Raw genomic sequence first — 209,237 nt, 5'->3', positions numbered from 1 at the left:
CAGACCGGCAAGGTCGTTGCCCCGCAGCTCTATATCGCGGTCGGCATTTCCGGCGCCATCCAGCATCTGGCCGGCATGAAGGACAGTAAGGTCATCGTCGCCATCAACAAGGACGAAGAGGCCCCGATCTTCCAGGTCGCAGACTACGGTCTCGTCGGTGATCTCTTCGACATCCTCCCGGAACTTGAAAAAGCTTTGTGAGCCTTGAAAGACGACATCAAAGGCCGCGCAACCCTGCGCGGCCTTTTTTCGTTTTAGAAGCAATGTCTTTCCTTGCCCCACAATGGCCTGCGCCACGAATAAAGGCTGGAAAATTGGCTGCGATGCCTTTATCACAGGCATCAGAATACTCCGCCCTGAAGGGCGCATTGCTTTTTGCCTGAACGGAAGCGCAACCGCCCTTCCGCATTGATGATGGAAAATTGGCTCGATGATCAAGAATGTCGGTATTGTAGGCGCTGGACAGATGGGCTGCGGCATTGCCCAGGTATCGGCTGCGGCCGGCTACAAGGTACACATCTACGACATTTCCGCCGATCGCGTCGAAGCCGGCCTGGCAACCATCAACGGCAACATGGCGCGTCAGGTTTCCTCCGGCAAACTGACCGACGAAGAGCGCAAGAAGGCGTTGTCGCTGATCAAGGGCTCCGCCGACGTCAACGACCTCTCGCCGATGGATCTGGTGATCGAGGCTGCCACCGAGGACGAAAGCGTCAAGCGCAAGATTTACGGCCAGATTTGTCCTGTGCTGAAGGCTGACGCCATTCTCGCCACCAACACCTCCTCCCTGTCGATCACCCGGCTTGCCTCTGCCACCGACCGGCCGGAACGCTTCATGGGCATCCATTTCATGAACCCTGTTCCGGTGATGAAGCTGGTCGAACTGGTGCGCGGCATCGCCACCGAGGAAGGCACGTTTTCGACCGCCAAGCAGTTCGTGGCGACGCTCGACAAGACAATTACCGTCGCGGAAGACTTTCCGGCCTTCATCGTCAACCGCATCCTGCTGCCGATGATCAACGAGGCGATCTACACGCTGTATGAAGGCGTCGGCAGCGTCGATGCGATCGATACGGCAATGAAGCTCGGCGCCAATCATCCGATGGGGCCGCTGCAGCTTGCCGATTTCATCGGGCTCGATACCTGCCTGTCGATCATGCAGGTGCTGCATGACGGGCTGGCGGACTCGAAATACCGCCCCTGCCCGCTGCTGGTCAAATATGTCGAAGCCGGCTGGCTCGGCCGCAAATCCGGCCGCGGATTTTACGACTACCGCGGCGAGGTTCCGGTTCCGACGCGGTAAATCAGGCCGCAGTGATATCGGTTTTCGAAAAATCATTGCCTTTGAACAGCAGCGGCATGCCGTGCACTTTGGCACAGGCATAGGACATGCAATCGGCCAGATTGAGCTGCGCCGGATGGCCGCGTCCCTTGCCGTAAGCAGCAAATGCCATGACCGATGCGGTGGCAATAGTTCCATCAATCGGCAAAATGCCGATCTCTGCCTCATTGAGCAGTACCCGAACGCGACTTTCAACGAGAAGCGGATCAAGATCGAGCATTGTCGATAAGCGCATCGAGGCTTCCAGGATCACCAGACCAGATGTGACGCGCGCTTCCGCCGCCGAAATGCGCCCCGCGAAATTACCAGCCTCCGGTTCACCCGCCAGCAGCGCAACGATCACCGATGTATCGATGAACATCAGGAGTGACCCCACATGGCATCGATTTCTTCCTTGCCAATTGTTTTGCGGTTGGGGCCTGCTTGATTTGCAAGATCGGCAGCAATGCGGGCAATGCGATCCGCAAGCAGCTCTTTCTCACTGTCCCGGCGCAACTCGCCTTCGAGCGCCTGAATCACAGCCGCTGTCATCGTGACATTCCGCCTGGCGGCCAGTTGCTGCGCCAGATCACGCGCGCGTTCATCGCGGATTTGCAAGGTCATCGTGAAACTCCATCCAAGTGCAAATAGTATCATTACACAAAGGAGAAGTCATCCATACAATGATTCCAAGGGTCTTTCTCAGCCGGCATGGCCTCAGCTTCCGCCCACTACCGCCTTCACCAGCGCCTTGGCATCGTCGCTGCCCCAGGCGGCAGGTCCGTTCATCGAGGAGATCAGGCAGCCCTTGTCGTCCATCAGCAGCGTCACCGGCAGGCCGAAGGCAAGGCCTTCCTTCTTCAGCGCGTTGAAGACGCCCATGGAGGCATCCCGGTAGTAGCCGAGATCGTGCACGCCGGTTTCGGTGAGGAAGGCCTTCGGCTTCTCGTCGTCGCCGATATCGATGTTGACGGCAACCACTTCGAATTTGTCGCTGCCCGCCGCTTTCTGCAGCGCGTTGAGCGCCGGCATTTCCTCGCGGCAGGGAACGCACCATGTCGCCCAGAGATTGAGGAGGACGGTCTTGCCGGTAAAATCGGCCAGCGTCAGCGCCTTGCCATCCGCGCCCTTGAAATTCAGGCCCGACAGCGGACGCGGTTCGCTGACCGGCGCCATGGCCGCGACCTGGCCCTTCAGGAACGGCGTGATCGCCGCAACCTTGTCTTTTGCCGCCTCGCAGGCCTTTGCACCGGCGGTTTCGACAGCCGCACCATTGCCAGACCCGCTTTCCCTGACGTATACCGCTGCCGCACCGGCGATCACTCCCCCGAGGGCCGCGATCACCACCAGTCTGGCAGGAGGAAAGCGCTTCTTCTTGTCGGTCACTTTATTTTCCAAAACGGGTCATTCTCCAAGGCGGGCATTTTTCATGGGCGACGGCACTTCCGAAACCAAGAGCTCCAACCAGATGTGGGGCGGACGCTTCGCACAAGGGCCGGCTGCGATCATGGAGGAGATAAATGCCTCGATCGGCTTCGACAAGAAGCTTTTCGCCCAGGACATCCGCGGCTCAATAGCGCATGCGACCATGCTGGCGCATCAAGGCATCATTTCGGCCGACGATAAAGACAAGATCGTTCACGGTCTCGACACGATCCTGTCAGAGATCGAAAGCGGCCAGTTCGAATTCTCCCGCCGCCTCGAAGACATCCACATGAACATCGAGGCGCGGCTCGCCACGCTGATCGGCCCAGCAGCCGGACGCCTGCACACCGCCCGTTCGCGCAACGACCAGGTGGCGCTCGATTTCCGCCTCTGGGTGAAGGAAGAGCTGCAGAAATGCGAGGGGATGCTGACCGGCCTGATCGCCGCCTTCCTCGACCGCGCCGAAGAGCATGCCGAAACGGTGATGCCGGGCTTCACCCATCTGCAGACCGCCCAGCCGGTGACCTTCGGTCATCATTGCATGGCCTATGTCGAGATGTTCGGCCGTGACCGGGCGCGCGTGCGCCACGCCATCGAGCACATGGACGAAAGCCCGATTGGGGCTGCGGCGCTGGCCGGCACCGGCTTTCCGATCGACCGGCACATGACGGCACGAGCGCTGGGCTTCCGCGAGCCGACCCGCAACTCGATCGATACCGTGTCCGACCGCGATTTCGCGCTGGAATTCCTGTCGATCGCCTCGATCTGCGCGGTGCACCTCTCGCGGCTGGCCGAAGAGATCGTCATCTGGTCGACGCCACAATTCGGCTTCGTGCGCCTGTCGGATGCGTTTTCCACCGGCTCCTCGATCATGCCGCAGAAAAAGAACCCGGACGCCGCCGAACTGGTGCGCGCCAAGACCGGCCGCATCAACGGCTCGCTGATCGCGCTTCTGACCGTGATGAAGGGCCTGCCGCTCGCCTATTCCAAGGATATGCAGGAAGACAAGGAACAGGTCTTCGACAGCGCCGAGAGCCTGGAACTCGCCATTGCCGCGATGACCGGCATGGTGCGCGACATCACCATCCGTGCCGACCGCATGAAGGCCGCCGCCGGCTCCGGCTATTCGACCGCGACCGACCTTGCCGACTGGCTGGTGCGCGAGGCGGGCCTGCCCTTCCGCGACGCCCATCATGTGACCGGCCGGGCCGTGGCGCTGGCCGAACAGAAGGCGTGCGAGCTTGCCGAACTCTCGCTCGCAGACCTGCAGGCGATCCACCCCGACATCACCGACAAGGTGTTCGGCGTGCTGACCGTCGAGGCCTCCGTCGCCAGCCGCACAAGCTTCGGCGGCACCGCTCCCAGCGAAGTGCGCAAGCAGATCGCCTGGTGGCGGACGCGGAACTGAGCCACAAGATTCAGGGTGCACAGCGCCTCAAAAACTCGATATGAGTTTTGACGACTGTGCGAAGAAGGGCTGATCGCCCGGACCGGGAACCATCCATGCTCTACCGAAACACCACCATTCTCATTGCCGCCCTTGCCATAACCGGTCTGACGCTCTCCGGCTGCGGCCGCAAGGGCGATCTCGATCGCCCCGGCTCAAGCGCGCCGATCAACACGAAGGCCGCAGCGGGCACCGTGGAAAAGAAGGATGAAGCGCCGGGCAAGCCCTTCCTCCTCGACCCCCTCCTGTAACAGAGCACTCCCTTGAACCATTTTGAATATCGCGACGGCATTCTCTTTGCAGAAGACGTCTCCGTCATCGACATCGCCAAGGCGGTCGGCACGCCGTTCTACTGCTATTCCACCGCGACGCTGGAGCGGCACTACTCCGTCTTCTCCAAGGCGTTTTCCGATATCGACGCCATGGTCTGCTACGCCATGAAGGCCAATTCCAACCAGGCGGTGCTGAAGACGCTCGGGCGGCTTGGCGCCGGCGTCGACGTGGTCTCGGGCGGCGAACTGCGCCGGGCGCTTGCAGCCGGCATCCCGGCCAACCGCATCATGTTTTCCGGCGTTGGCAAGACGGCAGGGGAAATGGATCTCGGGCTGGAAGCCGGCATCTACTGCTTCAACGTCGAATCCGAGCCGGAACTGGAAGTCCTCAATGCCCGCGCCCTGCGGCTCGGCAAGCAGGCCCATGTCTCCTTCCGCATCAATCCGGATGTCGACGCCAAGACCCATGCGAAGATCTCGACCGGCAAGAAGGAAAACAAGTTCGGCATCGCCTATGAACGCGCCCGCGCGGTCTATGCGCATGCGGCGACCCTGCCCGGCATCAAGGTCACCGGCATCGACATGCATATCGGCAGCCAGATCACCGAATTGCAGCCCTTCGCCGATGCCTTCAAGCTGCTGCGTGAGCTGGTCGACGCCTTGCGCACCGATGGCCACGGCATCGATCACGTCGATGTCGGCGGCGGCCTTGGCGTTCCCTACAAGCTGGACAACAACCCGCCGCCCCTGCCCGATGCCTATGCCACGATCGTCAAGGATCAGCTGCGCGAACTCGGCTGCAAGATCGTCATGGAGCCCGGCCGGCTGATCGTCGGCAATGCCGGCATCATGGTCACGGAAGTGATCTATGTGAAGGATGGCGGCTCGAAGACTTTCGTCATCGTCGACGGCGCCATGAACGACCTGATCCGCCCGACGCTCTACGAGGCCTATCACGAGGTGCAGCCGGTGCGCATCTCCGCCGCCAACGCCCCGCGCATCAAGGCCGATATCGTCGGCCCGGTCTGCGAAACCGGCGACTATCTGGCGCTCGACCGGGAAATGGCCATGCCGAAGCCCGGCGACCTGATCTCGGTCGGCACCGCCGGAGCCTATGGCGCCGTCCAGGCCGGTACCTACAACAGCCGTCTTCTGGTGCCCGAAGTGCTGGTCAAGGGCGATCGCTTCCACGTGATTCGCCCGCGCACCAGCTACGAGGACCTGATCGGGCTGGATTCGGTGCCGGATTGGCTCGACTGACACTCGCCGGACGGTTTCCGTCCGACGGCTGTTGATAGCCCGGCAGCAGAGCCACCAAAATCGATCACGATTGCGTTGCCGCCCTCGTCTTCGCCACAAAGAGTGTTATCCTTGACGGCATGGTTCCGATGCTGAAAGGGAACGGATGACGGAAAGCCGGCGGGATAGCTCGACCGGGACAGCAGGCTTCATGCGGAGCCTTGCGGTCAAGCGGACGCTTGCCCGCTTCGTTCTCGTTGCCGAGCAGGCAGCCCCGCGCGCCCTGCCGCTGCTTGCGACCGTGCTTCTGTTTTTCTCCGCCGCATGGTTCGGCTTCTTCCGCGTCGCACCCGGCTGGCTGCATGCCGTGGCTCTTTTTGGCTTCACAGCCGCCTTCGTCATCCTGTTGATCCCGCTCCTGCGCCTGCGTATCCCCGGCAATACCGAAGCCGACCGGATGCTCGAAGAGCGCAACGATCTGCCGCATCAGGCAATCCGCGTGCAGGACGACCAGCCGGCCACCAGCGGCGCCTTCGGCCAGGCCCTGTGGCAGGAACACCAGACGCGCATGGCGCGGATGATCGGCGCGCTGGAGGCGGGGCTGCCAAAGCCGGACATTGCCCGCAGCGACAGCCATGGCCTGCGGGCCATCCCGGTGCTGATCGCCTGTGTTGCCTTTGCCTATTCCTATTCGAACAAGGCGGGCCTGATTTCCGATATCTTCCATCCGCCGCAGCAAAGCGCGGCAGTGCCGGATGTCCGCATCGACGCCTGGGTGACGCCGCCAGCCTATACCGGCCGTGCTCCGGTCTTCCTGACCGGCCGGCAGGATGCGCAACAGCCAGCCGTTGCGAACCAGGATGCCTTGCGCATCCCGCAATTCAGCGAATTGACCGTCCGCGTCACCAGCGGCGGCGAGGACACGCCGGTCACCTATCTGGAAAACGGCGCCGCCCAGCCGCTCGTCATCGCGGTACAGGCCGCAAAGCCTGCCGCAGACGCGAAACCGGCGGATACGGCGACTGCCGACCCGGCAAAGCCCGGCAGTGAAACGCACCTGATGAAGATCACCAAGGACGGCACGCTTGCCGTCGGCGGCGAGCAATGGGCTTTCACGGTCATCCCGGACAGCGTGCCCGACATCGCCTTCGACGGCATTCCGCGCGCCACCGTCAACGGCGCACTGGAGATCGGTTTCTCGGCCAAGGACGACTATGGCATTCAGGACGCATGGGCCGAGATCGTGCCTCTGGACAAGCCGGCGGCCGACGCAAGGCCGCTCTATCCCCTGCCGGAATATCGCCTCGACCTGCCCAAGCGCAACGCCCGCGAGGCAAAGGGGCTGAGCAGCCGCAATCTCAGCGAACATCCGCTGTCTGGAAAGCGCGTGCGCGTCACGCTCGTTGCCAGGGATGCCGCAGGTCAGGAAGGCCGCAGCGTGCCACAGGACATGATCCTGCCCGCCCGCCCGTTCTTCGAGCCTCTGGCCGGCGCCGTCGCCGAGCAGCGGCAGGTCTTCGCGCTCAACGCCAACGACCTGCCCCGTGCCATCGATCTCAACGATGCCCTGATGGTGCGCCCGGACGAGACGATCCCGAACCTGACGCATTTCCTGCTTTTGCAATCCGCCCGCACCCGCATGGCGCTTTCGCGCAACGACGACATGCTGCGCGATGCGGCCGGCTATCTCTGGGAGATCGCGCTCGGCATCGAGGACGGCGACATGGCGCTGGCCGACAAGCGGCTGCGCGACGCCCAGCAGAAGCTCTCCGAAGCGCTGGAAAAGGGTGCATCGGACGAGGAAATCACCAAGCTGATGCAGGAACTGCGCGACGCCATGAAGGACTACATGGAAGCGCTGGCCAAGCAGGCGGCAAAGAACCCGCAGGTGGCCGCCAATCCGGACCAGAACAACGTGCTGCGCCAGCAGGATCTGGAAAAGATGATGAACCAGATCGAGAACCTCGCCAAATCGGGCGCCAAGGATCAGGCCCGCCAGATGCTGTCCGAAATGCAGCGCATGATGAACAATCTCCAGGCCGGCCGCATGCAGCAACAGCAGCAGCAGGGCCAGGAAAACAGCGAGATGCGCAAGCAGATGGACAAGCTCGGCCAGCTGATGCAGCAGCAGCAGCAGCTGATGGACGAGACCTTCAAATACGATCAGGCCCTGCGCGATCGCATGCAGCGCGGCGACCCGCTGGACGGGCAGGATCAGGAACTGTTCGATCAGGACATGCCCCGGCAACCCGGGCAGCAGCCCGATGAAAACGCACAGCAGCCGGGTCCGATGGACAACATGACCGCCGAAGAGCTGAAGCAGGCGCTGAAGGACATGCAGGCGCAGCAGGACCAGCTGGGCAAACAGCTCGGCGAACTGCAGAAGGGCCTTGAAGGCATGGGCATCAAGCCCGGCAAGGGTTTCGGCGAGGCAGGCCGCGAGATGAAGGGGGCCTCGGGCGCCCTTGGCAAGGGACAGGGCGAACAGGCCGTCGGCAGCCAGGGACGTGCGCTGCAGGCCCTGCGCGACGGCGCGCAGGACATGATGCAGCAGATGCAAAGCCAGGGGCAAGGCCCCGGACAGGGTCAGGGCATTCCGCAATACGGCCAGAACGGCCGCGACCCTCTCGGCCGCCGCCAGCAGAACGCCGGACCGGATTTCGGCGATCAGGTCAAGGTGCCCGACGAGATCGACACCCAGCGCGCCCGCGAAATCCTCGACGAAATCCGCCGCCGCCTCGGCACGAACGCATCACCGGAGACGGAGCGCCGGTATCTGGAACGATTGCTGGATATCAGATAGCGCCTAAGATCGACGGCGTTCATCAATCAAACATTGGGCTCCGAGTTGAGAGTCTGCCCCTCACCCTACCCCTCTCCCCGCAAGCGGGGAGAGGGAACAACGGAGATTGCCGCTTGTCCCTTCTTCCCCGTTTACGGGGAGAAGGTGGCCGACAGGCCGGATGAGGGGCGATTCCAAAATGAAAATCAGGGCAAGCTCACGCCGCCAGCGCCACCGCGACCGCCTTGCGGATATCCGGCAGCGTGAACGGTTTCGACACGACATCAATGACCTTGCCGTTGAGATTGTCGGCGCGCTCGCGCTGTTCGGCGTAGCCGGTCATCAACAGGATCTTCAGGGCCGGAAAAGCGGCCGATGCCTGATGGGCGAGCTCGATGCCGTCCATGACGGGCATGCGGATATCCGACAAAAGCAGATCGAAGCGTTCGCCCTGAAGGCAGGCAAGGCCTTCGGCGCCATCGGCGGCCTCGACGGTTTCGTGACCATCCAGTTGCAGGGCGCGGGCAACGAAACGGCGCAGGCCGTCCTCATCTTCGGTAATCAGGATTTTCGCCATCATGGCCTCCGTTTCGGCAACAACTCCGCTGGGGCATTCCGCCTGTAAAGGCATGCTGTCCCAGGCCCGCAGCACAGCCGCTGCGGGGGCAACACCACCAGAGTTTTGTTTGTTTTCCGTAAACGCGGACGGCCAGATCAGGGGTTGTCCACAGCCGGACAGCTATTCGGCATCGCCCGTGACGACGCCGACGAACGGCAACTCGCGGAAGGCATAGGCCACGTCCATGCCATAGCCGACGACGAAATAATCCGGGCATTCGAAGCCGACATAATCGGCTTCGAGATCGGTCTGGCGCTTCACCTTCTTGTCGAGGAGAACGGCGATGGTCACGGACTTGGCGCCGCGCTCCAGCATCAGCTCCTTGGCGAAACGCAGGGTGCGGCCGGATTCGAGGATATCGTCGATCAGGAGAACGTCGCGGCCATGCACGTCGCTGTCGATGTCCTTGATGATCTTGACGCCCTGCGACACCGTGCCGGTGCCATAGCTCGACAGCGTGATGAACTCGACTTCCGGCGCAAGACCGACCGTGTGCATCGCCCGGATCAGGTCGGCGGCGAAGATGAAGGAGCCCTTGAGCACCGCGATGACCAGCAGGTCGTTGATCGGACCTTTGGCGATCTGCTCGGCCATTTCGACGTTTCGCACCGCGATCATTTCGGCGGAATAGAGCGGGTCGATGTTTTTTCCACGGACGACGGGCATGAAGGATGGTCTCCAGAATTGTATTGGAGACTGCGTTTTATGCCTCCGGAACCTAGCCGCTTAGCACAGTCAGGGAGCCGAATCACCCGGCTGACCGAAGGAAACCGCGACGTCGGGCAGTTTTCCACCTGTGTGTAGAAGCCGCGTTGAAAAGGCGCGGCTTTGTCCGGGCGCAAGAACCTCCTGTCCGGAAACGATACGGCTGACGGTCCGCCTGTGGCCGTTGGCGATGACGTCGACCAGGAGCGTGGGCACTGCCTTGGGCGCATCGGACCGGTTTTCGACGGCGCCATAGACCGAAAGGATCCGCATACCGTTGGCGTCGTTGAGCGACGTGGTGACATCGTTGATGGCAAGCGCCTGCGCGGAAGCAACGGCCGGCTGATAGTGGGAGAGGCTGGCAAAGAGCAGGAAAACCGGAGCGCACAGGCAGGTGACCAGAACCGCGAAGGCCTTGGGCGAAGCCGTCCGCAACAGGCGTTCAAAGCGGTCCAGCGCCCATGGAAACACCGACATAACCCTGAAACCGGTATCGGGCTTCGGCATGGCCGCCGGGGCGCCGCGGCGATTGTCGTTGAAGACCGGATAGACGGTGCGCCGGGCGTGCGAAGGAACGGTTTCGAATTCGGCATCGACGATATCGGCGCGGCGCGGGATCGTGCCTTTGGGAGCGGTGCGCACGGAGCGGTCCGGGGGCAGCAGATCCATGCGGCGGGCAGTGCCGTTGAAACGGAAAGCGTTCATCGTCTCTCCTTGCCGGCCACACTGGCCGGGCCAGATTACCCTGCCCTGCCAGGCCGGAAACGGTCCCCAGAATCGGGCATTGAAACAAACCTTTCGCAGACGTAAACCTAAATGGTTAATGCTTCGAAAATGGTGCTGCCGAAACGATCCGTTTTCATGCAAAATTAACCACTGTTTAACCATGTTGACGCTGTAACAGCGTGCTGCGTTGTATGCTGCCACAAGGGCCATCACACCGCCGCCAAGACATGGCAGACGAGACTGAAGAAAAGCTGGACACTGACCCGTTGATTCATTTTGAAAATGTCGGATTGCGCTATGGAATGGGTCCGGAAATCCTCCGCGACCTGACCTTCGACATTCCCAAAAAATCGTTCCAGTTCCTGACCGGCCCTTCCGGCGCCGGCAAGACGACGCTGCTCAGATTGCTGTTCCTGTCGCTGCAGCCGACGCGCGGGCTGATCCGCATGTTCGACCGCAACATTTCCACCATCCCGCGTGACGAGCTTCCGATGCTGCGCCGCCGGGTCGGCATCGTCTTCCAGGATTTCCGCCTGCTCGATCATTTGACGACTTACGAGAATGTCGCCCTGCCGCTGCGCGTGCGCGGCAAGGACGAATCGTCCTATCGCGCCGACGTGCTTGAGCTGCTCGGCTGGGTCGGGCTGGGCGAGCGGATCAACGTGCTGCCGCCGGTGCTCTCGGGCGGCGAGAAGCAGCGCGCGGCGATCGCCCGCGCGCTCATCGACCGGCCGGAAATCCTGCTTGCCGACGAGCCGACCGGCAATGTCGATCCGCCGATGGCCCGGCGACTGCTCAACCTCTTCCTCGAGCTCAACCGGCTCGGCACCGCCGTCGTCATCGCCACCCATGATCTGTCGCTGATGGATCAGGTCGAGGCGCGGCGGATGATCCTGTCGCAGGGGCGGCTCGACATCTATGAGTGAAGCCCCCGCCCCCGATCGCTCGCAACAGGCAGCACCGCGGGAGCGCAAGGCTTCCCTGCGCGTGCGCCCGACCGCGCCGATCGTGCCGCCGGCCAATGTATCCGGCAATGCGCTGGTGCTGGTGATCGCCATCATGGCCTTCCTGGCCTGCCTGACGCTTGGCGCGGTCAGCATGGTGCGCTCGACGGCGCAAAGCTGGGAAAGCCAGATCTCCCGCGAGATCACCATCCAGATCAAGCCGGATGAAAAGCTGGATATGGAAAAGGCGCTTGCCGACGCACGCGATCTGGCCCTCACCTTCAACGGCACCACCGACGGCACGATCGTCGACAAGGCCGCCACGGCCCGGCTGCTGGAGCCCTGGCTTGGCGCCGGCCTCGACCTTGACGACCTGCCGGTGCCGCGTCTTGTCATCATCACCATCGACGAACAGAACCCGCCCGATTTCGCCGCCATGCGGGCGATGCTGACGGAAACCATCCCGCAAGCCTATCTCGACGATCACCGGACCTGGGTCGACCGGCTGGTGGCCATGGCACACACGACGGCGCTGATCGGCACCGGCGTGCTGGTGCTGGTGTTCTCGGCCATGGTGCTGACCGTCATCTTTGCCACGCGCGGCACGCTCTCGGGCAACCGCCATATCGTCGAGGTGCTGCATTTCGTCGGCGCCGAGGCCGGTTTCGTCGCGTCAGAGTTCCAGAAGCACTTTCTCAAGATCAGCCTCAAGGGCGCCGGTGCCGGCGGCCTGCTGGCCGCGGCCTGTTTTGCGGTTGCCGGCTTCTGGCAATCGCGCTCGCTGGCGACGCCGCAGAGCGACCAAGCAACCGCCATGTTCGGCAGCTTCACCATCGGCTATACCGGCTATCTCGGCATTGCCGCCATCATGATCGTCATCGCGCTTTTGACGACGCTGACCGCCCGTTTCACGGTGATGCGGACGATCTATGAAATCGACCTGATCCGATCCGATCCGGCCCGGATCGACGGCAACCAGACCTGACCGCCATGATTGCGTTGCCTTGCATCCATTCCTTGCCGCAATCTGTCTCTATGGAAGAATCAGAGCAGCTGGCGGAGCACCAGAAACAGCAATGAGCGAAGGCGATGACACACGGCGCAGGGCGACGCTGGTGCGAAGGCATGTGAGTCTTCGCCGCCGGCTGGTGCGGCTGACATTCTACGTGCTGCTGCTCGTTGCCGGAAGCGCCACCGCCGGTTTTCTCTATTTCGCCGATTCCGTCGCCTCGCTGCAGCCGCCGGCCAATCCGAAGGCCGATGCGATCGTCGTTCTGACCGGAGGCTTCCAGCGGATCGATCAGGCGGTCGAACTCCTGAAGGCCGGAGCCGGAAAACGGCTGCTGATCTCGGGCGTCCACCCGTCGACAACGGGCGGCCAGATCCGCCGCAACACCCAGAGCTCGGCCGATCTGTTCAAATGCTGCGTCGATATCGGCCATGATGCGATCGATACGATCGGCAATGCCAACGAGACCGCCAGCTGGATCCGCGACAACGGCTACCGCAGCATTCTCGTCGTCACCAACAACTACCATATGCCGCGCAGCCTGCTCGAACTGCGCCGGGCCAATCCCGGCATCGACTTCATCGCCTATCCCGTCGTCAACTCCGATCTCAAGAGCACCAACTGGCTGCGCAATCCGATCGTCCTGAAGACCATTCTCCTCGAATACGCCAAGCTCACCATCGCATCTGCGCGCGACGCGCTGGGCGCCCACCCGGCAAGCGGGTTGCGCACGGAAAAGAAGGATGCCGGTGCTGCCGCGAATTAGGATAGACCGCGATAGCACCAACCAAGCTGTTTTCCTTGCCGGAATATTCGTGTAGGCAGCGGGTCACCCTTTTCGCTGCGAAAGCCTGCCGATGATCATCCTGCGTTCAGTCCTGTTCAACATCGTGTTCTACATCAACCTGATCCTCCAGATGGTCGTGATGACGCCGTTCTATTTCCTGGCGCCGCGCAAGACGGCCTGGTTCGTTCCGAAGAACTGGGCGCGCAGCAATCACTGGCTGTTCCGGGTCATCGTCGGCACAACGTTCGAAATCGAAGGTCTCGAGAACATCCCCGAAGGCGGATACATCTTTGCACCGAAGCACCAGTCGTTCTGGGACGTCTATGCGCTGCTCCCCTGGCTGTCCGATCCCTTCTTCATCCTGAAGCGGGAGCTTGTCTGGATCCCCCTGTTCGGCTGGTATGTGCTGAAACAGCGCATGGTGCCGGTCGATCGCGGTGCCCGTGGCAAGGTGATGGCGGCGGTGATGCAGCGCGCCAAGGACGAGATGAACACCGGCCGCCAGCTGATCATCTATCCCGAGGGCACCCGCCGTCCGCCGGGCGCACCGCCCGAATACAAATACGGCATCGCCCGGCTCTACCGCGACCTGACGGTGCCGGTCGTGCCCGTCGTCATGCATCCGGGCCTGTTCTGGCCGCGCCGCAAGTTTCTGCGCTATCCCGGCCATTTCAAGGTGCGCATCCTGCCGCCGATCGAGCCGGGGCTTGATCCCGACGTGTTCCTGAAAACCCTGACCGACAGGATGGAAAGCGCCAGCGACGCGCTGCTGGTGGAGACGGTGAAGAACAATCCGCATGTGCCCCTGCCGCCAACGGCAGCGCAGCGGCTGAAGGAGCTGCGGGCTCAGGCCTGAGACTGCAGCCGCCCGACGGTGGCGGCCACCTCTTCCAGCCAATGATCACGGATGCCCATCTGCTGGAGATGGGCAAGCGTGTTCAGCACATAGTCGGTGTTGGCTCCGGATTTTCCATGCGACACTGCAACCGTTGCCGCCGCTTCCTCGGCGCTCAGCGCACCGGCATACTGCACGTGGGTGCGATCGATAATGTAGGTCAGCGCCGGCACGCGGCGCCCATTGGCAAGCAACACCGGCATGGTGCGCTCTTTATAAACCTGGGTCACCAGTTCGCGTTCGCGCAGATAGCCGATGACCGCGTCCCTGTTCTGCGGCGCGACGTTGAACGCCATGCCCCGGCACGAGCCCCCGTAATCGAGGCCGAGCACGAGGCCGGGACGTTCCTGCGTTCCCCGGTGCACCCAGGAACGGACACAGAGCGCGCGCCGGTAGCCGAAGGCCCGGGCGGCCATCTTGTCCTTGAAGGCAAAGCCGGGGTTCCACATCAGCGAACCATAGCCAAAGACCCAAAAATCGTCCATATCCACTGCCATTCACATCCATGCCATCCAGACGCCGCCAGACGGCCGGTGTCTGGAGCGGCGCACAGACCACTCTTGAGCTTTCCTAGCGCATAAGCCCGGCAATCGGAATCGAATTCCTGAATGGTGCGGCGCGGATCGCCCAAACACAAAACGACAGTCCTGGTGCCGCAGCGTCAGAGACGAGCGACAGCCTTGGAGCAGACCATGACAGCCACAGACATTGCCGAACGTTCAGGCGGAAGCCGGAAGATCAGGTGGCTGGCAATCGGCATCGTGCTGTTCCTGATCGTCTATTCCGGCGCATGGTTTCTGGCCGCCAGCCAGATCGAGACACGGTTGTCGGCCTTTCTGGACGGAAAGAAGGCAACGGGCTCATCGGCGGAATGCGCCGACATGGACGTGCGCGGCTTTCCCTTCCGTATCGGGTTGTTCTGCGACAAGGTACGGCTCGACGATACCGCGAAAGGCGCGTCCGCGACCTTTGGCGCGCTGCGGTCCGCAGCCCAGGTCTACCGGCCGGGCCATGCCATCATCGAGCTCGACGGCCCGGCGGAAATTCGCATCTCCCCCGGCCTATCGGTCTCGGCCGACTGGGAGCTGATGCATGCGAGCATGCAGGCAACGCTGTCCGGTCTCGACCGGACGTCGATCACCTACGACCAGCTGGCCGGCACCGCCGTGGTGCCGTCGATGGACGACGACGCGCCGGACGGCGCAACGCACAAGCTTGCCTTTGCCGCGGGGCATGGCGAACTGCACCTTCGGCAAAACGGCGCCGATCTCGACGCCGCCGTCAGCATCGACAAACTCGATACGAAACTGGATGGCGGACCAAGCCTGCTGCCTGCCCTCAACGCCAGCGCCGACCTGACGTTCGTCGACCGCGCCGCATTGATGGAGGCCGGCGGACTGGTGCCGAACGCCCTGCACAACAGCAAGGGCGAGATGCGCAATCTGACGCTCGACTTTGGCGGCGGCATGGTGACGACCGCCTCCGGCCCCTTCAGCGTCGACGATCGGGGGCTGATCTCGGGCGAATTCCATGTGACGATGAAAAACATCGAAGGCTGGCGCCAGAACCTGGTCAAGGCGTTTCCGGACAAGGACGACACCGTGATGATCAACAACATCGCCAACATGCTGACGGCGCTGGCCGACGGCAAGAACGAGGCAACCGTCAAGCTGAACGTGCGCGACGGCATCGCATTTCTGGCGTTCTTCCCGATCGGGGAATTGCCGCAGCTTTGAGGGTGAGACCAAAGCAAGCCTATTGCTTGATGCGCCCCTCATCCGCCCTGTCGGGCACCTTCTCCCCGTAAACGGGGCGAAGGGATTTGCGGCAGACTCGGGAGCCAGTCCCCTCGCCCCGTTTACGGGGAGAGGGTTAGGGTGAGGGGCAAAGCGACAATATAATGGATGACGACCAGCCTACTTCTGATCCATCGCATGCCGCCCGAAATCGGCCATATCCGTATCCTGGCCCGCCTGGACGATCGAGCGGCGGATGGCGCGGGTGCGGGTGAAGAGGTCGAACAGCTTGTCGCCGTCGCCCCAGCGGATCGCCCGTTGCAGATAGGCGAGATCCTCGGAAAACCGCGCCAGCATTTCGAGAATCGCATCCTTGTTGTGCAGGCAGACGTCGCGCCACATCGTCGGGTCGGAGGCCGCCAGACGGGTGAAATCGCGGAAACCGGAGGCGGAATATTTGATCACTTCCGATTCGGTTACCGCTTCCAGATCGTCCGCCGTGCCGACGATATTGTAGGCGATGATATGCGGCAGATGCGAAACGATCGCCAGAACCTTGTCATGGTGCTCGGGGTCCATGTCATCGACCATCGAGCCCAGTGTTTCCCAGAAGGTGCGCAGCCTGGCCTTGGCCGCCTCGTCGGTATCCGGCAGCGGCGTCAGGATGCACCAGCGGCCCTTGAACAGCCCGATGAAGCCCGCATCCGGACCGGAATATTCGGTACCGGCGATCGGATGCCCCGGAATGAAATGCACGCCCTGCGGCATATGCGGGGCCATCTGGGCAATCACCGAGCCCTTGGTGGAGCCGACATCGGTAACGATCGCGCCGGGTTTCAGGTGTGCCGCGATCTCGGCGGCGACGGCACCGGAGGCGCCGACGGGAACCGAGACGATGACGAGGTCCGCGTCCCTGACGGCCTCTGCCGCCGATGTCGTGTAGCGGTCGCCAAGGTTCAGGTCCTGCGCCCGCTTCAGCGTCGCCTCGCTGCGCGTCGAAACGGTCACGGAACCAGCGAGCCCCTTGTCCTTGATCTCGCGGGCGATCGACGAGCCGATCAGGCCGATGCCGATCAGCGCGATGGTTTCGAACTGTTTTGCCATCACGCCACCTGACATCAAGGTTGCCCCATAAACTCGGTCAGCGCGGCGATCACGCCCTCATTGGCCTCCACCGAGCCGATGGTCATGCGCAGGGCATTGGGAAGGCCATAGCCGCGCACGGCCCGCAGGATGAAACCCCGGCTGGTGAGGAATTCGTCGGCCTCCGGCGCCCGTTTGCCGTCGACATCCGGAAAATGGATCAGCACGAAATTGGTGACCGACGGTGTCACCCGCAAGCCGAGCGAGGTCAGCGCTCCCGTCACCTTGCCAAGCCAGAGCAGATTGTGTTCGGCAGCCGCAGCGGCAAAGCTCTGGTCACGAATGGCGGCGGCACCGGCGGCAATGGCGGGCGCATTCATGTTGAACGGGCCGCGCACCCGGTTCAGCGCGTCGATGATGGCGAGTGGCGCGTACATCCAGCCGATGCGCAGGGCCGCAAGGCCGTGGATCTTCGAAAACGTCCGGGTCATCACCACGTTCGGGTTGGAGGAGACGAGCTCGAGCCCGGCCTCGTAATCGTTGCGGCGGACATATTCCGCATAGGCCGCATCGAGAACGAGGATGACGTTCTTCGGCAGGCCGGCCTGCAGGCGGCGAACTTCGTCAACCGGGACATAGGTGCCCGTCGGATTGCCGGGATTGGCAAGGAAAACCATCTTCGTCTTCGGGGTGACTGCGGCCAGGATCGCGTCGACCGTCACCTGGCAATCGTCTTCCTTGACCGTGACCGGCGTCGCGCCGGCGCCCATGATCTGGATCTTGTAGACGAGGAACCCATGCTCGGTAATGATGGCCTCGTCGCCGGGAGCGAGATAGACATGGCAGAGCAGGCCGAGCAATTCATCCGAGCCGTTGCCGCACATCAGGTTGGCGATGTTCAGCCCATAGACGGAGGCAATGGCTTCACGCAGTTCGAGCGCCTGGCCGTCGGGATAGATTTCCAGCTTGCCCGCCGCCTTCTGGAAGGCCTCGATCGCCCTGGGGCTGGCGCCCATCGGCGTCTCGTTCGAGGAGAGCTTGTAGACCTTTGCGACACCCGGCGCATGCTCCTTGCCCGGCACGTAGGCGGCAATATCGAGGATACCGGGGCGTGGCGAAGGGCTTTGAAGGTCTGTGCTCATGGGATCAGCTTTCGGCGGCAGGGAAACGAGGTTCAGCCAATACCGGGACAGAGGGTTTTTGTCGAGTGAGATGCCGATTTCTTCGCTCGCGCTTGTGGCATACCCCCCTCTGTCGGCAATGACGAAAAAACTACCGCCCCGCATCCCGCGTCGTCGGCACGCCATGCGGCGCCAGCACCGGCACGAAGACGCGCCGCGATGCGCGGGCGGCGACCGGCAGACCCTGATAAAGCCGCTTCTGCGCCTCGACGATGATGACGCCGGAAAACACCGGCCAGAGCGAACGGCCGAGCCTTTCGAAAGCCCGGCGCATTTTCAGCACCATCTTCAGCTTGGAAGGCGGAAAGAACAGCGCTTCGGCTGACGCGCCGGGGGTGAAATTGGTTTCGCGCAGCAGCGCGGTCAGCTGCCCGCGCGAATAGGGCCGGCCGGAACCGAACGGCGTATGCTCCATGCGCGCCCAGACGCCGCGCCGATTCGGCACGACGATGACGAGGCGGCCACCGGGCGCCAGAATACGCCAGAGCTCCTTCATCGTCTCGCGCGGGTTTTCGGCGAATTCCAGCGAATGCACCATCAGCACCCGGTCGATCGACGAATCGGGCAGCGGCAATTCCTCATCGAAGATCAGCGCTGTCGAGGACAGTTCGGCAACCGGCCAGTTCACCGCCCCCTGGCCCGCCGGCATGAAGGCGAAGGTCCGTTCGGTATCGGCGCGGAAACGGTCGAGATAGGGAACGGCATAACCAAGCCCGACCAGCCGCTCCTCCGGCAGCCGCGCCCACAGCGACGACAGCGCCATGCCGATCGACTGTTCGGCAAAGCGCCCGAGGAGGGAATGATAAAACTGGCGAAGGTCTACGATATCTGCATGCATGCTCTGCATGTTAGACTGGAACGGGTGGACTTCAAGGCGGCGGTCACTACATTCGCCATAACACCCCGTCCCTTCCAGGAATCCGCGATGGCCAATCTCGAAATCGAACTGTTTTTATGCCGCACCGATAATTTCGGCGTGCTGCTCCACGATCCGGTGAGCGGGGCCACAGCCTCCATCGACGCCCCGGAGGAGCTGCCGATCCTCGGCGCGCTGAAACGGCGCGGCTGGACGCTCACCCACATCCTGACGACGCACCACCATCCCGACCATGTCGAAGCCAATCTGGCGCTGAAGACACGCTATGATGCGACGATCATCGGACCGGAAAACGAGGCGTCGAAAATTCCGGGCATCGACATGACCATCGGCGATGGCGGCGATTTCGAATTCGCCGGCCACAAGGTGCATGTCTACGAAACACCGGGGCACACGGCAGGACATATCTGTTTCCATTTTCCCGACGACAAGCTTCTGTTTTCCGCCGACACACTGTTTGCGCTCGGCTGTGGACGGCTGTTCGAGGGCACCCCGGCGCAGATGTGGAACTCGCTGCAGAAACTGCTGGCGCTGCCCGACGACACCACCGTTTATTTCGGCCATGAATATACCCTGTCGAATGCCCGGTTCGCGGTGACGGTCGATCCGGACAACGCGGCCCTGAAGAGCCGTAGCGCCGGGATCGAGGCCCTGCGCGCCGAGGGCGGCTTTACCGCGCCGACGACATTGGGGCTGGAAAAGACAACCAACCCTTTCCTGCGGCCGCACGATCCCGCGATACGAGCTCATCTGCAGATGGAAAACGCCACGGACGCCGAAGTCTTTGCCGAGATCCGCAAACGCAAGGACAATTTTTGATGGACGTTCAACTACCGCTATCGGCCAAGGCCATCCTCGAAACGCTGAAACTGGAGCGCCATCCGGAAGGCGGCTGGTACATCCAGACCTTCAAGGACAAGGCGGGCGGCCCGCGCGGCCATTCCACCGCCATCTACTACCTGCTGGAGCGCGGCGAACACTCGCACTGGCACCGTGTGCGTGACGCGGCCGAGGTCTGGCATTTCTATGCGGGAGCACCACTATCGCTCAGCATTGCCGAGGACGGCAAGCCGGCGTCCACCGTCACGCTCGGCTCGAACATTCTGATCGGCGAACTGCCGCAGGCCGTGGTACCGGCCAACTGGTGGCAGTCGGCAACCTCGCTCGGCGCCTGGACGCTGGTCGGCTGCACGGTCTCGCCGGGCTTCGACTTCGCCGCCTTCGAGATGGCCCCCGCGGACTGGACGCCACCGGAAGCGTGAACCTTACTCGGCCGGCTGAGGAGCCGCCTTGCGGTCACGGAAGATGATGTCCTTGGCCGCAAGCACCGCGCCGCCGGTCACCAACAGGCAGGCGAGCGTGATGCGCACGGAGGGCTCGGCAAAACCGAAAGCGATCAGCACCAGCGTCGAGAGCACCGGCGCCGCATAGCTGGCGACGCCGAGGATCTGGATATTGCCGTTCTTGACGCCGTAATCCCAGGCGTAGAAGGCCGCACCGACCGGCAAAAGGCCGAGACCCGCAACCGCGACCCATTGCGTCGCCGTCTCCGGCCAGACCGTTGTTTCCAGGCCGAGATGGCAGAGGAAGGACAGGGCCGCCGTCGCCAGGCAGAAGCCGGTGACGACATCCGTCGAAACCGCATCGAATCGCCGCGTCAGCAGCGAATAGCCCGACCAGGTGAAGGCGCAGGCGAGAGCCGCGCCATAGCCCATGGCATAAGCGTCATCGAACTGCACGCCATCGCGCGCCACGATCAGGATGGTGCCGACAAGGCCGAGAATGGCCCCGGCGACATGATACCAGCGCAACCGCTCGCCCGGCAAAAGCGCCGAGCCGACGACGATCAGAAGCGGCCAGAGATAGGCGATCAGCCCGGCCTCGACGGCAGGCGCATTCCGAAGTGCGGTAAAATAGAGGAAGTGATAGCCGAACAGGCCGGCAATGCCGACGATCCAGACCTTGGCAGGCTGCCGCAGAAGCGCCAGCCGCTCCGGCTTCAGAGCCAGCACCACAAGGCCGGGAATGCTGCCGATGGAAAAGCAGATGGCCGAAAGCTGGAAGGGCGGCATGGTTCCCGAGGCCGCCGTGAACAGGGCCAGCAGCGACCACATGAGGATCGCCGAAAAACCGATCAGCGTTGCCTTGACTTTCATGCGTCTGCCCCCGGCCTGAATGGATCGTCAGCTTCCGAACCGCGTCGCCCAGATGGTCACCGGGCCGTAGCTGGTCGGAATCCTGACATAGACCGGAGCATATACATTCACCGCGTCGGCCTTGGCAAACCAGATCTCCATGGTTTCCAGCTTGCGCAGGTAGTCAACATCCTCGCGCCCCTTGCGGTAGCCGGATTTCGGCACGAACTGGATGCCACAGACGATGACATCGCCTTTGAAGCCATCCGTCTTGAAAGGCTTGGTGCCCTTTGCCGACAGCTTCAGGTCCATGCGCGATTCGCCGTCGAAGATCGGCACGCTTTTCGGGCATACCTTCGTGTCGCCCGGGAAGATCAGTCCGGAAAGCGGATCGACGACATTGCGCATGTCCTCCTTGGTCACCGGCACCCAGTTCTTCGGGATCTTGCGCGCCGGCTTCATCGAGGCCGAGGTGACGTCGCCGTCGCGGAACTGCACGTCGATCGCCCGGCGCTTCTTGCCCGTCTGGTAGCGGACCGAATATTCCGAAGCGCTCAACCGGTCGCGGCCGACAACACCGGACACGGAGGTCTGGCCGGATGTCTTGGCGAAGATGTCGGCAAGCCCCGCCGAATTCATCGTGCCGGAAATGGTATAGCGGTTGGCGTTGAGTTCTGTATGGAACGATGCCTTGGCAATCGGCAGGCCGGCAAGGGAAATGCTGTAATCGGTAATGTGCGTCACGTCGACGGCGCGCGCCGCGCCTGTGGAAAACGTTGCCATGGCAAAAGCCAGAAGCGTCGAGACACCGATACGCCAGTTCATTCCAGATGCCCTTCCATTCCCGTTCATGCAAACCTAGCCGATACGGCGGGTTTACGGCATTTCTGCGCCGCAAACCCCGCTTTCGCCACAAGCATTAACCCATGGCCCAATAAAGTGGAATTGGCCGCCGCAAAGATGTATAGGGGCAGGGAGAATCCGAACCGATCGGCATCTCCGGCTTGAAAGACCCGCGCGTTTCTCAAGAGTTTTCCCGGAAAACGAAGGTTTGGCTTGACGCCGCGGCTCTCTCTGACTATAGAACCGCAACTTTCCAATCATGGCCAACGGAATGCGGCCTGGGCTTTTCATAGTCCGCCAACGCATGGACCGAAGGCGAAAAGAAAAATAGGTGCATCATGTCCCGTAGTTGCGAATTGACCGGCAAGGGCGTCCAGTCGGGCAACAATGTGAGCCACGCAAACAACAAGACCAAGCGCAAGTTCCTGCCGAACCTGTGCCAGGTTACGTTGATTTCCGACGTGCTCGGCCAGCGTTACCGTCTGCGTGTTTCCGCTGCAGCCCTGCGCTCGGTTGAACATCGCGGTGGTCTCGACGCGTTCCTGATCAAGGCTGACGAAGTCGAGCTGTCGATGCGCGCTCGCCTGCTGCGCCGCCAGATCGTCAAGAAGACGGCTGAAGCCGTCGCTGTCGCCGCTTAATCGGCACACTTGACTATAGAGATTAAAAGGCTTGCCTGGGCAACCGGCGGGCCTTTTTCTCGTGCAGTGATGACAATAAACCGTCCGCAGCTTGCCGGCTTTCCAAGCCCGGGGCATCGCGGATAGAGATTGCTCCAACTGGTGGCATACCCCAGGATAAAAAAATGCTGACGAACCGCACCTTCCTTCTCTATGTCGTGCTGATGACCCTGGTGGTCGTCGCCTCCAATGTCCTCGTCCAGTACCCCCTGCCCGGCTCGATCGCCGGCATGCAGCTCGGCGATCTCCTGACCTGGGGCGCCTTCAGCTATCCGATCGCCTTTCTCGTCACCGACCTCACCAACCGCCAGTTCGGACCGCGCACCGCCCGCAAGGTGGTGATCGCAGGCTTTGCCGTGGCGATTGCCCTGTCGGTGCTGGTGGCGACGCCGCGCATCGCCATCGCATCCGGCTCGGCTTTCCTGCTTGGCCAGCTTCTCGATATCTCGGTGTTCAACAGGCTGCGGGCACAGAGCTGGTGGCGCGCGCCGCTGCTCGGCTCGCTGTTCGGCTCCTTCCTCGACACGGCGATCTTCTTCTCGTTCGCCTTCGCAGCCTTCTTCGTCGTCTTCGGCCCCAACGATCCCTTCGCGCTCGAAAGCACCCCGATCCTCGGCGTGATGACGGCGGAAGCCCCCCGGTGGATCTCCTGGGCGCTCGGAGACCTCAGCGTCAAGATCATCGTCGGCCTGGTAATGCTGCTGCCCTATGGCGCCCTGATGAACGTGATCAAGCCGATGCCTGTGAAGGCAAGCTGAACTGTCTGAGGCGATAACAAGGTAGCGACGGAGCAAGCTCGCCCCCCCTCTGTCAGCTGCGCTGACATCTCCCCCACAGGCGGGGAGATTGTTCTTTTCCCTTATCGGCCTCGACTCAAACTCACCCATTTTGTCAGGGAGCCACAAAATCTCGGCCAATCTCCCCCCTTGTGAGGGAGATGTCACGGAGTGACAGAGGGGGGCGAACTTGCTCGGGGTTCCCGACTCGTCAGCCGAACCCGTCACTCCACCAGCCGGAATTCCAGCATCAGATTGCGCTCGAGGATGGAATGGTTGTCGTCGGAAACCATGATCAAGCGAATTTCGCCGTCGGGTTGGACGATGACGTCCAGCCCTTCCATATTGTCGATCTGGTAGCCCATGTCGGCATTCAGCAGCACCTCGCCATCAACGGCGGCACCGGGTTTGATTTCCGCGCCCTTGATGCGCCGGACCTGCATGCCGATGCCTTCGGCAAAGCTGAACCGGCGCTCCAGCAGCAAAAGGTCGCCATTCGGCAGGAACGCGCCGTCAGTCACGGCGAAAGGAGCCTTCTGGACGACACCGAAGAGGCCCTTGCGCGGGCCGTCAAGAATGGCGGCGAGCAGATGACCGGCCTTGTCGAAGCTTAGCTCCGAGACGACGACGGCGCCGCCTGCGAGCGGGCTGTCCTTCGGCGAAACGGCGATGGTTTCCAGCCCGCGATTGGGGCGCAGTGATTTCGGCGGAATGAGGATGGGAAGGCTTGCAAGCGGCCGGGACTGCGCAAAACCGGGATCCGGATAGACATCGACGCGGTGAAACCCCTCGTAGCTGGCCAGAACCGCGCCGTCGCGAAAAGCAACCCCTTCGCAGTCCATCCGTTCCTTGACCTGCTCCGAGCGCCCATTGGCATCGATCATCGACGTGACGGTGAGATCGCTCGTTCCGGCCAGCCGGCCCTTGCCGTCACGCTCGATTTCGCCCTCGACCCAATGACCGGTATCCATGATGGCGAGGAAAGACTTGCGGTCCGGGCGAAAGCGAATCGAGGATATCGCGCCAAGCAGTGCATTCGACGACGACATCTCGATGCCGCCGATGAACTCCAGCTTGCCGAACCGTTTCTGGTCCGAGCCGATCTTGAAGTTCTCGATCTGCCGGCTTTTCACCGGAACGGTCTCCGCAGCCGGGAGCGTCGCGGCCGCGCAGGGCATGACGGTCAGTGTCAGGCAAAGGACGGCAGCCTGGATCAGTGTCGCTTTCAAACGGGTTCCTTCCGGCATGCCGGGCGGAGCGCGCAAGGCAGCTCCCGAAAAATCAACAGGCAATATGCAGGCAAGACCGGGACAGCAATCCGATGCCCCGGCCGGAAATGTCTCAGCTCGCGCGCCGGCGTGCCGGGGCAGCGCGGCGCCGTGAACTCTCGTCGTCAAACAGGGAGGCCAGCTGCTCCGTCATCGCACCCGCCAGTTCGTCGGCGTCAACGATCGTCACCGCCTTGCGGTAATAACGCGTCACGTCATGGCCGATGCCGATCGCCAGCAGCTCGACCGGCGAGCGCGTCTCGATCTGCTCGATGACGGCGCGCAGGTGGCGCTCCAGATAATTGCCCGGATTGACCGACAGGGTGGAATCATCGACCGGCGCACCGTCCGAGATCATCATCAGGATGCGGCGCTGCTCGGAGCGGCCAAGCAGGCGGTTATGCGCCCAGATCAGCGCCTCGCCGTCGATATTTTCCTTGAGAAGCCCTTCGCGCATCATCAGGCCGAGATTGCGGCGGGCGCGGCGCCATGGGGCATCGGCAGACTTGTAGACGATGTGGCGCAAGTCGTTGAGGCGGCCCGGCGTCTGTGGCTTGCCGCTGGCCAGCCACTTCTCGCGCGATTGCCCGCCCTTCCAAGCCTTGGTGGTGAAACCGAGGATCTCCACCTTGACGCCGCAGCGCTCCAGCGTGCGGGCCAAAATATCGGCGCAGGTGGCCGCGACCGTGATCGGCCGGCCGCGCATCGAGCCGGAATTGTCGATCAGCAGCGTCACCACCGTATCGCGGAAGTTGGTATCCTTCTCGCGCTTGAAGGAGAGCGGCTGCATCGGATCGATGATCAAGCGCGTCAGCCGCGCCGGATCGAGATAGCCCTCCTCCAGGTCGAATTCCCAGGAGCGGTTCTGCTGCGCCATCAGACGGCGCTGCAGCCGGTTGGCCAGACGGCCGACCGCACCCTGAAGATGGGCCAACTGCTTGTCGAGGAAGGCGCGCAGCCGGTCGAGCTCGGCCTCGTCGCAGAGTTCTTCGGCCGTGGTGGTTTCGTCGAATTCCTCGGTGAAGACGCCGTAGTCGACCTTCTCGTTGAAATCGTCGAAGGGATGGTTCGGCCGCTTGACCTCACCGGGCGTCTCGCTGTCGTCCTCGCCATCATCCGACATCTCGTCTTCGGAGATCTCGGCACCGTCCATCTCGCCTTCGTCCATCTGCTCGTCGGCGGATTCGTTCTCGTCGGCGGGCGCGGCATCGGCGCCGGCATCCTCGTCGGAGCTGTTTTCATCCTGCTCCTGGCTGCGCGGCTGGTCTTCGTCGGTCTGGGTGTCCTGATCGTCGGGTTCGACCTCGTCGTCGCCGTACTTTTCAGCGACGTCCATCGAGGTCAGCATATCGCGCACGACGCGGGCGAAAGCCTGCTGATCGTTGACCGCAGCCGACAGGTTCTCCATATCGCCGGCGGCTTTTTCCTCGATGAAATCGCGCCAGAGGTCGAGCACCTTGCCGGCCGAGGCCGGCGGCTTCTGACCGGTCAGCTTTTCACGCACGATCAAGGCAACGGCCTCTTCGAGCGGCGCATCCGCCTGACGGTCGATATTGCCGAAATTGGCCCGGGCATATTTCTCGTCGAGCATCGACGTCAGGTTGCCGGCAACGCCGCTCATCCGCAGCGAACCGATCGCCTCCACGCGCGCCTGTTCGACGGCATCGAAGATCACCCGGGCATCGGCGCCCTGCGGCGACATGGTCGCATGGATGCGGGGGTTGTGGCAGGCCTTGCGCAGCGCCATCGAATCGCCGAGTCCGCGGGTCACCGCCAGCTCCTGGCGCGTCGGCCGCTTGGAGATTTCCGGCAGCCGCACGCGCTCGCCGGAAAGACCCGGGCGCTCGTTGGCAAATACCACTTCGACTTCCGGATCACCGGCGATCGAGCGGATGCAGCCGGTCAGCGCGCGGCGGAACGGCTCCACATCGACGACCCCGGCCGGTCTTGCTTTCGAATTATCGCCCCGGCCTGCCATGGATCAGGCCGTGGCTTCGAGCACGATATTGGCAGCGCTTTCCTTCAGCTCGACACCGAAGGCGCGCTGATAGTGTTCCGCCACCAGCGCCCGCTCCAGTTCGTCGCACTTGTTGAGGAAGGTAACGCGGAAGGCAAAGGCGATATCGCCGAAGATATGCGCGTTTTCAGCCCAGGTGATGACGGTACGCGGGCTCATGACGGTCGACAGATCGCCATTGATAAACGCGGCGCGGGTCAGATCGGCAACGCGGACCATCTTCGACACCGTCTCGCGGCCCCGGTCCTTGGCGAAGCCCTTGACCTTGGCGGCGACGATATCGACTTCGTTGTCATGGGGCAGATAGTTGAGCGTGGTGACGATCGACCAGCGGTCCATCTGCGCCTGGTTGATCTGCTGCGTGCCGTGATAGAGGCCGGTCGTGTCGCCGAGACCGACGGTATTGGCTGTTGCAAACAGGCGGAAGGCTGGGTGCGGCCTGATAACGCGGCTCTGGTCGAGCAGCGTCAGGCGGCCCGACGATTCGAGCACGCGCTGGATGACGAACATCACATCCGGGCGGCCGGCGTCGTATTCGTCAAAGACCAGCGCGACATTGTGCTGGTAGGCCCAGGGCAGGATGCCGTCCTTGAATTCGGTGACCTGCATGCCGTCCTTGACGACGATGGCGTCCTTGCCGACGAGATCGATACGGCTGACATGGCTGTCGAGGTTGACGCGCACGCACGGCCAGTTGAGGCGGGCCGCGACCTGTTCGATATGGGTCGATTTGCCGGTGCCGTGATAGCCCGACACCATGACGCGGCGGTTGTGGGCAAAGCCAGCGAGAATGGCAAGCGTGGTTTCGCGGTCGAACAGATAGTCCGGATCGAAGTCCGGCACATAGGCATCGGCCTTGGAATAGGCCGGTACGCGCAGGTCGCTATCGATGCCGAAAGCGTCTCGGACGGAAACTGTCGTATCGGGGAGGTTGGAAATATCGAGGTCTACCTTGCTCATCATGTCTCCAGCACGGAAAGCCCCTTGATTCGCTTGGCGGGGGCATCCCGTCTATGCCTTTTTAATGTGTGACCGTAATAAAACGGGTTCCTAGCAGAAGCCAGCCTGTTTTAACAATTGATATGCCTGGATCACGGCGCGAAAACGCTCTTCCGATCCCCTGTCTCCGCCATTTGCATCGGGGTGATGCTTTTTTACAAGCTCTTTGTAGGCCGTTTTGACATCGGCGGCCGTCGCGTTGGCATGCAGGCCGAGCGTTTCGAAGGCTTTGGCCTCCAGCGTCTTCAGCTTGCGCAGGCGCGGCTCCTGGCGCTGCGCACGGGCTCGCGCCTGGTCGACGAAGCCGAAGGGGTCGCGCATGCGGGCCTGCGCGCCGGCCGAACCGGAGCGCTGCTGCGACTGTTGCGGCGCATTCTTGGCATTCTTGTTCACCCCCACCGTCCAGGTCGGGCGATGGCCGGTGATCGCCTCTTTCTGGTAGCGGGCGATCTCGCTGTCGGACAGGCCGGAAAAGTAGTTGTAGCCCTTGTTGTATTCCTTGACGTGCTCGAAGCAGAACATGAAAAATTCGTTCTCGGCATTGCGGCCGACCGGCGCACGGTGGACAGCATTCTCCTCGCACCCGTCCCACTGGCATTTGGGTGCCATCGGCTCCGGTTTCTGGTTCACCCTGCGGCGCGTCCGGATCCCGTCAAAATATTTTGAATCAAGTTTCATGGCGCTAATTATGGGGCGTGGCGGGCGCCACAACAAGAATTGACAAATCGGAATGTTGCAGGCTTTGTGAAGGCATTTTGCACCGCGCAAAAAGCAATCCGGGAACGGCCTTCGGTCGCAAACCGATGCCCACGGAAAAGCCAGAGAAACGGGGCTAAAACATGTCGCTTCAAAGCCGCATCGAAACAAAACTCACCGCGGCCTTTTCGCCCGAACGGCTTGTCGTCGTCAACGAAAGCCATCTGCATGCCGGCCACCATCCGGATATCGACGGCACCGGCGAAACCCATATGCGAGTGCGCATCGTCTCCAGCGCTTTTATCGGCATGAGCCGCATTGCCCGCCACCGCGCCATCAACGAGATCCTGAAGTCGGAAATCGACGCGGGATTGCACGCGCTGGCGATCGAGCCGGCTGTTCCCGGGGAAACAACCCGCTGGTAGACCGGCGCGTAGATTACCCCCAGTACCGGGCTGAACCCGCCTGCATTCAAGGCCCGGTCGAATTGACGGTTCCGGGTCCTGCATTTACAATTGCAGCGGGTGGAGAAGAACAGGATCGCGTGATCCGTTAAAGTTTACGGCATACAGAAAATTTAATCTTTCAGGTGGGACCGGTTTCCGTTTGTCCGGCCAGCCTTGTTTTTTGAGGTCAAGACGATGCTCAGGAGGTTTGGGCTTGTCGCGGTGTTTTTCGCCGCGTTTTTATCAATGGGTTATGCATCGGCAGCAACGCCGGCCGGCAAGAAAGTCGCGCTGGTGATGGGCAACAGTGCCTACAAGCACGCCGTCGAGCTGCCCAATCCGAAGAACGACGCCAAGCTGATGGCGGAGACATTCCGCGCGGCGGGCTTCACCGTGATCGAGGGCGAGGATCTCGACAAGGTGGCGATGACCGCGCTGGTCGATCAGTTCACCGAGATCGCCTATGATGCCGAGATCGCGGTCGTCTACTATGCCGGCCACGGCCTGCAGGTCGATGGGCGCAACTATCTCGTGCCGATCGACGCGCAGCTGGAAAAGGCGGCGCAGTTGCAGACCCGCACCGTTCCGGCCGAAAAATTCCTCGCCGCCCTGCCGCCGGATCCGGCGGTCAGCATCATCATTCTCGATGCCTGCCGCGACAATCCGCTGGCCCGTTCGCTGGCCAAGGTCTTGCCGGCCAGCCGCTCGGCATCGATGGGCGTGGGGCTGGCGCCGGTGCAGGCCAACGGCCAGAGTTCCGGGGCCGGTGGCTTGCTGATCGCCTATGCGACCGACCCGGGCGCCGTCGCCTATGACGGCAAGGGCATCAACAGCCCCTACACCGCGGCTCTCGCACGGCACCTGACGACGCCGGGCCTCGAAATTCAAAGCGCCCTGACGCGGGTCCGCGCCGACGTATCGGAGGCGACAGGCGGAGCCCAGCACCCCTGGCACAATGCCTCGCTTTCCCGCGAGGTCTTTATCGGTGGCGATGCGGCGGCTCAGGCAGCGGCAGTCGTGCCGAACGCGGTCAAGCCCTCGGGCGAGGCCACAAGCGCAGCCGGTGCGAACGACGTCAACTGGACTGTTGAGCAGAAGCTTTGGGAAGAGGCGTCCAAGCGCAACACAGTGGCACATTACGAACTGTATCTGCAGCAATACCCGGCCGGCAATTTCGCAACGCTGGCCAAGCTCAACCTCGATCAGCTGAAAGCAACGGCCACGACCCAGGTCGCAGCCGTGGCGCCGGCCGGCGAGGCAACGGCCTCCGCATCGCAGGTGAGAACCGCGGTATCCGTTCCCGACGACGTCAAGCTGACCGTCGGCACGCCGGAGACGGAGGCCCTGCTCAACCTCGATCGCAATGACAGGATCGATCTCCAGCTCAGGCTCGGGGCGCTGGGCCACGTGACCGGTGGAGCGGATGGTACGCTCGGTGCCAAATCGCGCACGGCCATCGGTGCCTGGCAGCGGCAGAACGGGATGGTCGAAACGACTTATCTGACGGAGCAGCAGCACATGTTCCTCACCGTCCAGACCGATCCGATGATGCCGCAGATCCGGGCGCAGTTCGAAGCCCAGAAGAAGGCTGCCATAGCGGTGCGCAAGGCGCAGGCGCCGGTCCGCCAGAAAGTGGCGGGACAACAGCGGGTCAGGCGGCAGCACCACCAGGAAGACACGCTGGAAGGCCCGGTCGAGCGCCGGGGCAACAGCGGCGGCGCGGACCCGGCCGGTGCAGCCTTCGCCGGCGGCCTGATCGGCGGCGCCCTTGGCGGCATTCTCAGCAACCGCTGAAGCCGGCTATTTCGTTACTCGCGGCCTTCGCCCTGCACCAGGGGCGGAGGCGTTGCTGCGTCATCCGCCGGCCTGATCCGCAGCCGCGTGATGCGGTTCTTCACCCGCTTCATCACGATGAAGCGCTTGCCGTAGAAGGTGAACGCCTGCCGCTCCTCGGGAATGGTCTTCGATTCGTGGATGACGAGGCCGGCGACCGTCGTCGCCTCCTCGTCCGGCAGGGTCCAGTCGAGCGCCCTGTTGAGGTCGCGGATCGGCACGCTGCCATCGACGACGATCGAACCGTCGGCTTCCTGGCGCACGCCCTGGATTTCCAGATCGTGTTCGTCGGAGATATCACCGACGATCTCCTCCAGAATATCCTCCAGCGTCACCAGCCCCTGAACCTCGCCATATTCATCGACGACGATGGCAAAATGCGCCTTGCGGCGCAGGAAGGCATTGAGCTGGTCCTTGAGATTGGTCGTATCCGGCACGAACCACGGCTTTTGCGTAATCCGGCTGATATCGAGATTTTCCGGCTCGACATCCGGCTCGGCCAGCGCGCGCAGGAGATCCTTGGCATGGACGACACCGATGATGTTGTCGGTCGAGCCGCGCCAGACCGGCATGCGGGTATAGGGGCTTTCGAGAACCGCGCGGACCGCGACTTCCGGCGCATCGTCGGCATTGATGCCGCGCATCGAGGTGCGGTGGATCATGATGTCGGAGACTTCGAGCTCACCCAGATCGAGCACGCCGCCCAGCCGGTCGCGATCGGCCTTGATGACCGAGCCTTCGCGATGCAGCAGGTCGACCGCGCCGCGCAGCTCCTCATGCGCCGTCAGCATCGGCGTATCGGACGACAGGTTGAAACCGAAGACACCAAGGATGCGCCGGACGATCCAGTTCACAAGGCCCGAAACCGGGCCGACCACCAGCACGAAGAGATTGACGGTGCGCGACACACCAAGCGCAAACCGGTCCGGCGACGAGATCGCCCAGCTCTTCGGCAGCACTTCGGCGAAGATGACGAGAATCACGGTCATCGCCAGCGTCGCATAGGCAACGCCGGACGTGCCGAAGAAATGCAGAAACAGACTGGTGGCGATGGACGAGGAGAGGATATTGGCGAGATTGTTGCCGATCAGCAGCGCACCGATCAGCCGGTCGCGCCGCTCGATCAGCCGGTTGACGAGGCCGGCGCGCTCATCGCCATTGGCCTCCAGGGTGTGCATGCGGGCGCGGGAAGCCGCCGTCAACGCCGTCTCGGAACCTGAAAAGAAAGCCGACAGGACGATCATCAGCAGGATGATCAGGATGCCCGGAGCGTAGTCCGCCAGGAAAACCGTGAATGTCTCGTTGCTCATCCCGGATGTTTTTCCTCAAGAAACCGCAACACTTCATTGGCCGGCACGTCATCGGCGACGAAGGACTGGCCGATGCCCCGCGTCAGGATGAAGGTCAGCTTGCCGCCCTTCACCTTCTTGTCCTGGGCAATGGCGTCCATCAGCTTTTCCGCCGGTGGCAGCGTGCCCGGAATGTCGTTCATGCGGGTCGGCAGGCCGACCGCTTTCAGATGCGTTTCGACCCGCGTCGCGTCGTCGGGGCTTGCCAGGTTCATACGCGCCGAAAACTGATGCGCCAGCACCATGCCGATCGCCACGCCCTCGCCATGCACGAGCCGCCTTCCATCATACTGGGTCGCCGCTTCCAGCGCATGCCCGAAAGTGTGCCCCAGATTGAGCAGCGCACGCCGGCCGTTCTCGCGCTCGTCGGCGGCGACGACATCGGCCTTGGCCTGGCAGCTGATGGCGATCGCCTCGATCCGGGCCTCACCGCCGGCAAACACCGCCTGCCAGTTCTTTTCCAGCCAGGCGAAGAAATCCGGCTTGTCGATCAGCCCGTATTTGGCGACCTCCGCATAACCGGCCCTGAATTCACGCGGGCTCAGCGTGTCGAGCACGTCGGTATCAGCCAGCACCAGATCCGGCTGATGGAAGACGCCGATCAGGTTCTTGCCATGCGGCGAGTTGATGCCGGTCTTGCCGCCGACGGAACTGTCCACCTGCGCCAGAAGCGATGTCGGAATCTGGATGAAACGCGAGCCGCGACGGGCGATGCCGGCGGCAAAGCCGGTGAGATCGCCGATGACGCCACCGCCGAGCGCGATGACCGCGTCGTTGCGCTCGATCCGGGCGCCGAGGATCGCCTCGCAGACGGGGATCAGATGTTCGAAGCTCTTGGTCTTTTCGCCGGCCGGCAGGACAAGCGACACGGCCTCGATGCCCTTTTCCTTGAGGCTTGCCATCAAAGGCTCCAGATAGAGCGGTGCGACGTGCTCGTCGGTAATCACAGCCATGCGGCGGCCCTTCAGGCGTCCGGCGATCTCGCCTGCGGCAGTGGCGATCAGGCCGGGGCCGATGAGGATGTCGTAGGAACGGTCGCCGAGATCGACGCGGACGGTTTTCGGGGCGGCGGACAGGCTGGCACGGGTCATGGCTTCACTTCTTCGGGATGGTGGCGAGAGCGGCAAGAACCTCTTCCACCATCACCTCCTTCTTCACATCGCGGGAGAGCACGGTCAAATCCGCCTCGGCATAGATCGGATAACGGGCGTGCATGAGGTTTTCGAGCGTCTGTTTCGGGTTTTCGGTCTTCAGAAGCGGCCTGCTGTCGCGTTTGTTGACACGCTCCCACAAAACATCGAGTTCGGCATTGAGCCAGACCGACAGACCGTGGCGCTTGATATGCTTGCGCGTGCGCTCGTTGATATAGGCGCCGCCGCCGGTGGAGACGACACGCGGGCCCGATTGCAGCAGACGCTTGATGACGCGGGCCTCGAGCGAGCGGAACTCCTCTTCACCGTAAGCCGCGAAAAGTTCGCTGATCGTCATGCGCGAGACGCGCTCGATCTCATGGTCGGAATCGATGAAAGGCACGCCGAGGGCAGCGGCCGTCATCCGGCCGACCGCCGATTTGCCGGCCCCCATCAGACCGACGAAGACGAGGTTCCGTCGCCCGAGTGCGGCCTTCGCCTGCTCGATCAGCGCCTCGGAAACCGGTTCGATCACGTCGCTCATGCAGTTTCAATTTCCCCGTTCCGCACCGGTATCGACAAATCGGCGGGAAGCGTCAAGACATGGCGGCCTACATGATGGCACGAAACCGGCGGTGACACGGCGGTTCTTGCACTTGCAAACAGGCATGGTCATATAGATCGCTGACCCGAGGAGTTGAAAATGCCCACCCTGTTCCGATTCCTGTCCATCTGCGCCCTGATCGCCGGCGTGATTTATGGAACGATGGTGGCACTGGTGACCTTCGTCAATCCGGTGGAGCGCGACGTGACCATCCGCATCCCGTCCGAGCGGATCAACAAGCCGCAATGATCGATCTTTCCGCCGCCCATATGGAGTCCTTCCTGGAGATGATGAGCGCCGAACGCGGCGCCGCCAACAACACGCTCCTGTCCTATGAACACGACCTGGAGGATGCCTCCTCCTTCCTCAAGCAGCGCGGCGTCAAGCCGACTGACGCCACCTCGGATGATCTGCGCGCCTATCTTTCCCATCTCGCCCAGCAGGGCTTCAAGGCATCGTCGCAGGCGCGCAGGCTCTCGGCACTAAGGCAGTTCTACAAGTTTCTCTATGCCGAAGGGCTGCGCACCGACGATCCGACCGGGGTGCTCGATGCGCCGAAGAAAGCCCGCCCGCTGCCGAAAGTGCTGAGCATCGACGATGTTTCCAAACTGATCGGCCGGGCGGAACAGGAAGCAGCCGAGGGCGGCAGCGATCCCGTGGCGCGACTGCGCATGCATGCACTGATCGAGCTGCTCTATGCCACCGGCATGCGGGTGAGCGAACTGGTCTCGCTGCCGGCGTCCGTGCTGGCCCAGAACGGACGGTTCCTCGTCATTCGCGGCAAGGGCAACAAGGAGCGCTTGGTACCACTGTCGCACTCGGCGATCCGCGCCATGCAGGCCTATGGCACCGCCATGGCCAGCGACAATGCCGCGCAGAAAACACCGCCGCCGGAAAGCCTCTGGCTTTTCCCCTCGTCGGGCAAGGCCGGCTACCTGCCACGGCAGGTTTTTGCCCGCGACCTGAAGGATCTGGCCGCCCGCGCCGGCATCCGGGTCGCGGCGATTTCGCCGCATGTGCTGCGCCATGCCTTTGCCAGTCACCTTCTGGCCAACGGCGCGGACCTGCGCGCCGTGCAGGAACTTCTCGGACATTCGGACATTTCAACGACACAAATCTATACCCATGTGCTGGAAGAACGGCTGCATCAGCTGGTCCAGAACCATCACCCTCTTGCCAAACAGGCGAAAAAACAGGATTAGGAGCGCCAGAACACTTGGCCGGAACGACTGGCATCGTCACATCCATGGCCACTGGCGCAATATGATCGGAAACGCATCACATGCACAATTATCTCGATTTCGAAAAACCAATCTCCGATCTCGAAGGCAAAATTCACGAGTTGAAGAAGATTGCCAGCGAAGATGAGAGCATCGATACGGCAGACGAGGTCGAGCGTCTGGAAGTCCGCACCCGCGAGGCGATGGCGGAGATCTATTCCAAGCTGAACCCCTGGCAGAAGACGCAGGTCGCGCGCCATCCGCAGCGCCCGCATTTCCAGGAATATGCAGCCAGCCTGTTCACCGAATTCACGCCGCTCGCCGGTGACCGCAAGTTTGCCAATGACGAGGCGATCCAGGCCGGTCTTGCGCGCTTCCGCGGTACTCCTGTCGCCGTCATCGGCCAGGAAAAAGGCAACGACACCAAGTCGCGCATCAAGCACAATTTCGGCAGCGCCCGCCCGGAAGGATACCGCAAGGCGATCCGCGTCATGGAAATGGCCGACCGTTTCGGCCTGCCGCTGATCACCCTGATCGATACCGCCGGCGCCTATCCGGGCATTGGGGCGGAAGAGCGCGGCCAGGCGGAAGCCATCGCCCGTTCGACAGAAATGTGCCTCAACATGCGCGTGCCGATCGTCTCCGTCGTCATCGGCGAAGGTGGTTCGGGCGGCGCCATCGCCATTGCCACGGGCAGCCGCGTCTACATGCTGGAGCACTCGATCTACAGCGTGATCTCGCCGGAAGGTGCCGCCTCCATCCTCTGGCGCGACAGTACCCGCGCCAAGGAAGCCGCCACCAACATGAAGATCACCGCCGAAGACCTGAAATCGCTGGGGATCATCGACGGCATCATCGGCGAGCCCGTCGGCGGCGCGCATCGTGATCCGGCCGCCGTGATCGAAAAGACCGGCACCGTGATCGCCGACGCGCTGAAGGAGCTTTCGGGCCGCACCGGCGACCAGTTGCGCTCCGACCGCCGCCAGAAATATCTGAGCATTGGACGCCAGCTCTAAGGATATTTTCTGGATTCAGGCGCGTTCGGCGGCCAAACTGCGGGCGCCGTCCAACCTTGGCCATATTCCTGCGCTCAGGAACGGGTGGGGTAAGGCGGACCTGCACGATTAAGATTTTGTGAAGTATAAGGACGTATTGATTCCCTGCGATCCGTCTCGATGGGAACGCCACGTTCGACAATTTTCTTGATGGGCCTTTGCCGATGCGTCTGACACATCTTGTTGCCACCGCTGCCATCGCCGCACTGCTTTCGGGCTGCACCGCCAACGAGGCGATGGATACGGTCGACGTCGACCTCAAGAAGGTCTCCAGCAAGGTCAACTACCAGCTTTCCGGCAAGATCGTCCAGAAGATGCAGGCTATGAACATGGCGAAGGAATCGCCGATCATGCTGCGCATCTTCAAGGAGGAAGGCGTGCTCGAGGTCTGGAAGGCCAATGCCTCCAACCGCTTCGAAATGCTGCGCCAGTACAAGATCTGCGCCTGGTCGGGCAAGCTCGGCCCCAAGGTCAAGGAAGGCGACCGGCAGGCGCCGGAAGGCTTCTATCCGATCTCGCCGGGCCAGATGAACCCGAATTCCAGTTATTACCTTGCCATCAATACAGGTTTCCCCAACCGTTTCGACCAGGCCAATGGACGCTTCGGCACCAATCTGATGATCCATGGCGCCTGCTCGTCGTCCGGCTGCTATTCGATGACCGACGAGCAGATGCAGGAAATCTTTGCGCTTTCCCGGGATGCCTACAAGGGCGGCCAGCAGGCAATCCAGCTTCAGGCCCTGCCCTTCCGCATGACGGCGGAAAACATGGCGAGGCACAAGGACAGCCCGAATATCGACTTCTGGAACATGCTGAAACCCGGCTACGACCAGTTCGAGATCACCAAGCGACCGCCGGAAGTCAACATCTGCGAGAAGAAGTACGTCTTCAACCAGCAGACGGACGGCAAGTTCTCACCCACCGGCCAGTGCCCGGCGATGTCGACGCCACCCGCGATGGAGGTGGCGCTGCAGTCCTATAACAAAAAATACAATGACGACTATGCCAAGGCGACCAAGAAGCTGGCCGGCCTGGTCTGGTACGAGCCAACGGAAGCCGAGCGCAAGGCGATCGTCGCCAAGCAGCGCGTCGGCAAGGAACTGGCCTATGCACCAACAGGCACGTCGCTTGACGCCGGCAAGCTGATGAAGGTCGCCGATCTCGAAAAGCAGGAAGCCCGCCGCGCCGAGTTGGAAGAGGCCAAGAAGGCGATCGAAGTTCAGCAGGCCGAACTGGAAAAAACCACCCGCAACGGCAAGAGTATCCCGGTACCGGTGGAAAACCCGTTGCCGAAGCCGGTCATGCAGGCCGCTGCCGAACAGACGGCCCCGGCACGGAAAGGTTTCTGGGGAGGCCTGTTTTCCAGAAGCGGTACTGATGCACAGAAACTGGAGCCGGCAGCCGTCGAGCCCGTTGATGCTGCAGCCTTGCAGCCCGCCGATCCAAAGCAGACCACGCAGAAACCGGCGGCTGTCGCGACAGTGCACCCGGCCGCCACTGAGACGGCGAAGAAGCCGGCCGGTGCTGCGGTACAGACAACCGCCACAACCGAGGCGGCACCCGTGGCCGAGCAGGCCGTTGCTGAGCAACAGCCGAAAAAGCGTCCGTTCTGGAAAATCTGGGGCAATTGATGCCTGAGACGGACAGCCTGCCGACCGCTGGCGTGATCTACGATCTCAAGGGGCTGAAATGCCCCTTGCCGGTGCTGAAGACCCGCAAGCGCATGCTGACCCTTGCCCCCGGCGCGCTGATCACCATCGAGACGACCGACCCGCTTGCTGTCATCGACATTCCGCATTTCTGCAACGAGGATGGCCACACGCTGGCGCAATCCGAGGCACTGGCTACCGGGCACCGGTTCACAATCCGCAAGAAGGCCTGATCGTTAATCGGCCGGTCCGTCATCCGCCACGAGGTTGTGATCCTGCCATTCGCTTTTCGGAATCCCGGCCCCCACCAGGAAGGCAAACGCGGTCACCTTGGCCATGTCCGGCGTGACGTCACAGGTGAAGCGAATATTGTACCATTGGCTCTTGCTGCGGAATGCGCCGCCGTTCGCCTCCAGCCTGTTTCCGGCCAGCATCACATCCGCCATCGCATAGGCGACGATAAAATCGGGCTGAAAGCTGGCCTTCCAGACATGAACCTGCTCCATCGCCTCGATATTGCAGAGCTGCACGATACGCTCTGACGAAGCGAGTTCCTTCATTGCCTTTCGCGCCTTGGCGCTGCGCGGATCGGCCAGAACCTTGGCCGACATGAGATGGGTGGCACGGACCATGCCGCCCACCGCATTCGCCGGCCGGTCCGTCGGCAGTTCGGTAAAATCAGGGGGTTTCTGCTCGACCTGCGGTGATACGGAGGCTTCCACCGGCTTCTGGGCGGGCGTTTCGGTGGCAGACGCCCCGTTCGCAGCGTCGAACTCCTGCGGTGTCAGAACATCGACGCTGACACTGTCTTCCGGCGCCAGAACCTGCGGGCGTGGCGCCACAACAAGCAGCAGCGCCAGCCCGATCGCCAGATGGATGGCGAACGAAGCACCAAGGCTCCACGACCCGCTCCGGCTTCGCGGATGCGCCGGCATGGTGCCGATACTCTCATCCGCGGTGAAAACCATGCCGATCCTTTTCGACCGAAGAGTTACATCCGGAGACCGGGAACGGCGAGTGGATTGTCTTCCAGCGCCTGCCTATCCGGGCGGTCGATGCCCGGCTTGCCGGTGAAGGCGTCGAAGAGATCGCGCACGAACGCTTCCGGCAGGTCCTTGGTGATCAGCACCATCCGGGTGCGCCGGTCGGACGGGTCCGGCCAGGCGGCCAGGCGCTGCGGCGCATGGAAGACGGTCTGCACGCCATGCAGGATCAGCGGCCGGTCCGGCTTGTCGGACATGGAGACGATCGCCTTCATCCGCAGCAGCTTTTCGCCATGGGCGGAGCGCAAAAGATCGATGAACATCTCCAGCGCCATCGGATCGATCGGCCGGTCATGGACGATGCTGAAGGAGCGGATATCCGCGCCATGGCGGTTTTCATCGTGATGGTGGTGGCCGTGCGCATGATGGTCATGGCCGCAGTGCCCGTGATCATGGTGATGATCGGGATCACGGTGATGATCGGGATCATGGTCGTGGCCATCATGATCATGGTGATGGTCGTGATCCGCTGCGGCCTCGTCCTGAAGCCAGCGGCCGACATCGGCAATCTTGGTCGCCGGGTCGTAGAGCCCGCAATGGAAGGTTTCCGCCTTGCCCGCTTCCGGCAGATCGCCATCGATCATTGCCGCGCGCGGGTTCAGATCGCGGAGACGCGCCTTCAGCGAAAGGACCGCATCCGGCGTCGCCAGCGATATCTTGCTGATGACCAGGCGGTCGGCCATGGCCACCTGCTTGACCGCTTCCTCATGATTGTCGAGCGTCGAAAGGCCGTTGACCGCATCGACGACGGTGACGACGCCATCGAGCCGGTAGCTCTGGGCGATAACCGGATTGCCCATCACCGACTGCAGCACCGGGGCCGGATCGGCAAGGCCGGTGGTTTCGATGATGACGCGCTTCAGCGGCTTGATCTTGCCGGTCTGCATCCGGTCCATCAGGTCGGCGAGCGTATCGACCAGTTCGCCGCGCACCGTGCAGCACAGGCAGCCGTCGGACAGTTCGATGATGCCGTCGCTCGACGCCTCGACCAGGAGGTGGTCGAGCGAGACATCGCCGAACTCGTTGATGATGACGGCGGTATCGGTGAGATCGGGATCCTTCAGCAGCCGGTTGAGCAGCGAGGTTTTTCCAGCCCCGAGAAAACCGGTGAGGATCGACACCGGTACGGCGTTGAGAACAGAACTCATGATATGTCCGATCGGGATGCGGGAAATCAGAAAACGGGGCGCGGAACCGGAATCGGCACATTGGCGGCGTCGCCCTGCGCGCCGGCCAGCTGACTGTTGGTATCGGCCTCCGTACCGGCAATCAGGCCTGCGGAGACAAGATTGAGCGGCCGGTTGATTTCGTGAATATACGGCGACAGCAGCTTCTGCCGCCCGACCTCGTCACGATTTTCAGAGCGGACCTTGGCTGCCTTGGGATTGCAGATTTCCTTGCTGACATCGGCAACCATGTCCCGGGTCTCGCCATAAGGCGCGATCTGGCCGAGAACCGGTTTGCCCGCTCCGTTCGACGTCAGGCCGAGCTGCAGCAAGCGGGCCGATTCATCCGCCCGCCCGCCCAGGCTGTCCGCACCGAGAACGACGGAAACGACGGCACGGCCGTTGCGCGTCGCCGAGGAAACCTGATTGAAGCCGGCCGCGCAGATAAAGCCGGTTTTCATGCCGTCTGCGCCGTCGAAGCGGCCGATCAGCATATTGAGATTGGGATAGTTCTTCTTGCCGGTGGTGAAGCCTTCATAGGCGAAATACGGCGCATATTGCGGAAATTCCCGCTTGATGGTGATCGCCAGAATGGCGAGATCGCGCGCCGTCGTATATTGGCCGGGCGCCGGCAGGCCGTTGGGATTGACGAAATGCGAGGCGGTCATGCCGATCCGCGCGGCTTCCGCATTCATCTGGTTGACGAAGGCGGGCTCCGATCCGGAGACGGTTTCGCCGATCGCCACCGCGATGTCGTTGGCCGATTTGATCAACATCATCTTCAGCGCGCTATCGAGCGTCAAAGCCTGTCCGGGCTTGTAGAACATCTTGCTGGGCGGCTTGCCGGCCGCGTTCTTCGTCATCACCACGGGTGATTCAAGCGTCAGCTGGCCGGACTTCAAGGCACGGAATGTCGTATAGGCCGTCATCAGCTTGGTCAAAGACGCCGGATACCACTTCTGATAGATTTCCCGCTGTTCATAGACCTTGAGCGAATTGACGTCGATAACCAGCTGGGGATTGGCGGCGCTGGGCATGGCTGCCGCCAGAAGCGTCGCGCAGGCGCCCGTCAGGACTGCCAGTAGCTTTGCCGCGCCGCTGTTCGGAATTCCAGTTGTCACCACAATCAAACCTCGAAATTTCGGGAATTGCCTCGTATCGCCCGGCTATTTAACCTATATGGCACGGTGATGGCAAAGACCATTCTTCAGCGTCGATGCCAAAAAATCCCGTACCCCATGCCCCGCAATGGACCAACAGGAAGCCAAAATGCCTATTCTGAACCGCGCAGCAGAACTCCAGAACGAAGTCACCGAATGGCGTCGCTACCTTCATACGAAGCCGGAGCTGCTGTTCGCCGTGGAAAATACGGCAGCTTTCGTCGAAAATAAACTGAGGGAATTTGGCGTTGACGAAATCGTGACCGGCCTTGGCCGCACCGGTGTCGTTGGCCTGATCAGGGGCAATCTCGGCGACGGCCGCACCATCGGCCTGCGTGCCGATATGGACGCCCTGCCGATGACCGAGACCAGCGGCAAGCCCTGGGCTTCGACAACGGCGGGAAAGATGCATGCCTGTGGCCATGACGGCCATACCGCCATGCTGCTCGGCGCAGCCAAATACCTGGCAGAAACGCGCAACTTCAAGGGCGCGGTCGCGGTAATCTTTCAGCCCGCCGAAGAAGGCGGCGGCGGCGGCAACGAAATGGTCAAGGACGGCATGATGGAGCGCTTCTCCATCGAGGAAGTCTACGGCATGCACAATATGCCGGGCATGCCGGTCGGCCAGTTCGGCAGCCGCGTCGGCCCGATCATGGCCTCGACGGACGAATTCAACATCACCATCGACGGCCGCGGCGGCCACGCAGCGCAGCCGCACAGGACGATCGACCCGATCGTCGTCGGCTCGCAGATCGTCAACGCGCTGCAGACCATCGCCTCGCGCACCGTCGATCCGCTGGCGTCCGTCGTCGTATCGGTGACGAAATTCAATTCGGGCTTTGCCCACAACATCATTCCCGAACAGGCGATCCTGGCCGGCACCGTGCGCACGCTGATGCCGGAAGTGCGCGAACTCGCTGAAGCGCGCATCAAGCAGATCTCGGAGAATCTCGGCGCCGCCTACGGCGCCAAGATCCGGGTGGCCTACAACCGCAACTATCCCGTCACCGTCAATCATCGCCAGGAAACCGCCTACGCGCTTTCGGCAGCGGCAGGTATTGCCGGCGAAAACCAGGTCTCGGGCGATCTCGATCCGATGATGGGCGGCGAGGATTTTTCCTACATGCTGCTGGCCCGCCCCGGTGCCTTCATCTTCATCGGCAATGGCGATACCGCAGGCCTGCACAACCCGGGCTACGATTTCAACGACGAGGCGATCCCGCACGGTATTTCCTACTGGGTGAAGCTCGCCGAAACGCGGCTGACGGCCTGAACCGGCGCACGACCTGAAGAGACTGGGGATCGCGCCGATGCACGAGATAGACAAGATCGACCGGCGGATCCTCAACATCCTGCAGGCGGATGGCCGGATCACCAATCTGGAGCTGGCGGATCGCATCGGCCTGTCACCGACGGCAACCAGCGAGCGGCTGCGGCGCCTTTTGAAGGAGGGTTATGTCTCAGGCTTCGGCGCCCGGCTCGATCCGCACAAGCTGGGTTTCGGGCTGCTCGTCTTCATCGAGGTCATGCTCGACAAGACGACGCCGGAAGTCTTCGACAAATTCGCCGCCGCCATCAAGCAGGCGCCGGCCGTGCTCGAATGCCACATGGTGGCGGGCGGCTTCGACTATCTCGTCAAGACCCGCTTCGAGGACATGAACGCTTATCGCAATTTTCTGGGACAAGTGCTCTGGACACTGCCGGGCGTCAAGGAAACGCGCACCTACGCGGTGATGGAAGAGATCAAGAACGACGGGCCGCTGCCGCTGGTGTGAAGTCCCCCTGCTTCCACAACGGACCTCCGGTCACCTGAGCGGGTGGGCGATACCCTCGGCTCGATCACCACAATTTTGGTGCTTTTCAAACCGCTGGAAATCCGCCTACGCTCCAGCGCAGCTCGATCATCGAGCCATTCTTTGAGGGATCAGATGAAAAAGATTATCGCCGCCGCCGCGCTCTTGCTCGCGGCAGCCTCCACCGCCAATGCGCAAACCGTCAATGCCGGCAAATATACCGTCGAGGGCACCAATCTCGATGGGTCGAGCTATTCCGGAACGGCGGAAATAACGCTCGCCAGCGAAACCACCTGCGTGATCGAATGGGAGACCGCCGGCGTCAAATCGACCGGCGTCTGCATGCTCAACGACAACGCCTTTGCGGCGGCCTACGTCCTGGAAGACGCATTGGGGCTGGTCGTTTACCACGTCAACGGCGATGGCACCCTTGACGGCAAGTGGACGATTACCGGCAAGGACGGCTCCGGCACGGAAGTCCTGACCGAGGTCAAGTAGCCTTTAACCGGGCTGACGCGATAAAAAGGCCGGCAAGTCCAACCGAACTGCCGGCCTTTTCGTTTCAATGGCTTACAACGTCGCCATATCGATGACGAAGCGGTAGCGCACGTCGCTCTTGATGACGCGCTCATAGGCTTCGTTGACCTGATCCATCCGGATCAGTTCGATTTCGGAGACGATGTTGTGCTCGCCGCAGAAATCGAGCATCTCCTGGGTCTCCTTGATCGAGCCGATCATCGAGCCGGCAATGCTGCGGCGCGAGGGAACGAGCGAGAAGGCATGCACAGGTACCGGCTTTTCCGGAATGCCGAGCAGCACCAGCGTGCCATCGACCTTGAGCAGGCCGAGATAGGCATTCCAGTCGATTTCCGCCGAGACGGTGCACAGGATGAGATCGAACGTGCCTGCCAGCGTCTTGAAGGTTTCGGCATCACCGGTGGCGTAATAATGATCGGCACCGAGTTTCAGACCGTCTTCCTTCTTCGACAACGTCTGGCTAAGCACAGTCACATCAGCGCCCATCGCATGGGCGAGCTTGACGCCCATATGGCCGAGACCGCCCATGCCGACAACCGCGACTTTCTTGCCGGGACCGGCGCCCCAGTTGCGCAGTGGCGAATAGAGCGTGATGCCGGCGCAAAGCAGCGGTGCCGTTGCCTCGAAGGGCAGGTTCTCCGGAATGGAGAGGACATAGCCTTCCTTGACGACGATGAAATCGGAATAGCCGCCCTGGGTTGGCGTCTTGCCGTCGGCCTCGACGCTGTTATAGGTGCCGACAAGACCGGGCATGTACTGCTCCAGATCGACATCGCGGCTGGCGCAGGTGGTGCAGCTGTCGACGAAGCAGCCGACGCCGACCCGGTCGCCGACCTTGAACTTCGAAACCTTCGAGCCGACAGCCGTCACGATGCCGGCGATTTCGTGGCCGGGAACCATCGGAAACGCCGAATTGCCCCATTCGTTACGCGCCTGATGGATGTCCGAATGGCAGATGCCGGAATATTTGATGCTGATGACGACGTCGTCTTCGCGGGGCTCGCGCCGTTCGAACGTAAAGGGTTCAAGCGGTTTCGACGCATCCGTCGCCGCATATCCTCTTGCCAGGGCCATGGGTCACTCCTTTATTCTGTGAGACGGGGATTACGATGGAAGCACGAATGGCCTCTCCCCGGAAGTGTACTATGCGGCGGGCAGAGAACAAGTGTTAGAGCAATCCTGCAAAATTATTACACGATCCTGCAAAAAGTGTCGCTGGAGTTTTGCAAACGCACGGTAAGAACCTAACTTCCGGGTTGCGAGACAAAAACTAAACGACTGGAAAGACTTTCGATTATGACAGATTCACGAACCCAGCGCAGTCGGGAACTGATTGATCTTATTGCCCGTTTCGCCGGACAGGATGGCGACCATCAAACCGCGATCCCCGGATTGAGCGTTCATATGCGCTCGGCTACGGGCACGAAAGCCTGCGGCTCCTACAAACCGGGCGTCGCCCTCATCGCACAAGGCGCAAAACAGGTGGTGCTCGGCAGCGAAATCTATCGCTACAGCGGTGCGGACTACCTGCTGACCTCGATCGACCTGCCCGTCACCACCCAGATCGTCGAGGCCAGCCCGCAAGAGCCCTATCTGAGCATGACGTTCGAGATCGACACCGGCAGGATCGCCGGACTGGTTGAACATGCCGAAAAGCAGCGGACCATACCTGCTGCGCGCGGCATGGAGGTCAGCACCGTCACGCCCGAACTTGAGGACGCCGCCGTGAGGCTGCTGCGTCTGCTCGACCGGCCCGGCGACATTCCCGTCCTTTTGCCGCTGATCGAGCAGGAACTGATCTACCGGCTTCTGACCGGCCCGCAAAGTGGCCGTTTGCGCCAGATGGCGATGGCCGACAGCCAGTCGCATCAGGTTGGCCGGGCCTGCATCTGGCTGAAGGAGCATTATGCTCTGCCGCTGAAGATCGAGGAACTCGCCAATCGCGTCAGCATGAGCGTCTCCTCGCTGCATCACCATTTCAAGGCGATCACCGCCATGAGCCCGATGCAGTACCAGAAGCAATTGCGGCTGCAGGAGGCCCGCCGGCTGATGCTGGAAGATATGCTCGATGCCGGATCGGCCGGCCACCAGGTCGGCTATGAGAGCCAGTCACAGTTCAGCCGCGAATATGCCCGCCAGTTCGGCGAGCCGCCGCTGCGCGATGTCGGCCGCGTCCGCCGCAGCCTGATGGAGCGGTTGACCGGCGGCATGGAAATGCTGAGCGAGGGGTAGATGTCGCCCGATACCGGCCATCAAACACAAACATTGATGGCACGGGATACAACTCCAGCAGGAACAGCGCCGCCGAATTCTTCCGGCCGGTAGAATTTTAGCCGTTTTTTTGAGGCTTCCTTTACGGCGTTTCCGTATCCTTATCTGACACAAGCCGAGGATCGTGCCATGCCGGAACACAAAAGAGATGCCTATTCGGCATTTGCAGAAGATCACCGCGAGCTCGGCGCGGCGAAAGGTCCGTTTTCGCCGACGCTGCGCCTGAAGGCCATTGCCGCGGCCGTGCTTGCCGGCGTGGCGTTCTGGGGCGTGGTGATTTACTTCCTGACGCGCTGAGACGGTAATATCGCAATAAATTGCGCCGGATATCCGCCGGCCAGTGGCGGATATGCTTGATCGTGCACGGAAAATGGCTGCTTACAGAAAGCTCGACTGGAACAAAACAGCCGAATAGTCCGCATGTGTGCGCCCCGCCTGCAGGTCCGCCTTGTCGAGTTCGTCGACAAAAACGCCATCCTTCATCACCAGGGCACGATCGCACATATGGGCGATGACCGAGAGATCGTGGCTGACGAGCACATAGGTCAGTCCCTGCTGTTCGCGCAGGTCGCTCAGAAGGTTCAGCACCTCAGCCTGCACGGAAACGTCGAGCGCCGACGTCGGCTCATCCAGCAGGAGAATTTGCGGCTCCAGCATCAGGGCGCGGGCAATGGCGACGCGCTGGCGCTGGCCACCGGACAGTTCATGCGGAAAGCGTTCGGCGAAACTGGCGGGTAGCCCCACCCGTTCGAGGGCTTTGGGCACGCGGTCCCAGCCGGCCCCCTTTTTCATCGCCCGCACCGGCTCCGCCAGCACACGCTCGATGCGATGGCGCGGATGGATCGAACCGTAGGGATCCTGAAACACCATTTGCGCCAAAAGCAGTTGCTCAATGGTACGGTTCTTGTCGACCGACTGGCCGTTCAGGCTGATACGCCCGGTCCAATGGCGATCGAGACCGGCCAGCGAACGCAGCACCGTGGATTTTCCGCAGCCGGATTCACCGACGATCCCAAGGCTTTCGCCCCTGGCGACGGAGAAAGACACCGCCTTCACCACCTGCTTCAGATTGCCGCCCTTGCCGAAGGTGACTTCCAGGTTTTCAACTTCAATCACGATCTTACCTCCGCAGCGTCGATTGACGGCCGATCGAGCACCTGAAGCCGTCTCACGGGATGGCGCGGATTGGGCATGGCTGCGACAAGACCCCTTGTGTAGGGATGTTGCGCGTCTTCCAGCCTGACGAGGTTCTCCACCACCCGGCCCTTGTACATCACCAGAATGCGCTGGCAGAACGCGGCCACCATCCGGATATCGTGGCTGATCAGGATCAGGCCGGAATTGTTCTCGGTGACGAGTTCATCCAGCAGCTTGAGGACATCCCCGCGCACGCTGACATCAAGCGCCGAGGTCGGTTCGTCGGCGATGACGAGACGCGGCTTGGCAAGCAGCATCATGGCGATCATGACGCGCTGTCCCATCCCGCCGGAAATCTGGTGGGGATAGAGACGCATGGTCCGCTCGACATCGGCGATGCGCACACGCTCGAGCATTCCGGCCGCGGCCTTGTGGGCAGCGGCTTTGCCCAAACCCAAGTGAAGCTTGGCGGCTTCGGCAACCTGTTTGCCGATCGACAGCACCGGGTTCAGCGAATAGCGGGGATCCTGCATGATCAGCGCCATCTCGTTGCCGCGCAGTGTCCGCATCTGCTTTTCGGAGGCCTTGACGAGCGATGTGCCCGCGAACTCCAGGGCCTCGGCCTCAATTTTTGCCGAATTGGGCAACAGCTTCATGATGGCGCGGCCCAACGTCGATTTGCCCGAACCGGACTCCCCGACGATGCCGAGCCGCTCTGCGCCCAATGTAAAGCTCACGCCATCGACAGCCTTGAGCGAGCTGCGCGCAAAGGTCACGTTCAGGTTCCTGACGGTCAGGATGCTGGTGCTATCAGGAACGGGCATGGCGCGGATCCAGAAGGTCGCGGAGGGCATCGCCCACCAGGTTGAAAGCAAGGCTGGTCAGGAGGATCGCGATCCCCGGCATCACCGCAACCCACCAGTTGTCGATCATGAATTTCCGGCCGCTGGAGATCATCGCACCCCATTCCGGTGACGGAGGCTGTGCGCCGAGGCCCAGGAAACCGAGCGCTGCGGCCGTGAGAATGATCCCGGCCATGTTCATGGTCAGCCGGACAACGACCGAAGGAATGCACATCGGGGCGATGTAGAGGAACAGCAGACGCAACGGAGACGCACCGTAGAGGCGAGCCGCGGCGACATAATCGGTGTTGCGCACGATCAGCGCTTCGGCACGCGCCAGCCGGGCGATCGGCGGCCAGCCGGTCAGCGAGATGGCGATGATCGCCGTTCCCAGACCAGCCCCGAGAGCGGCGGCAAACGCCAGCGCCAGGATCAGCGACGGGAAGGACAGCACGATGTCGGTGGCCCGCATCAGGATCGCATCCGTGCGCCCCCCCATGAAGCCGGCGACCACACCGATAATCAGGCCAACCGGGCCGACAATGACCGTGACGGACAGGACCGTCTGAATGGTGATCCGCGCACCGTAGATGAGGCGGGACAGGATATCGCGGCCGAATTCATCCGTACCCGCCAGATGCGCCCAGCTCGGCGGCTGAAGAGCCTGCGGCAGGTTCTGCGTGATGGGGCTGTAGGGCGCGATCCAGGGCGAGAAGATCGCCACGAGGATCAGCAGCGCAAGTACGGCAAACCCCAGCATGCCCAACGGCTCGCGCGTCAGCTTGTCGATGCTTTTTCGAAGCGACCGGTAGAAACGGCCAGCACCTTGATGCAGTGCGTTGTGTTGGACAATCATCTTCGCCTCGGTCATCAGCCGGCCTCGCGGGTACGGGGGTCAAGAAGCACATAGGCCAGGTCGGCCAGGAAGTTCAGCACCATGAAGATCAGCCCGATGACCAGCGTGCCGGCAACCACCGCGTTCATGTCGCCAATCATCAGGGCATTGGTCATGTATTGGCCGATGCCGGGCCAGGAAAACACGATCTCCGTCACCACCGCGCCTTCGAGCAGGCTGCCATAGGAAATCGCAAGGACGGTGATCAACTGCACGGCGATATTGGGAAGAATATGCCCAACGACGATCCGGCTGCTCGAGGCACCCTTGGCGCGGGCAGCCACCACATAGTCCTGGTTCAGCTGCTCCAGCGTGAAGCTGCGCGTCATGCGGGTGATATAGGCCATGGCCGAATAGGCCAGAATGCAGGCCGGCAGGATGATATGGTTGACCGCGCTCCAGAACACTTCCATGTCGCCTGCGAGCAGGCTGTCTATCAGCAGAAGTCCGGTTTTCGGCTCGACGAGGCCTTCGAGATAGGTATCGACCCGCCCCGGCCCGCCGACCCAGGAGAGGCCGGCATAGAAGATCACCAGCCCGACGATGCCGAACCAGAAGACCGGGATGGAATGCCCGACAAGCGAAACCACACGGGCGATCCGGTCGATCAGCGTATCGCGGAAAATAGCCGCCGCCATGCCCAGGGGCACGCCGACGACGGTGGAGATGATGACGGCCAGCGTGGCGAGCTCAAGGGTCGCCGGAAAGGCCGTGGACAGATCCTGCATCACCGGATTTCCGGTCAGAATCGCCGTCCCCAGATCGCCATGCAACAGCGCCTTTATATAAAGGAAGAACTGTTGATAGAGCGGCAGATCGAGGCCAAGCCTTTGGCGCATGGCCTCGAACGCGGCGGGGTCGGCCAGTTCGCCGACGATTGCGCCGACAGGATCCGCCGGCAGAACGCGGCCGATCACGAAGGTGACTGTCAGGAGCACGAACAGACTGACGAGCAGCTGGATCGCTCGTTTGCCGAGCTCTTTCAGGTTAAACTCTTGCATGATCGGCTACTCGATTACTGCGCGTCTGACTTGGTGATTTTATTCACCCGCGTCATACCCATGGGATGGCCGCTATAGCCGATGACGCGCTTGCTGAGCGCAATCGGCTCGAAGCGTTCGAACATCGGCAGGACGGCCGGGCTGGCGGCGATAAATTTCTCCTGGATTTCCGTGACCAGCGCCTGACGGCGGGCAACGTCGCGTTCGGCATTCGCCTCATCGCGCAATTTGCTGATTTCCGGAATGTCCCATGCAGAACGCCAGACGAAATTGCCGGCGTTTTTCGCTTCTGCCGAATTGTCCGGATTGTAGGCGAAATTATCCAGCGCGCCGAGGGCAGTCGGCATATAGGCGGATGTTTGCGGGATGAGAAGATCGAAGTCCCGCGCCCGATGCGCCGCGACGATATCGGCGCCATTGCCTTGCTGGATCGTCACCCGGATGCCGACTTCGGCCAGATTGGCCTGAATGGCAGTTGCCATATCGACCCGGGGAGCCTGCGAAACGACCTTGAGCGTCAGATCGAAGCCATTGGGATAGCCGGCCTCTGCCAGCATCTTTTTTGCTTCTTCGGGATGAAAGCCCCAGTCCGGATTCTTGATGGCTCCGGCCCAATCCACCGGCACCGGCACATTGCGGGCCCGGCCATAGGCGCCGACGATCGTCTTCTCGATGCCGGCATAATCGATGCTGTTGGCAATCGCCTTGCGAACGAGGGGATCGGCCAGTTCCTTGCGGCCGGCATTCATCGACAGCACATAGAAGCCACCGGTCTGAACGCGATCGATGACGAAACCGTCCTTGTTCTGGAAGTAACCGATGTCGGAGGCGCTGAGCGCATTGGCGATATCGATATCGCCGCGTTCCAGCATCAGCCGGGCCGCCTGGCTTTCGGGAACATGGCGCATGATGACACGGCGCAGCGTCGGCACGCCTTGCCAGTAGTCCTTGTTGGCCTCCAGCATCACGAGATCGTTGGGGGTCCAGCGCCGCAGCGTGAACGGCCCGGAACCCGCCGTGTTGGTCCGCAGCCACTCATTGCCGTAGTCGCCATTGTTGACGTGCTTTTGCACTTCGACGCTGTCGACCACGCTGGCGACACCCATCGACATCCGGTAGAGCAGCGCGTCCGGAGTGACGGTCTTCGGAAACTGGATCCGGAATGTGCGGTCGTCCGGGGCCGAAACCATGCTTTCGATATTGGCAGCGCTATATCCGGCCGTCTTGAAATTGGCGGCGGACGCCTGGTCGAGCTTCATCAGGCGCACCAGCGAGAAAACCACGTCCTGCGCGGTTACCGGATTTCCGGAGGCAAATTTCGCCTCGCGCAGATGAAAGGTGATCGAATCCTCGGTGACATCCCATTTTTCCGCCAGCTGCGGGGCAATGACATTGCCGTTCTGATTGTCGGTATAGACCAGACGATCATAGGTATTCGTCAAAATCTCGATTGTCTTTGCATCGACCCCCTGCTGCGGGTCCAGCGACAGCACCTGCACGAGCGACGTGCCGATAACCAGCTGGTCATTCGGCGTCGCCGCGATCGCCGCGGGAACATGCGCGACTATCAGGGAAACAGCCAGCGCCAGACGGATGGGCTTCCAAAACGATTTCATAATTCCTCCACTTCTGATACTTCTAACGTTAATGCATCATTCGTATCTTATCATATGACTTACGTTAAGTGACGAACGCTTGCAAGCCCGTTGAGATCGCAGCGAAACCAAATGCCGAGGGAGAGACAATGAACAACGATGGCAAAGTGGGGCCCCACCGACGGCAGCGGCTGGCACAGACCGTGATTGAGACGCTGCGCGACCGCATCACCACAGGAGACCTGACGGAAGGGGATCAACTGCCAACGGAGATCCAGCTCGAGAGCGAATTCGGCGTGAGCCGGACAGTGGTGCGCGAGGCGATCGCCGAACTCCGCGCCGGCGGGCTGGTGACGCCGGTCCAGGGCAAGGGCGTCTTCGTGGCAAGACAGCAGCCCGGATTCCGGCACGCAAGCCTGACGCCCCGGGAAATCAAAAGCATCCCGGAAACCCTGGAACTGCTGGAGTTTAGGATCGCCGTGGAAGTGGAAGCAGCGGCAATTTCGGCCTATCGGCGTTCGCCACATCAGGAAGAAGCGATTCGCGCCGCCAATCAGCAAATGGTCGCGGAGATCCAGGCCGGAAACCCGACCGTGGATGCCGACTTCGCCTTCCATCTCGCCATCGCCCAGGCCACCGACAATCGCTATTACATCGAATCGATATCGCGTTTCGGCGCACGGTCGATCCCGCGCAGCCAGTTTCCGACACTGCCCGACACCAGCAATGTCGATTATCTTATGGGCATTGCCGCCGAACACGACCGGATCATCGAGGCCATTGCCGACCAGGATCCGGATACCGCGCGCATCGCCATGCGTGACCACCTGCTGAACAGCCAGAAACGATATCGCCGTCTCGCACGGTAACATCTCGACAGCCGTCAAAATTCATATTATGTCATACCTTATAGAAGACAGAGGTATGACATGTATATAGGTACACAGCTCGCTGCGCGCGACGACGACGATTATCGGGTCTGGGCCCAGCTCGGCATCAAGCACATCTGCGCCGACCCGGAAGGCAAGCCCGGGACGTGGACGCTCGACGACCTCCACCGGCTCAGGGACAAGGTCGAAAGCTTCGGGCTGATATTGGACATGATCCAGCTGCCGCTTCCGTCCAACCCGATCGAGACCGCCACCTACCCCGACATCCTGCTTGCCGGACCGGAGCGCGATCGCCAGCTCGATGAACTCTGCCGCCTGATCGAGAATCTGGCCACGGCTGGTATCCCGGCGGCCAAATACAATCTCAACCTGATCGGCATTCCGCGCACCCCCGACGAGCTTGGCCGCGGCGGCTCGCTGAATGCCTCGTTCCGCTGGGACAAGATCGACCAGTCCGCAGCCCCCGGCCTTGCCGGCGTCCTGCCGGAAGACGAAAACTGGGAGCGTATCGACTATTTCCTGTCCCGCGTGGTGCCGGTCGCAGAAGCCAGCAAGGTCCGGCTCGCCTGCCATCCGCATGATCCGTACACGCCGCCGGGCTTCAAGGGCGTGACCCGCGTGCTTGGCACGGTCGACGGCCTCAAGAAATTCGTCACCATGCATGAGAGCCCCTATCACGGCCTCAATTTCTGCCAGGGCACCGTCGGCGAAATGCTCGACAATCCGCGCGAGGAAATCGACGATGTGATCCGCTGGTTCGGCAGCCGCAACAAGATCTTCAACCTTCACTTCCGCAATATCCGCGGCAAGAAGCTTTCCTTCATGGAAACCTTCCCGGACGAAGGCGACATGGACATGGCCCGCTCCATCAAAATCTACCGGGAGGTCGGCTACCAATACATGATCATGCCGGACCACGTGCCGACGATCAGCGGTCGCGATCCGCAGGGCGTCGCCTTTGCCTTCTGCTACGGTTACACGGCCGCCCTCCTTCAGGCGCTTGACGTCTACTGAGCCATTTTCCGCCTTTTCTTTTTTCCTGCCCTTTCAGAAGGACCTTTTTTCATGACTCCAAATGAACTCAAGATCGCGCTCGGCAGCGGCCTGCTCTCTTTCCCGGTCACCACGTTCAAACCCGATCTCAGCATCGACGAGGAAGCCTATCGCGCCCATATCGACTGGCTCGATGGATTTGGTGCCGCCGTGCTGTTTGCGCCCGGAGGCACAGGCGAGCTTTTCTCGCTGACACCGGCGGAAGTGGCCGCAGTCACGAAAATGGCCAAGACCTCCGCCGGCAAGACGCCGATCCTGGGCGGCGCGGCCTATGGAACGGCCATGGCCGTGGAGATGGCCAAGGCGGCCGAGGCGGCCGGCGCCGACGGCATCCTGCTGCTGCCGCCCTATCTGATGTTCTGCGAACAGGAAGGCTTGGTCGCCCATGTGAAGGCCGTGTGCAATGCTGTTGGCATCGGCGTCGTCGTCTACAACCGCGACAATATCGTTCTGACCGCCGATAGCCTGCAAAAGCTCTGCGACCAGTGCCCCAACCTCATCGGCTTCAAGGACGGCTATGGCGAGGTCGACCGTGTGATCGAAATCACCACCAAGCTGGGAGACCGCATGGTCTATATCGGCGGCATGCCGACCCACGAACTCTATGCGACCGCCTATTTCGCAGCCGGCGTCACGACCTATTCGTCTGCCGTGTTCAACTTCGTGCCCGAACTGGCCCAGCGCTTCTACGCGGCACTGCGCGCTGGAGACACGAAGACGACCGACGGCATTCTGAAGAACTTCTTCTTCCCGCTGACCGCCCTGCGTAACCGCCGGAAAGGCTATGCCGTATCGATCATCAAGGCTGGCCTGCAGGTCAGAGGCCGCCAGGCGGGACCTGTGCGCCCTCCCCTGGTGGATTTGACAGCCGGCGAATTGAATGAGCTCAAGGCACTGGTCGACGCCAATCTCTAATCCGGAGTATCGGTGCTCCTGTCAAACAAGCAGCTCGGAACGGGAAAAATGATGTTTTCGCATGATCGCAAGGACTTCGGTCCTGACTTTGTCTTCGGTGTCGCGATGGCCGCCCATCAGATCGAAGGCGGACAGACCGACGGCAGAGGCGCGTCCATATGGGACAGCTTCGCCGCCACCCCTGGCAATATCAAGAACGCTGAAAACGGAGTGGTCGCCTGCGACCACTATAACCGGTGGGCAGAAGATCTGGATCTGATCCGCGACGGCGGATTCGATGCCTACCGGTTTTCATTTTCCTGGCCCCGGCTCATCCCGGAGGGGACGGGAGCCCCGAACGAAGCGGGCTTCGACTTTTACGACCGCCTCATCGACGGCATGCTGGAGCGCAATATCAAACCGCTCGCCACGCTCTATCATTGGGACCTGCCAAGCGCCCTGCAGGACAAGGGCGGCTGGATGAACAGGGACACGACCCGCGCCTTTGCAGATTATGCCGCGCAGATCACCCGGCGCTTCGGCGACCGGCTGGCCACAACCGCTACCCTGAACGAGCCCTGGTGCATCACCATCCTCAGCCATTTTCTTGGGATACACGCACCGGGCTACCGCGACATCCGCGCCGCATCGCGCGCGATGCATCATGTCCTGCTCGCCCATGGCCTCGGTATCGAAGCGATGCGTGCCGAGGGCGGCAAAGATCTCGGCATCGTCGTCAATATGGAAAAATGCGAGCCGCTGACACAATCTCCACAGGATGCGGCAGCCGCCGAGCTCGGCGATGCCATCTTCAACCAGTTCTTCCTCGACGGTGCCTTGAAAGGCCAGTACCCGAAACTCGTCACCGACAGAATCGAGCAATATCTGCCCGCCAACTGGCAGGACGACCTTAAACTGATTTCCCCTCCGGTGGACTGGATCGGCCTCAACTACTATACCCGCTCCCTCTACCAATCCGATCCAAGCGTTCCCGTATTTCCGTTTACCCAGTCCAGAGGTCCACTCGAAAAGAACGATCTCGGCTGGGAAACCTACCCGCAGGCTCTGACGGAATTTCTCAAGCGCGCCTCCGATCGCTACCCCGGGCTGCCCATCTACGTCACCGAGAACGGCATGTCGGAGAGCGATGACGGCAAGCGCATCGATTTCTTCGACAAGCATTTCGCTGCCATCCGCGACGCCCAGAAGCAAGGCGTCGATGTCAGGGGATACATGGCCTGGACCCTGATCGACAATTTCGAATGGGCGGAAGGCTACAGCGCAAAATTCGGCATCGTCGCCATGGATCCAGAGACGAGAGACAGGATACCGAAAGGCAGCTACCGGGCATTCCAGAAAATGCTCGGCTGACGCCCCCCTCTTGGCGATAGGCCTCGCCGCATCGGCAAATCAGGTTGCCACAATTGCGATCGATTGTGGCAACAGCAGACTTTCAAATATTATTTTTATTTAACATGATTCCAAGCGACACCGGAACTACATTGCCAATCGAGGCTATGTAATGCCGACGGTAACGAAACCGTGACTCGACACTATAAGATAGCCTCACGTCAAGAGATGCTTCGCAAAGTGAAGCTCCAATTGAGGTAACGCAAATGTTTTCTTTTGCAAAGACTGCAGCGATCTCCGCAATCATCATCTCAGCTTCGATGGGCGTGGCCTTCGCCGGTTCGCACGGCGGCAGCAGCGGCAGCGGCGACCATAACGGCGACCACCGCGACGGTCATCACGACCGTTTCATGCTGGGGGACAACGACATCACAAACGATGACGCCCAGAACCCAGCCTTCGTTGTTCCCGCCTTTACGCCCGTTCAGGCCTCCGGACCGCGGCTCCAGGCAATTCTCTCCGAGCTTCGGGCCGATGACCAGCGTGTGAACGCGGATCGGGCGCGCGGCCTCCTGACGGCCAGCGAATCCCGCCACCTGAAGGCGGAGGACGGGCAGATCCGTCGCGAAGCAATGTGGACGGCTGAACGGAACCATGGCGTCATACCGACACCCCGATACATCACACTGCAGAACCAGGCCCAGCGTCTTCAGACCGAAATCAGCCGGATGGTATAAGGCGTTCTGCCTGCCGCAAGCATGAAGCGGCGCACCTATGCCCGCTTGTCTGAACGTGAATGCCGGACCACGCCACTTGCGCTGGTCCGGCGGCATCACCAGTCAGCTCTCATCTTCATGAATGCACACATCCGGCTCGCCTTTCGGCGGGCCGGTTCTGCGAAGAGCGAACTGTCCCGAAAGCCAGGCTTTATTCGGCCGGCTGCAGCCCCGTCACCGGAACACCGCCCGTGTCCTTGCCGCCCAGTGCCGCGGCCAGCTGCGTGGTGTCGAGTTCGTTCTCCCAGCGGGCGACGACGATGGTGGCCACCGCATTGCCGACGAGGTTGGTCAAGGCCCGGCATTCCGACATGAAACGGTCGATGCCGAGGATCAGCGCCATGCCCGCGACCGGCACCGAAGGCACCACCGACAGCGTGGCCGCCAGCGTGATGAAGCCGGCACCGGTAATGCCTGCCGCCCCCTTGGAGCTCAGCATCGCCACGAGCAGCAGCAGGATCTGATCGCCCCAGGACAGATGGATATCCGTCGCCTGGGCAATGAACAGCGCGGCCAGCGTCATGTAGATGTTGGTGCCGTCGAGGTTGAAGGAATAGCCGGTCGGAATGACCAGGCCGACAACCGAGCGCTTGCAGCCGGCCTTTTCCATCTTGTTCATCAGGCCGGGAAGAGCGGCTTCAGAGGACGATGTGCCGAGCACCAGAAGCAGTTCTTCCTTGATGTAGCGCAGCAGCGCCAGGATGGAAAACCCGTTGTAGCGCGCGACGCCACCCAGAACGACAAGGACGAAAAGCAGCGACGTGATGTAGAAGGTGCCGATCAGCATGGCGAGGTTGGCAATCGAGCCGACGCCGTACTTGCCGATGGTAAATGCCATGGCGCCGAAGGCACCGATGGGAGCCGCCTTCATCAGAATGCCGACCAGCTTGAACACCGGGGCCGTCAGCGCATTGAGGAAATTGATGACCGGCTCGCCCTTCTCGCCGACCATGGCAAGCGCGATACCGAACAGCACCGAGAAGAACAGCACCTGCAGAATATCGCCATCGGCGAATGCGCCGACGATCGTCGTCGGAATGATGTTGGTCAGGAAGCCCGTGATGCTCTGCTCATGGGCCTTCTGGGTGTAGGTCGATACCGCTGCCGGGTCGAGCGACGCCGGATCGATATGCATGCCGGCACCGGGCTGGACGACATTGGCGACGACGAGACCGATCACCAGCGCCAGCGTCGAAAAGGTCAGAAAGTAGAGCATCGCTTTGCCGGCGACGCGGCCGACCTTCTGCAGGTCGCTCATCCCGGCAATGCCGGTGGCGACCGTCAGGAAGATAACCGGCGCGATGATCATCTTGACGAGCTTGATGAAGGCATCGCCGAGCGGCTTCAGCTGCGTGCCGAGCTCGGGATAGAAATGGCCAAGAAGAATACCCGCGGCAATGGCTGCGAGAACCTGGACATAGAGATGCCGGTAGAAAGGTGTTTTGCCGTGGGGCCTTTCGGCCGCATCGAAGGGAGCTGCGATCATGATTTCCTCCTTGAGGCTCGTCCGGAGCGAGTGCCGGCCTCCCGAGCCATTGGCTTCAAGTCCAGCAGTCGTACCGCTGTTGGGGAATCGTTTCGCAATCTTCGTGCCAGTTTTGATGATCGAATTAACTGATTGAAAAACCTTCTTAAAAATCCACGGCCGGTTATCGACCGAACGATTTCATGCGGAAATCCACACAAATTTATTTGATAAATGTGCAGAAATATGCACAAATTCTCCATGACGTTTTCCGTATCCCGATGGCTGTGGCCGGCTCTCCCCTTGCACGAACGCATCCGGCGGATGCGGCTGGTTCACGCCGGCGTGGCGCTGGCGCTGGTCATCGCCAGCCTCTGGGCAAGCGGCGAGATCGGCAGGCGCCGCGCCGAGGTCGCGCTTGCCGCCCAGGCCCGCATCGATGCCGATATGAATGCGGCATTGCTGCGCACGGTTCTGGAAAAATACCGGGCCCTCCCCTTCGTGCTCTCACAGGACAGCGCGCTTGCGACAGCGCTGACGGCAAAGGATGCGGGCACACTCAACCGCCTCAACGACAAGCTGGAAAGGCTGGCGGCCGGCACCAAGGCGGCGGTGATCTACGTGATCGGAAACGACGGGATTGCAGTCTCGGCCAGCAACTGGCGCGAGCCGACCAGCTTCGTCGGCAACGACTATCGCTTCCGCGAATATTTCCAGCGTGCGGTGTCCAAAGGGCAGGCCGAGCATTTCGCGCTTGGCAGCGTCAGCAAGAAACCGGGGCTCTATATTTCGCAGCGAATCGACGGCGCCAGCGGCCCGCTGGGTGTGGTCGTGGTCAAGGTCGAGTTCGACGATGTCGAGGCCGACTGGAACGCTTCGGGCAAGCCGACCTATGTGGTTGATGACCGCGGCATCGTCCTCATCACCAGCATTCCGTCCTGGCGCTTCATGACCATCGGCGAAATCGCGCCGGACCGCCTGGCCACCATCCGCGAAAGCCTTCAGTTCGGCGATGCACCTTTGCGGCCTTTGCCGTTCGACATCGTCAGGACGGCCGGGCAAGCGGCCGATCTCGTGCGGATCGTCATGCCCGGCAGCACCGGGCAATCGACCTTTCTGGACACGGAGATCGCCGTTCCGACAACCCAATGGCAATTGCAGCACCTGGTGGCACTGGAGCCGGCGGTCGATGCGGGCGTGCGCGAGGCCCGGATGCTGGCGCTGCTTGTTCTCTTGCCGCTGCTGGCAGGTGCCGCCTTTCTGCTGCGCCGCCGCCATCTGGTCGCGCTGCGGATCTCCAGCGAACAGCAGGCCCGCGAGGAACTGGAACGCCGCGTCGTGGAACGGACGCTGGACCTCAGCCAGGCGCGCGACCGCCTGCAGACGGAAATCACCGATCACAGAAATACCGAGCAGAAACTACAGGCCGTGCAGCAGGATCTGGTACAGGCCAACAGACTGGCGATCCTCGGCCAGGTCGCGGCGGGCGTTGCCCATGAGATCAATCAGCCGGTGGCAACCATTCGCGCCTATGCCGACAATGCCCACGTCTTCCTTGATCGCGGCCAGACGGCGCCGGCCGCCGAAAATCTGCAAAACATTGCCGCCCTGACGGAGCGGATCGGCTCGATCACCGACGAGCTGAAGGCTTTTGCCCGCAAGGGCCGCGCCACGGCCGAACCCACCGGGATGAAGGATGTCATCGAAGGCGCGGTGATGTTGCTGCGCAGCCGTTTTTCCGGGCGCATGGATACGCTGGATATCGTTTTGCCGCCGGTCGGTCTTCAGGTCATGGGAAGCCGCATCCGGCTGGAGCAGGTCTTGATCAATCTTTTTCAGAACGCGCTGGAGGCTGTGGCTCCCAAGGGCGAGCAGGGCCGCGTCGAGGTTCGGGTCGCAACCGGCGCAAAAGAGGTATCGCTGACCGTCTCCGACAACGGGCCGGGAATTGCGCCGGATATCCGTGAGGGACTGTTCACCCCTTTCAATACCTCGAAGGAAGGCGGCCTCGGCCTGGGGCTGGTGATTTCCAAGGACATCATCGCCGACTATGGCGGCCGCATGGACGTGTCCAGCGACGGCCAGGGCACCCGGTTCGTCGTCCATTTGAAGAAGGCTTGAGAGCATGGATCCGTTGACACCCGTTGTTCTGATCGACGACGACAAGGACCTGCGCCGCGCCACGGCCCAGACGCTCGAGCTGGCCGGATTTGCGGTGTCGGCTTTCAGCGGCGCCAGGGCGGCGCTGGCCGCGCTGTCCCCCGATTTTGCCGGTGCCGTGGTGACCGATATCCGCATGCCTGAGATCGACGGCCTGCAGTTGTTCGGCGCGCTGAAGGAGATGGATGCCGACCTGCCGGTGATCCTCATCACCGGCCATGGCGATATTCCCATGGCCGTGCAGGCCATCCAGGACGGCGCCTATGATTTCATCGCCAAACCCTTCGCAGCCGACCGGCTGGTGCAGAGCGTGCGCCGGGCGAGCGAGAAGCGGGCGCTGGTGATGGAAAACCGGGCGCTGCGCCGCGCCGCCGAGGAGGCACAGGACAGCCTGCCGCTGATTGGCCAGACGCCGGTGATGGAAAATCTGAAAAACATCCTCCGGCATATCGCCGATACCGATGTCGATGTGCTGGTTGCCGGCGAAACCGGCAGCGGCAAGGAGGTCGTCGCCCAGCTCCTGCACCAATGGAGCCGCCGGCGAAAGGGCAATTTCGTAGCGCTCAATTGCGGCGCGCTGCCGGAAACGGTGATCGAAAGCGAGCTGTTCGGCCACGAGCCCGGCGCTTTCACCGGCGCCCAGAAACGCCGCACCGGCCGGATCGAACATGCCAGCGGCGGCACCCTGTTTCTCGACGAGATCGAAAGCATGCCGCCCGGCACACAGGTGAAGATGCTGCGCGTCCTGGAGATGCGCGAAATCATGCCGCTCGGGACCAATGAGGTGCGCCCGGTCGATCTTCGGGTCGTGGCCGCCGCCAAGATCGATCTCGGCGATCCCGCCGTGCGCGGCGACTTTCGCGAGGATCTCTACTACCGGCTGAATGTCGTCACCATCTCCATTCCGCCGCTGAGAGAACGGCGCGACGATATCCCCCTGCTGTTTTCCCATTTCGCCGGCCGTGCCGCGGCCCGCTTTCGCCGGGAGGTTCCACCGCTCTCGCAGAGCGTGCGCCGCCATCTCGCGTCGCATAGCTGGCCCGGCAATGTCCGCGAGCTTTCGCATTTTGCCGAAAGAGTGGTGCTTGGTCTGGAAAAGGGCGAGGAAAACACCACCTCCCCGCAACCGGCCGGCGCCACCCTGCCGGAAAAACTGGAACGCTACGAAGCCGAGATTATTCGGGACACCCTGTCCGCCCATGACGGCGATGTGCGCCGGACGATCGACGCGCTCGGCATCGCCAGAAAGACATTCTACGACAAACTGCAGCGCCACGGGATCAGCCGGACAGGCTATGTCGCGCGGAAATGACGATGTGGATGCCACTTTGGCGATCACGGATTATATTTCGCGCGCTAAAGCCGAACTCGTTTCCTACCGCGTCCAAACGCCGATGCAAGCGATAGCCGCACGGCTACGTCAGCTTGCGCAGGCCGCAATATCGCAGTTTGCGGAAACTACACAGGTCGTCCGTCAGGATATTCTGCCGGCCCTTTCAGCTCGATCTTATTGCCGAAGGGGTCATGAATATAGAAAGAGTGCCCCATTCCGCGTGCACCACCGTGGAATGCCTCCTGATAGATTTCTACGTCACATTTCCGGAGGTGATCCCGGAGCTTTTCATGATCCAAAGGGCTCGTGGCAATACAAATATGATCGACATTCCGCCCGCCAGGCACCGGCGGAGCAGCCTTGGTGCCACCGGGATGTGTCATATCCCACAGAACAATCAGTGAAGCCCCGCACCAAACCTGTTCCATGCCTAATGCTGGATATGAATATCCGATCGTGCAGCCCAGCACACCTTGGTAAAAGTCCAGCGCCCTTTTCATATCATCCACGATGAACACGACATGATCGAGGCCGACAAGCGAGAACGGTGGCGCGGAAACTGTCATGATTCGATCCAAAGGAACCTCGCGAAAACCAGCCAAGCAGCAGTTTCGCGGTCAATATTTACTCCGCTGCAGAATAGGGATTTTTACGGAAGCCTCAAGGCCGTAGGGTCCATCGATTGCTCATGCCCATCCTTGACGATCGCCTTAATGCCAAAGCAATCCGGAATTCCTGCGCGCAGATCGTGTAATGGCCCCATAAATATCCGGGCACGATCTCCCACTTAACAAGCGTGCGAGGTAATGTGCCCATTATGACCAGTCACAGTGCTAAGATAGAAGTCCTGTCCGGCCCTGAGCGCCGCCGTCGCTGGTCGACGACAGGGGAAGGACAGCCGCTGGGCCTGAACTTGAAAGACCTCATCCAGTACGCATTGAAGTTCTGCATCAAGGACGACTACAAATTTGCTGATCCGAACACGCGTCTGTGACGCTCGTCAACAGCGGAGTAAAAACCGGCAGCGACAATGCGCTCAGGATTGCCAGAAATAGGCGTGCCTAGGCTTCCGATCAGGAGACGGTGCGAGCGGAACCAATCGATACAGAGTGGAGATGACTTGCGAGCTCAATCCGGTTCCGGCCCGTGCGCTTGGCGACGTAGAGCGCCCTGTCCGCCGCACTCAGCATGGCGTCGAAATCCATTGGCATAGAACGCCCCGGCGCGACCCCAACGCTGACCGTGCACGTGAGGGTTTCACCCTCCAGGTGGATTTCGTGACCGGCGAAGGCCTTGCGAATGCGCTCCGCCGCCATTTCGGCACGATCAGGCGTGACTTCTTTCAGAACCAGTGCGAATTCCTCACCGCCGAGGCGCGCAGCGGTATCACCGGCTCCACAGTTTGCCGCGAGCTCGGTAGCAAAAATCTTCAGCACGCGGTCGCCACCAGCGTGCCCGAAAGTGTCGTTGATGGACTTGAAATGATCGAGGTCGAAGACCAAGACCGCGGTTTTCGGTCCGACCAGACTCTGTCCGTAGCGATCGAAAAGTGCACGGCGATTGACGAGGCCGGTCAGCGGATCTGTGATAGCTTCCAGACGGTGCCGCGCGGCGAGCCGCCATTGGTGAAGCGCCAGCGACAGGGCCCCGATGCCGGTCATGCCGGCAATGCAGATCGCGAGGCTGAGATCCTCGGCCCAATTGCTTGGCGCAACGCCCAGCACCATCTTTCCATCGGCAATGAGAACGGCGGCGCAGAGAACAAAGGAGATCCCTGTCAGGCAATAGAGGGTGGTAATTCCGATTAGGGGGACCAGCGCTTCTTCGCGCGCCCGCCAATACTGACAGGCGGTCGCGAAGAGCATGGTAGCGATCGCCGCATTTTCGGCGATAAATGCGAGCCCGTCATAACCGATCAGCAGCGGAGGAATAGAAATAAGCATTGCCGCGAGAGCGCAGGCAATAGTAGCTCGCAGCGGCAGTATGTTGGTGCGAAACTGGTAGCCTGCGCCCCAGATAATTGCAAAGCCGGCATGAAAAAGTACGAACGAGACAACGGCAAACGCCACCACAGGATCGTCGACATAAAGGCCGTAGGCAACAATGCCGCTGACGATAAGCACGAGCCCTGGCGTGCAGCTCAATAAGAAGGTCTCGGAACGGCGCACGAACCAGCTGCCGAACAGCGTCACACCAAGACACGTGGCCGAAACAGCAAGCGCCATCAAAAGAGAATTGTAATCAAGCGTCATGCTTCAAAAACCGTGACGGCTACCGTGCCTCTCATATCGTGCGAAGCCTACGGGTTTCCCATGACGAATGTCTTACTTATGTCGTTAAAATTCATGCTTTTAGATATGTCAACGGCAGAGTAAAACCGGGCAGGCGGCGCATGGGTGCGGCGTGCGAAGCTGGCAGGTCATCGAATGCCGCAAGCGCACGCGGCATCCGACGAACACGGCGGCCTAGCGGGCAGCGGTTTCGTCAGGCTGTTTGCTTGGAATCCGCCGTCAGACTTGCACAATGAGTGATTTAAGTTGGAATTGGTAGCGGGAGAGGGACTCGAACCCCCGACACGCGGATTATGATTCCGCTGCTCTAACCACCTGAGCTACCCCGCCATCGGACTTTGAAGCAGGCATAAGCCGCTGTCGCTGTCATCAGTGGGGCGGCTTATAAGGTGCGGTTCATGCCGGTGTCAAGACGAGCCGTTTCAAAAAAACGGAAGTTTTCCAAGGGACGGTGGACAATGGCCGGACAAGGGGACGCGATGAACGCCCCCTGCCCTTAATCAGGCCGCTACCACGCTTTGCAGCAGGTCCTTGAGCGCCGCTTCGGCAGCGGCTTCACGCTCCGAACGCAGGATGAAGCCGCCGCCATAGACGCGGGCGTCTTCGCCGATGCCGGAATAGAGCGCGCAGGCCTGGCCGGGAGCGACGCCCGCCTCGCCTTCCAGAAGCTCGACGGAGATGCCGCTGGCATCGGCACGCAGGATGGCCGGTGCCGGCTGGCGGGTGGAGCGTACCTTGGCAAAGCAGGCAAAACCATCAGCAGCCACATCATGGATATCACCGTCGCCCAGCCAGTTGATGTCGCGCAGGTAGACACGGCGGGTTTCCAGCGCTTCCTTCGGGCCAACGATGACCCGGCGCGAGCGGGCATCGAGATGCACGACATAGAGCGGCTCGCCGGTGGCAACGCCGATGCCGCGGCGCTGGCCGATGGTATAATGCAGGATGCCGTCATGGCTGCCGAGCACGCGGCCGTCGAGATGGACGATATCGCCCGCCAGCGCCGCATTCGGCTTCAGCTTGTTGATGATATCGGCATATTTGCCCTGCGGCACGAAACAGATGTCCTGGCTGTCGGCCTTCTTGGCAACAACGAGGCCCATGTCTTCGGCAAGCGCGCGGGTTTCGGCCTTGGTGAGATTGCCGAGCGGAAAGCGCAGATAATCGATCTGCTCCTGCGTGGTGGCAAAGAGGAAATAGCTCTGGTCGCGATCGGCGTCAGTCGGGCGGAAGAGCGCCCTGCGGCCGGGGGCGCCCGGCTGCGGGTTGGCCTTCGAGCGGATGTAATGGCCGGTCGCCAGCGCATCGGCGCCCAGTTCGCGCGCGGTCGCCAAGAGATCGGCGAACTTGACGGTCTGATTGCAGGCAACGCACGGGATCGGCGTTTCACCGGCAACATAGCTTTCGGCAAAGGGATTGATCACGGTTTCGCGAAAGCGCTGTTCGTAATCCAGAACGTAATGCGGGATGCCGAGAACGTCACAGACGCGGCGGGCATCGTCGATGTCCTGACCGGCGCAACAGGAGCCGGCGCGGTGGACGGCGGCGCCATGATCGTAGAGCTGCAGGGTGATGCCGAGAACATCATAGCCCTGGCGTTTCAGGATGCCGGCCACCACGGAACTGTCGACGCCGCCGGACATGGCAACGACGACGCGCGTATCTTCGGGCTTGCGATCAAAATCGAGACTGTTCACGGCATCCAATCCGGCATTCCGGTCCATCGGCGGGTCTATCGGGCAATTCCGCGCGACCATACCCTGTTTCCTGCAAGCGGCCAACGCCGCAGCGAGGCAGCACCGGTCCAAAAGACCGCGCCGCAAGGCTGCTATATAGAAAGTCGCGGGGAATTGAACAAGAGCATGCACAACACGGGTATGAATGAACGGCCGGTATGGCCGCTCAGATCAGCTTCATCCGCATGGCCCGGGCGATCGCCTGCATGCGGTTGACGGAGCCGAGCTTGCGGGCCGCCGTCTTGAAATAGCTGGAGACCGTGTAGCCGGAAATACCAAGGATGATGGCAATCTCGTCGCTGCTCTTGCCGGCCGCGGCCCAGCGCAGACACTCGAGTTCACGCGCCGACAGCTTGTCGCGTGCCGAGACACCGGCCTCGAAGGTCCGCTCAAGGGTCTCGAAGAGCTGCAACAGGGTGAGATAAAGATCGGCGGTCTCCGCCCTGTCCGGCTCGCCTCGGGGCCCGCAGAGAAGGACGGCAAACGCCTCGCCATGGGTGGTGTGCAGCATGACGGCAAAGGTGCTGCGCATTGCCTGGCCGGCGAACAGCACATCGATGCTGTCGCGCGCGGCCGCCCCCTGCGCATTGAGCAGAGCTTTGGTTTCGCCGAAGAGGGGCAGCTTCGTATGGCGCAGCCGCTCGATCAGCACACTGATGTGGAATACCGTGGCAGTGTCATAATCCCGCACAAGCTCGGCCGGCCAGCTGCTCAAAACGAGACGCTCGGTAAAGCGCTGCTGCTCGCCGAAGGGAACGCGCGCGATCATGAAGTGGCTGAAGCCGAACTGCGCCGTGCACTGGCGCATCAGGTGGAGCACTTCATACTCCGTCTGGACTGCGGGACTGTTCACGCCCGAAAGGAAATCAGCATAGGCCTCGCTTCGCAAGGCCAGCTTGTCAGGGTCTCTCATAACTTTGATCACCAATTTGCCGGCCTATGGCGCCGGCGCCGCAAAAAATTCTCGTTCCGGAATTTTTTAAATCTGCCAAGTCAAACCAGCCACCGACAAAACTCCGAAGACGCCAGAATGGGGCGCGATCGAAGCAACAGGCCGAGGCATGGAAATAAAGTGATGCAGCGAGAGCATTCCGGAGCATCAAAGAAGACGCTTATGCTCAATTACGAGGCGGCTATAGCAATGATTTTAGGCAAATTGAACCATTATATTTGCATGGCTCCCATGCAGATGTTCAATTCACAGCTTTCGTCATCTTGATTGACGGGAAATGAGGGCATCCGGGGCATTTTCGCGGCGCGGCAAAATACCCGATGATAGCCCGCGCATTGTCGCCAGGCGAGTACCGCAGATCGCCTACAGGTCGAAGCAAGCGCCGGAAGTCTCTAAAATTATTAGCAAATTGTTACCGCGTGCTTAGGCAAATGTTAAATGTGGCAGGGTAAGTTGTGCCCATATGGTCTTGAGTATGTGTAGAGAGTCCAATGACCGAAATGATACGACCCCGCGTGAAATATGTCATCGGACCCGATGGCAGCCCTTTGACAATTGCAGACTTGCCTCCGGCCAATACCCGCCGCTGGGTAATCCGCAGAAAGGCAGAAGTCGTCGCCGCCGTGCGTGGCGGGCTTCTGAGCCTGGAAGAAGCCTGTGAACGCTATACCCTGACCGTCGAAGAATTCCTGTCCTGGCAGTCCTCGATCAGCGACCATGGTCTTGCCGGCCTGCGCACGACCCGCATCCAGCAATATCGTCACTGATCGGCGCGTCAGGCGTCCCATTTTCGGGCGGCGGCCATCAACCGGCAGCCGCCCGAAACATTTTCAAGCCTGCCCCACCCTTCGCACCGGCGCCGCCTCATGCCATATAGGCAGCAGCCAACAATGTGACGGGTGGATCATGGACATACAGCTTGAAGAAACCGGCTCGCATGGCCGCTACAGCGCAACGCTTGAGGGCCATACCGGCGAAATGACCTATTCCCGGTCATCGCCGCATCTGATCATCATCGATCATACCGCCGTTCCCGACGCGCTGCGCGGCAAAGGCGTCGGGCAGGCGCTTGCAGCCCATGCGATCGAGGAAGCCCGCAAAGGCGGCTGGAAAATCATTCCGCTCTGCCCTTTCATGCGTGCCCAGGCTCAGCGCCACCCCGAATGGCAGGATGTCATCCAGGCTTAGCAAGAACTGGCCTGGCAAAAGCCGGGGCGATCAAAACCTGAACCAGAAATGCACAAGGCCCTTCTCACGGACTTAAGACAAGTCCGTGAGAAGGGCCTTTTAGCCTTCAGCAATCCTCAGCGCGCCTAGGCGCGCATGCGAGCACCGCTGTCCCGCTCTTCGAGCGCCGCGGCCTTGGCGAATTCCGCCTGAACCTCTTCCAGCGCCAGTTCCGCCGCATCCTGCTGTACCTTCAACTCCCGGACCGAGACCTGGAGATTGTCGGCCCGCTGCCGCGCAGCCTTGGCAAACGTCGGATAAGCAAAATGCGTGGGATCGGAGATCCCCGACTTCTTTTCCTCGAATGTGATCTGGTTTTCCAATTCCTTGGTCATCCGCTCAAATTCGGACATCATCAGTTGCAGCTGGCTCAACTGACGCTGTTTCTCCTTCACCTGAAATTCCTTCAGGCGAACAAGGCTCTCACGTGACTTCATACGCAATACTCCCGTGATGCGAGACCCCGGTTACTGGATTTGGCCTGTTCAACCGACCTTACGGTGTCGGAAACAAAAAAAATTACAGCGATCTTAACAAAATCCTACCGCTGGTAACCTTTCGTTTACGGGCATCGTTAATCATAGGGACGATCATTTAAGGGTCAGTAAATGCCGGGCGCTAAATTTGATGTTCGGCATAGATTGAGTCAGATGAGTCAGATAGCTGATTTTCTTAACGTTGTGCATTAAGGATATCATTCTAGATTCACATGCAAAATCAGAGGACTGCAAAAAATATTTAACATTTCCGATACACCTTGCCAGAGTGAATCAGAATTTGTTAACCATTTGCTGGCAGCCTCCAAATCAGGCAACGACTGGATCCGTATCGCGTAAGGGGGCCACAACGACCTTTCGGCGGCGGAAAAGGGGACAATTATGCGGGTTCTACTAATTGAAGACGACAGCGCGACAGCGCAGAGCATCGAACTGATGCTCAAGTCGGAAAGTTTTAACGTTTACACCACCGATCTTGGTGAAGAGGGCGTCGATCTCGGCAAACTCTATGATTACGACATCATTCTGCTCGATCTCAACCTGCCGGACATGTCCGGTTACGAGGTTTTGAGAACGCTTCGCCTGTCCAAGGTCAAGACACCGATTCTGATCCTCTCCGGCATGGCCGGTATCGAGGACAAGGTTCGGGGCCTGGGCTTCGGCGCCGACGACTACATGACCAAGCCGTTTCACAAGGACGAACTGGTCGCTCGTATCCATGCGATCGTGCGCCGTTCCAAGGGCCATGCGCAGTCGGTCATCTCGACCGGCGAACTCATCGTCAACCTGGATGCCAAGACTGTCGAAGTCGGTGGCCAGCGCGTTCACCTGACGGGCAAGGAATACCAGATGCTGGAGCTGCTTTCGCTCCGCAAGGGTACGACGCTCACCAAGGAAATGTTCCTCAACCACCTTTATGGCGGCATGGACGAACCGGAACTGAAGATCATCGACGTCTTCATCTGCAAGCTGCGCAAGAAGCTTGCGAATGCTGCCGGTGGTGCAAACTATATCGAAACCGTCTGGGGCCGTGGCTATGTGCTGCGCGAGCCGGAAGGCGATTTCGCAGAAAGCGCCTGAAACCACCCGGCCATTTTAGCCGGCGGTGTTTCGCATCCCGCATAATGCAGGGACGCCACGGCTGATCGTGCCGAAAGTTTCTTAAAAGCCCGCCGATGATGGCGGGCTTTTTCGTTTCCGGCTGACCGTACGTATATTGCCAAGCCGGGCCGCTTCTCGACGAGCAGCGCATGAAAAAGCCGTCGCCTGGGAAAGGCAACGGCTTTTTCGAAACCCTATGGCTTGATTGGATGCGAAATCAGGCGGCGACCGACAGGCTGCCGAAAACACTGGTCAGGATCTTGCGGTCGAATGGCTTCAACAGAAAATCGTCGGCACCGGCACGCTTGCCCGCCATCATCTTCTTCAGGTCCGCCTCGACCACGCAATAATAGATGCGCACGGTCTTGCCGTCAGGCAGGTTGCGGATGTTGGCGATCAGGTCCAGCGCGCCATCGAGCCCCGCATCGACGATGATGATGTTGGGAAGTTCCGCTTCGCAGCGCACCAGCGCTTCGAGGCCGTTGGCAGCCTCGGAGACCAGAAAATTCAATCCGGAGAGAATGCGCTTTCCGACCTTGCGTACGACATCTGAATCATCGGCAATCATCAAGCGTTGCATTTCCAGCTCCTTGTCTGCACCTAAGCGGGAACTTGTTCCCCAACGACAACCGTATGCCGCTTTGGCAAAGATTCAGTTACCACGGGAACTAAAAGATGATTTATCGCACGCCCCTCAGACTGCGGCCATCTTGGCGACAAAGACGATCTCCTCCGGCGTCGAGCTGACGTCGATCTCCATGCCGGCTTCATCGGCGAGCAGCACGGTGTAATACGGCTGGATCGTGTGGGCGTCGACGGCCTCTTCGAGCGTACCGGAAAGCAGCTCGACCAGCTTCGGCGGCACGCGCATCATCCGGCCCTTGCAGATCAGCTTGAAGACCGCGTCATATTCCGGATTTTCCAGGATGACTTCGATCGAGCCGCCGCGTGGGATGGCGCCGTAGGCAATCAGGAACAGGTTGAGCAGCAGCTTGACGCGGTTCTTGGCGATGATGACGCGCGGGCCGACCCAGGTGACTTCCGTCTTCTTTTCGACGGAGGCGAAATCCTTCGCCGCCTTTTCCGCCTCGCCGGTATCGATCGACGCGCCGACGGAGCCCGACGCACCGAATGCCAGCCGGGCGAACTTCAATCGCACCGAGGCATTGAGTGCGCTGGTGCGGATCAGGTCCATGGCATCCGCATCCGCCCCGCCCTCATCCAGCAATTCGAGGCCGTTGTTGATGGCACCGACCGGAGAGATGATGTCGTGGCAAACGCGGCTGCACAGAAGCGCTGCGAGATCGGGACCGGTCAAGGTCAGGTTCGGGTTTTTTCCCATGATTGTATCCTCAATAGCCGTCGTCCGGCTCGTCAGCGTGATCCGGCGGTGTTCCGCGATCCCTTTGCCCCACTATCTAACCCGCGAACATTGCGCGTGCATAGCGTCAAGGGCGAAGATCATAAAGACACCACATTTGGTAAACCCATTGTTAAGACCATCGGTTCAAATTGCTCACAATCAGCCCGCCCCTGTGACAATCGGGAAAGGGACAGGTCAACGGCCCGCGGATGCACTATCCCCGCCGTGCCTGACTACACGGAGAAAATTATGCAGCGGATCGCCAGTGCCGTCAAAACCACCTGCCTCCACACTTTCGTAACGTTGATGATCATCTTCAGCCTCGTTTCCGGAGCGAATGCGCAGAGTGCCAATGGCAACCAGTACTCGATGCAGGAAATCGTCGATGCCGGGAATAATTTCTTCGGGGCCGCCTCCGGAGGCCTTGCCAAGGTGGTCGAGAACGCATTTTCCAAATACGGACTACCGAACGGTTACATCCTCGGCCAGGAAGGCTCCGGCGCGTTCGTGGCCGGCCTGACCTATGGCGAAGGCGACCTCTATACAAAGAATGCCGGCCAGCACAATGTGTTCTGGCAAGGCCCCTCGCTCGGCATCGACTGGGGCGGCCAGGGCAGCCGCACGATGATGCTGGTCTATAATCTGCCGGCCGTTCCTTCGCTCTTCAAACGCTTCGGCGGCGTATCGGGCTCGGCCTATGTGGTCGCTGGCGTCGGCATGACGGTGCTCACCGATGAAAACATCGTGCTGGTGCCCATCCGGACCGGCATCGGCGCGCGGCTCGGCATCAATGTCGGCTATCTGAAACTCACCCAGCAGCCGACCTGGAACCCCTTCTGAGGCGGAAACGCCTCATTTTCTTTTCCAGGCTCCTCTCAGACGTTGCCATGCCTTGCAAAAAAGGCACATTCTCGAATAGTTGAATTAATAGGATCATCACGCTTTCGTCGTGTAATGACACAACTCGTACTGTACCGCGTGCTTAGAACTGAAATGGCCAGCCCGTGATTGAATTCGCACTCCTGTTTGCCTTGGGATTCCTGACGGCGGTCATCCTCGGCCTTTTGGTGGCGCCGGTCGTTCACAGGCGCATCGTCCGCTTTGCCGAGGACCGGCTGAAGGCGACGATGCCGCTGTCGCCGCAGGAGGTCCGGGCCCAGAAGGATGCCGCCCGCGCCGGTTACGCCGCTGAAAACGCCCGCACCAGCCAGACGTTGAAACACGAGCGCGACAAGAACGTCGCGCTGATGCTGCAGAATGGCTCCGTCCTGAAAGAAGCCCAGCGCCTCGCCGGCGAAAATGCCGATCTCCATATACAGCTCGCCGACATGAACGTCGAAGCAGCCGACCTGCGCTCCTCCACCCGCCAGCTGGAGCAGAATATCGAACGGCTGAAGGCGACGCTGGCCGACGTCGAACGCGACAACGTCAAGAAGACCATCGACATCAAGACGTTGACGCGCCAGATCGACCATCTTTCCGCCGACATGGACAGCCTGAAGATCGATGTCGCCGCCCATGACGCCGAGGCGGAGAACCTGAAAAGCCGCATCGCCGGCCTGCGAGACGAACGGGAAAGCCTTCGCAACGAACTCAGGGCGGAAAGCACCAAGGCGCGGGAGCTCGGAGCCAAGCTTGCCCGCGACGAAACCCGCCTTCGCCAGGCCGAAACCAAGCTTGCCAAGGAGATGGCCGCCAACGCCGACAAGGAGAACTTCCTTGAGCGCAGGGCGACCGAAATCGAGCGCTTGAAGGGCAAGGTCAGGGATGCCGGCACGGACCTGCGCGACGCATCGAAAGCGTTGCGGGCCGCAGGCCTGACGGTGCCTGTGCGCCGCGAGAAAAAACCGGCTGTCGCGGCAGACCCCGCAGATGGCGCAAGTGTGGAAGGTGTGGCAGAGGACGCCTCTGCAGTGGAGACCATCGACCTGACCGTGCCAGCCGAATATGCCCGCAACCGGGCAACAGCACTATCGGAGCGATTGATCGCCTCGACCACCGACGTCCACGACGATGCTCTGCGGGAAGACATTGCCGACATCGCGGCGACCATGGTGGCTTTGACCGCGGCAAAGGAAGGCCAGGCATCGCCGATCCCCGGTCTTCTCAAGCCGGCAGGCGCGCAGCCCGATGCGACCGGCAAAAGCCTCGCCAGCCGCACCCGCGACATGCTGCCACCGGAACACCGGTAGACTCCGGCACCGGTAACACCCTGCTCGTTTCTCTCAGATCAACCCGTTGATCATCGCCACCTGATGCAGGGCAATGCCGGTCGCCGTCGCCACATTCAGGCTGTCGAGGCCCGGCCGCTGGCGAATGCGGGCAGTCCGGATCGATGACAGGATCGTTTCCGGCAGCCCCTCGCCTTCCGTGCCCACCAGAAGGGCGGTGCGCGGCGATGGCGCAATGTCCTGCAGATCGGTCTGCCCGCGCGGCGACAGCCCCCAGATCGCAAAACCGTCCGCCTGCAGGCGCCCGACAAGCGCGGTCACCGAGCCCTCGCGGGCAAACGGCACCGTCAGGACGGATCCCACCGACACCCGGATCGCCTTGCGGTACATCGGATCGCAGCTGGTTTCATCCATGAGGATGGCATCGGCACCGAAGGCGGCCGCATTGCGGAACATCGAGCCCATATTGTCATGGTTGGAAATGCCGCAGGCGGCCAGAACCATGCTTTTGGCCGGAAGCCCTCCAAGGAGCGTATCCAACCGCGGCGCAGAATCACGTTTGCCCAGCGCCAGCACGCCCCGGTGCATGTTGAAGCCGGCAATGGCATCGAACACCGGAGCGCTGGCCACGTAGACCGGAATGGTGGCCGGAAAATCGGCGAGAAGGTCAACGAGACCATCGACGCGATTTTCAAGCAACAGGATCGCTTCCGCCTCGATACCGCGACCTGCGCGATGCGCGGCCGCCAGCATGCGCAGGACGACGGTGCCCTCGGCAATGAAGCGGCCATGCCGGCCCGTCAGGTCACGCTCCTTGATCGAGACCAAGCCGGCAATGCGCGGATCTGCGGGATCGTCGATGCGGACCGGGGTCACGGCGGGGTCTTCTTTCAGTTCGTCTTGACGGAAATATCCGCGACGATCCGGCCGGCCGCGATATCGAAGACTATCGCCTTGCGGTCCCCACCGGCAGCCGTGCCATAGAACAGGATCTGGCCACCCGACAGAGCGACGCTGGATACCTCGAACCCGGCAGGCAGGGCGGCAATCGCCGTCAGTGGCGCATCGCTGGGGACGGCAACAGCGGCCGTTTGCGCCACATCCTTGTCATTGGACCGCGTCACCTTGTAGACAACGGCCCCAAGCACGGCCATAAGCATGACCAACATGACACCGGCCGAGACCAGCTGCAACTTGATCATCTTGCGGCGCACGTTCTCCATCACCGGATCGAGCGGCTTTTCTTCCTGTTCGACTGGTTTCTGAGATGACATGGCTGGCCTACCCTGAAAAATGGAATGAAGAATGAACGACCCCTTTAAACAAGCCCCGGCGATTAGGAAAGTCCTTACGGCAAATGAGGACGCGAGCGGCCGCATGGACGCCTTTCTCACCGAAGCACTGGGCGGCGAGTTTTCCCGCAACCGCATCAAGAGCCTGATCGAACAGGGTGAGGTTTCCGTCAACGGCAAGACCGTCAAGGAAGCCAAGAAGAAGGTACAGCCCGGCGACGTCTTTACGATCGGCCTGCCGGAAGCGGAAGACCCGGAACCCAAGGGCGAGAACATCCCCCTCGACGTGCTCTACGAGGACAACGACCTGATCGTTCTCGTCAAGCCGCCGGGTCTCGTCGTTCACCCCGGCGCCGGCAACTGGACGGGCACGCTGGTCAATGCGCTGATCCATCACTGCGGCGCAAGCCTGTCCGGCATCGGCGGCGTCAAGCGTCCCGGCATCGTCCACCGCCTCGACAAGGATACCAGCGGCGTCATGGTCGTCGCCAAGAACGATATCGCCCACCGCCACCTCTCCGACCAGTTTGCCGACCATGGCCGCACCGGGCCGCTGGAGCGCGCCTACATGGCCATCGTCTGGGGCCGCCCGCGTGGCCTGAAGGGAACGATCGACGCGCCGCTCGGCCGCGCCGGCGACCGCGTCAAGCGTGCCGTCAAACAGGAAGGCGCGGACGACGCGCGTGAAGCCATCACCCACTATCAGGTTGTCGAGCGCTATCTCGAAAAACCGGATTCCACCGCGCTCGCCGCGATGGTCCGATGCAACCTCGAAACCGGCCGCACCCACCAGATCCGCGTCCACATGGCCCATATCGGCCATCCGCTGATCGGCGATCCCGACTACGGCGCCGCCTTCAAGACCAAAGCCAATCTGCTGCCGGACGCCGCCAAGGCCGTGGTCAACCGTTTTCCGCGTCAGGCGCTGCACGCCTTCATGCTGGCCTTCGAGCATCCGACGACCGGAAAGACCATGCATTTCGAGTCGCCGGTTCCCGACGACATGCGCGAACTGGTCGAAGCGCTGCGCGGCTGAAGCAAGGCCATGGCGGTCCGGCCCTTCGAGGCGTATAACGCTTATCGATAGCCCGGAGCGCCCATGAGCCAGTTTTCCGCCAGGAAAATTCTCGAAACCGAGATGGTCAGCGTCCACGACGTGCTGTGCAACGGCGAATGCCGGCACAGGAGCGACGAGGAATGCGCGCGCGTGACCAGTCTCGTCTTCCCCTATCGTGGTGTTTTCCTGCGCCATGTCGGCAGCGATGACGCGGTTGCCGAGGCCAATCAGGTGTTGTTCTTCAACCGCGACGAAGGATATCGCATCAGCCATCCGGTGGAAGGCGGCGATGCCTGCCTGAGCATGGCCGTACACGAGGCAGCACTTGAGGAACTGGTTCCCAAGGTTCATCGCGCCGCTCGCGGCACATTCGCCTTCAACAAGCAGCGCCTGAGAATAGATGCCCGCGCGCAGGCACTTGTCGCCCTGTTGCGCCACAGCCTGCTCAGGGGCACTGCCGAAACGCTGGAGGCCGAAACACTGGCGATGACGCTCGTCCGACGCGCCGTCGGCGAGCGGACCGCCCGCGCCGCGACCGCCAGCATCGGCCGGCAAAAACTCGTGGACCGCGCCAAGCTCGTTCTGTCCTCCGATCTCGCGCGCAGATGGACCCTCGCCGAGATCGCCAAGGAGGCTGGTGTCTCCCCGGTCTATCTCACCCAGGTTTTTCAGCAGGTGGAGGGAACGCCGCTCTATCGCTATCATCTGCGGCTAAGACTGGCCAAAGCACTCGACCTGCTCGGAAGCTATGACGACCTGACCGATCTGGGGCTCGACCTCGGCTTTTCCAGCCACAGCCATTTCTCCTCCTCGTTCCGCCAGGTCTACGGGCGCACGCCGGCCGAATTCCAGCGCTTTGCCGGCCTGCGCTGATCCCTGCCGTTTTTTAACGGCAGCAAAGATCGCTAAAGATTCTGACAGCGCCGCAACTGCCGAAATGGTCTTCTCTTCTGGTCGCAACGAACCAAACGGAGGAAAGATCATGCAGGAAAACACATGTGCTGCCTGTGACTGCGAACTCGACGCAAGCCGCATCGCGGTCAAGATTGGCGGAAAGACTGTCGAGGTCTGCTGCGAAGAATGCGCGCAGGCCCTGCGCGAAGCAGACGCTGCAATCCACGTCACCCAGGTATCGAAGGGATAAGGCCGCAACCGGTCCCCTGCCCTGCCGCGCCGGCCCGATAAGGGGCCGGCATTCCCCGGAGACAACATTATGAAGAACGAAGCCCATGTGATCGGCGATCGCGTGCCGAACGAACGCGACCTCATTTTAGAACTGAAGCTTGCGCCACAGAGTGCCGTCAATACGCAGCCCGTCAAGCGAGCCAAGTCCCGTTCCGCGGCCCGTTTCCCGCTTGCACGCAGGTTTGCAGGTTTCGTCATCAGAAAATTGCGGGAACGCGGCAACCGGCTGGCGCTGTTGGAGCTCAACGACGATCAGTTGAAGGACATCGGCCTCTCAAGATGTCAGGCTTATGGCGGATACAGCCGCTATCGCCGCAGTACCACGCTAACTCCAGACGAAAACGGGGATGCTGAGCCGCATTGAAGGCCGAATTCCAAACCGTATCCCCCGCATTTTTCCAACCGGCATGCATCCTTTCCCGGTCTGGCGCGTTGTCGCAGACAGCAAAAGGAGAAGTGCAATGGTTGATGCAACGCAGATCAAGGAACATGCGGAAGTGATCGGTGCGGACGGCGTCCATGTCGGAACAGTCGATCACGTCGAAGGCGGCAGGATCAAATTGACGAAGAAGGACAGCGGCCAGGGTCACGACCGCCATCATCACTACATCTCGCTCGGCCTTGTAGCCGACATCGAGGGCAACCGCGTCCGGCTCAGCGCCAACAGCGATGTCGCCGTGACGTTCGAAGAGGAAAAAGACAGCTCGCCGATCCACTGATCGCGGCGGATCGAGCGAAAAGCCCCACAAACCGCCACTTCCGCCCTTGATATTTCGGGGGCGGACACAATTTACCGGGTGTAATCCACTTGGAGCATTCGCTTCTCCGGCTTCACGTCTCTGTGAAACCGGAGTTCTTGAATCATGCTTTCGCCGCACTTATCTATGAGGATGTGGGGTCGGACAGACCCACATGCCCGGCCTGCCAGAAGGAGGCCGGAACGCGAAAGGGGGGTGCATCATGGCCCGCAGTACGTTACCGTCCATTACCGCCGGAGAAGGCGGTCTCAATCGTTATCTCGACGAAATCCGCAAGTTTCCCATGCTTGAACCGCAGGAAGAGTACATGCTCGCCAAGCGGTATCAGGAGCATGACGACCGCAAGGCCGCCCATCAGCTCGTCACCAGCCATCTGCGCCTCGTGGCGAAGATTGCCATGGGCTATCGCGGCTATGGCCTGCCGATCGGCGAAGTCGTTTCCGAAGGCAATGTCGGCCTTATGCAGGCCGTGAAGAAGTTCGACCCCGAACGCGGCTTCCGTCTGGCCACCTATGCAATGTGGTGGATCAAGGCTTCGATCCAGGAATATATCCTGCGGTCCTGGTCGCTGGTGAAGATGGGCACGACCGCCAACCAGAAGCGGCTGTTCTTCAACCTGCGCCGCCTCAAGGGCAAGATCCAGGCTCTCGACGAAGGTGACCTGAAGCCCGAGCAGGTCGCGCATATCGCAACGACGCTGAAGGTTTCGGAAGCCGAAGTGATCTCGATGAACCAGCGGCTCTCCGGAGACGCGTCGCTGAATGCGCCGATCAAGGCCGGCGAAGGCGAATCCGGCCAATGGCAGGATTGGCTCGTCGACGACCATGACAGCCAGGAAGACATGCTCATCGAGCAGGATGAACTGGAAAGCCGCCGTGGGTTGCTGTCGAGCGCGATGAAGGTTCTGAACGATCGCGAACGCCGCATCTTCGAAGCCCGCCGCCTGACCGAAGATCCGGTCACACTCGAGGATCTGTCGACCGAGTTCGACATCAGCCGCGAGCGCGTTCGCCAGATCGAGGTTCGTGCCTTCGAGAAGGTTCAGGATGCTGTCCGCAAGGCGGCACAGGATCGCCAGAATTCGCTGCGGGTCGTCGAAGACGCCTAAGCAACTCGCAAGTGAGCAGCCCGCAGGCTGACTCCATAAAAAAACCGGCTGGATCGCTCCAGCCGGTTTTTTCGTGTCCGTATTTTCCGGCCGTTTATTGACCGGCAGGGTCCGGCTTCGCAATCAGGCTCCAGGCCTGCATCGCCTTGGTGAAGGCTTCGGTGCCCGCCGGGCCCTTCTCCAGGGTCAGGAGCGCGCGTCGGCCATTGCGGTAGGTCAAGGGAATATCCATCCAGCTGCGGCTGCGCAGAAGTTCGGTGTTCGTCGCCACGGCTTCCGGGAAGTCGTTGAGCGCGATCATGTGGAAGTCTTCCGTGATCTTGGCCGGAACAGCAATCAGCGCGTCGCCGCGGTCCTGCTCGTTCCGCTTCATCGACACACGCTGCACGCTGTCGATGCTACCACCCTCGAAATTTTCGGGCAGCGAAAAGACGAACTCGATCACATGGCTTGCCGGCAGAGACGAGTCGGCATTGCGTTTGATGGTCATCAAGGCCGTCAGGCCACGCTCGGGCACATTGATCTGGGCCTGGATAACCGGCTCGGGCTTGGCATCGCCGCCCGGCGATTCTTCCTTGATCGACCACGCGACGCTTCCCTCGATCGCCGTCGGTGCCGACTGGCCCAGCCGCTCCTCATAAAGGAACATCTTCTGGGCGCCGGCAGGCACCTGCTGCGTTGCCGGATTGGCCGGGGTCTGCTGTCCGGGCACCGGCTGGGCGTCGCCGGAGGTCTGGCCTGCCGGTACTGCCGGCGTTGCCTGTGCGGTATCGGCCGGCTTGCCGGCCTCTGTCTGCGCAGCGACCGACTTGCCTTCCTCGGCCCCCGCAGGCGCGGCTGCCGGACCCTGGTCGATCTCGCTGCCATCCTGCTGCAGGCGCTGCGTGAATTTGTTGCTGCCGGCAACAGAAGCGGTGTCGGAGGCAGCCGGTGTCTGTGTCTGATTGCTGGTTTCCGGTGTCGTGGCACCATTCGTGCCGCCTTCCGGCACAGGGACCGGGCTCGTCTGCCCTGGCACCTGCGCGGTGATGGACGAAAGTATGCCCGACACCCAGGAGTTCACCGCCGTCTGATTTTGCCAATAGCCATAACCGCCGCCGCCAAGGGCGAGCAACAGGACAGCCGAAAGTCCGATGGCCTTTCCATTGAACCGCGACCGCTTCGGTTCGACCCGATAGGAAACCGGCCGCGCCGGCACTTCCATCTCTTCGCTCAAGAGCGCGGAATTCCTGTCCGCCTGCCCCCCTGATGCAGCACCCGCAGCGGCGGCAGTGCCGCCATGCTCCAGAAGCTCGTCGATATCGTTCCAGCTGTCGCCCGCAGCCTTCTGCTGTTCCGGCGTCGGGGCAGTGGTTTTCTCGACAGGCCACGACCAGTCCGAAATCGCCGGCTCGGATGTCTCGACCGCGGCCGCCGCCGGGCTCTGGGTAAAGGGATCGCTGTCGTCCCAGGCCCAGGCTTGTGCCGGTTCAGCGGCGGCTTTTTGCTTGTCTTCAGCGTCATCGCTCGGCGGCGTCACCGTCTCGACAGGCTCGTACTGCGTCAGATCGGGGATCTCGTCGGTGCCCACCACGGTATCAGCGGTTTCGGTCCAGACCGGCTCGCTATGGGCTGTAGCCGGAACCGGATCGCTCCATTCCGGCAACTCCCATTCGGAGGGTGTTGAAGGCGCCGGCTTGTCTGCCTCCGGTTCGACATGATGCTCGACGATCGGTTCGGCAGCAGCCTCCGCAACCTCGCCCGCGACCACAGGCGCGGCTTCGCCATCGTCCGCCTGCTCGAACGCAGCAGCGACCGGATGCTCCGGCTCGTCGGAATGAACCGCTTCCGGTTCAGATTGCAGCTCTTCAGGCTCTACCGAATGGACAGGCTCGGGATCATGATCCTCTTCGGAAGACACTGTGGTCTCGATTTCCCGCTCCGCATGGCCTTCCGCGGCCGGCGGCTCAAAAGCCTCGGCCGGTGCAATGGTTTCAGGCTGCTCGTCATGTTGCTCGACAGGTTCGACAGGCGCATGCGCCGTCTCGTCTTCGGCGGGCTGATGCTCCGCATGGTCGTCTGCCGCATGATCAGGCCCGGCGGTTTCTACCGCCTCGGCCTCCGCCGTCGCCTGCTCCGGGGCATAGTCCTCGCCGGCAACCGCTTCGGGTGCCGAATCGGGTTGCTGCTCGTCGAGCGGCGGCAGCGCCTCGGCGTGGTCGCTTTCGACCTCGTTGATCGCCGCTTCCAGCTTGACCATCTGCCGGTCGATCATCTCGTCCGAAGGACGAGGCTTCATGCTTTCGAGCTGACGGCGGACGGCGCCACGGGCCTTTTCATAGACCTTGGCACGCATCTCGGGAACATTGTCCGACAGACCATCGACGGTCCTTCGAATAACTGCAACAAAATCCGCCATCAGAACTTTCTCATACCATCGGCGTGTTTACGCCAAACTCTGCCTAGTCATAAACGTGAAGACTAGTCCTCAAACGGGTCTGTCACAAGTATGGTGTCGTCACGTTCCGGACTGGTCGAAAGCAGAGCCACCGGCGCGCCGATCAGTTCTTCCACCTGGCGGACATATTTGATCGCTTGTGCCGGGAGTTCCGCCCAGCTGCGGGCGCCGACGGTGGATTCCTTCCAGCCTTCGAGCGTGATGTAGACCGGCTTTGCCTGGGCCTGCTGCGCCTGGCTTGCCGGCAGGTGATCGATCTCGACACCATCCAGAGTATAGCCGACGCAGATCTTCAGTTCATCGAGACCATCGAGGACATCGAGCTTGGTCAGCGCGATACCGGTAATGCCATTGGTCGCCACCGACTGACGCACCAGTGCGGCATCAAACCAGCCGCAACGGCGCTTGCGGCCTGTGACCGTGCCGAACTCATGCCCCTTCTCGCCGAGGAACTGGCCGATCTCGTCGTGCAGTTCGGTCGGGAACGGGCCCTCACCGACGCGGGTGGTGTAGGCCTTGGTGATGCCGAGGATATAGCCGAGCGCGCCGGGACCCATGCCGGAACCCGCTGCCGCCTGCCCTGCCACCGTGTTGGACGAGGTGACGAAGGGATAGGTGCCATGGTCGATATCGAGCAATGTGCCCTGCGCACCTTCGAACAGGATGCGCGCGCCCTTGCGGCGCTGGCGATCGAGCAGAAGCCAGACGGTTTCCATGAACGGCAGCACGCGGGCCGCGATTGAGGACAGTTCCTCCATGATCGCCTGATGGCTGACTTCGGCTTCGCCAAGACCCCGGCGCAGCGCATTGTGATGGGTCAGCAACCGGTCGACCTTGGCCGGCAGCGTGTCGAGATCGGCAAGATCCATGACGCGGATGGCGCGGCGGCCGACCTTGTCCTCGTAGGCCGGGCCGATACCGCGGCGGGTGGTGCCGATCTTGGTACCGCTGTTGGAGGCCGCATCCTCGCGGATGCCATCCAGCTCGCGGTGCAGCGACAGGATCAGCGTGGCATTGTCGGCGATGCGCAGGTTTTCCGGTGTGATGGTCACGCCCTGCTTGTCGAGCTTCTCGATCTCGGCGATCAGCGCATGTGGGTCGATGACCACGCCATTGCCGATGACGGCAAGCTTGCCCGGACGAACGACGCCCGAAGGCAGCAGCGACAGCTTGTAGCTTGTGCCGTCAATCACCAGGGTATGGCCGGCATTGTGACCGCCCTGGAAGCGCACGACGATGTCGGCACGCTCGGAGAGCCAATCGACAATCTTGCCCTTGCCTTCATCACCCCATTGCGATCCGACCACCACGACATTCGTCATTTCAGATTTCCTGTTTCCTTGGCGCCAGTCATTGCGCTGTCTTCAAACCCGCGCATCTATACTGTTTTGTTTTTTGGAAAGCGACCCTGTTTAGGCGTGGATTCGGGGTTTTTGCATGGCATTCACGCGGTTTAGCCTATATCACAAGGCCTCCGGAAGCTTCGGGTTCACAACGAGGCTCAAAAGCAGTCTAGGGAATCGCCGTCTTTGAACCTCCAAGCCTATGCCATTTTGTGCATCACCACCTTGATCTGGGGCGGCAATTCGGTTGCCGGAAAGATGGCTGTCGGCCATGTCAGTCCGATGATGCTGACCAGCCTGCGCTGGGTGATCGCCTGCATCGTACTCCTGATTTTCGCCGCACCCCAGGTCCGCCGCGATCTCCCGGCGATCCGCAAGAACTGGCCGCTTTTGCTCGGCTACGGCACGGTCGGCTTCACGGCCTTCAACGCCTTCCTCTATTCGGCGCTGCAATTCACCAGCGCCATCAATGCCGTCATCGAGCAGGCCGGCATCCCGATGGTCATCTTCGTCATGAATTACGTGCTGTTTCGCACCGCCTTTTCGATGGCGCAGATCGCCGGTTTCACGCTGACGCTGTTCGGTGTGGCGCTGACCGCATCGCATGGCGATCTCACCACGCTTCTCTCTCTTGAGCTCAACCAGGGTGACGCCCTGATGTTGGCGGCCGTGCTCGTCTATGCCGGTTATACCGTGGCCTTGCGCTGGAAGCCGGAGATTCACTGGAAGAGCCTGATTGCGGCCTCGGCTTTCGGGGCACTCCTCAGCAGCATTCCGCTGCTTGGCTGGGAGATCGCCACTGACCGGATGATCTGGCCCGATATGCAAGGCTGGGTCATCGTCGCCTATGCCGGCCTGTTGCCCTCGCTAGTGTCGCAGATCCTGTATGTGCGCGGCGTCGAACTGATCGGTCCCAATCGCGCCGGGCTGTTCATCAACACCATCCCGATCTTCGGCACACTGCTGTCGATCGCGCTGATCGGCGAGGCGCTGCAGACCTTCCACATCATTGCCCTGGCGCTGGTTCTTGGCGGTATCGCGGTGGCGGAGCGCGGCCGGCCACGCCTGCCGGAAGACGTCAAGGCGCAATAGGTCTTCTAAGTGAGATCCCGCTCCATATAGACGGCCTGGCCGCCATAGCTTTCAAGCTTTCCGGCAAGCGTTTCATCCATGCGCACCGAAAACCCCTGCCGCTCCCAAAAGCCCTGCGATCCACTGACCGAGACAAGCGCCACCGTTTCGTATCCGGCTTTGCCGGCCACGTCGGACAGCAGCGCCGAGACCTTCGACCCCGCGCCGGATCCGCGTGTAGCGGGCAGCAACGCCAGATCGTGGAGATACCATGTGTCGGCCTCTGCCGGGATCGCCCCAAGCCGGACATCGACCGGCGGAGGCGCACGCCGGACCCACGGATGGCTGAGAACATATCCCGAAACCACGCCATCCTTTTCCAGCACGAAACACCCCTGCGGGCACAGCAGCAGCCGCTCCAACAGCACGTCCTGCGCCTCGGGCTCAAGGTCATGGGCGATGCACTGGATATCATAAATGACGCTGATGTCCGCCGGATCGGCCGGGCGCCAGTGGTAGGCCATATTGTTCTCAGTCATGCCATCCGCTTTCATCAACGACAGACGCGCCGGAGGGGTAATCCGGCGCGTCCATCTGTCAGTCCATTGAAGCCATGTACCCCGGAAGGTTAGTCGACGTTGAACACCAGCGGCTTGGCGGCGCGGATCGCCGGATTGGCACGCAGCTTGTCGAGCACGTCTTCCGACACCGCGCCATCGACATAAAGCAGCGCAATCGCATCGGCGCCGGCATTGTGGCGGCCGAGCTGGAAGTTGGCGATGTTGACGCCGGCATTGCCGAGCGTCGTGCCGATGAAGCCGATCATGCCGGGAACGTCGGTGTTGGTGATGTAGACCATGTGGTTGCCGACATCGGCATCCAGATTGATGTCCTTGATCTGGATGAAGCGCGGCTTGCCATCGGAGAACACGGTACCGGCAACCGAGCGTGTCTGGTTTTCCGTCGTTACCGTCAGCTTGATGTAGCCGTCAAAGACGCCCGACTTGTCGCGCTTGACCTCGGACAGGATAATGCCCTTTTCCTTGATCATCACCGGGGCCGAAACCATGTTGACATCGGACACCTGTGCCCGGATCAGACCGGCAAGGGCCGCACTTGTCAGAGCGCGGGTGTTCATGCCGGCGGTCGCGCCGTCATAGAGGATCTCGATTTCCTTGATCGCGCTTTCCGTCACCTGACCCACAAAGGCGCCGAGCACATCGGCGAGCCGGATGAACGGCTTCAGGAGCGGCGCTTCCTCGGCGGTGATCGACGGCATGTTGATGGCGTTGGAGACGGCACCCTTGACGAGGTAATCCGACATCTGCTCGGCCACCTGCAGGGCGACATTTTCCTGCGCTTCCGTGGTGGAGGCGCCCAGATGCGGCGTGCAGACGACATTCGGCAAGCCAAACAACGGGCTTTCCGTGGCAGGCTCGACTTCGAACACGTCGAAACCGGCACCGGCAACGTGGCCAGACTTGATGGCATCGGCCAGCGCCTGCTCGTCAACGAGGCCACCACGGGCGCAGTTGATGATACGCACGCCGGGCTTGGTTTTCGCCAGCGCTTCGCGGTTGAGGATGCCGCGCGTCTTGTCGGTCATCGGCACATGCAAGGTAATGAAATCGGCCTGGGCGAGCAATTCGTCCAGCTCGACCTTGGTGACGCCCATTTCCTCGGCCCGTTCCTTCGACAGGAAGGGGTCATAGGCAAGCACGTGCATCTTCAGGCCGATGGCGCGGGCGCAGACGATGCCGCCGATATTGCCGGCACCGATGACGCCAAGCGTCTTGCCGGTGATTTCGACACCCATGAATTTCGACTTTTCCCACTTGCCGGCCTGGGTCGATGTATCGGCCTGTGGCAGCTGACGGGCAACGGCGAACATCAGCGCGATGGCGTGTTCGGCCGTCGTGATCGAATTGCCGAACGGCGTGTTCATGACGATGATACCGCGGCGCGAGGCAGCCGGGATATCGACATTGTCGACGCCGATACCGGCGCGGCCAATGACCTTGAGGTTGGTCGCGGCTGCGATCAGCTTTTCCGTCGCCTTGGTGGCGGAGCGGATGGCAAGACCGTCATAATTGCCGATGATCGCGGCAAGCTTTTCCTTGTCCTTGCCGAGCTGCGGCTGGAAATCGACGTCGACGCCGCGATCACGAAAGATCTGGACGGCGGTTTCCGACAGTTCATCGGATACGAGTACGCGAGGTGCCATGAGAGGCCTCCATTGGTTTCGTCAAAAATTGAAAGGGTATGGAAGAACCGCGCCCTGTTGGCGCGGTTATAAGCCGGTCAGGCCGCAGCCTGGGAAAGCGTCGCCTTCTGGGTCGCAAAAGCCCAGTCAAACCAAGGCATCAGCGCCTTGAGGTCCGACGTCTCGATCGTCGCACCGGCCCAGATACGGAAGCCGGAAGGTGCATCGCGATAGGCGCCGATATCGTTGGCGACACCCTGCTTTTCAAGCAAGGCCACCATGCCCTTGGCAAAGGCGTCCTGCCCGGCAGCGTCGAGCGCCGCGACGTCCTTGTCGACGATCTTCAGGCAGACCGAGGTGTTCGACTGCGTTGCCGGGTCGACCGCCAGATTGGCGATCCAGTCCGTCTTGGCGACGAAATCGTCGATAGCCTTCGCATTGGCATCGGCCCGGGCGATCAGCGCCTTGAGACCGCCGAGCGACTTCGCCCAATTGAGCGCATCGATATAGTCCTCGACGCAGAGCATCGACGGCGTGTTGATCGTCTCGCCCTGGAAGATGCCTTCGATGATCTTGCCGCCCTTGGTCATGCGGAAAATCTTCGGCAGCGGCCAGGAAGGCTCGTAGCTTTCCAGCCGCTCGACAGCACGCGGCGACAGGATCAGGATACCATGTGCACCCTCACCGCCGAGAACCTTCTGCCAGGAGAAGGTGACGACATCGAGCTTGGCAAAGTCGAGGTCCTGCGCAAATGCGGCCGAGGTGGCATCGCAGATGGTAAGGCCCTTGCGGTCGGCCGGGATGAAATCGGCATTCGCAACGCGGACGCCCGAAGTCGTGCCGTTCCAGGTAAAGACGACGTCGCGGTCAAAATCGACCTGGGCGAAATCGACGAGCTTGCCGTAATCGGCAACAAATTTGCGGGTGTCGGGGAGCTTCAGCTCCTTGACGACATCGGAAACCCAGCCGGAACCGAAGCTTTCCCAGGCGACCATGTCGACGCCACGCGGCCCGAGCAGCGACCAGAGAGCCATCTCGACGGCGCCGGTGTCGGACGCAGGCACGATACCGATGCGGTAGTCAGCCGGTACTTGCAGAATTTCGCGGGTGAGGTCGATCGCCTGCTTCAGCTTGCTCTTGCCAACCTTGGCACGGTGCGAGCGCCCGAGGGCTGCATCGGAGAGCGCATCAAGCGACCAACCAGGGCGCTTGGAGCAGGGACCAGAAGAAAAATGGGTGTTTGCCGGACGCAATTCCGGTGTCGCAGGTGTCGTCATCTGAGCTATCCTTCCAGATAGAGAGCCTCTCGTTAGGGAGAGGTGGCCTGCCGCCGTGAATATTGCGGCGCGGGAAGGAAGTCAAGAATGATGTGTCGCTTCTGAAAAGATTTTTGGCGTTGGGAACACAGGAGCAATGGACGTCAAGACGGCTCAAGCAACCGCCACGCAGAATGCCGCCTCACCGGCGGCACTCAACCCCATCGTTGACCTGGGGATCAATGTATTGCGGGCCCCTACCAGAGCGACATCCGCAGACCTGCGCGGATTTCGTGACGGGCCAGACCATCATCGAGGCCATCGATATCGCTGCTGTTGAAGATGCCGCCATCGGCGATCTGCGAATAGCGGTAGCCGACATCAAGCTTCAGCCGTTCCGTCATGTCGTAGGAAACGCCGGCCATCAATGCATACGTGAAGCGCCAGCTGCTCTTGCCATCGAAGGACTGGTTGAGGGGGGCTGCACCCGAGCAGCCGGCTGCGCCCGGCACGCAGCTTGTCCGCAGCGAAACATCGCTCCAGCGCAGCTGCGTCACGCCGAGACCGGCACCGAGATAAGGCGTCAGGCCGGCCACGGTCGCGAGATCGACATAGCCGTTCGCCATGAGGCCAATGGCCTTGTAGTCGGCTCCCAGGCGTCCGGAGCAGGTTGTACCCGCCGCTTCGCCGCCGCAGGGAATGCTGGCGCGACCGCTGCCATCCAGCCGGCCGTCGGAATAGTCGCCAGTCAGGTCGGCGCGCAACATGTCGTTGAACTGATACCCGACACCCAACGCGCCGGTGAACGATTTGTCGACGCTGGTGTTGCCGGGGGACGCGGAGTTCGTCCGGCCGCTGCCGGCGTCGAACAGACGCAGCGATGGATCGCCCCCGTTCGTCCAGCCGGCATAACCGAGATCGCCGCGCATATAGAAACCCTGAGGGCCGGATTCCGCTGCCGCAACATTGACTTCCGGAGCATAGAGAAGGTCGTCCGCCGCCATCGCCTGACCACTGGCAAGCAGCAGGATGAGTGCGGATGCATTGAGGAAAGCGTGCCGACTGTTCATGGGTACCGTCCTTGAAAAAACCATCCGCGGCGGCGGGACTACCCTCTTCGCTCGCGTGTATGAGTGTCAATTATTGCATCCACTGGTTAATCTGTGGTTAAGCATGCTTTTTAACCAATCTCGCTCGTAAAACTGAAAAAGCCGCCCGGGAACCGGACGGCCTTTGGAGGCAAGAGCGCGATACGCTTATTTGTAGATCGCAGGCTCGACTGGCGGAACATAGGCTTCCTGGCAGCCGCCGAAGGAGTAGCGCAGACCGGCGCGGGCCTCGTGGACGTAGATGCCCTTGTCGGAGCCGGGGCCGCTGTTTTCGTTGTAGCCGAACATGTCGCCGCCGAGGATATGACGGAAGCGGTAGCCGACGTCAGCCTTCAGGTTGCAGGTCAGGTCGATCGCCGTACCGGCCATCAGACCGTAGGTGAAGCGCCATTTCTTGCGGCCGCCGTGTTCGAATTCCGGATCGCAATTGCCCGGATTGCCGGTTTCGCAGCTTGTGTTTCGCAGCTTGTCCCAACGGACCTGCGTGCCACCGATACCGGCACCGACATAAGGCGTGAAGGAACCGTAGGTGCCGATATCGACATAGGCGTTGGCCATCAGGCTCCAGGCGGCGATTGCCGAAACATCGCGCGAGGTACACGCGGCGGCGACGCCGCAGCTACCGGTCGTCGATCCCTCGAAATCGGCCTTGCCGAGATAATCGAGCGTCAGGTCCGTGCGCAGGTAATTGTTGATCTGATAACCGACACCACCGCCGATCGTGTAGGTGTCATCGAGATCCGCGCGATCGAAGTCGCGCACGAAACGGCCCGGGCCCTGATAGAAATGGGCGCCGCGAAGATTGGTGAAAGCATAACCGACGTCGCCGCGCAAGTACCAGCCGCTGGCTTCGGCGATCTGGACCGGTTGCGCAACCGGCTGTTCAATGGGCGGCTCATACAGATCCGCAGCAAAGGTCGCGGTGCCGCCAAGCACAGCTGCAACAATGCCAATCAAAGTAGTCTTCATGGCTTCACTCCAATACGTCTGGCTGCTTGGCCAGCCCAAACACGGCCGCCAGCAAATGGTGTTGAAGCGGATCATGGACAGGAAAGGTTAAGGCCCGATTAACTACAAAAATTTACCGTAACTGTTAATGAATTTGGCTCACTGCCAAGCAACGAAAGCCCTCCTCCAACAACAAACAAAAAAAGACCGGGAAAAACCCGGCCTCTTCAAGTATTCTTAAATGTGGCAGGTCAGGCGACGTTGCGCACGCCGCCGATCACGCCGATCAGTTCATCGACGATCCGCTCGACCTGGGCCCGGTCGTCCCCTTCCGCCATGACACGGATCAGCGGTTCGGTACCGGAAGGACGGATCAGCAACCGGCCGTTCTTGGCCAGTTCGGCTTCCGCATCGGCGATCGCCTGACGGACCGTGACATTTTCCAGCGACATGCCGGCCGAAACCCGCACGTTCTTGAGAACCTGCGGCACCGGCTCGAAACGATGGCAAACCTCGCTGACGGTCTTGCCCTGGCGCTTGACGCAGGCGAGAATCTGCAAGGCAGCGACAAGGCCGTCGCCGGTGGTGCCGAAATCCGAGAGAACGAGATGGCCGGATTGTTCGCCGCCGACATTGAAGCCGTGCTGACGCATGTGCTCGACGACGTAACGGTCTCCGACCTTGGTACGATGCAGGTCGAGACCGCGTCCGTTGAGGTAGCGCTCCAGACCGAGGTTGGACATGACGGTGGCCACGATACCGTCGCCCTTGAGCAGGCCATCGGTCGCCCAGCTGTCGGCAATCACCGCCATCAGCTGGTCGCCGTCAATAACCGTGCCGTTCTCGTCGACGATCAGCACGCGGTCGGCATCGCCATCGAGCGCGATGCCGATGTCGGCGCGCACCTCGTGCACCTTCTTCGACAACGCCGCCGGATGGGTCGAGCCGCAATCCAGATTGATGTTCATGCCGTTCGGCTCGTTGCCGATCGTCACGACATCGGCGCCAAGCTCCCACAGCGCCAGAGGCGCAACCTTATAGGCCGCCCCATTGGCGCAATCGATGGCAACCCTCAAGCCCTGTAGCGTTACATCCCGCGGCAGCGTGCGCTTGGCATGCTCGATATAGCGATAGATATCGCCTTCAACGCGCTTGGCCCGGCCAATTTCCTGCGATTTCGCCAGCTGCGCCGTCATGTCCTTGTCGAGCAGATCCTCGATCTGCGCTTCGATCTCGTCGGACAGCTTGTAGCCGTCCGGGCCGAACAGCTTGATGCCGTTGTCCTCGAAGGGATTGTGCGAAGCCGAGATCATCACGCCGACATCGGCGCGAAGCGAACGCGTCAGCATGGCCACACCGGGTGTCGGGATCGGCCCCAGCAGGAAGACATCGAGCCCTGCGGCAGTGAAGCCGGCCACCAGCGCATTTTCCAGCATGTAGCCGGACAGCCGCGTATCCTTGCCGATCACCACCCGGTGACGATGAGCACCATTGCGGAAGATCGTGCCGACAGCGATGCCGACGCGCATGGCCAGATCCGGCGTCATCGGAAACAGGTTCGACTGTCCGCGGATACCGTCCGTTCCGAAATATTTGCGCTTCATAAACACTCCAATTCTTGTCCAAGGGCGCCAGCGCACCGTCGCTCGCAGGCTCATCAGGGAGCCGCTTCCCGTATTCCGGATCTTTCCGGATCACATTGTCCGCGACCAGCGCCCCGGCTTGCGACCACATGGAAGATCACACACGCGCATTCTCTTGCCATAAAATATTCACAACAGCATCCCGTTGTATCATCAGAATTCATTACAGCCCGTTACCAAGCTGGAACCGGCCGGGACTGCGGCGACATCATTCAAGACAAAGAAAAACCGCCGAACCTCGGGGCACGGCGGTTTATACCGGTTTTCTACTTCGAAAGCCTATTGCGGCTGCGGCTCGAATCCACCTTCGGGCTCATCGCCCTTATTCCCAACCGAACCGTCCTTCTTGGTCCCGGCAGACGGAACAGCCGAACCGCGATGCGGCGTCGAGTCGTCGCCAAGGTCACGAGCCGGCTTTTCGCCACGGATCAGCGCCTTGATCTCATCGCCGGTCAGCGTCTCGTATTCGAGCAGGCCTTCGGCAATGGCAACGAACTCACCATGCATCTCGGTGATGATGCGCTTGGCTTCCAGATAGGCTTCGTCGATCAGGCGGCGGATCTCGTTGTCGATCTTCTGCGAAGTCGCTTCGGAAACGTTCTTCGACTGCGACACGGAGTGGCCGAGGAACACTTCCTGCTGGTTCTCGCCATAGGCGACCTGACCAAGCTGATCGGAAAAGCCCCATTGCGTGACCATGGCGCGGGCAAGCTTCGTTGCCTGCTCGATATCGGAGGATGCACCAGAAGTGATGTTCTCCTTGCCGAAGGTGATTTCTTCGGCAACACGGCCACCCATCATGATGGCAAGACGCGAGACCATCCACTTGTAGCTCATCGAATAGCGGTCGCCTTCGGGAAGCTGCATGACCATGCCGAGCGCACGGCCGCGCGGAATGATCGTCGCCTTGTGCAGGGGATCGGCAACCGGAACCTTCAGCGCCAGGATAGCATGGCCCGCTTCGTGATAGGCGGTCAGCTTCTTTTCGGCTTCGGTCATGGCAGACGAGCGGCGTTCCGCGCCCATCATGATCTTGTCCTTGGCGTCTTCGAATTCCTGCATGGTGACGACGCGCTTGTTGCGGCGTGCAGCCATCAGAGCGGCTTCGTTGACGAGGTTCATCAGATCCGCACCGGAGAAACCAGGCGTACCACGGGCCAGAACCTTGAGATCGACATTCGGTGCCAGCGGCACGTTGCGGATATGAACCTTGAGGATACGTTCGCGGCCGTTGATATCGGGGTTCGGAACGACGACCTGGCGGTCGAAGCGGCCCGGACGCAGAAGGGCCGGATCGAGAACGTCGGGACGGTTGGTCGCAGCGATCAGGATAATGCCTTCATTGGCCTCGAAGCCGTCCATCTCGACCAGCAGCTGGTTGAGCGTCTGTTCGCGTTCGTCATTGCCGCCGCCAAGACCGGCGCCACGATGGCGGCCGACAGCGTCGATTTCGTCGATGAAGATGATGCAGGGCGCATTCTTCTTGGCCTGCTCGAACATGTCGCGGACACGGCTTGCGCCGACGCCGACGAACATTTCAACAAAGTCCGAACCGGAAATCGTGAAGAACGGCACGTTGGCTTCACCGGCAACCGAGCGGGCAAGAAGCGTCTTACCGGTGCCGGGAGGGCCAACGAGTAACACGCCGCGCGGAATGCGGCCGCCGAGGCGCTGGAACTTCTGCGGATCACGCAGGAATTCGACGATTTCTTCCAGATCCTGCTTGGCTTCGTCCACACCCGCGACGTCGTCAAACGTCACGCGGCCATGCGCTTCGGTCAGAAGCTTGGCCTTGGACTTGCCAAAGCCCATCGCACCGCGCGAGCCGCCCTGCATCTGGCGCATGAAGAACAGCCAGACACCGAGAATGAGAAGCATCGGCAAAAGCGTACCGACATAGCTGAGGAAGCCGGAAGAGCCGTCGGTTTCGGGGCGAACCGTCACGGTCACGTTCTTGGCTTCCATGCGCTCGGTCAGTGCCGTGTCGATCGCTGGCGCATAGGTCTGGAAGGTCGCGCCACTTTCGGCATAGGAACCGATTACCTTGTTACCGGTAATCACCACTTCCTTGACGCGACTACCGTCAACGTCCTTCAGGAACTGGGAAAAAGGAACATCCTTCGATCCCGTGCGCTCGCTCGGCTGCTGGAACATGCTGAACAGCGCGATCAGCAACAAGGCAATGATTGCCCAAAGGGCAAAATTTCTGAAATTAGGGTTCATCGAACTCCCCGGAACCTCTGTCGCAACCTGCAATGATTTGTGGCTGCATTCTTGCCCCTAACATAGGGTTGCGTAACCGGCTTGCCAAGGCAAACTCAAGCCCAAGCTCTCTTTTCCGTCAAAACATCGTGAACCGGAGGGGCACGATACCGATCACGGCCGAAGAGTACGGCAATGCTATTGGCCATCATCAGGTCGAAACACGGCAAAAAGGTGTCGTAGAGGCCGATGCTGCTTTCAATGCGGGGCTTTGGCGCCAAGGGTTCCAAGGCTTCCCGGTGTTCCGTGGAAGAGACCGGCAGCGAACAGGCCGGCGCCGATCTGGCCGCCCGCTTGACCACCGGCTCGGGCAGGCCTGCGGCAATCAGTCTCGCGCCCAGTTCATCCGTTTCGCCGCCGACATGGACCACGATCGGCTCGCGACCGTCATTGCCGACGAGAAAACGGCCATCCCATATCGCCTCCTGGCCGGGCTCGATCATCATCTCCGGCAGATCGCGTGCCTCGCGATAGAGATAGAGGCCGGACCGGCGGCGATCGAAAACCACGCGGCCGGCAGTCATACGGCCGTTGTTTCCATCGGCCAGAAACGCCGCAAGCCGCGCCGCCGTTTCGCGTCCCGGCAGATGCGGGCGGCCGCCGATCACAGCGGTGACGGCAAGAATGGCACGGCTGCAATCCGCATCGGCCATATTGACGGCGAGCGCCGGATCGAGCCGCGCCACCAGGCCTTCGAAAACATGGGCCTGTTGGGCAAGCAGCCTGGCCACCCGCACGCTGGAACTCAGGCGTGCCTCGCCTGCAGCCATCCATCCCTCTTCCACCGGACGGATGTCGCCGCCCAGCGCCTGACGCACGCGCACGCGCTCGAAACTTACATTGCTGTTGCTGGGATCATCGAACCAGCCTTCGCCGCATGCGCTGAGGTAGTCGCGAATATCGGCTCTGCGCAGACGCAGAAACGGCCGCAGCACCCAAGTACGGCGATGGGCAAGCACGCCATCCGCCATTCCGGCAAGACCGGGCGCGTCCGGCTGCGATCGGCCCTGCCGCATCGCCACGGTTTCCGCCTGATCGTCTGCTGTATGGCCCGTGACGATGCAGGATGCCCCGATATCCAGCGCGGTATCGGACAACAGACGGTAGCGCGCTGCGCGTGCCGCGGCCTGAATGCCGGTAGCCGGCTTCTCCCCCTGCCACCGGCAGACGGTATGAGGAATACCTCTTGCAGCGCAGAGAGCTGCGACAGCGCGCGCCTCGTCGGCGGATTCGGACCGCAGCGCGTGATCGACGGTACAGGCGGCGAGGGAAAAAGCCGAAAAGCCGCCACGAGCGATCGCTTCATGCAGCGCCAGAAGCAGTCCCTTCGAATCGCTGCCACCGGAAATGGCGGCAAGGATCAGGCCGGGTGTCTTGAAGGTAGAGAGAAACTGTTTTGCCGCCTCGACGGCAACGTGCGGCGCGGCCCGGTCCGCCTCAGCAGGCAAGGCGGCTCTGTTCGGTGGTCACCTTGGCCTTCACGGCCGGCGACGCCTTCGGATAGCGCTTGTTCACCTCGCGCAACGTGGCGCAGGCTGTATCCTTGTTATCGAGAGCGGCGAGCGACATGCCGAGCTTCAGCAGCATTTCAGGCGCCTTGGGCGATTTGCTATAGGCCTGATGCGCATTCAGGAACGTCTTGGCGGAATCGCTGAACTTGCCCTGGGAATATTGTGCCTCACCCATCCAGAAGCTGGCATCCGCGGCTTTTTCGCCCTTCGGGAATGCTTCGAGATAGCTGCGGAATTCGTTTTCGGCCTGGCTGTAATCGCCCGTCAGCACATGGCCATAGGCCGACTGGTAGAGATCGCCGGGATTGTCGAGCGATGCCGTCTGCTGCTGGCTGTCCGGTGTCTGGTTGATGCCCTGATCCCCGCTGGGGAGCGTCGCTTCGAGACTGGACGGGTCGCGGGTTGCCCCAACGGGATTGCCATTCTGATCGAATTCGATCTGGCCGAGTGTCGTGGGCGGAGCGCCGACATTCGTGCCGGCAGTGGTATCCGATCCCAAACCTGCGTTGGGATCGGTTGCCGTTGCCTGCTCAGTCGTTGCCGGAGCGGTTCCGGCTGCCTGATGATTCGTGCGCGGTGTTTCCAGCTGGCTCTTCTTGGTGGAACCCGACTTGCCGCTTTCCAGATCCTGGAAGCGGAACTCGTTGTCCTCCTGGAATTTGCGGATCTGTTCCTGCATCTGCAGAAGCTGGAAACTCATTTCCTCGATACGCCCGTTGAGCGAGCGGATCTGTTCCTCGAGCTGTCCGATGCGTCCAATCTCGTTCGACTGGACCTTCAGCAGCGGCACCTTGTCCGGCGATTGGGTGTCGCCGTGAATTGCGCGGTTAAACAGCGCGGAAAGCGGCATGGCGGTCACTGTCTGCCCGAAACCCGCAAAGGCAGTCAGGCCGATCAATCCCGCCACGACAAAATGTTTCATGTCATGTGTCCTGTTTGTGTATCCCACTCTCACCCGCGACCGGGTTCAAATCGGCCTTGGGGTGATTGCCGCACAGTTTTCCAATTGGTCTCAAAAAGCAACGGAGTTCGGTCAAAGTGTGACAAAAAAGAAAAGGCGGCCCGAACGACCGCCTTTTCCTGAAGCTTTCGACAGTCCGGCAATTACATGCCGGCGCCACCGAGAACCGTGACCGCACGGCGGTTCTGCGACCAGCAGGAAATGTCGTCGCAAACGGCGACCGGCTTTTCCTTGCCGTAGGAGATCGTCTTGATCTTGCCAGCCGGAATACCGCGCGATGCGAGATAGTCGCGGGTTGCGGCAGCGCGGCGGGCACCGAGTGCCAGGTTGTATTCGCGGGTGCCGCGTTCGTCGGCATGACCTTCGACCCGGATCGCGTAGTTCGGATACTTGGCCAGCCACTGGGCCTGACGATCAAGCGTCGCCTGCGCATCGGCGCGGATCGACGTGGAGTCCGTATCGAAGAAGATGCGGTCGCCGACATTGACCGTGAAGTCCTGGGTGGAGCCGGGCGTTGCCGCATTGGCACCGAGGCCAAGATCGCCGGCGCTGTTCATCGGCTTCTTGGCGCAGGCTGCAAGTGCCAGAGCGGCAAAAAGCGCGATCATGGCAGGGTTGCGAGCGATGGATTGCATGCGGCCTGCGGCCTGGGCGTGAATGCGGCTCATGGGCCGGTCTCCTTGGATGGTCTAAATTCAGGGTTGCCAGACTGTAACCGGAAGCGGTTAACCCCATTTCAACGGATATGGTTAACAGTTTGACAAAATTCGCATGCGGCCTGCTAATCAGCACTTTACGGCGAGAAAGCGGCGGCTTCGCCACATTTCCCGCCGCACAGGCAAATGCTATTCCAGCAAGGGCGACCAGGCCGGATCCGAGGCGAAGCCCTGGGTCTGGATCAGCTGCTCGTTATAGCCGGTCAGATCGATCGAGTAGAGTTGCGGACCGCCTGCCCCGGCGTTCTGGCGGAAGAACATCAGAACGCGGCCGTTCGGCGCCCAAGTCGGACCTTCGTTGTGGAAGCCGGTGGTCAGGATGCGCTCGCCCGAACCGTCCGGCTTCATCACGCCGATCGAGAACTTGCCGCCCGACTGCTTGGTAAAGGCGATCAGGTCTCCACGCGGCGACCAGACCGGCGTCGAATAGGAGCCGTCACCGAAGGAGATGCGGTTCTGTCCGCCGCCGCCGGCGCTCATGACATAGAGCTGCTGCCTGCCGCCACGGTCGCTTTCAAAGACGATCTGGCTGCCATCCGGCGAATAGGACGGCGAGGTGTCGATCGCAGCCGTCGAGGTCAGGCGCGTCGTGGTGCGCGAGCGCAGGTCCATCGTGTAGATGTTGGCGTTGCCGTCCTGCTGCAGGCTCATGATCACCCGCTGGCCGTCTGGCGAGAAGCGCGGTGCAAAGGTCATGCCCGGAAAGTTGCCGACCACTTCGCGCTGTCCGGTTTCGAGCTGCAGCAGATAGACGCGCGGCTCGTTGCCCTCGAACGACATATAGGTGATTTCCTGCTTGTTCGGCGAGAAACGCGGCGTCAGCACGATATCGTTGGAATTGGTGACCGCACGGGCATTGAAGCCGTCCTGGTCCATGATTGCCAGCTGCCGCTTGCGCGCCGTCTTCGGGCCGCTTTCGGCGACATAGACGATGCGGGTATCGAAATAGCCCTTCTCGCCGGTGATGCGCTCATAGATCGCGTCGGCAATGATATGGGCGACACGGCGCCAGTTTTCCGGCTGGGTGAAGAACTGCTGGCCGGTCATCTGCTGGCCGGCAAAGCTATCCCACAGGCGGAACTCGGCCTTCAGGCGGCCATCGCCTTCCTGCGTGACGCGCCCGGTGACCAGCGCCTGGGCGTTGATGACCTTCCAGTCTTCAAAGCGGGGTGCAGCGTCCGGATTGGAAATCTTCTCGATGAAGGCCTTCTTGTCGATCGGCGCAAACAGGCCGGACCGCTTGAGGTCTGCGGCCACCACATCGGAAATCTTCTGCCCCAGCTCACCCTGCAGAAAATCGGTGATGGCGATCGGCAGGGGCTCGACATTGCCCTTGTTGATGTTGATTTCCACCAGCGCGTGGGCGGGCGAGGTCAAAAGCGTGACCATCGCCGCAAGCGCGACGAGAAAACGGAATGGGTTGCGTTTTAACATGATTATAGAAGCCTTTCAGCCATTCACTCGCGTGTGTTTTTAGAGCATTGCGCTCGGATCGAAATTGACGACGACGTCGCTCCAGGAATCGTATTTGTCGGCAGGCAGATCGGTGAACGGAGCCGATTTCATGATCGCCCGCCGGACGCTGCCCTCGAATGTACGCCGGGCAGAATCCGTTCCACCGGAGGCAACCACTTCTGGCGTCCCGATCAGGGCACCGCTGCGGTCAAGCTGCATGGAGACCCGAATGGTCAGTCCCTCTGCGCCCGATATGCCAGCGATAACCGACCAGTTGCCTTCGATTTTGCCCCTCAATGCATCCATTTCGCTTTGCGAAAGCGTATTGCCCGTTGTCTTCTTGGCGCCCGCTGCTGCCGGATTGGTGGAGCGCTTGGCACCGCCGCCCGACGAATCCTGCTTGTTCAGAAGGGCCGCTACCTCGTCCGCGTTGAAGTCGGATTGTTTGGCAGTTGCGGCCTTCTTCTGATCCTTCTTGTTTTCCTCGTTCTTCCGGTCCTGAGTCTTGGCGGTCTGTGCCTGCGGCTCGACCTTGGGCTTCACGACGGGTGTCGGGATCTTGTCGGGCAATGCTTCCGCGTCGGGGTTCTCTGCGGGCTTTTCCTCGACCGCCTGTTCCGCCGGCTTGGGATCAGGCTTGACCTCTGTCTTGGGCTCGGGAAGGCTCGCCACTTCGGTCGCAGGCTCGGAAGCCGGCTTCTCCTCTTTTACTGGAGGGCTGTCTTCCTTCACCGGCTCCGGTGTGGGAACCGGCTTTTCCTCGGCCTTGATGGCGCCGGTCGATTCCTTTTCGATCGGCTTCGATACCGGCTTGGGCGGCGTCTTCAGATCGATATCATTTTCACCGACATTTTCGGCACCCTGGATTTCCGTCGGCTTCTTGGTCGGCACGGCCGATGGCGTTTCCGCCTTGGGCGCGTCCTTGTCTCCCTGCTGAAGTTGGGTCAGTTCATCAATCGGGACGATATCCACCGGCATCGCCTCGAGATTCGACACTTCGAACTTCTCCGGGCTGCCAAGCGATACCAGCGCCCAGGTCAAAACGAGAGCATGCAGTACAGCGGATGTGACGAGGCTTGTCTTCATCGCAGCGCTCTACTGGTCCTTCTTCGGCTGGGTAACGAGGCCGATATTCTTGAAACCGGCTTCCTGGATGCGCGACATCACATCGGCGATCACGCCATAGGGTGCCGTCGCATCGCCACGCACGAAGATACGTTCGCTATAGCCCGTCGTGGCGATCGCCTCGAGCTTGGCGGCCACTTCGGCGATCGGGATGGCGGTTTCCTGCAGGAAGACTTCGCCGTTTTCCTTGACGGAAATGGTGATCGGCTGCGTTTCGGAGTTCAGCGCCTTCGACTGCGTTTCCGGCAGGTCGATCGGCACACCGACCGTCATCATCGGTGCAGCCACCATGAAGATGATCAGCAGCACCAGCATGACGTCCACGAACGGCGTGACGTTGATTTCGCTCATGACGCCCTTGCCGCCACGGCCGCTGCGGCCGCCACGGCGCCGGCCGCCGCCCTTCGATCCACCTGCTGCTGACATACCCATGGTCTATCTCCGTCTTCGTGCCGCTGCGGCTCTTTACTGCGCGGCCATCACTGTGCAGCTTGGCGCGGCTGCAGCTTCTCATCGATCTGGCGCGAAAGAATGGCCGAGAACTCGTCGGCGAAGCCTTCCATGCGCGCCGTCAGCTTGCCGGCATCTGCGGAGAATTTGTTGTAGGCGATAACCGCCGGGATAGCGGCGAGAAGGCCGATCGCGGTGGCGAGAAGCGCCTCGGCGATACCGGGGGCAACGACCGCGAGATTGGTCGATTTCGATCCGGCGATCGCCTGGAACGACGTCATGATACCGACGACCGTACCGAACAGACCGACGAACGGGCCGGCCGAACCGATGGTTGCCAGCGACCCGAGCCGCGCTTCGAGCGTTTCGGCTTCCCGCGACAGCGTCACGTCCATTGCCCTGTCGATACGCATCTGCAGGCCGATCGGCGAACGGGCGCCGCGCTCGAAGGATTTCTTCCATTCGCGCATCGCCGAAACGAAGATCGCCCCCATGCCGGAGGTCGTCCGGTCGGACAGCGTCCGGTAAAGCTCTTCCAGCGACTGGCCGGACCAGAAGACCTGCTCGAAGGCATCCAGCTGACGGCGCACCTTGCCGAATTTCAGGGTCTTGTCGACGACGATCGCCCAGGTCCAGACCGAGGCGCCAATCAGCCCGAGCATGACCAGCTTCACCACGAAGCCCGCTTCCATGAATAGCGACCACAGCGTCACGTCTGTCGTCGCCGCAGCCAATCCAACCTGTTCCATCGTTCTCAAATCCCCGAATCCAAACGCCCGGCAAGAGCAGTCTCATGCTCACAGCCAGGGTGCTCAAACGTCATTGTTGCAAGATTGACCCGGCAGCTGCCGATAACCGGCCTCATGCCGGTCTTTAAGCTTCCTGTTGCCTTCTTGCGTTCAATCTTGGTGAAAGGATGACGTGCACTGCACAAAACCCTAATACGGGCATTAAGACATCATTATGGTTAACGAAGTCTTAGCGCTTTCGCATCTGCACTGCGATCCTGACAGGCCAACCGCCTCCGGCCGAGAGTTTATTCTCCGCCACAATCCGCAATTGGCATAGATTTCCTGTAATCCTTATAGATTTTATAGATTATTACGGTTCCGGCATGGCCCGGACGGTAGAAACGGTATGTCGCGACGATTTTCCGACCACGGAATCTCCGGCACCAAAGGGAGATGAGCATGACCATCGTACCACAGAACATTGCCGATGCACCGCGGGTGAACGATCCCGACACGCTGTTTCAGCCCCGGCCTCGCCCCACCACACCCGCCCATATCATCGCGTCCGATCAGGAGGCCATCGAGATCGCCCACCGCCTCGCGGCCGATTTCGCCAAGGGCGCCGCCCTTCGCGACAAGGAAGGACTTTTGCCACTTGAGGAACTGGACGCCTTCTCGCAGAGCGGGCTTTGGGGCATCACAATTCCCAAGCAATATGGCGGCGCCGGCGTGTCCTACGTCACCCTGACCGAGGTCATCAAGATCATTTCGGCAGCTGATCCTTCGCTCGGGCAGATTCCGCAAAACCATTTGGCCATTGTCGAGCACATCGTCTCTGACGGCACGGAAGCGCAGAAACAGGCCCTCCTCGGCGACGTCCTCAAGGGGATCCGGTTCGGCAATGCTTTCTCCGAAAGCGGCAGCAAGCATGTCGCCGCCTTCGAAACCCGCATCGAACCGGATGGCGAGAACTTCGTCGTCAACGGCAAAAAGTTCTATTCGACCGGCGCGCTTCTCGCCCATGTCGTGCCGATCGTCGCCGTCAACGGCGAAGGTCTCCCCCATCTGGCGTTTGCCGACCGCTCGGCGGAGGGCCTGACCATCATCAACGACTGGTCGAGCTTCGGCCAGCGCACGACGGCATCGGGCAGCGTCGTGATCGACAATGTCAAGATATCCGCCGACCGGGTTATTCCGGCCTACCTCGCCTTTGCCAACCCCACCCCGGCAGGCGCGATCTCACAGATCATCCAGGCGGCGGTGGATGCCGGTATCGCCAGGGGCACGATCGAGGAAACAATCCGCTTCGTGCGCGACCGTGCACGGCCGTGGGTCGATTCCGGACAGGACCGTGCCAGCGACGACCAGTTCACCATCGCTGCCGTTGGCGATCTGAAAATTCGGCTGCATGCGGCCGAAGCGCTGCTTGAACGCGCAGCCCGCCTGATCGATATCGCCCTGAAGAACCCGACAGACGAAACCGTGGCCGAGGCAGCCGTCGCCACAGCCGAATCGAAATTCCTGACCACCGAGATCGCCATTCTGGCCTCCAACAAGCTCTTCGAGCTTGGGGGAACGCGCTCAACGCTGTCTGCCCATGGCCTCGACCGCCACTGGAGAAATGCCCGGACCCATACGCTGCACGATCCGGCGCGCTGGAAGCCGTTTCATATCGGAAACTACTATCTCAACGGCGTAAAGCCCGCCCGGCACCCCTGGCTCTGAAACACGCAGGCACCGCGCAAACGATGCGCGCGGTGCCGCCATCCATGAGCGCCGGCAACCAACATAATCGGCCTGCGGTTCAAACCGCAGGCCCGGCGCCCCAAAAACGTGCCGCCAGCGTCTCCGGCAGCCGCCGGGGCCGCCCCTTGCCGTTGATGACGGCGATGATCACCTTCGCAGCGATCAGCAGCGTATCGTCGCGGCGGATTTCCTGAGCCAGCACCATCTTGGCACCGCCCGCCTTTTCCGTCGTCGTGACGATCGTCAGGATATCGTCCATCCGCGCCGGCTGCTTGAAATCGATCTCCATCCGGTGGACGACGAAGACGAGACCTTCAGTATCGCCCTCGATGGCCAGCGTCGCCTGCTCGACGCCCAGCAGCCGCAGATAATCGGTGCGGGCCCGTTCCATGAAATGCAGATAGCGGGCGTGATAGACGACGCCGGAAAAGTCCGTGTCTTCGTAATAGACCCGTTGAATCAGCCGGTGTCCGTTATCCGTCAGCTCACCGGCGAGCGAAATCAAACTCATAGGCGCCCTCGCAAAATTATTCTTTTTCCTGTGCAGGAACCAAACGGCTTTTGCAAGCATTGCAGGTTTGTCACAATGTTCTCCTATCACCAGCGCATGACTTCCCATCCCACAGGAGATTGGCGCATGAAGATTGCAGTCCTTGGCGGTGACGGCTTTGTCGGTTGGCCGACAGCCTTGCATCTGTCCGATGCCGGACATGACATCCACATTCTCGACAATCTCTCGCGCCGCTGGATCGATACAGAACTCGGCGTGCAATCGCTGACGCCGATGGACTCCATTCAGGAGCGGACCCGTATCTGGCATGCGCAAACCGGCCGGCGCATCCATTTCCACCTGATCGATCTGGCCCGCGATTACGAACTTCTGAAAAACTGGCTCAAGGACAATCGTCCGGACGCCGTCATCCATTTCGCCGAGCAGCGCGCCGCCCCCTATTCGATGAAGAGCGACCGCCACAAGAACTACACGGTCAACAACAACGTCAACGCCACCCATAATCTCCTGAACGCGCTGGTCGAGATCGGCCTCGATGCGCATCTCGTCCATCTCGGCACCATGGGGGTCTATGGCTATTCGACGGTTGGCGCTGCCATTCCCGAAGGCTATCTTCCGGTTGGCATAGAGGCGCAGGATGGCCGCACAGTCGCCCAGGAAATCCTCTACCCAGCCAATCCCGGCTCGATCTACCACATGACCAAATGCCTCGATCAGCTGCTGTTCCAATTCTATGCCAGGAACGACGCCCTGCGGATCACCGACCTGCATCAGGGCATCGTCTGGGGCACGCATACCGAGCAGACCCGCCGCCACGAACAGCTGATCAACCGCTTCGACTATGACGGCGACTATGGCACCGTGCTCAACCGCTTCCTCATTCAGGCGGCAATCGGTTATCCGCTGACCGTGCACGGCACCGGCGGCCAGACCCGCGCCTTCATCCACATCCAGGATTCGGTACGCTGCATCGAGCTGGCCCTGAAAAATCCGCCCCAGCGCGGCGCACGCGTCGAAATCTTCAACCAGATGACCGAGACGCACCGAGTCCGTGATCTCGCCAAGATGATCGCCGGCCTCACCGGATCGGAGATCGCCTGGCTGCCCAATCCACGCAAGGAAGCGGCTGAAAACGATCTCGTCGTGCGCAACGAGAAGTTCCGCGAACTCGGCCTCAACCCGACGACGCTTCAGGATGGCCTGCTTGCGGAAATCGTCGATGTCGGCAAGAAATACGCCTACCGCGTCGATCGCAGCCGCGTGCCGGCTGTTTCCGCCTGGACCAAGGACATCGCCGCCAAGATCAACCACGATCCGGAAGGAAGAAGGCTGAAATCGGTTTCATGACGCAGCCGGGTTCCGTTCCAGAGGGCATCCCGCCTTCCCGCCCCGCCGGGTCGCACCACGCATTCGTCACACTGGTGACGAATGCCGATTATGCCATGGGCGCAACGGCGCTTGCCCGCTCCATACGGCGGACGGGAACGGACGCCGATATCGTCGTGCTCCACACCGGCGGCGTCAACCCTGAATGCCTCCACCCCCTCGCCGAATTCAGCTGCCGGCTCGTCGCCACCGACCTCCTGCCTCTGTCGGACGGCTTCAACGAACGGCATGCGCGCCACAACGTTCACAGCGCAGCCCCCTTCACCAAGGGGCGCAAACCGGACTTCCATTCGCCGCTCGACAATTTCTGCAAGCTGCGTCTCTGGCAGCTGACCGAATACGAGCGCTGCATCTTCATCGATGCCGACGCGCTGGTGTTGAAGAACATCGACCGTTATTTCGCCTATCCCGAATTTTCCGCCGCCCCCAACGTCTATGAGAGCCTGGCCGATTTCCACCGGCTGAACTCCGGCGTTTTCGTCGCTACGCCCTCGCTCCAGACCTTCGATGCCATGCTCACACGGCTGGACACGCCGGATGCTTTCTGGCCGCGCACCGATCAGACATTTCTGCAGAATTTCTTCCCGGATTGGCACGGCCTCCCTGTCACAATGAACATGCTGCAATATGTCTGGTTCAACATGCCGGCGCTGTGGGATTGGTCATCGATCGGCGTGCTGCATTATCAATATGAAAAACCTTGGGAAAACGATCATCCGAAGGCGGAAAGGCTGCGACCGCTGATCAATCTCTGGCATGCTTTCCTGACCGGCGAAAACATTCCGGACGTTGCCGATCTGCCAAACCCGGACTGATATCAGGAAGCTTATGACACGCGTTCTCGTTTCCGGCGGCACCGGCTATGCCGGCCGCTTCATCGTCGAGCACCTGCTGGCCAACGGCTACAAGGTCACCGTCGGTGGCCGCACGCCCCCCGATCCCGGCTTCTTCTCGAAGAGCGTTTCCTTCGTGCCGCTCAGGCTTGATCCGGATGCAGACCAGATCGAGGCTTTCGACAACGTCTATTATTTCGTCCATGCCGCCTTCGGCCATCTGCCGGGGAAATATCGCGGCGGCGAAGGCGACGATCCGCAGGGGTTCCGCCACGCCAATCTGGATGGAACCGTGCGGCTGTTCGAGACGGCGCGCGATGCCGGTGTGCGCCGCTGCGTCTTCCTCTCGAGCCGCGCCGCCTATGGCCCCGGCGAGCCGGGCGTGCTGCTGACAGAAGACATGCACGGCAGACCGGATACGCTTTATGGCGAGGTCAAGCTGCAGGCGGAACGCAGCCTGCTTTCCCTCTGCGGCCACGGCTTCGTCACTGCGAGCCTGCGCGCAACCGGCATCTACGGCCTCGCCGGACCGGGCCGGGAACACAAATGGGCATCGCTCTTCGACGATTATCTGGCGGGCAGACCCACCCTGCCCCGCGTCGGCACCGAAGTGCATGGCGAGGATGTCGCCAGAGCCGTCCGGCTGTTGCTGGAATCCGATACCGTGCGCATCAACGGCGAAACCTTCAACGTCTCGGACATCCTGACCGACACCCGGACAATCCTGTCCATCCTGCAACGCATCACGCACTGTCCGCACCCCTTGCCGCCGCCAGCCGAGACGATGGCGGGCAATGCCATGGGCACCTGCAAGATCGAGGCACTGGGCTGGAAGCCCGGAGGGATGGATTTGCTGCGGCAGACGATCGAGCACATGGTTCAGCAAGAACCGGGAAGCCCAAGCGCATCCTGACGGCGGGCAGCCCTACCGGTCGAGATCGCCGTCGTTCCAGATGATATGGACCGGCGTCTGTGGCAAGTTTTCGATCTGTTCCGCGATGAAATAGGGCGGGATATCGAGATCCGTCAGGGCCACTTTGGTGGCTTTCGCCCATTTGAATTCGAGATCGTTCTTGCCGTCCCTCAGACGGTGGACGATCTTATGCGGATGGAAGGGAAAACTGACCGGGATGTCCATCAGGTAGTAAAAGCCGATCTCGTGATAATCGCGCTTTTCATAACGGAAAAAATTCTCGACCGTCCACAGCATGCGCCCGACGGCGACCTCGACGCCGAGCTCCTCCACCATCTCCCGCGTCAGCGTCTCGGCCGACGTTTCGCCGATCTCCGCGCGCCCGCCCGGAAATGTCCAGAAATCCTCATGTGTCGCCCGGTGGACGAGCACATGGCCTTCGCGAAATCCGAGACCGGCGATGCGGAAATTGAACCGCTTCGGCGCAGCATCGATGCGGATCATCCGGCGCTTGGACATTACCCGAGTTCCACGACGACGATTTCCGGCGGCGAGCCGAAACGGATGGGCAGAACCGACATACCAAGCCCGCCGGAGACGATCAGGTTGCGATCGTGTTCGATGATATGGCCATAGGCATACCGGTTGCGAAAACGCGAGGGAACGACGGGGGAATAGCCAAACAGGCGGATCTGTCCGCCATGCGTGTGGCCCGAAAGCGTGAGCGACACGCGCTTTGGCACCGTTGGAAAGACATCCGGCTCATGCGCCATCAGGATAACGGGTGCCTCGTCGCGGATCTGCGCCAGGGTCGCGGGCAAATCGTCGAACCCCGGCCGTGGTCCGATCTGGTCGGCAAGTCCTGCAAGCCAGAACGCCCCACCATCCTTTTCGAAACGGCTGGCACGATTGTCATAGACCGGAACATTGATCGACGATAGCGCCTGGTGAACGATCGTTGGCCCCTTTCTCGCCGCCATTGCAGCCGGATCGTCGAGCCAGTCGTGGTTTCCCAACACCGCATGAATGCCGAGCGGCGCGGCGAGCCGGGCAAGCTCGCGCGCCCAATCTTCCGGTGCCACATGACCGGTCTTGATCCGCATGCCGGACAGAAAATCCCCCAACAGCAGGATCATGTCGCCGCCAAGCGCGTTGGCCTGCTCGCAGATTTCACCGATCCGCCGGGGCGACATCCAGGGCGTACAGGCGTGAATATCCGCAAGGACGACCAGCTTCAGTTTCAATCCGGCCGGCCAATTGTTCGGGACCAGCCTGTAGCGCGTTACGCGGGGCTGCCGGTTCGGTTCGATACCGATGGCATAGGCTCCTGTCGCCACGCTCGAAAGCACGAGACCGCCGGCCGTGCTGAGAAAACCGCGCCGTGAAATCAATCAATCCTCCTCCTGGAACAGGCGGAACTGCGTTGCTTCCAGGTCCTTGGGTATGGCCAGTCCCAGATGCTTCCAGGCATTGGCCGTCAGCGTCCGCCCGCGCGGCGTGCGCTGGATGAACCCCTGCTGGATCATGTAGGGCTCGATGATATCCTCGATCGCATCGCGCGGCTCGGACAGACCGGCCGCGATCGTCTCGATGCCCACCGGACCGCCGCCAAAATTGAGGGCGATCATGTTGAGATAGCGCTTGTCGAGCTGATCTAGGCCCATATTGTCGACCAGAAGCCGGGTCAGTGCTTCATCGGCGATCTGCTTGGTTACCGCTTCGGCCTTGGCCACCTCGGCAAAATCGCGTACGCGGCGCAACAGCCGCCCGGCGATACGCGGCGTGCCGCGCGCGCGCCGCGCAATTTCCCGCGCCCCGTCATCGGTGATGCCAAGCCCCATCAGCCGGGCACCGCGCCTGACGATCAGCTCCAGTTCCTCGACGGTATAGAAATTCAGCCGTACCGGAATGCCGAAGCGGTCGCGCAGCGGCGTCGTCAAAAGCCCGAGCCTCGTCGTTGCCGCGACAAGCGTAAACTTCGACAGGTCAATCTTCACCGAGCGCGCCGCCGGCCCTTCGCCGATGATCAGGTCGAGTTGAAAATCCTCCATTGCCGGATAGAGGATTTCCTCGACGGCCGGGCTCAGACGATGAATCTCATCAATAAACAGCACGTCACGATCTTCGAGATTGGTCAACAGCGCGGCGAGATCGCCCGCCTTGGCGATGACCGGCCCGGAGGTCGAGCGGAAATTGACCCCGAGTTCCTTGGCCATGATCTGCGCCAGCGTCGTCTTGCCAAGGCCCGGCGGACCGACGAACAGCACATGATCCAGCGCCTCGCCACGGTTCTTCGCCGCTTCGATGAACACTTTCAGATTGGCGCGCGCCTCCGCCTGGCCGGTAAACTCGTCCAGTGATTGCGGCCGCAGCGTCGCATCGAGATCCTCGCCGCGCTTTTCCGGTGTGATCAGTCTGTGCTCTTCACTCATAAAAACTCAATCTCATGCTGCGGGCGCAATGGCAACGCGCTATCGCGCCAGTTCCTTCAGCCCCAGCCGGATCAGCTTGGCGCTGTCCAGCCCCTCCCCGCCATTCTTGAGCGCGGCCGCCACGGCGTTCGCCGCCTGGTCGCGCGAGTAGCCGAGATTGCTGAGCGCCGACACCGCATCGGAAACCGGCGCGGAGGCAACGCCTTCGCCCAGCTCCTGCTTGAGCCCGATATTGGCCGCCGCCTCTCCGGCAAAGGCCGGTGCCTTGTTCTTGAGCTCGGTGACGATACGCACCGCAACCTTCGGTCCGACCCCCGGCGCACGCGAAACGGATGTCTTGTCCTGCAGCGCGATGGCATTGGCCAGTTCGCCGGGCGTCAGCACGGACAGCACGGCCAGCGCCACCTTGGAGCCAACACCCTGGACGCTCTGCAGCAACCGGAACCATTCCCGCTCCAGCGCCGACAGGAAGCCGAACAGCCGCAACTGATCTTCGCGCACATAGGTCTCGATAAACAACACGACAGCCTCGCCGGGCGAACCGATCTTCGACAGGGTCCTTGACGAGCAATGGGCGACGTAACCGACGCCATGAACATCCACGACCACATGGTCGTCGCCGATCTCGTCGATCGTTCCCTTGAGCTTGCCGATCATGGCGCAACATCCTTCATGGGTGGGTTTCCGGCGTGATCAGTTCGACGGAGGGGAAATAGAGTTTGTATCGCACAGGATCGCGGGTCAAAATGCGATAACCGCGCACTGCCGCATGAGCGCCGATATAGAAATCCGGTAGCGGAGACCGCTTGTCGCCTCCCGATTTTTTGTATCTCAAAAAGGCCTGCCCAGCAGCATGAGCGGCCTCCCATGGCAAATCCTCCCGCTGAAAAGCAGACGGCGACAGGACCGCATCGAGCGTTGATGACAGGACGAAACCAGCAGCCATTTCGGCATAGATCAATGGATTGATGACGACAGCCCCTTCACGTCTGGCATCCGCCAGCCGGAAAGCCGACCATTCCTCAAAGGGGCTGCCCGTGTGAAACACATCGATCAGCACATTTGTATCGACCAATGTCGCCATCAGCCCCTCAAAAGCCGATAAAATTCGTCTCCGTCCATCCCGCCGAGGTTCATCGAACCTTTATGGCGGTTCAGATGATCGGAAAACTCCTGAACCGAGCGCTCGATCCCTGCCTGAGCCGGTTCGATGCGGCGCAGCACAGCCTCGTTTCCCTTGAGAATGAACTCCACGCTCGATCCCGGCTCGATACCAAGGTTCGAACGCACGTTCTTCGGGATGGTAACCTGGCCTTTTTCCGTAACACGCATGGTAATACCTCTAAGGTATTACTTAATCGCCACCGCGGAACAAGTCAAGAACAAACTACCCGGCAAGCGCCGCCATCCGCATCCGGGCACCACCCCGATTGTGCGCGTGGCAGATAGCGATCGCCAGCGCGTCGGCAGCGTCGTCGCCCTTGAATTCGGCCTTGGGCATCAGGATCTTCAGCATCATGTGAATCTGCCGCTTTTCGCCGTGACCGACGCCGATGACGGCCTTCTTCACCGCATTCGGCGCATATTCAGCCACTTGCAGCCCGGCGCGCGCCGGCACCAGCATGGCGATACCGCGCGCCTGACCGAGCTTCAGTGTCGCCACCGCATCCTTGTTGACGAAAGTCTGCTCGACGGCCGCCTCGTCGGGCTTATGGGTGTGGATCACATCGGACAGGCCGTCATGCAACTGGCAGAGCCGCGAGGCCAGATCCATGTCGCCATCGGAGGTAACGGTACCGGAGGCAACGAAGCGCAGGGAGTTGCCCAGCGTATCGATAATGCCCCATCCGGTGCGCCGGAGGCCTGGATCGATGCCGATGATACGAATCGTGTTCTGCATGGTCGGAAGCTTAATACTCATACCCGGACGCTGCCAGCAAAATGTGAACAAAACAAAAACATCCGCGTGTTTTAGGAAGCAATGATCTTCATCCCCACTCCGCCGCCTGCCTTGGATTTGCAAAATTCGTTCTTACATAGACTTTCATCAAATTCGTTGATCAAAGGCTTTTTCCATGGTCCCTTTTTCCATTCTCGACCTCTCGCCGATCACGCAAGGCTCAAACGCGTCCCAGGCCCTGCACAACTCCCGCCGTCTGGCGCAGGAAGCCGAGGCATCCGGCTACAAGCGCTTCTGGCTGGCCGAGCACCACGGCATGAAGGGCATCGCCAGCGCCGCGACGTCGATCGTCATTTCGCATGTGGCCGCCGGCACCAAGACGATCCGCGTCGGCTCCGGCGGCATCATGCTGCCGAACCATTCGCCGCTGGTGATCGCCGAACAGTTCGGCACGCTGGCAGCGCTTTATCCCGGCCGTATCGATCTCGGTCTTGGACGCGCGCCCGGAACCGATATGCGCACGGCATCGGCACTTCGCCGCAACATGGAGGCCAGCGCCAACAATTTCCCCAATGATGTCGTCGAGCTACAGGCATTGCTGGCCCCGGCCGGTGAAGACCAGGCTCTGATCGCCGTGCCCGGCGCCGATAGCAACGTGCCGATCTGGCTGCTCGGTTCCAGCCATTTCAGCGCCCATCTTGCCGGCATGCTCGGCCTGCCCTTCGCCTTCGCCTCGCATTTCGCGCCAGACATGCTTCTGTCGGCGCTGGAAATCTATCGCGAGCGTTTCGAGCCGTCGGAATATCTCGATAAGCCCTATGCCATGGTCGGCATCATGGGCGTCGCGGCCGACACCGATGCCGAGGCAAACCACCTCTTCACCTCGATGCAGCAATCCTTCGTGGCGCTGCGGCGCAATGCGCGTGGCCAGTTTCCGCCACCGGTGGCAACCATGAATGGTCTGTGGAGCGAAACCGAAAAGATCTTCGTCGATCACGCCATGACCTATGCGGTCGTCGGCGGGCCGGACACGATCAAGACGAAGCTCGACCGCTTCCTCGAGCAGACGGCCGCCGATGAACTGATCGTCTCCATGCCGATCTACGATATGGATGCACGGCTGAAATCGGTGCGGCTGTTTGCGGATGCGCAGCAGGAGCTGGCAAAGGTGGCGTGAGGAGCCTTCATCCGGAGCACAGCTGCTCAAAATGCTGGAAGAGAAAGGATGAGAGTGTCGAACGCTTCTAAATCGTACCGGTTGCGTCGGTCACCGTCCTTCCGACTTGGCAACATATCCGGCAGGTGCCAGAGCACGCACTCCGGCAAAACACGATCTAAGGACTGATACCAAGCGATCAGCGGCTCTTGAAGGCGAACGTGAAGATCGAATTTGTCTCGCAATCGCTTGGTGTCACCGTCACTCTGCAAACGCGCTACCGCTGCATCGATTTTCTTCACCAGATAAAGATCAGCAAAGCCCAGGCGCCGCGCTGCAAACGCGGCCCTTGTGGTTTCAAGCTGCAGCAACCATTGGGCTTTTGGGGCCTCGCCAATCTGCACTAGGCTCCAAAGATAATGGAGTTTCAGCGGATCGGTATCGCAAACCGCAACGCCCCTGCCCGCCTCGACGGAAAGAGCGTCTGCCCAGCGCTTGGCATTCCAATCCGTCCAATATTGTGCAGTTGGCAGTCCGGTCGATGACTGATGGTGACGATCGGGCGGAAACGTCTCCGGAACGATGCACTCTGGCGCGTGCGTTCGACACCACGTCGTCTTGCCGGCCGCACTGATACCTTCCACGACCGCGATCAACTCACCCTCTCCTCTTTGAGAAGGATTCTTCTGCTTCACACGAGAGGGAAAGGCAATACAGTCCCGTCGCCGGCAGACGGAGGTTTCTGCGGATTCGTCCAAATATATGGTCAACATCCTCTCGAAAAGAGAGGAGCCCAAGGGCCCACTGTCGGAACTGGCTCGCCAATTCCGACAGACGGCAACACGAACCGTCGCAATACAGCCAAGCTCAGGCCGAAAGCTTGGCCATCACTTCATCGGAGACTTCGAAATTGGTGTAGACGTTCTGCACGTCGTCGTCGTCTTCCAGCGTGTCGATCAGCTTCATCAGCGACTGAGCGCGCTCTTCATCGACGGGCACGGTGTTCTGGGCCTTCCAGATCGCCTTGACGGTATCGGCTTCGCCGAGCGTCGCTTCAAGCGCCTTGGAAACGTCGCCGATATCTTCGAAACCGCAGATGATGAAGTGGCCGTCCTCGTCCGTCGTCACGTCTTCGGCACCGGCATCGATCGCCGCTTCCATCACCTTGTCGGCATCACCAACCGAAAGCTTGTAGGAGATTTCGCCGACGCGGTCGAAGGAGAAGGACACCGAGCCGGTTTCACCCAGCGCGCCACCGGCCTTGGTGAAGGTCGAGCGGACGTTGGAGGCGGTGCGGTTGCGGTTATCGGTCAAAGCCTCGACGATGACGGCAACGCCGCCCGGGCCGTAGCCTTCGTAGCGGACTTCCTCGTAGTTCTCGCCATCGGCGCCGGAGCCCTTCTTGATGGCGCGCTCGATATTGTCCTTCGGCATCGACTGTGCCTTGGCGTTCTGGATCGCCAGGCGCAGGCGCGCATTCATCGTCGGGTCGGGCAGGCCGCCCTTGACCGCGACGGTGATTTCACGCGCGAGCTTGGAGAACATTTTCGACCGCACGGCATCCTGACGGCCCTTGCGGTGCATGATGTTTTTGAACTGTGAATGGCCGGCCATGGCGCCCTCCGCATCTATTCTTCTTTTGAGATGGCGCCTTATAGTTTTATTGATCCGTTCCGTCCAGCGTGAGAACGCGCTTTCAATTCCCCGAAATGCGCCTTCTGCTGATAAACATCGAGTGACCGTCGTCACGCGTGCAGGTGAGACCGGTGCGCGCCGAGGCGCAGGTAAAAGGCCCGCGCCGCCAGACGTCGCCATATTCCAGAACGGGGTTTGCCGAACAGCAGCTGGCTTCGCCCGTCACGTTGCGGTCGATCTCCGGCGGTCCGGAACGCCCGAGCGTGGCCCGCGCATAGACCGGTTCGACGCGATCGCAGGAGAGTTCCGGTCCTCCCCCGGCCGGCATGTAGGTGGCCGTACCGCCCTCCGGCGTGAAAACGCAACCGATGTTGTGGGTCGGCGTCACGAATTCTTCCTGTGTTCCGAGCCCCGTCCTCGGCTCGGCCTGCGTCTCCGTTTGCTGCGTCGTGGCCCCGGATCCATCCGCCGTCGGCATGCGCGGCGGCGGCGCTCCACCATCGGCCAGAGCGAGAGATGTCATGGAGAAAACAGCGAGAAGCGCGGCGGCGAAAAATTTCATTCCATCAATCCCAGGGTCACACACCCTGCAGGATATAAATCAGCGGCTTCTTTGGCAAGGAACGCAGGGACACGGTGACGCTTGCCTGCTGCGCGAAACGCTTGTCGAAGCCGTCACCGAACATCTGCAGGAAGCTGGTGACCGGCGGCCCGCGCCGGTGCATCGGCAGGATCAGCGCCGAACGCAGCCGCGTCACCACCCGGCTCATGCTTTCGGCCCCCATCGTCAGTCCTCCGTCGACCGGCACCATCAGCACGTCGAGCCGGCCGATCTCGGCATAGTCGGTATCGTCAAGTTCATGATGCAGATGGCCGAGATGGCCGATGCAGAGACCCGCGACCTCGAAGATGAAGATCGAATTGCCGTCCGGCTCCATCGCCCCGCCGAAGGAGCGGATATCCGTCGTCACGTTACGGATATAGGCATCGCCGACGACGACATCGTGATCGGCCGGCCGTCCATCGTCGCTCCACCCGTGCAGCACCTGCTTGATCGACGGATCCGGGGTCAACGTGTAGTGGCTGGAATGCGCCTTGTTCATCGTCACCACATCCGGCACCTTCGCCGGCGCATACCAGCCGCTGTAATCTGTCGCGATCGACACGCCTCCCGGGGTTTCGATGAGGAATGTCGAGTGCCCGACATAGGTGATGTCGACCTCTTCGTTGACTGGAACCTGGGTCTTGAGCGCGGCCGGCGGCTTGAAACTGGCGAAGGTGACATTGGGGAGCGATTGCGCGATCGCCTGGCATTGGCTGACCGGCTGCGGCGCCCCTTGCGCATGCGCCGGCATCGGCCACAGGAAATGCACAAGCGCGATGGCGGCCAATGTGAGCAGAAGCAATCTCGACATCATGCAGCACCTCGCAGGCAAAGGTTGGCATGGGCGAAGAGGATAGGCAGGATGGGCGCAAGGTCCAGCGGCGATTGCGTGCAGCCGCTCACAATCGCGTCATTGCATTGCCGCATACGGGAACGGGTCTGGCCTCAAGCGAAGCCAGCGCGCCGTGAAGCCGGCTTCGATGTTATCCCCAGAATGCCGGTATCGTTTCCGCCAGCCGCGGCCCGATCCTCAGCGGCGCGATATTTTCCGCCAGTCCCGTGCGATCGGAAATCTCGACGCCGACGCCGCAGAGGGTCGCCGGACCGGACGCAGCCTCAAAACGCCCCTTCGGCATCTTGGAGATGAAGCGGTTGAGCGGCTCTTCCTTTTCCATGCCGAGCGACGAGTCGTAATCGCCGCACATGCCGGCATCCGACATATAGGCCGTGCCGCCGTTGAGGATCTGGTGGTCGGCGGTCGGCACATGGGTGTGGGTGCCGACGACGAAGCTGGCGCGGCCATCGACGAAATGCCCGAAGCACTGTTTCTCGCTGGTCGCTTCCGCATGAAAATCGAAGATGATGGCGTCGGCCTGTTCCTTCAGCGGGCAGGCGGCAAGGATCGCCTCGCCGGCCTTGAAGGGATCGTCGAGTTCCGGATGCATGAAGACGCGGCCCATGACATTGGCGACGAGGACGCGGGCGCCGTTGCGGGCGAAATAAAGGTTTGAGCCACGCCCCGGCGTTCCGGCCGGATAATTGGCGGGCCGCAGGAACTGGTCATGCCGCTGGCAGAAGGAGACCGCTTCTTTCTGATCCCATACATGATTGCCGGTGGTCACCACATCGGCGCCGGCATTGATGGTCTCGAGAAAGATGTCTTCGGTGATGCCGAAACCGCCGGCGGCATTCTCGCCGTTGACGATGACGAAATCGAGCTTCAGGTCGCTGATCAGGCCGGGCAGTTTTTCCCAGACCGCCGTCCGGCCGGTCTTGCCTACCATGTCACCCAGAAACAGAAGTCTCATATTCGCTCTATCCTAGCCCGAAGATCCGGAGCCCGCTTTCCGTCAGCATGGCGTCCAGCGCCACATCATGCGGCTCCGCCGGCACTGATGCCACTTCCTGGCAGTCAAATGCAATCCCGATCAGCCTCGGCATATGGCCTTTCTGGCGCAAACGCTCGATTGCACGGTCGTAATATCCCGCTCCATAGCCAATCCGGTGCCCTGCCTTGTCGAAGGCCGACAGCGGCACCAGCATGATATCCGGATCGAGCACGGCCGCGTCCTCGCCCGGCCCGGTCGTGCCGAAGCCGGTCTCGACGGTCGGGGCGCCCGCCACCAGTTCGCGAAACACGATCGTCTTCTTGTCGAGGATGACCGGCAGGCACAGACGCGCGCCGCGCTCGCGCAAGCGCGCCATCAACGGCCGGATATCGACTTCCGAGCGGATCGGCCAGAAGCCGGAAATCACCTGTCCGGGCGCAAATTCGATGGCATCTCCGGCATGGCGGAGCATGCGAAGGCTTGCCTCGATCCGCGCCTCCGGCGTCATCGAATCGCGCAGCGCCAGCCGCTCCATGCGCAGCGCCGCCTTCTGTTCCCTGGGTGTCATGCACATGCCCTCCTGTCTGCCAGTGTCCATTTCTAGTGCATCGAACGCAGGCAGGGGAACCGTGGCGCCGTCGCTTATGCAACCTTTTACGACAGAAAAGCGTTTGCTGTTCAATCTGGCACAACATTAGAGGTCTGTTCATTATGCAAAGCAGTTCCGCTTTCACGGCCTCTCACCACCGTGCAAGAGAAGGCCGCCAATCACATCATGAAAACAGTTCGGTGCCCGCTTCCGGCGATGCGGGGAACTGTTCAGCTTTAAGACGGAGCCGGCCATGTCCATGAAGGACAAGATGCTGCAGGAACTCGATCCCCTGGAACTGCGCTGCCTGTCATTGGCCGCGCGCGGACGGACCAGGGAAGACATTACCCGCGAAACAGACATTTCCCATGACAGGATCGACGAGGCTTTCGCCTCGGCCATGCGCAAGCTGCAGGCGGGCAATGTCGCCGAGGCGGTTTTCCGCGCCGCCCGCATGAAGCTGATTTCATAACATCCAGAAACGATGTCTCTCACTGGCGGCCTTCTCATCTTGAGCCGGGCCACACCCATAGCAGGCGTTCAGCCTGTCTATCCCGATGTCATCAAGCAGATGCCGGTTTCTGCCTCTGACTATCTGCGCGAACGCCTGCCGCGCCAGCCGCTCCGACTGCCATCGGGAAATCTTGCGCAGAATGGCCGCGACGGTTGAACTGAGCCGCCCTCGTTTCGCATGATCATCTTTCATGCCCGGTACTCCTTGGATTCGTCCAAGTATCGGGCCTCGATTGACATATCGCCAACGAATTGCAAACATACCTACCATCAGAAAAAATGATGGCAGGATGCAATGTTTCCCCCTCTTGAAAGCGATCTCCTGCGGACGTTCGTCGCGGTGGCGGACAGCGGCAATTTCACCAAGGCGGGAGAAACGGTGGGTCGAACCCAGTCGGCCGTCAGCATGCAGATCAAGAAGCTCGAGGATATTCTCGGCGAAACGCTGTTTGAGCGGGGATCGCGCGGTGTCAATATGACAGGCCACGGCGCGCGACTGCTCGACAACGCCCGCCGCATCGTCACGCTCCTGGACGACACGGCAGCATCGATCCGGCTGCCGGCCCTCGACGGCTCGGTCAGGATCGGAATTTCGGAGGAATACATCAACTCGACCCTGCCGAAGGCACTGGGCACCTTCGCCGCCGTTCATCCCGGCGTCGAGGTGACGGTGCAGCAGGGCGTCTCGATGGCCAACCTCGCGGCACTCGACGCCGGAGAAATCGATATCGCCGTGGTTTTCGAACCGGGCGGCGAGACGAGAAACGAAGTCCTCATGGTGGATCCCACCGTCTGGGTGACCTCCGACCAGCATTGCGCGCATGAGCGGCGGCCGCTGCCGATCGCCACATATACCTATCTCAAGAATGGCTGGTGCGACGAGCTGGCACTCAAGAGCCTGCAGAAACGCGGGCTGGAAAGCCGCGTCGCCTATGTCAGCCGCACCAGCAGTGGCCTGATCGCCGCGGTGACATCGGGCCTTGCCATCGCCCCGCTGACGCGCAGCAGCATCCCCGCCGGATGCCGCGAACTGACCGCCGCGGACGGATATGACGTCATCGACTTTTCGAATGTGGTGATGAAAACCAGAGCCCGGGGCAACACGCGGATCGTTGAGAGCATGTCCAACGCCATCCGCGAGGCCTTTCGGCCGGCGGCGTAAGGCTGAAGCGTTTTCCGGAAGAGAAAAGGTGCGATCCACACAACCGATGGACTTTTTACGATCCTGGGTGCCTACAAACGTAGGTGGGCGCCATGTGACCTAGCCCACGGGCCAGGTCAGGGACAGCTCCCGTTGGATCGAGTATGGCCCCAGGGATTGTGGTGTCCTGTCGGGAAGCGCAGACCGCAACGTCAATATAGAGTGCATCGATGGCTTGCGCCAGTGCCGCATGCCCAACTTGTCAAAAATCAGTTGGAGGCCGGAGCCGCCTTGCCCGAGAGCTTCATCGCAATCCCGTGAATCTGCGATGTGACCTCCGAAAGGGCCGAGGCCAGAGCCTCCTCCGCCTTCTGCTGGTCTGACAGGGTCGCATCGCGGCCCTGCTTCAGATTGTCGGCTTCCGTCTGCAGGCTTTTCAGCTTGCGGTTCACTTCGCTGAGTTCGTCCATCACCATGATGCCGGCCATGACGGTCAGGCGCAGGTCGCCGATCTCGCCGAACTGGGTCTTGAGATGGCTGACATACTGGTCGAAACGGGTGGCCAGTTCGGTCAGATGATCTTCCTGCCCCTCCTCGCATGCCATGCGATAGGCCTTGCCGTCGATCATCACCGTTACTTGCGCCATTCACGTCACCTGAGCCGCAGGCCGACCACGCATCAGCGGTCCAGCACTGCCCTTATCGTTTCCATGGCCGTCACCAGACGGCGCGAGACTTCGCGGTTGACTTCCTCGAGGCGGTTGGCCCGGAATTGCGACTGGTCGAGTTCCTGGGCGAGACGCGACCGGTCTGTGTTGACGCGGCGGACTTCGCCTTCGATTTCGCCATGATCGCGCTCCCGGTCGAAGCGCCCGTCAATGGCATTTTCGAGGCTGCCGACTGCGCTGCGCAACTCGTCGATCGCTGCCTTGACTGTCTTTCCTGCCGCCATAACGCTGTCCCGATACGCACCGGCCCGCGTCGAATCGCTCTCCGGAGCCTGTATTTCAAGCCAATCTCACTAATAAACCCATTCGGCAAGTCTCCACAACGCCATCCGCCTGCGCGGGCTGCGTAACCTGTGGATCACGAATTTTAAATCGATTAGCACGCAAGGGCCCCATTTGCCGGGACTGCGCGGGAAAGCCGCGCAAAAAGCGTCTTCCGGCGGGGTCAAAAAGGCCGTATTTGTTGACTCCGCCGAAGCAACTGTTATGTGTCAGCCGCTTCTCGTACGGTCTTTGGAGGATAGAGACCGTTCCCTGTCCACCGAACTCAAGCGGAACAGTCAATGATCTCTCGCGCAAAACACGACCGGATGGCAAATGCGATCCGTTTCCTCTCCATGGACGCCGTTGAAAAGGCGAATTCTGGTCATCCCGGCCTGCCCATGGGTGCCGCCGACGTGGCAACGGTGCTATTCTCCCGTTACCTCAAATTCGATCCGAAAGCCCCGCTCTGGGCCGACCGCGACCGCTTCGTGCTGTCGGCCGGCCATGGCTCGATGCTGCTCTATTCGCTGCTCTATCTGACGGGCTACGAAGACATGACCATCGAGGACCTCAAGCAGTTCCGCCAGCTCGGCTCCAAGACCGCCGGCCATCCTGAATACGGCCATGCCTCGGGCATCGAAACCACCACCGGCCCGCTCGGCCAGGGCATTGCCAATGCCGTCGGCATGGCGATCGCCGAACGCAAGCTCGGCGACGAATTCGGCGCCGGCCTGCAGGACCATCATACATATGTCCTGTGCGGCGACGGCTGCCTGATGGAAGGCATCAGCCACGAGGCAATCGCCCTTGCCGGCCATCTCAAGCTCCACAAGCTGGTGCTGTTCTGGGACAACAACAACATCACCATCGACGGCACCGTCTCGCTGTCGGATTCGACCGACCAGATCGCCCGCTTCAAGGCCGTCCACTGGAACACGATCGAAGTCGATGGCCACGATCCCGACCAGATCGCCGCCGCCATCGAAAATGCCCAGACATCGGACCGCCCGACCTTCATCGCCTGCAAGACCACGATCGGCTTCGGCGCTCCCAACAAGCAGGGTTCGCATAAGGTTCACGGTTCGCCGCTCGGCGCAGACGAAATCGCGGCAACCCGCAAGGCTCTCAACTGGGAAGCACCCGCCTTCGAAACTCCGGCTGACGTTCTCGATGCCTGGCGCGAATCCGGCAAGCGTTCGGTCGGCGAACGCACGCAATGGGAAGGCCGTCTGGCCGCTTCGCCCAAGAAGTCCGAGTTCACCCGCCGCTTTGCCGGCGAACTGCCTGGCAATCTCGATGCCGCCATCGACACCTACAAGAAGAAGCTGGCCGGCGCTCCGCCGACCATCGCCACCCGCAAGGCCTCCGAGGATGCGCTTGAGGTCATCAACGGCACCGTGCCCGAAACGCTCGGCGGCTCGGCCGACCTGACGCCGTCCAACAACACCAAGACCAGCCAGATGACGTCGATCACCCCGACGGAATTTGCCGGCCGCTACATGCACTGGGGCATCCGCGAACACGGCATGGCAGCCGCCATGAACGGCATCACGCTGCACGGCGGTCTCATCCCCTATTCCGGCGGCTTCATGATCTTCTCGGATTATTGCCGTCCGTCGATCCGCCTCGCCGCCCTGATGGGCATCCGCGTCATCCACGTGCTGACGCACGATTCGATCGGTGTCGGCGAAGACGGCCCGACGCATGAGCCGGTCGAGCACATGGCAGCGCTGCGGGCGATCCCGAACCTTCTGATGTTCCGCCCAGCCGACGCGGTGGAAACCGCCGAATGCTGGCAGCTGGCATTGAAGGAACAGCATCGTCCGTCCGGCCTGGCGTTGACCCGCCAGAACCTGGCCCCTGCCCGCCTGACCTACGAGGCGGAAAACCTCAGCGCCAAGGGCGCCTACGAACTGATCGCCGCCGACAATGCCAAGGTCTCGATCTTTGCCTCCGGCTCGGAAGTCGAACTGGCCGTCAAGGCCGCGGCCGAACTGAACGGCAAGGGCATCGCCACCCGCGTCGTCTCCGTTCCCTGCTTCGAACTCTTCGCCGAACAGCCGGACGCCTACCGCAAGGCCATCATCGGCGATGCGCCGGTCAAGATCGCTGCTGAAGCTGCCGTCCGTCAGGGCTGGGACACCTTCATCGGCAGCGACGGCGATTTCATCGGCATGCACTCCTTCGGTGCCTCCGGTCCGGCCAAGGATCTGTTCAAGCATTTCGGCATCACCGCGGACGCCATCGTCGCGGCCGCCGAAAAGAAACTCGCATGATTTTCCTTTTCGGAGCGCGTCCCGGCGCGCTCCGTTTTCCACATCGAGACCTTAGACAGGGAGAGACCTGAAATGACTGTAAAAGTTGCCATCAACGGCTTTGGCCGTATCGGCCGCAACGTCCTTCGCGCCATCGTCGAATCCGGCCGCACCGACATCGAAGTCGTCGCCATCAACGACCTCGGCCCGGTCGAAACCAACGCCCACCTGCTGCGCTACGATTCGATCCACGGCCGTTTCCCGGCTGACGTGAAGGTCGAAGGCGACACGATCATCGTTGCCGGCGGCAAGCCGATCAAGGTCACCGCGATCAAGGATCCGGCAGCCCTGCCGCATGGCGCAATGGGCGTCGATATCGCTCTGGAATGCACCGGCATCTTCACCTCGCGCGACAAGGCCGCCCTGCACCTTCAGGCCGGCGCCAAGCGCGTCATCGTTTCGGCGCCTGCCGACGGTGCCGACCTGACGGTCGTCTTCGGCGTCAACCACAACGAACTGACCAAGGAACACCTGGTCATTTCCAACGCGTCGTGCACGACCAACTGCCTGGTTCCGGTCGTCAAGGTTCTGGATGATGTCGTCGGCATCGACCATGGCTTCATGACGACGATCCACTCCTATACCGGCGACCAGCCGACGCTCGACACCATGCACAAGGATCTGTACCGCGCCCGCGCTGCCGCCCTGTCGCTGATCCCGACCTCGACCGGCGCTGCCAAGGCCGTCGGCCTCGTGCTGCCGCACCTCAAGGGCAAGCTCGACGGCACCTCGATCCGCGTTCCGACCCCGAACGTTTCGGTTGTCGACTTCAAGTTCGTCGCCAAGCGCGATACGACGGTTGCCGAAATCAACGCCGCCATCAAGGCCGCCTCCGATGGCGCGCTCAAGGGCATCCTCGGCTACACCGACGAGCCGCTGGTTTCGCGCGACTTCAACCACGACAGCCATTCCTCGATCTTCGCCAACGACCAGACAAAGGTTCTCGAAGGCAAGTTCGTGCGTATCCTCTCCTGGTACGACAATGAATGGGGCTTCTCCAACCGCATGGCCGACACGTCCGTTGCGCTGGCCAAGCTGATCTAAAGCGGCGTACCCGGCTATGCTTGCATGGCCGGGTAAAACTGCCGCGCAGAGATAGAGGACTTCCATGTTTCGGCCCCTTCCCCTCAAGACGGTACGCTGGCGTCCGCTCGAAGGGGAAGGGCTCGAACATCTGACGATCGGAACTTCCGAAGCCGGTATTCGCGCCTCCAGTGTCCTGATCGGCGAACGCGGCCGCCGCCCCTACGGCGTCCGCTACACAATCGATTGCGATGAGTCCTGGACCGTCATGTCCTTCAGCATCGATACGACGGATGGCCAGCACCTTTCCCTGGCATCCGATGGCCGGGGCCACTGGCGCGACGCGGATGGAACCGCCCTTCCCGCATTTGACGGCTGCATCGACATCGACCTTGCCGGAACGCCCTTTACCAATACCCTGCCCATCCGCCGCTTACAGCTGAAGCCCAAGGACGGCACCGTTAAACTCGCCATGCTCTATGTGCCGTTCGATACGTTCGAGCCCCTTCCCGACGGCCAGAACTATACCTGTCTCGAAGACGGCCGGCTCTATCGATATGGGGCCGAGGACCGCTCCTTCACCACCGACCTGCCGGTGGACGAGGACGGGCTGGTGACGGATTATCCCACCCTTTTCCTAAGACTATGACCGGAGACCGATCATGACTTTCAAGACCCTCGACGACCTCACCGATATCGCCGGCAAGCGTGTGCTTGTCCGCGTCGATCTCAACGTGCCGGTCAAGGACGGCAAGGTGACGGACGCCACCCGCATCGAGCGCGTCGTGCCGACCATCCGCGAACTCTCGGAAAAGGGCGCCAAGGTCATCCTGCTCGCCCATTTCGGCCGCCCGAAAGGCGAACCGGTCGCCGACATGTCGCTGTCGCTGATCGCGCCCGCCGTCGAGGACATTCTCGATCAGCGCGTTCATTTCGCCGCCGACAGCATAGGTGAGAAAGCCGCCGCCGCCATTGCCGGCATGAGCAACGGCGACGTTCTGCTGCTGGAAAACACCCGCTTCCACAAGGGCGAGGAAAAGAACGACGCAGAGTTCACCAAGGCGCTGGCCGCCAATGGCGATATCTACGTCAACGACGCTTTTTCCGCCGCGCACCGCGCCCATTCGTCCACCGAAGGCCTCGCCCGCCTGCTGCCGGCCTATGCCGGCCGCACCATGCAGGCCGAACTTGAGGCGCTGGAAAAGGGCCTCGGCAATCCGAAGCGCCCGGTCGTCGCCATCGTCGGCGGCGCCAAGGTGTCCACCAAGATCGACCTGTTGATGAACCTTGTGAAAAAGGTCGACGCGCTGGTCATCGGCGGCGGCATGGCCAACACCTTCATCGCTGCACGCGGCACCAATGTCGGCAAGTCGCTCTGCGAGCATGATCTTGCCGAAACCGCCAAGCAGATCATGATCGAAGCCGCGACCGCCGGCTGCGCCATCGTGCTGCCGGTCGACGGCGTCGTTGCCCGCGAGTTCAAGGCTGGCGCCGACAATGAAGTCGTCGATATCGAAGCGATCCCGGCCGATGCCATGGTGCTCGATGTCGGCCCGAAGTCGATCGCCACTGTCAACGATTGGGTCAGCAAGGCCGAAACGCTGGTCTGGAACGGCCCGCTCGGTGCCTTCGAGATCGCCCCCTTCGACAAGGCGACCGTCGCTGTTGCCAAGCACGCGGCCGCCCGCACCAAGAGCGGCGCACTGGTTTCCGTCGCCGGTGGCGGCGATACGGTTTCGGCGATGAACCATGCCGGCGTTGCCGATGACCTCACCTATGTCTCCACCGCCGGCGGCGCATTCCTCGAATGGATGGAAGGCAAGCCACTTCCGGGCGTCGATATCCTGCACCAACAGAAGTAAGCAAACGGTCGCTTCCAAGACCGCTGATCCGCCCCCTTTTACCCCCGGCCCCGCGCCGGGGGTTTTCGTTGCACCGCACCCATTTTTGGATGCGCCGCAAAAATAATCCCAACATTTCAAACGATTAAATTTATTTTAATCGTTTTAAACAGTTTAACTTCCATTTTCGTTGCCATATTCTTCTGCTATCGGCGATCCATCGGGATAATCAGGAGAACGCAGATGAGCGAAAGACTGGAAGACATTGCAGCAGCCATGGTGGCCACCGGCAAGGGCCTGCTGGCCGCCGACGAATCCACCGCAACGATCGGCAAACGCTTCGAGACGATCGGCCTGGCATCGACGGAAACATCGCGCCGCGACTATCGCGAGATGCTTTTTCGCGCCGACGAGGCGATGAAGGCCTATATTTCCGGCGTCATCCTTTATGAGGAAACGCTCTTCCAGAAGGCCGCCGACGGCACATCCCTCGTCGATGTCATCCGCGCGGCCGGTGCCATTCCTGGCATCAAGGTCGATACCGGTGCCAAACCGATGGCGAAATTTCCGGGCGAGACGATTACCGAGGGCCTCGATGGCCTCGCCGCCCGCCTGAAGACCTACTATGACGCCGGCGCCCGCTTTGCCAAATGGCGCGGCGTGATCTCGATCTCCGATACCCTGCCGAGCTTCGGCGCCATCAAGGCCAACGCACAGGCGCTTGCCCGCTACGCAGCCCTTTGCCAGGAAGCCGGCATCGTGCCGATCGTCGAGCCGGAAGTGTTGATGGACGGCGCACCGGGCACGCATTCGATCGAGCGCTCGCAAGAGGTCACCGAGCTGACACTGCGGATCGTCTTTGAAGAACTGAACGACGCCCGCGTCAGCCTTGAAGGCATGATCCTGAAGCCAAGCATGGTCATCGACGGCAAGAAGGCCCGCAAGGCGTCCGTCGCAGACGTTGCCGAACGCACGGTCGCCGTGCTGAAACGCACCGTCCCATCAGCCGTTCCCGGCATCGCCTTCCTTTCCGGCGGCCAGTCCACCGAAGAAGCGACAGCGCATCTCTCGGCCATGAAGGCCGGCTACGACCTGCCCTGGGGCATGACCTTCTCCTACGGCCGCGCCCTGCAGACCGAAGCGCTCAACGCCTGGGCCGGCAAGCCCGAAAACGTCGCCGCCGGCCAGCGCGCCTTCAGCCACCGCGCCCAGATGTGCAGCCTTGCCGCCAAGGGCGGATGGAAGAAGGAACTCGAAAAAGCCGCGTGATTTTTCAAAGTTACGGAGGGAGAGGAGGAAGCCCGGCCCGCGCAAGCGGCCGGGCTTTTTTCGTGACGCGCAGAAACCGATTGTCAGGGTGACAAGAACGCTGTTCGCACCGCAAGCGCCCTGCGATATTCCCTGAAACAGGAGCAAGCAGGAACAGGGGAAACCAGCATGAACAGCGTCGCCTATGTCACCGTCGATGTTTTCACCGGCGAGCGGTTTTCCGGCAATCAGCTGGCGGTGGTCCCCGATGCGCGCGGCCTGTCCGATGCGCAGATGCAGAACATCGCCGCCGAATTCCGCTATTCCGAAGTCACTTTCGTGCTGCCGCCGCAAGACCCGGCCAACACCGCCCGGGTGCGGATCTTCACACCGACGATGGAAATCCCGTTCGCCGGCCATCCGAATGTCGGCACCGCCTTCGTTCTCGGTGGCCAGAGCGACATTTTCGGCAAGCCGCCCGGAGATGTGCTCCGGTTCGAGGAAAAGGCAGGCCTCGTCGAGGCGGCGCTGATACGCGACGGTGGGCATGTCGTTGGCGCCGGCATTTTCGCGCCACAGTCTTTGTCGCTGGGACCGCAGGTCGATCACGAGACCATCGCCCGCTGTGCCTCGATCGACGCCGGCAGTATTCTCACAGGACCCCATGGGCCGGTCATCGCCTCCGTCGGCCTGCCTTTCGCGGTCGCCGAGCTGGCCAATCTCGAAACGCTGGCGCGCGCCTGCCCCAACACAGCCGCCTTTGCCGAAGCTGGCCGGCGATACTCGACGGACGATGACCAGTTCGCCCTGTTTCTCTATACGCGTGCGCCGGAAAACCCATGGCACCTGCGCGCCCGGATGTTCGCCCCGCTCGACAATGTCATCGAGGATCCGGCCACCGGAAGCGCCGCCGGTGCGCTAAGTGCTCTTTTGACCTCCCTGCACCCGGAGAGCGATATCGAGATCGACATCACCATCGAGCAAGGCGTCGAAATGGGACGCCGGAGTCTGATCGAATTGAAGGTTCGCAAATCGGACGGGCTGGTTGATAGCGTGCGGATTGCCGGACGCTGTGTTGCCGTCATGCAAGGGGCGATCAGCCTTTAAGGCCGGATCAGCACCGTCAGCATCATCACCGCGATCGCGAATACGGCGATCTTCCAGAAGTCGCGCCGCTGGCGCAGTCCGGGCAGGTTGAGCGGCTTCAGGAGCTGGATCAGCATGGCCAGCAGCAAGAGCACCGTTAACGCTTTCGACATCGTTTTTCCCGTTTGTGGAAAAGAGTTAGCGGCACTTGCGGCCCGTCACACGCACGTCACTTTTGCGCGCGATCAGGGTTAGAGCGCCTTTTGCATTCTCACTCAATAAAAATTTCCGGCTGGCAATTGCGGCGGCATGGCCTTACCTTTCGGCGCAGCCCGGAACCTGCGGATTTCACATGAGAAAAAACCTTCTGCCCGTCGCCGCTCTCCTGCTTGGGACGCTGTTCCTCTTCCTCGGCAACGGGCTGCACAGCCTGTTGCTGCCCGTGCGCGGTACGACGGAAGGATACTCGACGACATTGCTCGGTCTGCTCGGCACATCCTGGGCCAGCGGTTTCGTGCTCGGCTGCCTGCTGGCACCGACGATCGTCAAGCGCGCCGGCCATGTGCGCGCCTTCAGCGGCTTTGCGGCATTGCTGGCAATCATCGCGCTTCTGACCGGCCTGCTTGTCGATCCGATCTGGTGGGTGGCGCTGCGCGCCTTCACCGGTTTTTCGACGGCCGGCACATCGATGATCATCGAAAGCTGGCTGAACGAACGCGCCACCAATGAAAGCCGCGGTGCGATTTTCTCGCTCTACATTGCCATTACGTTGATGGGTGTCGTCGGCGGGCAGCTGATGATCCCGTTCGGCGACACCTCGACGACGCTGTTCTTCATGATCTGCGGCATCGTCTATTGCCTCGCTATGCTGCCGACGCTGCTCTCAACCGCCGCCTCGCCGCAGCCGCTGAAACAGGTCAGCCTCGACCTGCGCGGCCTCTACCGCAATTCGCCGATCTCCTTCCTCGGCATTCTTTTGGTCGGTATTGCCAACGGCGCCTACGGCACGCTCGGCGCCGTCTTCGGCCGCCAGGTCGGGCTGACCGACAGCGATGTCGCGCTGATGATGAGCACGACAATCTTTGCCGGCGCGGTGATGCAGTTTCCCGCCGGCCGGCTTTCGGACATGATCGACCGGCGCTATGTCTTGGCAGCCCTTGCCGCCGTTGCGGCCGTCGCCGGCGCGCTGATCTTCCTGATCGAGCCGACCCATGTCATCCTGCTGATCGCCCTTGTCGGCATCTACGGCGCGACAGCCAACGCGCTCTATCCGATTGCCGTATCGCACGCCAACGACTTTGCGACGCCCGAGGATTTCGTCAAGATTTCCGGCGGCCTGCTCTTGCTCTACGGCATCGGCACGATCATCGGCCCGACCATCGGCGGCCCGATCATGACCGTCACCGGCCCCTATGGCCTGTTCATGATCACGGCCTGCGCCCATGTGCTGATCACGGCTTACGCGATCTTCCGCAGCCGCATGCGTGCCGCCGTGCCCGCGGCCGAACGCGACGCCTACTCGACGATCAATCCGGGCACGCTGACGACACCCGAAAGCCTGCAACTATCGCCAAGGGCAGCGCCATTCGAAGAAGAGCCGAATGGCGATGAACCGACAGGGAGACCGCAATGAGCCTGTTCGACGATGACCGCCCAAAGAAACAATTGGCCCACGAGATCGGCTGTGACCTGTCACTGCTGTCGGCCGACGAGCTTTCGCTGCGGATCGACCTGCTGAAACAGGAAATCGCGCGGCTGGAAACAGAAAAGGCAAACAAGTCGGCCAGCAAATCGGCGGCTGAAAGCTTCTTTCGTTAATACTTCGGCCCATCAAAGCAACGTCGCTGGACGGCTTGCCGGAAACAAGACATCACTTCCGCGTGAATCCGGCCAATGTAACCCTTCATTAAGCCTTATAAGATATTACTAAGGCATCCGGATCGCTCTGGACTCAGACATTTCCCGATTGGCGAATGGTCTGATTTTTCTCCCTGTTTTACCTTGAGAGCCGCTTTCGCGGCTCTTTTTTTGTCCTTTTTTCCACAACCCGCAAAGAATTGTGGAGATTAACCCTTTCTTAAGAATAGGCTTGCGCGGGATGCGCTATGAGATCATGTTCAGACTATAAGACGGGCGGCTGGAAACTTTTTGTTAACCCGTTCGTTACCTGACAGAGTTGATGCGTTTAACCAGGGAATCAAACCATGTCCGAACCGGGATTGAATACTGTGAGCTTCGCGGGGCACGCTGCCTCTTCGGCGCAGTTCAAGGTGCTGTACGCGGAAGGCATGGGCCTGGTTGAAGAAACCGCCAGCTATCTCGACGGTCCCGGCCGCACCGCCTCCAAGGTCCTGCCGCGCATGGCGTCCGTATTGTATGCAGCCGAATCGATGCGCCTCACCACCCGCCTGATGCAGATGGCTTCCTGGCTTTTGCTGCAGCGCGCCGTCAACAATGGCGAGATGAACCGCGAACAGGTCCTGTCGGAAAAGAACAAGGTCCGCCTCGACAGCTTCAACGTCGATCGCACCGCGCCGGGCTGGAACGATCTGCCGGAAGGCTTCCGCGACCTGATCGACCGCTCGCTGCGCCTGCAGAACCGCGTCGCCCTGCTTGACCGCGAAATCTACCGCCCGCAGGAGGCTCAGAATTTTACGCCCGACAACCAGAACGGCGTCAAGGCGCAGCTCACCCTGTTGCAGACCGCTTTCGGAAACAACTGATCCAAGGCGGACGCCAACCGAACGTTTCGAACCCGGCCGCTGTGCCGGGTTTTTCGTTGTTGGGGTCAGGGGCAAAGGACGCCGTTACCGCCGAAGCGGTCAATCGGCCGCCCCTTCCCAGCCCATTTATCGGTATCCATACCGCAGCAAACGCTTGTCCTCCCATGGCCCGTCATGCCATTAGGATGCCTTTCTCCGGAGACTGGCACATGACCAAGAGCATGAACAGAATGGTCAGGCGATCATCGAAAGGGCTGGCGCTTATCGCGTCCCTTTTCCTGTGGGCACCGGCACATGCAACGCCTGTGCTCGTTGTGGATGCCGACAGTCATCAAGTGCTCTATCAGGAAGATGCCGGGGCGCCCTGGTATCCCGCCTCGACGACCAAGCTCATGACAGCGTTCGTCGTGTTTGAAGCCCTTCGGTCCGGCGAAGTGACACTGACGACACCCGTCACCATGACCCGCAACGCGACGAAACAGGCATTTCTCGAATCCGGCCTCACCTTCGGGAGGACGATGACGCTTGAAGACGCGCTTTTTGCCATGATCACCGCATCGGCAAACGATGTTGCTGTCGCCCTGGCTGAAGCGGTGGCTCCCGACGAAACGTCTTTTGTCCGCAAGATGAACGAGGCAGCAACCCGTCTCGGGCTGACCGGCACCCATTTTTCCAATCCGAACGGCCTGTTTGACCGGCAAAACTATACCACGGCGCGCGATCTCGCGATCCTGGGAATGGAGGTGGATCGGATGTTCCCCGAATACCGCCGCTTCTTCCTGGCATCGGCCGTCACGATCGACGGCAAGGAGATCAAATCCAACAATCTGCTGCTCACCCGCTTCAACGGCACGATCGGAATGAAGACCGGTTTTCTCTGCGCATCTGGACGAAATATCGTCGGGCTGGCCACGCGAAATGGAAAACGCGTGATGGTGGTCATTTTGGGTGCGACGACAGAGCGGGAGCGCAATGAACGGTCCGCACAATATCTGACCCAAGCCTTTGAGGGCCGCCTGCCCTCCGGCGCCGGGCTTGTCAACAATCTCCAGAATCAGACCGGCGTTGCGCCACAGGATATGCGTACCCGCCTCTGCACCGACCAGAGCGCTGCCTACGAGGCCAGCCGGAACGCACTGTACCCGATGGGTCTGCCGGGCAATGAGAGCTATTTGCGCGACGAGATACCCGGCCAGGTCCACGCGATCAGCACCCGGGCCAACGAAAACCCAGCGGATGTACCAATACCCGTTCAGCGCCCCTCATAACCACAGCAGCGAACCGTGCTCTGCCGGCTGAGGCCGATGGCTGCAATGAGCGCAAGGCACTCGACCCTACGGCACAGCCTTCTCACGTAATGCCGGTCGCACTTCGCGCGCGAACGCAAAAAAGCCCGGACGAACCGGGCTTTCCCAAAATCAGAATCCAGCAAGGAAAGCTTAGAGGCCGAGGCCTTCGAAGCGCTTCTTGAACTTGGAAACGCGGCCGCCGCGGTCCAGCATCTGCTGGTTGCCGCCGGTCCATGCCGGGTGCGACTTCGGGTCGATTTCGAGGTTCATGGTCTGACCTTCCGAACCCCAGGTCGAGCGGGTTTCGTATTCGGTGCCGTCGGTCATGACGACTTTGATCAGGTGGTAAGCGGGATGGATATCAGCCTTCATAACAATCTTCCTGCAAGTTCCAGGGTCCAATTGTCGCAAGCCATTCGCGGGCCATTGCGGCATGGGGACCGAACACGTAAATGAAGCCGCAGACCACTGAAGGGACCACGGCTTCCCAATTTGATGCCGTGCCTATACATGATGGTCATCGGGATAACAAGTACCGCCGGAGAAGACTCATGCGAGAATCGCGGCTTCTTCGGTATTGGAGGTAACGTGTCGAATGAAGTCGTTCAGCCGGCGGGGCGAAAGTCCGTCCGCCCGCTGGTCAAGCTGCTGCCGTATATCCGGCGCTACCGCAATCTCGTCATCGGTGCCGGCATTTCGCTCGTCGTCGCAGCCGTGACGACGTTGACGCTGCCGATGGCCGTGCGGCGGATGATCGACCACGGATTCTCGAATTCCGATTCCGGCTTCATCAACACCTATTTCTCCATGCTGATGATTCTGGCGATCGTGCTCGCTCTTGCCAGTGCCGCCCGCTATTATTTCGTCATCACGCTCGGCGAGCGCATCGTCTCGGATCTGCGCCGCGATGTGTTCGATCACGTCACCCGGCTTTCGCCCTCCTTCTTCGACGTCAACCAGTCCGGCGAGATCGTTTCCCGGCTGACAGCCGATACGACACAGATCAAATCCGCCGTTGGCGCCACGGCCTCCGTGGCGCTGCGCAACACGATCCTGTGTCTCGGGGCCATCGGCATGATGGTCTATACCAGCCCCAAGCTGTCGAGCCTGGTGATCGCGGCCATCCCCATCATCGTCTTCCCGCTGGTCGGCTTCGGCCGCTCGGTGCGCCGCCGCTCGCGCGAGGCGCAGGATACGCTGGCGACGGCATCCGCCTATGCCGGAGAAGCGATCTCGGCCGCCCGCACCGTCCAGGCTTTCAATGGCGAGGCCGCGGCACAGGCCCGCTATGGCAGCGCCGTCGAAAGCGCCTATCAGGCGGCGCGGTCCGCCATCAAGGCCCGCTCGATCCTCACCGCCTTTGCCATCACCATGATCTTCGGCAGCGTCGTCGCCGTCCTGTGGTTCGGCGCGCAGGATGTACTGTCCGGCACGCTGTCGGCCGGTACGCTCGGCCAGTTTCTCCTCTACTCCGTCTTCGCCGCCGGCAGCCTCGGCGCGCTCTCGGAGGTCTGGGGCGAGCTTTCCCAGGCGGCAGGCGCGGCAGAGCGTTTGAGCGAGCTGCTGACGGAGCAGCCTGACATTACCGCCCCTGCCAATCCGCTCGCCATGCCGGAACCGGCGCAGGGCGCGGTGACATTCGATGACGTGCATTTCGCCTATCCCTCGCGGCCAGGCTACAAGAGCGTCAAGGGCCTGAGCTTTGCCATCAAGCCGGGCGAGACCGTGGCCGTCGTCGGCCCGTCGGGCGCCGGCAAAAGCACGGTCTTCTCGCTGCTTTTGCGGTTCTATGATCCGATCAAGGGCGCCGTCCATGTCGATGGCACCGATATCCGCGCCGTCGATCCGGAAAAGCTGCGCCGCCGCATCGCCATCGTGCCGCAGGACGTGACGATCTTTGCCGCCTCGATCCATGACAACATCGCCTTCGGTATGCCCTCCGCATCGCGTGACATGGTTACGGCCGCGGCCATCGCCGCCCAGGCCGACGAATTCATCGCAAGGCTCGACCACGGCTACGACACACAGGTCGGCGAACGCGGCATCACGCTGTCCGGCGGCCAGCGGCAGCGGATCGCCATCGCCCGCGCCATCCTGAAGAACGCGCCCATCCTCCTGCTTGACGAGGCAACCTCCGCGCTCGATGCCGAGAGCGAGACGCTGGTCCAGAAAGCGCTCGATGGCCTGATGCGCGAGCGCACCACGCTGGTCATCGCTCACCGGCTGGCCACCGTGCTGAAGGCCGATCGCATCCTGGTCATGGATCAGGGCAGGATCGTCGAGGAAGGCACGCATGCATCCCTCGTTCGTCAGGGCGGCCTCTATGCCAAGCTTGCCCGGCTGCAGTTCGATTATGACACGCCCGAGGAGAGCAAGGTCGTAACGCTGGGCTAGCGGTAGCCGTCAATCTCCCCTTCCACGGTTGCCCTTGCGCCGTCCCGCGCTATTGTTGATGGCGGGACGGCTTCAGGCCGTTTTCCGGACAGGAACGTCTTTGGGAGGAGATTGGAATGGCATTGTCTTTGTTGAAGCGGCGCACGGCTCTTAGCCTGGCCATGGTGGCCGTATCGGCGCTTGCCCTTGGCACAAGAGCACAGGCGCAGGAATTTCCAGATCGCCCGGTCACTCTGGTGGTGCCCTTTGCAGCCGGCGGCTCGACCGACGTCGTGGCCCGCATCATCGGGCAGAAGATGTCCGACGATCTCGGCCAGCAGGTCGTGGTTGAGAACGTTGCGGGCGCCGGCGGCAATCTCGGCGCCGACCGGGTGGCAAGGGCCGAACCCGACGGCTACACGATCCTGATGGGAACGGTCGCAACCCACGCGCTCAACCCGTTGATCCTGAAGACCAAGCCATACGATCCGGAAAAGGATTTCGCCCCGGTTTCGCTGCTGGTGCTGGTGCCCAATGTGCTCGTCGTCAATCCGCAGCTGCCGGCCAAGAACGTCGCGGAGCTTCTGGCCCTTCTGAAGGCGGCACCGGAGCAATATTCCTATGCCTCCTCCGGCAACGGCACGCCGCTGCACTTGTCCGGCGAACTGTTCAAGAAGATGGCCGGCGTCAGCATGCAGCATGTGCCCTACAAGGGGGCCGGCCCGGCGCTCAACGACGTCATCGGCAATCAGGTGCCGATCATGTTCGACAACCTGCCTTCGTCCTCCGGCCATATCAAATCCGGCACGCTCAGGGCACTGGCCGTGACCACGAGGGAGCGAGCCCCCTCCTTCCCCGATGTGCCGACCATCGCCGAAACCATTCCGGGCTACGAGACCTATACCTGGAACGCGCTGTTTGCCCCGGCAGGAACCCCGAAAGAGGCCATCGACCGGCTCAACGCGGCGGCAAAGAAAGCCCTGGCAGACCCGGTCGTGGCCGAGAAGATGAAGGACTTCAGCGCCACCATCGTCGCATCGACACCGGAAGAGCTGGCCACCCATGTGACCGCCGAACTTGCCAAATGGGGGCCTGTGGTCAAGGACGCCAACGTCCAGCTGGATTGATCGTCAAAGGCTCTCCGGACCTTCCGGGGAGCCGCTTTTCCGGCTGAACCCATCAGGCCCCGACGCTACGCCCGACAACGCGTCCGGAAAACAGGCAGCCGCCGAGAAACGTGCCTTCCAGCGCGCTGTACCCATGCATGCCGCCGCCGCCGAAGCCAGCCACTTCGCCGGCCGCATAGAGCCCCGGCACCGGCTCGCCGGACAGCTCCAGCACCCGGCCGTTCAGATCCGTCTGCAGGCCGCCCAGCGTCTTTCGCGTCAGGATATTCAGCCGCACGGCGATCAGCGGTCCGGCCTTCGGATCGAGCAGCCGGTGCGGCTTGGCCGTGCGCATCAGCCTGTCGCCGAGATAATTTCGCGCGCCGCGCATGGCGGTGATCTGCGCGTCCTTCGAAAACGGATTGCCGATCTCGCGGTCCCGCGCCTCGATCTGCCGGCGCAGATGCTCCAGCGAGAGGCGACCTTCTCCGCTCAACGCATTCATGCCCTCGACCAGATCCTCCAGCCGATCGCGAACGACAAAATCCTCGCCCTTGTCCATGAAAGCCTGCACAGGCCCCGGCGGATTCTTGCCAAGCCTCTTCAAAAGCAGTGGAATGTCCTTGTTCGTCAGGTCCGGGTTCTGTTCGGAACCGGACAGCGCAAACTCCTTCTTGATGATCGCCTTGGTCAGGATGAACCAGCTGTAGTCCGCGCCGCTTTTGCGGATCGCCTTCAGCGTCCCGAGCGTATCGAAGCCCGGCATGGCCGGGGCTGCAAACCGGTTGCCGTCGGCATCGCACCAGAAAGAAGATGGGCCTGGCAGGATGCGGATACCGTGGTTCGGCCAGATCGGATCGAAGTTCCGCAGGCCCTCAGTATAGTGCCACATGCGGTCCTTGTTGATGACCGAGCCACGGGCATGCTCGGCAATTTCCACCATGCGCCCGTCGACATAGTCAGGCACGCCGCTGACCATGAATTCCGGCGGCGGACCGAGCCGATCGACCGGCCATTGCTTGCGAACCAGATCGTGATTGCCGCCGATCCCGCCGGACGAGACCACGACGGCGCCCGCCTCGAACCAGAACTCGTCGACCACCTCGCGCGAACTGCGCTGGCCACGCGGCACGGCGTCGTTTTTCAACACCGAACCCCGCGCACCGGTAACGGCGCCATTGCTGATGATCAGTTCATCCACCTGATGACGAAACCGAAAGCGGATGCGCCCCCGCGCCTCCAGCGCCCGTGCGCGGGCAATGAACGGGGCCAGCACGCCCGGCCCGGTCCCCCATGTCACATGGAAGCGCGGCACCGAGTTTCCATGACCATGCGCAAGCCCGCCGCCGCGCTCGGCCCAGCCGACGACGGGAAACCAGCGCATGCCCTGGCTATGCAGCCATGCGCGTTTTTCACCGGCGGCAAAATCGAGATAGGCTTCGGCCCAGCGGCGCGGCCAGAAATCTTCCGGCCGGTCGAACTGCGCCGAACCCATCCAGTCCTGCCGGGCCAGATCGAGCGTATCACGGATGCGCATGCGCCGTTGCTCGGGGCTATCGACGAACAGAAGACCACCAAGCGACCAGAAGGCCTGACCGCCGAGATTCTGCTCGCCTTCCTGATCGAGCACGATCACCTTCAGGCCCCGATCGGCAGCTTCAACCGCCGCCACGAGGCCGGCCAGCCCCGCTCCGATCACCAGAACATCGCAATCCATATTCGCCCTCCAGCAGTTCCGCCTCGGCCCGACATTACGCGCACGTAAACGTCAAGGCAACGCGGAAACACGGCCGGAAAGCGGGATATCCCGTGCTTCCAAACAGCCGGATCAACCGGCCGGAAAGCCGCTTACTTCTCGGTTAGCTTCAGCTCGATACGGCGGTTTTGCGAGCGCGATTCCGGGCTGTCGCCTTCGGCGATCGGCTGGAACTCGCCAAAACCCGCGGCCACCAGACGGTTGGCCGGAACACCCTTCGAGATCAGGAACTTGACGACGGACGTCGCGCGGGCCGAAGAAAGCTCCCAGTTATCGGCATAACGCCCGTTACCTGAGAGCGGCACATTGTCGGTGTGACCGTCGACGCGGAGCACCCAGTTGATCTCCGAGGGAATTTCCTTGGCAAGATCGAGCAGCGCCGAGGCAAGCTTCGCCATCTCCTCCTGCCCCGCCGGGTTCAGCTCATTGCCGCCCGACGGAAACAGCACTTCCGACTGGAAGACGAAACGGTCACCGACGATGCGGATGTTTTCGCGGTCGGACAGGATTTCGCGCAGGCGCCCGAAGAAATCCGAGCGGTAGCGGTTGAGTTCCTGCACGCGCTGCGCCAGCGCAACGTTCAGCCGGCGCCCGAGATCGGCGATCTTCGTCTGCGAAGCATTGTCCTTGGCCTCCGACGCCTGCAATGCGCCTTCGATGGCGGCGATCTGGCTGCGCAGCGCGGCGATCTGCTGGTTGAGGAGATCGATCTGGCTCATCGCCCGGGCACTAACCTGCTTTTCCTCGTCAAGCTTCCCGGTAAGGTCGCCAATCTGCTGGTTGGCCGTATCCGAACTGCCGGCTCCCTGTTCCAGAAGCGCCTGCAGCCGCGAGCGCTCGCCTTCGGATGAGGCAAGCGACGCCTGCAGATTGGCAAGCGAATCCTCGAGATCCTGCTTGCCGCCCTTCTCCAGCGCCAGAAGCTGGGTCAGCTCGTTGATCTGGCTGTTCAGCCGGTTGAGTACGTCATCCTTGCCGCTGATTTCCCGGCTGAGCAGAAACTGCCCCAGCACAAAGACGCACAGCAGGAACATGATCGAGAGCAACAGCGTCGATAGCGCATCGACGAAACCCGGCCAGTAATCGACGGTTCTCTGGCTGCGCCCTTTGCGCGCCAGTGCCATTAGTCATTCCCCCCGGCGTCTTCGACGCGCGTAAGCTTGGGTGGTGCCTTCTCCGGATGAACGGCAATCTTGTCGGATTGGCCGATGCGCGCCGAAAGCTTGTCCAGCGTCTTGCGCATCGACTTGGCTTCCTCCTGCTGCGCTTCGATCCAGTCGCGCAGCATCTGCTGCTCGCCGCGCATGTTCTTCACCAGCCCCTGAATGCCTTCCGCCAGGCTTGCCATGGCGGCGGTCGTGCGCTGGTTCATGCCGCCGTCCTGATTGAGGCGGGACAATTGCTCGGTCAGCTGGCGAAGCTCCTCGACGGGCGCAATGGCCGGCTTTCCGGACGCCGTCGTCAGGTCGGAGCTGACATCGGTCACCGATGACAGCCAGTTTTCGAGCTCGGTGTAAAAGCGGTTCTGCGCGCGGCCGGCCTGCAGGTCGAGAAAACCGAGGATCAACGAACCCGACAGACCGAAGAGCGAGGTGGAAAACGCCGTGCCCATGCCGGTCAGAGGCGCGGAAAGGCCCGTCTTGAGAGCAGAGAGGACATCTTCGGTACTGCCCGTTCCGGCATCGAGCGACTGGATGACGGTATTGATCGAGCCGATGGTACCGAGCAGGCCCCAGAAGGTGCCGAGCAGGCCGAGGAAGACCAGAAGGCCGATCAGGTATCGCGAGGTATCGCGTGATTCGTCGAGCCGGGTGGCGATCGAATCGAGAATGGAACGCAGCGCCGTCGTCGAGATCGACATGGAATGGCGCTGGCCGATCAGGGCCCGCATCGGCGCCAGCAGCACCGGATCGCGGCCGACCTTCTCGGCGCTTCCAGCTGCGCGGAAGGAATTGAACCAGCGAACCTCGGGCCGCAGGCTGAAAACATGATTGAAGACCAGAAGAATGCCGATCAGCAAAACGCCGAAAATCAGGCCGTTCAGACCGGGATTACTGACGAAAGCGGCATGGGCCTGGCGAAACAGGATGGCCGCGACAAAGCCGACAATGATCAGGAAGATCACCATGGTCCAGAAGAAAACCATCGGGCTCGACAGCTTGTTGGGATTGTACCCCTCGTTCAACCCTCCGTCGGCATCCCATCCCGACAGTTCCAATTTCGCCATGGGGCTCACTCTCCGGTTTTCCAGTGCCACGGCCCTGCCCGCAGGGTGCGGGCGTGACGACGCTGGGCGGAGACTAGAGGAAGTTTGCGCCAAATTGAAGGGGAAACAACGGGCAACATCAACAGGATGAAACAGCCGCCCGTTCAGGCCGTCATGGGCTTATTTGCCCGGAATGGGGCGGTGCAGCACATCATGCAGCGCCTTGCGAATATATTCGTTGCCCGCAACGATCGAGCCATCGTCCATCGGCTTGTTGCCGCCGTCGATATCGGCAACCCATCCGCCGGCTTCGCGAATCAGAAGAATGCCCGCCGCCAGATCCCACGGCATCAGGCCGCGCTCCCAGAACCCGTCGAAACGGCCGGCCGCGACATAGGCAAGATCGAGCGAGGCAGCGCCCATGCGGCGCACACCGGCGACTTCGCCCATGACATGGCGCAGTTCGACCAGATAGGTGCCGTGATTGGCAACGCCCAGATGCGGCGTGCCGGTGCCGATGACGGCGTCCGACAGGTTCTTGCGAGCAGCAACGCGCAGGCGGCGATCGTTGAGGAAGGCGCCGCCGCCACGCTCGGCTGTGTAGAGTTCGTCGGTTGCCGGATTGAGGATGACGGCGGCGACAACTTCACCTTGGCGCTCGAGCGCGACCGAGATCGCAAAATGCGGAATGCCGTGCAGGAAGTTGGTGGTGCCATCCAGCGGATCGACGATCCAGCGATGGGCGCCATCGGTGCCGATGATCTCTTCGCTTTCCTCGCCGAGGAAACCATAGGTCGGGCGGGCCTTCAAAAGCTCTTCGCGGAGCACCTTTTCCGCCTTGCGATCAGCCTGCGAAACATAGTCGCCGGGACCTTTGAGCGAGACCTGCAGGTTCTGCACTTCGCCGAAATCGCGCGCCAGGGACTTGCCGGCCTTGAACGCGGCCTGAACCATGACATTGAGAAGAGCTGAGCGTGCCATTTTGGCTTTCCTTCGAAACAGAAAACCGGCCGCAGCAACGGCCGGAGAAATTCAGACGTGCCGCTGCGGATCAGTCCGCGCGGCGGAGATAGGCAATTTCATTGGTATCGACCAGGATACGCTCACCGGCCTCGACGAACGGCGGAACCATGACGCGCACGCCATTTTCCATGATCGCCGGCTTGTAGGACGACGCTGCCGTCTGTCCCCTCACCACCGGATCGGCTTCCGCGATCGTCAGAACCACCTGGTCGGGCAGCGAGATGCCGATCGGCCTCTCGTCATAGAGCTTGACCGTCACCATCATGCCGTCCTGCAGGAAGGTCGCGCGATCGCCAACGAAATCCTTCTGCAGTTCCAGCTGTTCATAGCTCTCATTGTCCATGAACACCAGCGCATCGCCCTCTTCGTAGAGGAACTGGAAATCCTTCAGTTCGAGGCTGACCAGTTCGACCGTTTCGGACGAGCGAAAACGCTCGTTGAGCTTGGTGCCATCGATCAGGTTCTTCAGTTCCACCTGATTGAAAGCCCCACCCTTGCCGGGCTTGACAGTGTTGCACTTCACAGCAGCCCAAAGACCGCCATTGTGCTCGACCACGCTGCCGGGGCGGATTTCGTTGCCGTTGATTTTCATGGGGAGCATTCCCTAAAGAACCGAGAGCCGCCCCTACGGCCAGCCAATCCGGCGCTTCAAGACCACAAAACCCCCGAAAGTTCAAGTCTCGCGTCGAAACTCGATCAGGACGCGCGGTATTTATTGGCCGCGCTCAGCGCCGCCTTCTGCTGGTCTTCGGGCAGTCCCAGATAGAAATCCTCGAGCGAAAGGTCCTTCAACCCGGCCCGGCGCGAAAGAACATACCATTTGGCGGCCTCGACCGGATCGGGCCGCGTGCCGATCGCGTTGACATAGAGATGCGACAGCTTGTTCTGGGCCACGACATTGCCGCCGCGTGCCGCGCGCAGCATCCACTTGAAACCCTCGTCGAGATTGCGGTCGCCGCCGACGCCATCGACCAGCCAGATGGCGAGATCGAGCTGGGCCGTATCGAAACCGGCCCGCGCGGCCCTGAGCAGCCAGTCGCGTGCTGTCACGCGCTTGTTCTCATCGATGCCATCGACATTCAGGTAGATCTGCGACAGGGCGTATTGCGCGTCCGCAATGCCCTGCTCTGCCGATTTCTCGTAATAGGGCAAGGCCGCCTTCAGGCCCTTTTCGCCCGGCATGTCGGCCACCAGCAGCTGGCCATAATTGAACTGGGCGGAAGAATTGCCGAGATCGGCGGCCTTCTTCATCAGCTCTTCCGATTTTTTCTTGTCGCGCGGCACATCGCGGCCTTCCATCAGCAGAAGCGCGTATTTGAACATCGCCGCCGGATCGCCGGAATTGGCAGCCTGCCCATACCAGAAGGCAGCATCCTTGCGGTTGCGGGCGACACCGAGCCCTTGCGAAAAGATTTCCGCCACCAGCGTCTGCGCCGCCGCATCGCCCAGCTGCGCGCGCGGCAGCGCCAGCTCCATCGCCGTCAGATAGTATCCGCGCTGGAACGCGCCATAGGCGTCGTCGGCCTTGCCGGCAAACGGCTTTTCCTGCGGCAGGGCCGGCAGTTCAGCGCCCATCCGCTCCAGCACGTTGACGCCGCTCGAAGGAGTGAGCTTTTCCGCATCCGCCTTCCTGGCTTCTTCCGGCGATTGCAGCGCCGGGACCTCGCCTTCGGGCAAGGCCGCGCCATTGAACGGCGTGATCCGGCCGCGCTTGCCAACCGCGCCTTCATCGTTCTCGCCCTGCTCCACCACCGGCGCGGGATCATTCACGCCCGGCAATGCGTCATCGGCACGCAGGCTCACAGGCACACCCAGAAGGGCAGCGCTCAACAGAAGAAGCGAAATTCGGCGCAGCGATGGAGAAGGTTGGGTCAACATGAAAATGTCTTAAGCTTCAAACCGTGGCGCTTTTTCGTCAAGAAGCGCATTCACGCTCGCGACGATGGCAGGCGCCTGTTCCGGCTCGGCAAAGACGGCCAGACGCAGTGCGACAAATTCCGCGCCGCTTTCGGCAACGGTCAGGACCGATTCCGGATCGGTGCCGCCCATGACGATGCAGGGGATCTCGATCATCGAGGCCCACCATTCGGCCAGCGCCACGTTCTTCGGATGCGCCTCCGGCTTGATATCGCCGTCAACCTTACCGAAGAACACGTAATCCGGCCGAATCTCGCCCATTTCCAGCGCGTGGTGACGGTCCGTGGCATTGCCGCCGCCGACGATCAGCTTGGGCGCGAACTTTTCCATCGCCTCCGCCAGCTCCGCCGCATTGCCGGTCACATGCAGGCCGTCGGCCTTCACGCGGCCCGCAACGCGCGTATCGCCGGCAACCAGTGCCGCGGCACCTGCCTCCTGGATCAGCGGAACCAGCACTTCGGCATGTTTCTGGAAGGCCTGATCGTCCAGCCCGTATTGCGGCACGATGACCGAGGCCACATCGCCGCCGCGCAACGCACCGTCCAGGATTTTTGCCCGGCTGTCGATATCGGCGATATCCGGCGCAATGAGGACGAGGCGGCAGCGATTGTCTTGTTTGCTCATAATGTCTCTGTTTCCGATGAAATGCGCATCCGCGCACCATCCCTACTCGATTTCAATCTGCAAAAGCGATAGACCCTGCGGGCAAAAGGATCAACCGATACCCATGCTTCCTGATTTTCACTTCTATGCCATCGCCATCCCCGCGGTGCTGCTCGTCGGCTTCAGCAAGGGCGGCATGGGAGAGGCGCTGTCACTCATGGGCGTGCCGCTTTTGTCGCTGGCGGTGTCGCCCGTACAGGCGGCGGCCCTTCTGCTGCCGATCCTGATCGCCATGGATCTGGTCGCATTGTGGACGTGGCGCCAGCATGGAGACATGAAGACGCTGAAGATCCTGCTGCCCGGCGCCCTTGTCGGCATCGCCATCGGCTGGGCCACTGCGGCCTATGTGCCGCGTGAGGCGCTGCGATTGATCATCGGCGCGATCACCGTTCTTTTCGTGCTGCGCTATGTCTACAATCTCTGGCGGGCGCGGCAGGGCATCGTCATCCCGGCGAAACCGCAGAGACCGGTCCAGGCGACATTCTTCGGTGGCCTCGCCGGCTACGGCAGCTTCGTCGCCCATGCCGGCGGACCGCCCTTCCAGATTTACACGCTGCCGCTGAAACTACCGCCGCGAGAGTATACCGGCACGATCGTCCGGTTCTTCGCCATCCTGAATGCCGTCAAGCTCATCCCCTATTTCGCACTTGGACAGCTGGATCTCAGCAACCTGACAACGTCGCTGACGCTTTTTCCACTGGCGATCCTGGCGACGATGGCCGGCGCCTGGGTCGTCCGGCGCATGCAGCCGCAGGTGTTCTACCCGTTCATGTATACGATGGCATTTCTGGCCGGCTCCAAGCTCGTCTACGATGGCATCGTCGCCCTTGCGGCAGGATCATGATCATCCGCCGCTGAAACCGCCGGGCGGAAAGCCCGAACTCTTCAGCGGAAGCCCTGCACGCCGGGCTCGCATACCGCAATCCGGGCTTGCATACCGCATAGCAAAATTCCATTGCCGCATTGCACAATTTGCTTGCCGGGAGCGCCTAATTCTCCTAGCTTTTGCCCATGTCACACGCTGATCCCTTTGATGCGATCTCGGATCCGAACCGGCGGTACCTGCTGGAGGAATTGCGTCGCGCGCCGCGTACCGTGAACGAGCTTGCAGAGGGATTGCCGATCAGCCGGCCGGCCGTGTCGCAGCACCTCAAGGCACTGCTGGACTCAAATCTGGTTTCCGTTTCCGCCAGCGGCACGAAACGGATCTATGCGATCAACAAACCCGGCTTCGATCGGGTCAATTTATGGCTGGATCAGTTCTGGTCGTGAGGGCGCAGCCTCGAAGGACCAGACATCGGGAAACTCGTTATCTGCGGCATATTGGCGAACCTCATGTCCTCACCAATCACGTCCGCGCATCGACAGCGCCTGAAACCAGCCCTCAAAATTCACTTTGACGTCCGGTCGTCCAACTGCGCGCTGGGACAAAAGTCTCCCGATGAATGAGATTGTTTTATTTAAATCAGTGAGTTGAGGAGCGGATCTTTTCGATCTCGTCCTTCAAGCGCAGCTTGCGACGCTTGATGTCAGCAATGTGCTGATCCTGGACAGACGGCTGCGTGAGAGCCGAGTGGAGCTCCTGCTCCAGAACACCATGTTTTTTTTCAAGCGTTGCGAGATGAGCCTCAATGGTCATGTGGCAGTCCCTTCCTTTTGCTTGCACCCGATCAGTAAATGCCGGATGTTCCACGTTGTAACCGAGATAGTGTGCCATGCTATTTTTCATTTGTCGAAGGCGAAATCGTGGCCGACGTCAAATCTCGATGGCGAGATTTGGTATTGGGATAACTTCCCGTTACCAACAATTCTGTGCTAGAGCGACGCTCGATTTGATGCGGATAGCAGACCACCTGCTGCCGGCGCCGACGGGGAACCATGCATGCCAGATCAGGATCAGGCCGAACTCAGACTGAGCGTAGCGCGGCTGAGGCAGGAACATGAAGACTATGATGTCGCGATCAACGCCATGATCCAGACGGGCTGCGATGCCCTGCGCATCCAGCGGATGAAAAAGAAGAAACTGATCATCAAGGACAAGATCACCAAGATCGAAGACCAGATCATTCCCGATATCATCGCCTGAATCGCCGCGTGTCCGAACGGACGCGCCGCGAACGCTCAGGCCCGCATCCCGGCCCTTGTAAACCGGCCCTGTAACAAAGCGGAACAAACAACGTGACGAAAGCAGCAACCCCGCCCGTCGCCATCATCATGGGAAGCCAGTCCGACTGGGAGACCATGAAGAATGCCGCCGACACGCTCGACGCCCTCGACATTGCTTACGATGCCCGCATCGTTTCGGCACATCGCACAGTCGACAGGCTGATCAATTTTGCCAGGGGCGCGCGCGATGAAGGCTTCAAGGTCATCATCGCCGGTGCTGGCGGCGCGGCACACCTGCCGGGCATGACGGCGGCGATGACGCCCCTGCCGGTGTTCGGCGTTCCCGTCCAGTCCAAGGCGCTTTCCGGTCAGGACAGCCTCCTGTCGATCGTCCAGATGCCGGCCGGCATTCCCGTCGGCACGCTCGCCATCGGCCGCGCCGGCGCCATCAACGCAGCGCTTCTTGCCGCTGCCGTTCTGGCGCTGAGCGATCCCGATCTCGCCGACCGCCTCGACGACTGGCGCGAACAGCAGAGTGCCGCAGTCGCGGAACATCCCGTGGATCAGGCATGAGAACGATCGGCATCATCGGCGGCGGCCAGCTCGGCCGCATGCTCGCCATGGCGGCTGCGCGGCTCAATTTTCGCACCATCATCCTGGAGCCCCAGGTCGATTGTCCCGCCGCACAGGTCGCCAACGGCCAGATCGTCGCCGCCTATGACGACGAGACGGCGCTGAAGCAGCTTGCGGACGCCTGCGATGTCGTCACCTACGAATTCGAGAACGTGCCGGTCGGCGCGGCCGAAACATTGGCACGCGCGCTTCCGGTCTATCCGCCCCCCAGGGCGCTGGCCGTCTCCCAGGACCGGGTGAGCGAAAAACAGTTTCTCAACGGCTGCGGCATCGAAACCGCACGTTTCCACGCCGTCGACAATCAGGACGAACTGGAACAGGCGCTCGCCGATTTCTCCGGCAAGGGCGTGCTGAAAACCCGCCGCCTCGGCTATGACGGCAAGGGACAGCGCGTCTTCAAGGATGCGGGCGACGATGCGGCCGGCGCCTATCAGGCGCTTGGCAGTGTGCCGCTCATCCTCGAAAGCTTCGTTCCGTTCGAACGGGAAATCTCGATCATTGCCGCACGCGGTACCGACGGTACGGTTTCCTGTTACAATCCTGCCGAAAACATCCATCGTAACGGCATTCTCCACACCTCGACCGTGCCGGCCGCAATCAGCGGGAAGACCGCCGAGAAGGCCCGCCTTGCGGCGACCGCCGTGCTGACGGCGCTCGACTATGTCGGCGTCATCGGCATGGAATTCTTCGTTCTGGCCGACGGAAGCCTGATCGCCAACGAAATTGCCCCCCGCGTCCACAACTCCGGCCACTGGACGGAAGCCGCCTGCGTGGTCTCCCAGTTCGAGCAGCACATTCGCGCCGTCACCGGGCTGGCCCTGGCGAACGGTGCCCGCCATTCGGACTGCGTGATGCAGAACCTGATCGGCGACGACATCGACGATCTGCCGGCCTGGCTCGCCAAGCCGAACGCGCTCGTTCACCTCTACGGCAAGACGGAAGCGCGGCCAGGGCGTAAAATGGGACACGTCACCTGGCTTGAATGAGGGTTTAACCCACAGAAAAGCCGAAAGCCTCTGCGAAAACCGGTTCTCTGTGGTTGACACTTTTACGATGCCGGGTTATTTGCCTGCCACCCTAAGAGCGCGCTCGGCCTTAACGGTCTGCAAGCGCGCTTTTGATTGTTAAAGACCGGCGAAATCAGATTCGCCGAAACTGCGGATCAGAAAAATGAAGATCAAAAATTCGCTCAAGTCGCTGAAGGCCCGTCACCGCGAAAACCGTCTGGTTCGCCGCAAGGGTCGCGTCTACATCATCAACAAGCTGAACCCGCGCTTCAAGGCCCGTCAGGGCTGATCCATCGTGAACGCCGGAAGTTTATACTTTCGGAACGATCGCGTATGGATCGAGCGCGTGCGAATGCCATGGCTTTCAACAAAGCTGGCACTCGAACGGTTTACCCATTTGATGTCTCAAATTTGATTTGATCTTCGGCCATGGCGGACTACCTTATCTGCCATGGCTAAACTCATGTCTTCATTTTTGATTCTCGGCTACGCGCTGGCGGCATCGATCATCGCCGCCCCTGCGTTGCATGCCGCAGACTCAGCCCAGGTGCCGGCGCCATCAGAACTGACGACACCCAAGCAGCGGCTCGATACGCTCTTTATCGAATTGAAGCGGGAACGCGATCCCGACAAGGCGCGCGAGATTTCGGACCGCATCCGCCTCGAATGGCAGGATTCCGGCAGCGCCACTGTCAATCTCCTGATGCAATGGGCGGCAAAAGCGGTCGAATCGGACCATAAGCCGACGGCGCTCGATATCTTCGATCAGGTCATCACGCTCTCGCCCCAATATGTCGAAGGCTGGAACCAGCGGGCCACGCTGCATTACCAGATGGGCAATTACCGCAAATCCATGTCGGACATCAACCGGGTGCTGGCCATCGAGCCACGCCATTTCGGGGCGCTGGCCGGCATGGCGGCGATCCTCACGGAAGCCGGCAAGGATGAGCTTGCGCTGCGCGCCTGGGAGCAATTCCTCGATATCTATCCAGCCGACCGCAAGGCCCAGGAACAGCTTGGCGTACTGGAAGAAAAACTTGCCGGCAACCGCACATAATTCTGCCTGCCCCGCGAAACCGCAGACCGCTCTCCCTCGTATCGGACGATAACCAACCCGTCCGGCCGATTGCGCGAGCGCGCGGAAGAGTGATCGATGTCCGTCGTCTTCAGGAAAGCCATGCTGTTCATCGCATCCCTATGTCTTGCCGCCCTCGTTGTGGGGTTTGGCTTCAGCGCCTACCAGGCAGCGGCCTTCGAAAAAGACAATCTGAACACGGGCGAACTGATCGACGTCGGTGGCTACCGGATGAACAGCGTCTACATTCCCCGCCCAAAGACCGCCGACCTTCCCACGCTGGTCTTCATCCACGGAGCAAGCGCCAACCTTCGCGACCCGATGGTTGCCTTCAGGGACAAGCTCGAGGAACGCGCCGGCATGCTGTTTCTCGACCGGCCGGGGCTTGGGTTTTCCGAGCGCGGCGGCCCGCAGAATGCCTATCCGGACGGCCAGGCCGACGCCATCGCAGCGCTGATGCGCAAGCGCGGCATCAACAAGGCGATCATCGTCAGTCATTCGTTCGGCGGAGCGATCGCCGCGAGCTTTGCCCTCAATCACAAGGACATGGTGGCAGGCCTCTTGTTCCTGTCGCCCGCCACCCATCCCTGGCCGGGCGGCATCGAGTGGTACTATGACGCCGCGAAAATTCCTGTCATCGGCTGGCTGTTCTCCACGCTCGTGGTGCCCCCCGTGGGCCTCGCCTCGATCGACAGGGCAACCCGGCAGGTCTTTGCGCCCAATCCCCGCCCCGATGGCTATATCGAGGAGACGGCCGCCTATCTCGCGCTGCGGCCGCGCGCCTTTCGCAACAACGCCATCGATATCGCCAACCTGCTGGAATATGTGAAGCGGGTATCGCCGCGCTACAAGGAGATCAAGGCACCGACGGTCATCATCACCGGCGATACCGACCGCGTGGTGCTTCCCGAGATCCACTCGCGCCAGCTGCATGAAGATATCGCCGGCTCGACGCTCTTGCGCATCCACAATCTCGGTCACAAGCCGGATTACATCGTCACCGATCTGGCGATCGCCGCGATCGAAACCCTGGCCGGCAAGAAGCGTGACCTGAATAAGCTCGCCGCCGAGGCCGAGGCAAAAATAGTGCTCGTCGAGTAACATCATCAGACACCTGACCAGCCCCATACAAGCTGCAGGCAACAACATGCCGCCTCAATCCGGAGGCCCATTCATGCACATCGGCGGCATTGCCACGTCCTATCCGTTCCGCGCCACGGCACCCGCATCAGGCACCGCATCTGCCGGCTCTGCCGCGGTAGCCGAAGAGCGCAGCCCACTGCAACGGACGCTCGAGACGCTGAAAAGCGCCGCCCAGGCCGATGCGGACGACCGCAAGGCCCGCGCCAAGGAAAAGCTGGAGGCCGCCAAGAAGGAGCTGGAATTCCTGCGCCGCTGGAGCTTCGATCCGGAAATCGTTGCCCGGCAGGCGGGCCGCCTGGCCCGCGAGGTCGGCGCGGCCGCCAAGGACTTCGCCTCGGCGATTTCAGCCGGATCGGCAACCGGAATTCCGGCGGACACTGCCGCAGCATCAGCCGGACAGATGGCAACAGCCTCCGCGGAAACGGCTGAGACCGACAACGCCGATAACGATGCATCCTTCGCCCAGAAAGCCTATCAGGACACGATGGAGGACGGCACGGAGCGCCAAGGCATCTCCGCCGACGACCGCAAGACGCTGCAGGACTTCAAAGCCGTGGCGCAGGAGATCAAGGCCCTTCTCGAACAGGCACTGCGCCGCATGCGCCAGGAACAGGACGCCGACAAGGACGCGGTTCAGGACGCGCAACAGTCCGGCGACAGCCTGAAGGCGGCGATCCAGGGACTGGAGGCTGCGTTCGGCAGCACAGGTATCGCGGCGACGGTGCCCATCAGCATCACCGTCTGACCGGCATCTCGCCAAACAAAAAACCGCCGGATCGCTCCGGCGGTTTTTTATTGGTCAAAGGCTTGCTTCAGACGCCGCTGAGGCCATCAGAGCCGATATAGGCGATGCGCAGCATGTTGGTGGCGCCCGGCGTTCCGAGCGGCACACCGGCCGAAATGATCACCCGGTCGCCCGGCTTGCCGAAACCTTCGGTCGCCACGATGCGGCAGGCCCGGTTGACCATGTCGTCGAGGTCGGTCGCATCCGAAGTGACGACGCAGTGCAGGCCCCAGACGACGGCAAGACGGCGCGCGGTCTGGATGACCGGCGACAGGGCCAGAATCGGAACCTGCGGACGCTCGCGCGCGGCACGCAGGCCGGTCGTGCCGGACGAGGTATAACAGACGATGGCCGAGAGCTTGAGCGTTTCGGCGATCTGGTGGGCTGCCAGCGAAATCGCATCGGCGCCGGTGGCTTCCGGCGGCGTGCGCTGGGCGTAGATGATGCCCGGATAATGCGGGTCTGTTTCGATCTTGCTGGCAATCGATGCCATGGTGGCAACCGATTCGACCGGATAATCGCCGGAAGCGGATTCGGCCGACAGCATGATCGCGTCGGCACCTTCGAACACGGCGGTGGCAACGTCGGAGACTTCGGCGCGTGTCGGGACGGGAGCCGAGATCATCGATTCCAGCATCTGCGTGGCGACGACGACCGGCTTGCCGGCGCGGCGGGCAGCACGGATCAGCTGCTTCTGCAGGCCCGGAACGGCTTCCAGCGGCATTTCCACGCCGAGGTCGCCACGGGCAACCATCAGCGCATCCGAAAGCTCGATAATCTCGTCGATCCGCTCGATCGCCTGCGGCTTTTCGATCTTCGACATCAGGCCGACACGGCCGCGCGAGATCTTGCGGACCTCAGACAGATCCTCCGGACGCTGAATGAACGACAGTGCGACCCAGTCGACATCCTCGGTCTCAAGCACGGCGTCGAGGTCGGCCCGGTCCTTTTCGGTCAAGGCGCCGACGCTGAGCAGCGTATCGGGCAGGCTGACGCCCTTGCGGTCGGAAATCTTGGTACCGGCGATAACGGTGCAGACGATGCTCTTGCCGTCGGACTTTTCAGCACGCAGATGCAGCTTGCCGTCGTCGATCAGCAGGCGGTGGCCGGCCTTGACCGATTCCAGGATTTCCGGATGCGGCAGGTAGACACGGGTCGCGTCGCCCGGCTCGTCCTTGTTGTCGAGCGTGAAGGTCTGTCCCGGAACGAGATCGACCTTGCCGGCGGCAAACTTGCCGACGCGCAGTTTCGGGCCCTGAAGGTCGGCCAGAATGCCGATCGGGCGGCCGCAGCGCGCTTCGACATTGCGGATGCGCTTGATCAGCGTGCGCATCATGTCATGGCTGGCATGGCTCATGTTGATCCGGAAAAGATCAGCTCCCGCCTCATGCAGCTTCTGGATCATCTCTTCTTCGCTCGATGCCGGTCCGAGCGTTGCGAGGATTTTGACTTTTCTATTCCGCTTCATCAGTTGTGGCTTTCTTGAGTCGCTGGGGTATCGGACAACTGAACCATCCAGCTCCCTTGACGCCCCGTGTCGTATTCCTTGAACCCCATCCGCTGGAAGCCGCGCGCGAAGCAATCCTGCACGCCCGTGACCTTGAACTCGTTTTCGGCGACGCACATGTTGACGTCGCCCGTCCAGCGCCCGCCGCGGGCAGCATCCTCAGCGTAGAGGTAATAGTATCGTGATTGGAGCTCGCCCTCGATCAGGGTCGCGCAGGTGGTCGCAGGAACCTGCCACCATCCTTCCGTGATCCAGCCTTCCTTGGCCCGGTAGCCGATGGCCACGCCGACCAGATTCTGGGTACCATTGCAGACGCGGAACTCGGCATGCGCTTCACTCGCGATCAAAACTGGCGAAAACCCTGCCAGAACGAAGAGGAGAGCGGCGCTCAAGGACCAGTTCCGCAGATTCAGCCTGAAAAAAGGATATCTGGACACGGTTTCCAATGGGTCTCCGTTGTGATTTGTCGTGGCACTTTCTTGCGACGGTGGGGCTCGAATGTCAACGCGACTCTAATCGATTACATCGGGCTTTTTGTTGTCCGAAACATCGCAAATTCGCCATTGTCTTGCGATTACCACCGCAGCATGCGATCAAATTTCATCAAGCCTATAACGAGTTGATACCGTATGCCGGAAACAGCATCTTTCGAGATCATTGAGGGAAACCCGGCCGCAGGGCTGGTGCTTCTGGCCGATCACGCTACGAACCGGCTGCCACCGGAATATGATCGGCTCGGCCTGCCGGAAAGCGCCTTCGCCCGGCATATCGCCTACGACATCGGCGTGGAGCCGCTCGTCCGCCGTCTGGCTAAGCGTCTCGGCGTTCCCGCCGTCCTCAGCTGCTTTTCGCGGCTGCTGATCGATCCGAACCGCGGCGAGGACGACCCGACGCTGATCATGAAGATTTCCGACGGCGCCATCATTCCCGGCAACCACCCGATCACCCCGCAGGAATGGGAAAGCCGCCTCAACCGTTTCCACCGCCCCTATCACCGCGCCGTTTCGCAGACGATCGCCGCCGTCGGCACAGCCAGTGGCAAGGCGCCGCTGATTATCTCCGTTCATTCCTACACGCCCGCCTGGAAAGGCGTGCCCCGGCCCTGGCATGCCGCCATCCTGTGGGACAACGATCCGCGCGCGGTGCATCCGCTGATCGAGGCGCTCGAGGCGCCCGGCGACATTCTGGTCGGCGACAACGAGCCCTATGACGGCGCCCTGCGCGGCGACACGATGTTCCGCCACTGCATGGAAACCGGATTGGCCCATGCGCTGATCGAAGTCCGCCAGGACCTGATTGGCGACGACAGCGGCGTGGCGGAATGGGACGAGCGGCTTGGGCCGATTTTTGCCGGTTTGAACGCGCGCCCTGAATTGCACGAAATTAAACGTTATCCTTCCCGCACGGGGCCCTACGCATTCTGACGACAGTGGAAAGAGACCGACGATGAGCGACTTGACGCCGCAACAACAGCTTGAATTCGAAGCCGCCGCCTTTCGCCGCCTCGTTGCCCATCTGCGCGAACGCAGCGACGTGCAGAACATCGACCTGATGAACCTGGCTGGCTTTTGCCGCAACTGTCTGTCCAACTGGTATCGCGATGCGGCCAATGCTGCCGGCGTGCCGATGGACAAGGAAACGTCCCGTGAAATCGTCTACGGCATGCCCTATGACGAATGGCGGGCGCTGAACCAGCAGGAAGCATCAGCCCAGCAAAAGGCCGCCTTCGAGACAAGCAAGCCGAAGGAGGCGTAGCATCGCCAAGGCCTCCAAAGGTCGGAAATTCGCGTGATGTTACGCAATGTCACTTGACCTTGAACGCGCTTCACGGCAGGTCACAGCCTCACAAATTCAAGTCCCAACCCCATTCATCCCCCAACCCATTCATCCCCCAACAAGGAGAAGACCATGTCGGATGCCCACGGCGTCGCCCGCGATCAGCTCCGCTCTTTCATCGAGCGGATCGAGCGACTGGAAGAAGAGAAGAAGACCATCGCCGATGACATCAAGGATGTGTACGGCGAAGCAAAGGGAACCGGCTTCGATACGAAGATCCTGAAAAAGGTCATCGCCATCCGCAAGCAGGACAAGGACGAGCGCATGGAACAGGAAGCCATCCTCGACACCTATCTCGCAGCGCTCGGCATGATCGAAGCGCCGGAAGCGGAATAAGACGGCTCAGCCGCAACCAACAAAAAACCCGCCTAGGCGGGTTTTTTTACGACTGCATGAGATCAGAGGAGAAGATCAATTGCTGCTGAACTTCTTCACTTCCATGAAATTGACCGCATTGCCGCTGAACCGGGCCGTATCGATGGCGACGGTATCGTTCGAGAAACCGGCGGAATAGACCGTCGTCGGCGAGGCGCGCAGCTGCTTGCTCACGAAACGCGGCGCCTTCACCGGCTTCGACAGGGTCGCCATACGGCCGTTCGTCAGAGCCCACGAGGAAATGATCTGCTGCGTCAGCTTCGGCTCGGTCCGGACGGACGACCGCGTTGCCGCATCGGCCTCCTGCTTCTTCGGGCGCTTGCCTTTGGTCGGCGCTTCGGCATTGGTTTCGAAAGCATCGTCAAAGATCGCGGCACGGGCTTGCGCCCCGGACTGCGGGACGAAAGCGGCCATCTCGACCGGTGGCTGCTGCTCCTGCCGCGTCGGCTGCGCCAGGGCGACACGCGTCTGCGCCGTGGCAGCGGCGTCCACCGGCCGCTGCGCCTGGGCAACGGCCTGCGGCTGGGCCCGCTCGGCAAAGGACGGCACGGCGACATTGGCGTCGGCCACGGCCATCAAGGCTTCCTCGCCTGCCGGACGCGCGCCCGGAACCGGGACGAAACCAAGGGCTGCGACATCGTCAGGCAGCACCGCGGCATTCGGATCCGTCGAGGCCATCAGCATATCGCTGCCGGCATCGCCGTTCGCGCCGCGTTTGCCAAGCATTTGCGGCACCGGAATCTTGTAGGCGTTCAAATCGGCATATTCGCTTTCGGTGGCTGCCGGCTGCGGCAAAGCCGCTGCCCAGGCTTCCTGCGCGGTCACGGTATTCCGGGTCGGCGCCACCAGCGCCGTCTGGATGCCGCCGTCAGCCGGCGCATCCTTGAATGCAGGCCTGACGCCGGGAACCGGGGCCGCGACAGCCGTCTGCTGAGCCGCATTGTCCACGCCCGGAAGGGCCGCCGGCTGCCCTGCGGCAACCTGCGTCGCCTGCGCCTTGGCTACAGGAGCCTTGGCAACCTGCTGCTCGCCGGCACCTTCGAGTTCGCCACTGGCGATTGCATTGGGTTCTTCATCCTCGTCGCCACCGCCGCCGAACAGCATCGCAAACAGGTTGCCCCGGCGCTTGGTCGTATCCTTGTCGCCCGCCCCCTTGGCGCCGCCGCCAGCCACTTCGATGGCGCTGGCACCGACGCGGCGCTTGTAATCGGCCACAGCCAGTTCATAACCCGGCAACGGTTTGCCGTCGGACGGAACATGCATGGTCTTTCCATCGGGGAAGAGGCGGGCAAGTTCGTCGCGGCTCATGCGCGGCCAGGCGCGAACGCCGCCGACATCCATGTGCACGAACGGCGAGCCTGACGTCGGATAATAACCGACGCCACCCACCTGGAACTTCATGCCGATTTCGCGCAGCGTCTTCAGCTTGACGTCGGGCAGATAGAAATCCATCGCCTTGCCAAGCATATGCTGGCTCTTTTCGGCCACGCCCTTGGAACGCGACCGCAGCATGCCGTTGGTGGCCGGCGAACGGTAGGCCGAAACCACGTGGATATAATCGCGCGAACCGCTCTTCTGGTAGACTTCCCAGACGAGGTCGAGAAGACGCGGATCCATCTTCGTCGGTTCATTGCGGCGCCAGTCGCGCAGGAAACGGTTGATTTCCTGCAGGCCCTTCGCGTCGTAGCGGCCATTGCGCTTGAACGTGATCGAGGCTTTTTCCTGTGTGTGAATGAAATAGAGCTTGAGCGTCCGCGTCTGGCCGGCCGCCTCGACGGGCGGAGCAAAGCCAGGGGTCACCATGGAAGCGGCAATCAGAAGCGATGCGAGAACACGCGGCGTCTTACGGGCCACCGCGGCGCAAAAGCGGGTTATCACGGAGCCGTTAGGCTTCTTGAATCCGAACAAATTTTGCAAACTCAATCCCCGTCCGACGGACAATGCGTCCCGTGGCTGCTCAGATGACTGTCAATTACGGTGACAGCATGGCATATATGCCACAGTCATCGGTTATCCTTATAATATAGTGAATGGTTCACTAACAAGGTCTAAACGACAACAGCCAAATACGAGGGATCGCGACGGATTGTTATCCGTCGCCTTACGCGGCTTCGCTGAAGGGATCGTCGGGATTGATCCCGTAATCCTTGAGTTTGCGGTAGAGCGTCGAGCGGCCGATGCCGAGTTTCCGCGCCACCTGGCTCATCTGTCCGCGGTAGAATTTCAGCGCGAAACGAATCAGTTCCTCTTCGACATCTGCCAGTTTTCGCACATTTCCACCATCGTCGACGCTCGCAATCGCGTTTTCCGGATGTTGGTCGGCGGCGGCATGGCGCGTATCCGCTTTCTCGGCAGCGCTGAAATGCGGATAGACCGGCGGCAGATGATCGGCATCGGCGATCGGCAGTCCGCTCGGCCCGGTTTCTTCCCAGGTGAAGCCCGACTTTTCCGCGACGACATAGCCGGGGATCTGCGTGGCGATCTGCGGGAAATCCTTGACCGTAAGCTCGGCGCCTTCGGCAAGAACGACGGCCCGGAAGATGGCGTTCTCCAGCTGGCGGATATTGCCCGGCCAGTCATAGGCGGTCAAAAGCGCCATCGCCCCGCTCGAAACGGAGAGCGATGCAGACAGTCTCTGCTCCAGCGCAAAACGCTCGACAAAGGTGCGTACCAGAACCGGGATATCCTCCTTGCGGCGGCGCAGCGCCGGAATGGCGATGGGGAAAACATTCAGCCGGTAGTAAAGATCCTCGCGGAAACGGCCTTCGCGCACCTCGTTGATCAGGTCCTTGTTGGTGGCCGAGATCAGCCGGACATTGACCTTCTGCGGATGGCGGGCGCCGATCGTCTCGATCTCGCCCTGCTGCACGGCGCGCAGAAGCTTCACCTGGACTTCGAGCGGCAGATCGCCGATCTCGTCGAGGAACAACGTGCCGCCGTCGGCATCGGCAAACTTGCCGGAATGTTTTTCGGTGGCGCCGGTAAAGGCACCCTTCTCATGGCCGAAGAGAATGCTTTCGACCAGATTGTGCGGGATGGCACCGCAGTTGACCGTGACGAAAGGCTTGTTGGCGCGCTCGCTCGCATGCTGGATGGCGCGCGCCACCATTTCCTTGCCGACGCCGGATTCGCCTTCGAGAACGATCGGGATATTCGACTGCGCGGCGCGGCGCGCAAGATCCAGTACCCGGATCATCGCCGGGCTTGCCGAGACGACATCGTCGAAACCGACGGAGCCGCTGCGCGAGCGTTTTGGCACACGCCCCTTGCTATCGCGGTGCTCCAGTTTCAGGGCATTGGTGATGGCAACGCTGAGGCGCTCGGGCGAAACCGGCTTGACGACGAAATCGAAGGCGCCGGCCTGCATGGCCAGAACCACCGTCTCGATGCCGCCCTGCCCCGTCTGGACGATGACGGGCGTGTCGATGCCGCGCTCGGCAACCGCTTCGAGAAACCCATGGCCGTTCATTTCCGGCATCATCAGGTCAAGCAGGATGACGCTGATCAGGCCGCGCTTGCGTTCCAGAAGCTCGAGACCGCTACGGCCATTGTCGGCCAGATGCGCAATATGACCGAGGCGCTCGATCATGTTCGTCAGCAGCCGGCGCTGGACCGGATCGTCATCGATGACGAGAATTTGGGATGTCATGAAGGCCTCCTGCTTCCGCGTAGAACCCGATCGGCACGTCATGTGCCGCATCGTGAGAAACATTCCTGTCAGAAAGGCCTGAAAATCCTCTTTTGAGAAATGCTTGCATTTTAACCATTGCCGACGTTAGGTCATGGCCCATATCCGCCTGTCCGCTTCGCCGCCCGGCCTTGACAAAAAGAGTGACCGCTCATGCATCATCTACCCTCTTTCCAGATCCTCTCATCCATCGCCCGTGCCGCCACGTCCGGCGCTGCGGAAACCAGTGGGCTGGGTGACCTGCCCTCATGGAAACTGGAGGATCTCTACCCTTCGGCGACATCGCAGGAATATCTCGGCGACATGGCGAAAGCAGAAACCCTGTCGCTGGCATTCGAGACCAAATGGAAGGGCAAGCTGGCGCAGGCGGCAACGCTTGCCGGCGACGAAGGCATCGGCGCGGCCGTGCGGGAATTCGAAGCGCTCGAAGACCTGATGGGCAAGATCGGCTCCTTTGCGGGCCTCACCTATTTCTCCGACACGTCCAGCCCGGCCAACGGCAAGCTCTATGGCGACGCCCAGTCGAAACTGACCGATATGGCCAGCCATCTGCTGTTTTTCTCGCTGGAAATGAACCGGATCGACGATTCTGTCATCGATGCGGCGCTCGAAAACGACACGCTGACAGCCCATTACAAGCCGTGGATCGTCGATCTGCGCATGGACAAGCCCTACCAGCTTGATGACAAGATCGAGCAACTGTTCCTCGAAAAGTCCATGACCGGCGCCGGTGCCTTCAACCGGCTGTTCGATGAGACGATGGCTGCGCTGACCTTCACGATCGATGGTGAAACCTTGCCGCTCGAAGTGACACTGAGCATGCTGCAGGAAGCCGACCCGGCCACCCGCAAGAAGGCGGCGCAAGCGCTGACTGAAACCTTCAAGGCCAATATCCGCACCTTCACGCTGATCACCAACACGCTCGCCAAGGACAAGGAAATTGAAAAACGCTGGCGTGGCTTCGACGATATTGCTGACTTTCGCCACCTGGCCAACCGTGTCGAACGCGATGTGGTCGACGCATTGGCCACTGCCGTGAAGGATGCCTATCCGCGCCTGTCGCACCGCTACTATGCGATGAAGGCAAAGTGGCTCGGTATGGAACAGATGGAATTCTGGGACCGCAACGCGCCGCTGCCGGAAAGCCCGACGACGCTCATTCCCTGGAGCGAGGCCAAGGAAACCGTGCTGTCGGCCTATGGGGCTTTCCAGCCGGAAATGGCCGATATCGCCCGCCGCTTCTTCGATGGCGGCTGGATCGACGCCCCGGTGCGTCCCGGCAAGGCGCCCGGCGCGTTTGCGCATCCGACCGTGCCCTCGGCGCATCCCTATGTGCTGGTCAATTATATGGGCAAGCCGCGTGACGTGATGACGCTCGCCCACGAACTCGGACATGGCGTGCATCAGGTTCTGGCCGGCGGCCAGGGCGCGCTGATGGCCTCGACGCCGCTGACGCTGGCTGAAACCGCCTCCGTCTTCGGCGAAATGCTGACCTTCCGGGCGCTGCTCGACAAGACCAGGGACAAGCGCGAACGCAAGGCCATGCTCGCCCAGAAGGTCGAGGACATGATCAACACGGTCGTGCGACAGATCGCCTTCTACGAGTTCGAGCGCAAGGTCCACACCGCCCGCAAGAACGGCGAACTGACGGCTGATGATATCGGCCAGCTCTGGCTGTCGGTGCAGGAGGAAAGCCTCGGACCAGCGATCCGGATTTCCGAGGGTTACGAGACCTATTGGGCCTATATCCCCCACTTCATCCATTCGCCCTTCTACGTCTACGCCTATGCTTTCGGCGATTGCCTGGTAAACTCGCTCTATGCCGTCTACCAGAAGGCCGAAACCGGCTTCCAGGAAAAGTATTTCGAGCTTTTGAAGGCTGGCGGCACCAAGCATCACTCCGAACTGCTCGCCCCCTTTGGCCTCGATGCCACCGATCCGTCGTTCTGGGCACAGGGCCTGTCGATGCTGGAGGGGCTGATCGACGAGCTCGAGGCGCTTGATAGGCAGGCGTAATTCTTGAGCAGGTATGGAAGATGACAGCGAGCTTTGCGGATGCCGGCATGGATCCTCGGGTCAGGCCCGAGGATGACGATCTGCAGGCTTGGCTGGCGGGAACGCCGCTGCCGGCATACCATAGGCAGCCCCGTTCTTCGCCAGCGTGCACCCGTCCTCTGTCATCGCGCGCCCATTCTCCGTCATCCTCGGGCCTGACCCGAGGATCCTTACGGACACCACTGTGAACAGCATGACCGACACCGGCCCCTATGTTCTGTTCCGGGACGACAGCGAAGACAGAACGACTGTCTTCGCCGAGCCGTCACGCGTCATCACCGCTCGCACGCAAGCGGACTTCTGGCGCGGCCTCGCGGACATGGACGCCGCGCACAAATCCGGAAAATGGCTTGCCGGCTTCATGAGCTACGAGGCGGGACACCTCTTCGAAAGGAAGCTCGCCCCCTTCGCCGAGGAAAACCGCCGTACCCCGCTGATGTCGTTCGGCATCTTCGACGCGCCTGCACAAAAGCATCCGCTCGCCGAACCCCGGCGCCGCGTCGAGAACGAGCCGTTCATCACCGAGCCCCGCGCACGCTGGAACTTCGACGCCTACAGACAGCGCTTCGACCGGCTGCACCAGCATCTGCGGCAGGGCGATTGCTACCAGGCGAACCTGACCATGCCGGTCAGCGCCCGCTGGAACGGCGATCCGCTCGCCGCCTTCTGGTCGCTGATCGAGCGGCAGCCGGTGAAATACGGCGCGCTCGTTTCGCTCGATGGTCCGATCCTTTTGTCGCGCTCGCCCGAACTGTTCTTCCGGGTCGACAGCGACGGCTGGATCGAGACGCATCCGATGAAAGGCACCGCGCGGCGCGGCGCGACACCGGCCGAGGATCAGGATCTCATCCGCGAAATGCGCGAGGACCCCAAGTCCCAGGCCGAAAACCGGATGATCGTCGATCTCCTGCGCAACGATATTTCGCGCATCACCGAGGTCGGCACGCTCGATGTGCCGAAGCTGTTCGATATCGAGACCTATCCGACCGTGCACCAGATGGTCAGTCATGTCCGGGCCAAACTTCTGCCCGATATCGGCATCGCGCAGATTTTCGAGGCGCTGTTCCCCTGCGGCTCCGTCACCGGCACGCCGAAGATGAGGGCGATGGAAATCCTCCATGATCTCGAAGACGGACCGCGCGATGCCTATTGCGGCTCGATCGGCTTCATCGCACCGGATGGTACCATGCGTTTCAATGTCGCCATCCGCACCCTCTCGCTTTTCCCGGAAGGCGAAGCCATCTTCAATGTCGGCGGCGGCATCGTCTTCGATTCGACCGCCGAGGCGGAATACGAGGAATGCCTGCTGAAGGCCCGCTTCGCCGTCGGCGATGCCTGGATCGAACGATGAATGATTTCTCGCTGATCGAGACGATGCGATGGGAGTCCCGCACCGGCATCGTTCGCCTGCGGCTGCATCTGGCCCGGCTGAAGCGCTCGGCCGGACGGCTGGGGTTTCCGGGAGCGGAGAAGGCGGCGGAAAAGCTGGCTGACGTGCTTGGGGAAAGTCTACCCCCCTCTGCCCTGTCGGGCATCTCCCCCTCAAGGGGGGAGATCGCTCGGGACACATCCCCCCTTGAGGTCGACTCCGGATTGATCTCCTCCCTTGAGGAGGAGATGTCGGCCCGGCCGACAGAGGGGGGTAACCCCGACAAGACAACCAAAGATCAAGCCCCCCTCCGCATCCGCCTGACGCTCAGCCCTACCGGCGAAATCGCCATCACCACAGCACCCTTCACACCCCTGCCGGACGGTACCGTCTGGCGTGTCGCGATCGCCACGACCCGCCTTCACTCCACCAACACGCTCCTGCGCCACAAGACCACCCGGCGCGCGGTCTACGAGATGGCGCGCACCGAATACCCGGCGACGGAGGCGGATGAAGTGCTGCTGCTCAACGAAAAGGGCGAGCCCTGCGAAGGCACGATCACCTCGATCTTCCTTGACGACGGATCGGGCATCCTGAAAACGCCGCCGATCGCCTATGGATTGCTGGCCGGGGTGCTGCGCACCGAACTGATCTGCGCCCGCCGCGCCCGCGTGCAGCGCCTGACGCTGAAAGACCTGCAGAACGGCACGCTCTATATGGGCAACTCGCTGCGCGGGTTGATCCGCGCAGAGCTGATATCGGCGTAGGCTGATCCGCTACTCGGCTGCAGCCGGGTGCAGCACGCCGCGCCGGATCTGGTCCGCCTCGATCGATTCGAACAGGGCGCGGAAGTTGCCTTCGCCGAACCCTTCATCGCCCTTGCGCTGGATGAATTCGAAGAAGATCGGTCCGATCACGGTCTTCGAGAATATCTGCAACAGGATGCGGGTCAGGCCGCCATCCACCACGCCCTCGCCGTCGATCAGGATGCCGTGCTGCTTCATCCGCTCGATCGGCTCGTCATGGCCGTTCACGCGGTCGTGCGACAGTTCGTAATAGGTCTCCGGCGGGCCGGGCATGAACTTCAGGCCGTTGTCGGCCAGCTTGTCGGTCGCCTCGTAGATACCGTCCGTTCCGACGGCGATGTGCTGGATGCCCTCGCCCTTGTACTTGCGCAGATATTCCTCGATCTGGCTGGTGTCGTCCTTGGACTCGTTCAGCGGAATGCGGATCTTGCCGCAGGGCGAGGTAATCGCCCGGCTCGTCAGGCCCGTGATGCGCCCATCGATATTGAAGAAATGGATCTGCTTGAAGCCGAACAGTTCGCGGTAGAAATCCCACCACGTGTCCATGTTGCCGCGATAGACGTTGTGGGTGAGGTGATCGAGATAATAGAAACCGACGCCTGCCGGCTTCGGATCGCGCTCGCCCAGCCAGTCGAATTCGGCCTCATAGGGCGAACCCTTCTTGCCATAGGTCTCGATGAAATAGAGCAGCGAACCGCCGATGCCGACAATGGCCGGAACGTCGAGCGCCTTGTCCGTGCCTTCGTAGGGCGTCGCGCCCTTCGAGACAGCATGCGCGAAGGCATGCCTGGCATCGACGACACGCCAGGCCATGGACGGCGCGCAGGGGCCGTGATCGCCGACGAAGCGCATGGCATGGCTGCCCGGCTCGGCATTCAGGATGTAATTGATATCGCCCTGGCGCCAGACGCTGATATCCTTGGCACGGTGCCGGGCGACACAGACATAGCCCATGCGGGTGAAAAGCTCGCGCAGCTTTTCCGGCTCGGGATGGGCAAACTCGACGAACTCGAAACCGTCGGTGCCGGCCGGGTTTTCGGTGGTGATGCCTGTCGGCGGCGCATCATGCGGGAAGGGTCCCATGGTTCTCTCCTCAAAGCTTCAGCTCAAGGACCATCATGACGCAAATTTCATGCATTGTTCTTGCATTCTTGCGCATACTATCGGAATTATACGCACGGTTCATGCATACAATTGAGGATATCTGCACGAATGGAACAGATGGATGGCTATGACCTCAAGATCCTCGCCGAATTGCAGGGTGATGGCCGTCTGACCAACAACGAACTGTCGGAACGGATCGCCCTGTCGCCGTCGCAATGTTCCAGACGGCGGGCAAGACTGGAGACGGAAGGGTTCATTCACGGCTACCGGGCCGTGCTCGATCGCGCCAGGCTGGGGCTTGATCTCATGGTGGTGATCGCCGTTACACTTGCGACCCACAATCGCGACAACGCCAAGCGCTTCGCCGCCCTGATCGCCGACCTGCCGGAAGTGCTGGAATGCTACGCCCTGACCGGCGAGATGGACTATCACCTCAAGGTCGTGACCTACGATCTTTCCGGGCTTTCGCACTTCGTCAACGATGTGCTCCTGCCGCATGACAGCGTGCAGCACGTCAAGACCTCGATCGTGCTGGCAACGCTGAAGGATTTTCAAGGGTTGCCGGTGCGTCAACGCGGCAGGCACTGACGCGCATCATCAGCCCGGCTTCACCATCACGCCTTCAACGGCGGCCAGCCCGGATGACAGCGCTTTGAGGCCATCCTGTCCCAACAACGTTTCGAGTTCCGCCGAATAGTCACGCGCCAGCCGCGTCAGTTCCTGATAAGCCTTGGCACCGGCGGCGGTGAGTTCCAGATGCTCGACACGGCGGTCCTCTTCATGCTGGGTCCGCTTCAGCCAGCGGCGTTCCTCCAGCGCAAAGACCGCCCGGCTGACCTTGGTCTTGTGCATGGTCGAGTGGGCGCCGACTTCCGTGGCCGTCATCCGCCCGGAGCTTCCGAGCGCCGCCAATGTGCGCCACTCCGGCCGCGTCAGGCCATATTCGGCCTTGTAGGCAGCGGCAAAGCGCAGCGCGATAAACTCCGCCGCCCGATTGAGGCGAAACGGCAGAAACTGATCGAGATCGAAATCACCCGTGACAGTCTTGTCGCTCATGGCTTCCTTGATAGTTACAAAATAGACAGTTACATTTGTAACCACACTCTTGGAGGAGGTTCAAGCCATGCTGGAGAAAACCCGGACCGTCGCTGTCGATGCGGTGGCCAACAGCCCGCAATATATGCCGGGCTTCGGCAACGATTTCGAGACCGAGTCCCTTCCGGGCGCGCTGCCGCAGGGCCAGAACAGTCCGCAGAAATGCAATTACGGGCTCTACGCCGAACAGCTCTCCGGCTCGCCCTTCACAGCGCCACGCGGCACCAACGAGCGTTCCTGGCTCTACCGCATCCGCCCGAGCGTGCGCCACACCCGCCGTTTCAGCAATGCGAGCTACCCCTTCTGGAAATCGGCCCCCTGCCTCGACGATCACTCCCTGCCGCTCGGCCAGCTGCGGTGGAACCCGATCCCGGCACCGTCTGAAAAGCTCAACTTCCTTTCAGGCATCCGGACGATGACGGCCGCCGGCGACGTCATGACCCAGGTCGGCATGGCGGCACATGCCTATGTCTTCAACGACGACATGATCGACGATTATTTCTTCAATGCCGATGGCGAACTGCTGGTCGTGCCGCAGCTCGGCACTATCCGCGTCTTCACCGAAATGGGCATCATGGATGTCAAACCCTCGGAAATCTGCCTCATCCCGCGCGGCATGATGTTCAAGGTCTCGCGTCTTGGCGACAGTTCAGACTGGCGCGGCTATATCTGCGAGAACTACGGCGCCAAGTTCACGCTGCCGGATCGCGGCCCGATCGGTGCCAATTGCCTCGCCAATCCGCGCGACTTCAAGACGCCGGTGGCAGCGTATGAGGACAAGGAAACACCGTGCCGTGTGCATGTGAAATGGTGTGGCAAGTTCTACGTCACCGAGATCGGCCATTCGCCGCTCGACGTGGTGGCATGGCACGGCAACTACGCGCCGTTCAAATACGACCTCAGAACCTTCTCGCCGGTCGGCGCCATCCTGTTCGATCATCCCGATCCGTCGATCTTCACGGTGCTCACCGCACCGACCGAAGAATCCGGAACCGCCAATGTCGATTTCGTCATCTTCCCGCCGCGCTGGCTGGTGGCCGAACACACGTTCCGGCCGCCCTGGTACCATCGCAACATCATGAGCGAATTCATGGGCCTGATCCACGGCCAGTACGATGCCAAGGAAGAAGGCTTCGTGCCCGGCGGCATGAGCCTGCACAACATGATGCTGCCGCACGGGCCGGATGCGCCGGGTTTCGAAAAAGCATCGAACGTCGATCTCAAGCCGGTCAAGCTCGACCACACCATGGCCTTCATGTTCGAGACCCGCTACCCGCAGCAGCTAACCCGCTACGCCGCCGAACTCGAGACATTGCAGGACAATTATCTCGAATGCTGGGATGGCCTGGAACGCAAGTTCGACGGAACGCCGGGCATCAAGTGAGGTCGCCCCTCATCCGCCCTGTCGGGCACCTTCTCCCCGTAAACGGGGAGAAGGGACAAGCGGCAAACTCTGTTATCCCCTCTCCCCGCCTGCGGGGAGAGGGCTAGGGTGAGGGGCAACCCAGCAAATGAATAAGCCGGTCGTCTACTTGGGAATAAACAACGGAAGTCAAAACCATGAAACTCGCAACCCTCAAGGATTCCACCCGCGACGGCCGGTTGATCGTCGTCTCCAAGGATCTCACCCGCTGCTCGGAGGTCGGCCATATTGCCCGCACGCTGCAGGCAGCGCTCGACGACTGGGAATACGTGGGGCCACGTCTGGCCGAAGTGGAAGAAGGTATGGAGACAGGCTCGCAGCCTTCGATGCGGTTTCACGAGCACGCCGCTGCCTCGCCGCTGCCCCGCGCCTATCAGTGGGCGGACGGTTCGGCCTACGTCAATCACGTCGAGCTGGTGCGCAAGGCCCGCAACGCCGAGATGCCGGCATCCTTCTGGACCGAGCCCTTGATGTATCAGGGCGGTTCGGACAGCTTTCTCGGCCCCCGCGATCCGATCGTCATGGCTGACGAATCCTACGGCATCGACATGGAAGCCGAGATCGCCGTCATCGTCGATGACGTGCCGATGGGCGCGACGGCCCTGGAAGCCCGCGCCGCCATTCGCCTCGTGATGCTGGTCAACGACGTCTCCTTGCGCGGCCTGATCCCGGCGGAGCTTGCCAAGGGGTTCGGCTTCTTCCAGTCGAAACCGTCCTCGGCCTTTTCGCCGGTCGCCGTGACGCCCGACGAACTCGGCGACGCCTGGGACGGCGGCAAGCTGCACCTGCCGCTTCTGGTCGATCTCAACGGCAAACCGTTCGGCCGCGCCAATGCCGGCATCGACATGACCTTCGATTTCGGTCAACTCATCGCCCATGCCGCGAAAACCCGGCCGCTCTCAGCCGGCACCATCATCGGTTCCGGCACGGTCTCCAACAAGCTGGACGGCGGGCCGGGCAAGCCGGTCTCGCAAGGCGGCGCCGGCTATTCCTGCATCGCCGAGATCCGCATGATCGAAACGATCCAAACCGGTGCCCCGGCCACGCCGTTCCTGCGCTTCGGCGATAGCGTCCGCATCGAGATGAAGGACAAGGCGGGGCATTCGATCTTCGGCGCGATCGAGCAGATCGTCACGCAATATGAAAGAGGCTGAGGCGGCTCCCATGAACGAGACGATTCTGTTCGACTACTGGCGCTCGTCGGCCAGCTACCGGGTGCGCATCGCACTCAACATGCTGGCGATCCCCTATCGCTCCGTCGCCGTCGATCTTCTGGCCGGACAGCACAAGCAACCGGAGCATCTTGCCCGCAATCCGCAAGGGCTGGTGCCTGCACTTCAGATCGATGGCCGGATGCTGACGCAGTCGCTGGCGATCATCGAGTACCTGTCGGAAACGCGGCCCGGCTCCGACCTGCTGCCGTCCGCCCCTCTGGAACGCCACCGCGTCAGAGCGCTGTCCGATGCGATTGCCATGGACATCCATCCGGTCTGCAATCTCGGCGTCGTTTTTCACGTCATGCAGCAATCGAGCGATCCGGATGCGGCGCGCTCAGCGTGGATGCGCAAGTTCATCGGCGAAGGTCTCGAAGCGTTCGAGCGCATGCTGGACGGCCCCGATACCGGCACGTTCTGCCATGGCGACCGGCCGACCATGGCCGACCTTTGCCTCGTGCCGCAGATCTACAATGCCCGCCGCTGGAATGTCGACCTGTCCGCCTGCCCGAGCGCAGCGACAATCGCGGAGAGATGCGCGGCGCTTCCCGCGTTTGCGGCGGCGCATCCTGATCAGGCCACACCAAAACAACCTCTAACGCGTTAAGCTGCTTTCCGGCGAAGGCGAATTTCGGCATAACCCTCCGATCGATCGACCACGCGCGGGCCTCATCATGCACCCAGACTTTCTCATCGACGGCCCGGCCGACGCGACCGTGACCATCCTGCTTGCACATGGCGCAGGAGCGCCGATGGACTCCACGTCCATGAACGCAAGCACGATGGCCCTCGTTACAGCCGGCTTTCGGGTGGCACGCTTCGAGTTCGGCTATATGGCTGCGCGTCGCAGCGCCGGCACGCGCAAGCCGCCGCCGCGGGCAGACACGCTGATGCCGGAATACCGGGCGGCCGTCGCCCGGCTCGGCGCGAGCGGACCGCTGATCATCGGCGGCAAATCGATGGGCGGTCGTGTTGCCAGCATGGTCGCCGACGACCTTCTATCCAAGCAAGCGATCGCCGGCCTCCTGTGCCTCGGATATCCGTTCCACCCGCCCGGAAAGCTGGATAACCTGCGCACGCAACATCTGGCGGAGCTGAAAACGCCCACGCTCATCTGCCAGGGAACCCGCGACGAATTCGGCACGCGCGAGGAGGTCGCAGGGTACGCGCTGTCCGGCAACATCCGTATTCTCTGGCTGGAAGACGGTGATCACGACCTGAAGCCACGCAAGACGCTTTCCGGTTTCTCGACCGCCGACCACCTGAAAAGCATGGCTAAAACAGTGAAGGCATGGTCCGCCGGAATAACTGGGACAGCCTGAGAACGGCCGCCACCGCCGCCCACAAACCTGTCATCAGCAGCGTGCTACAAACCGGTTGAGTTGCCGTGCCGCCCCTTTATTGTGACAGAAATCTATGCTCTAGGGCCTATCAACGAGAGGGCAGGCACGGTATGCCCTCCATATCCAGACGAACCCGTCCGCAGGAGACAAGCGAAATGGCAGAAACAACCTACCCGATTCACGGCGAAATTACCGGCCCGATCGTCATGATCGGCTTTGGCTCCATCGGCCGCGGCACCCTGCCCCTGATCGAGCGCCACTTCAAATTCGACAAGAGCCGGATGGTTGTCATCGACCCGCGCGAAGATGCAGGCGACATGGAAATCCTTGCCAAGCATGGCGTCCGCCACATCAAGGAATATGTCACCAAGGACAATTACAAGGACCTTTTGAAGCCGCTTCTGACCGAAGGCGAAGGCCAGGGCTTCTGCGTCAACCTGTCGGTCGATACCGGCTCGCTCGATCTGATGAAGCTCTGCCGCAAGCTCGACGTCCTCTATATCGATACCGTCGTCGAGCCCTGGCTCGGCTTCTACTTCGACAAGAGCATGAAGAACTCCGAGCGCACCAACTACGCGCTGCGCGAAACCGTGCGCAAGGAAAAGGCCAAGAACCCGGGCGGCACGACCGCCGTTTCCACCTGCGGCGCAAACCCGGGCATGGTCTCCTGGTTCGTCAAGCAGGCCCTGCTCAACCTTGCCAAGGATCTCGACGTAAAGTTCGACGAGCCCGACCAGCATGACCGCGAAGGCTGGGCCAAGCTGATGAAGAAGGTCGGCGTCAAGGGCGTGCATATCGCCGAGCGCGACACGCAGCTGACCAAGAACCCGAAGCCGCTCAACGTCTTCTGGAACACCTGGTCGGTCGAAGGCTTCATTTCCGAAGGCCTGCAGCCGGCCGAACTCGGCTGGGGCACCCACGAAAACTGGATGCCGAAGAACGCCAAGAAGCACAAGAAGGGCAACAAGGCGGCGATCTATCTGGAGCAGCCGGGCGCCAACACCCGCGTCCGCACCTGGTGCCCGACGCCGGGCCCGCAATACGGCTTCCTCGTCACCCACAACGAATCCATCTCGATCGCCGACTATTTCACGGTCCGCGACAAGGATGGCGAAGTGACCTTCCGCCCGACCTGCCATTATGCCTATCATCCGGCCAATGACGCCGTGCTGTCGCTGCACGAAATGTTCGGCAATGGCGGCAACGCGCAGCCGGTCCACCACGTGCTCGACGAACACGAACTGGTCGACGGCATCGACGAACTCGGCGTGCTGCTCTACGGCCACGACAAGAACGCCTACTGGTACGGCTCACGCCTGTCGCTGGAAGAAACCCGCCGCATCGCCCCCTACCAGAACGCGACCGGCCTGCAGGTCACGTCGGCCGTTCTCGCCGGCATGGTCTGGGCATTGGAAAACCCGACGGCTGGCATCGTCGAAGCCGACGAGATCGACTACAAGCGCTGCCTCGAAGTGCAGTCGCCCTATCTCGGCCCGGTTGAAGGCCACTACACCGATTGGACCCCGCTCGATGGCCGCCCGGGCCTGTTCCCGGAAGAGCTCGACACCAAGGATCCGTGGCAGTTCAAGAACATTCTCGTTCGCTGAACCGTCTGAATCAGTTGGAAAATTTGACGCCCGGGGAACGATTCCCGGGCGTTTGCCGTTGATGGGGGGAATTATCCCGCCGTGCTCGTGCCTCACTCTTGCATTCAACTCCTGATCACGGCATGGTTTTTTCCACCGAAAGACATCTTTCCGCGCAGCATCCGGGAGACATACATGAAGCCGATCGCCATCCTGACTATTCTGTCCGCAGCCGCGGCTCTTGCCTCCTGTCAGGCGCCGCGCGAGGTGCGCGAACTGCCGCCGAGCCGCCAGTTGGCGCCGGCTGGCGTCGAAGGGGCCTGGGTCGATCCGAACGGCATCGTTTCCACCTTCTCGGGCGGAACCTTCACGACACGCACCACCGACACGAACCAGGTACTGGCCTCCGGCAACTACACCAATCTTTCGCCCAGGCTCGTCGAGATCAACATGAGATCGATGGTCCGCAACACCCAGTCCAAGGTCAATTGCGCCATGGTGACCCAGTCCCAGCTCAACTGCACGACGGATTCCGGCGCGCAATTCTCACTGACCCGCCGGAGCTGAACCGGCTGAGAGCAGAACATCCGGAAAGCCTCCCTACGCGGAGGCTTTTTCCGTTTCTGCCCCCTATTTTAACCCTGCCCGGAGACGGCTGGGAGATCGCTGAAATTATCGCTTGATGTCGGCCCGTCCAGATGAAACCATCCGGCTCGATCCGGGCGTCACAGCCTGATTGCAGCTGTTGGTTATTGTGACGGCCAGCACCCGCCAAAACAGGAGATATCGATGATCAGACATTTGCGAACCGGGCTGATGACGGCCTCGATCCTTGCGCTTTCCTCGGGCGCCGCCTTCGCCGATTATGAATTGAACATCCTGCATATCAACGATTTTCACTCGCGCATCGAATCGATCAACAAATACGATTCCACCTGCTCGGCCGAGGAAGAGGGCAAGAACGAATGCTTCGGCGGCGCCGCGCGCCTGAAGACCGAGATCGACCAGAAGCGCCAGGAATTGACCGGCAAGAACGTGCTGCTGCTGAACGCTGGCGACAATTTTCAAGGCTCGCTGTTCTTCACCACCTACAAGGGGGCCGCCGAAGCCGAATTCCTCAACCTGATGAAATTCGACGCCATGACCATCGGCAACCATGAATTCGATGAAGGCGAGGACGGCCTCGTCACCTTCCTCGACAAGGTCACCTTCCCGGTTCTCTCCTCCAACGTGCTTCCCGGCTTCAAATCCAAGCTCATCGATCGCATCAAGCCGTCCCTCGTTCTCGATATCGGCGGCCAGAAGGTCGGCATCGTCGGTGCCGTCACCAACGATACGCCGGAAATCTCCTCGCCGGGCGATGACGTGCTGATCGGGCTGGATGTCGATACGATCACCACGGCCGTGCAGGAGCTGAAGGCACAGGGCGTCGACAAGATCATCGCGCTGACCCATGTCGGCTATCCGCGCGATCTCGCTGTCATCGCCAAGATTCCCGATGTCGATATCGTCGTCGGCGGCCATTCCCACAGCCTTTTGTCCAATACGGATGAAAAGGCGGAAGGCCCCTATCCGACGATGGTCGACAACCCGGGCGGCTACAAGGTTCCGGTCGTCCAGGCCGGATCCTACAGCAAATATCTCGGCGATCTCGTCGTCACCTTCGACGACAATGGCGTCGTCAAATCCGCCAAAGGCGATCCGATCCTCCTCGACGCCAGCGTGAAGCCGGACGAAGCGGTGCTGGCCCGTGTCAAGGAAATGGCAAAACCGATCGAAGAGCTCAAGGCCAAGATCATCGGCAAGACCGATGCGCCGATCGACGGGACGCGCGAATCCTGCCGCGCCAAAGAGTGCGAGATGGGCAATCTGGTCACCGACGCCATGCTCGATCGCGTCAAGGGCCAGGGTGTGACCATCGCCATCACCAATGGCGGCGGCCTGCGTGCCTCGATCGACGCCGGCGATATCTCCATGGGCGAAGCGATCACCGTGCTGCCGTTCCAGAACACGGTGGCAACCTTCCAGCTGAAGGGTGCCGACATCACGGCGGCGCTGGAAAACGGCCTCAGCCAGATCGAGGAAGGCGGCGGCCGCTTCCCGCAGGTGGCCGGCATCAAGTTCTCCTTCGACAAGTCCAAGCCGGCCGGCAGCCGCGTTTCGGTGGTCGAGGTCAAGGAAGGCGAGGCGTATGTGCCGCTCGATCCGGCCAAGACCTACAGCCTCGTCTCCAACAACTTCATGCGTAATGGCGGCGACGGCTACAGCGTCTTCAAGACCAAGGCTGAAAACGCCTATGACTACGGTCCGGGGCTCGAAACCGTTCTCGCCGACTACCTGACCGCCAACAATCCCTACAAGCCGATGACCGGTGGCCGCATCACCGAAATCGCAGCCGCCACCGCGACGGAGCCATCAACGCAGACCAGCACCGACACCGCCGTGAAAACCGTGACACCCGATGCAAAGCCGGCGGACACTACGACGCCGGAAGCCAAGCCGGCCGCGGCAACGGCGGCAGCCGCTGAAACGAAACATGTCATCGTCCGCGGCGATACGCTCTGGGATATCGCCAAGGCCGTCTACGGCAATGGCGAACTCTGGAAGACGATCGCCGCCGCCAACGGCAATCCGGCCCCCAAACGGCTGGAAATCGGCAAGGAGCTGCAGATTCCGGCCAAGTAAGACAATATGTCTCTTGCCAAACGACCGGTCCGGGGTTTCCCGGGCCGGTTTTTCTTTTTAAGAACGGCATGAACCATGGCCTGCCTCACCATATAGGAGGCACGCCCCGTCACCCGCAGGATATGTCCATGACCGCCGCCACCGAGACGACCGCCCCGAACCATCCGCCCGTCAAATCCGGAAAGGTCGGGGTATTGCTGGTCAATCTCGGCACGCCCGACGGCACCGACAAAGTGTCGATGCGACGCTATCTCAGGGAATTCCTCATGGACCGACGCGTCATCGAATGGTCGCCGTTCTTCTGGTACCCGATCCTGTTCGGCATCGTGCTCAACACACGGCCCGCCAAGGTCGGCAAGGCCTATGAGACGATCTGGAACAGGGAGCTGAACGAGAGCTACCTGCGCACCTATACCCGCAACCAGGCAGAGACGATGGCGAAGTCCTTCGCCGATCTGCCGAACGTCCGGGTCGACTGGGCCATGCGCTACGGCCAGCCGTCGATCAGGTCGAAGATGGACGAACTGCAGAAGGACGGCTGCGAGAAGATCCTCGTCTTCCCGCTCTATCCGCAATATGCGGCAGCGACCACGGCGACCGTCAACGACGAGGCCTTCAAGGCGCTGCTGAACATGCGCTGGCAACCCGCCCTGCGCACCGCAGCCCCCTATCATGACGATCCCGTCTATATCGAGGCGCTGGCCAATTCGATCACCAGCCACCTCGCCACGCTCGACTGGGAACCGGAGGTCGTGCTGACCTCGTTCCACGGCATCCCGCAATCCTATTTCGACAAGGGCGACCCCTATTACTGCCAGTGTCAGAAAACCGCGCGCCTGCTGCGCGAAAAGCTCGGCTGGCCGAAGGAAAAACTGCAGGTCACCTTCCAGTCCCGCTTCGGACCGGAAGAATGGCTACAGCCCTATACCGACAAGACGGTGGAAAAGCTCGGCAAGGAAGGCGTCAAGCGCATCGCCGTCATCAATCCCGGCTTCGTTTCCGACTGCCTGGAAACGCTGGAGGAAATCGCCGAACAGGCCGCCGAAAGCTTCCATCATTCAGGCGGCGAGATGTTCACCCATATTCCCTGTCTCAACGACAGCGAAGGCGGGATGACCGTGCTGGAGCACGTGGTGCGACGGGAATTGCAGGGCTGGGTTTAGCCCGCCCTCCCCTTGCGCCGGATGATCGCAGCGGCGGGCGGACTTGCTTTTTGAGCGTTCTTTCCGGCCGTTTCCACCTGCGCGTTCCGTGTAGTGGCCACAGCAAGACACGGGAAATTCAGCGGGCTGCTTGCAAATAAGCCTGTCAACTGACACGTCTTGCCTTAAAGTGCATCCAACCATAAGACGCACCAAACAGGAGAAACACCCCATGCCCTTGGCCGGACTGGACATCGTCGTCATTGCCTTCGTGGTGCTCGTCATCCTTGTGCTCTTTGCAGGCATCAAGACCGTGCCGCAGGGCTATCGCTACACCGTCGAGCGTTTCGGGCGCTATACCCGCACGCTGGAGCCCGGCCTCAACATCATCATCCCGTTCATCGACAAGATCGGCGCCCGGATGAATGTCATGGAGCAGGTCCTCGACGTGCCGACGCAGGAGGTCATCACCCGCGACAATGCCAGCTGCGCTGCCGATGCCGTCGCCTTCTATCAGGTGCTGAACGCCGCCGAGGCGGCCTATCAGGTCTCCGACCTGCAGAGCGCAATTTTGAACCTCACCATGACCAACATCCGCTCCGTCATGGGCTCGATGGACCTCGACGAACTGCTGTCCAACCGCGAAATCATCAACGACAAGCTGCTGCATGTGGTCGACGAGGCCGTCGGCCCCTGGGGCATCAAGGTCACCCGCGTCGAGATCAAGGATATCCAGCCACCGAAGGATCTGGTCGATGCCATGGCACGGCAGATGAAGGCCGAGCGCGAAAAGCGCGCGCAGGTGCTGGAAGCCGAAGGCTCGCGCAACGCCCAGATTCTGCGTGCCGAAGGCGCCAAGCAGTCTGCGATCCTGCAGGCCGAAGGCCAGCGCGAAGCCGCTTTCCGCGACGCCGAAGCCCGCGAACGTCTGGCCGAGGCCGAAGCCAAGGCGACCAAGATGGTCTCGGAAGCCATCGCCGCCGGCGACGTGCAGGCGATCAACTACTTCGTCGCGCAGAAATACACCGAGGCCATGGCGGCCATCGGCACCGCACCCAATTCCAAGATCGTGCTGATGCCGATGGAAGCCTCGTCGCTGATCGGTTCGCTCGGCGGCATCGGCGCCATTGCCCGCGAAGTCTTCGGCGACGGCGGCAATTCGCCCGCGCCGGCACGCCAGGTGACGCCCCGCACGGCTCCCGTCCGCAATCCGTTCGACACGAGCAAGTAGGAAGGCTGATCCATGATCGAGCGCATCGTCCTCGAACTTGGCCCCTGGAGCTGGTGGGTACTGGGCCTCGTTCTGCTGGCGGCCGAAGTTGTCGCCCCCGGCGTTTTCCTCGTCTGGATCGGCATTGCCGCCATTCTCACCGGCGCCGTCTCGCTTCTGCTCTGGGACACCGGCTTCTGGATCTGGCAAGCGCAGTTCGTGTTCTTTGCCGTCCTCTCCATTGTGGCGGTCGTCATCGGCCGCCGTCTCCTCGCCCGCTCGGGCAATGCCTCGGACGAACCACTGCTCAACCAGCGCGGCGCCCGCCTCATCGGCCGCACGGCCGTGCTGGAACAGCCGATTACCGAAGGACGCGGCCGGATCCGGCTCGACGCCACCACCTGGCCCGTCAACGGGCCGGACCTGCCCGCCGGTGCGCGCGTCAAGGTCACCGGCAGCAGCGGCAGCCACCTGATCGTCGAAAGCGCTTGAATTCCAAGCCGGAAACCACCTCGGAAACGAATGGTTAACCACATCCGTTTACAGTTGCTCAACACTTGTAAACGGGTTTCCGGGCATTCGGCAGATGACGCCATTCTTTCCACGCACGAAGAGGACCAGCCTCCCGCGCCCGGCCGCCGCCGCGGCCTGGCTGATGGCTGGTTGTGCGCTGTTTTCGCCCCACGGCGTTTCCGCGCAGGCGCTTCTTCCCGGATCGGACGACGCCACAATCGCCGGCAACGCTGCGACCCCGGCAGCCGTCCCGGATACGGCCGCGCTCACCACCGGTTCGATCAGCACCGATGCCGGCGAGCCGCTGCTCAACGATCCCGCCACCGATGAGGACATGGCCCGCACGAACCTGCGCCAAAACACCGTCGATGGGCTGAGATCCCAGCTCGATATCGACCGCAACGATGCGCAGGGCATCCGCTTCGGATCCTTCGTCCTGAAGCCGACGCTCGGCCAGACCTATAATTTCGAAAGCAACAAGACCGGCAGCTCCAAGCAAAACCGCAGCTATCTCGAGACCGGCCTGAAAGGCACGCTGACCTCCGACTGGTCGCGCCATCAGCTGACGGTGACCGGCGAAGGCACCTGGCAGCGCAACATCTCCGGCTCCGGCGAGACGGAGCCAACCGCCAACCTCGAAGCCGCACTTCGGCTCGATATCGCCGACCAGACGACTGCGACACTGAAGGCCGGCTATCATTTCGAACGTGAGGATTCGACCGATCCGAACGCGATCAGCAATGCCAGCGTCCAATCCGGCATCGATCAATATACGCTCGGCGCCGGGATCGCGCGCGATTTCGGTATCCTGCGCGGCTCCGCCAAGGTCGATTTCGACCGCTATGTCTATGGCAACGCCAAACTCGACGACGGCAGTACGCTGTCCCTGAAGGACAGAAACCGCAATGCCGGCGCCCTTACCGTGCGTGCCGGTTACGAGCTATCACCGGCGCTGGTTCCCTTCATCGAGGCGTCCGTCGGCAAGTCGATCTACGATCTGCGCAGGGACACGCTGGGTTTCGAGCGCTCCTATAACAGCTACGGCGCCCGGGCGGGCATCGAGGCCGATCTCGGTGAAAAGCTCAACGGCGAAATCGCGCTCGGCTACCAGACCTACCGCTTTGACGACAGCCGTCTCGACGATCTCAGGGGATTCACCATCGACGGCTTGGTCAACTGGTCGCCGCAACGCGGCACCAACATCACCTACGGTATCTCGACCGGCCTCGAGCCCTCGACCACGGCAGGCGAAAGCGGCGCGATGGTCTATACGCTGAGCAGCCGGGCGACCCATGAACTGCGCACCGCGCTTGTAGCGCGCCTGTCGAACAGCCTGACCTTCCGCAACTACCCCACCGGCAACTCGATCGACGAGAAGGTCTGGCTGACGGGTGCGGGGCTGACCTGGGACCTCAACCGCTATCTCGCGCTGACCGGCGATGTCAGCTACGAACACACGACACGCGACAGCGGCCCGTCGACCAACATTGCCCGCGTCGGCGTCGGGCTGACGCTGCGGCGCTGATCTCATAAAAAAGCCGCTCGCGAAAACAGCGCGAGCGGCCTTTATCCGTAGATCGCAATCCTTATTTCAGGCTTTCCAGCAACGCCTTCAGCGGCCCTTCGACACCCGGCCGGATATCGGCGCGTGCCAGCGCGAAGGCGACGTTGGCCAGGATGAAGCCCTCTTTCATGCCGCAGTCATAGGTATTGCCGCGGAAATGATATCCGGCGAAATCCTGCGTCTGGGCCAGCTTCAGCATGCCGTCCGTCAACTGGATCTCGTTGCCGGCGCCACGCTCCTGGGTGGCCAGGATCGAGAAGATTTCCGGCTGTAGGATGTAGCGGCCGTTGATGAAGAAGTTCGACGGCGCGGTGCCCTGCGGCGGCTTCTCGACCATCTTGGTGATCTTGAACCCGTCGCCAACCTTGTCGCCCGCACCGACGATGCCATACTTGTGGGTCTGGTCCGGAGCGCATTCCTCTACCGCGATGACATTGCCGCCGCTCTGTTCATAGAGTTCGACCATGCCCTTAAGGCATCCCTTTTCGGCCTGCATGATCATATCGGGCAGAAGCAGCGCGAAGGGTTCGTCGCCGACAAGCTCACGCGCGCACCAGACGGCATGGCCGAGCCCGAGCGGCGACTGCTGGCGGGTAAAGCTGGTGCTTCCGGCAACGGGAAGAATGGTTTCAAGAAGCGTCAGTTCCGCCTTCTTGTTGCGCTCGCGCAGCGTCTGTTCGAGCTCGACCTGGATATCGAAATAGTCCTCGATCACCGCCTTGCTGCGGCCGGTCACGAAGATCAGATGCTCGATCCCCGCATCCAGCGCCTCATCGACCACATACTGGATCACCGGCCTGTCGACCACCGTCAGCATTTCTTTGGGAACAGCCTTTGTCGCGGGCAGGAATCTCGTTCCAAGACCGGCGACAGGGAATACGGCCTTACGAACTTTACGCTTGTCAGTCATTGACATCTCCAGGATCACGGCACTGTGATTTTAAACGGGACAGATTGTTATCAATAGGGATTAAGCGGCAAATTGCTATTTTTTTACGAAGGAAGACGACACCACCCATTCATGGTAAAGAATTTGTTGACTTCATTTTTGTAAGCTCCCGATTCTGGCGGTTGCCTCTTTGGCGGAACAGCCCGAAAATGGAACCACGTGCATGTAACCCTGCATGAAGCTGGCTCTTAGACTGTAAATTTGCGCACCGCCGATCGACCTCCTGATCCCGGCAGAGCGCCGACCAACGGAAACGACAGCTGATGACAAAGACCCGAAGACAATTCCTTTGCCGTACCGCCGCCGCGTTCATGACCGCCGCCGCCCTGTTTGCCGCGTCACCCGCCTCGGCTGACGCCGGTTTCGAAACCTGGATCAACAGCTTCTATGCGACGGCGGCCCAGAGCGGAATTACCAAGGCCACCTATCGCCAGGCCTTTGCCGGCGTCAAGACACCCGATCCGGATGTTCTTGAGAAAGCACGCTATCAGCCGGAATTCAAGCACAAGATCTGGGAATATATCGATAGCCGCGTGAACCCCTATACGCGCAAGATCGGCCAGGAGATGGCGGTCAAGCACGGCCGCACGCTCGCAGCCCTGGAGCGCCATTTCGGCGTCGACAAAAACATTCTTCTGGCGATCTGGTCGATGGAATCCAACTATGGCGCCGTGCTGGAAAAGGACGACCGCCTTCATTACGTGCCGCGCGCGCTGGCAACCCTTGCCTATGCCGATCCGAAACGCGCCAAATATGCCAAGACCCAGTTGATCGCCGCCCTCAAGATCCTCCAGAACGGCGATATCAGTCCGCGTGAGATGAACGGCTCCTGGGCCGGCGCCATGGGGCATACGCAGTTCATTCCCACCAGCTATCTGCTCTATGCCGTTGATGCCGACGGCAACGGTCACAAGGACATCTGGAACTCGATCCCGGATGCGCTGGCAACGGCTGCCAACCTGCTGAAGAAGAACGGCTGGCAGACGGGGCAGACCTGGGGTTACGAAATTGCCCCGCCGCGCAACGGCGGCCAGTATGCCGGTCAGACGAAGACGCTGGCGCAATGGGCAGCGCTCGGCTTCACCCGCCCGAACGGCAAGGCGTTCCGCAATACGGATCAGCGCGCCGAGCTGAAAATGCCTGGCGGTGATGGCGGTCCCGGCTTCCTGATGACCAAGAACTTCTTCGTCATCAAGCGTTACAACGCCTCGGACTCCTATGCACTCGGCGTTGGCCTGCTGGCTGACGAGATTGCCGGCTATGGCGGCATGCAGCAGGCATGGAACCGCCCCGATGGTTCGCTCGACATCAAGCAGAAGTTCGAGCTGCAGTCCCGCCTGAAGGAACTCGGCTATTATGACGGCGAGGTCGATGGCAATTTCGGCTCCGGCTCCAAGGCCGCCATTCAGGCCTTCCAGAACCGCAACGGCCTGTCGCCGGACGGCGAACCGACGCAGCACCTGCTGAAAGTCCTGCGGAAGTGAACAGCGAGAGCGCCGGGCGCTCTCATTTGCGGCACAATCCGGACGCACACTGATCGCAGCGCCTTTCGAAAGAGAGGCGTTGCGCGGTTGCGGAGAAGCACAACAAACATCAAGGCCAGAACAGTACGGAATAGCGGCATGAGCGGCAGACACAGCGACAGAACCGGCTTTCACCGGTTGCTCAATGGCCTGATCGTCATGGCAATCGGCGTAACCGCGCTCGTGATCGAGCCCGCCCGCCAGGCGCAGGCGCAGGCGCAGGAGCGCCGGACCATCCTCGACATGCTGTTCGGCCGGCGCCAGCCGCCGCCTGTCTATGACGACGTTCCCATTTACGAGCCCCGGCAGAGAGAACCGCAGCAGCGCCCGAAGGTCCAGAAGACACGGCAGAAGCCCAAACCCGCCCCGGCCGAACCTGCGCCCGTGGTCGTTGAAAAGCTGGAGACCGCCAAGAAGGTTCTTGTCGTCGGCGATTTCGTTGCCGGCAGCCTTGGCGATGGCCTCAAGACCGCCTTCGAGACGACGCCCGGCATCGTCATCGAGACCCGTGCCAACGGCTCCTCCGGTCTCGTGCGTGACGATTACTTCAACTGGCCGGGAAACCTGCCGGGCTATATCGCGGAGGTGAAGCCCTCTCTCGTCATCGTCAGCCTGGGTGCCAACGAGCGCCAGCAGATGTCGATCGGCGGGGACAAGGAAAAATTCCGCACGGACCGCTGGCTGGCCGAATATACGCGACGCACCGGCGCCTTCGCAGCGCTTGCCCACAGCCAGAACATCCCCCTTCTCTGGGTCGGCATGCCCCCCTTCCAGTCGACCTCGATGACCGCCGACATGGTGACCCTCAACGGCATTTTCCGCGCGGAGACGGAAAAGGCCGGCGGCACCTTCATCGACATCTGGGACGGTTTCGTCGATGAGGATGGAAAATTCGTCATGACCGGATCGGACGTCAACGGCCAGCAGGTCCGCCTGCGCGGCGCCGACGGCATCAATCTGACCAAGGCGGGCAAACGCAAGCTGGCCTTCTATGTCGAAAAGGATATCCGCAAGCTGCTGGGCGACGCCGCCGCCTCGACCCAGGACATCCCGGGCGCCGACGGCATGAAGGACCTGGTCGTCGCTGCTCCCACAGCCAATGAAGATATCCTCCAGACCCAGCCGGTCGGCCTTGATGATCCCAATCTCGACGGCGGCACCGTCCTTCTCGGCGGGACGACGGCACTCACCAGCAATGGCAAGAGCCCACGTGACCGCCTCGTCGAAAAGGGCGACGTCGCCGAAGCGCCGGCAGGGCGAGTGGATGATTTCCGGCTGGCAAAGCCGGAAACCGTGATCAGCAATCCGGTCATCCGCAACTGATCCCCGCCGTCATTCTCTAAAGATCGCCAAGTTGGCAACACTAAATCGGCTATTAGTCTGGACCGTTTCAGAGCGCAAAATCCGACGCCTGCATCGCCAGGATGCGATCGAGAACGATGCTGAAATCGGCCATACCGTCTCCGTCCACGTCCCCGAAAATGTAAGTGTCGATGCCTTTCAGCTCATAGCGAAGTTCCCCGGCCGTGTTGTTGAAAGCCGCAGAACCGATAAACTCGAAAGCCTGATCGCCGGCGAGTGTTGTATTGGCATCGAGGAGGCTGACGTCGAGCTTGTCGCCTTGCGTGCGAGCGAAATCGAGGACGAGATCGCGGCCGGGTGAAGCCACGCTCGAATCCGCGAGAATGGTGAGGATGAACCGGTCTGCGCCAAGGCCTCCCCTCACTTCATCCGCACCGATACCGCCGATCAGCCTGTCATTGCCGTCGCCGCCGCTGAGGATGTCGTCGCCCCTGCGGCCGTAGAGTCCGTCGTCGCCGGAATCGCCCCATAGGTTATCGCCGCCGAGGCCGCCATCGAGCGTGTCGGCGTCCAGGCCGCCGTTCAACCGGTCACCTCCCTCGCCGCCCGACAGCTTGTCCTTGCCCGCGCCGCCCTGCACGGCGTCAACGCCGGCATAGCCGATATAGGTATCGTTGCCGCCCAGCAGATTGATGGCGTTGTAATAGACCGTGTCGTCCTCCTCGTTGTAGTAGTGGTTACTGATAGTCGTCACGCCGCTGACGTCGAACCGGTTTGCTTCCTCCGTCCCATAGAAGAGATTTTTCATATCGATAATTTCGACACCAGCGGCGGCATCGAGCGTCAGATTCCTCATGTACACCCTATCGGCCAAATAGATTCTATCCCTGTCGCCGGTCCCGCCGATAAAGACATCACTCTCGGCTGTGCCGAGGGTATTTCCCCCGACATTGAACCAGTCGTTGCCCGCGCCGCCATCCAGCGTGTCGTCGCCGAGACCACCTTCGAGACTATCGTATCCGTCGCCGCCGGACAGAGTGTCGTTACCATCACCTCCGTTCACATCGTCGCCGCCGACATGTCCAATATAGATGTCGTCTCCCCCCAGTAAAAATATTTCCCATTCTTGATCTTCGATCCGCATCAGGCCGCTGAGGTCGAACCGGTTCGCTTCCTCTGTCCCGCGCAAGATGGGGTTGTCCAGTCCGCTCCAATCGAGAACTTCGATAGAGGCCGCGGCATCGAGCGTCAGGTTCTTCAAATAGGCGTTCGCGGTCAGCGCGACCATATCCTCGCCGGAACCACCTGAAAAGACGTCGTTTTCGGCCGTACCCAGCGAATTTCCGCCAATATAGAACGTGTCATCGCCCGTCCCGCCGTTCAGCGTGTCGTCTCCACGTCCACCGAAAAGATAGTCGTTTCCGGTTCCGCCCGACAGCGTATCGTTGCCTGCTCCGCCGGTCAGGCTGTCGTTTCCGTTTCCACCCGACAGCGTGTCGTTGCCGTCCTGTCCATCAAGGGTGTCGTAGCCGTCTTCACCCAACAGCCTGTCATTGCCCAGTCCGCCGAAAAGACGGTCGTCTCCGCCGCCGCCCGCCAGCCTGTCCGAGCCCAATCCGCCCGATACCCTGTCGATGCCAACGTGACCGGTAAAGAAGTCGTCTCCGTGATAGAGATCTATAATGCTGCCATTGACGATCTGCGTTAGGCCGCTGAAATCAAACACATCCGCAGAAATCGATCCTCCGAGAATATGGGAGTCCATGTTCAAAATCGTATATCCAGAGGCTACATCCAGTATGAGGCGATTGAGAAAAGTGTCTTCCGTCAACTTAAATTCTGCCATAATCGCTCTCCCTCGATTTATCGGCGATAAAATTCACCTTAATACATAATATAAATTCTCGTATGCTAGCCTAAACTTCTACTATGTTAACGTCAATGTTGTGATCGCGTGATGTGTACGGGATGTTCGTCATCACGACTAGACGGAGCGCCCCGCATTTTATCGGGCCGCCAATCGGGCTGAGCAAAGCCTGCCCGCCGCCGTGCTTCGACAGGGCAGCCAATCACGCGCAACTGATGTCCGGCTATTTCAGGAGAGGTCCACCGGCCGGGAATATCAAATCAAATGAAGGCGGACTGCCCCGGCCGCTCGGTTCTCGACAACAGCCGCGCAAACGGCTTGCATTCTGCCGACCAATCACACGGATGTTGAAACTGCGCATCTTAGGGAGAAGCTTTGTCCAAAGGCCGAAGGCTTTGCGCAACCGTAGCGGAATGCTGACGATCACAGATTCCTGCGAATTGTACTTCCCGATTTCGAACCGGAGCCGGTCATCATTACGAGCTGGCTACGTAAACCGATCGCCAAGCCGTTAAAACTGTACCCCGCCCCTCTTCCGCAAAAGGGGCGGGGACTTCGACAGCTTCGCCCTTGCGGGTCAGGCTGCTGAAAAGGGGACCGCGACGAAGGTCTTTTCCGTGCCGCGCTCGATGAGCAGCAGCACCGACTTGCGCCCCGACTTGACGGCGCTGGCAATGGCGCTCTTGACGTCGCCGGGGCTGAGTACCGACTTGTCATTCACCGAGACGATCACGTCGCCCGTCTGGATACCGGCGGCAGCGGCCGACTTGTCGGGGTTGACCTTGGCAACGACGGCGCCCGTCACGTTGTCGGGCAGCTTCAGTTCCTGACGGAGATCCGGGGTCAGATCGGCAAGCGCGATGCCGATGCTCGGCCCGCTCTCGGTCTTTCCATCCTCCTTGCCAAGCGACGCCTGCTTCTGGTCGCTGTCATTGCCACCGACGGTGACGCTGAGATCGACCGTCTTGCCGTCGCGCCAGACGGTCAGGGCTTCCTTGGACCCCGGCGACATGTCGGCGACCAGCCGCGACAGGTCGTGCGGCGTCTTCACCGTTTCACTGCCGACGGTCATCACGATATCACCGGTGCGGACACCGGCCTTCGATGCCGGCGTGCCCTTGTTCACCGCGGCCACCAGCGCGCCTTCCGGCTTGGCAAGACCGACGGCTTCAGCAACATCGCTCGTCACCGGCTGGATCTGCACGCCGAGATAGCCGTGGTCGATCGAGCCGCTCGCCTGCAGCTTGGCGACGATCTTCTGCGCCTGATCGGACGGGATCGCAAAGCCGACGCCGACGCTGCCGCCGTTTGGCGAATAGATCGCCGTATTGATACCGACGACATTGCCCGCATGGTCGACGAGCGGACCACCGGAATTGCCGTGATTGATCGGTGCATCGATCTGGATGAAATCGTCATAGGGGCCGCTATGCAGATCGCGGCCGCGGGCCGAAACGATACCGGCGGTCACCGTCGTGCCGATCCCGAAAGGATTGCCGATCGCCAGGATCTGGTCGCCCAGCTTCAATGTGTCGGAATCGCCCCAGGCCAGGGTGGCGAGCGGCTTGTCGGCCTGGATCTTGAGCACGGCCAGATCGGACTTCGGATCGGTACCGATCAGCTTGGCCGGCAGTTCCGTGCCGTCGTCAAGCGTCACCTTGATATCGACTGCGTTGTCGATCACGTGATTGTTGGTGACGATAATGCCGTCACGGCTGATGATGAACCCGGAGCCGAGGGCCATGCCACGTTCACCTTGCTCCGGCGCCTGCTTGGGCAGCGGAATGCCCTGCTGCTCGAAGAACTGGCGGAACTGTTCGTCCATCGGCGAACCGCCGCCGCTGGCGCTGACATCGGTTGCCTTCAGCGTCGTGGTAATGGTCACGACCGCCGGCTTGTCGGCGTCGACGACAGGGGCGAAGGAACCGTTCGAGGCCAGCGGGCCTGCGGTTTCCGCCGGCGCGGCCATCGCATTCGATTGATGCATGGTAAAGGGAAGGGCGGCCGCGCTGACCAGAATGGCAGCTCCGAGCAGCGCTGCGGCACGGTGCTTCGAGAGAATGTGAGACATGACAAATTATCCCTTACGAAATCGTTGGGTTGCGGCGTCATGATTCCATGTCGCGGAAACGCGGCGTCGGGTGAATAGCGGCGTTCTTTCCGGAATTTTATTCAGAAATCCGCCGAAACCGGCGATCAATACTGATCAATCACGAAATACGCTTGAGCTGAATATTATGATTTCGAGGGTTATTTACAAATTAAATGTTCATTACAGTTTCATTGCAGCAAGTTAATCTTTCACCGGATCGAATTGCCATCATGCAACCCCATTTCCGTTGATCGCCACCCTGCAACAAAACGGAAAACGCCGCGCACCCAGCCCGGTGCGCGGCGTTTGAATATGAGCTTCGGCCCGTGTGGCGGGCGTCCGCTTTAGCGCGGCAGGACCGTCGAGCCCATCAGCGCCTCATCGATGGCGCGGGCCGCCTGACGGCCTTCTCGGATCGCCCAGACGACCAGCGACTGGCCACGGCGCACGTCGCCGGCGGCCCAGACCTTGTCGACCGAGGTGCGGTAGTCCTGATCGTTGGCGGTGACGAAGGAGCCGCCGCGCTTGTCCTTGCCGATGGCCAGCTTGTCGCCCATGTCCTTCAGCACGCTGTCCGTACCCGGGCCGCTGAAGCCGATGGCGATAAAGGCAAGATCGGCCTTGATGACGAATTCCGTACCGGCGATCGGCTTGCGGCGCTCATCGACCTGACAGCACTTGACGCCCGTCAGGACACCATCTTCGCCGACGAATTCGAGTGTCGCCACCTGGAATTCGCGCACGGCGCCTTCGGCCTGGCTGGACGAAGTGCGCATCTTGGTGGCCCAGAACGGCCAGACGGAGAGCTTGTCTTCCTTTTCCGGCGGTTGCGGGCGGATGTCGAGCTGGGTCACCTTGACGGCCCCCTGGCGGAACGCCGTGCCGACGCAGTCGGACGCCGTATCGCCACCGCCGACGACGACGATATGCTTGCCGCCGGCCAGGATAGGAGCGGACGGCCAGCCGACGCTGTCGATGTTTTCGCGCCCGACCCGGCGGTTCTGCTGGACGAGATAGGGCATGGCATCGTGAACGCCATGAAACTCGACACCCGGAATACCGGCATCGCGCGGCGTCTCAGAACCGCCGCAATAGAGCACGGCATCATGCTCTGCGATCAGGCTGTCGACGGTGCGATCGACACCGACATTGACGCCGCAATGGAAGGTGACGCCTTCGCCGCGCATCTGGTCGACGCGGCGGTCGATGAAGTTCTTCTCCATCTTGAAGTCCGGAATGCCATAGCGCAGCAAACCGCCCGGCTTGGACTCGCGCTCGTAGACATGAACCTCATGGCCGGCGCGGGCCAGCTGCTGGGCCGCGGCCATACCGGCAGGACCCGAGCCGATGATCGCGACCTTCTTGCCGGTCTTCACGACAGCTGGCTGCGGCACGATATAGCCCATCTCATAGGCCTTGTCGGCAATCGCCTGCTCGACGGTCTTGATTGTGACCGGCGCGTCTTCGAGGTTCAGCGTACAGGCTTCCTCGCACGGCGCCGGGCAGATGCGGCCGGTGAATTCCGGGAAATTGTTGGTCGAGTGCAGGTTGCGGATCGCCTCGTCCCAGTTGCCGTTGTAGACGAGATCGTTCCAGTCCGGGATCTGGTTGTGCACTGGACAGCCGGTCGGCCCATGGCAATAGGGGATGCCACAGTCCATGCAGCGGGCCGCCTGTTTCTGCACTTCCGGGTCCGACATCGGGATTGTGAATTCGCGGAAATGCCGAATGCGATCCGACGCCGGCTGATACTTCGCCAGCTGCCGGTCGATTTCCATGAAACCCGTAACCTTACCCATACCGTTTTCGTCCCTGTCTCTCATCGCCGCTCACCGCAGCCAATTTTCAATCGTCAATCCCGGCACGCGGGAAAATTCGCTTTCATTTGCCGTGACCAGCACAGCGTCGAGGGCCAGTGCATGCGCCGCGATCCACAAATCGTTCGGACCGATGTTCGACCCTTTTCTCAGCGCCAACCTCACTTCGGCGTATTTCAGGTCGCCCGGCATGGTGAACGGCGCAACATGAAGCCGTTTCGTGACGTTCGCCACCTTTTGGGCCAGCTCTTCAGAGCCCCGTTTTTGAACTCCGTACCAGACTTCCCCGTGGACGATAATGCTTGTGAAAACATTGCCCTCGCCCACCTCCTGCAACTTTTGGAACACTTTTCCCCGCGGTTCGTAGACAATCGCCGAGATCATGTTCGTATCAAGCATGTACCTCATGGCAGGTCGATTTCATCCAGCGGCCCAAGATCATCGTTGTCGCCGATGAAAGCACCACCGGTCCATGGTTCCGCAGTTTTGAGATAATCGACCAATCCGGACGTTTCCGCCGTCCGGATAAGGATAGAACCGTCCGGCTGCTGATTCATGATGACGTTCTCGCCGGTCAATTCGAATTCCTTTGGAATTCGGATCGCCCGGCTTCTGCCATTCTTGAAGACGCTGACCTTGATGCCGGCATCTTCAATATTCGAATGCTCATTCATCTCAGCCTCCAAGATTGTGATATGCCAACGTCATATCACAATCATCTTGCGCGCTCAATCACTCCGCCGCGATGCCCATCCGCATGCGCTCCATCTCCTCCAGCGCACGCCGGTATTCGACCGGCATGACCTTGCGGAATTTCGGCCGGAACTCGACCCAATGGTCAAGGATTTCCTTGGCGCGCGGCGAGCCCGTGTAGTGCAGGTGGTTGGAGATCAGCTGGTAGAGCCGCTCATCGTCGTGGCGCGTCATATCGCCGGCGACATCGACCATACCCTTGTGCATGAGGTCGCCGCCGTGATGATGCAGCTTCTCCAGCATGTCATCCTCTTCCGGAACCGGCTCGAGTTCGACCATCGCCATGTTGCAGCGTTTGGGGAAATCGTCGCTTTCATCCAGCACATAGGCGACGCCGCCCGACATGCCGGCCGCGAAATTACGCCCGGTCTCGCCGAGAACCACGACCACACCGCCGGTCATGTATTCGCAGCCGTGGTCACCCACACCCTCGACCACCGCGATGGCACCCGAGTTGCGCACGGCAAACCGTTCGCCGGCAACGCCGTTGAAGTAGCATTCGCCCGAGATCGCCCCGTAAAGCACGGTATTGCCGACGATGATCGACTTGGCGGCGACGATCTTGGAATTTTCCGGCGGGCGCACGACGATGCGGCCGCCCGAAAGCCCCTTACCGACATAGTCGTTACCGTCGCCGATCAGCTCAAACGTGATGCCGTTCGCCAGGAACGCACCGAACGACTGTCCGGCCGTACCGGTCAGCTTCACCGTAATCGTGTCGTCCTTGAGCCCCTTGTGACGGTAGCGCTTGGCGACTTCGCCCGACAGCATCGCGCCGGCGGACCGGTCGACGTTCTTGATATCGACTTCGATCGTGACGGGCGTCTTCGATTCGAGGGCAGGCTTCGCCGCCTCGATCAGCTTGCGGTCGAGAATGTCGTGGATCGGATGGTTCTGCCGCTCGGTCCAGTAGGTCTTTTCCTTCGGCGCATCGACCTTGTGGAAGATGCGGGAGAAGTCGAGGCCATTGGCCTTCCAGTGCGAGATCATCGCATCCTTTTCCAGCAGTTCGGACAGGCCGATGACGTCGTCGAACTTGGCAAAGCCCAGCGACGCCAGGATTTCGCGCACCTCTTCGGCAACGAAGAAGAAGTAATTGACCACATGCTCCGGCGCGCCCTTGAAGCGCTTGCGCAGGACCGGGTCCTGCGTCGCCACGCCCACGGGACAGGTGTTGAGGTGACACTTGCGCATCATGATGCAGCCGGCGGCGATCAGCGGCGCCGTCGAGAAGCCGAACTCGTCAGCCCCGAGCAGCGCACCGATGATGACGTCGCGGCCGGTCTTCAGACCGCCATCGACCTGCAGCGCGATGCGCGAGCGCAAACCGTTCAGCACCAGAGTCTGATGGGTTTCGGCAAGGCCGATTTCCCACGGGGATCCGGCATGCTTCAGCGATGTCAGCGGCGAGGCACCCGTGCCGCCGTCATAACCGGAGATGGTGATATGATCGGCGCGCGCCTTGGCAACACCGGCCGCCACCGTGCCGACGCCGACTTCGGAAACCAGCTTGACGGAGATGTCGGCTTCCGGATTGACGTTCTTCAGGTCGTAGATCAGCTGCGCCAGATCCTCGATCGAATAGATGTCATGGTGCGGCGGCGGCGAAATCAGGCCGACGCCCGGCGTCGAATGCCGGGTCTTGGCAACCGTCGCATCGACCTTGTGGCCGGGCAGCTGGCCGCCCTCGCCGGGCTTTGCGCCCTGCGCCACCTTGATCTGCAGCATGTCGGCATTGACAAGATACTCGGTCGTGACACCGAAACGGCCAGACGCAATCTGCTTGATCGCCGAGCGCTCCGGATTGCGCGAACCGTCGTAGAGCGGCAGGTAGCGGTCGGCTTCCTCGCCGCCTTCGCCGGTGTTCGACTTGCCGCCGATGCTGTTCATCGCAATCGCCAGCGTCGTATGGGCTTCGCGCGAAATCGAGCCGAACGACATGGCGCCGGTCGAGAACCGCTTGACGATGTCGACGGCCGGCTCGACCTCGTCGATCGAAATCGGCTTGCGGCCGATGGCATCGGCGCCCTTGATCGAGAACAGGCCGCGAATGGTGTTCATCCGCAATGCTGCGCCATTCACCATCCCGGCGAATTCGCGGTAGCGGTCCTCGGCATTGCCGCGCACGGCATGCTGCAGCGAGGCAACCGCGTCCGGCGACCAGGCATGGCCTTCGCCGCGCATGCGGTAGGCATATTCGCCGCCGATATCCAGCGTGTTGGACAGGATCGGGTCGGAACCGAAGGCCGCCTGGTGGCGGTTGAAGGTTTCCCTGGCGATCTCGTTCAGGCCAATGCCTTCGATCTGCGTCGCCGTGCCGAAGAAATACCGGTCGATCAGCTCCGAGTTCAGCCCGACCGCGTCGAAGATCTGGCCGCCGCAATAGGACTGGTAGGTCGAGATGCCCATCTTCGACATGACCTTGAGGATGCCCTTGCCGACGGCCTTGATGTAGCGGTAGACGACTTCGCTGCCATCGACTTCCTTGGGGAACTCGCCGCGCTTGTGCATGTCGGTGAGCGTATCGAAGGCAAGATAGGGGTTGATCGCCTCGGCGCCATAGCCTGCCAGAAGACAGAAATGGTGCACTTCGCGCGGCTCGCCGCTCTCTACGACCAGACCGACGGAGGTGCGAAGCCCCTTGCGGATCAGGTGATGGTGCACGGCAGCCGTTGCCAGCAGGGCGGGGATCGCCATGCGGTCCGGGCCGATCTGCCGGTCGGACAAGACGATGATGTTGTAGCCGCCCTTGACGGCCGCTTCCGCCCGCTCGCACAGCCGGTCGAGAATTTCCGGCATGCCTTCGGCACCGCGCGCCACGTCATAGGTGAAGTCGAGCGTCTTGGTGTCGAAGCGGTCTTCGGTGTGACCGATCGAGCGGATCTTTTCGAGATCGCCATTGGTCAGGATCGGCTGGCGCACTTCCAGCCGCTTGGCATGGGATGCCCCGGCATGATCGAGCAGGTTCGGGCGCGGGCCGATGAACGAGACAAGGCTCATCACCAGCTCTTCACGGATCGGATCGATCGGCGGGTTGGTGACCTGCGCGAAATTCTGCTTGAAATAGGTATAGAGCAGCTTGGTCTTGTCCGACATCGCCGAGATCGGCGTGTCGGTGCCCATCGAGCCGATCGCTTCCTGGCCGGTCGTGGCCATCGGCGACATCAGGATCTTGGTGTCTTCCTGAGTATAGCCAAACGCCTGCTGGCGATCGAGCAGCGACACGTCGCGGCGCAGCGCCCGGGGCTCGACCGGCTTCAGGTCTTCGAGAATGAGCTGGGTGTTGTCCAGCCACTGACGGTAGGGATGCTGGTTCGCAAGCGTCGACTTCAGCTCCTCGTCGGAAATGATCCGGCCCTCTTCCATGTCGATCAACAGCATCTTGCCCGGCTGCAGGCGCCACTTCTTGATGATGCTCTCTTCCTTCACCGGCAGGGTGCCGGCCTCGGACGCGAGGATCACCCGGTCGTCGTCGGTGACGAGATAGCGCGCCGGCCGCAGGCCGTTGCGGTCAAGCGTCGCGCCGATCTGCTTGCCATCGGTGAAACAGACGGCGGCAGGGCCATCCCACGGCTCCATCAGGGCGGCGTGATATTCGTAGAACGCCTTGCGTTCGGGTGCCATCAGCTGGTTGCCGGCCCAGGCTTCCGGGATCAGCATCATGACGGCATGCGACAGCGGATAACCGCCCTGCACGAGGAATTCGAGCGCATTGTCGAAACAGGCCGTATCCGACTGGCCTTCATAGGAAATCGGCCAGAGCTTGGAGATATCGCCACCGAACAGCGGCGAAGACACCGATGCCTGACGCGCGGCCATCCAGTTGACGTTGGCGCGCAGCGTGTTGATTTCGCCGTTATGGGCGACCATGCGGTAGGGATGCGCCAGCTTCCACGACGGGAAGGTGTTGGTCGAGAAGCGCTGGTGCACGAGGGCGACAGCCGATTCAAAGCGCGGATCGGCCAGATCCTTGAAATAGGCGGCAACCTGATAGGCCAGGAACATGCCCTTGTAGACGATGGTCTTGGTCGACAGCGATACCGGATAAAAGCCGGTTTCCGCGCCCTCGAAGGCGTCATAGATCCGGTTGGAGATCACCTTGCGCAGGGTGAACAGGCGGCGTTCGAATTCGGCATTCGTCGCAGCATCGCGGCCGGCGCCGATGAAGACCTGCACATGGTGCGGCTCGGTCGCGGCAATGTGCTCCGCCTTGGAAAGCGACGCATTGTCGACGGGCACTTCGCGGAAGCCGAGCAGCGTCTGGCCTTCCTCAGCCACGACCTCGGTGATCACCTGCTTGAAATGGGCAATCTGCGCCTCGTCCTGCGGCATGAAGAGGTAGCCGACGGCATAGTCTCCGGCCTTGGGAAGCGTGACGCCCTGCAGCGCCATTTCCTCGCGGAAGAAGCGGTCGGGGATCTGCACGAGAATGCCCGCGCCGTCGCCCATCAGCGGATCGGCGCCGACAGCGCCGCGATGCGTCAGGTTTTCCAGGATGAACAGGCCATCCTTGACGATCTGGTGCGACTTCTGGCCCTTCATATGCGCGACAAAGCCGACGCCACAGGCGTCATGCTCGTTTGCGGGATCATAGAGGCCCTGTTTTTTCGGCAGGCCCGGAAACGCGGTGTTTTTCTCAACCGTCGCCGTCTGGCTGATGATGTTGAGTCCAGTTACGGTGGATGGCGCAAAGTCCGTCATCGTCTTCCCTCCTGTTAACCCGGCAAGGGCCGGATATTTCCGCAGTCCAGGCAGACCTTGTGCGGGCAAGCTACCCGTCTGAGGCCGACACCGGCATTATCGTTGCATGATCCTGATCCGGTCGCAAATGAAGCATTTACTGCATCAGGCAAGAATGCTCGCGACCTTCGCGATTGCCCCGTCGGCACGGACACATCTGCGTCCGGCGCGGTCTGCAATCGTCAGCCGGCAGCCGCTCTAAAACGGCCATTCCAGCATTTTCCGGTCTTGAGACCGAAATAGGACAGCAAGACTGTCCTATTTCATAGGCTCTATGCCAGAAACCATCCGCGACTGCAAGACCACTCTTATAAATTATTCCGGGAGATTTTGCCAAACATTGCGGTTAGTTGCGCATTTTTGTAATTTTATTTCAATAAGCCGCCGGTTTCTTCGATTTGGTTTCAAACTGGTCTGGTATTGTTCTTATCTCGCCGCTCCGGATTGATTGCCGCCACAGCATCTTTATGGTCGATACCAACCCATCCCGCCGGCGCTTTCCGCCCCGGAAAACCACAGGACTGCATCGATGATTTTTTCCTCCGACAACTGGGCGGGCGCCCATCCCACGATCGCTGAAAGCCTCGTCAAGGCCGCCGGCGGCTTTGCCTCCGCCTATGGCACAAGCGACCTCGACAAAAAGGTGGAAAAGACACTTTCCGAGGTGTTCGAACGCGACGTTGCCGTGTTCTTCGTGGCAACCGGAACGGCCGCCAATTCGCTGGCGCTTGCCAGCACCAACCGGCCCGGCGGCCACGTGCTGTGCCACCGCGAAGCGCATGTGAACGCCGACGAATGCGGCGCGCCGGAGTTCTTCTCGCATGGTGCAAAGCTTGCCCCGGTCGATGGCGCCCATGGCAAGATGGACCCCGCTCGGCTGGAAAGGGAAATCCGGCGCACCCGCGGCGGCGGCGTCCACGGCGGCCAGCCGATGGCCATCACCATGACGCAGGCGACGGAAGCCGGCACCGTCTACAGCCTCGATGAAATCGATGCGATCGCCGCCATCGCCAGGTCGGCCAAGCTGCCCTTGCATATGGACGGCGCCCGCTTCGCCAATGCGCTGGTGACGCTCGATACGACACCGGCGGAAATGACCTGGAAGCGCGGCGTCGACCTGCTCTCCTTCGGTGGCACCAAGAACGGCTGCTGGTGCGCCGAAGCGCTGATCATGTTCGACACCTCGAAGGCCGAAGAGATGGGCTACCTGCGCAAGCGCTCCGCCCAGCTCTTTTCAAAATCCCGCTTCATCGCCGCCCAGTTCGATGCCTATCTCGAAGGCGGCCTCTGGCTCGATCTCGCCCGCCATGCCAACGGCATGGCAAACCGGCTCGCTGCAGGGATCGCCGGATCGAACAGCACGCGGCTTGCCTGGCCGAGCGGCTCCAACGAACTGTTCGTCATCCTGAAAAAGGAGACGGCCGCCAAGCTCCAGGCCGATGGCGCGGTCTTCTACGATTGGCCCGTGCCGCACACATTGTCGGACTCGGTTGCCGGAGATGAAGGCCTCTACCGTCTGGTCACCAGCTTTGCGACCAAGCCGGACGATGTGGACCAGTTCCTGCGCGCACTCTGATCCCCATATCCCGGGTCAAGCAACCTTGCCCGCCCCGGCAGCCGCCTGCAGGCCGCCGACCGTGGACAGGATCTCGCCGGACAGGGCCTTCACCAGCGCCCTGTCCGCGCCGCGGCGCGCCACCAGCACGAATTCCACATCCTCAAGGCGCGGCAGCTTGTTCGAGGCGATCTCGCGCAGGCCGGCCGGCGCCATGCTGCGCGGCTGCACCAGCACCCCCATCCCGGCACGCGCCGCGGCGGTCAAGCCGCTGAGACTGCCGCAGGTGCAGACGATGCGCCAGGGCACGCCGGCACGCTCGAGCGCTTCCAGCGCGACGCTGCGGGTGATGCTGGGCGGCGGAAAGGCAATCAGCGGCAGCACCTCTGCCCGCATCACCCGCTCCGGATCGCGCGCCAGCCAGACCAGCGGCTCGCGGTAGACCAGCTGGCCGCGCGCATCGCCGATCCGCCGCTTGGCCAGCACCAGATCGAGCGCGCCCTCATCCTGCATCTGGTAGAGCGTACCGCTGAGCGCCACCGTCAGCTCGAGATCGACCGAGGCATGCGCCCGGGCAAAATCCTCAAGCACTGCCGGCAAGCGGCTCATGACGAAATCCTCCGACACGCCGAGATGCAGCCGGCCGTGCAGGCTGCGTTCGGCAAACAGCGATTTCACCTGCCCGTCGAGCGACAGCATCGCCCGGGCCGGCCCCAGAAGCGCCTCACCATCCGCGGTCAGCGATACGCGATGGGTGTCGCGCTCGACCAGCTTGCGGCCAAGATCGGCTTCCAGCCGGCGGATATGCTGGCTCACCGTCGATTGCCCGAGCCCCAGGCGTTCCGCCGCCAGCGTGAAGCTGGCCATCTGTTCGACCGCGAGAAAACTGCGAAGCTGGACCAGATCGAGCATTGGTTATCCTAAATCGTGATAACGGTTATTTCTTGCATTCTATATCGCAATGACAATGATGTCATCATCCACTTCCTGTCAAAGTCCGGACGATCGACATGCGCCGCTTCCTGCCCGATACCTTCACCATCCTGCTCGTCTGCACGGTGATCCTTGCGTCCCTGCTGCCCATTTCCGGCCAACCGGCCGAATGGTTCGGTCTGGCGACGAAGATCGCCATCGGCCTGCTCTTCTTTCTGCACGGCGCCCGGCTGTCGCGCGATGTCGTGGTGGCGGGCCTGCTGCACTGGCGCCTTCATCTCTTCATTCTGGCGTCGACCTTCGTTCTCTTCCCCCTGCTCGGCCTGACCGCCGGGCTTCTGCCGGCCAGCCTGCTGCCGCCGGCGCTCTATACCGGCATTCTGTTCCTCTGCGTCCTGCCCTCGACCGTGCAATCGTCGATCGCCTTCACCTCGATGGCCGGCGGCAATGTTCCCGCAGCCATCTGCGCAGCCTCCGCGTCGAATATTTTCGGCATGTTCCTGACGCCGCTGCTCGTCGGGCTGCTGTTTGCCGCAGGCGGCCATGGCGGCGGCTTCACGCTTGATGCCTTCCTGCAGATCTTCCTGCAGCTGCTGGCCCCCTTCATCGCCGGCCAGCTGCTCCAGCCCTGGATCGGCAATTTCCTGCGCGCCCGCAAGAAGCTGCTGATGCCGGTCGATCGCGGCTCGATTCTGATGGTCGTCTATCTCGCCTTCAGCGAAGCGGTGAGCGAGGGCCTCTGGCATACGTTTTCGATCCGCGACATCGCGGTCGTCATCATTCTGGATATGGTGCTTCTCGCCGCCGTGCTCGTCGTCACGATGTACGGCAGCCGCATGCTCGGTTTTTCGAAGGAAGACGAAATCGCCATCACCTTCTGCGGCTCGAAAAAGAGCCTTGCCAGCGGCGTACCGATGGCCAACGTCATCTTCGCCGGCCAGAGCATCGGCAGCATCGTTTTGCCCCTGATGCTGTTCCACCAGATCCAGCTGATGGCCTGCGCCGTGATTGCCCAGAAATATGCCGAAAGAGGGCGTCAGCGCGCAGCGGAAGCTGCCTTGGCCACGCCCGCCCGCTAACGTCGCGACGGCCGATCCTTTAGGGGTTCCGCAACAACTGCGACACGAAAAAATCGGCGGCGCGCGTATGTGCCATGCGCGCCTGTCGTGCCGCCAGGTTCAGAAAGAAATCATGGGCTGCACCCTCGTAAATATCGAGGCTCGCCGGCCCGCCGAGACCCAGCGCCAATGTCTGCAGCTTTCTCCCGATCGACGGCGGAAAAATCGTGTCAGCACCACCCCAAATCAGAGAGAGCGGCGGCAGGGAACGCACGCGCTGGGGTTCATCGTTCGGGAACCCGCCGTCGACAAGCAATAGCGCGCCGATGTCGGCCCGATCGATCGATGCCGCGGCGGCAATTTGGGCACCCAGTGATATGCCGAGCACCCCGACCCTGCCCGCGTGGCGTGGCTGGCCATTGAGATAGGTTACCACCGCCCGAACGGTTGCGATCCAATCGGGCATCCGCTTGGCATAGTATTGGATCCGGCCACGCGCATTGCCCGCGCCGGCTATGGATTTCAAATCCGCCGGCGAAAGAACATGGACAAGATAGGTATCCAGGCCAGCCGCACGGAAGGTCCGCCCAATCTCCTCGTAAGCGGGTGCCCCAAACCCCTTGCTGCCGCTCAGGATCATGACGGCCGGGCGCGCCTTGCCCACCCCGTCCGTCAAACTCTCGACCAGAACGTCACCAGCGGGTGTCCGAACAATAATCTGTTCACGGCTCGCCGCCTGACCATCAGTACATAAGACAAGGAGAGAGAGTGCCAACGCGATGGCAAAAACGATACGCATGAAAGCCTGTATCCAGTGCTGCGAAAATCCGGACGAGGCCGTTATTCTTTTGGGGCGGAATACCGGCAGCATCGCAAAACAGACGTTTTGCGGCAATGGACATTCTCGCCATATCCGACAAAAACATTGCCAACGAAAAAATCTGCCCGTAGCAGTGGTATGCTCAAGCGCCGTTCATTCACGCTTTCATCAAGACCAAACGCTTAGTGGACGTCGGCGACATCGTGCTGCGTCCGACAGCACAGGATTAGCCGGATCATCGTCAAGACAGCGTGATATCTCGCTGACCTGCGACGGTGAAAATCGCTTTGAAAAAGCCGGCAATCGACGTTCAACACCCCGCCGGAACTCGCCTGTACCGGAAAAGAAAACGGCGCCCCTTCGGACGCCGTTCCTTCACCCTTCAATCAAGACCAAACGCTTAGTGGGCGCTGGCGTCGATCTGGGTCGCTTCGATCTGCTTTGCCTGCGACTGCGCAACGGTGATGCCGATCTTGCGCGGCTTGGCGGCTTCCGGGATCTCGCGAAGGAGATCGATATGAAGCAGGCCGTTCTTCAGCGAGGCAGACTGGATTTCCACATGATCGGCAAGCTGGAAGCGGCGCTCGAAAGCGCGCTTGGCGATGCCGCGATACAGGAACTGGCTGTCGGTCGGCTTGTCTTCGCTCTTCTCGCCCTTGACGGTCAGCGTGTGTTCGCGGGCTTCGATCGAAAGTTCGCTTTCGTCGAAACCGGCAACGGCCATGGTGATCCGGTAGGTGCTCTCGCCGGTCCGCTCGATATTGTAGGGCGGATAGGTCTGCGCCTGGTCCGGCTGGCCGAGACTGTCGAGCATGGTGAAGAGGCGGTCGAAACCGACGGTGGAACGGTAGAGTGGGGAAAAATCAACGTGACGCATGATGTCCTCTTGTGAGCAACTGGTGTGCGATCGTGGTGCTGTCATCCCGTCAGGCGGCGATGGCAAAACCGGTGAACGAGCCCGTCTTCGGCGCCCGTAACGATGAGATGGGAATTGTTTTTGCAGCCTTCAAGCCCCCGGCCGGCAAGTTCGAAGGCGTGGTGAAAGCGCGCCGGCCGCCGATAAACGCAGGATGAACAGCCGGTTCCGCATCCGTTCAGCTTCGCCGCGCTAAAACCGCAGCATCGGACGACAAGACAGGCAGCGGCGGTGAACGTCCCTTCTCCCGCAGGCTGCCCGCCTTGCACCGACCGACTGTCTCTGGCCGGAAACGATAACCAGTCCCCCATCGTTTCCGGCCTCTTTTTTCGCCCGGCCGGACCGCCTTGTCCCTGCCGATGGCGTGACCTGCACCGTTCCTTAATGGGTATGGATCAAGGATAGGCGTTCATAAATCCGGTGCATTGCCGGCGCACCCTGGATCGCCAGCGCACCCTAAAGACCCGCCGGACACGGACCTTGCCATGATGCCCATCCTTCACGCCACCCCGGACAACCCGATCCCCGGCAACCATACAGCCGGTTTCTTCGAGGGGGTCGATGGCAAGAAAATTCGCTATGCGATCTTCAAGTCGGATGCCCCCGTTGCCAAAGGCACCGTCGTGCTCCTGCAGGGGCGCAATGAATCGATCGAGAAATATGCCGAAACCATCGGCGAACTGACGGCGCGCGGATTGTGGGTGGCAACCTTCGACTGGCGCGGCCAGGCCGGCTCCGAACGCCTGCTGAGACACCCCCGCCGCGGCCATGTCCGCCGCTTTGCCGACTATGAGCGCGATCTTTCCATCTTCCTCGAAAAGATCGTGCTGCCCGATACCCGGCTGCCCTTCTTCATGCTCGCCCATTCGATGGGCGCCCTGATCGCGCTGTCGCAGGCACCGCTGCTGGCCAGCCGCATCGACCGGCTGGCGGTCGCAGCCCCTTTCGTCGCGCTCGGCGGCCAGAAGATCGGCCATGGCATGATCAGCTTTCTCGCCGCCGCCTTCAGCCTGTGCGGCCTCGGCGCGCTGCCGTTGATGCGCGACAGGGGCTCGCTGCCATTTTCGGAAAACCTTTTGACATCGGACGCCAAACGCTTTGCCCGCAACAAGGCCTTGATCGACACCCATCCCGACCTGGCGCTCGGGCCGCCCACCGCGCGCTGGCTGCATGAAACATTCAAGGCAATCAAGCGCGTTTCAAGCCGCGAACACCTGACGCAGATCCGCGTGCCGACCATTGTGCTGGCCCCGACACGGGACAGGCTGGTGCCGCATCTGGCGGTGGAAACCCTGGCCCGCAATTTCCGCGCCGGCCACATGATCCCGATCGATGGCGCACGCCACGAACTGCTGCAGGAGGCAGACCACTACCGCGCCCAGGCGATCGCCGCGATCGAGGCGTTCATCCCCGGCAGCACCGTGGATGTGCCGATGATGGAGAACGAGGACCTGTCGGCCTGACACGTCGCTCTCCGGCGCTCAGCCCTTCAGGATGGCCAGCGCCTGCGCGTGGATTTCCGGGCTGCCGGCCGCGATGATTTCGCCACCCATTTCCGCCGGGCCGCCATTCCAGTCGGTGACGATGCCGCCAGCCTGCTCGATCAGCGGAATGAGCCCGCCGACATCATAGGGCTTCAACCCGCATTCGATGACCAGGTCGATATGACCGGAGGCAAGCAGCGCGAAGGCATAGCAGTCGCAGCCGTAGCGGGCGAGCTGCACCTTGCTCTGCACGGCTTCGAAACGGGTCTTGATATCGCCGGTGTAAAGATGCGGCGAGGTGGTGAACAGGATCGCCTGGCTGAGATCGGCGCAGGGCCGCGTCGCGATCACCTTGTTTCCGCCCGGCCCGCGATAATGCGCGGCCTTGCCGTCGGCAAAATAGCGCTCGCCGGTAAAGGGCTGGTCCATCAGCCCCATCACCGCCTCGCCCTTGTGATACAGGCCGATCAGCGTGCCCCAAACCGGCAGGCCGGAAATGAAGGCGCGGGTCCCGTCGATCGGATCGATCACCCAGACATAATCCCGATCGAGCCCGACATTGCCGAACTCTTCACCGAGAATGCCATGGTCGGGAAAATGCGCCTCGATCAAAGCCCGGATCGCCGCTTCCGCCGCGCGGTCGCCCTCGGTCACCGGATCGAAACCGGCGGCCTCCTTGTTGGCGACGCTGATGCCGGTGCGGAAGCGCGGCAGGGTTTCGGCCTTGGCCGCATCGGCAAGGCGGTCGAAAAATTCACGGTCCGGCAGCATGAAACCTCACGAAAATCGGGAAATGGAAGGTTGAATGTGCTTATGGCACATTTTTTTGAAAAAGAAGTCTTTGGTAGAAAAATCCCGAAAAATCGGACGGATTCGCCGCCGCAAAAGCGGTCTCGCGCCGGATTCTCGAAGAACGTGCCTCAAAAATGGGGAAACGGGGCAAAACCGCGCATTTCTCGATGTTTCCATGACAGCGCGCTTTGGCGCACTGCACCAATTGTGGCCAAATTCGGCTTGACAATTGTGCGCTGCAATATTAGCTTTTTACCTACAGTCACTTGTGGCTGTAAATACCCTCCTTGGGTGTTTCCTCCCTAGACTTAGCCGCGCCACAAGCGCGGTTTTTTTTGTCATCATGTCAGGGAAAGCGCCGGCTTCATTCGGCCGCAAGCGAGGAATTCGTCACGTATTTTTCCACATGCGCCGCCAGCCCGCCGAGAAACACAGCAATGGCCTGCGACAGCGTGGTAAAATCCGGCTTCTTGCGCAGCGTCGTCTCATCGACATAGAGGCCGCGATTGATCTCGATCTGCAGCGCATGCAGCCCGCGCGCCGGGCGGCCGTAATGCTCGGTGATGAAGCCGCCCGCATAGGGCTTGTTGCGGGCGACGGAGAAACCGAGATCCTCCAGCAGCGACACGGCTGCGCGCGACAGATCGGCCGAGGCGCTGGTGCCGTAGCGGTCGCCGATGATGAAATCCGGCCGCTGGCCGCTGCCCGCCAGGCGGACATTGCCGGGCATGGAATGGCAATCGATCAGCACCGCCAGCCCGAACTGGACATGGGTGCGGGCGATCAGCCGCCGCAGGCAGGCGTGATACGGTTTGTAGATGGTTTCGATCCGCTCCAGCGCCTCTGCGACCGGAACCCGGCCGCGATAGATTTCCATGTTCTCCGCTACCAGCCGCGGCACCGTGCCGAGACCGCCGGCAACCCGCAGGGAGCTGATATTGGCATGCGGCGGCAGCGGCCCGTCGAACATGCGCGGATCGAGCTCATAGGGCTCGCGGTTGACATCGAGAAAGGCGCGCGGGAAATGCGCCAGCAGCAGCGGCGCGCCGAGATCCGTCACGGAATGGAACAGTTCATCGACGAAATGGTCTTCCGAGCGGCGGATCGACAGATCGTCCAGCCGCGACTGGTCCAGGAAGGATTGCGCGTAGATCCGGCCGCTGTGGGGGGAATTGAAGACAAAGGGAATGCGCTGCATTTCCGGCTCGCGAACTTCGAACTGTTCGGTTTCGCTGACGTTCTGCGTCATCGCAGCCCTTTTTTACCATGTCATGATCTTGATGCTTCGTGTATGTTGCCAGCAGGCAGCAATCATGTCCATAGTCGTTTCCTGCCTGTGAACGGGGATTGACCTCATGTCTTCACCGGATATTTACCCAACTGCGGTTTCATGACGTTACCGCAATTCCCGACATCGACATAAGGTGCAACGGCTTTAATCCATGAGTCCAAAAATTCTCCTCGCCGAAGACGATAACGACATGCGCCGATTCCTGGTGAAAGCCCTGGAAAAGGCCGGTTACAAGGTATTGTCCTTCGACAATGGCGCCAGCGCCTATGACCGGCTGCGCGAAGAACCATTTTCGCTCCTCCTCACCGACATCGTCATGCCGGAAATGGACGGTATCGAGCTCGCCCGCCGCGCAACCGAACTCGATCCGGACCTCAAGGTGATGTTCATCACCGGCTTTGCAGCCGTGGCGCTCAATCCTGATTCGAAAGCCCCGAAGGACGCAAAGGTCCTCTCCAAGCCGTTCCATCTGCGTGATCTTGTGGACGAAGTGAACAAGATGCTGGCCGCATAGGCTGCGCCGCAAGGGCCGCGAAACTTCCTGTCAAAAAGCCGAAAAAAGCCTATTGACGCTCCAAGGGGTTTGTGGTCTATGCGCCGACATCGGATGGGCGTGTAGCTCAGCGGGAGAGCACTACGTTGACATCGTAGGGGTCACAGGTTCAATCCCTGTCACGCCCACCATCCAGTTTATAAAGGCCTTTCGAGCAATCGAGAGGCCTTTTTCGTTTCAACCTTGCCGCAGCACCGCTGGTATCTCTCCGGGCTCGACCGTTTCAAGCCGGGCTCTTCGGTGCCGCCGCCTTGGCTTCCTGAACGGCTGCAAAAAACTCTTGCGTTTCTCTTCCGGTCGCGTCGTCGAAAGACTTTCTCAGGGCCGCAAGCTGAGCCTTCCACTCGTCGGTGCCAACGGTCAATCCGATCCGCGCATACCGGTATTTCTCTCGCTCGCGCTTGATCGTCGCCTTGACCATGTAGCAAGTGGCCCAGCGCTGTTCGAATCTGAAGATTCGACGGATTCCCTCAATCAACGCAAGCACGAAGGTGATCGAAACACCGGCGACATTCAGCTGAACCTTCGATAGCCCGAATATCCCGCCTTCAATGCCCGAGCCCGCTACCACCAGTGGTGCGAGCGTACTCAGCGCCATCACGCTGACGGAAGTAATCCGTTGCCAGAGCTGGTTCCTTCTCGTGTGCTTCGCGTAATATTCAACAGCTCCGGCGATTTCATCCAATAACTTGCTTTCCCGCCAAAGCCATTCCTTGGTTACGTCATTTTCGATTGCCATCGTCGTCCCCTATCATCCAAAGAAACTAAGGAAAAATATCACCACGGGGTGCACCTTCTCCCAGGCCCCATCCTGAGGGGTTTGCGCCCAACATCATTTGGCCGACACACCCGAAATCTCTCAACGCCAGCAGTAGATCTGCGGCAACCTCCGCCTGACCAAGGATCACTCCCCATGCACGAACCCCGCTACGACCTCCGCCAGGAAAAGAACGGCACATGGACCGTTCTTGATGTCATCACCCGCCTGCCCGCCGCATCGGACGGACGCGACCTGACCGGACTTGATCGAAACGATGCCCGGGATATCGCGGATGCCCTGAACCGGGATGACCGCGCCGGGCGCAAAAGTCCGCTGGTGTAGGCCCCTCTGGCGGAGAAAGAGCCCTCCCCGTTGCCGGAGAGGGGATTTGAACAATGAATAGGTGATGAAATTGCCGGATTGCAAAGTGTCCGGCACCGGCAATAGAGGATGAAACGCCGGATCGCGCATCCCCCAATTGGGGTAGGCGGCGCTGTTCCTCTTCGAAATCAATCGGTTGAAGGCGAAATTCCGCCGGGCCAGCGCCCCGAACACGGCACGCCGGACCGGCAACGCGATTTTCCCCGCGGCTGTCGCAGCCAAACCCGGGCCATTTCTCCGCGCGGGCAAGCATGCCCCGGATATCGCCGCCGCTGAAAAAACACGAAATTTTGTTACGAAAATCGTGACGCGGGCGCAGTTTTGCGCTAGGAACCGCTGCAATTGTGGCCCCTGATCCCTATATCTGCCGTTCACCCAGACAAGTTCAAGGAAGACGTCCATGCCTGCCTATCGCTCTCGCACCACCACCCACGGCCGCAACATGGCCGGCGCTCGCGGCCTGTGGCGCGCGACGGGCATGAAGGACGGCGATTTCGGCAAGCCGATTATCGCGGTGGTCAATTCGTTCACGCAGTTCGTGCCGGGCCATGTCCACCTCAAGGACCTTGGCCAGCTGGTGGCGCGCGAGATCGAAGCCAACGGCGGCGTCGCCAAGGAATTCAACACCATCGCCGTCGATGACGGCATCGCCATGGGCCATGACGGCATGCTCTATTCGCTGCCGTCGCGCGAAATCATTGCCGACTCGGTCGAGTACATGGTCAACGCCCACTGCGCCGATGCGATGGTCTGCATTTCCAACTGCGACAAGATCACCCCCGGCATGCTGATGGCCTCGCTGCGCCTCAACATTCCGACGATCTTCGTCTCCGGCGGCCCGATGGAAGCCGGCAAGGTGCTCTTGTCGGACGGCAAGATCCATGCGCTCGATCTGGTCGATGCCATGGTCGCCGCCGCCGATGACACGATGTCCGACGAGGACGTCAAGACCATCGAACGTTCCGCCTGCCCGACCTGCGGCTCCTGCTCCGGCATGTTCACCGCCAATTCGATGAACTGTCTGACCGAAGCCCTCGGCCTGTCCCTGCCCGGCAACGGCTCGACGCTGGCCACCCATTCCGATCGCGAAAAGCTGTTTCTGGAAGCCGGCCGCCGCATCGTCGGTCTGGCCAAGCGCTATTACGAACAGGACGACGAAACCGCCCTGCCGCGCACCATCGCCTCCAAGGGCGCCTTCGAGAACGCCATGGCGCTCGACATCGCCATGGGCGGCTCGACCAACACCGTGCTGCACATTCTCGCCGCCGCCCATGAAGGCGAAATCGATTTCAATCTGGACGACATCGACCGGCTGTCGCGCAGGGTTCCGTGCCTTTCCAAGGTCGCGCCCGCCAAGGCCGACGTGCATATGGAAGACGTGCACCGCGCCGGCGGCATCATGGCGATCCTCGGCGAACTGAACCGGGCCGGCCTGCTCAATGCCGACCTGCCGACCGTGCATGCCAAGACGCTCGGCGACGCCCTGTCGCAATGGGATATTGCCGTCACCGACAATCCGGCAGCGCTCGAACTGTTCAGCGCGGCTCCCGGCGGCGTACCGACACAGGTCGCCTTCAGCCAGAGCGCCCGCTGGAAGGAGCTAGACCTCGACCGCGAAAAGGGCGTCATCCGCGATGCCCAGCATCCGTTCTCGAAAGATGGCGGCCTGGCCGTCCTCAAGGGCAATATCGCCATCAACGGCTGCATCGTGAAAACGGCCGGTGTGGATGAATCGATCCTGAAATTCTCCGGCCCCGCCCGCGTCTTCGAAAGCCAGGATTCCTCGGTCAAGGCGATCCTTGCCAACGAGGTCAAGGCCGGCGACGTCGTCGTCATCCGCTATGAAGGCCCCAAGGGCGGACCGGGGATGCAGGAAATGCTCTATCCGACCAGCTACCTGAAATCGAAGGGCCTCGGCAAGGCCTGCGCGCTGATCACCGACGGCCGCTTCTCCGGCGGCACGTCCGGTCTGTCCATCGGTCACGTCTCGCCGGAAGCCGCCAATGGCGGCCTGATCGGCATCGTGCGCGAAGGCGACATGATCGACATCGACATCCCCAACCGGACGATCTCGCTGCGCGTCAGCGAAGCCGAAATCGCCACCCGCCGCGCCGAACAGGACGCCAAGGGCTGGAAGCCCACCGAATTGCGCAAGCGCAAGGTGACGACAGCGCTGAAGGCCTACGCCGCCTTCGCCACCTCGGCAGACCGTGGCGCGGTGCGCGATCTGGGCGATCTCGGCTAAAAAGCGCCGCCGAGGCTCTTGACCATGACCGGGGAGCCCCCCTCGGTCATGCCACGCTGCCGCAAGCGCATTCCAGCTGGAAATATTGCCGGCACCCGAAATCTTCGGGCCAGCTGTCGCTATTTGCGCGCGGAAACCAGCAGGAACATCGGCCGTTCCCGCTCATCGGCCCATTCCGGATGGGCGGCAACCTGTTGCCGCGACGGCCCCCATTCCTCCACATGCAGCAGGGTAAAGCCGAGGCCGATCAGGATGTTGAGCAATGTGCCGATCGTCCGGTGCTGCTTGACCACGCCCTTGGCCAGCCAGTCCGTGGTGCGCGGACCTTCGTCCAGCCCGGATGTGCCGGCGCCATGTAGATCGGATGCTCGGTGGAAAACACCAGATGTCCGCCCGCAACGAGCGCGGCATGAACCCGCGTCAGCAGTGCGTCGAGATCCTTGATGTAGTGAAAGGCGAGCGAACTGTAGACGAGATCGAAGGAGGCTTCCGGCAGTTCGAGCACCTCAAGATCGGCCTTCGCATAGTCTATCGCCGCATCCGACGTTGCCCGCGCCCGCGCCAGCATGTTGTCCGAGACATCGAAGCCAAGCACTTGGGCCGCCCCCTGCTCCCGGGCAAAACGGCAGAACCAGCCGAAACCGCAGCCGAGATCGGCGACGCGTTTGCCCTTCAGATCGGGCAGCAGCGCCCGGATCGACGCCCATTCCGCCGCGCCGTCCAGCCCCTCGACCGAGCGGCCGAGCTGGCTGTAGCCTTCGAAGAAGTCCGGGTTGTCATAGATGTTCTGGGTCACTCTTCACCACTTCTGCGCCGTCTGCGGATAGATACCAATATGCTCAGCTCCGACATGGCAGCCATTTGTGACGAGATTTACGGAATTTCACAAAAATGGAAAGAAGCCCAAAAGGAGAGCGATGGAATTTGGCACGCCTCCAACTTCCGTCATCCTCGCCCTTGTGGCGGGGATCCAGCCACGGCGCGTCCGCGCCGTGAAAGGACCATTTCAACCGGAGCAGTCAGTGAGTTTTGCGCGCCGTGGACACGGCGCACTGGATCCCCGGGACAAGCCCGAGGATGACGGCGGGGGGATTTACCAAATCAATCTCAAGCCACGTTGTCGTCAACCTGAAAGGCCAATCCACCGTCAACCCGCCGCCTGCTGCTCCATATAGGCCAGTTCCCAGACATGACCGTCGGGATCCTGAAAGCTGCAGCCATACATGAAGCCGTAATCCATCACCGGCCGCCATTCCTTGCCGCCGGAGGCCAGCGCCTTGGCGAGCGTCTCGTCAACCTCGGCCCGGCTCGACGCCGACAGGCAGGTCAGCACTTCCGTCGTTTTCGAGGTATCGGCGATCTCATCGATGATGAAGTCCTTGAAGCGCGCCTCCTCCAGCAGCATGACGAAAATGTTCTCCTCGACGATCATGCACAGCGTATTGTCGCTGGAATAATCGGGGTTGAAGCTGAAGCCCAACCCGCTGAAAAACGCCCTGGATCGTCCGATCTCCTTGACCGGCAGGTTCACAAAAATCATCCGCATGGACAGTCTCCTCTCTGGTTATGCGATTTTCCGCCTCCTCCGGCGGATGAGGCAAGCGTCAGGCAAGCGCCTGAAGATCGGCGCACAGCCGCTCCGGTCGGCCGCCCAAGGCGTCACCGACCTCGGCATGCGTGCGCGTCCAGATCGGCATCGCTCTGGCCAGCAGGGCATGCCCGGCCGGCGTCAGTTTCATCCGCCGCAGGCGCCGGTCCGTGGCATCCGTTGCCGTTTCCAGCAGCCCCCGTTTTTCGAGCGGCTTGAGCGCCGCTGTCAGCGTTGTGCGGTCCATGGCGAGCAGATGGGCAACCGGCCCCATGCCCGGCGGCTCCGGCCTGTTGAGCGAAAGCAGCAGCGAAAACTGCCCGTTGGTCAGCTCGACCGGCCGCAGCGCCTCATCGAATTTCCGCGCCAGCGCCCGCGCCGCGCGCTGCACATGAAGGCACAGGCATGTGTCGCGCACATGAAGGGTGGTCTCGAAGGGAATCACGACAGGCTTTGACATTGTGCAATAATGTTGATATCAACCTATTTAGTCAAGCGGAACGAAACGCGATTTTCTGAGGAGGAAAGAACGATGTTGAGCAATCCGGTTGTATCCCGAGAAGAATGGCTCGAAGCCCGCAGGGCGCTGCTCGCGACGGAGAAGGAGGAAACCCGCCTGCGCGACAAGATCCGCGCCGAACGGCTGAAGCTGCCCTGGGTCAAGGTCGACAAGACCTACACGTTCGACACGCCGGCGGGTAAAAAGACCCTGGCCGACCTGTTCGACGGCCGCAGCCAGCTGATGATCTACCATTTCATGTTCGGCCCCGACTGGGAGGCCGGCTGCCCCGGCTGCTCTTTCCTGTCCGATCATATCGACGGCACGCTTGCCCATCTCAACCATCATGACGTGACCTATGTCACGGTGTCCCGCGCGCCGCTCGACAAGATCGAGGCCTACAAGAAGCGCATGGGCTGGAAATTCCCCTGGGTGTCGTCCTTTGGCAGCGATTTCAACTTCGACTACCACGTGTCCTTCACCAGGGAGGAGCTGGAGAGCGGCAAGGTCTTCTACAATTTCCGCGACATATCCGGCGATCAGGCCAATGACGAGCTGCCGGGCATGAGCGCCTTCATCCGCGACGAGGCCGGCAATGTCTATCACACCTATTCCGACTACGCCCGCGGCGGCGAGGAAATCCTCACCACGCTGATGATCCTCGACCGGGCCCCGAAAGGCCGCAATGAAACGTCAACATTGAGCTTCGTGAAGCGCCATGACGAATATGAGGAGCCATCCCCGGCGCATTCCTGCTGCGCATGACCCTGCCCTGCCGATAGAAACGCGCAAAAGAGGAGAACGGCGCGATGAAAGCGGATCTTGTCGAGGAACATCGCTGGCTGCAACAGCTGGCGGGCCGGTGGCGCGTGACATTCGACCCGCCGGGCGAAAGCGAAAAACAGGCTCACGCAGCATGGGAAGACAAAACCCGCTCGCTCGGTGGCGCCTGGATCGTCTCCGAAATGACCGGCACCATGCCGGATGGCAGCGCGGCGACGAATATCCTGACACTTGGCTACGACCCCGCCCGGAAACGCTATGTCGGCTCTTTCGCCAGCTCCGTCATGACCCACCTCTGGGTCTATGAAGGCATGCTCGACGATACCGGCAAAGTGCTGACGCTCGACTGCGAAGGCCCCGATTTCGCAAATCCCGGAAGGACCGCGCGCTATCAGGACATCATCACCATCAAGGACGGGGATTCCCGGAATTTCTCGTCCCGCATCCGGAATGCCGATGGCACCTGGAAGCCTGTCATGTCCAGCGACTACAAACGCATACCGGCAGCCTGACCGCCGGTCTTTCCGGCCCGGCCCAAAACAACCAGGAGGAGACCAACAATGAGCGACAAACACGGCGCGTTCGTCTGGTACGAACTGATGACCACCGATACCACGGCAGCGGCAGCATTCTACGATGACGTGGTCGGCTGGACCTCCGCCGATTCCGGCATGCCCGGCGCCAACTACACGCTGTTCAAGACCGACGGCGTGCGCATCGCCGGCCTGATGACGATACCGGACAATGCGCTGAAGATGGGCATCCCGCCCGCCTGGCTCGGTTATGTCGGCGTCGATGATGTCGATGCGGCAGCCGGGAAGATCGGCGAGCTTGGCGGTACGGTGCACCGCCAGCCGGAGGATATTCCCGGCATCGGCCGCTTCGCTGTCGTCGCCGATCCGCACGGCGCGGTGTTTGCCCTGTTCAAGGGCGATGGCAGTGACGACATGCCGGAGATCGCACAGAACGCCAATGGAAATATCGGCTGGCACGAACTGATGGCCGGCGATCTCGCCACCGATCTCCCCTTCTACCAGGAGATGTTCGGCTGGAAGAAGGACGAAGGCATTGATATGGGCGAGATGGGCACCTACCAGCTCTTCGCCCACAATGGCGCGCAGATCGGCGGCATGATGACCAAACCCGCCGCCATTCCCGCTCCACCCTACTGGGGCTTTTATTTCAACGTCGAGGCCCTCGACGCGTCAATCGCACGGGCAACGGCCAAGGGCGGCAAGGTCGTCAACGGCCCGATGGAAGTCCCCGGCGGCGCCTGGGTGGTCAACTGCGTCGATCCGCAGGGCGCCTATTTCAATCTGGTGTCGATGAAACGGTAATGTCCTTATCACCCGAATGTCCGTGTCACAGCCGCTGACGCGGACATTTCCATGTCCACGATGGCGCTTGCGGTCAGGGAGAGGTCGCCGATATCGGAAAGGACAGTGCAGGATATGCCATCTTCGGACGCACAGATGACCAAGCCGCCCGATCCGGAATGGGTTCCATCAGAAAACGTTTCCTGAAGGTGCTCGATATAAGACTGCAATGCCAAGGCATCGGGCTCGCTCCTCACATCCGGATCGAGAAGCCGATCCCGGCGACGCTCCACTCACAGGAAATGAATCTTCCCGTCAAGAATTGCGCCTTGCAATCTTTCTTCGCATTGCACAAAGTCTTTTCAAGGGTGGCACAGACCCACCGTCGAGGGGACCGAATGGCGATCAAGGCAAGCATCTATCACCTGACGCATTACACATATGACAAGCCGGTGCGGCTCGGCCCACAGATCATCCGGCTGAAACCGGCGGCCCACTCCAAGACCAAGGTGATCAGCCACTCGCTCAAGGTGACGCCGGAAAATCACTTCGTCACGCTGCAGCAGGATCCCTACGGCAACTATCTCTCGCGCTATGTTTTTCCCGACCCGGTCACCGAGCTGAAGATCGAGGTCGATCTCATCGCCGACATGACGGTCTACAATCCTTTCGACTTCTTCATCGAGGAAGAAGCCGAGATGTTCCCGTTCACCTATCCGGAAGACATCCGCGACGACCTGAAGATCTACATGCAGCCGGAGCCGATGAGCCCCGCGCTTGCCGACTACATCGCCTCCGTCGACCTGACACCGATGCGCACCATCGACTTCATCGTCGGCCTCAACGCGCGCCTGCAGCAGAAGGTCAATTACGTCATCCGCATGGAGCCGGGCGTCCAGACGCCGGAAGAGACGCTGCAGCTGGCGCTCGGCTCCTGCCGCGATTCCAGCTGGCTGCTCGTGCAGATCCTGCGCAATCTTGGGCTGGCCGCCCGCTTCGTCTCCGGCTACCTCATCCAGCTTGCGCCGGATCTCAAGGCGCTCGACGGTCCCTCCGGCACCGAGGTCGATTTCACCGATCTGCATGCTTGGTGCGAGGTCTATATTCCCGGCGCCGGCTGGGTCGGGCTCGATCCGACCTCGGGCCTACTCACTGGCGAAAGCCACATTCCGCTGGCCGCCACGCCGCACTACCGCAATGCCGCGCCGATCTCCGGCGGCCTCTATGGCGATGCCAACACCACCTTCGACTTCGCCATGACGGTGAGCCGCGTCGCCGAACACCCGCGTATCACCAAGCCGTTTTCGGAGGAAAGCTGGCAGGCGCTGAATGCGCTCGGCGAGCATGTCGACACGGTGCTGAACGGTGCTGACGTGCGCCTCACCATGGGCGGCGAGCCGACCTTCGTCTCCATCGACGATTTCGAATCGGAGGAATGGAACACCGGCGCCGTCGGCCCGACCAAGCGCGACAAGGCCGACGAGCTGATCCGGCGCCTGCGCGAACGCTTCGCCCCCGGCGGCTTCCTGCATTACGGCCAGGGCAAGTGGTATCCCGGCGAAAGCCTGCCGCGCTGGACCTTCTCGCTCTACTGGCGCAAGGACGGCAAGCCGATCTGGCACGATCCGGCGCTGATTGCCGCCGAGGGACAGGACACCAAGGTCACCGCCAAGGAGGCCGAAGCGCTGATCAGCGGCATTGCCGCCGAGCTTGAGATCGAACCGGAGATGGTGATCCCGGCCTTCGAGGATCCGGCCGAATGGATCATCAAGGAAGGCAGCCTGCCGGAAAATGTCGACCCCGCCAATTCCAAGCTGGAAAGCCCGGAAGAGCGCGCCCGCATCGCCAAGGTGTTCGAGCGCGGCCTGACGACGCCGACCGGCTATATTCTTCCCGTCCAGGCCTGGAACTCCAAAGCCGAGGGTCAGAAATGGATTTCGGAGAAATGGCGCACGCGCCGCGGCAAGATCTTCCTGATCCCCGGCGACAGCCCGATCGGCTTCCGCATGCCGCTCGGCACCCTGCCTTACGTGCCGCCCTCGGAATATCCCTACATCCACCCGGAAGATCCGTCGATCGATCGCGAGCCTCTTCCGGATTACGGAACGCCGGCAAGGGCGCTGGCCGAAGCCTCCCGCAAGGTGGCCACTGAGGCCCGGCAGAAGCGCGCTGAACAGGTACTGGAAGCGGCAAATGCCGATATCCGTGGCGCCGTGCGCACCGCCATGAGCGTCGAACCGCGCGATGGCCGTCTCTGCGTCTTCATGCCGCCGGTCGAGCGCATCGAGGACTATCTGGAGCTGATCGCCGCCGCGGAAAAGGCTGCCGCCGATCTCGGCCTGCCGATCCATATCGAGGGCTATTCGCCGCCGCAGGACGAGCGCATCAACGTCATGCGCGTCGCCCCCGATCCCGGCGTCATCGAGGTCAACATCCATCCGGCGTCCAACTGGGCCGATTGCGTCGCCATCACCACGGCGATCTACGAGGAAGCCCGCCTGACAAGGCTGGGCGCCGACAAGTTCATGATCGACGGCCGCCACACCGGCACCGGCGGCGGCAACCATGTGGTTGTTGGCGGCAACAATCCCAACAACAGCCCGTTCCTGCGCCGGCCGGACCTGCTCAAAAGCCTGATCCTGCACTGGCAGCGGCATCCGTCGCTGTCCTATCTCTTCTCGGGCATGTTCATCGGCCCGACCAGCCAGGCGCCACGCATCGACGAAGCCCGGCACGACACGCTCTACGAACTCGAAATCGCCATGGCGCAGGTGCCCGTGCCCGGCATGGCGCAGCAGCCGCTGCCGTGGATGGTCGATCGCCTCTTCCGCAATCTCCTGACCGACGTCACCGGCAACACCCACCGCGCCGAAATCTGCATCGACAAGCTGTTTTCGCCGGACGGCCCGACCGGGCGGCTCGGCCTTGTCGAATTCCGCGGCTTCGAGATGCCGCCGAACGCCCGCATGAGCCTTGCCCAGCAGGTGCTGGTGCGCGCCCTCATCGCCCGCTTCTGGCAGAACCCGGCCGAAGGCAGGCTCGTGCGCTGGGGCACCGCCCTGCATGACCGCTTCATGCTGCCGCACTACGTCTGGCAGGATTTCCTCGATGTGCTCGGCGATCTCCGCGCCAACGGCTTTGATCTCAGGCCCGAATGGTTCGAGGCTCAGCTGGAGTTCCGCTTCCCCTTCTGCGGCGAGGTCGAATATCTCGGCGCCAAGCTGGAAATCCGCCAGGCGCTGGAGCCATGGCATGTGATGGGCGAGGAAGGCGCGCCCGGCGGCACCGTGCGTTATGTCGACAGTTCCGTCGAACGGCTGCAGGTGAAGCTGGAAACCGCCAATCCCGAACGCTACACCGTTGCCTGCAACGGCCGGGCGCTGCCGCTGACCAAAACCGGCTTCAACGGCGTGTCCGTTGCCGGCGTCCGCTACAAGGCGTGGCAGCCGGTATCGGGCCTGCACCCGACTTTGCCGGTTAACACCCCGCTTACATTCGACATTTATGATACATGGTCGAAACGTTCGATCGGCGGCTGCATATATCATGTTGCCCACCCGGGCGGACGCAGTTACGACACATTTCCGGTGAACGGCAACGAGGCCGAAGCCCGCAGGTTGGCGCGTTTCGAGCCGTGGGGTCACACGGCCGGCGCCTATGCGCTGATGCCGGAAACTCCATCAGCAGAATTTCCCCTGACGCTCGATTTGCGGCGTCCGGCAGGAGTGTAGGGTATTAATGTCCAAGAAGCAGACGGCGGAAGTAACACGCAGCGAAAACCGGATCGGCAGCGATCCGGTTTTTGGCTATCGTGCGCTTCCCGGCATTGCCGATGAAATGCTCGACACGAACGGCAATGTCCGGCCGGTCTGGCAGAATTTTCTCGCCTCCATCGGCCGCATGGACGAAACCGAGCTGTCCAACCGCTTCGCCCGCGCCGACCGTTATCTGCGCGATGCCGGGGTGTTTTACCGGGCCTATGGCACCAAGGAAAATTCGGAGCGCAGCTGGCCGCTTTCCCATGTTCCGGTCCTGATCGATGATGTGGAGTGGCAGGCCGTCTCGAAAGGCCTGACCCAGCGCGCCGAACTTTTGGAGCGCATGGCGGCCGATATCTACGGCCCCAACCGGCTGGTCGCC

209 protein-coding genes, 2 tRNA genes, 1 other RNA gene and 1 pseudogene (1 of these 213 running past the window's edge) are annotated in these 209,237 nt (G+C 61.4%); 107 read left to right on the top strand and 106 right to left on the bottom strand.

Features of this window, described 5'->3' with window-relative positions; all coding sequences use genetic code 11:
• Positions 1–201: electron transfer flavoprotein subunit alpha/FixB family protein (locus tag ADU59_RS12990; RefSeq protein ID WP_202970068.1), on the top strand; the 201-nt coding region annotated here is incomplete at its 5' end.
• 229 nt (positions 202–430) lie between these two features.
• Complete coding sequence (locus tag ADU59_RS12985) at positions 431–1,303, top strand: 3-hydroxybutyryl-CoA dehydrogenase (RefSeq protein ID WP_068954519.1); 873 nt, start codon at positions 431–433, stop codon at positions 1,301–1,303.
• Position 1,304: 1 nt separating this feature from the next.
• Here the strand turns inward: ADU59_RS12985 and ADU59_RS12980 are convergent, their stop codons facing one another.
• The 3 genes from ADU59_RS12980 to tlpA all read right to left on the bottom strand — a co-directional run bounded on the left by ADU59_RS12980 (position 1,305) and on the right by tlpA (position 2,707).
• Positions 1,305–1,703: a type II toxin-antitoxin system VapC family toxin gene (locus tag ADU59_RS12980; RefSeq protein ID WP_068954518.1), complete on the bottom strand. Its 399-nt coding sequence runs from the start codon at positions 1,701–1,703 to the stop codon at positions 1,305–1,307.
• Positions 1,703–1,945, bottom strand: a complete 243-nt coding sequence (locus ADU59_RS12975; protein ID WP_068954517.1) for a type II toxin-antitoxin system VapB family antitoxin — start codon at positions 1,943–1,945, stop codon at positions 1,703–1,705. Before ADU59_RS12975 ends, ADU59_RS12980 begins: the two co-directional genes overlap by 1 nt.
• Positions 1,946–2,038: 93 nt before the next feature.
• Positions 2,039–2,707: a thiol:disulfide interchange protein TlpA gene (tlpA, locus tag ADU59_RS12970; RefSeq protein ID WP_068954516.1), complete on the bottom strand. Its 669-nt coding sequence runs from the start codon at positions 2,705–2,707 to the stop codon at positions 2,039–2,041.
• Positions 2,708–2,750: 43 nt separating this feature from the next.
• Here tlpA and argH point away from each other — a divergent pair, with 43 nt between their 5' ends.
• The 4 genes from argH (at position 2,751) to ADU59_RS12950 (ending at position 8,507) form a co-directional block, all read left to right on the top strand.
• On the top strand, positions 2,751–4,154 hold the full coding sequence (gene argH / locus ADU59_RS12965; protein ID WP_068954515.1) for an argininosuccinate lyase: 1,404 nt from the start codon (positions 2,751–2,753) through the stop codon (positions 4,152–4,154).
• Between the two features lie 95 nt (positions 4,155–4,249).
• The gene (gene lptM / locus ADU59_RS12960; RefSeq protein ID WP_068954514.1) at positions 4,250–4,444 is read left to right on the top strand and encodes an LPS translocon maturation chaperone LptM; all 195 of its coding nucleotides are present in this window, start codon (positions 4,250–4,252) and stop codon (positions 4,442–4,444) included.
• A gap of 12 nt (positions 4,445–4,456) precedes the next feature.
• Positions 4,457–5,725 carry a diaminopimelate decarboxylase gene (lysA, locus tag ADU59_RS12955; RefSeq protein ID WP_068954513.1) on the top strand — a complete coding sequence of 423 codons (1,269 nt, stop codon included), beginning with the start codon at positions 4,457–4,459 and terminating at the stop codon, positions 5,723–5,725.
• Positions 5,726–5,870: 145 nt separating this feature from the next.
• Positions 5,871–8,507 (top strand): TIGR02302 family protein, encoded by a 2,637-nt coding sequence (locus tag ADU59_RS12950; protein WP_068954512.1) that lies wholly within the window; start codon positions 5,871–5,873, stop codon positions 8,505–8,507.
• A gap of 196 nt (positions 8,508–8,703) precedes the next feature.
• On the opposite strand, the gene ADU59_RS12945 is transcribed toward ADU59_RS12950, so the two are convergent.
• From ADU59_RS12945 to ADU59_RS12935, 3 genes are all read right to left on the bottom strand, one after another.
• On the bottom strand, positions 8,704–9,063 hold the full coding sequence (locus ADU59_RS12945; RefSeq protein WP_068954560.1) for a response regulator: 360 nt from the start codon (positions 9,061–9,063) through the stop codon (positions 8,704–8,706).
• Positions 9,064–9,225: 162 nt separating this feature from the next.
• Complete coding sequence (gene hpt, locus ADU59_RS12940; RefSeq protein WP_068954511.1) at positions 9,226–9,771, bottom strand: hypoxanthine phosphoribosyltransferase; 546 nt, start codon at positions 9,769–9,771, stop codon at positions 9,226–9,228.
• Between the two features lie 69 nt (positions 9,772–9,840).
• On the bottom strand, positions 9,841–10,515 hold the full coding sequence (locus ADU59_RS12935) for a hypothetical protein (RefSeq protein ID WP_068954510.1): 675 nt from the start codon (positions 10,513–10,515) through the stop codon (positions 9,841–9,843).
• A 287-nt stretch (positions 10,516–10,802) separates the two neighbouring features.
• On the opposite strand from ADU59_RS12935, the gene ftsE reads away from it, so the two are divergent.
• From ftsE to ADU59_RS12915, 4 genes are all read left to right on the top strand, one after another.
• Positions 10,803–11,462 (top strand): cell division ATP-binding protein FtsE, encoded by a 660-nt coding sequence (gene ftsE / locus ADU59_RS12930; protein ID WP_068954509.1) that lies wholly within the window; start codon positions 10,803–10,805, stop codon positions 11,460–11,462.
• Positions 11,455–12,465, top strand: coding sequence for a cell division protein FtsX (locus tag ADU59_RS12925; RefSeq protein WP_068954508.1), 1,011 nt, complete (start codon positions 11,455–11,457; stop codon positions 12,463–12,465). Before ftsE ends, ADU59_RS12925 begins: the two co-directional genes overlap by 8 nt.
• Positions 12,466–12,556: 91 nt before the next feature.
• Positions 12,557–13,255: a YdcF family protein gene (locus ADU59_RS12920; RefSeq protein WP_068954507.1), complete on the top strand. Its 699-nt coding sequence runs from the start codon at positions 12,557–12,559 to the stop codon at positions 13,253–13,255.
• A gap of 91 nt (positions 13,256–13,346) precedes the next feature.
• Complete coding sequence (locus ADU59_RS12915; RefSeq protein ID WP_068954506.1) at positions 13,347–14,132, top strand: lysophospholipid acyltransferase family protein; 786 nt, start codon at positions 13,347–13,349, stop codon at positions 14,130–14,132.
• On the opposite strand, the gene ADU59_RS12910 is transcribed toward ADU59_RS12915, so the two are convergent.
• A complete protein-coding gene (locus tag ADU59_RS12910) occupies positions 14,123–14,668 on the bottom strand; it encodes a gamma-glutamylcyclotransferase (RefSeq protein ID WP_068954505.1) in 546 nt (181 codons plus the stop codon). The genes ADU59_RS12915 and ADU59_RS12910 overlap by 10 nt on opposite strands.
• Before the next feature lie 195 nt (positions 14,669–14,863).
• On the opposite strand from ADU59_RS12910, the gene ADU59_RS12905 reads away from it, so the two are divergent.
• Positions 14,864–15,907: a DUF2125 domain-containing protein gene (locus tag ADU59_RS12905; protein WP_068954504.1), complete on the top strand. Its 1,044-nt coding sequence runs from the start codon at positions 14,864–14,866 to the stop codon at positions 15,905–15,907.
• A gap of 180 nt (positions 15,908–16,087) precedes the next feature.
• On the opposite strand, the gene ADU59_RS12900 is transcribed toward ADU59_RS12905, so the two are convergent.
• The 3 genes from ADU59_RS12900 to ADU59_RS12890 all read right to left on the bottom strand — a co-directional run bounded on the left by ADU59_RS12900 (position 16,088) and on the right by ADU59_RS12890 (position 19,009).
• A complete protein-coding gene (locus ADU59_RS12900; RefSeq protein WP_083198249.1) occupies positions 16,088–17,014 on the bottom strand; it encodes a prephenate/arogenate dehydrogenase family protein in 927 nt (308 codons plus the stop codon).
• Positions 17,015–17,025: 11 nt separating this feature from the next.
• Positions 17,026–18,132, bottom strand: coding sequence for a histidinol-phosphate transaminase (gene hisC / locus ADU59_RS12895; RefSeq protein ID WP_068954558.1), 1,107 nt, complete (start codon positions 18,130–18,132; stop codon positions 17,026–17,028).
• A gap of 130 nt (positions 18,133–18,262) precedes the next feature.
• The gene (locus ADU59_RS12890; protein WP_068954557.1) at positions 18,263–19,009 is read right to left on the bottom strand and encodes a class I SAM-dependent methyltransferase; all 747 of its coding nucleotides are present in this window, start codon (positions 19,007–19,009) and stop codon (positions 18,263–18,265) included.
• An 87-nt stretch (positions 19,010–19,096) separates the two neighbouring features.
• Here ADU59_RS12890 and gloB point away from each other — a divergent pair, with 87 nt between their 5' ends.
• The gene (gene gloB / locus ADU59_RS12885; RefSeq protein WP_068954503.1) at positions 19,097–19,867 is read left to right on the top strand and encodes a hydroxyacylglutathione hydrolase; all 771 of its coding nucleotides are present in this window, start codon (positions 19,097–19,099) and stop codon (positions 19,865–19,867) included.
• Complete coding sequence (locus ADU59_RS12880; RefSeq protein ID WP_068954502.1) at positions 19,867–20,310, top strand: cupin domain-containing protein; 444 nt, start codon at positions 19,867–19,869, stop codon at positions 20,308–20,310. Before gloB ends, ADU59_RS12880 begins: the two co-directional genes overlap by 1 nt.
• A gap of 3 nt (positions 20,311–20,313) precedes the next feature.
• Here the strand turns inward: ADU59_RS12880 and yddG are convergent, their stop codons facing one another.
• Positions 20,314–21,204, bottom strand: a complete 891-nt coding sequence (yddG, locus tag ADU59_RS12875) for an aromatic amino acid exporter YddG (RefSeq protein WP_068954501.1) — start codon at positions 21,202–21,204, stop codon at positions 20,314–20,316.
• Between the two features lie 27 nt (positions 21,205–21,231).
• A complete protein-coding gene (locus ADU59_RS12870; RefSeq protein WP_099050813.1) occupies positions 21,232–22,008 on the bottom strand; it encodes a DUF3108 domain-containing protein in 777 nt (258 codons plus the stop codon).
• Positions 22,009–22,364: 356 nt separating this feature from the next.
• Here ADU59_RS12870 and rpmB point away from each other — a divergent pair, with 356 nt between their 5' ends.
• Both rpmB and ADU59_RS12855 read left to right on the top strand, forming a co-directional pair.
• Positions 22,365–22,667, top strand: a complete 303-nt coding sequence (gene rpmB, locus ADU59_RS12860) for a 50S ribosomal protein L28 (RefSeq protein ID WP_037099739.1) — start codon at positions 22,365–22,367, stop codon at positions 22,665–22,667.
• Positions 22,668–22,831: 164 nt separating this feature from the next.
• A complete protein-coding gene (locus ADU59_RS12855) occupies positions 22,832–23,464 on the top strand; it encodes a queuosine precursor transporter (protein ID WP_068954498.1) in 633 nt (210 codons plus the stop codon).
• A 242-nt stretch (positions 23,465–23,706) separates the two neighbouring features.
• On the opposite strand, the gene ADU59_RS12850 is transcribed toward ADU59_RS12855, so the two are convergent.
• The 4 genes from ADU59_RS12850 to ADU59_RS12835 all read right to left on the bottom strand — a co-directional run bounded on the left by ADU59_RS12850 (position 23,707) and on the right by ADU59_RS12835 (position 28,453).
• Positions 23,707–24,729 carry an esterase-like activity of phytase family protein gene (locus tag ADU59_RS12850; RefSeq protein WP_068954497.1) on the bottom strand — a complete coding sequence of 341 codons (1,023 nt, stop codon included), beginning with the start codon at positions 24,727–24,729 and terminating at the stop codon, positions 23,707–23,709.
• Positions 24,730–24,823: 94 nt separating this feature from the next.
• On the bottom strand, positions 24,824–26,728 hold the full coding sequence (cobT, locus tag ADU59_RS12845) for a cobaltochelatase subunit CobT (protein ID WP_068954496.1): 1,905 nt from the start codon (positions 26,726–26,728) through the stop codon (positions 24,824–24,826).
• 3 nt (positions 26,729–26,731) lie between these two features.
• The gene (cobS, locus tag ADU59_RS12840) at positions 26,732–27,727 is read right to left on the bottom strand and encodes a cobaltochelatase subunit CobS (RefSeq protein WP_068954495.1); all 996 of its coding nucleotides are present in this window, start codon (positions 27,725–27,727) and stop codon (positions 26,732–26,734) included.
• A 90-nt stretch (positions 27,728–27,817) separates the two neighbouring features.
• On the bottom strand, positions 27,818–28,453 hold the full coding sequence (locus ADU59_RS12835) for a J domain-containing protein (protein ID WP_099050822.1): 636 nt from the start codon (positions 28,451–28,453) through the stop codon (positions 27,818–27,820).
• A 152-nt stretch (positions 28,454–28,605) separates the two neighbouring features.
• Here ADU59_RS12835 and ADU59_RS12830 point away from each other — a divergent pair, with 152 nt between their 5' ends.
• Both ADU59_RS12830 and ADU59_RS12825 read left to right on the top strand, forming a co-directional pair.
• Complete coding sequence (locus ADU59_RS12830) at positions 28,606–28,887, top strand: BolA family protein (protein WP_068954493.1); 282 nt, start codon at positions 28,606–28,608, stop codon at positions 28,885–28,887.
• Between the two features lie 216 nt (positions 28,888–29,103).
• Positions 29,104–30,702 carry a caspase family protein gene (locus ADU59_RS12825; protein WP_083198243.1) on the top strand — a complete coding sequence of 533 codons (1,599 nt, stop codon included), beginning with the start codon at positions 29,104–29,106 and terminating at the stop codon, positions 30,700–30,702.
• Positions 30,703–30,716: 14 nt separating this feature from the next.
• Here the strand turns inward: ADU59_RS12825 and ADU59_RS12820 are convergent, their stop codons facing one another.
• The 3 genes from ADU59_RS12820 to ADU59_RS12810 are packed head-to-tail and all read right to left on the bottom strand — an operon-like array spanning position 30,717 to position 33,764.
• Positions 30,717–32,051: an HlyC/CorC family transporter gene (locus ADU59_RS12820; protein WP_068954492.1), complete on the bottom strand. Its 1,335-nt coding sequence runs from the start codon at positions 32,049–32,051 to the stop codon at positions 30,717–30,719.
• The gene (gene aroB, locus ADU59_RS12815) at positions 32,048–33,181 is read right to left on the bottom strand and encodes a 3-dehydroquinate synthase (protein WP_068954491.1); all 1,134 of its coding nucleotides are present in this window, start codon (positions 33,179–33,181) and stop codon (positions 32,048–32,050) included. Before aroB ends, ADU59_RS12820 begins: the two co-directional genes overlap by 4 nt.
• A gap of 4 nt (positions 33,182–33,185) precedes the next feature.
• Positions 33,186–33,764 carry a shikimate kinase gene (locus tag ADU59_RS12810; protein ID WP_068954490.1) on the bottom strand — a complete coding sequence of 193 codons (579 nt, stop codon included), beginning with the start codon at positions 33,762–33,764 and terminating at the stop codon, positions 33,186–33,188.
• Between the two features lie 159 nt (positions 33,765–33,923).
• Here ADU59_RS12810 and ADU59_RS30895 point away from each other — a divergent pair, with 159 nt between their 5' ends.
• The 5 genes from ADU59_RS30895 (at position 33,924) to ADU59_RS12790 (ending at position 37,981) form a co-directional block, all read left to right on the top strand.
• The gene (locus tag ADU59_RS30895) at positions 33,924–34,073 is read left to right on the top strand and encodes a hypothetical protein (protein ID WP_099050812.1); all 150 of its coding nucleotides are present in this window, start codon (positions 33,924–33,926) and stop codon (positions 34,071–34,073) included.
• Positions 34,070–35,026 carry a site-specific tyrosine recombinase XerD gene (xerD, locus tag ADU59_RS12805; protein ID WP_068954489.1) on the top strand — a complete coding sequence of 319 codons (957 nt, stop codon included), beginning with the start codon at positions 34,070–34,072 and terminating at the stop codon, positions 35,024–35,026. Before ADU59_RS30895 ends, xerD begins: the two co-directional genes overlap by 4 nt.
• A gap of 80 nt (positions 35,027–35,106) precedes the next feature.
• Positions 35,107–36,060, top strand: a complete 954-nt coding sequence (locus ADU59_RS12800) for an acetyl-CoA carboxylase carboxyltransferase subunit alpha (protein ID WP_068954488.1) — start codon at positions 35,107–35,109, stop codon at positions 36,058–36,060.
• A 203-nt stretch (positions 36,061–36,263) separates the two neighbouring features.
• Positions 36,264–37,730: a L,D-transpeptidase family protein gene (locus ADU59_RS12795; protein ID WP_068954487.1), complete on the top strand. Its 1,467-nt coding sequence runs from the start codon at positions 36,264–36,266 to the stop codon at positions 37,728–37,730.
• Positions 37,730–37,981: a sulfurtransferase TusA family protein gene (locus tag ADU59_RS12790; protein ID WP_068954486.1), complete on the top strand. Its 252-nt coding sequence runs from the start codon at positions 37,730–37,732 to the stop codon at positions 37,979–37,981. Before ADU59_RS12795 ends, ADU59_RS12790 begins: the two co-directional genes overlap by 1 nt.
• Before the next feature lie 3 nt (positions 37,982–37,984).
• Here the strand turns inward: ADU59_RS12790 and ADU59_RS12785 are convergent, their stop codons facing one another.
• Genes ADU59_RS12785 through ADU59_RS12775 form a run of 3 tightly spaced genes read right to left on the bottom strand, consistent with a single transcriptional unit; the run spans position 37,985 to position 40,994 of the window.
• Entirely contained in the window at positions 37,985–38,716 is a 732-nt protein-coding gene (locus tag ADU59_RS12785) for a DUF930 domain-containing protein (protein ID WP_083198242.1), read from the bottom strand.
• Positions 38,717–38,739: 23 nt separating this feature from the next.
• A complete protein-coding gene (locus tag ADU59_RS12780; RefSeq protein ID WP_068954485.1) occupies positions 38,740–39,939 on the bottom strand; it encodes a CobW family GTP-binding protein in 1,200 nt (399 codons plus the stop codon).
• 26 nt (positions 39,940–39,965) lie between these two features.
• Entirely contained in the window at positions 39,966–40,994 is a 1,029-nt protein-coding gene (locus tag ADU59_RS12775; RefSeq protein ID WP_068954554.1) for a D-alanyl-D-alanine carboxypeptidase family protein, read from the bottom strand.
• Positions 40,995–41,226: 232 nt separating this feature from the next.
• Between ADU59_RS12775 and ADU59_RS12770 the strand changes: the two genes are divergently transcribed.
• From ADU59_RS12770 to ADU59_RS12760, 3 genes are all read left to right on the top strand, one after another.
• Complete coding sequence (locus ADU59_RS12770) at positions 41,227–42,390, top strand: M20 aminoacylase family protein (protein ID WP_068954553.1); 1,164 nt, start codon at positions 41,227–41,229, stop codon at positions 42,388–42,390.
• A 37-nt stretch (positions 42,391–42,427) separates the two neighbouring features.
• Positions 42,428–42,892 carry an Lrp/AsnC ligand binding domain-containing protein gene (locus ADU59_RS12765; protein ID WP_068954484.1) on the top strand — a complete coding sequence of 155 codons (465 nt, stop codon included), beginning with the start codon at positions 42,428–42,430 and terminating at the stop codon, positions 42,890–42,892.
• Between the two features lie 153 nt (positions 42,893–43,045).
• Positions 43,046–43,408 carry a hypothetical protein gene (locus ADU59_RS12760; RefSeq protein ID WP_068954483.1) on the top strand — a complete coding sequence of 121 codons (363 nt, stop codon included), beginning with the start codon at positions 43,046–43,048 and terminating at the stop codon, positions 43,406–43,408.
• Between the two features lie 72 nt (positions 43,409–43,480).
• On the opposite strand, the gene ADU59_RS12755 is transcribed toward ADU59_RS12760, so the two are convergent.
• Complete coding sequence (locus ADU59_RS12755) at positions 43,481–44,521, bottom strand: NAD(P)-dependent alcohol dehydrogenase (protein ID WP_068954482.1); 1,041 nt, start codon at positions 44,519–44,521, stop codon at positions 43,481–43,483.
• Positions 44,522–44,743: 222 nt separating this feature from the next.
• On the opposite strand from ADU59_RS12755, the gene ADU59_RS12750 reads away from it, so the two are divergent.
• Positions 44,744–45,679, top strand: coding sequence for an AraC family transcriptional regulator (locus ADU59_RS12750; RefSeq protein ID WP_068954481.1), 936 nt, complete (start codon positions 44,744–44,746; stop codon positions 45,677–45,679).
• Between the two features lie 168 nt (positions 45,680–45,847).
• A complete protein-coding gene (locus tag ADU59_RS30630; RefSeq protein WP_158515720.1) occupies positions 45,848–46,015 on the top strand; it encodes a hypothetical protein in 168 nt (55 codons plus the stop codon).
• Between the two features lie 81 nt (positions 46,016–46,096).
• On the opposite strand, the gene ADU59_RS12745 is transcribed toward ADU59_RS30630, so the two are convergent.
• Genes ADU59_RS12745 through ADU59_RS12725 form a run of 5 tightly spaced genes read right to left on the bottom strand, consistent with a single transcriptional unit; the run spans position 46,097 to position 51,209 of the window.
• The gene (locus ADU59_RS12745) at positions 46,097–46,834 is read right to left on the bottom strand and encodes an ABC transporter ATP-binding protein (RefSeq protein ID WP_068954480.1); all 738 of its coding nucleotides are present in this window, start codon (positions 46,832–46,834) and stop codon (positions 46,097–46,099) included.
• Positions 46,831–47,679 (bottom strand): ABC transporter ATP-binding protein, encoded by an 849-nt coding sequence (locus tag ADU59_RS12740; protein WP_068954552.1) that lies wholly within the window; start codon positions 47,677–47,679, stop codon positions 46,831–46,833. Before ADU59_RS12740 ends, ADU59_RS12745 begins: the two co-directional genes overlap by 4 nt.
• Positions 47,666–48,568 (bottom strand): ABC transporter permease, encoded by a 903-nt coding sequence (locus tag ADU59_RS12735; RefSeq protein WP_083198241.1) that lies wholly within the window; start codon positions 48,566–48,568, stop codon positions 47,666–47,668. The genes ADU59_RS12740 and ADU59_RS12735 overlap by 14 nt, the downstream gene beginning before the upstream one ends.
• On the bottom strand, positions 48,568–49,593 hold the full coding sequence (locus tag ADU59_RS12730; RefSeq protein ID WP_068954479.1) for an ABC transporter permease: 1,026 nt from the start codon (positions 49,591–49,593) through the stop codon (positions 48,568–48,570). Before ADU59_RS12730 ends, ADU59_RS12735 begins: the two co-directional genes overlap by 1 nt.
• A gap of 14 nt (positions 49,594–49,607) precedes the next feature.
• Positions 49,608–51,209 (bottom strand): ABC transporter substrate-binding protein, encoded by a 1,602-nt coding sequence (locus tag ADU59_RS12725; protein WP_068954478.1) that lies wholly within the window; start codon positions 51,207–51,209, stop codon positions 49,608–49,610.
• 128 nt (positions 51,210–51,337) lie between these two features.
• Here ADU59_RS12725 and ADU59_RS12720 point away from each other — a divergent pair, with 128 nt between their 5' ends.
• From ADU59_RS12720 to ADU59_RS12700, 5 genes are all read left to right on the top strand, one after another.
• Positions 51,338–52,057 (top strand): FadR/GntR family transcriptional regulator, encoded by a 720-nt coding sequence (locus ADU59_RS12720; RefSeq protein ID WP_068954477.1) that lies wholly within the window; start codon positions 51,338–51,340, stop codon positions 52,055–52,057.
• A 60-nt stretch (positions 52,058–52,117) separates the two neighbouring features.
• Complete coding sequence (locus tag ADU59_RS12715) at positions 52,118–53,092, top strand: mannonate dehydratase (protein ID WP_068954476.1); 975 nt, start codon at positions 52,118–52,120, stop codon at positions 53,090–53,092.
• A 51-nt stretch (positions 53,093–53,143) separates the two neighbouring features.
• The gene (gene kdgD / locus ADU59_RS12710) at positions 53,144–54,046 is read left to right on the top strand and encodes a 5-dehydro-4-deoxyglucarate dehydratase (protein WP_068954475.1); all 903 of its coding nucleotides are present in this window, start codon (positions 53,144–53,146) and stop codon (positions 54,044–54,046) included.
• A 51-nt stretch (positions 54,047–54,097) separates the two neighbouring features.
• Entirely contained in the window at positions 54,098–55,396 is a 1,299-nt protein-coding gene (locus tag ADU59_RS12705; RefSeq protein WP_083198240.1) for a GH1 family beta-glucosidase, read from the top strand.
• Between the two features lie 245 nt (positions 55,397–55,641).
• Complete coding sequence (locus ADU59_RS12700; protein WP_068954473.1) at positions 55,642–56,112, top strand: hypothetical protein; 471 nt, start codon at positions 55,642–55,644, stop codon at positions 56,110–56,112.
• A 190-nt stretch (positions 56,113–56,302) separates the two neighbouring features.
• Here the strand turns inward: ADU59_RS12700 and ADU59_RS12695 are convergent, their stop codons facing one another.
• Positions 56,303–57,637, bottom strand: a complete 1,335-nt coding sequence (locus ADU59_RS12695) for a dicarboxylate/amino acid:cation symporter (RefSeq protein WP_068954472.1) — start codon at positions 57,635–57,637, stop codon at positions 56,303–56,305.
• Positions 57,638–57,862: 225 nt separating this feature from the next.
• On the opposite strand from ADU59_RS12695, the gene ADU59_RS12690 reads away from it, so the two are divergent.
• Together ADU59_RS12690 and ADU59_RS12685 are read left to right on the top strand one after the other, a co-directional pair.
• Positions 57,863–59,737: a sensor histidine kinase gene (locus ADU59_RS12690; protein WP_068954471.1), complete on the top strand. Its 1,875-nt coding sequence runs from the start codon at positions 57,863–57,865 to the stop codon at positions 59,735–59,737.
• 4 nt (positions 59,738–59,741) lie between these two features.
• Positions 59,742–61,088, top strand: coding sequence for a sigma-54-dependent transcriptional regulator (locus ADU59_RS12685; RefSeq protein ID WP_068954470.1), 1,347 nt, complete (start codon positions 59,742–59,744; stop codon positions 61,086–61,088).
• A 146-nt stretch (positions 61,089–61,234) separates the two neighbouring features.
• Here the strand turns inward: ADU59_RS12685 and ADU59_RS29630 are convergent, their stop codons facing one another.
• Positions 61,235–61,675 carry a VOC family protein gene (locus ADU59_RS29630; RefSeq protein WP_083198239.1) on the bottom strand — a complete coding sequence of 147 codons (441 nt, stop codon included), beginning with the start codon at positions 61,673–61,675 and terminating at the stop codon, positions 61,235–61,237.
• 251 nt (positions 61,676–61,926) lie between these two features.
• On the opposite strand from ADU59_RS29630, the gene ADU59_RS30625 reads away from it, so the two are divergent.
• The gene (locus ADU59_RS30625; RefSeq protein WP_158515719.1) at positions 61,927–62,103 is read left to right on the top strand and encodes a hypothetical protein; all 177 of its coding nucleotides are present in this window, start codon (positions 61,927–61,929) and stop codon (positions 62,101–62,103) included.
• A gap of 79 nt (positions 62,104–62,182) precedes the next feature.
• Here the strand turns inward: ADU59_RS30625 and ADU59_RS12675 are convergent, their stop codons facing one another.
• From ADU59_RS12675 to ADU59_RS12660, 4 genes are all read right to left on the bottom strand, one after another.
• The gene (locus ADU59_RS12675) at positions 62,183–63,361 is read right to left on the bottom strand and encodes a GGDEF domain-containing protein (protein ID WP_068954468.1); all 1,179 of its coding nucleotides are present in this window, start codon (positions 63,359–63,361) and stop codon (positions 62,183–62,185) included.
• 292 nt (positions 63,362–63,653) lie between these two features.
• A tRNA-Met gene (locus ADU59_RS12670) sits at positions 63,654–63,730 on the bottom strand.
• 170 nt (positions 63,731–63,900) lie between these two features.
• Entirely contained in the window at positions 63,901–65,097 is a 1,197-nt protein-coding gene (gene mnmA, locus ADU59_RS12665; protein ID WP_099050821.1) for a tRNA 2-thiouridine(34) synthase MnmA, read from the bottom strand.
• A 205-nt stretch (positions 65,098–65,302) separates the two neighbouring features.
• On the bottom strand, positions 65,303–66,049 hold the full coding sequence (locus ADU59_RS12660) for a helix-turn-helix transcriptional regulator (RefSeq protein WP_068954467.1): 747 nt from the start codon (positions 66,047–66,049) through the stop codon (positions 65,303–65,305).
• A gap of 530 nt (positions 66,050–66,579) precedes the next feature.
• On the opposite strand from ADU59_RS12660, the gene sciP reads away from it, so the two are divergent.
• The gene (gene sciP / locus ADU59_RS12655) at positions 66,580–66,855 is read left to right on the top strand and encodes a CtrA inhibitor SciP (protein WP_004430042.1); all 276 of its coding nucleotides are present in this window, start codon (positions 66,580–66,582) and stop codon (positions 66,853–66,855) included.
• Between the two features lie 139 nt (positions 66,856–66,994).
• Complete coding sequence (locus ADU59_RS12650) at positions 66,995–67,276, top strand: GNAT family N-acetyltransferase (protein ID WP_068954466.1); 282 nt, start codon at positions 66,995–66,997, stop codon at positions 67,274–67,276.
• Positions 67,277–67,401: 125 nt separating this feature from the next.
• On the opposite strand, the gene ADU59_RS12645 is transcribed toward ADU59_RS12650, so the two are convergent.
• Positions 67,402–67,752, bottom strand: coding sequence for a flagellar export protein FliJ (locus ADU59_RS12645; protein WP_068954465.1), 351 nt, complete (start codon positions 67,750–67,752; stop codon positions 67,402–67,404).
• A 441-nt stretch (positions 67,753–68,193) separates the two neighbouring features.
• Here ADU59_RS12645 and ctrA point away from each other — a divergent pair, with 441 nt between their 5' ends.
• Positions 68,194–68,892, top strand: coding sequence for a response regulator transcription factor CtrA (gene ctrA, locus ADU59_RS12640; RefSeq protein WP_037163974.1), 699 nt, complete (start codon positions 68,194–68,196; stop codon positions 68,890–68,892).
• Positions 68,893–69,130: 238 nt separating this feature from the next.
• On the opposite strand, the gene ADU59_RS12635 is transcribed toward ctrA, so the two are convergent.
• Together ADU59_RS12635 and chpT are read right to left on the bottom strand one after the other, a co-directional pair.
• On the bottom strand, positions 69,131–69,493 hold the full coding sequence (locus ADU59_RS12635) for a response regulator (RefSeq protein WP_068954464.1): 363 nt from the start codon (positions 69,491–69,493) through the stop codon (positions 69,131–69,133).
• 114 nt (positions 69,494–69,607) lie between these two features.
• Entirely contained in the window at positions 69,608–70,255 is a 648-nt protein-coding gene (gene chpT / locus ADU59_RS12630; RefSeq protein ID WP_068954463.1) for a histidine phosphotransferase ChpT, read from the bottom strand.
• Between the two features lie 327 nt (positions 70,256–70,582).
• Here chpT and ADU59_RS12625 point away from each other — a divergent pair, with 327 nt between their 5' ends.
• The gene (locus ADU59_RS12625) at positions 70,583–71,116 is read left to right on the top strand and encodes a DUF1134 domain-containing protein (RefSeq protein WP_244506420.1); all 534 of its coding nucleotides are present in this window, start codon (positions 70,583–70,585) and stop codon (positions 71,114–71,116) included.
• Between the two features lie 164 nt (positions 71,117–71,280).
• A complete protein-coding gene (locus tag ADU59_RS12620) occupies positions 71,281–72,468 on the top strand; it encodes a prolipoprotein diacylglyceryl transferase (RefSeq protein ID WP_068954461.1) in 1,188 nt (395 codons plus the stop codon).
• A 33-nt stretch (positions 72,469–72,501) separates the two neighbouring features.
• Here ADU59_RS12620 and ADU59_RS12615 read toward each other — a convergent pair whose 3' ends face one another.
• Positions 72,502–73,323, bottom strand: coding sequence for a TrmH family RNA methyltransferase (locus tag ADU59_RS12615; RefSeq protein WP_068954460.1), 822 nt, complete (start codon positions 73,321–73,323; stop codon positions 72,502–72,504).
• 14 nt (positions 73,324–73,337) lie between these two features.
• Positions 73,338–73,721: a hypothetical protein gene (locus ADU59_RS12610; protein WP_068954459.1), complete on the bottom strand. Its 384-nt coding sequence runs from the start codon at positions 73,719–73,721 to the stop codon at positions 73,338–73,340.
• 31 nt (positions 73,722–73,752) lie between these two features.
• Here ADU59_RS12610 and ADU59_RS12605 point away from each other — a divergent pair, with 31 nt between their 5' ends.
• The 6 genes from ADU59_RS12605 (at position 73,753) to rpoH (ending at position 77,847) form a co-directional block, all read left to right on the top strand.
• Entirely contained in the window at positions 73,753–74,775 is a 1,023-nt protein-coding gene (locus tag ADU59_RS12605) for an RluA family pseudouridine synthase (RefSeq protein WP_068954458.1), read from the top strand.
• A gap of 63 nt (positions 74,776–74,838) precedes the next feature.
• Positions 74,839–75,669 (top strand): helix-turn-helix transcriptional regulator, encoded by an 831-nt coding sequence (locus ADU59_RS12600; protein WP_068954457.1) that lies wholly within the window; start codon positions 74,839–74,841, stop codon positions 75,667–75,669.
• Positions 75,670–75,778: 109 nt separating this feature from the next.
• The gene (locus ADU59_RS30890) at positions 75,779–75,940 is read left to right on the top strand and encodes a hypothetical protein (RefSeq protein WP_162843353.1); all 162 of its coding nucleotides are present in this window, start codon (positions 75,779–75,781) and stop codon (positions 75,938–75,940) included.
• A 69-nt stretch (positions 75,941–76,009) separates the two neighbouring features.
• The gene (locus ADU59_RS12595) at positions 76,010–76,345 is read left to right on the top strand and encodes a DUF1127 domain-containing protein (protein WP_068954456.1); all 336 of its coding nucleotides are present in this window, start codon (positions 76,010–76,012) and stop codon (positions 76,343–76,345) included.
• 97 nt (positions 76,346–76,442) lie between these two features.
• Complete coding sequence (locus ADU59_RS12590; protein WP_068954455.1) at positions 76,443–76,700, top strand: DUF2171 domain-containing protein; 258 nt, start codon at positions 76,443–76,445, stop codon at positions 76,698–76,700.
• A 241-nt stretch (positions 76,701–76,941) separates the two neighbouring features.
• A complete protein-coding gene (gene rpoH, locus ADU59_RS12585; RefSeq protein WP_068954454.1) occupies positions 76,942–77,847 on the top strand; it encodes an RNA polymerase sigma factor RpoH in 906 nt (301 codons plus the stop codon).
• Between the two features lie 94 nt (positions 77,848–77,941).
• Here rpoH and ADU59_RS12580 read toward each other — a convergent pair whose 3' ends face one another.
• Positions 77,942–80,245, bottom strand: a complete 2,304-nt coding sequence (locus tag ADU59_RS12580; protein ID WP_068954453.1) for a hypothetical protein — start codon at positions 80,243–80,245, stop codon at positions 77,942–77,944.
• Between the two features lie 62 nt (positions 80,246–80,307).
• Positions 80,308–81,606, bottom strand: coding sequence for an adenylosuccinate synthase (locus ADU59_RS12575; RefSeq protein WP_068954452.1), 1,299 nt, complete (start codon positions 81,604–81,606; stop codon positions 80,308–80,310).
• A gap of 207 nt (positions 81,607–81,813) precedes the next feature.
• Here ADU59_RS12575 and ADU59_RS12570 point away from each other — a divergent pair, with 207 nt between their 5' ends.
• Complete coding sequence (locus ADU59_RS12570) at positions 81,814–82,719, top strand: DMT family transporter (RefSeq protein WP_068954451.1); 906 nt, start codon at positions 81,814–81,816, stop codon at positions 82,717–82,719.
• 5 nt (positions 82,720–82,724) lie between these two features.
• On the opposite strand, the gene ADU59_RS12565 is transcribed toward ADU59_RS12570, so the two are convergent.
• The 14 genes from ADU59_RS12565 to tolQ form a co-directional block, all read right to left on the bottom strand.
• On the bottom strand, positions 82,725–83,237 hold the full coding sequence (locus tag ADU59_RS12565) for a GNAT family N-acetyltransferase (RefSeq protein WP_068954450.1): 513 nt from the start codon (positions 83,235–83,237) through the stop codon (positions 82,725–82,727).
• A gap of 89 nt (positions 83,238–83,326) precedes the next feature.
• A complete protein-coding gene (serA, locus tag ADU59_RS12560) occupies positions 83,327–84,922 on the bottom strand; it encodes a phosphoglycerate dehydrogenase (protein ID WP_068954449.1) in 1,596 nt (531 codons plus the stop codon).
• A gap of 77 nt (positions 84,923–84,999) precedes the next feature.
• Positions 85,000–86,178, bottom strand: a complete 1,179-nt coding sequence (locus ADU59_RS12555; RefSeq protein WP_068954448.1) for a phosphoserine transaminase — start codon at positions 86,176–86,178, stop codon at positions 85,000–85,002.
• A 236-nt stretch (positions 86,179–86,414) separates the two neighbouring features.
• Entirely contained in the window at positions 86,415–87,227 is an 813-nt protein-coding gene (locus tag ADU59_RS12550; protein ID WP_068954447.1) for an outer membrane protein, read from the bottom strand.
• 186 nt (positions 87,228–87,413) lie between these two features.
• Positions 87,414–88,235, bottom strand: a complete 822-nt coding sequence (locus ADU59_RS12545) for an outer membrane protein (RefSeq protein WP_068954446.1) — start codon at positions 88,233–88,235, stop codon at positions 87,414–87,416.
• Between the two features lie 230 nt (positions 88,236–88,465).
• Entirely contained in the window at positions 88,466–89,818 is a 1,353-nt protein-coding gene (gene glmM, locus ADU59_RS12540; RefSeq protein WP_068954445.1) for a phosphoglucosamine mutase, read from the bottom strand.
• A 318-nt stretch (positions 89,819–90,136) separates the two neighbouring features.
• Positions 90,137–92,080, bottom strand: coding sequence for an ATP-dependent zinc metalloprotease FtsH (ftsH, locus tag ADU59_RS12535; protein ID WP_068954444.1), 1,944 nt, complete (start codon positions 92,078–92,080; stop codon positions 90,137–90,139).
• A 95-nt stretch (positions 92,081–92,175) separates the two neighbouring features.
• Entirely contained in the window at positions 92,176–93,567 is a 1,392-nt protein-coding gene (gene tilS, locus ADU59_RS12530) for a tRNA lysidine(34) synthetase TilS (RefSeq protein WP_068954443.1), read from the bottom strand.
• On the bottom strand, positions 93,557–94,552 hold the full coding sequence (ybgF, locus tag ADU59_RS12525; protein WP_068954442.1) for a tol-pal system protein YbgF: 996 nt from the start codon (positions 94,550–94,552) through the stop codon (positions 93,557–93,559). The genes tilS and ybgF overlap by 11 nt, the downstream gene beginning before the upstream one ends.
• A 182-nt stretch (positions 94,553–94,734) precedes the next feature.
• Positions 94,735–95,259, bottom strand: a complete 525-nt coding sequence (gene pal, locus ADU59_RS12520) for a peptidoglycan-associated lipoprotein Pal (RefSeq protein WP_068954441.1) — start codon at positions 95,257–95,259, stop codon at positions 94,735–94,737.
• A gap of 177 nt (positions 95,260–95,436) precedes the next feature.
• A complete protein-coding gene (tolB, locus tag ADU59_RS12515) occupies positions 95,437–96,747 on the bottom strand; it encodes a Tol-Pal system beta propeller repeat protein TolB (protein ID WP_099050809.1) in 1,311 nt (436 codons plus the stop codon).
• Positions 96,748–96,780: 33 nt separating this feature from the next.
• Positions 96,781–97,848: a hypothetical protein gene (locus ADU59_RS12510; protein ID WP_068954439.1), complete on the bottom strand. Its 1,068-nt coding sequence runs from the start codon at positions 97,846–97,848 to the stop codon at positions 96,781–96,783.
• Positions 97,849–97,857: 9 nt separating this feature from the next.
• Complete coding sequence (gene tolR, locus ADU59_RS12505) at positions 97,858–98,319, bottom strand: protein TolR (RefSeq protein WP_068954438.1); 462 nt, start codon at positions 98,317–98,319, stop codon at positions 97,858–97,860.
• Positions 98,320–98,366: 47 nt separating this feature from the next.
• On the bottom strand, positions 98,367–99,086 hold the full coding sequence (gene tolQ / locus ADU59_RS12500) for a protein TolQ (RefSeq protein ID WP_068954437.1): 720 nt from the start codon (positions 99,084–99,086) through the stop codon (positions 98,367–98,369).
• Between the two features lie 435 nt (positions 99,087–99,521).
• Here tolQ and ADU59_RS12495 point away from each other — a divergent pair, with 435 nt between their 5' ends.
• On the top strand, positions 99,522–100,793 hold the full coding sequence (locus tag ADU59_RS12495) for an SfnB family sulfur acquisition oxidoreductase (protein ID WP_202970067.1): 1,272 nt from the start codon (positions 99,522–99,524) through the stop codon (positions 100,791–100,793).
• Between the two features lie 79 nt (positions 100,794–100,872).
• On the opposite strand, the gene ybgC is transcribed toward ADU59_RS12495, so the two are convergent.
• Positions 100,873–101,325 (bottom strand): tol-pal system-associated acyl-CoA thioesterase, encoded by a 453-nt coding sequence (ybgC, locus tag ADU59_RS12490; RefSeq protein ID WP_068954435.1) that lies wholly within the window; start codon positions 101,323–101,325, stop codon positions 100,873–100,875.
• A gap of 126 nt (positions 101,326–101,451) precedes the next feature.
• Between ybgC and ADU59_RS12485 the strand changes: the two genes are divergently transcribed.
• The 3 genes from ADU59_RS12485 to ADU59_RS12475 are packed head-to-tail and all read left to right on the top strand — an operon-like array spanning position 101,452 to position 104,457.
• Positions 101,452–102,672 carry an NAD-dependent epimerase/dehydratase family protein gene (locus tag ADU59_RS12485; RefSeq protein WP_068954434.1) on the top strand — a complete coding sequence of 407 codons (1,221 nt, stop codon included), beginning with the start codon at positions 101,452–101,454 and terminating at the stop codon, positions 102,670–102,672.
• Positions 102,669–103,526, top strand: a complete 858-nt coding sequence (locus ADU59_RS12480) for a glycosyltransferase (RefSeq protein ID WP_068954433.1) — start codon at positions 102,669–102,671, stop codon at positions 103,524–103,526. Before ADU59_RS12485 ends, ADU59_RS12480 begins: the two co-directional genes overlap by 4 nt.
• A gap of 13 nt (positions 103,527–103,539) precedes the next feature.
• The gene (locus tag ADU59_RS12475) at positions 103,540–104,457 is read left to right on the top strand and encodes an NAD-dependent epimerase/dehydratase family protein (RefSeq protein ID WP_068954432.1); all 918 of its coding nucleotides are present in this window, start codon (positions 103,540–103,542) and stop codon (positions 104,455–104,457) included.
• Positions 104,458–104,469: 12 nt separating this feature from the next.
• On the opposite strand, the gene ADU59_RS12470 is transcribed toward ADU59_RS12475, so the two are convergent.
• From ADU59_RS12470 to ruvC, 7 genes are read right to left on the bottom strand one after another with little or no spacing between them, the layout of a single operon-like run.
• A complete protein-coding gene (locus ADU59_RS12470) occupies positions 104,470–104,976 on the bottom strand; it encodes an NUDIX hydrolase (protein WP_068954431.1) in 507 nt (168 codons plus the stop codon).
• Complete coding sequence (locus ADU59_RS12465) at positions 104,976–105,848, bottom strand: metallophosphoesterase (protein ID WP_068954430.1); 873 nt, start codon at positions 105,846–105,848, stop codon at positions 104,976–104,978. Before ADU59_RS12465 ends, ADU59_RS12470 begins: the two co-directional genes overlap by 1 nt.
• Entirely contained in the window at positions 105,849–106,889 is a 1,041-nt protein-coding gene (ruvB, locus tag ADU59_RS12460; RefSeq protein ID WP_068954429.1) for a Holliday junction branch migration DNA helicase RuvB, read from the bottom strand.
• 39 nt (positions 106,890–106,928) lie between these two features.
• A complete protein-coding gene (ruvA, locus tag ADU59_RS12455) occupies positions 106,929–107,546 on the bottom strand; it encodes a Holliday junction branch migration protein RuvA (RefSeq protein WP_068954428.1) in 618 nt (205 codons plus the stop codon).
• A gap of 13 nt (positions 107,547–107,559) precedes the next feature.
• Positions 107,560–107,973, bottom strand: a complete 414-nt coding sequence (locus tag ADU59_RS12450) for a type II toxin-antitoxin system VapC family toxin (RefSeq protein ID WP_068954427.1) — start codon at positions 107,971–107,973, stop codon at positions 107,560–107,562.
• Complete coding sequence (locus ADU59_RS12445; RefSeq protein WP_068954426.1) at positions 107,973–108,221, bottom strand: AbrB/MazE/SpoVT family DNA-binding domain-containing protein; 249 nt, start codon at positions 108,219–108,221, stop codon at positions 107,973–107,975. Before ADU59_RS12445 ends, ADU59_RS12450 begins: the two co-directional genes overlap by 1 nt.
• 55 nt (positions 108,222–108,276) lie before the next feature.
• Positions 108,277–108,789 (bottom strand): crossover junction endodeoxyribonuclease RuvC, encoded by a 513-nt coding sequence (gene ruvC, locus ADU59_RS12440; protein WP_068954425.1) that lies wholly within the window; start codon positions 108,787–108,789, stop codon positions 108,277–108,279.
• Between the two features lie 175 nt (positions 108,790–108,964).
• Between ruvC and ADU59_RS12435 the strand changes: the two genes are divergently transcribed.
• Positions 108,965–109,966, top strand: coding sequence for an LLM class flavin-dependent oxidoreductase (locus ADU59_RS12435; RefSeq protein WP_068954424.1), 1,002 nt, complete (start codon positions 108,965–108,967; stop codon positions 109,964–109,966).
• A 26-nt stretch (positions 109,967–109,992) separates the two neighbouring features.
• Here ADU59_RS12435 and ADU59_RS12430 read toward each other — a convergent pair whose 3' ends face one another.
• The 6 genes from ADU59_RS12430 to ADU59_RS12405 all read right to left on the bottom strand — a co-directional run bounded on the left by ADU59_RS12430 (position 109,993) and on the right by ADU59_RS12405 (position 114,581).
• On the bottom strand, positions 109,993–110,601 hold the full coding sequence (locus tag ADU59_RS12430) for a hypothetical protein (RefSeq protein ID WP_068954423.1): 609 nt from the start codon (positions 110,599–110,601) through the stop codon (positions 109,993–109,995).
• Between the two features lie 211 nt (positions 110,602–110,812).
• A complete protein-coding gene (locus ADU59_RS12425) occupies positions 110,813–111,559 on the bottom strand; it encodes a YebC/PmpR family DNA-binding transcriptional regulator (protein WP_068954422.1) in 747 nt (248 codons plus the stop codon).
• 82 nt (positions 111,560–111,641) lie between these two features.
• Complete coding sequence (locus ADU59_RS12420; RefSeq protein ID WP_083198237.1) at positions 111,642–112,142, bottom strand: hypothetical protein; 501 nt, start codon at positions 112,140–112,142, stop codon at positions 111,642–111,644.
• Between the two features lie 16 nt (positions 112,143–112,158).
• A complete protein-coding gene (locus ADU59_RS12415) occupies positions 112,159–112,998 on the bottom strand; it encodes an MBL fold metallo-hydrolase (RefSeq protein ID WP_068954421.1) in 840 nt (279 codons plus the stop codon).
• Between the two features lie 169 nt (positions 112,999–113,167).
• Positions 113,168–113,992: a TIGR00282 family metallophosphoesterase gene (locus ADU59_RS12410; RefSeq protein ID WP_068954420.1), complete on the bottom strand. Its 825-nt coding sequence runs from the start codon at positions 113,990–113,992 to the stop codon at positions 113,168–113,170.
• A 7-nt stretch (positions 113,993–113,999) separates the two neighbouring features.
• Entirely contained in the window at positions 114,000–114,581 is a 582-nt protein-coding gene (locus ADU59_RS12405; protein WP_068954419.1) for a 5-formyltetrahydrofolate cyclo-ligase, read from the bottom strand.
• 274 nt (positions 114,582–114,855) lie between these two features.
• Between ADU59_RS12405 and ADU59_RS12400 the strand changes: the two genes are divergently transcribed.
• Positions 114,856–115,074, top strand: coding sequence for a helix-turn-helix domain-containing protein (locus tag ADU59_RS12400; RefSeq protein ID WP_099050808.1), 219 nt, complete (start codon positions 114,856–114,858; stop codon positions 115,072–115,074).
• Here the strand turns inward: ADU59_RS12400 and ADU59_RS30255 are convergent.
• Positions 115,069–115,308: a hypothetical protein gene (locus ADU59_RS30255; RefSeq protein ID WP_139093168.1), complete on the bottom strand. Its 240-nt coding sequence runs from the start codon at positions 115,306–115,308 to the stop codon at positions 115,069–115,071. The two genes, ADU59_RS12400 and ADU59_RS30255, sit on opposite strands and share 6 nt — an antisense overlap.
• A 102-nt stretch (positions 115,309–115,410) precedes the next feature.
• Here ADU59_RS30255 and ADU59_RS12390 point away from each other — a divergent pair, with 102 nt between their 5' ends.
• Positions 115,411–116,277, top strand: coding sequence for a LysR family transcriptional regulator (locus tag ADU59_RS12390; RefSeq protein WP_068954417.1), 867 nt, complete (start codon positions 115,411–115,413; stop codon positions 116,275–116,277).
• A gap of 28 nt (positions 116,278–116,305) precedes the next feature.
• Here the strand turns inward: ADU59_RS12390 and ssrS are convergent.
• The 3 genes from ssrS to ADU59_RS12375 form a co-directional block, all read right to left on the bottom strand.
• Positions 116,306–116,465, bottom strand: a non-coding RNA gene (ssrS, locus tag ADU59_RS12385) — 6S RNA.
• Between the two features lie 60 nt (positions 116,466–116,525).
• Positions 116,526–116,903, bottom strand: coding sequence for a cell division protein ZapA (locus ADU59_RS12380; RefSeq protein WP_068954416.1), 378 nt, complete (start codon positions 116,901–116,903; stop codon positions 116,526–116,528).
• A gap of 32 nt (positions 116,904–116,935) precedes the next feature.
• Entirely contained in the window at positions 116,936–117,208 is a 273-nt protein-coding gene (locus tag ADU59_RS12375) for a DUF4164 domain-containing protein (RefSeq protein WP_068954415.1), read from the bottom strand.
• Positions 117,209–117,547: 339 nt separating this feature from the next.
• Between ADU59_RS12375 and tkt the strand changes: the two genes are divergently transcribed.
• The 6 genes from tkt (at position 117,548) to ADU59_RS12345 (ending at position 124,782) form a co-directional block, all read left to right on the top strand.
• On the top strand, positions 117,548–119,524 hold the full coding sequence (gene tkt, locus ADU59_RS12370) for a transketolase (RefSeq protein ID WP_068954414.1): 1,977 nt from the start codon (positions 117,548–117,550) through the stop codon (positions 119,522–119,524).
• A 72-nt stretch (positions 119,525–119,596) separates the two neighbouring features.
• Positions 119,597–120,607, top strand: coding sequence for a type I glyceraldehyde-3-phosphate dehydrogenase (gap, locus tag ADU59_RS12365; protein WP_068954413.1), 1,011 nt, complete (start codon positions 119,597–119,599; stop codon positions 120,605–120,607).
• 64 nt (positions 120,608–120,671) lie between these two features.
• On the top strand, positions 120,672–121,235 hold the full coding sequence (locus ADU59_RS12360; RefSeq protein WP_068954412.1) for a putative glycolipid-binding domain-containing protein: 564 nt from the start codon (positions 120,672–120,674) through the stop codon (positions 121,233–121,235).
• A 13-nt stretch (positions 121,236–121,248) separates the two neighbouring features.
• On the top strand, positions 121,249–122,448 hold the full coding sequence (locus ADU59_RS12355; protein ID WP_068954411.1) for a phosphoglycerate kinase: 1,200 nt from the start codon (positions 121,249–121,251) through the stop codon (positions 122,446–122,448).
• 222 nt (positions 122,449–122,670) lie between these two features.
• Positions 122,671–123,696, top strand: coding sequence for a class I fructose-bisphosphate aldolase (locus tag ADU59_RS12350; protein ID WP_068954410.1), 1,026 nt, complete (start codon positions 122,671–122,673; stop codon positions 123,694–123,696).
• Between the two features lie 168 nt (positions 123,697–123,864).
• Positions 123,865–124,782: a PhzF family phenazine biosynthesis protein gene (locus ADU59_RS12345; protein WP_068954409.1), complete on the top strand. Its 918-nt coding sequence runs from the start codon at positions 123,865–123,867 to the stop codon at positions 124,780–124,782.
• Here the strand turns inward: ADU59_RS12345 and ADU59_RS30885 are convergent.
• Positions 124,779–124,934, bottom strand: a complete 156-nt coding sequence (locus tag ADU59_RS30885) for a hypothetical protein (RefSeq protein ID WP_099050807.1) — start codon at positions 124,932–124,934, stop codon at positions 124,779–124,781. The two genes, ADU59_RS12345 and ADU59_RS30885, sit on opposite strands and share 4 nt — an antisense overlap.
• A 179-nt stretch (positions 124,935–125,113) precedes the next feature.
• Here ADU59_RS30885 and ADU59_RS12340 point away from each other — a divergent pair, with 179 nt between their 5' ends.
• The 4 genes from ADU59_RS12340 (at position 125,114) to ADU59_RS12325 (ending at position 128,752) form a co-directional block, all read left to right on the top strand.
• A complete protein-coding gene (locus ADU59_RS12340) occupies positions 125,114–126,394 on the top strand; it encodes an MFS transporter (RefSeq protein ID WP_068954408.1) in 1,281 nt (426 codons plus the stop codon).
• Positions 126,391–126,579 carry a DUF1192 domain-containing protein gene (locus tag ADU59_RS12335; protein WP_068954407.1) on the top strand — a complete coding sequence of 63 codons (189 nt, stop codon included), beginning with the start codon at positions 126,391–126,393 and terminating at the stop codon, positions 126,577–126,579. Before ADU59_RS12340 ends, ADU59_RS12335 begins: the two co-directional genes overlap by 4 nt.
• Positions 126,580–126,965: 386 nt before the next feature.
• Positions 126,966–127,484: a protease adaptor protein RcdA gene (gene rcdA, locus ADU59_RS12330; protein WP_068954406.1), complete on the top strand. Its 519-nt coding sequence runs from the start codon at positions 126,966–126,968 to the stop codon at positions 127,482–127,484.
• A gap of 209 nt (positions 127,485–127,693) precedes the next feature.
• Positions 127,694–128,752: a D-alanyl-D-alanine carboxypeptidase family protein gene (locus ADU59_RS12325; protein WP_068954405.1), complete on the top strand. Its 1,059-nt coding sequence runs from the start codon at positions 127,694–127,696 to the stop codon at positions 128,750–128,752.
• Between the two features lie 171 nt (positions 128,753–128,923).
• Here ADU59_RS12325 and rpmE read toward each other — a convergent pair whose 3' ends face one another.
• The gene (rpmE, locus tag ADU59_RS12320; protein ID WP_068954404.1) at positions 128,924–129,145 is read right to left on the bottom strand and encodes a 50S ribosomal protein L31; all 222 of its coding nucleotides are present in this window, start codon (positions 129,143–129,145) and stop codon (positions 128,924–128,926) included.
• A gap of 216 nt (positions 129,146–129,361) precedes the next feature.
• Here rpmE and ADU59_RS12315 point away from each other — a divergent pair, with 216 nt between their 5' ends.
• Together ADU59_RS12315 and ADU59_RS12310 are read left to right on the top strand one after the other, a co-directional pair.
• Positions 129,362–131,167: an ABC transporter ATP-binding protein/permease gene (locus ADU59_RS12315; RefSeq protein WP_083198236.1), complete on the top strand. Its 1,806-nt coding sequence runs from the start codon at positions 129,362–129,364 to the stop codon at positions 131,165–131,167.
• Between the two features lie 116 nt (positions 131,168–131,283).
• Positions 131,284–132,273, top strand: coding sequence for a Bug family tripartite tricarboxylate transporter substrate binding protein (locus ADU59_RS12310; RefSeq protein WP_068954403.1), 990 nt, complete (start codon positions 131,284–131,286; stop codon positions 132,271–132,273).
• Positions 132,274–132,325: 52 nt separating this feature from the next.
• On the opposite strand, the gene ADU59_RS12305 is transcribed toward ADU59_RS12310, so the two are convergent.
• From ADU59_RS12305 to ADU59_RS12275, 7 genes are all read right to left on the bottom strand, one after another.
• Complete coding sequence (locus ADU59_RS12305; RefSeq protein WP_068954402.1) at positions 132,326–133,969, bottom strand: FAD-binding dehydrogenase; 1,644 nt, start codon at positions 133,967–133,969, stop codon at positions 132,326–132,328.
• A 131-nt stretch (positions 133,970–134,100) separates the two neighbouring features.
• Positions 134,101–135,132, bottom strand: a complete 1,032-nt coding sequence (locus tag ADU59_RS12300) for a peptidoglycan -binding protein (RefSeq protein WP_068954401.1) — start codon at positions 135,130–135,132, stop codon at positions 134,101–134,103.
• Entirely contained in the window at positions 135,132–136,235 is a 1,104-nt protein-coding gene (locus ADU59_RS12295; protein ID WP_068954400.1) for a MotA/TolQ/ExbB proton channel family protein, read from the bottom strand. Before ADU59_RS12295 ends, ADU59_RS12300 begins: the two co-directional genes overlap by 1 nt.
• 159 nt (positions 136,236–136,394) lie before the next feature.
• Positions 136,395–137,195 carry an inositol monophosphatase family protein gene (locus ADU59_RS12290; protein ID WP_068954399.1) on the bottom strand — a complete coding sequence of 267 codons (801 nt, stop codon included), beginning with the start codon at positions 137,193–137,195 and terminating at the stop codon, positions 136,395–136,397.
• A 70-nt stretch (positions 137,196–137,265) separates the two neighbouring features.
• Entirely contained in the window at positions 137,266–137,829 is a 564-nt protein-coding gene (efp, locus tag ADU59_RS12285) for an elongation factor P (RefSeq protein WP_068954398.1), read from the bottom strand.
• A 104-nt stretch (positions 137,830–137,933) separates the two neighbouring features.
• On the bottom strand, positions 137,934–139,115 hold the full coding sequence (locus ADU59_RS12280) for a tetratricopeptide repeat protein (RefSeq protein WP_068954397.1): 1,182 nt from the start codon (positions 139,113–139,115) through the stop codon (positions 137,934–137,936).
• A 9-nt stretch (positions 139,116–139,124) separates the two neighbouring features.
• The gene (locus tag ADU59_RS12275) at positions 139,125–139,778 is read right to left on the bottom strand and encodes a thiamine phosphate synthase (protein ID WP_068954396.1); all 654 of its coding nucleotides are present in this window, start codon (positions 139,776–139,778) and stop codon (positions 139,125–139,127) included.
• A gap of 103 nt (positions 139,779–139,881) precedes the next feature.
• Here ADU59_RS12275 and ADU59_RS12270 point away from each other — a divergent pair, with 103 nt between their 5' ends.
• Complete coding sequence (locus tag ADU59_RS12270; protein WP_068954395.1) at positions 139,882–140,661, top strand: sulfite exporter TauE/SafE family protein; 780 nt, start codon at positions 139,882–139,884, stop codon at positions 140,659–140,661.
• Between the two features lie 167 nt (positions 140,662–140,828).
• Positions 140,829–141,089, top strand: coding sequence for an ArsR/SmtB family transcription factor (locus ADU59_RS12265; protein ID WP_037099983.1), 261 nt, complete (start codon positions 140,829–140,831; stop codon positions 141,087–141,089).
• Between the two features lie 193 nt (positions 141,090–141,282).
• On the opposite strand, the gene ADU59_RS12260 is transcribed toward ADU59_RS12265, so the two are convergent.
• Positions 141,283–141,456, bottom strand: a complete 174-nt coding sequence (locus tag ADU59_RS12260; protein WP_037099985.1) for a YdcH family protein — start codon at positions 141,454–141,456, stop codon at positions 141,283–141,285.
• 243 nt (positions 141,457–141,699) lie between these two features.
• Here ADU59_RS12260 and ADU59_RS12255 point away from each other — a divergent pair, with 243 nt between their 5' ends.
• The 7 genes from ADU59_RS12255 (at position 141,700) to ADU59_RS12225 (ending at position 146,526) form a co-directional block, all read left to right on the top strand.
• The gene (locus ADU59_RS12255; RefSeq protein ID WP_018327895.1) at positions 141,700–141,903 is read left to right on the top strand and encodes a YdcH family protein; all 204 of its coding nucleotides are present in this window, start codon (positions 141,700–141,702) and stop codon (positions 141,901–141,903) included.
• 128 nt (positions 141,904–142,031) lie between these two features.
• The gene (gene purE, locus ADU59_RS12250; RefSeq protein WP_068954546.1) at positions 142,032–142,496 is read left to right on the top strand and encodes a 5-(carboxyamino)imidazole ribonucleotide mutase; all 465 of its coding nucleotides are present in this window, start codon (positions 142,032–142,034) and stop codon (positions 142,494–142,496) included.
• A complete protein-coding gene (locus ADU59_RS12245; RefSeq protein WP_068954394.1) occupies positions 142,493–143,542 on the top strand; it encodes a 5-(carboxyamino)imidazole ribonucleotide synthase in 1,050 nt (349 codons plus the stop codon). The genes purE and ADU59_RS12245 overlap by 4 nt, the downstream gene beginning before the upstream one ends.
• Before the next feature lie 184 nt (positions 143,543–143,726).
• Positions 143,727–143,852 carry a type B 50S ribosomal protein L36 gene (ykgO, locus tag ADU59_RS12240; RefSeq protein ID WP_034855034.1) on the top strand — a complete coding sequence of 42 codons (126 nt, stop codon included), beginning with the start codon at positions 143,727–143,729 and terminating at the stop codon, positions 143,850–143,852.
• A gap of 174 nt (positions 143,853–144,026) precedes the next feature.
• On the top strand, positions 144,027–144,620 hold the full coding sequence (locus tag ADU59_RS12235) for a tetratricopeptide repeat protein (protein ID WP_068954393.1): 594 nt from the start codon (positions 144,027–144,029) through the stop codon (positions 144,618–144,620).
• 120 nt (positions 144,621–144,740) lie between these two features.
• The gene (locus ADU59_RS12230) at positions 144,741–145,739 is read left to right on the top strand and encodes an alpha/beta fold hydrolase (protein ID WP_068954545.1); all 999 of its coding nucleotides are present in this window, start codon (positions 144,741–144,743) and stop codon (positions 145,737–145,739) included.
• 73 nt (positions 145,740–145,812) lie between these two features.
• Positions 145,813–146,526, top strand: a complete 714-nt coding sequence (locus ADU59_RS12225; RefSeq protein ID WP_068954392.1) for a hypothetical protein — start codon at positions 145,813–145,815, stop codon at positions 146,524–146,526.
• Positions 146,527–146,593: 67 nt separating this feature from the next.
• On the opposite strand, the gene pyk is transcribed toward ADU59_RS12225, so the two are convergent.
• Entirely contained in the window at positions 146,594–148,033 is a 1,440-nt protein-coding gene (pyk, locus tag ADU59_RS12220) for a pyruvate kinase (RefSeq protein ID WP_068954391.1), read from the bottom strand.
• Positions 148,033–148,464 carry a DUF1036 domain-containing protein gene (locus ADU59_RS12215; protein ID WP_068954544.1) on the bottom strand — a complete coding sequence of 144 codons (432 nt, stop codon included), beginning with the start codon at positions 148,462–148,464 and terminating at the stop codon, positions 148,033–148,035. The genes pyk and ADU59_RS12215 overlap by 1 nt, the downstream gene beginning before the upstream one ends.
• A 237-nt stretch (positions 148,465–148,701) precedes the next feature.
• Here ADU59_RS12215 and ADU59_RS12210 point away from each other — a divergent pair, with 237 nt between their 5' ends.
• From ADU59_RS12210 to ADU59_RS12200, 3 genes are all read left to right on the top strand, one after another.
• Positions 148,702–149,496, top strand: coding sequence for an N-formylglutamate amidohydrolase (locus ADU59_RS12210; RefSeq protein WP_068954390.1), 795 nt, complete (start codon positions 148,702–148,704; stop codon positions 149,494–149,496).
• A gap of 22 nt (positions 149,497–149,518) precedes the next feature.
• Positions 149,519–149,827 carry a DUF1244 domain-containing protein gene (locus ADU59_RS12205; RefSeq protein WP_068954389.1) on the top strand — a complete coding sequence of 103 codons (309 nt, stop codon included), beginning with the start codon at positions 149,519–149,521 and terminating at the stop codon, positions 149,825–149,827.
• A gap of 153 nt (positions 149,828–149,980) precedes the next feature.
• Positions 149,981–150,244: a DUF2312 domain-containing protein gene (locus ADU59_RS12200; RefSeq protein WP_056339810.1), complete on the top strand. Its 264-nt coding sequence runs from the start codon at positions 149,981–149,983 to the stop codon at positions 150,242–150,244.
• Positions 150,245–150,319: 75 nt separating this feature from the next.
• On the opposite strand, the gene ADU59_RS12195 is transcribed toward ADU59_RS12200, so the two are convergent.
• The gene (locus ADU59_RS12195) at positions 150,320–152,200 is read right to left on the bottom strand and encodes a peptidoglycan L,D-endopeptidase MepK (protein WP_068954543.1); all 1,881 of its coding nucleotides are present in this window, start codon (positions 152,198–152,200) and stop codon (positions 150,320–150,322) included.
• 184 nt (positions 152,201–152,384) lie between these two features.
• On the bottom strand, positions 152,385–153,932 hold the full coding sequence (locus ADU59_RS12190; RefSeq protein WP_068954542.1) for a sigma-54-dependent transcriptional regulator: 1,548 nt from the start codon (positions 153,930–153,932) through the stop codon (positions 152,385–152,387).
• Positions 153,933–154,124: 192 nt separating this feature from the next.
• Here ADU59_RS12190 and ADU59_RS12185 point away from each other — a divergent pair, with 192 nt between their 5' ends.
• The 3 genes from ADU59_RS12185 to ADU59_RS12175 all read left to right on the top strand — a co-directional run bounded on the left by ADU59_RS12185 (position 154,125) and on the right by ADU59_RS12175 (position 158,162).
• Positions 154,125–155,987, top strand: a complete 1,863-nt coding sequence (locus ADU59_RS12185; protein ID WP_068954388.1) for a M3 family oligoendopeptidase — start codon at positions 154,125–154,127, stop codon at positions 155,985–155,987.
• 232 nt (positions 155,988–156,219) lie between these two features.
• Positions 156,220–157,377, top strand: coding sequence for an aminodeoxychorismate synthase component I (locus ADU59_RS12180; RefSeq protein ID WP_068954387.1), 1,158 nt, complete (start codon positions 156,220–156,222; stop codon positions 157,375–157,377).
• A complete protein-coding gene (locus tag ADU59_RS12175; protein ID WP_244506412.1) occupies positions 157,374–158,162 on the top strand; it encodes an aminotransferase class IV family protein in 789 nt (262 codons plus the stop codon). Before ADU59_RS12180 ends, ADU59_RS12175 begins: the two co-directional genes overlap by 4 nt.
• A gap of 9 nt (positions 158,163–158,171) precedes the next feature.
• Here the strand turns inward: ADU59_RS12175 and hppD are convergent, their stop codons facing one another.
• The gene (gene hppD / locus ADU59_RS12170; RefSeq protein ID WP_068954386.1) at positions 158,172–159,284 is read right to left on the bottom strand and encodes a 4-hydroxyphenylpyruvate dioxygenase; all 1,113 of its coding nucleotides are present in this window, start codon (positions 159,282–159,284) and stop codon (positions 158,172–158,174) included.
• 129 nt (positions 159,285–159,413) lie between these two features.
• Here hppD and ADU59_RS12165 point away from each other — a divergent pair, with 129 nt between their 5' ends.
• Positions 159,414–159,893 carry an Lrp/AsnC family transcriptional regulator gene (locus ADU59_RS12165; RefSeq protein ID WP_068954385.1) on the top strand — a complete coding sequence of 160 codons (480 nt, stop codon included), beginning with the start codon at positions 159,414–159,416 and terminating at the stop codon, positions 159,891–159,893.
• Positions 159,894–159,902: 9 nt separating this feature from the next.
• Here ADU59_RS12165 and ADU59_RS12160 read toward each other — a convergent pair whose 3' ends face one another.
• Positions 159,903–160,361, bottom strand: coding sequence for a MarR family winged helix-turn-helix transcriptional regulator (locus ADU59_RS12160; protein ID WP_068954384.1), 459 nt, complete (start codon positions 160,359–160,361; stop codon positions 159,903–159,905).
• 67 nt (positions 160,362–160,428) lie between these two features.
• Here ADU59_RS12160 and hmgA point away from each other — a divergent pair, with 67 nt between their 5' ends.
• The 11 genes from hmgA (at position 160,429) to ADU59_RS12105 (ending at position 173,041) form a co-directional block, all read left to right on the top strand.
• Positions 160,429–161,784, top strand: coding sequence for a homogentisate 1,2-dioxygenase (gene hmgA, locus ADU59_RS12155; protein ID WP_068954383.1), 1,356 nt, complete (start codon positions 160,429–160,431; stop codon positions 161,782–161,784).
• A gap of 176 nt (positions 161,785–161,960) precedes the next feature.
• Positions 161,961–162,977 (top strand): fumarylacetoacetate hydrolase family protein, encoded by a 1,017-nt coding sequence (locus ADU59_RS12150; RefSeq protein WP_068954382.1) that lies wholly within the window; start codon positions 161,961–161,963, stop codon positions 162,975–162,977.
• 10 nt (positions 162,978–162,987) lie between these two features.
• Positions 162,988–163,644 (top strand): maleylacetoacetate isomerase, encoded by a 657-nt coding sequence (maiA, locus tag ADU59_RS12145; RefSeq protein WP_068954381.1) that lies wholly within the window; start codon positions 162,988–162,990, stop codon positions 163,642–163,644.
• 67 nt (positions 163,645–163,711) lie between these two features.
• Positions 163,712–164,359: an alpha/beta hydrolase family protein gene (locus tag ADU59_RS12140; RefSeq protein ID WP_068954380.1), complete on the top strand. Its 648-nt coding sequence runs from the start codon at positions 163,712–163,714 to the stop codon at positions 164,357–164,359.
• Between the two features lie 176 nt (positions 164,360–164,535).
• Entirely contained in the window at positions 164,536–165,987 is a 1,452-nt protein-coding gene (locus ADU59_RS12135) for a homospermidine synthase (protein WP_068954379.1), read from the top strand.
• A 174-nt stretch (positions 165,988–166,161) separates the two neighbouring features.
• Positions 166,162–166,533, top strand: a complete 372-nt coding sequence (gene omp10, locus ADU59_RS12130) for an outer membrane lipoprotein Omp10 (protein ID WP_068954378.1) — start codon at positions 166,162–166,164, stop codon at positions 166,531–166,533.
• Positions 166,534–166,755: 222 nt separating this feature from the next.
• The gene (locus ADU59_RS12125; protein WP_068954377.1) at positions 166,756–168,651 is read left to right on the top strand and encodes a 5'-nucleotidase C-terminal domain-containing protein; all 1,896 of its coding nucleotides are present in this window, start codon (positions 166,756–166,758) and stop codon (positions 168,649–168,651) included.
• Between the two features lie 128 nt (positions 168,652–168,779).
• Complete coding sequence (gene hemH, locus ADU59_RS12120; protein WP_068954376.1) at positions 168,780–169,814, top strand: ferrochelatase; 1,035 nt, start codon at positions 168,780–168,782, stop codon at positions 169,812–169,814.
• Positions 169,815–170,025: 211 nt separating this feature from the next.
• Positions 170,026–171,024, top strand: coding sequence for an SPFH domain-containing protein (locus ADU59_RS12115; RefSeq protein ID WP_068954375.1), 999 nt, complete (start codon positions 170,026–170,028; stop codon positions 171,022–171,024).
• A 12-nt stretch (positions 171,025–171,036) separates the two neighbouring features.
• The gene (locus ADU59_RS12110) at positions 171,037–171,495 is read left to right on the top strand and encodes an NfeD family protein (RefSeq protein ID WP_068954374.1); all 459 of its coding nucleotides are present in this window, start codon (positions 171,037–171,039) and stop codon (positions 171,493–171,495) included.
• A gap of 94 nt (positions 171,496–171,589) precedes the next feature.
• Complete coding sequence (locus ADU59_RS12105; protein ID WP_068954373.1) at positions 171,590–173,041, top strand: outer membrane beta-barrel protein; 1,452 nt, start codon at positions 171,590–171,592, stop codon at positions 173,039–173,041.
• 61 nt (positions 173,042–173,102) lie between these two features.
• Here ADU59_RS12105 and galU read toward each other — a convergent pair whose 3' ends face one another.
• The gene (gene galU, locus ADU59_RS12100; RefSeq protein ID WP_068954372.1) at positions 173,103–173,990 is read right to left on the bottom strand and encodes a UTP--glucose-1-phosphate uridylyltransferase GalU; all 888 of its coding nucleotides are present in this window, start codon (positions 173,988–173,990) and stop codon (positions 173,103–173,105) included.
• A 302-nt stretch (positions 173,991–174,292) separates the two neighbouring features.
• On the opposite strand from galU, the gene ADU59_RS12095 reads away from it, so the two are divergent.
• Both ADU59_RS12095 and ADU59_RS12090 read left to right on the top strand, forming a co-directional pair.
• On the top strand, positions 174,293–175,513 hold the full coding sequence (locus ADU59_RS12095) for a lytic murein transglycosylase (RefSeq protein WP_068954371.1): 1,221 nt from the start codon (positions 174,293–174,295) through the stop codon (positions 175,511–175,513).
• A gap of 138 nt (positions 175,514–175,651) precedes the next feature.
• Positions 175,652–176,875: an SGNH/GDSL hydrolase family protein gene (locus ADU59_RS12090; protein WP_068954370.1), complete on the top strand. Its 1,224-nt coding sequence runs from the start codon at positions 175,652–175,654 to the stop codon at positions 176,873–176,875.
• 67 nt (positions 176,876–176,942) lie between these two features.
• Here ADU59_RS12090 and ADU59_RS12085 read toward each other — a convergent pair whose 3' ends face one another.
• The 6 genes from ADU59_RS12085 to gltB all read right to left on the bottom strand — a co-directional run bounded on the left by ADU59_RS12085 (position 176,943) and on the right by gltB (position 188,084).
• Positions 176,943–178,700, bottom strand: coding sequence for a calcium-binding protein (locus ADU59_RS12085; RefSeq protein ID WP_068954369.1), 1,758 nt, complete (start codon positions 178,698–178,700; stop codon positions 176,943–176,945).
• A 598-nt stretch (positions 178,701–179,298) separates the two neighbouring features.
• A complete protein-coding gene (locus tag ADU59_RS12080; RefSeq protein WP_068954368.1) occupies positions 179,299–180,792 on the bottom strand; it encodes a DegQ family serine endoprotease in 1,494 nt (497 codons plus the stop codon).
• 365 nt (positions 180,793–181,157) lie between these two features.
• The gene (locus ADU59_RS12075; protein WP_068954367.1) at positions 181,158–182,612 is read right to left on the bottom strand and encodes a glutamate synthase subunit beta; all 1,455 of its coding nucleotides are present in this window, start codon (positions 182,610–182,612) and stop codon (positions 181,158–181,160) included.
• Positions 182,613–182,642: 30 nt separating this feature from the next.
• Positions 182,643–183,038, bottom strand: coding sequence for a type II toxin-antitoxin system VapC family toxin (locus ADU59_RS12070; protein ID WP_068954366.1), 396 nt, complete (start codon positions 183,036–183,038; stop codon positions 182,643–182,645).
• Positions 183,035–183,304 carry an antitoxin gene (locus tag ADU59_RS12065; protein WP_068954365.1) on the bottom strand — a complete coding sequence of 90 codons (270 nt, stop codon included), beginning with the start codon at positions 183,302–183,304 and terminating at the stop codon, positions 183,035–183,037. The genes ADU59_RS12070 and ADU59_RS12065 overlap by 4 nt, the downstream gene beginning before the upstream one ends.
• A gap of 58 nt (positions 183,305–183,362) precedes the next feature.
• Positions 183,363–188,084: a glutamate synthase large subunit gene (gene gltB / locus ADU59_RS12060; RefSeq protein ID WP_068954364.1), complete on the bottom strand. Its 4,722-nt coding sequence runs from the start codon at positions 188,082–188,084 to the stop codon at positions 183,363–183,365.
• Positions 188,085–188,652: 568 nt separating this feature from the next.
• Here gltB and ADU59_RS12055 point away from each other — a divergent pair.
• Complete coding sequence (locus ADU59_RS12055) at positions 188,653–189,699, top strand: threonine aldolase family protein (protein WP_068954363.1); 1,047 nt, start codon at positions 188,653–188,655, stop codon at positions 189,697–189,699.
• Between the two features lie 15 nt (positions 189,700–189,714).
• On the opposite strand, the gene ADU59_RS12050 is transcribed toward ADU59_RS12055, so the two are convergent.
• Positions 189,715–190,590 (bottom strand): LysR substrate-binding domain-containing protein, encoded by an 876-nt coding sequence (locus ADU59_RS12050; RefSeq protein ID WP_068954362.1) that lies wholly within the window; start codon positions 190,588–190,590, stop codon positions 189,715–189,717.
• 98 nt (positions 190,591–190,688) lie between these two features.
• On the opposite strand from ADU59_RS12050, the gene ADU59_RS12045 reads away from it, so the two are divergent.
• Positions 190,689–191,690, top strand: a complete 1,002-nt coding sequence (locus ADU59_RS12045) for a bile acid:sodium symporter family protein (protein WP_068954361.1) — start codon at positions 190,689–190,691, stop codon at positions 191,688–191,690.
• 19 nt (positions 191,691–191,709) lie between these two features.
• Here ADU59_RS12045 and ADU59_RS12040 read toward each other — a convergent pair whose 3' ends face one another.
• Entirely contained in the window at positions 191,710–192,564 is an 855-nt protein-coding gene (locus ADU59_RS12040) for a dienelactone hydrolase family protein (protein ID WP_244506411.1), read from the bottom strand.
• A 325-nt stretch (positions 192,565–192,889) separates the two neighbouring features.
• On the bottom strand, positions 192,890–193,366 hold the full coding sequence (locus ADU59_RS12035; protein WP_068954360.1) for an Hsp20 family protein: 477 nt from the start codon (positions 193,364–193,366) through the stop codon (positions 192,890–192,892).
• Between the two features lie 32 nt (positions 193,367–193,398).
• Here ADU59_RS12035 and ADU59_RS30620 point away from each other — a divergent pair, with 32 nt between their 5' ends.
• Both ADU59_RS30620 and ADU59_RS12025 read left to right on the top strand, forming a co-directional pair.
• Entirely contained in the window at positions 193,399–193,563 is a 165-nt protein-coding gene (locus tag ADU59_RS30620) for a hypothetical protein (protein ID WP_158515718.1), read from the top strand.
• Positions 193,564–193,890: 327 nt separating this feature from the next.
• A complete protein-coding gene (locus ADU59_RS12025) occupies positions 193,891–194,868 on the top strand; it encodes an alpha/beta fold hydrolase (RefSeq protein ID WP_068954358.1) in 978 nt (325 codons plus the stop codon).
• Positions 194,869–194,886: 18 nt separating this feature from the next.
• On the opposite strand, the gene hisN is transcribed toward ADU59_RS12025, so the two are convergent.
• Positions 194,887–195,660 (bottom strand): histidinol-phosphatase, encoded by a 774-nt coding sequence (gene hisN / locus ADU59_RS12020; RefSeq protein ID WP_068954357.1) that lies wholly within the window; start codon positions 195,658–195,660, stop codon positions 194,887–194,889.
• Positions 195,661–196,045: 385 nt separating this feature from the next.
• Positions 196,046–196,930: an N-formylglutamate amidohydrolase gene (locus ADU59_RS12015; RefSeq protein WP_068954356.1), complete on the bottom strand. Its 885-nt coding sequence runs from the start codon at positions 196,928–196,930 to the stop codon at positions 196,046–196,048.
• 193 nt (positions 196,931–197,123) lie between these two features.
• Between ADU59_RS12015 and cpdR1 the strand changes: the two genes are divergently transcribed.
• Both cpdR1 and ADU59_RS12005 read left to right on the top strand, forming a co-directional pair.
• Positions 197,124–197,486 (top strand): response regulator CpdR1, encoded by a 363-nt coding sequence (gene cpdR1 / locus ADU59_RS12010; protein WP_018327941.1) that lies wholly within the window; start codon positions 197,124–197,126, stop codon positions 197,484–197,486.
• Between the two features lie 95 nt (positions 197,487–197,581).
• A tRNA-Val gene (locus ADU59_RS12005) sits at positions 197,582–197,656 on the top strand.
• A 92-nt stretch (positions 197,657–197,748) separates the two neighbouring features.
• On the opposite strand, the gene ADU59_RS12000 is transcribed toward ADU59_RS12005, so the two are convergent.
• Together ADU59_RS12000 and ADU59_RS30615 are read right to left on the bottom strand one after the other, a co-directional pair.
• The gene (locus ADU59_RS12000) at positions 197,749–198,264 is read right to left on the bottom strand and encodes a hypothetical protein (protein WP_068954355.1); all 516 of its coding nucleotides are present in this window, start codon (positions 198,262–198,264) and stop codon (positions 197,749–197,751) included.
• 165 nt (positions 198,265–198,429) lie between these two features.
• Positions 198,430–199,068 (bottom strand): hypothetical protein, encoded by a 639-nt coding sequence (locus ADU59_RS30615; RefSeq protein ID WP_068954354.1) that lies wholly within the window; start codon positions 199,066–199,068, stop codon positions 198,430–198,432.
• Between ADU59_RS30615 and ilvD the strand changes: the two genes are divergently transcribed.
• Positions 199,067–200,911, top strand: coding sequence for a dihydroxy-acid dehydratase (gene ilvD / locus ADU59_RS11990; protein WP_068954353.1), 1,845 nt, complete (start codon positions 199,067–199,069; stop codon positions 200,909–200,911). The genes ADU59_RS30615 and ilvD overlap by 2 nt on opposite strands.
• Before the next feature lie 119 nt (positions 200,912–201,030).
• Here ilvD and ADU59_RS11985 read toward each other — a convergent pair.
• The 3 genes and pseudogenes from ADU59_RS11985 to ADU59_RS11975 form a co-directional block, all read right to left on the bottom strand.
• Positions 201,031–201,707, bottom strand: a pseudogene (locus tag ADU59_RS11985) (class I SAM-dependent methyltransferase).
• 351 nt (positions 201,708–202,058) lie between these two features.
• Complete coding sequence (locus tag ADU59_RS11980) at positions 202,059–202,457, bottom strand: VOC family protein (protein ID WP_068954352.1); 399 nt, start codon at positions 202,455–202,457, stop codon at positions 202,059–202,061.
• A gap of 58 nt (positions 202,458–202,515) precedes the next feature.
• Positions 202,516–202,959, bottom strand: a complete 444-nt coding sequence (locus tag ADU59_RS11975; RefSeq protein ID WP_068954351.1) for a MarR family winged helix-turn-helix transcriptional regulator — start codon at positions 202,957–202,959, stop codon at positions 202,516–202,518.
• Positions 202,960–203,034: 75 nt separating this feature from the next.
• Here ADU59_RS11975 and ADU59_RS11970 point away from each other — a divergent pair, with 75 nt between their 5' ends.
• The 5 genes from ADU59_RS11970 to ADU59_RS11945 all read left to right on the top strand — a co-directional run.
• Positions 203,035–203,763, top strand: a complete 729-nt coding sequence (locus ADU59_RS11970) for a DUF899 domain-containing protein (RefSeq protein WP_083198247.1) — start codon at positions 203,035–203,037, stop codon at positions 203,761–203,763.
• Between the two features lie 44 nt (positions 203,764–203,807).
• Positions 203,808–204,293, top strand: coding sequence for a DUF1579 domain-containing protein (locus ADU59_RS11965; RefSeq protein WP_068954349.1), 486 nt, complete (start codon positions 203,808–203,810; stop codon positions 204,291–204,293).
• Positions 204,294–204,341: 48 nt separating this feature from the next.
• Complete coding sequence (locus ADU59_RS11960) at positions 204,342–205,118, top strand: VOC family protein (protein ID WP_068954348.1); 777 nt, start codon at positions 204,342–204,344, stop codon at positions 205,116–205,118.
• 377 nt (positions 205,119–205,495) lie between these two features.
• Positions 205,496–208,828, top strand: coding sequence for a transglutaminase family protein (locus ADU59_RS11950; RefSeq protein WP_068954346.1), 3,333 nt, complete (start codon positions 205,496–205,498; stop codon positions 208,826–208,828).
• A 7-nt stretch (positions 208,829–208,835) separates the two neighbouring features.
• On the top strand, positions 208,836–209,237 hold the 5' end (the start) of the coding sequence (locus ADU59_RS11945; RefSeq protein WP_068954345.1) for a circularly permuted type 2 ATP-grasp protein. Its footprint extends 2,013 nt past the window's final position; only the first 402 of its 2,415 coding nucleotides appear in the window; the start codon lies at positions 208,836–208,838; the stop codon falls past the right edge of the window.

It is taken from the genome of Pararhizobium polonicum (genome assembly GCF_001687365.1).
Classification (GTDB): Bacteria; Pseudomonadota; Alphaproteobacteria; order Rhizobiales; family Rhizobiaceae; genus Pararhizobium; species Pararhizobium polonicum.
This window is presented reverse-complemented; position numbering and strand designations above follow the sequence as displayed.

Excerpts from the sequence above, each read along its gene's own strand:
- ADU59_RS12225 (WP_068954392.1), top strand. The coding sequence starts at position 145,813 with ATGCACATCGGCGGCATTGCCACGTCCTATCCGTTCCGCGCCACGGCA.
- ADU59_RS12770 (WP_068954553.1), top strand. The coding sequence starts at position 41,227 with ATGCCTATTCTGAACCGCGCAGCAGAACTCCAGAACGAAGTCACCGAA.
- ADU59_RS12335 (WP_068954407.1), top strand. The coding sequence starts at position 126,391 with ATGAGCCTGTTCGACGATGACCGCCCAAAGAAACAATTGGCCCACGAG.
- efp (WP_068954398.1), bottom strand. The coding sequence starts at position 137,829 with ATGAAAATCAACGGCAACGAAATCCGCCCCGGCAGCGTGGTCGAGCAC.
- ADU59_RS12735 (WP_083198241.1), bottom strand. The coding sequence starts at position 48,568 with ATGACCGAGGCGAAGATGATTGTCCAACACAACGCACTGCATCAAGGT.
- ADU59_RS12235 (WP_068954393.1), top strand. The coding sequence starts at position 144,027 with ATGTCTTCATTTTTGATTCTCGGCTACGCGCTGGCGGCATCGATCATC.
- ADU59_RS12075 (WP_068954367.1), bottom strand. The coding sequence starts at position 182,612 with ATGGGTAAGGTTACGGGTTTCATGGAAATCGACCGGCAGCTGGCGAAG.
- ADU59_RS12700 (WP_068954473.1), top strand. The coding sequence starts at position 55,642 with ATGTTTTCTTTTGCAAAGACTGCAGCGATCTCCGCAATCATCATCTCA.
- ADU59_RS12085 (WP_068954369.1), bottom strand. The coding sequence starts at position 178,700 with ATGGCAGAATTTAAGTTGACGGAAGACACTTTTCTCAATCGCCTCATA.
- ADU59_RS30615 (WP_068954354.1), bottom strand. The coding sequence starts at position 199,068 with ATGGACGTCTTCCTTGAACTTGTCTGGGTGAACGGCAGATATAGGGAT.
- ADU59_RS12810 (WP_068954490.1), bottom strand. The coding sequence starts at position 33,764 with ATGAGCGACGTGATCGAACCGGTTTCCGAGGCGCTGATCGAGCAGGCG.
- ADU59_RS12985 (WP_068954519.1), top strand. The coding sequence starts at position 431 with ATGATCAAGAATGTCGGTATTGTAGGCGCTGGACAGATGGGCTGCGGC.
- ADU59_RS12790 (WP_068954486.1), top strand. The coding sequence starts at position 37,730 with ATGCCTGAGACGGACAGCCTGCCGACCGCTGGCGTGATCTACGATCTC.
- ybgC (WP_068954435.1), bottom strand. The coding sequence starts at position 101,325 with ATGAGTTTGATTTCGCTCGCCGGTGAGCTGACGGATAACGGACACCGG.
- ADU59_RS12480 (WP_068954433.1), top strand. The coding sequence starts at position 102,669 with ATGACGCAGCCGGGTTCCGTTCCAGAGGGCATCCCGCCTTCCCGCCCC.
- ADU59_RS30625 (WP_158515719.1), top strand. The coding sequence starts at position 61,927 with ATGACCAGTCACAGTGCTAAGATAGAAGTCCTGTCCGGCCCTGAGCGC.
- ADU59_RS12200 (WP_056339810.1), top strand. The coding sequence starts at position 149,981 with ATGTCGGATGCCCACGGCGTCGCCCGCGATCAGCTCCGCTCTTTCATC.
- pal (WP_068954441.1), bottom strand. The coding sequence starts at position 95,259 with ATGAGCCGCATTCACGCCCAGGCCGCAGGCCGCATGCAATCCATCGCT.
- pyk (WP_068954391.1), bottom strand. The coding sequence starts at position 148,033 with ATGAAGCGGAATAGAAAAGTCAAAATCCTCGCAACGCTCGGACCGGCA.
- ADU59_RS12975 (WP_068954517.1), bottom strand. The coding sequence starts at position 1,945 with ATGACCTTGCAAATCCGCGATGAACGCGCGCGTGATCTGGCGCAGCAA.
- ctrA (WP_037163974.1), top strand. The coding sequence starts at position 68,194 with ATGCGGGTTCTACTAATTGAAGACGACAGCGCGACAGCGCAGAGCATC.
- ADU59_RS12675 (WP_068954468.1), bottom strand. The coding sequence starts at position 63,361 with ATGACGCTTGATTACAATTCTCTTTTGATGGCGCTTGCTGTTTCGGCC.
- ADU59_RS30885 (WP_099050807.1), bottom strand. The coding sequence starts at position 124,934 with ATGTCGAAAGCGTTAACGGTGCTCTTGCTGCTGGCCATGCTGATCCAG.
- ADU59_RS12785 (WP_083198242.1), bottom strand. The coding sequence starts at position 38,716 with ATGGTTTTCACCGCGGATGAGAGTATCGGCACCATGCCGGCGCATCCG.
- ADU59_RS12555 (WP_068954448.1), bottom strand. The coding sequence starts at position 86,178 with ATGACGACACCTGCGACACCGGAATTGCGTCCGGCAAACACCCATTTT.
- ADU59_RS11975 (WP_068954351.1), bottom strand. The coding sequence starts at position 202,959 with ATGTCAAAGCCTGTCGTGATTCCCTTCGAGACCACCCTTCATGTGCGC.
- ADU59_RS12415 (WP_068954421.1), bottom strand. The coding sequence starts at position 112,998 with ATGATGTCGAGATTGCTTCTGCTCACATTGGCCGCCATCGCGCTTGTG.
- ADU59_RS12765 (WP_068954484.1), top strand. The coding sequence starts at position 42,428 with ATGCACGAGATAGACAAGATCGACCGGCGGATCCTCAACATCCTGCAG.
- ADU59_RS12190 (WP_068954542.1), bottom strand. The coding sequence starts at position 153,932 with ATGACATCCCAAATTCTCGTCATCGATGACGATCCGGTCCAGCGCCGG.
- ADU59_RS12925 (WP_068954508.1), top strand. The coding sequence starts at position 11,455 with ATGAGTGAAGCCCCCGCCCCCGATCGCTCGCAACAGGCAGCACCGCGG.
- ADU59_RS12685 (WP_068954470.1), top strand. The coding sequence starts at position 59,742 with ATGGATCCGTTGACACCCGTTGTTCTGATCGACGACGACAAGGACCTG.
- purE (WP_068954546.1), top strand. The coding sequence starts at position 142,032 with ATGGGAAGCCAGTCCGACTGGGAGACCATGAAGAATGCCGCCGACACG.
- ADU59_RS12355 (WP_068954411.1), top strand. The coding sequence starts at position 121,249 with ATGACTTTCAAGACCCTCGACGACCTCACCGATATCGCCGGCAAGCGT.
- ADU59_RS12890 (WP_068954557.1), bottom strand. The coding sequence starts at position 19,009 with ATGCATGCAGATATCGTAGACCTTCGCCAGTTTTATCATTCCCTCCTC.
- ADU59_RS12825 (WP_083198243.1), top strand. The coding sequence starts at position 29,104 with ATGCTCAGGAGGTTTGGGCTTGTCGCGGTGTTTTTCGCCGCGTTTTTA.
- ADU59_RS12605 (WP_068954458.1), top strand. The coding sequence starts at position 73,753 with ATGAACGACCCCTTTAAACAAGCCCCGGCGATTAGGAAAGTCCTTACG.
- ADU59_RS12870 (WP_099050813.1), bottom strand. The coding sequence starts at position 22,008 with ATGAACTGGCGTATCGGTGTCTCGACGCTTCTGGCTTTTGCCATGGCA.
- gltB (WP_068954364.1), bottom strand. The coding sequence starts at position 188,084 with ATGACGGACTTTGCGCCATCCACCGTAACTGGACTCAACATCATCAGC.
- ADU59_RS12165 (WP_068954385.1), top strand. The coding sequence starts at position 159,414 with ATGGAACAGATGGATGGCTATGACCTCAAGATCCTCGCCGAATTGCAG.
- ADU59_RS12720 (WP_068954477.1), top strand. The coding sequence starts at position 51,338 with ATGAACAACGATGGCAAAGTGGGGCCCCACCGACGGCAGCGGCTGGCA.
- ADU59_RS11980 (WP_068954352.1), bottom strand. The coding sequence starts at position 202,457 with ATGCGGATGATTTTTGTGAACCTGCCGGTCAAGGAGATCGGACGATCC.
- ADU59_RS12150 (WP_068954382.1), top strand. The coding sequence starts at position 161,961 with ATGAAACTCGCAACCCTCAAGGATTCCACCCGCGACGGCCGGTTGATC.
- ykgO (WP_034855034.1), top strand. The coding sequence starts at position 143,727 with ATGAAGATCAAAAATTCGCTCAAGTCGCTGAAGGCCCGTCACCGCGAA.
- ruvA (WP_068954428.1), bottom strand. The coding sequence starts at position 107,546 with ATGATCGGCAAGCTCAAGGGAACGATCGACGAGATCGGCGACGACCAT.
- ADU59_RS12910 (WP_068954505.1), bottom strand. The coding sequence starts at position 14,668 with ATGGCAGTGGATATGGACGATTTTTGGGTCTTTGGCTATGGTTCGCTG.
- ADU59_RS12610 (WP_068954459.1), bottom strand. The coding sequence starts at position 73,721 with ATGTCATCTCAGAAACCAGTCGAACAGGAAGAAAAGCCGCTCGATCCG.
- tolQ (WP_068954437.1), bottom strand. The coding sequence starts at position 99,086 with ATGGAACAGGTTGGATTGGCTGCGGCGACGACAGACGTGACGCTGTGG.
- ADU59_RS12300 (WP_068954401.1), bottom strand. The coding sequence starts at position 135,132 with ATGGCACTGGCGCGCAAAGGGCGCAGCCAGAGAACCGTCGATTACTGG.
- ADU59_RS12645 (WP_068954465.1), bottom strand. The coding sequence starts at position 67,752 with ATGAAGTCACGTGAGAGCCTTGTTCGCCTGAAGGAATTTCAGGTGAAG.
- ADU59_RS30255 (WP_139093168.1), bottom strand. The coding sequence starts at position 115,308 with ATGAAAGATGATCATGCGAAACGAGGGCGGCTCAGTTCAACCGTCGCG.
- ruvC (WP_068954425.1), bottom strand. The coding sequence starts at position 108,789 with ATGCAGAACACGATTCGTATCATCGGCATCGATCCAGGCCTCCGGCGC.
- serA (WP_068954449.1), bottom strand. The coding sequence starts at position 84,922 with ATGGCACCTCGCGTACTCGTATCCGATGAACTGTCGGAAACCGCCGTC.
- ADU59_RS12780 (WP_068954485.1), bottom strand. The coding sequence starts at position 39,939 with ATGAGTTCTGTTCTCAACGCCGTACCGGTGTCGATCCTCACCGGTTTT.
- rcdA (WP_068954406.1), top strand. The coding sequence starts at position 126,966 with ATGTCCGAACCGGGATTGAATACTGTGAGCTTCGCGGGGCACGCTGCC.
- ADU59_RS12705 (WP_083198240.1), top strand. The coding sequence starts at position 54,098 with ATGTTTTCGCATGATCGCAAGGACTTCGGTCCTGACTTTGTCTTCGGT.
- lptM (WP_068954514.1), top strand. The coding sequence starts at position 4,250 with ATGCTCTACCGAAACACCACCATTCTCATTGCCGCCCTTGCCATAACC.
- ADU59_RS12025 (WP_068954358.1), top strand. The coding sequence starts at position 193,891 with ATGATGCCCATCCTTCACGCCACCCCGGACAACCCGATCCCCGGCAAC.
- argH (WP_068954515.1), top strand. The coding sequence starts at position 2,751 with ATGGGCGACGGCACTTCCGAAACCAAGAGCTCCAACCAGATGTGGGGC.
- ADU59_RS12740 (WP_068954552.1), bottom strand. The coding sequence starts at position 47,679 with ATGCCCGTTCCTGATAGCACCAGCATCCTGACCGTCAGGAACCTGAAC.
- ADU59_RS12245 (WP_068954394.1), top strand. The coding sequence starts at position 142,493 with ATGAGAACGATCGGCATCATCGGCGGCGGCCAGCTCGGCCGCATGCTC.
- sciP (WP_004430042.1), top strand. The coding sequence starts at position 66,580 with ATGACCGAAATGATACGACCCCGCGTGAAATATGTCATCGGACCCGAT.
- ADU59_RS12575 (WP_068954452.1), bottom strand. The coding sequence starts at position 81,606 with ATGACGAATGTCGTGGTGGTCGGATCGCAATGGGGTGATGAAGGCAAG.
- gloB (WP_068954503.1), top strand. The coding sequence starts at position 19,097 with ATGGCCAATCTCGAAATCGAACTGTTTTTATGCCGCACCGATAATTTC.
- ADU59_RS12820 (WP_068954492.1), bottom strand. The coding sequence starts at position 32,051 with ATGAGCAACGAGACATTCACGGTTTTCCTGGCGGACTACGCTCCGGGC.
- ADU59_RS12035 (WP_068954360.1), bottom strand. The coding sequence starts at position 193,366 with ATGCGTCACGTTGATTTTTCCCCACTCTACCGTTCCACCGTCGGTTTC.
- ADU59_RS11960 (WP_068954348.1), top strand. The coding sequence starts at position 204,342 with ATGAGCGACAAACACGGCGCGTTCGTCTGGTACGAACTGATGACCACC.
- cobS (WP_068954495.1), bottom strand. The coding sequence starts at position 27,727 with ATGAGCAAGGTAGACCTCGATATTTCCAACCTCCCCGATACGACAGTT.
- ADU59_RS12175 (WP_244506412.1), top strand. The coding sequence starts at position 157,374 with ATGAATGATTTCTCGCTGATCGAGACGATGCGATGGGAGTCCCGCACC.
- ADU59_RS12055 (WP_068954363.1), top strand. The coding sequence starts at position 188,653 with ATGATTTTTTCCTCCGACAACTGGGCGGGCGCCCATCCCACGATCGCT.
- ADU59_RS12795 (WP_068954487.1), top strand. The coding sequence starts at position 36,264 with ATGCGTCTGACACATCTTGTTGCCACCGCTGCCATCGCCGCACTGCTT.
- tkt (WP_068954414.1), top strand. The coding sequence starts at position 117,548 with ATGATCTCTCGCGCAAAACACGACCGGATGGCAAATGCGATCCGTTTC.
- ADU59_RS12420 (WP_083198237.1), bottom strand. The coding sequence starts at position 112,142 with ATGAAATTTTTCGCCGCCGCGCTTCTCGCTGTTTTCTCCATGACATCT.
- chpT (WP_068954463.1), bottom strand. The coding sequence starts at position 70,255 with ATGGGAAAAAACCCGAACCTGACCTTGACCGGTCCCGATCTCGCAGCG.
- ADU59_RS12180 (WP_068954387.1), top strand. The coding sequence starts at position 156,220 with ATGACCGACACCGGCCCCTATGTTCTGTTCCGGGACGACAGCGAAGAC.
- tolR (WP_068954438.1), bottom strand. The coding sequence starts at position 98,319 with ATGGGTATGTCAGCAGCAGGTGGATCGAAGGGCGGCGGCCGGCGCCGT.
- ADU59_RS12310 (WP_068954403.1), top strand. The coding sequence starts at position 131,284 with ATGGCATTGTCTTTGTTGAAGCGGCGCACGGCTCTTAGCCTGGCCATG.
- ADU59_RS12425 (WP_068954422.1), bottom strand. The coding sequence starts at position 111,559 with ATGGCCGGCCATTCACAGTTCAAAAACATCATGCACCGCAAGGGCCGT.
- hpt (WP_068954511.1), bottom strand. The coding sequence starts at position 9,771 with ATGCCCGTCGTCCGTGGAAAAAACATCGACCCGCTCTATTCCGCCGAA.
- ADU59_RS12595 (WP_068954456.1), top strand. The coding sequence starts at position 76,010 with ATGAAGAACGAAGCCCATGTGATCGGCGATCGCGTGCCGAACGAACGC.
- galU (WP_068954372.1), bottom strand. The coding sequence starts at position 173,990 with ATGACTGACAAGCGTAAAGTTCGTAAGGCCGTATTCCCTGTCGCCGGT.
- ADU59_RS12140 (WP_068954380.1), top strand. The coding sequence starts at position 163,712 with ATGCACCCAGACTTTCTCATCGACGGCCCGGCCGACGCGACCGTGACC.
- ADU59_RS12065 (WP_068954365.1), bottom strand. The coding sequence starts at position 183,304 with ATGAATGAGCATTCGAATATTGAAGATGCCGGCATCAAGGTCAGCGTC.
- ADU59_RS12270 (WP_068954395.1), top strand. The coding sequence starts at position 139,882 with ATGCTTCCTGATTTTCACTTCTATGCCATCGCCATCCCCGCGGTGCTG.
- ADU59_RS12110 (WP_068954374.1), top strand. The coding sequence starts at position 171,037 with ATGATCGAGCGCATCGTCCTCGAACTTGGCCCCTGGAGCTGGTGGGTA.
- ADU59_RS12090 (WP_068954370.1), top strand. The coding sequence starts at position 175,652 with ATGAGCGGCAGACACAGCGACAGAACCGGCTTTCACCGGTTGCTCAAT.
- ADU59_RS12580 (WP_068954453.1), bottom strand. The coding sequence starts at position 80,245 with ATGGCGGATTTTGTTGCAGTTATTCGAAGGACCGTCGATGGTCTGTCG.
- hemH (WP_068954376.1), top strand. The coding sequence starts at position 168,780 with ATGACCGCCGCCACCGAGACGACCGCCCCGAACCATCCGCCCGTCAAA.
- ADU59_RS12635 (WP_068954464.1), bottom strand. The coding sequence starts at position 69,493 with ATGCAACGCTTGATGATTGCCGATGATTCAGATGTCGTACGCAAGGTC.
- ADU59_RS12600 (WP_068954457.1), top strand. The coding sequence starts at position 74,839 with ATGAGCCAGTTTTCCGCCAGGAAAATTCTCGAAACCGAGATGGTCAGC.
- ADU59_RS12470 (WP_068954431.1), bottom strand. The coding sequence starts at position 104,976 with ATGTCCAAGCGCCGGATGATCCGCATCGATGCTGCGCCGAAGCGGTTC.
- ADU59_RS12230 (WP_068954545.1), top strand. The coding sequence starts at position 144,741 with ATGCTGTTCATCGCATCCCTATGTCTTGCCGCCCTCGTTGTGGGGTTT.
- ADU59_RS29630 (WP_083198239.1), bottom strand. The coding sequence starts at position 61,675 with ATGACAGTTTCCGCGCCACCGTTCTCGCTTGTCGGCCTCGATCATGTC.
- ftsH (WP_068954444.1), bottom strand. The coding sequence starts at position 92,080 with ATGAACCCTAATTTCAGAAATTTTGCCCTTTGGGCAATCATTGCCTTG.
- ADU59_RS30630 (WP_158515720.1), top strand. The coding sequence starts at position 45,848 with ATGCCGGAACACAAAAGAGATGCCTATTCGGCATTTGCAGAAGATCAC.
- glmM (WP_068954445.1), bottom strand. The coding sequence starts at position 89,818 with ATGAAGCGCAAATATTTCGGAACGGACGGTATCCGCGGACAGTCGAAC.
- xerD (WP_068954489.1), top strand. The coding sequence starts at position 34,070 with ATGATCGATCTTTCCGCCGCCCATATGGAGTCCTTCCTGGAGATGATG.
- ADU59_RS12650 (WP_068954466.1), top strand. The coding sequence starts at position 66,995 with ATGGACATACAGCTTGAAGAAACCGGCTCGCATGGCCGCTACAGCGCA.
- ADU59_RS12690 (WP_068954471.1), top strand. The coding sequence starts at position 57,863 with ATGCACAAATTCTCCATGACGTTTTCCGTATCCCGATGGCTGTGGCCG.
- ADU59_RS12105 (WP_068954373.1), top strand. The coding sequence starts at position 171,590 with ATGACGCCATTCTTTCCACGCACGAAGAGGACCAGCCTCCCGCGCCCG.
- omp10 (WP_068954378.1), top strand. The coding sequence starts at position 166,162 with ATGAAGCCGATCGCCATCCTGACTATTCTGTCCGCAGCCGCGGCTCTT.
- ADU59_RS12125 (WP_068954377.1), top strand. The coding sequence starts at position 166,756 with ATGATCAGACATTTGCGAACCGGGCTGATGACGGCCTCGATCCTTGCG.
- ADU59_RS12260 (WP_037099985.1), bottom strand. The coding sequence starts at position 141,456 with ATGACCATTGAGGCTCATCTCGCAACGCTTGAAAAAAAACATGGTGTT.
- ADU59_RS12880 (WP_068954502.1), top strand. The coding sequence starts at position 19,867 with ATGGACGTTCAACTACCGCTATCGGCCAAGGCCATCCTCGAAACGCTG.
- ilvD (WP_068954353.1), top strand. The coding sequence starts at position 199,067 with ATGCCTGCCTATCGCTCTCGCACCACCACCCACGGCCGCAACATGGCC.
- ADU59_RS12510 (WP_068954439.1), bottom strand. The coding sequence starts at position 97,848 with ATGAAGACAAGCCTCGTCACATCCGCTGTACTGCATGCTCTCGTTTTG.
- ADU59_RS12280 (WP_068954397.1), bottom strand. The coding sequence starts at position 139,115 with ATGTTGACCCAACCTTCTCCATCGCTGCGCCGAATTTCGCTTCTTCTG.
- ADU59_RS12045 (WP_068954361.1), top strand. The coding sequence starts at position 190,689 with ATGCGCCGCTTCCTGCCCGATACCTTCACCATCCTGCTCGTCTGCACG.
- aroB (WP_068954491.1), bottom strand. The coding sequence starts at position 33,181 with ATGACCCGTGCCAGCCTGTCCGCCGCCCCGAAAACCGTCCGCGTCGAT.
- ADU59_RS12850 (WP_068954497.1), bottom strand. The coding sequence starts at position 24,729 with ATGCCGGAAGGAACCCGTTTGAAAGCGACACTGATCCAGGCTGCCGTC.
- ADU59_RS12475 (WP_068954432.1), top strand. The coding sequence starts at position 103,540 with ATGACACGCGTTCTCGTTTCCGGCGGCACCGGCTATGCCGGCCGCTTC.
- ADU59_RS12980 (WP_068954518.1), bottom strand. The coding sequence starts at position 1,703 with ATGTTCATCGATACATCGGTGATCGTTGCGCTGCTGGCGGGTGAACCG.
- ADU59_RS12295 (WP_068954400.1), bottom strand. The coding sequence starts at position 136,235 with ATGGCGAAATTGGAACTGTCGGGATGGGATGCCGACGGAGGGTTGAAC.
- ADU59_RS12755 (WP_068954482.1), bottom strand. The coding sequence starts at position 44,521 with ATGGCCCTGGCAAGAGGATATGCGGCGACGGATGCGTCGAAACCGCTT.
- ADU59_RS12485 (WP_068954434.1), top strand. The coding sequence starts at position 101,452 with ATGAAGATTGCAGTCCTTGGCGGTGACGGCTTTGTCGGTTGGCCGACA.
- ADU59_RS12760 (WP_068954483.1), top strand. The coding sequence starts at position 43,046 with ATGAAAAAGATTATCGCCGCCGCCGCGCTCTTGCTCGCGGCAGCCTCC.
- ADU59_RS12360 (WP_068954412.1), top strand. The coding sequence starts at position 120,672 with ATGTTTCGGCCCCTTCCCCTCAAGACGGTACGCTGGCGTCCGCTCGAA.
- ADU59_RS12855 (WP_068954498.1), top strand. The coding sequence starts at position 22,832 with ATGCTGACGAACCGCACCTTCCTTCTCTATGTCGTGCTGATGACCCTG.
- ADU59_RS12350 (WP_068954410.1), top strand. The coding sequence starts at position 122,671 with ATGAGCGAAAGACTGGAAGACATTGCAGCAGCCATGGTGGCCACCGGC.
- ADU59_RS12625 (WP_244506420.1), top strand. The coding sequence starts at position 70,583 with ATGATCATCTTCAGCCTCGTTTCCGGAGCGAATGCGCAGAGTGCCAAT.
- hisN (WP_068954357.1), bottom strand. The coding sequence starts at position 195,660 with ATGCTGCCGGACCGTGAATTTTTCGACCGCCTTGCCGATGCGGCCAAG.
- kdgD (WP_068954475.1), top strand. The coding sequence starts at position 53,144 with ATGACTCCAAATGAACTCAAGATCGCGCTCGGCAGCGGCCTGCTCTCT.
- ADU59_RS12160 (WP_068954384.1), bottom strand. The coding sequence starts at position 160,361 with ATGAGCGACAAGACTGTCACGGGTGATTTCGATCTCGATCAGTTTCTG.
- ADU59_RS12405 (WP_068954419.1), bottom strand. The coding sequence starts at position 114,581 with ATGACACCCAGGGAACAGAAGGCGGCGCTGCGCATGGAGCGGCTGGCG.
- ADU59_RS12080 (WP_068954368.1), bottom strand. The coding sequence starts at position 180,792 with ATGTCTCACATTCTCTCGAAGCACCGTGCCGCAGCGCTGCTCGGAGCT.
- ADU59_RS12400 (WP_099050808.1), top strand. The coding sequence starts at position 114,856 with ATGTCCATGAAGGACAAGATGCTGCAGGAACTCGATCCCCTGGAACTG.
- ADU59_RS12410 (WP_068954420.1), bottom strand. The coding sequence starts at position 113,992 with ATGAGACTTCTGTTTCTGGGTGACATGGTAGGCAAGACCGGCCGGACG.
- cobT (WP_068954496.1), bottom strand. The coding sequence starts at position 26,728 with ATGGCAGGCCGGGGCGATAATTCGAAAGCAAGACCGGCCGGGGTCGTC.
- ADU59_RS12255 (WP_018327895.1), top strand. The coding sequence starts at position 141,700 with ATGCCAGATCAGGATCAGGCCGAACTCAGACTGAGCGTAGCGCGGCTG.
- ADU59_RS12800 (WP_068954488.1), top strand. The coding sequence starts at position 35,107 with ATGCACAATTATCTCGATTTCGAAAAACCAATCTCCGATCTCGAAGGC.
- ADU59_RS12325 (WP_068954405.1), top strand. The coding sequence starts at position 127,694 with ATGACCAAGAGCATGAACAGAATGGTCAGGCGATCATCGAAAGGGCTG.
- ADU59_RS12445 (WP_068954426.1), bottom strand. The coding sequence starts at position 108,221 with ATGCGTGTTACGGAAAAAGGCCAGGTTACCATCCCGAAGAACGTGCGT.
- ADU59_RS12550 (WP_068954447.1), bottom strand. The coding sequence starts at position 87,227 with ATGAACAGTCGGCACGCTTTCCTCAATGCATCCGCACTCATCCTGCTG.
- ADU59_RS11950 (WP_068954346.1), top strand. The coding sequence starts at position 205,496 with ATGGCGATCAAGGCAAGCATCTATCACCTGACGCATTACACATATGAC.
- ADU59_RS12695 (WP_068954472.1), bottom strand. The coding sequence starts at position 57,637 with ATGATCGCAGCTCCCTTCGATGCGGCCGAAAGGCCCCACGGCAAAACA.
- ADU59_RS12920 (WP_068954507.1), top strand. The coding sequence starts at position 12,557 with ATGAGCGAAGGCGATGACACACGGCGCAGGGCGACGCTGGTGCGAAGG.
- hmgA (WP_068954383.1), top strand. The coding sequence starts at position 160,429 with ATGCTGGAGAAAACCCGGACCGTCGCTGTCGATGCGGTGGCCAACAGC.
- ADU59_RS12830 (WP_068954493.1), top strand. The coding sequence starts at position 28,606 with ATGTCGCTTCAAAGCCGCATCGAAACAAAACTCACCGCGGCCTTTTCG.
- ADU59_RS11965 (WP_068954349.1), top strand. The coding sequence starts at position 203,808 with ATGAAAGCGGATCTTGTCGAGGAACATCGCTGGCTGCAACAGCTGGCG.
- ruvB (WP_068954429.1), bottom strand. The coding sequence starts at position 106,889 with ATGAGTGAAGAGCACAGACTGATCACACCGGAAAAGCGCGGCGAGGAT.
- ADU59_RS12730 (WP_068954479.1), bottom strand. The coding sequence starts at position 49,593 with ATGCAAGAGTTTAACCTGAAAGAGCTCGGCAAACGAGCGATCCAGCTG.
- ADU59_RS12265 (WP_037099983.1), top strand. The coding sequence starts at position 140,829 with ATGTCACACGCTGATCCCTTTGATGCGATCTCGGATCCGAACCGGCGG.
- gap (WP_068954413.1), top strand. The coding sequence starts at position 119,597 with ATGACTGTAAAAGTTGCCATCAACGGCTTTGGCCGTATCGGCCGCAAC.
- rpoH (WP_068954454.1), top strand. The coding sequence starts at position 76,942 with ATGGCCCGCAGTACGTTACCGTCCATTACCGCCGGAGAAGGCGGTCTC.
- ADU59_RS12275 (WP_068954396.1), bottom strand. The coding sequence starts at position 139,778 with ATGAGCAAACAAGACAATCGCTGCCGCCTCGTCCTCATTGCGCCGGAT.
- ADU59_RS12375 (WP_068954415.1), bottom strand. The coding sequence starts at position 117,208 with ATGGCGGCAGGAAAGACAGTCAAGGCAGCGATCGACGAGTTGCGCAGC.
- ADU59_RS12935 (WP_068954510.1), bottom strand. The coding sequence starts at position 10,515 with ATGAACGCTTTCCGTTTCAACGGCACTGCCCGCCGCATGGATCTGCTG.
- ADU59_RS12945 (WP_068954560.1), bottom strand. The coding sequence starts at position 9,063 with ATGGCGAAAATCCTGATTACCGAAGATGAGGACGGCCTGCGCCGTTTC.
- ADU59_RS12750 (WP_068954481.1), top strand. The coding sequence starts at position 44,744 with ATGACAGATTCACGAACCCAGCGCAGTCGGGAACTGATTGATCTTATT.
- ADU59_RS12185 (WP_068954388.1), top strand. The coding sequence starts at position 154,125 with ATGCATCATCTACCCTCTTTCCAGATCCTCTCATCCATCGCCCGTGCC.
- ADU59_RS12950 (WP_068954512.1), top strand. The coding sequence starts at position 5,871 with ATGACGGAAAGCCGGCGGGATAGCTCGACCGGGACAGCAGGCTTCATG.
- ADU59_RS12565 (WP_068954450.1), bottom strand. The coding sequence starts at position 83,237 with ATGACTGAGAACAATATGGCCTACCACTGGCGCCCGGCCGATCCGGCG.
- ADU59_RS12450 (WP_068954427.1), bottom strand. The coding sequence starts at position 107,973 with ATGGCGACATTGGTCGATACAAATGTGCTGATCGATGTGTTTCACACG.
- ADU59_RS12915 (WP_068954506.1), top strand. The coding sequence starts at position 13,347 with ATGATCATCCTGCGTTCAGTCCTGTTCAACATCGTGTTCTACATCAAC.
- ADU59_RS12115 (WP_068954375.1), top strand. The coding sequence starts at position 170,026 with ATGCCCTTGGCCGGACTGGACATCGTCGTCATTGCCTTCGTGGTGCTC.
- ybgF (WP_068954442.1), bottom strand. The coding sequence starts at position 94,552 with ATGAAACATTTTGTCGTGGCGGGATTGATCGGCCTGACTGCCTTTGCG.
- ADU59_RS12905 (WP_068954504.1), top strand. The coding sequence starts at position 14,864 with ATGACAGCCACAGACATTGCCGAACGTTCAGGCGGAAGCCGGAAGATC.
- rpmB (WP_037099739.1), top strand. The coding sequence starts at position 22,365 with ATGTCCCGTAGTTGCGAATTGACCGGCAAGGGCGTCCAGTCGGGCAAC.
- cpdR1 (WP_018327941.1), top strand. The coding sequence starts at position 197,124 with ATGAGTCCAAAAATTCTCCTCGCCGAAGACGATAACGACATGCGCCGA.
- ADU59_RS12380 (WP_068954416.1), bottom strand. The coding sequence starts at position 116,903 with ATGGCGCAAGTAACGGTGATGATCGACGGCAAGGCCTATCGCATGGCA.
- ADU59_RS12725 (WP_068954478.1), bottom strand. The coding sequence starts at position 51,209 with ATGAAATCGTTTTGGAAGCCCATCCGTCTGGCGCTGGCTGTTTCCCTG.
- ADU59_RS12135 (WP_068954379.1), top strand. The coding sequence starts at position 164,536 with ATGGCAGAAACAACCTACCCGATTCACGGCGAAATTACCGGCCCGATC.
- ADU59_RS12015 (WP_068954356.1), bottom strand. The coding sequence starts at position 196,930 with ATGACGCAGAACGTCAGCGAAACCGAACAGTTCGAAGTTCGCGAGCCG.
- ADU59_RS12305 (WP_068954402.1), bottom strand. The coding sequence starts at position 133,969 with ATGGATTGCGATGTTCTGGTGATCGGAGCGGGGCTGGCCGGCCTCGTG.
- ADU59_RS30895 (WP_099050812.1), top strand. The coding sequence starts at position 33,924 with ATGCCCACCCTGTTCCGATTCCTGTCCATCTGCGCCCTGATCGCCGGC.
- ADU59_RS12545 (WP_068954446.1), bottom strand. The coding sequence starts at position 88,235 with ATGAAGACTACTTTGATTGGCATTGTTGCAGCTGTGCTTGGCGGCACC.
- ADU59_RS12340 (WP_068954408.1), top strand. The coding sequence starts at position 125,114 with ATGAGAAAAAACCTTCTGCCCGTCGCCGCTCTCCTGCTTGGGACGCTG.
- hppD (WP_068954386.1), bottom strand. The coding sequence starts at position 159,284 with ATGGGACCCTTCCCGCATGATGCGCCGCCGACAGGCATCACCACCGAA.
- hisC (WP_068954558.1), bottom strand. The coding sequence starts at position 18,132 with ATGAGCACAGACCTTCAAAGCCCTTCGCCACGCCCCGGTATCCTCGAT.
- ADU59_RS12070 (WP_068954366.1), bottom strand. The coding sequence starts at position 183,038 with ATGAGGTACATGCTTGATACGAACATGATCTCGGCGATTGTCTACGAA.
- maiA (WP_068954381.1), top strand. The coding sequence starts at position 162,988 with ATGAACGAGACGATTCTGTTCGACTACTGGCGCTCGTCGGCCAGCTAC.
- ADU59_RS12290 (WP_068954399.1), bottom strand. The coding sequence starts at position 137,195 with ATGGCACGCTCAGCTCTTCTCAATGTCATGGTTCAGGCCGCGTTCAAG.
- ADU59_RS12210 (WP_068954390.1), top strand. The coding sequence starts at position 148,702 with ATGCCGGAAACAGCATCTTTCGAGATCATTGAGGGAAACCCGGCCGCA.
- ADU59_RS12495 (WP_202970067.1), top strand. The coding sequence starts at position 99,522 with ATGAGCATGACCATCGTACCACAGAACATTGCCGATGCACCGCGGGTG.
- ADU59_RS12050 (WP_068954362.1), bottom strand. The coding sequence starts at position 190,590 with ATGCTCGATCTGGTCCAGCTTCGCAGTTTTCTCGCGGTCGAACAGATG.
- ADU59_RS12345 (WP_068954409.1), top strand. The coding sequence starts at position 123,865 with ATGAACAGCGTCGCCTATGTCACCGTCGATGTTTTCACCGGCGAGCGG.
- ADU59_RS12660 (WP_068954467.1), bottom strand. The coding sequence starts at position 66,049 with ATGAGAGACCCTGACAAGCTGGCCTTGCGAAGCGAGGCCTATGCTGAT.
- ADU59_RS12715 (WP_068954476.1), top strand. The coding sequence starts at position 52,118 with ATGTATATAGGTACACAGCTCGCTGCGCGCGACGACGACGATTATCGG.
- ADU59_RS12390 (WP_068954417.1), top strand. The coding sequence starts at position 115,411 with ATGTTTCCCCCTCTTGAAAGCGATCTCCTGCGGACGTTCGTCGCGGTG.
- ADU59_RS12435 (WP_068954424.1), top strand. The coding sequence starts at position 108,965 with ATGGTCCCTTTTTCCATTCTCGACCTCTCGCCGATCACGCAAGGCTCA.
- ADU59_RS12590 (WP_068954455.1), top strand. The coding sequence starts at position 76,443 with ATGGTTGATGCAACGCAGATCAAGGAACATGCGGAAGTGATCGGTGCG.
- ADU59_RS12205 (WP_068954389.1), top strand. The coding sequence starts at position 149,519 with ATGAGCGACTTGACGCCGCAACAACAGCTTGAATTCGAAGCCGCCGCC.
- ADU59_RS30890 (WP_162843353.1), top strand. The coding sequence starts at position 75,779 with ATGCAGGAAAACACATGTGCTGCCTGTGACTGCGAACTCGACGCAAGC.
- yddG (WP_068954501.1), bottom strand. The coding sequence starts at position 21,204 with ATGAAAGTCAAGGCAACGCTGATCGGTTTTTCGGCGATCCTCATGTGG.
- rpmE (WP_068954404.1), bottom strand. The coding sequence starts at position 129,145 with ATGAAGGCTGATATCCATCCCGCTTACCACCTGATCAAAGTCGTCATG.
- ADU59_RS12775 (WP_068954554.1), bottom strand. The coding sequence starts at position 40,994 with ATGCCCAGCGCCGCCAATCCCCAGCTGGTTATCGACGTCAATTCGCTC.
- ADU59_RS12095 (WP_068954371.1), top strand. The coding sequence starts at position 174,293 with ATGACAAAGACCCGAAGACAATTCCTTTGCCGTACCGCCGCCGCGTTC.
- ADU59_RS12000 (WP_068954355.1), bottom strand. The coding sequence starts at position 198,264 with ATGGCAATCGAAAATGACGTAACCAAGGAATGGCTTTGGCGGGAAAGC.